We start from the raw sequence: 230,686 nt of genomic DNA, 5'->3' as shown, positions 1-230,686 counted from the left end.
GAATGCGCTTAAGCTTTTGAATGATAAAGGAGAATTTATTTCAGATGCTGAAGGAAAGGATATTTTAGAAAAAGCTGAAAAGGAAGACTTTACTTTTGCAGATGTAAAAAAATTGGGAAGCTATTCCCAGATCAACGATTACATCGAGCGCCATATCCAGCATGTGTTGGAATTGGAATTGGTAGATGTGGAAGCGATCAAGGCGCGAAACTTCAAAGTAGTAGTGGATGCAGTAAATTCCACAGGTGGAATAGCAGTTCCTATGTTACTAAGAGCCCTTGGCGTAACAGAAATCGAAGAAATGTACTGCAAGCCAGATGGTCACTTCCCTCACAATCCAGAACCACTCCCTGAGAATTTGCGAGATATCTGCTTAAAATTGGAACGTGGAAGCTATGATCTAGGAATAGTAGTCGATCCAGATGTGGATAGATTAGCATTTATCAACGAAGACGGATCCACTTTTGGTGAAGAATATACCCTGGTAGCAGTAGCTGATTATGTTCTTTCTAAGAATCCTGGCAATACAGTTTCTAACCTCAGCTCAACGCGTGCGCTCCGTGATGTAACAGGGAAAAGAGGGGGCGTTTACACTGCCTCAGCGGTAGGAGAGGTGAACGTAGTAAATCAAATGAAAGCTGTAGATGCAGTAATAGGCGGTGAAGGAAACGGCGGTATAATTTACCCAACTTCCCATTACGGCCGTGATGCGTTGGTAGGCATTGGTTTATTCCTAACCCATTTAGCCAATTTTGGCAAGTCTATTTCTAGACTTAGAGCCACTTATCCTAGCTATCATATTTCAAAAAATAAAATCGAACTCACTCCTGAGATTGACGTCGATAATATTCTGCTTGAGATCAAAAAGAAGTATAAAAGCCATCCAATCAACGATATAGACGGAGTGAAAATTGAATTTGAAAAGGAATGGGTACATTTGAGAAAATCTAATACAGAGCCTATTATCCGGATTTACTCTGAGTCTGAATCACAAGCGACAGCTGAGCATTTAGCCAAAAAGTTAATTGCCGATATCAAAGAAGTGGTGAATGCCTCCATGATTTGAGCTTTATCTAGAATATAAAAACCCAATACGAGTACAATGAAAATTTATTTCGATAACGCAGCTACAACGGCTATGGATGATCGAGTGATCGATGCCATGATTCCGTTTATGAGAAATCATTATGGCAATCCTTCTTCTGTCCACAGTTTTGGTAGAGAAGTAAGGACGGCTATCGAGAGATCTAGGAAAAAAGTAGCGGAATTACTAAATGCTACTCCTGCAGAGATTTTCTTCACTTCTGGAGGAACTGAAGCTGATAATACAGCTATTGTGTGCGGAATAGAAAGCCATGGTATCACGCATGCGATCACTTCTCCCTTAGAACATCATGCTGTTTTGCACACATTGCAGATGTGTGAGAAAAAAGGTCATATCAAGTTGAGTATCCTAGATGTAAACGAACAAGGCGAAGTGGATTTGGATCAGCTAGAGGAATTGCTAAAAGCTAATCCAAAAAGCTTGGTTTCTCTGATGCACGCCAATAATGAGATTGGTAACTTGAATGATTTAAATCGAATAGGATCACTTGCAAAAGAACACGGAGCATTTTTTCATTCGGATACGGTGCAGACGATGGGACATTATGTACATGACCTTAAGTCTATTCCAGTAGATTCTATTGTGGCTGGTGGGCATAAATTTCATGGACCAAAAGGCTCAGGATTTTTATATGTGAAAAAAGACAAGAAAATCTATCCGTTGATTCATGGAGGTGCTCAGGAGAGGAATATGCGTGGTGGTACGGAGAATGTAATCGGGATTATCGGGATTGCGAAAGCTTTGGAAATCGCCTACGAAGATATGGCCGAACATCATACGCATGTAGAGTCTGTTAAAAAGCATTTCATCAAAACTTTAATTCAGGAGATCCCAGGTGTAGGTTTTAATGGTCTTTCTGCTGATATGGATAAGAGTCTCTATACAGTATTAAGTGTGAGCTTACCTCCTTCTGAGGCAAATAGTGGCATGTTGCTTTTCAATCTTGATCTTGAAGGCGTTTCAGCTTCTGGAGGATCTGCTTGCAGTTCTGGAGCTACAGTCGGCTCGCATGTGCTGAGAGGAATAAATCATACTCCTGAACGAGATGCAGTTCGATTCTCGTTTAGTCGATTTAATACAATTGAGGAAGTTAATTATACTGTTGGAAAGCTGAAAGAACTATACGCTGTGGAAGCATAAGAAAGAGGAAAGGAGCTGAAAAGGCTCCTTTTTTAATATTTAACCACAAAGCTCGGGAAGAAAGCGCAAAGGATTAAGGTGTCAGGTTGAGCGAAGTCGAAACCTTACTTTCCTTTATACCCAATCGCATATGGAGTCCAGATCTCATAGATAGGATCACCTTTAGAACTTAGCCCTGTGTGGTGCCATTCTCCATCGATTACTTCATAATTGAAATCCAAACTAGCACCTACTCGGCTATCATCGCGGGAGAAGAAAGTGATGTTTTCGATGTATTTTCCATTTTTTGCAGTGTAAGTGCCGCCACCAGTCCCTGAGAATTCTTTTGTCTCTGAGTTGAAAGCTATCCATTGAAATCTACCTCCACTTAAGATTTTTACCGTTCTTCTGGCTGCCGGCGTAGATCTAGTGATTTCTTCACCTCGTTTTCTTCCAGTAATAACCCAATTTCCAGTGAGATCATCTTTTTCTTCAGAAACTTTTTCCCAGATTTCTACAAGCATTTTTCTATTGATTTCAGAAGAAATAACCATCTTTTCATTAACCCAGTCCAAGGTGTAAATATTAGATTTACCTACCTGTAAAGGGTCGAGTGTAAAGAAATCGAGGGTCTCTGTATATTTTCCATCAGAAAGAGTAAAAGGCCCGCCACCCGCACTGAGGAACTGATTGTCCGCAACTCCCTTAGCACCGAAAGCAAAATAATTATCCTGATAAATTTTGATGTATTCCATGTCCTTCACTTCCTGCCCATTTTGATGTGTCAATTTCCAAGCTCCATCAAGACTTTGTGCATCCACCCAACTAAAGAGAAAAAATGCTGTAAAAAAAAGAATGATTGTTTTCATGGGTTTTGAGGAGTTTATTAAGCTATTAAAATCAACAAGATTCTCCAGAAATGCAACGGTTTCTTTATGTTGTGGTTTTATTGCCTGATGATTAGAGAAAAATCTTATGGGAACATTTACTTTGGGCAAATCTAGAGGGCAGGTTTTGGACATGATTCCTGAATGGACTATTAATAAAATTCACGTAGGAGAACAAGTCATTGCATTGGTGAGAATAGATGTAAACTTTCATGCTTTTCAGACTGAATGCCCTCATCGTGGAACTTCATTGATTCATGGGTCGCTTACCGATGACTGTGAAATTATTTGCCCCTTGCACTACTACAGATTCGACCTGAAGACAGTAGCAGGGAAAGTGGGCTCTTGCGGAGATTTGAAAATTTACGACACTGAACTCACAGACGAAGGTTTGAAAATTTTCATATTATCGGTTTAATATTCTTTCAACATGGGTCATGTTTTAGACTCAAAAATTGAACTTGCTTAATCTTAAATTCCCATCTTGAACTTATTGATACTAGGAGCTTTATCTATTCTAAAATTATTTCCCGATATTTTACTTTCCAATCTAGTTTCACCTATATCATGAAAGCTCTTTTCAATCTTACATTTGCCTCATTTTTATTTTTCTCTGCCTGCCAGAATAAAATCTCTGAAACAGATTATACAGATTGGTCACACTATGGTGGTCCAGAAGATGGTTCACGATATTCTTCTTTGGCGCAAATAACGAGAGAAAATGTAGCCCAACTCGAAGTGGCGTGGACATATAATACCGGTGATGCAACCGAGCGTAGCCAGATCCAGTGTCAGCCGATTGTAGTCAACGGCTTGCTTTACGGTTCTACACCTTCTTTGGATGTCTTTGCGATTAATGCAGCGACTGGTGACGAAGTTTGGAGATTTGATCCTTTTGAGGTTTTAGGTGGAGAGAATTCTTGGGCTGGGACAAACCGAGGGGTCAGCTATTGGGAGGATGGAGATGATAAGCGGATTCTTTTCGGGGCAGGAAATTGGTTGATGGCTGTAGACGCTGGGAACGGTGAGCCAATTTTGAGTTTTGGAGATCAGGGGAAGGTTGACTTGAGGAAAGAATTGGATAGCGATCGAGAAGATTTTTTGATTGTGGCAAATGCTCCTGGTGTGGTCTATGGCGATTTATTAATTATCGGGATGCGGCTTTCCGAAGGATTGGATGCTGCGCCGGGTCATATTAGGGCTTATAATATCCGAACTGGGAAGCGTGAGTGGATTTTCCATACCATTCCGCAGGAAGGCGAACTAGGCTATGACACGTGGAATCCGGCTACTATCAAGCAGATAGGCGGAGCAAATAACTGGGCTGGGATGACGGTCGATCAGAAGAGAGGAATTGTCTTTGTGCCCACAGGATCAGCAACATATGATTTTTGGGGCGGATATCGCAAAGGAGATAACTTGTATGCCAATTCTTTGATTGCACTAAATGCTCAGACAGGAAAGCGAATTTGGCACTTTCAGGGTGTACATCATGACATCTGGGATCGGGATTTTCCTGCTAATCCCAATTTAATCCGAATCCAAAAAGAGGGAAAGTGGATTGACGCTGTGGCTCAAATTTCTAAACAAGGATTGACCTATGTGTTTGATCGGGAAACTGGTGAGCCAGTCTGGCCAATTATAGAAACTGAGGTTACTCAATCCGTTATGCCTGGTGAACACAGCTCTCCAACCCAGCCAATTCCAACATTTCCGGAGCCGTTTATGAATATGGTTTTTGGAGAAAAAGACATATTGAACCTAAAACCAGAATGGGAAGCGGACATTAGAAGTCAACTCGAAGGAGCAATCTATGGAGATACTTGGGCACCGCCACATCCAGAAAAGTCGCTTGTGCTTTTCCCTGGAATGGATGGAGGTGGAGAATGGGGAGGAGCATCTTTTGATCCTACTACACAGACCTTATATGTGAATGCCAATCAAATTCCTTGGATAATTGGGATGAAACCAAATGCTGATTTTGAGAGTGTAGGGAAATCAGTTTATACAAATTTCTGTGGGAATTGTCATGGGTTAGCCCGTAAAGGAAATCCACCTGCTATTCCAAGTTTGCTAGGTCTCAAGGAGAGATATTCTTACGATTCTCTAGATCATTTGCTTCGTAAAGGAAGAGGTGCAATGCCTGCATTCGATCATATTTCTTCGGAAAACAGGAAAGTTTTATTAGAGTATTTACTAGATAAAGCTCCAAAAGGAGATGACAAACAAGAAATGGAAAGTGATTCATCTCAGCTATTCCCTCGATACTACATGGATGGGTACAAGAAGCTAGTGACTAAAGAAGGGCTTTATGGATCTAGTCCTCCTTGGGGATTGCTCACAGCTATCAATATGAATACAGGTAAGAAAAAATGGCAGGTGACGTTGGGTGAAATTGATTCGCTATCTGCTCAAGGTTTTGATCCAACAGGTACAGAAAACTACGGTGGGCCGGTCGTGACAGCAGGAGGAATTCTATTTATCGCTGCGACAAAGGACGAGAAAATTCGTGCCTTTGATAAGGATACGGGTGAGATTCTTTGGGAAGCCAAACTTCCCGCCTCTGGCCATGCGACCCCTGCAGTCTATGAGATGAATGGAAAGCAATATTTGGTTATCGCCTGTGGAGGAGGCAAAGGCACCAAAAGTGGCGATGCATATGTAGCATTTGCACTACCGGAGTAGATCCTAATTTATTTTTTGTAAAACATTGATTTGCGGTTGATAACTCCATCAATGGAAAATTGTCCAGCTCCAAATATCAACACACTCATGAAAATCAGGAAATAAAGAAGTGGTAATTCCTTTCTGACGAATGGATCGGCACCATGAGCTATGAATGCCGCTGTCAACATGGTAATCATTAGTGGAATTGCAGCAAGCCGAGTTTTGAAACCAATCATAATTAATATGGAGCATATAAATTCAGCAAAGACAGCTAAAGAAAGAGAAGCGACTGAACCTATTCCTAAAAAATCCATGAATTTGATGGGTTCGTCATTGAAGAATTTCATTAGCTTAGGATAGCCATGAGTTAACATCATGCTGCCAGCTCCGATTCTGACAATCAATAATGTAATATCTTCTACTACCGTTTTCTTCATCTTTCAAGACTTTTTGATTCTGTTAACGCGAAATAGGTATAAGATTTCTGAAAAATTAGAACATTTTACATGATCAGTAACATAGATACATGGCTATAAAAGCAAAAAAACGTCAGACAATTTGCCTGACGTTTCTAACTCTATGTTAGTTATATTTTTAAATAAGGTTACTTACCTTTTTTGTTAATCATAGTCATTATAGTGCCGCCGATAATCTTAAGATCTGTAAGTAAGTTAATCTGAGATAAATATTTAAGATCCAATAGTACTCGTTGACACATTTCCTCAACAGTCTCAGCGTATCCAAAATCTACTTGTCCTATGGATGTAATACCTGGACGAAGAGTTAATAACTGAGCATATTGAGGCTGTCTTGCTACAATCTGCTTGATAAAATGAGCACGCTCAGGTCTAGGACCTACTACTGACATATCACCTACAAGCACATTAAAGAACTGAGGAAGCTCATCCAAGTGAGTCTTTCTCATAAAATTACCCCATTTAGTGACTCTAGGGTCATTATCTGTAGTCAACTGAGGACCATTAACCTCTGAGTCTACAATCATGCTTCTATATTTAACGATGTAAAATGGCTCACCATTCCTACCGATTCTCTCTTGCTTATAGAATATAGGACCTTTAGAAGTAGCCTTAGTGATAAGCATAAGAGTAAGAAAAACTGGTAATCCAGTTAAAATAGCTATGGAAGAAAACAAGATATCAAAGGATCTCTTAACAAATCGAGTAGTGATCTCGATTCCTTCATTTACTGATTGAGAAACTGAGCTTCTGGAAATGTTAGTAAGGGCAAAAAGGTCGGGAACCACACGCCCCGACTGGTAGCCTTTAAATACAATTTCTTGCTGGTGTGATTGATTACGTATCATTGGTTTAGTGTTTAGTCAAGTACTGTAGTGCTAGATATTATCCAATAGGAATGCCAAGTAGGAATACCCCTATTTAAGCGCCTAGAGAGGTTTTATATGAAATTTTTATTAATTTTTATGTGGAACCAATCCACACTTTGAGAGAGAATTTACCTGAGTAGACGTTCAGAATCGGCTCCAATAAGCTTTCGTCATAGAAAATGACTTACGGAAAACGGCTGGAATTGATTGATAATGAAGTCCCATTTTGTAGCCCACCAATTTTGCAGCGGTAGCTATCAAACTTTTTGGAATCAAGAGAGGATTATTATTCAAGGTATAGTTGAGTTCTGATTTGAGATATTTGAAACCTTCGCTTTCTGCTCTACCGAATTTTTCGAAGATCCATTGATTATTCACATGAAATACGCCAATGTCGAAATACCTTTTGAATTCCTCAATGGCTGAATAATTATGTGAATGGTATATTTTAGATTGCGAAAGGTATGCCAGTTTCCATCCTTGAAGTAACATTTTTCCTGCAATCAGCACATCTTCACCCAAAATAGAACCTGTTGGGAAGCCGTTAACATCAAAAAATGCTGTTTTTCGATATGCTGCAAAGGAGTTGGAGCATGAAATTGTTCTAATTCCCAAGCGTGCTGCATCCTCCATACTCTTCACTTTGGATTCTGCTGGATAGTTGAAAATTCTTGCATGAGTTTCCAAAACCTTTGCGTTTTTGTGTGGAAGTTGGCGGCCATAAGCCATTCCAAGCTCAGGATTCTCTTTCAATGCTTGAACCATCTTTGCGATAGTATCAGGCTCCTCGAGGATAGCATCTTGAGTTAAAAATATAAATACATCAGCTTCTGAAAATTTCTCGGCAGCCATTTGTCTAGTTCCGCCGTGGTCAAAATCTTTTTTGTCAATTTGGATTAAATCGTATGAATACTCTTTAATTAAATCTAATGTGCCATCAGTGGAACCAGAGTCAATAATGACTACTCGTGATATTGGATAGCTTTGGACAGCAATGCCATCCAAAACTTCTTTCCAGATTTCGCCTGCATTCAGCGTTGGGATAAAAAGATTGACTTTCACCACCCCTGTATGCTTATCATTTTGCAGTTCATTCATCTACTTCTACCTCCCCATAATTAGCCGTTCCGGCCGTTAATTTCTCATTTCTCACACGTGCTTTTCCTTTGCCAACAAATAACACCGATGTAGAATTCTTAATTCCTACATGCTCATTTCCTTCCAGTGTGAGCTGGTCAGGGTAGTGACTTCGGAAAGTTTGATTTTCTTCGCCTCCTAGGATTGAAGTAAGTAAATTGTCTTTTACAAGTAAATTAGAAGAACTATCATCAAAGATAGCCGTGTTAAAAGAGGTGATTTGATTTCCGATGATTCTGACGTTTTTAGCAGATTTTCTAAGAACAATTGCAGACGAATGTTGGCTTAGTATCTCGTTATTTTCGATCAGTGCATCATCAGCTTTCACTATCAAGATCACAGGGTTTGAAGAGCTGTTCTTGATCTTATTTCCCGACAAATGCATATCTCCTTTCATATTGAAGTTGAAAGCCACATTTGAAAAACTGTTGTCTTCAATCTGGAATTTATCTACCTGAATCCCATTCGGTAAAGAAAGAGACCCTAATTCATTAGCTCGCAGATGAATTTTCTTTGCTTTTGTATTTGCAATGAGATTAATGCTGCTGAATCTATTTTTCTCTAAAAGCAATTCCTCTAGACCAAGCGTGATTTCCACCTGATTATCTGCCCAATTTCCTTTTGCCAAGATCAGCCCACAACTTTCCATATAGATTGCAGGTCTGTTATTTCTATAGGCTTCATTATTAAAAAGGAGCACATTGGAAATATTGATCAAAGTCCCTATACCAGAGCCGTCTGGAGTTGATAACCCATTTACAAAGCCATTGTCGCAGGTTATATTATTGGCAATGACGCATTCTATATCCATTGCTGATTGGGGAGATCGATTGTTGATGTCGATAGCATCAGCGGCATTGGAATCGAGGATATTGGATAAAAAATTATAATCTCTTTCTTTTCCCTTATCACCAAAAGCAACCTGAATCCCTGACATGCCATTGTGGTGGATCACATTATTGAGGACTTCTACTTTTCGGCTACCGTAAATGAAAATACCGTTTTCTCCATTATTGTAGATTTCCGAATTATGTATTGAAATTGTATTACTAGAAAGGATTCGAATCCCAGTCCCAGGTTGGTAGCTATGAGTTTCTGATCTTGGCTTACCAAAGTGGTGGATTTTAGAATTCACTATTTCAATTTCACTAGACTCAAAAGTTACGATTCCTGGATAAGCCCGGAACTTCGTGGAATCGCCAATTAACTCGGTATTATAAATTCTAATTTGATGGCTTTTCAAAAGATAAATACCATCGTTCTTTGACTCTCCTTTCAGTGAAATACTTACGTTTTTTACCTGCTGTCCTAAAATCAACGGGTTTGGAGAATTCTGTTTTTCTATAGAGTATTCTCCAATTTTGGCATCCTCATGGTGCTTGATAAGGCCTTCGGAAAGAATATTTACGCCAGATCTAAGTTGAATAGTGCGAACAAGATATTTTCCCTCAGGAAAAAATACAGTATCACCTTCAGTAGCTTGATCGATCACTTGTTGAATTGCTACTGTCTGGTCACTCTTAGATTCAACAGCAACACCGTATTCAGTGATATTCAGTAATCTTCCTCCATTCGATGAATCGGATTGACCTACACCAGCTAGAGGCAATGCAAAAAGTAAAAAAAGAAATAAGTTATTATGATATCTCATGGTTGTTCTTTAGCTAAGAATGGTTTCCCAGGTTTCTTCCGCCGTCTTTTTCCAACTAAATTCCTGAGCTCTGTCCAGTCCTTTTACGATACATTCTACGTAGAAATTCTCATCACTTACAAGTTTTTCTATGCCAGATTGGATAGCGGAAATATTCGTTGGATCCACACAAAGTGCGGCACCGCCAGCAATTTCGGGAAGGGAAGTGGTATTTGATGTTAAAACTGGAGTGCCCGAAGCCATGGATTCTATGATTGGCAAGCCGAACCCTTCCATGAGCGAAGCAAAGAGCGTAGCGTGAGCGCCTTTATATAGTTTGGGTAAATCATCTTCTTCAATGAAGCCCAAATACCGAACCCTTTTCTGAATGCCAAGACTATCAATAAGCGCTTCTAATTCTGCATCAGCATCACCAGAGAGATAGAACATGAAATCATGTGGGATCCTAGCTTGTGCAAAAGCAGTAAGCATAGCCGGCAAATTCTTGTTTTTCCTTCTATTTCCTACATACAAAAAGTATGGCCGGACACTAACATATTCCTCCTCATTTTCTAAGAAATGACTGTCCACCCCATTATAAATCACCTTAATAAGTTCTTTGGGTAATCCCAAAATGTCCACTAGTTGGCTTTTGCTAAAATGGGATACTGTGATGATTTTCTTTGCTTTTAACGCTAGCCGAGCTATCACCTGCTCATAATAAATCTTATGCAATTTTGAATAATAAAATAAGTGCATCAAATCATGAACAGTGAATATGAATGGGACCTTCGAGAAGGCAGGAGGCATAAAGGACGGACTGTAGAAAACATCCGCATTTGACTTTTTAATTTCCTCACCAAGCATTAATGGAGACAATAAATTGCCAAGACCCATTTTGCTTTCGACATAGGTACATGAAACTTCTGAAGGAGCATATTTCATCACTTCTTGATACAATCTACCTATCCCTGTATTTCCCTCCCAGCGACTATCGATCAATATGTTATTTTTGATTTTCATGCAGAGATTTTTACGCTTTTTAACTTAGTGTCGTGCAGCGATCCGATAAGAAAAATCAGACACAAATACATTACAATATCATTGTCATAACCAGAATAAAGGATCATCATGATAGAAATGATGGGTAGGAATAATGCAGTCCAAAGTTTCACGTTGGATGTTCTGCGCCAGCATTCTTTGATAAACAAAACTAAAAATGCCAGAAATGAAAAGAATCCCACCACACCCATTTCTAAGTAGGTGGATAGAAAGGTATTATGTATATGAGGTTCTCCTCTATAGAACTCAGCATAATTTGCCAGGAATTCATGGGTACTCAGGAAGCCATTGCCGAGGGGGGAAATAGTCCCAAAATGCTGGAAGAATGCTGTCCAATACACTAATCGAATTCCCATACCGTCATTTGAAGAAGTTAGGGAATCCACGCGTATCACTTTTTGGAGTATAAATGGTAATGCAACAGCAATCAAAACTAGCATCGTGATCTTCCACTTTTTTTCTAATGAAAACCACAGTAGCACAAAGATCCCTAGGAGTAATGCGACGATAGGCGTTCGGGAAAGACTCAGAAATGCTATCAAAAACACAAAGACAATTCTTCCTATTGACAACCTACTTTTCAATACTACGGGTATGCAAATAAATGAAAAGCCGATTAGAGCGATCCTAGCGCCAAACATGTTCTTGTCATCTAATCCCCAGTAATAAAGGGTGTCACGGTAAAGTGAACTTGCTCGACCGGAGGAATCGCTTCCCATAATCAGTTTGAAGTCGTAGGCTTGATGATAGATTAGCAATTGGATGAGCGATAATACAAGAACAATGAACAACAGGGCATCTAGCTTGGAGATCAGCGCTTCGTTATTCCGTGAGCCGAGCCAATTCACAGCAAAAAACAGAAAACTGAAATTGATCATAAGCTTGACGATATTCGTCAAAGCAGAGGGTTCTCCAGGGTAATTGAATAAATAACTGAGGACCGTATAGGTACTAAAAATAGCTAGTGCTATTGACCATTTTGGGAAAGTAAGGCGAGGTGTATCTCTATAGAAAAAGAATGAAGCGACAATGAAAATCACTGGATAAACCTTCACTGGGAGAAACATAGAAATCAACGAAATCAGGAACAGTGATTCTGTTAATGAAATGGTTTTCCATTTTATTCCTCCAAGTATTGAAGCTTGGTTGGTATGTACGAATTCAGGCTGACTCATGATGAAACCTTAATACTGGGCTTATTTAGAGCCTGTTTCAAAACTGCTTCATATTCTCCCAACATCCGATCAGCATCCAAAATCGAAGCCACGGACTCTCGTGCATCTTGGCTGAATTGGTTATAAAGCTCAGCATTTTTATACAGTTGCTGCATGGCTAAACTCAATGAATCTGGCTCAGCGTCGTAACAGTATAAACCATTGATTCCGTCTTGAACAGTTTCTTGTAATCCGCCTCTTTTATTGGCTATCACCGGGACATGATTAGCCAAAGCTTCGATAGCCACCATTCCCAGAGGTTCTTCCCATAGAGAAGGGACGATTAGTACATCGATATCTGCAAGAAATTCAGTAGAATTCACATAACCCACAAAATCAATAGTAGAGCTTTTGGCCAGTTCTTTCAACTTGTCTTCGTACATCTTTTCCCCCTTTCCGGCGATGCTGAGACTTGCATCGAAATCCAGTTTTAGAAACTCTTCAATCAGCCACTCTAACCCTTTCACACTCGATAGTGTGCCTAGATAGCCAAATCGAATAGGTTGATTATTTTTTCTGGTAGGCTTAGGTGGAGGATTTGAAATCGATCGCGTATTGTAAATAATGTTTTTGGAAGCATTTTCAAAGTAGCCAAAAGAGGTAAACCGTTCCAGAATACTGTTACTGATTCCAACCACTGCAGTTACTAGTTTGGACTTATCTGGATGGTTGCTTCGCAAAAGTTTACAACTGAAACATTGCCTTTCGCAGGTTTGCTCATTTTTAAACATGTTGCTGTTTGGGCAGAGCAAATAGAGATCATGCAAAACCTGCACAATAGGTATTCCAGCTTGATGAATTGGTTTCCATACAGATGCTGACCAGCCTGCAAGATTGTGGCAGGAAACTACATCGGGTTTTTCTTTGGCTAAAATTTGTTTAACTACCTCAGCCATTTGTTCATTTGATTGATCTTGATAATGCCATGAAAGTCGTGAGAGCTTATTTTTCTTGGCTTTAGAATACGGCCAATAAGAATTTCGCAATCCCGCGCGGTAAACTTTCACGCCATCTACATATTCATTTTTCAACCCATCCTCGGACATCAAACTCAGGACCACGACCTCATGACCCAGAGATTTCATTCCTTCCACGATCAGCTTTAGGGAAATCTCCGCACCACCTTCGATCAAGGGGCTGTAGAGAGAATTGATGTATAGAATTTTCATGTTTCAGATTTAGTTTAAAAAAGATGATTTACTAAAGAATACCTTGATATAATTCGATCAGTTTGTTGATCACGAGTTCTTTGTTATTTTTCCTTAGTACCAAATCCCTCATATTATGACCGCTTTCGATTAATGCATTTGGGTCTTTTTGATAAATTGAAATGGCTTTTGTAATCTGCTTTTCCAGTGCATCCATATGCTCCGCCTCAGTTACATAAGTATAGTCGAATACGTCTTCGCCGCCATCTAAATCATCAATAGTGCCAATTCTTGGGCAAATAACTGTTCTGCCGTAGGAGAACCCCAAAATGACAGTTCCTGAATTAAGGCTGCTTTCAAGAGAATAGGGTAGAATGAGCAGGTCTGATTGATGAATATAGTTTGGCAATTCCTCGTCTGGGATAAACTTCAGTTCCAAGGCTATGTTGCTCATTCCTTCTGCCTGCTTTACTAGCTCGTTCCGGTATGTTTCAGAAGTTGGATTACCAGCAATGGTTAAGTGAATCGCGTTAGGAAATCGGCTGGCAAGTTGAATCAGCAGTTCAATATTCTTATAAGGCTTTATCGCTCCAATGAATAAAAGCTTCAATTTGGAAGAGCGTTTCTCCGAATTTTCGGCAATCATTGGCCCATATACATCGACAAAGTCAGGGTGAGGAATGTGGACAACTTTAGCTTTAAGATTTGGGTATTGACTGTGCAAAATTTCTTTGGAAACAGCTGAATGAATTACAATTGCATCTGATGCAGATACAAGTTTTTTAGTAAGCGCTCTACTCAATTTTCCAGATTTCTTCTCATGAGATAGTCTATTGTGCATTGTCCAGACCAATTTCTTCTTTCCAAATTTCACAGCTATCAATACTACCAATTTCCTTAAATAACTAATCCACATGCTTTTAGAGCTGCTATCATCCAGATTTTCAAACCAATTCAAATGAACCAGTCGGATTGATTGAAAATGAGTTTTTGATGATAGGAAATCATCTAACCTGTTGACATCATAGCCATGCTCTTCTAGTCCGTCTACCAGAATTGCGATATACTTGTTTTCCTTGTTTTCAGGGGGATTAAAGATGATTTTATTGGTTGAACTCATCTTCATTTCGAAAGGTTTGAATTCAGGCTCTTAGCCAGCGCCACTCCGATATCTTTGATTGATAGGCCAAATTTCGCTCGAGTTTTCATCCAGTTTTTGGCTTTTTGAAGTGGATTACTTCGCAAGGAAAGCATCATAGTATACAGCTTCTTCTCATGCATGTATTTATCTTTTTCATTAAGTAAATGCTGATAAATCACTTTTTCTGAAGAATGAGGCGGATTATTTCTCATGAAATCTCCTAGCCACTCCGAATAACTTATGTCAGCCATCATTTTGTGGAGATCGTTTCCTGTGGAGGTGATTGAAAGTCGATTACTGCGGTATTCAAAAACGGGTTTGTTGGAATGTGCAATTCCAAACTTAGCCGACGCGATAAAAGCTGTGATATCATCAGATCCCCAAGCAAGTGGAAGTTTATAGAAACCACCTTGGGCTTTTAGCGCTGAAGTCTTATAGACATAGTCGGAAATATAATTTGAACGTAACTGACGTAGGCGATGCCATATAGAATCGTACACATGCTCGAAAGCCGGAAGCGCAGGAGTTAACATCACATCCTTGCCATCGTCATCGATAATTTTACTTCGGCAATGATACACATGCAGGGATGGATAGTTATCGATCAATCGACCGAACTCTGTCAAATAATCTGGTGCTAATCGGTCATCATCACCCATTATGACGATATATTCCCCAGCTGATAATTCCAGGCATTTATTCCAGTTATCCACTAAATCGTAAGCGCCGACATTTTTTTCATTTTTAAAATATCGAATTCGAGGGTCCTGATTTTTCAGCACAATTTCTTCAATTGGTTCTGGTGAGCAGTCATTCAGGATGAGCAGCTCAAAGTCAGGATTGGTCTGCGCCAAGATGCTATCAATGCATTCTTGAAGGTATTTGCTTTTGTAGGCAGGAATACAAATAGAAAATTTATTCTTGCTCATTGGATGGTTTTCTTTTCAAAAGTTTAGTTCGGAGAAATTCAATATCCGCCGATTTGATAATAAATAGAAAGTGGAAGGTGGCAAAAACCGTAGTGAATATCATCGAACTCACAATCATTTTCCACAAGCCCATAGGCATGTCAAGCCATTTACCTACTCCATATGCGATTGCAAAAGCTATTATTGAAGCCAATACTGATGGAGCAAATGCGCCAAAGAAAATCTTCTTACTATCAAGGTTGAGTACTTTTGGAATATAGTAAACATAGAAGAAGCCGATCTGAATCAACATGTAAGCGAGATAACCAATTACAGCAGCACCGACATTCATAGTAGGCGCAAGAATTATTGTGATAGGAATTGACAAAATGCATGCTGTGGCCGATGAGTATATCAAGAACCTTGTTTTGCCAGAAGAAAGCACCAAGCTGGCGACGGGAGTATTGTGCATATTAAGCAAAACAGTAATTAGCCATATGTTAAGCCAGATGGCCAAGTGGAGGTAATCTTTTCCCATATAGAGCAGGAGAATTGATTCCGAATTCAGCACCAATAGAAAAACAATAAAACTTAAAAAGATTGATATGAATCGAGTGGCAATGAAAACCATCTTTTCCATTTTAGAATGATTTCCTTCTTGGTAAACCTTGGATGCGGAAGGCAAAAGCACTTGCAGAAAAATTGTTCCAAATGAAATAATCAGCATCGCAATTGTCTGGATCACACGGTAATCCGTCAGTACATCTATTCCTGAAGCGAACTTCGCTAGCAAAATTGGACGTAGCTCATTTGCCGTGAGCTGGAAAAGACCCATAAGGAAGATTGCCGAACTATAGCCGATTATCTCTTTAAATATTTTTCCATCCCATTTTGGAGTAAGTAATTCTCCTAAAGGAACCGGGAACACACGTAGGCGTAAAATATTTAGCGGAATCGGAACGAGTGTTGAGATCGTGTAGAAAAGGAAGTATTGAGGCAAAGACCACTTAAAGTGAATTGCAGCAATTGCCACAACGAAATTCAACACACTGCTCACCACAGTTACTCTATTGACGTAGCCAAGTTCATCTTTGGCGCTGAGCAATTGTATGATGACGTTCGACAGCCAGTTGAGAACTGTACTTGCCGAGAGGATGTACATCATGATCTTATATGTGGGGATCTGATTTTGGTTGAGATTGAAGAAAAAATGGCCGTAGTTGGCCATAAACATGAAGATCAGCGCATTGATAACGCCGATCGTGCCATAGAAAATTATGCTGGATCGAGATGCTTTTCCAATATTCTGCCAGTCAGATTTTGCTTCCCACATAGAGAAAAAACGAACAGAGCCCACGTTCATTCCAAGGTCCATTAATCTCAAGTAAGCATTGAGGGAAAATGCCAACGCGATCAATCCATAGTCAGCTTTTCCATAATAACCCACCAAAAGTGGGATGGTCACAAACTTTGCGGCAGCATCAAGGATTTTGGCTAAAATCCCCCATACTGAACCTGAAAAAATACGATGAACGGCTACTGGTTTTGTACTCAAAATAGTCTTTGGATGATTTTGTACTCAATTTACATCCTACTTGACAAAAATAGTTCCTGAGCTTAATTTACATCAATTAAAAATCAAGTATCTTTTTTGCATAGATCATCCTATGGCAACTTCTTCGGTATTAAATCTACCTCATTAAAGAATTTGCTGAAGGTATTGGCCTATTGGTTACAAATGAATTGTTATTGGGTTGATTTTGATTAACCTTTATTATACTAGTTAAACACATGACAAAAGTCTTAATTATAGGTGCCTTTGACCGATATAACTACGGGGATTTACTTTTTCCACTAGTAATAGAAAGGCAGCTAAGCACCTATGGAGAGAATTTTCATTTTGAGTATTTTGGTCTTATTGAGAGTGATCTCTCAAGTGTAGGAGGTTTGCCTACAAAAGGTTTGAAGAAGTTTTATAAAGCCTGCAGTGATCCATCAGACCCTGTAAACGTGATTATAGCAGGAGGGGAAGCCTTGGGCGTGACCTGGAATTCGCTTTATGCAGCATTGAATCCTCTATTTCAGCGAATCAATAAAAGACATGTTAAGGTAAATAAGGTGTTGAATCTGAACGCTTGGACGAAGAAAATTTTGAAGGGAAAAACGACCTTACCTTTTGTGTTTGATAAAAGTGATTTTGCTGGAGTGCAATCTGTGACATTAAATTCCCTAGGTGGCTCTGGACTTGGAGAAGCTATTTTTGAAAAGTATGACTTTCTAAAAGAGAAGCTTCAGAATGCAGATTATTTTGCCGTTCGAGATCAGTTGACTGTGGATAACTTATTAGAAAATGGAGTAAAGGCTGATCTCTTTCCTGATTCTGCTATTTTGATGTCCGAGTTTTATCCTATGGATTTTCTCCGAGCGAGAGTTACTAAAGAAGTAGCTGGCTATGTCGATGAGAATGCAGGGAAATACGTTTTTGCGCAAATAAACAAGAAAACTACTCGTGGTCATGAGCAAGTCATTGCCCGTGGATTGGACGAGATTTACCTCAAAGAAAAGATAGATATTTGCCTTTGTCCAATAGGGAAAGCATTGGATCATGATGATCATGAGGCTCTGCAGGAGCTAGGGCATTTGATGTCGAGCCCACACACCTATTTCGATGCGGACAATATCTGGGATATCATGTATTTACTTGCAAACGCAAAATGCTATGTGGGAACTAGTCTGCATGGAGCTATCACTGCAATGAGTTTTGCTGTGCCGCATGTAGGGCTTAAAGTGGAAAAACTTGGAGCTTATTTAGCAACATGGGGAGTTAAGGAGAATCAACACTCTGTGGAGTTTTCGGAACTTTATGAACATTACAAGATAGCGGTCTCAATTACTAAAATGGAATATGAAGCTTCGAGAGATCGTCAGCTAGTAGAGATTAAAAAGGGTTTTGGGAAAATGATGCAGGTACTAAAAGCGAAATGAGTAGTTCGATGTTGTCCTGCTTTTGGAGAAGCAAATTAACCTCGAACTAAAAATATTTCGTGATTTTTGTGATTTAGCCAATTTAGGTTTCCATCTGCTTTTACCATCACATATCCAGAATCTACTTTTAAGGTTGTCACTTCATAGAATTTCGAAGGTTTGATTGGCTTTGATTTATTGAATTTTCAAGAAAAAACTGCCAGCCTGTCACCCTGCCTGCCGATATTTTCAATAGCTTTTTGGCTTTTAAGAGTTTTGGTTTTAACTATTCCAACATATTGTAGAAAACTGCAAAATATACCCTTTCGGTACGAAGGTTGTTTTAAAGTATACAAGGTTAACTTGTTTAACCTTGTATTTATCAAGTAATAATAATTTTAAAACAGTCATTCAATCCTGATTTGTTTCCGCTTCTAAGTGTTCAAAAGGAACAATTGTAAGTGGAAAAAATCAAATAATTATAATAAAAATTAAAATGTCTAAGCAAAGAATTCTCATCAAATATGGCGGGAATGCGATGACAAATCTCCAGTTGCAGCATGAAATTGCTGCACAGATTTTTAAACTTCAGGAAGCGGGATTTGAAGTCATCATGGTTCACGGCGGTGGGCCTTTTATTAATAAAGCATTAGAAAAAGCAGCCATCAAATCACAGTTCGTAGATGGCCTAAGGGTGACGGAAGCTAAGGCTTTCTCAGAAATACAAAAAGCCCTTATAGGTGAGGTCAATGCAGATCTTATTTCCACGCTCAATCAAAACAAAATAAAAGCCATCGGTCTTTCTGGTAAGGATGCAGGTATGGTACACGCTAAAAAATATCAGCACAAATCTGCTGGTGGTGACATGGTGGATTTAGGATTGGTGGGCGAGATTATTCATATTGACGATACACTGATTAATTTACTTTGCGAGGCGGGATATGTGCCTGTAGTGGCTTGCATAGCTGATGGATTCGATGGGATTTCATACAATATCAATGCGGATACTTTTGCAGGAAAACTTGCAGCGGCTGTAAATGCAGACCAACTTATTGTATTGACTGATGTGGATGGCCTTTTTCTAAACTATCCAGATCCCTCATCGATCATTCGAGAACTGAATGAGGTCGCTGTAATGGCACACATGGGAACGACAATACAAGGCGGAATGATCCCAAAAATTCAATCCTGCATGTTAGCTTTAAATGAAGGAGTGAACAAAGCAATTATTTTAAATGGTACCAAGCCAGAGCAAATTGCCAAGTATGTACTTGACAATGAAAAAATTGGCACTACACTAACACTATAGAAGAATATGACAAATCAAGATTTATATACCAAAGACAAGGAGAATTATCTACCCACCTTCAACCGCTTTCCTATTGCCTTTATCAAAGGAAAAGGAAGTAGACTTTGGGATGCAGATGGCAAGGAATACATAGATTTATTGGCTGGAATAGCTGTGAACAACGTGGGGCATTGCCATCCGAAAGTTGTCAAAGCAATTCAGGAGCAGGCAGCTCAATTGATGCAGATTTCTAACTTTTTCGTAAGTCCACAACAAGTTGCTCTTAGTGAACTGCTGGTAAAAATCTCTGGCTTAAGTCGAGTTTTTCTAACAAATAGCGGCTCTGAATCCGTTGAGACAGCGATCAAAATAGCCAGAAGATATGGCCATAAGAACGGTACAGGTGGAAAAGTCATTTCAATGCACAATTCTTTTCATGGTAGAACATTAGCTACTATCGCTGCAGGTCAAGAGAAATATCAAAAAGGATTTGAGCCTATTCCAGCTGGATTTGACCAAGTTCCTTTTAATGATCTTGCTGCCGTGGAAGCAGCGATTGATAGTAACACAGCAGCTATAATGCTGGAGCCGATTCAGGGTGAAGGAGGAGTTGTTCCTGCAGAAAATAATTATCTGGAAGGCCTGAGAAAGCTTTGCGATGAGAAAGGTGTATTGTTAATTTTTGACGAGATCCAATGTGGAATAGGCCGAACTGGAAAGTGGTTTGCAAAAGACCATTATGGGGTACAGCCTGATATTATGATTTTAGCTAAAGGCCTAGGTGGTGGGGCCCCAATTGGTGCTGTACTTTGTAATGAGAAAGTAGCAAGTGCCATTGAATTTGGTGATCATGGTACAACTTTCGGAGGAAATCCATTGGCTGCTGCAGCAGCACTAGCGACTATTGATGTGATCAATGAAGAGCAACTTTGCGCACGAGTGACAGAAACTAGTGAATGGCTGAAAGGTAAATTTGATGAGTTGATAGCAAAACACGATGAGCTGGAGTCAGTTCGAGGATTAGGGTTGATGCTGGGTGTCAAGATGAAGTCGGAGGCTAAACCTTTCGTAGTGCGTTTGCTTAAAGAAGGAATCGTGGCAAATGCTACTGCAGTAAATATATTGAGATTAGTCCCTGCCTTAAATATTAGTAGGGAGGAGCTAACCATTTTCTTGGAAAAACTAGACGAGATCTTATCAGAAACCACAGTAACTGTCTAATATGATTGATCAAAAATTGAAAGTAGCCATTGTTGGTGCATCTGGATTTACCGGGTCTGAGCTGGCGAGATTGCTTCTAAATCATTCAGGAGTTTCTATAGAAATGATCACTTCGGAATCACATATAGGGAAGCCTTTTTCGGACTTGCATCCTCAGTTTTTTACCAGATTGGACATTCCTTTAGTTAGTGCTGAAGAGGTGAGCAAACAAAAGTTGGATGTTATTTTCTTGGCTTTGCCACATGGAGTATCCATGGATTTTGTGGCCAAATGGAAAGACTCTGGAGCTAAAATCGTTGACCTATCTGGAGATTTTAGACTTTCTACTAAGGAAGTGTATGAAGAATGGTACAACAAGAAACACAGCTATCCACAAGGATTTGATACAGCTGTGTATGGATTGCCAGAGCTTTTTGCAGAGAAGATAAAGGGAGCGAACCTAGTTGCTAACCCTGGCTGTTTCCCTACCGCTTCTATTTTGAGCATGGCTCCGCTTTTTGCGAAGCAGTTGGTAGAAGATAAATCATTGATCATCGATGCCAAATCTGGTCTAACTGGCGCAGGGATTAAAGCAAGTGCGACTACTCATTTTTCTAATGTAAATGAGAACTTCAAAGCTTATGGAATCGCTGGGCACAGACACACTATAGAGATAGAAGAGCAGTTAGGGGCTTTGTCAGGAAATCAGTCAACAGTCCAATTTACACCTCATTTGCTTCCAGTGGATAGAGGTATTTTAGTGACAGCTTACGCCAAAGTAACAGGTGAAATGAGTCAGGAGAAATTGACTGAAATGTATCGGGACTATTATCAAGACAAGCCTTTCGTCAGATTGAGGAATGAAGCTCCAGGTATCAAAGATGTCCGTGGAAGTCATTTCTGTGATGTGTATCCAGTTTGGGATGCGAGGACAGAGCGCGTGATTGTGATCTCAGTTATTGATAACTTGCTAAAGGGCGCAGCTAGTCAGGCGGTTCACAATATGAATTTAATGTTTGGTTTGTCAGAAGCCGAAGGGCTGAACCAAGTGCCATTAAAACCTTAAAGAGACGGGTGACCGAAGTAGCTTAAATCCTATAGTTGGACTGATTCTATGATTAGTTAGTTTACTGACAAAAAAGAGGGTTTATATAATCTTAATTTAGAAAAGATGATTAAAAATATCACAAACGTACGGGGCATTAAATGCTGGGGTGCGCATACTGGAGTAAAATCCATGAAAAGGGATTTGGCAATAATCTATTCTGAAGTTCCGGCTGCAGCTGCAGGCACGTTGACCCAAAATAAAGTGCGTGCTGAGCCTATCAAAATTACAGAGAGAAACCTTGCGAATAATAAGGCACAAGTAATTATCTGCAATGCGGGAAATGCCAATGCATGTACTGGCGATCAAGGAAGAGAAGGTGCCGAAGCGATGGTTCGGGCCACCGCAGAGGCTTTGGGAATTTCTGAAGATGACGTGATCGTGGCATCTACTGGTATTATTGGTGTAGAATTTCCTACCGAAGATGTAGTAGAAGGTCTAAAAGTTAATATTCCAAAACTGAGCGGAGAGTTAAAAGCCGGATCATTTGTGGCGAATGCAATTTTAACTACTGATACTTTTGCGAAGGAAGGATTTATAGATTTTGAGTATGACGGAGTAATGATCAATATGGGTGGCGTAGCCAAAGGATCCGGGATGATTCACCCTAACATGGCTACAATGCTGGCTTTTGTTGTGACTGATTTCCATATAGATGAGAAACTACTCCAAGAGGCGGTGAGTTACTGCGTGGATCGATCATTCAATATGATCACAGTGGATGGAGATACGTCCACAAATGACATGGTAGCTGTGTTAGCTAACGGTTTGGCCGGGAATAGAAAAGTGACCAGTAAAGAAGATCCAGGGTACACAGTCTTTCAGGAGAAACTGCTAGAAATGCTCACTCACTTGGCCAAGTTAATCGTTTCTGATGGAGAAGGAGCTTCCAAGTTCATAGAGTATAAAGTGACCAAAGCAAGGACTGAAGCCATTGCAAGGTCGCTGATTCGGGCGATATCGGATTCAACTTTAGTGAAGACAGCCATGTTTGGCCGTGATCCCAACTGGGGAAGAATTATAGCTGCTGCGGGTAATGCTGGTGTTGCTTTTAATTATAAAAAAGTAAACCTTTTTATCGGTGATCAGAATCATTTAGTACAGGTTTTGGATAAAGGGAATCCTGCACAATTTGAAAAGTCGTATATGAAAAAACTACTTCGAGAATCTCATATTCGCGTTCATATGGAATTGAATACTGGAGATGAAGAAGGTATTGGTTGGGGATCTGATTTGACCACTGATTACGTGATGTTCAATTCGGTTTATACGACCTAATCGATCGATTTTATAGCTAGTTATGAGAAATCCTGCTTCTTCAGAGACAGGATTTTTTTCTTTTCTAATCTATCTTTACAAAAAACTCTTCCAGATCCACTTCAAATCCAGCTATACATTCAGATTTGACAATATCACCATGGGTAAAAAGTCGCGATGGTACGTATTTCCCTTCAGTAAGTGTGTAAATAAGTAATGTCTCCTGGTCTGGCTGAATTACTCAGTATTCCTTGACTCCTGACTCCTCATAAACTTCGTACTTGTTCCGTAATTCTTTCCTATTATTTCCCAGAGAAAGTACTTCCACGATTAAATCAGGAGCACCGACACATCCTGCATCATCCAATTTGGATCGGTCGCAAACGACACAGATATCTGGCTGAACGACCGTAAATATATCTTCATTCTTTTTGGATTTGACTGGAAGTCTAACGTCAAAAGGAGCGATAAAGACATCGCACGTTTTCTTATCAAGAAACTGTAATAGCTCTGATCCTAATCGCAACACGATTTTCTGATGCTTCATTCTAGGCGCTGCAGCAGCAGAACGAAACACTTTTCCCTTGATCAGTTCGACCATTTCATCGATCTCCCAAGTCAAGTAGTCCGCATAAGAATATACTCCATATTCTGTAAACGGCTCTTGTACAAGGTCTTTATCCTCAGATTCCATATAGGCAATTTAATAAAATGGTGGGGAATTATCCTTAACAGAGAAAAGCCCTTCGAAATCAAAAAAAAGATCTCAAAAGTCATTATCAATTTGAATACCTATCCACTTCAAAACCTTTCAACTCAAGGGTAGTGTCTCTCTGCTGATGTAGTTCACTTATAATTTTGCCAGAAGCGGGAGCCAGACTGATTCCCATCATGGAATGTCCAGAGTTGACCAATAGGTTGGAATAGCCTGGAGCGAACCCTATATAAGGAAGTCCGTCTGGCGAGCAAGGTCTTAAGCCTTTCCAGATTTTATTTTCTTCAGGGAACTTCGCTTCGAATTCTGGGTAGTATCGATTGATGGATTCGAAAATACCTTTCACGCGGTTAAGGTTTACTTTCTGATTGGTACCAGCGATTTCCATGGTTCCACCAAAGCGAATTTGATTACCATAAGGGCTGACAGCCACTTTCGATTCCGTAAGAATCGAGGATTGCATAATTTCAGGTTTGTTTTCCTGAAGGAAAGAATATCCTTTTCCTCCCATCATAGGAAGACTAAAACCTAATAAACCCGCTAACTCACCAGACCAAGAACCTCCAGCTAGAATCACTTTTTCTGCATCTATTTTTCCTTTGTCCGTGATGACAGCTTTTACTGTATTTCCACTTTTTTCAAAGCCGGTTACTTTGGTGTTTGCAAGAAATTTTACGCCTCTATCCTGTAAATAGCTTTTCAGAAATTCGTATAGTTTACCAGGGTCCAAATGTGCATCGCCTGGAAAATGAACAGCTCCACGAGCTTTCACTTCTAAGTTTGGTTCAAAAGTTCTGATGTCTTCAGGGGTCAGAATATCAGCCTGCAAACTATTGGCATTCGCAAGTTTGGCGTATTCGATTTCCTCTTTTTCTACTGCCGCGGTTTGGTAGATCATCATTAATCCTTTCTCCTGAAGTGCAATCTTAGAGTCAGGGTGAACATCGTGAAATTCCTGATAAAGTGCCTTGCTAAGCAAACTCAGGTTTTTCAAAATTGGAACACTGCGCTGCACGTGAGCTGGATTGGAGGCTCTATAAAACTGATAGCACCATTTCAAAAGTTTGGCGTCCAGTCGTGGATGAATGTAAAATGGGCTTTTGGAAGAAAACATCCATGATATCCCCTTGCTGATCATTCCTGGAGCGGCCAAGGGAATAATATGACTTGGCACTATCATGCCAGCATTGCCTGTGGAGCAATTCGTTTGCATGTCGCCTTGATCGATTACCTGAACTTCAATACCTTCCTTTTGAAGAAAATACGCGGTAAACAGGCCAATTATTCCGCCGCCGATGATGAGGGTTGGTTTCATGAAATAAGTATCAAGTAGTTAGTATCAAGTCCTAATACATTAAGGTGCCGCGGGTTTTGATACTTATGTCTTGTGTCTAATAACTATTATATTACTTGGAATCCATGCACATACGGGTCGTCATCATCTAGGATGATTGTGTTATATCCGTACACTTTTGCCCAACCTTCAATGCTTGGGATGATTGCTGGTTTGCCGGCTATTTCAGTTTCTTCTTCGATTCTTCCGATGAATTTTGACCCAATAAAGCTTTCATGAATGAAGTCTTCATCCGGTTTCAATAGTCCTTTTGCGTACCACTGAGCTAGTCGAGCAGAAGTCCCTGTCCCACATGGTGAGCGGTCAATTGCTTTATCACCATAGAATACTGCATTTCTTGCCGTGCTGGTTGGGTCTAGAGTTCTGCCTGTCCAGAGTACATGAGAAAGTCCTCTGATAGCTGGTTGCTCTGGATGAACAAACTCGTATTTTTCATTCATTTTTTTGCGAAGGGAGCGTGCCATTGAAATCAATTGTTCGGCTTTAAAATGCTCAATTCCTGGGAAATTTTCCTGAGGATCTATGATGCAATAGAAATTGCCTCCATAGGAAACATCTACCGTCAATTTGCCGAGTTCATCAGATTCTATCTCCAAGCCTTCTGCTGCAAGAAAACTTTTTACATTCGTCAGTTTGACAGATTTGACCTTTTTGCCTTCTTGTATGTATTCTACTAGAACCAATCCCGCCGGAGTTTCTAGTCTTAGCTTTCCGGGGGTTTTAGGATGGATTAATCCTTCCTCAATTGCAATCGTGACTGTTCCAATCGTTCCATGGCCACACATTGGAAGACATCCGCTAGTCTCTATGAAGAGTACGGCTACGTCATTTTCGGGATTGTGAGGGGGAAAGAGCATAGATCCAGACATCATGTCGTGACCTCGGGGCTCAAACATTAGCCCAGTTCTGATCCAATCATAATTCTCCAGAAAATACTGGCGTTTTTCCAGCATGTTTTCTCCCTTAAGAAAAGGAACTCCGCCAGAAACTACCCGAACAGGATTGCCGCAGGTATGGGCATCTATACACGAAAAGGTGTTTTTCATTAAGTAGCTTTTAGTAGTTTGATTATTTGACCAAATTGAATTATGCACGTTTTTTGGGTTATCAAATAGAAAAATCATATGAATCTCTCAAAGACTAAATTCCAAATAATTTCAGCTGTCCTCTCTTTAAGTGTTGCTGCCTTAGCAAAAGCCGCTGTGGACAATCGATATGAGGCTGTTACTGGGGATCCTGCTCCTATAAACCCTGAATCCGATGATGCGACTTTCGCAAAAGTTTTGCTCTACACATCTATAACCGCTGCAGTTGGTATTTCGGTAAAATTGTTAGTGCGCAAATTTTTAACCAAACAGTGGAAGAAAATGGACGGAGAATTACCAGAACATATAAGCTAACATTGTCGCTAGACTCTTTTGTTTCTACATATCTAAACTTGCCTTGGAAAACAGAAAGTAAAATTGCTAAGCTTACTTGGACCAGACCCCATTCACTTGTCTCATTATCTCAAGAGGATTACCATCTTTCAAGGCATCTGGTAATAAGTCTGCTGGCATATCTTGGAATGCAATCGGTCTTGCAAATCGCTTAATTGCATGCGCTCCTACAGAAGTGCTATTCGTATTAGTTGTGGATGGAAAAGGCCCACCGTGGTGCATGGCGTAGCCAACTTCTACTCCTGTTGGTACCCCGACGAATAGTAATCGTCCACATTTTTCCTCCAATAAATTAACGAGTTCTGTATTAGCTTTTAACTCCAAATTATCAGCCCAAAGTGTGATTGTGAGTTGTCCATGTAGTTTCTTGGCAACTTGGATGAGCTCATTTTCATTTTCATAAACTACCATGAGGGCAAAGGAGCCAAATACTTCTTGCTGGAAAATGTCGTCTGCCATCCAATCGGTGGCACTGATTTCTGCCAAGGCCGGGCTTGCATTTATCAAATGCTTAGCATCTGGGACTTTTACCCAATTTAGTTCTGATCTAAGCTGAAGTTCAGTGAGCGCTTTATAATATGATTCTGCAATTCCTTCATGGAGCATCGGTGATGCAGCTGCACCTTGTAATGCTTCCGAGACGGCATTCGCAAATCTTCCAGCTAACTCTTTTGGAACAAAAATCAAACCTGGGTTCGTACAAAATTGGCCAGCCCCAAGAGTAAGCGAGCCAATATAGCTTTGAGCCAAAGGAACTAGCTCATTGGCTAAGCGTTTTGGAAAAGCCAGAATCGGGTTTACAGCGCCCATTTCTGCATAAACAGGAATTGGCTCGTCCCGGTCACTTGCTATATTGAATAAAGATTTTCCGGCTGAGTAAGACCCAGTAAAGGCAACTGCTTTAGCCAAAGGATGCTTCACGAGATCCTGTCCCATTTTTACTCCGCCTTCCACATGTGTAAAAACGCCTTCAGGCAAGCCAGATTTTTGGACGGCTTGAGAAATGCATTGAGCTACAAATTTTGAAGTGTCTGGATGAGCTGGATGACCCTTGTAGATCACAGGACATCCAGCTGCTAAAGCTGAAATTGTATCTCCACCTGCTGTGGAAAACGCCAATGGGAAATTGCTGGCACCAAAAACTATCACTGGTCCGATCGGAATCAACATTCTTCGAATATCAGCTTTGGGCATCGGTGATCTTTGTGGATCTGCAGGATCAATGGTCGCTTCCACCCAGCTCCCTTCTCTGAGTTGATTTGCGAAGAGCTTGATCTGTCCTGTCGTACGCCCTAATTCCCCATTTATTCTACCTTCTGGCAAATTCGATTCCTGCACCGCCAGTAGTACTATCGCTGATCTATTTTCTTCGAGTATTTCTGCAATTTTCTCCAGGAAATCCGCCTTTTTACTTCCTGAGATTTTTTTATAGGACAAAAATGCTTCTTGTGCTGCGTTGAAAATTTGGTCTAGGGTCATAGGTTCGAATTTATAATTGGAAAATTGAAAGATTGGAAATTATAGCTTGAAGGAGATCGATCTTTTGTTCTGTTTTCGGTCTCCTTTCGTTCAGCTTTGTCCTACAATTTAGGTCTTTTCGCTAAGCCTTCAGTAATGATTTTTTCAACTCGCTCTCTTTCTTCACCGATTAATGTTAATCGTGGCGCTCTCACATACTCAGATCCTATTCCGCAATGCTGCTCTGCTAGCTTAATGTATTGAACAAGTTTTGGATGAATATCCAATTCTAAAAGTGGAATAAACCAACGGTAGATTTCTCTAGCTTCATCATATTTGCCCTCATTGACTAGATTGAATATTGCGACTGTTTCCTTCGGAAATGCGCAAACTAAACCAGCTACCCAGCCATCTGCACCCATCACCAATTCTTCCATAGCCAAAGTATCCACACCACAAAGAATTTTGAATCTGTCTCCAAATCTATTCCTCATGCGAGTCACATTGGAGATATCTCTAGTTGATTCTTTGACAGACTCGATATTTTCACACTCAACCAGCTCTGCAAACATGTCTATGGTAACCAACGTCTTATAATCTGTCGGATTATTGTAGATCATGATTGGTAGTTTAGTGCTATTAGCTACAGCTTTGAAATAGGTTACTACTTCTCTTGCATCAGCTGCATATCTCATAGGAGGGAGAAGCATCAAACCTTCTGCACCTAGCTCTTCGGCTTTGGCTGCCCAAAAGAGGGCATCTTTGGTAGCACCTTCTGCGATATTCAAAATCACTGGAACTTTGCCATCAAGATAATTTACTGTCTCACGGGTCAGCGTAATTTTTTCCTCTTGAGAAAGTACAGAGCTTTCGCCTAGGGTACCACCTAGGATAAATCCATGAACTCCACATTCCAGCTGGAAATCAATATTTTTAAAAAATAAATCCATATCCAAACTTCCGTCTGAATGGAATTTTGTCGTTATAGCGGGGAATACACCTTTCCAGTTCATAGCGTTTTTTTATTCAAAATTACGGTCTTCCATGTCCTTATGCCTTTCATCATTTAGTAAAAAATGGTTCTATTTTGATTAAAAGGGATAAGTATTCTATAAAATCTAACAATTGAAGACTAGTTTAGGGAATGAGCAAAGTTATATCATTTCAGATTCCAAAGTCTGAGAAGACATTTATCCAATTTCAAGAAGATCGTGGGAAGTACTTTTATAATAAGCTTCACCAGCATCCTCAGGCCCAACTTACCTTGATAATAGAAGGGCGAGGGCAGTTCCTTGTTGGAGATTATGTAGGGAGATTTGGTCCTGGAGATATGTATTTGTTAGGAGAAAGTATTCCGCATGTTTTTAGGAGCGATGGAGAATATTTCAGGGAAGAGAGGGGTTTGACGGTAGCTGGTAATACAATATTCTTTGATTTTCAGGCTTTGGGAACTGCTTTGGAAGAGGTGGAGGAATTTCATGAACTAGCCAAGCTCAGTGAGAAAATCACGGGTTCATTTCAGTTACAGGGAGAAATGCGTGACAAAATAGCTACGCTGCTCAGTGGGTTTGGGGCGTTTACAGGGATTTCCAAGCTTCATCAAAGTCTAGCAATCTTAAGTTTACTGGATTTTAATTCTACAGATTTAAAGGCTTTGAATCAGATACCTGTACTGCGAACTATGAGCGAACGAGAGGGGAGACGGATGGATCACGTGATGCGGTTTATCTTGGATAATTGTGCTCGCCATATTAGTTTGGAGGAAGTTGCTGAGCAGGCTTATATGAGTAAAGAGGCATTTTGCAGATTTTTTAAGTTGCGAACAAGAAGAACTTTCACACAGTATGTGCAGCAATTGAGAATTACAGAGGCCAAAAAGCTTTTGCTTGAGACGGATAAAAGTATTTCTGAAATTTCCTTTGAAGTTGGATTTCAGACTTTATCACATTTCAATAAAAGTTTTAAACTCCTCACTGAAATGACTCCTAAAGATTGGAGAAAATTGGAATAGGATGGACTGACACTTGGTAGTTTTGGGAATATAATTCCCCAAAATCGGGTATTTCAACTTTGCGTTTATATCTTCATAAATTGTTTTTTAGATAGTGTGAAAATGTGTTAAAAGCCTATCTGTAAGCGCTTAGAGCAGGAAAAAGAGTTTTGTGATTTTACATGGCATTGGGTTTGGCTATACAAATGAAAACAATACAACTATGAAAAAAATACTCTTATCACTAACACTTATGATGGCAGTTTTTGCCACTTACGCTCAGACCACCCGAGAAATTGAAGACATGAACGAAGAAAATTCCTGGCTCAAACTAGGTCTTAACATGGGAATCCCAGTGGGAGATATAGGTGACTATTCGTCATTTGCTTTTGGTGTTGAAGTAGCGGGTCAGTTCATGAGAACTGATAATTTCGGTTTAGGTATAGCTTCAGGTTATACTAAATATTTCGCTAATAAAGATCTAATTGATGCTGCTGATTTTGGTGCAATTCCACTAGGATTGATGCTAAGATATTATCCAGAACCATCAGGATTTTTTGTAGGTACTGATATTGGATACACCTTTTTAACAGGGGATATTGCAACTGACGGAGGTTTTTATATTCGTCCACAAGTTGGATACCATAATTATGATTGGAATATTTTTGCTTTTTATAATCAAGTATTTACTAAAGGTACTGCACTAGATATACAGACTATTGGTGTAGCTGCTACTTATAATATTAGATTCAAATAAAACCAAACAACCATGAAAAATCAATTGAAGAAGTACTCTCAGAGCGCATTTCTATTTTTAATGACCATGTTCTTTTCTGTTGCAGCATTCGCTCAAGACGGTGGATTAGATATCGATATTAATGTCGGTAAGAAAGAGTGGTACCAACAGCCTTGGGCTTGGGTCGTCGGAGGAGCATTATTCGTATTGATATTGGTAGCTCTTTTGAGAAAGAAAAGGTAATTAATTACGTCTTTATTGTTGAGAGGCTCCTTCATTTGAAGGAGCCTTTTTTTGTTTCTTTCCGAATCCATCAAAAGTATCATTTGTAATGTTTGTGTATTTCTTGCATTTATTTCTAAGGAGATTAGCTATACTAGATTAATTTTCAACCTGATACTTTCCTTTAATGAAAAAGTCCTTACTGCTATTCTTATTCTTCCTCTCATTTCAGTTGCTATTTGCTACTGAATTAGCCCAAACTATTCAAAGCTATCAGGCCGATTACGGAGCTTTGAGAAGATTGTATTCTAACTCTCTTTCCAACGAATACTTTTCCAGAATACAAAAATTCAATCAAGATTATTTGACTGAATTGGGAAAAGTGAATTACAATTCGCTTTCTGAGGATGGTAAAATCGATTATGTTTTATTCAGAAATTATCTAGAGAAAGAACTGGCAGAATTGGCAATAGACAAAGGGTCTTTTGATGAAGTATTTAAAGTTTTAGCTTTTTCAAAACCATTAGAAGAGTTTTATCAAGGACGACGGAGAGCGCAGAAGCCAGATCCGCAAATGCTCGCAGCTACTTGGAACGAAGTTTCTAAACTGGTAGATGCGCAATTCAAGAATTTGGCTTCCACGCCTAAATATAATAGTTGGCAGAAAGCCGATCTTGCTGCGGCAGCAGTGGATGCGATGAATAGAACAACCAGTGAAGCATATTCCTATTATTATGATTTTGATCCCATGTTCACTTGGTGGATGCCTGAGCCATGGAAAAATCTGGAAGCGAGTATGAAGGCTTATTCTCAGGCTTTACGGGAGCACTATACTAACTCTGTGAAAGATGATGGAAGTGGGATCATAGGCAGACCAATAGGGAGAAATGCACTGGAAAAACAACTGGCATTTGAAATGATTGCATATTCCCCAGAGGAGTTGATAAAAGAAGCGGAGAAGCAATTCGCTTGGTGCGAGATGGAAATGCTGAAAGCCTCCAATGAATTAGGATTTGGAAATGATTGGAAAGCCGCTTTGGAAATGGTAAAGAATGAATATTTACCAGCAGGAGAATGGCCAGCAGAAGTAATTCGATTGGCAGAAGAAGCTACAGATTATGTAGAATCAAAGGATTTGGTTACAGTACCACCTTTGGCTAAAGAAACTTGGAGAACTGTCATGTTATCTGCAGATCGGCAGCGTATTAGTCCTTTCTTTCTTGGTGGCGAATCCATCCAGATAGCTTACCCAACCTCTGGAATGAGTCAAGAAGACAAAATGATGAGCTTGCGGGGAAATAACCCACATTTTTCTAGAGCTGTAGTTCATCATGAACTGATTCCTGGTCATCATTTACAGCAATTTATGAACCAGCGGAATATGACACATCGCCGTATGTTTGGAACGCCATTTTGGACAGAAGGGTGGGCTTTGTATTGGGAGTTTATCCTGTGGGACAAAGGCTTCCCTAGAGATGCTAAAGATAGAGTTGGCATGCTATTCTGGAGAATGCACCGTTCCGCACGAATTATTTTCTCCCTGAATTATCATCTGGAGAATATGACTCCACAGGAATGTGTGGACTTGTTAGTAGATAAAGTAGGCCATGAACGTGCAAATGCTGAAGCTGAAGTGCGAAGATCCTTTGAAGGCAACTATGGGCCTTTGTATCAGATTGCCTACATGATCGGAGCTCTAGAGTTTAATGCCTTGAGGGAAGAAGTGGTCAATTCTGGGATGATGACCGAGAAGGAATACCACGATCTGGTATTAAGTCAAAATGCGATGCCAGTGGAGATTTTGCGCGCAAAAGTCACTGGCCAGACACTCAAAAAGGACCACGAAGCAAGTTGGAAGTTTTTAGATTAGAGGTATTCTTGCTTAAAACTAGAAAAACTCTTTGCGTTCTTGGAGTGTGTGAAACGAAGAAAGGAGCCCGAACACCGCGCTCCTTTTTCATTATACACTCATTTCCTTTACTTTTTAGAATCTTCTTTTAGCTTAATAATGATTACGCCATTTTTACCTTTTTCACCAAATGTAGTAATCGCCGCTTTGTCTTTCAGGACATTGATGCTGTCAATGTCATTTGGATTAATAGAATTCAAGGACTTTAATTCTTTCATCCCATCTTTTGTGTCTAGCATATAGAGTGGTGCATTTTCCGGAGTAGTACCTGACGCTTGTAAAATTATTTTTGGGGAAGAATTACTTGTCGATTCTACTCCATTTGCACCACCAAGGGGTTTGCCTACTTTTATAATAGGATAACCTTGTATGGTAGATGATGAACTAACTGAATTTTTGCCATATCCGGTGATACTTATCCCATTTACAGTTTGGACATGCTGACCCTGTAAAATCTCCTGCTGCTCTTCGCTCAGTTCATTTTTAATAGAAACCATCGTGCTAAGTTGTTGTTTCTTCATCGCATTTTCTAAGGCTAGTACTTTGTCCATTTGTTTTTGCACAGCCACTTCATCGATCTTGGATTCATTCAAAAATGCTTTAAGTTTTAATGTAGCATCATCCAAATCCCATTTCATAGTACTGAATTTTCCAGCATTTTCACTATGGATTTTTTTAATTTTCGTTGCTTGAGTTTCTGTAAGATCAAGTTCATTTCGCATTTCCATCACTTTATCTGCGGAGTAAAGATTTTTCTGAAAAATGTCCTGATTTGATGAATTTTGCTTTTGAATGTATACTTGTGACTGCTGACTATAAGCTATTCCAGAAAGACATAGTAGATAAATAAAGAGTATTTTTTTCATAATGAAGGTATTTTAATATTCTGTCAATAATGAAGAAGTAGGAGATTCCCAAGTGTCTAGGAATGTGGTTTCTTCTATAGTGAAATGTTGATTTTGATTTTCATCTTCTTGTAGAGTTATGATCACCACTTCCGGAGAAGTGATTTCTACAGTGGTAGGTTCTTGAAGGAATAGAAAAGCCAAGCCCATGGATGCAGCTATTCCTGCAGGAATCCAAAAGCCGAATTTCCGAGTATGAACAGATGGAAATGTTGGGATTTCTAGTTGCTCATCCTGATTTTTCATCTGTTCAAAAAACCGTTCTAAATGTTCGTTATTTTCCATATTCTTCCTGGATTTGAACTTTGGTAATTAATTCCTTGAGTTTCTTTTTCCCGCGATCGTAATGTGTTCTCGCAGTTCCTAAGCCGATTTGGAGAATTTCCGCACTTTGAGCGATAGTCATCTGATGATAAAAAACCATCAAAATAACTTCCCGCTGCATTTCTGGTAAGTGCTTTATTATTCCCTCGTAGTCCGTCGTGTCCACTTCCTCATGAATCTCTATCGGGTCGTAGGAGTCAGAAAGAGAAACGACTTTTCCAGCTATGCGCAGACTATCTATTGCGGTATATCTGATGATGGAAAATAGCCAGGTTTTTGCTTTTGATACATCTTTGAGTTTAGCCTGTCCTTCCAAAATCTTCAAATACGACTGTTGAAGCACATCCTTGGCCATCTCATCATCAAAGGAGCAACATTGCCTAGCCCAGAGGTATGCATCCCTATGATTGGCTTTTAAAATATGATCAAGCTGGTTGTGATTCATTTACATCCGTTAGTCGGGAAAAGAACCTAATATATGACAGGAAGAATTAAAAATTTATAAGATTTTAAAATTGAAATATTTAAAGGGAAAATGATTGTTTCCGTTAGGGTGTTGAAATTATTTCAATTTTTGATTCTTTAATTCTAAATAAGTAAGCAAGTGTAAATTCCAAATTAGTGGAATTCATGTCAAAAATACGATCTTGACTTTCAGGGTTAGTGAAATCATACGCGAAACGTACTTCTCCAGCCAATGTACTTTTACCAAATAGCTTGGAAATTCCTGCGCCGGCTGTGAGACCGTACATGATTTTTTTAGGATTGTCGCTTGCTCCTCCAAAGGTCGGAATTTCCAGCGGAGTCGCATCCGAATATTCCCTAGTTATGTCTTTTACTTGAAGCATATAGCCAAGATGTGGACCAGCTTTGATCTGAAATCTCCCTGACCTTCCAATGAAAAAGCTTGATAGGATCGGGATTTTCAAGTAATCAAACTGTGTGCTGTTTGTCCTAATAGGATCAGAATCTACTTCAATCTGTGAATACCCAATTCTTAGAAATTGCATATTTACTTCAATTCCAGCATTTTTTGAGTTGAAATGTTCAAAAACTAATGCAAAACTAGGAGATCCTATTCCGTCAACAGATGTAGCTCTACTGCTTGGAACAGGGCGGTAAGAGTAAGTAGAAGTCGTGTATCCACCTCGAATCCCTACACTAGTTTGAGCATATGATGTTAATGTTATTAAAACGAAAATGCCTGTAAGAAAGAATCTATTCATCTGTTTATAATTTGATTTTCAAATGACATCCCGATAGCTATCTGGAGGAATCTCGAAGGTAGTATAAGCATCACACTGTGTATCGAAGTAGACATGATCCATTTCATTTCTAAAAGTAACCAATTATAGATTTTGTCAGGTGCAATTCACTGATTTATCGAGCTAAGAGTTTTTGTGTTGGGCTTGAATAAACTTTCCTAGTTGGATTAGGTTGGCTTTGTGTTATTGAGGTCTGAATTATGTATCGTTTTTTCTTTACACTTCCCCAAATGTGGATTAGTTTGTTTTATACAAATCCTTTCAATGCATGATGTAAATCTCTCTTTGTTATCAAACCGCCTTTTCTCCAGAGAATTTTACCTTTTTTGAAAAGTATGTAATTTGGGATAGAGCGAACAGCGAACTGCTGGGCCAGCTGAGGACTTTTATCTATGTTGATTTTTAGAAGTTTTATTTTTCCCTGTAGTTCTGAAATCACTTCGCCTATGATAGGATCCATCGTATGGCAAGGGCCACACCAGTCTGCATAAAAATCAACTAATACGGCCTCTTGGCTTTTTATGATTATATCCTTAGGATTTCGCTTTGGCATGTATAGAAGTGAAAATTGTAAGAGGTAGTTAGTGAAATGTAGATAGTAATTAGTTAGTCAATCGCAATTACTATAGTCGAAATGCGTGCAGTTGATTTTTCACCGACCAATCAAGCGAGTTTAATCTACTGATCCGCGAACTTTGTACCTTTCTATGTAACCTCTTTGTGGTTTATATTCATAAAAAAAGCCGCTAAATCGAAATCGAGTTAGCGGCTTGTTAGTTACTGTAGTTAATTATTTTGCTGCAGGAGCAGCTGGCATCTTAAGGCCTAACTTAGCCAATACTAGCTCAGTAAATTTGTCTTCTTCTTTAGTATAAAGAAGAATAGGTGCTTGACCAGCTGACTCAGCGAAAATATGCGTGTAGTTGTTTTCTGCTGCTACGGCATTGATTGCATTGATCACCTTAGTTTGTACAGGTGAAAGTAGCTCTCCCAATTTTCTCTGATAGCTGATCTGAGTATCAGATTCCATTTTTTGCAAGGTGCCCTGAAGCGTAGTTAGTTCCTGCTCTTTAGCAGCTCTAGCTTCTTCAGTCATTGTCTGAGCAGCTTGCTGATACGTTTGTACTTGACGCTGGAAATCTTCAGCTTTCAGTTGCATAGTAGTCTGAAGCTGAGTTTCGTAGTCTTTAACATCAGCGGCTATTTGCTCCATCTCTGGCATAATATCCATGATAAACTCTACGTTGGTATAACCAATCTTAACATCTTGAGCCTGGGCTGCAAATCCTACGCAAAGCAAGGCTACTGCGGAAAGGATAACTTTTACTTTCATCATTTCTGTGTTCTATTTATTTGTTGTCTTCTATTCCCAATTCCTCCAAGACGAATTCCGAATAATCATGTCTGGGATCTGTATAGATAATTGCCGATGGTGCAGCAGCTTTATCAAATAACATTCCAAGGTTGTTTCTACGAGTCATTCGCTCAATAGCATCGTAGATTTTGGATTGTAAAGGCTGCATTAATTCTGCTTGTTTTTGGAAATACTGCCCGTCAATTCCGAAGACTCTACTATTGAATTCTTGGGATTCTTTTTTTTTCAAATTAATTTGTTCCAGCCGTTGCTGATACATTTCTTCTGTGAGTAATACTTCTTCAGCCTTGAGCTGAACAGTAAGATCTTTGATCTCTTTATCCAAATTTTGTGCCTCTTTCTTCCATTGCGAGCTGACTATCTCAAGCTCTTTCTGTATTACCTTATAGTCAGGATGCTTATTGAGGATATATTCTGAATCTATGTAACCGAACTTCTGAGCTGCTACAGGCCCTGTTTGAAGCACTATAAGCAGCAAAAATACAATTTTCAGTGATCTATTCATGAGTTTATGAAGTTAACTATGACTCGATTTTTTAACAATCCTAAAACCTCAATTTTTGCATAAATTAACAAATCCCGTACTATATTTATACCTATCGTATTTGCTGGCCTATAGTAAAGTGGAACTGTGAGCCACTTCGTTGGAGTGCATTAGGTGTTGCTTTGTCAAATCCATAGCCCCAGTCAATACCAAGTAGGCCAAATGCTGGCATAAAGATTCTTGCACCCAATCCTGCTGATTTTTTCAGATCGTATGGGTTAAAGTCTTTGTAGGACCCCCAATTGTTACCTGCCTCTGCAAAACCAAGTACAAAGATCGTTGCCGATGGATTTGGAGAAATTAGGTATCTCACTTCCATCACATATTTATTATACACTACACCTCCGTATGGTTCTGCACCTTCTTGGCCTCTTGTAAGTGCACCTGGAGTAATAGATTGGTTCTCATAGCCCCGTAAACCGATGATCTCCTGTCCCAAAGCAAAGTTATTCATGGACATACCGTCACCACCCATTACAAATCTTTCTAATGGAATAAGTCCAATCTTTTGACTGTAAGAACCTAGGTAGCCCATATGCGCTCTTGCACTTGCCACCAATTTGGTAGAACCAAATAAGGGTGTGTAGAATGACCCGTCAAACATCCACTTATGGTATTCCAGCCACTTATATTTCTCCTGATCAATGGACTCTTCGGTAATATTTTTATGCAGAGAAGAATAAGGAGGAGTAAAAGCAGTGGACAGTGTTATGTTTGATCCGAACCGAGGAAACGTTGGGTTATCAATGTTGTATCTGGCAATTGTAGTGTTTAATGTAATACTTTTAGATGTCCCTGTAGGATAGCTTAGCCCGAAATAGGTTCCATATCTATCAAAATTATAAACCTGAAACTGTAAGGAGTTACTAATACTGAAGTTATCGTCTGGCCAGGTAATTCGTTTGGCAAGTCCTAATGTCACACCGGTGATCTGAAAGGAACCCAAGTCATTTCCAAAAGTAGATTGGCTAAAGTAATCTATTTGGCGCTGTACCGAGTGATTGAATGAAAAGCTAAGTGCATTTGGCTTTTTCCCACCAAACCATGGTTCAGTCAAGGATACGGAGTAATTCTGAAACGATTTACCATTTGCTTGAACACGAAGTGAAAGCTTTTGCCCATCACCTACAGGTAGTGGATCCCATTTGGAGAAATCTTTGATGTTTTTCAGGGAGAAATTATTGAATGAAAGACCTACTGTACCTACAAAGCCGTAGAATCCGCCCCAACCACCAGATAGTTCAATCTGGTCATTTGGTCTTTCTTCTAATTTGAAGGTAATATCTACAGTTGCCGCTTCGAAATTTGGTCTTAGATCTGGCTCAATTTTTTCAGGGTCAAAATAACCCAGCGTGGATAGTTCACGAATGGTACGAACAAGCAGCTCTCTGTTGAATTTTTGACCAGGAAGGATGCGTATTTCACGCATGACTACGTGATCAGAGGTTCTTTCGTTTCCACTAATATTTACACTGTTTACAGTGACTTGAGGACCTTCAAAAATCCTCATTTCCAAATCAATCGAATCACCTGCGACATTTATCTCCACAGGATCAATTGTAAAGAATAGGTAGCCATCATTTTGATAGAGTGAACTTACGTCATCCCCTTTAGAAGGATCGTAGTTTAGACGTTTGTCTAGTTTTTCTTTATCGTAAACGTCACCTCTCTGGATACCTAACTTCGCAAGTAATACTTGGTCTGGGTGAATGTAATTCCCATTAAAAGTGATATTCCTGTAGTAGTATTTTTGTCCCTCTTCAAGGGCAATATCAATGTTGATTTTGTCCGATGTAAATGTATAGATTGAATCTGCAGTGATCTTGGCATCACGGTACCCTTTACTTTGGTAAAAGTTAATCACATTGTCCTTGTCATTTCTGTATTCCTTAGGAATGTACTTGGAGCCATTGAAGAAGTTTAGTTTAAAATTCTTATTGATGTATTCTTTTACATCCTGATTGGAGACAGAATCTGTGTGAAATATGGTGTTTTTAATGTCTTCTGTAGTAGCATCTGTTAATCTGGAATAGCCATCTTTGAAAATGCTTACACGAGCATGTTCCTTAGTTTTCTTTAGCTTCTTTTTAAGTTTGGAATCGTCTACTTCTACGTTGCCGTAGAATTCGATGGCGTTAATTCTAACTTTTGAGTTTTGCTCAACGTCAAAAATTAATTTCACCGAATTGGGTAAGGTAGTATCTCTTTCCTGCTTAATTTTCACATCAGCATTCATGAAACCTTTGTCAAGGTAATATTTTTCAATAGTCCTTTTGGCGTTATTTAAAACATCATCTCTGACTACTCGACCTCTTATATTTACCTTATCCTTGAGTTCTGTTTGCTGAGTTTTGTTCATTCCTGTAAACTCAACTCGTGAGAATCTAGGTCTCTCAGTTAAGTCTAGAAGTAAGGAGATATCGGAGCCTTCTATTTTGGTCACCAAGATTTTCACATCACCTATGATTCCTTGTCCCCACAGCTTTTTTAGAGCATTTGAAATTGCATCTCCAGGCACCTCTATTTCATCGTCCACTTTCAATCCTGATAAGGAAAGAATGGCGATTTCATCCAGGGTGGTGAGCCCTACAGCTTTTATTTCTGCGATTCTATAGGTTTGAGGCTTAGCGTAATTCAGCTCCAAAATATCGATTGGCTTGCTTGAGGCATAGCGACTTTGACCCAAACGTATTTGCGCCATTGCTGAACTTGCCCAAACTAGACAAAACAGAATCAGTAAACTTCTTTTCATTAATTACTTAAGATTTAACTTGCTCACCTGTTTTACCAAATCTCCTTTCCCGTGATAGGTAATCGGAAACTGCAGTAAAGAGATGCTCTCTTCTAAAATCTGGCCATAGCACAGGGGTGAAATACATCTCTGTGTAGGCCAATTGCCAAAGTAGAAAATTGCTTATCCGATATTCACCGCTAGTTCTGATCATTAATTCAGGATCAGGATAATCGGCTGTTGCCAGATGTTCAGCCATTACTTTTTCGGTAATGTCCTCAACATTCAATTTTCCTTCGGAGACTTTTTGAGCAATGTGTTTAGCTGCATGAGTGAGCTCCCAGTGACCACTGTAGCTTAATGCTAAGATCACCTTGAGTCCGGTATTTTTAGAGGTGATTTCCTTCACCCTATTTAGTGTTTTATAGGCTGAAGGCGGTAGGCTTTCTACATCTCCAATACTTTCTAATTTGAAATTGCCATTCATTAACATTGGAACCTCGTCAGACATGGTCTTCACTAGGAGTTCCATTAGTCCATCAACTTCAGCTTTGGGTCTTGACCAGTTTTCTGTTGAAAATGAGAATAAGGTCAAGAATTTAACCCCAAGACTATCGGCTCCTTCTATGGCTTCTCTAACCGCCTTTGTGGCATTTTTATGTCCAAATATTCGCATAGCCCCCTTTTTCGTGGCCCAGCGACCATTGCCGTCCATGATAATTGCGATATGCTTTGGGTTATTGATATTGTCAGATGATTCTTTCATTCCAGCCGTTTCCGGTCCCTTACTTTTTTGGAGGTACAAAAATGCCATTTCTTTTCCAAATATTCGCCCTAGGGCTTGATTAATTAATATGCGTAGCATTTGGTAGTCATGAGGGTATAGCTGATCGTAACTCCAAGGAAGTAGTACCAATCTCTGTCATAAGCATTACCAAAGTTAATTCCATAAGGCTGATTAGGATTTGAAGGATCCTGGAATCTAGGAATTGAAGGCTCTGTGCTATCTATTTTATCGAGGTAATCCGTAAAGGTTGGTCGAAAGCCTAATTCCGTTGCTACGGTCCAGCGCTCATTCAATTTATACTTGACTCCACCACCAAATGGAATAACCAAAGTACTTAAGTTGTACCTGGTAGATACGTTAAATCCATAAGTATTTCCTTTCGCAAATGCGAGCGTGTAGCCGATGCCAAAGAAGGCATAAGGTGCAAATCGAAACTCGGAATTAGGGGAAAGGTAGTCTAGAAAATTAAACTCCACCACTGCCGATGCCTCCATTACTCCAGCTCTGAATCTACCGTCTCTGATTAACGCTAATTGATCAATAGGTTTGATGCTATCAGCACCATAAAGTGCTCCACCTGAAATGCCGACACGAAGTGCCCACACATTGTCAAAATTTCTCCTGCCAAACAACGTGACTTGGGGTCCTAATTGGCCCGGGTCAATTTTTCTAATTATATCACCTGAATAGGCGGCGACTCCTAAGCCACCACCGATTTCGTAATTTTGAGCTTGAATTTCAGAGGAAAATCCTAGAAAAAGCAGCAAAAATGCGAGTAAGTAGTTGGTAATCTGAAAATTGACCTTTTTCAAGACGATGCAAGATATGAAGTACCTAACGTTTAAAAAACGCATCTCAGTATTTAGCGGGTTAATAATTGTTAAGCTCAAATTGGTTAAGTCTATTGGGCTCCAAATCAGTTTCTCATGTCAAAACCCCAATTCAGTTTTTGTCTTAGCGTATCAAAGAAATGATAATGAGGTAACTTTACTAGTTTAGCTGAAAAGCTTTCCTTCTTTACACTTAGTTTCACTTCTGACGAAATTGACGTAGATCTTGAGTCCAAAGATATTAAGAATTTCTCTGCTCTGCCCTCTATTTCAAAACTGATCTCACTTTCATCAGAAACAATGATAGGTCTCACGTTCAAATTATGAGGACTTACCGGAGTAATTACAAAATTTTTTGCCTCTGGCGATATCAATGGACCTCCGCAACTTAGAGAATAGCCTGTAGAACCAGTCGGCGTAGAGACAATTAAGCCGTCAGCCCAATAGCTGTTTAGGTATTTTCCGTCTATATAGGTGTGGACCGTGATCATAGATGAGGTGTCGCGCTTGTGTATGGTGAACTCATTCAATCCAAAATTCAAACCATTAAAGAGTTTTCTATGACTTTGCAGGGAAATCAGAGCTCTTGATTCAAGCTGGTAATTGTTGGAGGCTAAGTCTGCTATGGCATCAGAAATCTTTTCTGTTGCCACTGTAGCAAGAAAACCTAATCGGCCAGTATTAAGACCTAAAATCGGGATCTCGAGTTCTCCGACTTGGCAAACTGCATCCAATAACGTCCCATCTCCACCTATAGATATCACACAATCCATAGCAGCCATGTCTTCCCGCCCTTCTAGAACCCAATAATTTAATGCTTTGTGGCCATGCATGCGTAATTGCCGATCAAATTGTTCGGTAGCAAATATTTCGAATTGATGCTTGTTGAGTTCGGTAAAAAGTGACTGTACTTCTGAAAACAGTTCTGCTTTCAGCGATAAGCCATGAAGGGCGACTTTCATGAACTAAATATCTAGAAACCTGAGTAAATTACCGATTCTATCTTCTTCACTGCTTACACCACTTTCCTCTTGGTAATGATCGATGACCTTATAACCAAATCGTTCGAGCGTTGCTTTTATATGCCTAAGTTCGGTTTGATCAAGCTTTAAAGTGAGTTTGATCTTACTATCATCCAAAGGGTCGGTTGTAATAAATGAACTGAGAACTTTTGCATTATCAGATTCAATTATTCTAGAAATCTCAGATAAACTATAATCGGTCATACTTATCGATAAGATTACCACGCTCCCCTGTGATTTTATCGAGAGGCTATCTGCAAATGCAGCGATAGAATCCTCCATGGTCACAACACCGAGATAGTTTGAGTCTCTATCTAAAACAGCCACGATGTTGGATTTTTGCTCTGAACTGACACGAAGTACATCGTAAATATGTTTGTCTGAAAAAACCCAACATTGTGGGTTTGAAGGCTCAATATCAGCAATTAATGTGTCAGGATTATTGACTTCAAATATTCTTTCTTCTTTTATAAGTCCTAAAAAAACCCCTTTATCAATAACAGGAAGTACGTCAGTTCTGATTTCTTCCATCCATGCCAAAGCCATTCCTGTTTTATCAGAAAGCTTCAGGGGTGGGATCAGATTGTTGATGTATTCGTATGCCTGCATAAAAGAAAGATAGGGAATGAATTTAGATTTTAAAACGTCACTAAGTCTATTCTCGTTCATTTAGGTATAAATTAACTAGAGATATCTCAGTTTTACAGAAAGAAATTATTGTAAACAATCCCCAGTATCACTCCCCCAGCGATGATTATTGGGGATGAGATTTTAGTGAATTGAAGAAGCATATATGTCGTTAGAATAAATAGAATATTCAAGCCGTTTGCCTCCAAAGGCTCAAAAAGCAAGTAAGCTGCAGCGATAAGCATTCCGCATGATACGGCATTAATTCCTTCTAAAGCAGCTCGAACAGGCCTATATTTTTTCAATTGATCCCAAAATCTGATTACAAAAAAGATTAAAAAGATTCCAGGGAGGAAAATCCCCGCAGCAGCTATAAACCCTCCTATGAAGAAGCCTGTAGTTCCAAATTCTTTCATGGAAAGCGCTCCGACATAGGATGAAATGCTAAAGGTTGGGCCAGGGATGCCTTGCGATATCGCATATCCTGTAAGGAATTCTTCAGAACTCAGGAAATGTTTGAAATCCACAAATTCGGTATATAAGTAAGGGACCAATACTTGGCCACCTCCGAAAATCAAACTTCCGTTTCTGTAGAAATTCTCGAAAAGGATGATTGGTTGGTACTTTGTAATAGCACCCAGTACGGCAGCCATTATGAGTACTCCAGCCCACAAATAGAAATTGGCCCATTCGATTTTCAGCGGGGCATCTTTTTTCAGTTTAGGTTGCTGCTTATATTTAATTGAGGTGCTTAATCCGCCTATAGTTAATAATACCGGGAAAATATAAGGTGAACTGTAAAAGAACGAGACAAAAGCCGATATCAAAACTAGGACCATTGCTTCGGTAGTTTTGATTGTCTTTCCAATTATTTTTTGCGCAGCGAAAATGATAAATCCAATTGCCATAGGCTGAATGAATCGCGCAAAATTCAAAGCGCCGGGCGTATTCTCCTGTAGAAAATGAATGAGTAATGCTGCGAAAATCATCAGCAGCGTAGCAGGTAAGATCCAAACAATCAAAGCGAGGTAAGCTAAGTTTGGACCGCCGACACGATATGCTATAGCACACACGAGTTGAGTGGATGCTGGGCCTGGGAGCATATTGCACAATGCATTTAGCTCCCACAGCTCATCCTCCAATATATATGCTCTTCTTTTCACCATTCGTTCAAGTAGCATAGCAAGAAATGCCTGCGGGCCACCAAAAGCGGTAAGAGAAAGCATGATCGTATCTTTCAAAAACAAATAATATCGGACCTGCTTTACTGACATCCCTTATTTTCGCAGACCAAGCTCGCGAAGTCTTTCTTCTAAGAATTCTCCCGCAGTGATGTCTTCATACTGTTTTGGATGACTAGTGTCTACACAGTTTTCTAGACAAGTGAGGTCCATTTCGGAGCGTGGGTGCATAAAGAAAGGAATAGAATATCTGCTGGTATTCATTTTTTCTCGTGGCGGGTTGACCACGCGATGAATAGTGGATTTCAATTTTTTGTTTGTTAATCTTTCCAGCATGTCGCCCACATTCACCACTAATTGATCGGGGAGGGCTGTAATCGGTATCCATTTCCCGTCTTTTCGTTTTACCTGAAGTCCATCCGCACTTGCGCCCATTAATAATGTGATCAAATTAATGTCTCCGTGCTCTGCAGCTCTTACTGCGTCTGATGGCACTGCATCAGGATTTTCTATAGGGAAATAGTGGATTTGTCTTAAGATAGAATTTCCATGTGCGACTTTGTCTTCAAAGAAATTTTCATCCAAATCCAATGAAAGTGCGATAGCTTGAAGCATGGCTTTGCCGGCACTTTCTAAGGTACGATAGGCTTCATTTGCATCGTTTTCGAATTCTGGTAGCTCCGTAGGCCAGATGTTTGGAGGGTACTCAGATTTGATCGGGTCAGTGTCCGGGATTCTACTTAACTCTTGTCCCACATGATAAAATTCTTTTAGATCACCGGTATTCCGGCCTTTGGCATGTTCTTTTCCCTTACCCGTGTAGCCACGCTGAAATCCGATTTCTGGTTTCTCGTAATTTTCCTTAATTGCATCTGGCAATTTGAAGAAGTCTTTGATAGATCCGTAAAGTCTATCTTGAAGACCTTGTGACAAACCGTGGTTTTTGATAGCCACAAAACCTATATTTTGATAGGCTTCGCCAAGTTTCTGTACAAATGCTGCCTTTTGAGCAGGTGTACCAGCTGTAAAATCAGCTAAGTCTAAACTTGGTATCTCGTCAAATAGAATTTCCATATCTGGATGCATTATAGTTCAAGGTCTAATTTATGTTTAAAATTAAATATCTTTAATCTCAATTTACATGCTGTATGAATAAAATCCTGACTTTACTCTCTTTGATTTGCCTTTTCTCAGCTTGTTCTGCCGAAAAACAGCGCGTGAATGAGGAAGTAGTGGTTCTACCACCTAATCAAGATCCTGAACAAGCAATTGCTCCTCAAGTGAAATTTTTTCAGTATGAGGATCAAGCAGCCTATCCAGATGCTATTCTTGAGTTATACACTCCTTTAGGAAATCAGATCTTCAAACCAGGAAAGGTGCCTTTTGAATTCAATGTCAAAAACTTCCCGTTTGATTTAAGTGCTACAAAAGAATTTAAACTTTTTAATATCTTAAATGGGGGAGATCCTGTAGGATTTTATTCGCCAATCTTCCAAAGAGATCTTAAGGTAGGAAGTTATCGAGTAGTTGCCTACTTAGTAGATGAAGAAGGATTGGCTTTGAAAAATTTTGGAAATTATATAGACAGAGATTTTCAAGTAGGGAATTCAAGACCTTTCCCTTATTCTGCAGAGCCCTACTTAGCGTTGAATTTCCCTAGATCAGACCAGGTTTATGAAGTGGGAAGCGAAGTGATCATTGATTTCTTGGTCGTAGGAGGGGACATGAAGCTTGATGCACTTAAAGTATCCATTGAGTTAAATGAGCTACGTTATCAAATTGATCATATGGCTCCTGTCAGGATAGAGAATCTTCCCGTAGGTACCTATCAAGTCAAAGTGCGTTTACTTCGCTCTGATGGAAAAGAACTGGATGGGCCATTTTCAAGTGTGAGTAAAGACATCATTGTTCGCTAACATGCGTATCTTCGGCGCTTCAATTTCAAAGATTTTAAGATGCTTTTAGTTAATCAAATTCGAGAAAACTTCGACGGCGTACTTGCCGGACTTCAAAAGAGAAATTTCCCCAATGCAGAAACTGTACTGAATCAGGCAGTTGAGCTGGACGAGTTGAGAAAGTCTAGCCAGTCAGAGCGTGATCAGATACAAAGCGAGATGAATGCAATTTCGAAGGAGATTGGTGTTTTGATGCGCGAGGGAAAGGCTGAAGAGGCGGTTAAAATCAAAGAAAAGACAGCAGATCTAAAGGTTCATAGCAAGAATCTTGAAGATCAAAATGCTAAGGTGGAAGAAGAATTGCTGGCCTTGCTTTATACCATTCCTAATATTCCTCATTTTTCTGTTCCTGCTGGCAAATCTGCCGAAGACAATCAGGTGGTATTGGAAAGTGGAGCAATTCCTGACTTGTATGATGGTAAACTTCCTCACTGGGATCTTATCAAGAAATACGACATTATTGATTTTGACCTTGGAGTAAAGATCACAGGAGCTGGATTCCCTGTCTATAAAGGCAAAGGAGCTAGACTTCAGCGTGCACTCATTAACTTTTTCTTGGACGAAGCATTAGATCAAGGCTACTATGAGATTCAGCCACCGATTTTGGTGAATGAAGACTCTGGTTTTGGTACTGGTCAACTTCCGGATAAGGAAGGGCAGATGTACTATGCGGATGCTGATAAGTTGTATTTGATTCCAACAGGGGAAGTTCCAATCACGAATATTTATCGTGATGTGATACTTTCTGAAAGTGATCTTCCTATAAAAAATGTAGGTCATTCTCCATGTTTCCGTAGAGAAGCAGGCAGCTGGGGAGCGCACGTAAGAGGGCTAAACAGACTTCATCAGTTTGACAAAGTAGAGATCGTGCAGATCACTCATCCTGATAAATCCTATGAGACTTTGGAAAGCATGAGTTCTTATGTACAAGGCCTGTTACAAAAGCTTGAGTTACCTTATCGCGTACTAAGACTTTGTGGAGGTGATATGGGCTTTACTTCTGCTTTGACATATGATATGGAAGTGTATTCTGCCGCTCAGGAGAGATGGTTGGAAGTTAGTTCTGTTTCTAACTTTGAAACATACCAATCGAACCGACTGAAACTGCGTTTCAGAGGAGCTGATAAGAAAACCCAGTTAGCACATTCTCTGAACGGTTCTGCTTTGGCATTGCCTAGAATTGTAGCTTCTATCTTAGAGAATAATCAAACACCTGATGGAATAAACATGCCGAAGGTGCTTCATCCGTATTTAGGATTTGATAAGATTTCCTGAGAAATACGACTATAAAAAAGAGTGAAGATTATTTCTTCACTCTTTTTTGATTTTTAGGCAATTCCCGTTAGCTCTCGCTTAGGTATATCGGCTTGTTTTTTTAATCCGATGGTTGATAGGTTTTTTTCTTAATTCTTGAATCTTATAGCTCAAGTCTACATTACCGCACATTTTCATCAAAAAGCCTTTCCAGCGTTTTCTCCAAATCATCGGCAAAGCCAGAATGCGGTCTTGAAGTTTGGATAATAGAACTTCTCACTGCCGTAAGCCATCTAAATCGAGAGGCTAAATCCATCGTGGCAATATTGCCCCCATCGATATCACCTGTACTTATTTTTTCGAATGAAGCAAGATTCAGTTCGATCATTTCTACATCTGCCAAGGGATCAAGAGCCAGAAGTTTATTTGCATCTAAGTGAAGCTTACATGCTAGAAAATTCCTTTTCCAGTGGCAGATAATCACCCCGACATTGATGAATTCTTCACGTTCCACTCGTGGGACTACGCGAATGATCGCATATTCATATAAGTGCTGTTCTTGCATCGTTAGCTTCTTTTATGAATTGATCAGAATAGGAAAGGCGGGAATTGAGAAAGTCATTGTAAACTTGTCTCACTTCATTAGCATCATCGGAGTCACCACCGGCAAGTAGCCACTCCTCTGGGATTGTTTGTACGATTGTTTTGATAATTTCTGGAGTCAAAATACTCTTGAACTCCTTGTTTACAGCTTCAAGTTCGGAAGCGACTGGAAGGAGAACATGGTTTTTGATGATGGGAAATGGTCCCGTTGCATTTTTTTTCCAATTCACCCAAGCATGCTGAAATAGAAATGATGCGCCATGATCGATTAGCCAAAGCTCTCGATTCCACAGAAGCATGTTTGTGTTTCGGAAAGTCCGATCCACATTCGTGATAAATAGATCCAACCAAACTATTTGCGAAGCTAAAAGTGGATCTGTGCTCATAGCTACGGGATCATAATTAATAGCTCCGGATAAGAAGTGCAGCGCAAGGTTAAGCCCTTGACTTCCTTTGAGGAGATCTTGGATTTCTTCGTCGCCCTCAGATCTCCCAAAAGCTGGATCTAAATTGGCAAAAACGAGTTCTGGTACTTTCAGTCCCAATGCTCTAGCGATCTCTCCACCCAATAATTCTGCGATGAGTGCTTTCTCTCGCTGGCCTGCTCCACGGAATTTCAGGACGTATTTGAATCCATCATCTGCATCCGCAAGCGCAGGCAAAGACCCACCTTCCCTGAGTGGTAAGATGTAACGGGTCACGTTTACCGTGCGTAGTGTTAAAGTTTTGTCCATTTTTTAGATTATGGATTTGGATGGGTAAGTGTTGTTTCCTAAAGCAAGCTTAATAGTTGAAATACATGACATAATCTCAGTAGAGTAGTAAATGTATTTAGATTAAATCACGCTAAAGAGATCTACTATTCACTCCTTATCCATCTACTATCTGAATTAGAAATAATCCTTAAAAAAATACTTATTGTTTAGAAATTAGCTTTTGATGTATTTCTAGAACCTGTGGAATCAATAATTTATTGTCTGTATTCTTAATCACAAAATCGGCTAATTCATTTTTCTGCTCATCTGGAAGTTGCTGATTGATGATTTGATTCACTTGTTCTTCAGAGCGGAAAGAATCTCTCATAAGGATTCTACCAATACGTACTTTTAACGGGGAACTCACATTTATCACAAAATCTAAAGCCTGATTGCCTCCACTTTCAAAGATCAAGGCTGCTTCCTTTAGTACGTAAGGTGTGGTTTGCTGTGAAGCCCAAGCTAAAAAGTCTTTCCCAACCGCCGGATGTACGAGTGAGTTTATGGTTTTGATTTTTTCGGGGTCTGAGAAAACTGTATTTGCCAGAAATGTTCTATCCAAGCTTCCCTCAGAATCATAAGATAAGGCACCAAAAGCATTTATAATCTCAATTTTTAAGGATTCATCATGTGACATCAACCATTTGGCGCGATGATCTGCAAAATAAACAGGAATGGAAAGCAAAGAAAAAATCTTAGCCACAGTGGATTTTCCTGATCCAATACCACCAGTGATACCTACTAAAATTGGCATATGATTACTCATATTTTAGCTTAAGGATTGCTGGTTCAGCTACAACTTGTTCGAGAAAAACTGGCATTGGTTTCACTTGTACGGTAATCGTACTGTCTTCTCTATTTCTTTTTGAATAATCCAAAATTGCTTCGAATTCTAACTCTTTTAATTCAGATGATTTTCGCTCATCCACGAGATATGATATCTTTATAGCAACATCTTCGTCCACTAAAGAAACGGTGTTAGGGAAATTTAATTTTTTAATTTTAAGTCTCTTGTTTCCTTCCAAAAATTCGATCACCTCAAATTTCACAGAAATTTTTTCCTGCTCTATTTCTACTAAACCCCCTAATTCCTCTGGAGCTTTAAGAGTTATTACTTTAGTGATAGACTTATTAATTCGATTTTCGTCAAGAGAAATTATAAAGTTTCCCTTCAGGCTGTCTAGAATTGAACTTGGACCTATCAGTGTTATTGTCGCAGGATTAAAAGTTATTTGATCTATAATTCTAAAGTTCTTAGCCATTGAGAAACTGGTGGAATCAAGGACTGGGGTTACTTTGATAGACTTTATTTCATTAATGTTGAATTTCAAAGAGTCTTGGAGGACCGAGACAAGTTGAGTAGGAGAAAGAAATTCCCCCAAGGATCTTTTCAGATCGTTAGTTAAGATGTAGTTTTTGGAAGGTGGATTACTTAGCTCAATAGGGTAAGCGGTGTTATTGAAATTGAAATATTTCCGAAGAAGATCCCAGCCATTTCCAGAGATTTCAATCTCTAAAGTTTTTGGTACACTAGAAACTGCTACGAACTGAGTTTGGTCGTAAATTATTTCAACTGGGAAATCGACAATAGTATTATAATCGTCCTTATTCAGGGCGTTTAAAATCCAAAAAGTGGTAGCTGCTGCGATGCATAGAACTACCACTTTTAGATTAGAGAGTTTTTTAGGAGAAATCCTTTTTGTGGATTTTTTATTTTCCGGCAAAATTCAAATTATTTTTTAGTTTCAGTTTTCTTTGAGAAATCTAGAGAGATAGCGGACTTTTCAACAGTAACTTTAAAACTTCTGTCGAGTTCAAGTATAACTTTGTCTCCTTCTACTGAGCTTACTTTTCCGTGCAATCCACCAATGGTAACGACTTCATCTCCTCTTTTAATTTCCTCAATAAATTTCTTGCTTTCCTTTTGTTTCTTTTGCTGAGGTCTGATCATGAAGAAATACATAATCAAGATGATAGAACCAAATAGGAAAACTTGTCCTAAAATCCCGCTGCCACCTGCGGCAGCTTGTGCTAATACTGTAGAAATCATAATTATCGTTTAATAGGTCCTACCGGCGCCGCTGCTCCTGCAGCTTTAGGGGTTACAGTTCCTCTCATTTGGAGTCTACTAACATTAGGATTAGTATTGGCTTGAATACTTACTGTAGGAGCCTGTGCGCCTGATTTTGCTGCAGAGTTAAATACTACTTTCACAAATCCTTCTTCGCCTGGCTTTACTGGTGATTTAGTCCAGTCAGGACTAGTGCAACCACAAGAAGCGGTAATGTTAGAGATTACTAAAGGAGCTTGGCCGTTATTAGTGAATTTGAAAAGATGCTCGATTACTTCTCCTTCTTTGATGGTTCCAAAGTCATATTCCGTTGCTGCAAATTCGAAAGAACCTAAAGTGGAAGGATCAGCCGACTGAGCAGCTTGTACATTCACTGGAGTTGCCACTGAGTTGTTATTTTCTAACTGTGCTATTTTATCTTCAAGTGCCTGAATTTTGGAATCTTGATCACTTTTTTGGTCACATGAAGTTACTAGTGCAAGCATGACGGAAAATACCGCCATTTTCATTACGTTGATTTTCATATCGATTAATTGTTTCCTTGGTTGATTTGATCTATTAATTTGTTGACATCGCTGAGTAAATTCTCTGCTTTATTTTTTGCTTCGGAGATAACGCGTTTACCTTCAGTCTTTGCTTCGTTAAGGTGCATCTCTTTACCATCCATTAGATCGTCGATCAATTCTTCGAGTTCTGTCTTGTATTTAGAGAGTTTAAATGAAAGTCTATCTCGAGTATTGGTGCCTGCATCAGGTGCAAAAAGTACCCCAAGTGCTGCGCCCGCGCCTGCACCTATTAGGAATGCGATGAGTGTATTACTGCTCTTGTTCATAGTTATTTTATTTATTGTCTAATAGTCCTCTACCGCTCTTACGGATTTCTCCGTTTTCGGTTAACTCTTTTGCCATAACATCTAACAAACCATTAACAAATTCCTTGCTTTTCGGTGTGCTGTATGTTTTAGAGATATCTATATACTCGTTTATACTCACTTTAACAGGTATACTTGGGAAATTTTTCATTTCCGCAATAGCCATCGATATAATCACTTTATCAGTAAAAGCTAGTCTGTCAATATCCCAATTTTTAGTTTTCTGTGAGATAAGAGCTTTACTACTGGCGTCATTCTCGATGGTGAAGTTAAAGATATTTTGAAAAAACTCCTTATCCTCATCCCAGTTCATCGCAATCTCAGGCATTTGGCTCTCATTTTCTTCATTGAGATTTGCTGCATTCTTCAATACTTTAGAAGCTAAGCTTCTTACTACAGATTTGTCTTCTGTCCAGTTTAAGTCTTTTTCTGAGAAGAAGTTTAAGGTTACTTCATTCTTGAAAATGACTTTTTTCAACAAAGCATCAACTAAGTCGAAATCCTGCTCTACTGTAGGATTTTCTATTTGAAGGTAGGCCTGATATTGTTCAGATGGCTTAATATAATCTCTAAACCATTCTTTGATTTCCAGCTCTATATCATTTAGATTCACATTGTTTCGCGCTATAGCTGCTCTGTATGAGTCCGACTCGCGAAGTGAATTAAGTACTTGGTTGTTTGGGAGATTAAGCTCATTCCCGAATGCCACTGGGTTGTTCCCGGCAAGTCTTTTCTTCTTTTCAATTTCTTTTTCTACATGTTTTGCAAAAGCTTGTAGAAGCTCGATAGCCAGTAAATACAACTGGGGAATTCGCTCGGCAGACACTACCATATTTTTTAAAAGAAACTCATGGTCTTTCTCGTTGGAATCATGAAATTTTTTCAGAGCTTCCAACACAACCTGCTTTACTTTTGGACTGGCATCACTTGACTTAAGCACATCTCTAGAGATAAGATTTTGGTCTAAAAGCTTAATCGCCACCTCAGCCTCCTTGCTAAGTGCAGTTTTATCCTGTACTTCCATACTATTCAAGTCCGGCGCAAAAGATAATTTGATAAAATCTTTCGAAATATTGAGATTTGATCCTTTGCATTGCTCGTATGCATATAAGTTTTGAAAAGCTTTTACTCTTAGTATTCTTCTGTTTAGCATGTCTTCGAAATGAGTTGCAAATATAGGGAATTTGACGTGCCTATCACCTAGTTGGTTTAGACAAAAAAACCACCGGAAGGCATTCCCGGTGGTTTTGATGCTGATATTTAGTTTACTAGAAAGAAAGCTTCACTCTTCCAATAGCTTCAATTCTTGCTTTTGCTGTCTCGATGGCAGCTTGCTGAGCTGGGATGTTTTCCTCTTCAGATTTATTCAAAATACCTAGACAGGTATCGTAGATTTTCTCAGTTTGCTTGTAAACGGTATCTCTATTGTAGCCACCAAAGTACTCAGCACCAACGTTGATTACGCCTCCGGCATTGATCAAGAAGTCAGGTGCGTAGACTATTCCTTTTTCCATTAGCATACGACCATGTTTAGTTTCGTCTTTCAATTGATTGTTGGCACCACCTGCGATGACAGCACATTTCAGACGATCGATCGTTTGGTCGTTGATTGTTGCGCCTAATGCACATGGAGAGTAGATGTCCATCTCCATATCGTAAATAGTATTAGGGTCTACTACCTGTGCACCAGTTGCTTTTGCGACAGCCTTAACTTTATCTTCAAAAATATCAGTGACAAATACGATTGCGCCTTCTTTCACCAAGTGCTCGATCAAGTATTTGCCTACCTGACCCACTCCTTGTACGCCGATTCTTTTTCCTTCCAAAGATTCTAAACCAAAAGCTTTCTTTGCAGCAGCTTTCATGCCCATGTAAACGCCGTAAGCTGTGACTGGTGAAGGATCTCCACCGCCACCCTTGACCTCAGGAAGGCCGGTTACGTGACGTGTTTCCAATCCAATAAATTCCATGTCCGAAGTGTTCATGTTGACATCCTCTGCAGTAATGTACCTGCCTCCGAGACTTTGAACAAATCTCCCGAAACGTCTGAGGTAAGCTTCATTTTTTAATTTTGGATCACCCAAAATCACCGCTTTTCCACCGCCGAGGTTAAGTCCGGCTAGTGCATTTTTAAATGTCATCCCCCTGGATAAGCGAAGAACATCTGTGATAGCTTCTTCTTCAGAAGCATAGGGCCACATTCGGGTACCTCCCAATGCAGGGCCCAGGGTGGTGTTGTGAATTCCGATCAATGCCTTTAGGCCGGTTGCTTCATCATGACAGATCACTAATTGTTCGTGATCCATCGTGGTGATTTGGCCAAAGATTGAACCCTCACGTACTGTTTCGGTTGCTTTAATCTCTAACATGTGAACTTAGCTTTTTAGAATGTGTTATATTTGGGTACTCCTTGCTAATAATAGCCGATACAAAATTAAATACTTTTATTGGCCTTCAAAGCATTAATGTACCCCGTTTTACTAATCTAATTTCTACATATTAAAATTTTTATTTGGTGAAACCACTTTGGCGACTCAACAAGTATTTGTACAAATACAAGGGCTTGATCCTTTTGGGGATAGTATTTACTGTTATCTCAAATATTTTCGTGATTATTCCTGCGCAATTAGTGCGACTTGCAATAGATTATGTGGTTGAAAGTTTATCGATTTATAGGCCTTTAGCACAGGGCGGTATGGGTGATCAGGCACAGAATATATTTTTAAAATTCGTTGTGGTCTTTGGTTGCTTGATTCTTGTCATGGCTTTGCTGAGGGGGATTTTCTTGTTTTTCATTCGGCAGACGCTAATCATCATGTCCAGGAAAGTGGAGTACGACATTAAGAATGAGATTTTTGACCACTACCAAAATCTTCCTTTAAGCTTTTATAGGAGGAATAGTACTGGAGATTTGATGGCTAGAATCACTGAAGATGTTAGTCGCGTGAGAATGTATCTCGGGCCAGCAATTATGTATGGCTTGAATCTACTGATTCTTTTTCCATTGGTGATTACTTATATGATCACCGTCAATCCCATGTTGACGTTTTATGCCCTTCTGCCACTTCCAGTACTTTCATTGAGCATTTATTATGTGAATAATATGATCAATGAACGCTCTGAGAAAATTCAGCGGAGCTTAAGTGAATTGAGCACTTTTGTTCAAGAAGCATTTTCGGGGATTCGAGTGCTCAAGGCTTTCGTCAGAGAGAGTGACAGTGCAAATGATTTTGCTACAGCTAGTGAGGATTACAAAGTCAAATCTATACGCTTAACAAAAGTTAATTCGCTGTTTTTTCCTATTATAATGGGATTGGTAGGAATATCTACGATTATTACTGTGTACGTAGGTGGCTTGCAAGTGATCAGTGGAGAGATAGGATATGGAGTAATAGCAGAATTTATATTATACGTTAACATACTCACTTGGCCAGTGACTTCCCTAGGATGGGTAACGAGTATTGTTCAACGTGCAGCAGCTTCACAGACTAGGATTAATGAATTTTTGGATGAGAAGAATGACATTCTGAGTACCGAAGAAATCAAAGCAGATATCCGTGGAACGGTTGATGTAGAGAATGTGTCTTTTGTTTATCCGGATTCGGGTATTCACGCATTAAAAGAAGTTAGTTTTCAGATTAAAGAAGGGCAGACGCTAGGGATTATAGGTACCACTGGTTCAGGAAAATCTACCATCGCAAATTTATTGATGCGGATGTATGACCCTACTAGCGGTGTGATCAAAATTGATGGGAAATCGATTGATGCGTTCTCTATATCCGATCTTCGCAGACAAATAGGGTATGTGCCTCAGGATGTTTTCTTGTTTTCAGATAGCATTGGGAATAATATTGCATTCGGATTAAAAGAATCAGATCCTGAGATCATTGAACAAGCGGCAAAAGATGCCGACGTTTATCAGAATATTGTGGATTTTCCGAAAGGGTTTGAAACCATGCTCGGAGAGCGTGGAATAACACTGTCTGGTGGGCAGAAGCAGCGAGTATCTATTGCACGAGCTATCGCTAAGGAACCAAAGATTCTTATTCTGGATGATTGCCTTTCGGCAGTTGATACTAAAACTGAGAATGTTATTTTGACTGCGCTTAAGAATATCATGCAAAACCGCACCTCGATTATAATATCCCATAGAGTATCCTCTGCAAAGCTAGCTGATCAGATTATTGTTTTGGATGATGGAAAAGTCATTGAAAGAGGAAATCATATATCCTTAATGAAACAGAAAGGAGTTTATGCTGAGTTATATGAAAAGCAGACGCAGGCAGGAGAATCAATTGATAATTAGAGTTTTCTAATTCATTTTTTGTTTGAGAAAAGTGGCATTCAAGAAAAAGTATTTAACTTAAGGCATAACATTTCATCTAAATAATTTCAGTCATGACCGAAAAGAAATCTACTACTCAAGATATTGAAAAAGTACTTAAGGAAATCGGTGATAAAATCGAAGAGCTGGTCAAAAAGGGTGCTGATGCGGGAATGGATGCGAAGGATGAAATCGAAAAGAAAATTAAGGACTTGAAAGATAATAAGACAACGCTTGAGGCGGAGTTTAAAAAAGGCAAGGAAATCTTGGAGAAGGAATTTAAAGAGCGTACGGATGATTTTAAACCAAATTTCCAGGAATCTAAAGGTTTATTCAAAGATGGTTTGAAACAAATCGCGTTAGCTTTTCAAGCACTATTTGCGAAGAAAAAATAGCAGAATCAAATGTCTTTCTAGTAACAAAAAATGCCCGAGATTTCTCTCGGGCATTTTTTGTTACTTTCCTGCCAGTGCATTACATCGATCATATGCAGGATCGAGGTCAATGAATATATCCTCTTTGGCTGTAATAAACCATTTACTTAGTATTTCTTCCTCTTTTTTGCGAAGTGTGGCTGCTTTTAGCTTTTCATAATCATCTTCCATGTTAGCTCTATGAGCTGGGTATTTCGCCTTGTAATAAAGCATTCGAACCTTCTTTCCTTCTCTAGGATCATCAAACTCCATTGGTAGAGTGATATCGCCAACCTTCATGGTATCTATCATAAAGAATAGTAAAGGATCTTCAAGCGTTCGTAAAGATAGACGGCTAGAATTAGTTGAAGGGTCTGTGAAGAAACCGCCATTATCTGAAGTACCTCTATCGTCCGAGAAGTCTTTGGCAGCTTTGGCAAAATCCAATCTTCCTGCAACTATCTCTGTTCTCAAGCTATCAAGGAATCGTACGGATTGCTTCACATCATCTTCTGTAGCTTTTGGGGACATAAGGATGTGTCTTGTGTTGTAGGTATTTCCTTTGATTTCTAATAGTTGAATCATGTGGAATCCATAATCACTTTCTACTGGATCAGAGATCTCTCCTTGTTTTAATCCCAACGCGGCACTTTCATATTGCGGCACCATTTGGCCTTTGGAAGAAAAACCAAGATCTCCACCATTTACAGCTGACCCAGGGTCTTCAGAATATTTTCTAGCTAGAACTGCAAAATCCGAATTGCCTTCGCCTACATCCTTTTTGAACTGCAGGAGCTGATCATATAGATTCTGCTTAGTTTGAGGATTTACTTTAGGTTTTATGACGATTTGGCCTACTGTAGCTTCTGAGGTAAATAAAGGCAAGGAATCTCTAGGAATACTATTGTAGAACTGACGCACGTCATTTGGAGAAACTGTCAAACCTTCGGTAATCTGGCCTCTCATACGTGTCACAATTAATTGCTCTCTTATGACGTCTTCAATTTCTGCTTTAAGCTGATCAGAGGTTTTGCCATAAGCCTCTACCAGTGTGGTTTCATCTCCTCCAAATTGCTGCATGACCATATTGAAACGTTGGTCTGTCTGAAGCATAACTTCTGCATCAGTGACCATAATCGAATCTACTTCTGCTTTTGCGACCATCAATTTATTAATCATCAAGGATTCAAAAACCTCACAGCGAGAAGGACTCACTTGACCTTGCTGATATTGAGCTAAAGCTTCCATGTACGCTTTTTGCACATCGGATTCTAGTAGGATGTAATTGTCCACCTTTGCCACGATTTTATCAAGAACTTGGCCCGTTGGCGGGGTTTCTTGAGCATATGATGCGGTGATCAGCAAGCTGGAGATAAGAGTAAATGTAAATCGGTTTAGTAATTTCATGGGTATTTATCCTTCATTAACAACTACTGAGTAGAAGGTTTTCTTTTGTGAATTATTATTGATTCAAAGCAATGAAAGTTTCCTCTTTAACTTTAGGGTTAATTTTTACAGGATACTTTTTTCTAAGAGATTCCACTAGGGTTTTATCCAAATATTCCTGATAATCTCGAATGACAAAACCTCTTGTTTCTTCAAATTTCTTTGGTCCGGCTTTGGTTTTTTCTCCAATGAGTACAATGTGCAAATGCCCGTTTACTTCCAATTCTTGATAGCTTTTATTGATATCTGCCTTGGATAAAACTGGGTTATCGCTATACTCAAAATTGCCAGATTCAGTTTGAAAAACCAAGGAATTACTAGTTTGATAGCTATTTTCAAAGGAAGTTATCAGCTCATCCGAAAGAGGCTTGCCTTCAAGTAATGCTCGTGCCGCACTTAACTGAGTCATGTCAAGAACTTTGATGATAGCAGCATTTACTCTGTTTTTCCACTGGTAGTTCTGAATATTTTTCTCGAAATAAACCTTTTGAGCCACCGAATCCATTAAGCCTTTTTGCCATACCTCTTCATTCATGAGTGAGAAAAGCAAAATGCCATCACGGTATTCTTTCAGCAACATACGATACTCTTTGTTGTTTGCTGCCAAATCAGCTTCTTCTGCTTTGTTTAGCTCGGCAGCCATAAAACGCTCATACCATGCGTCAAATGTTCCAGCCTTACTTCTAAGGTTGATTTCCTCTTCAGCCATATAGTCAGCTAGATCCTGAACGACATAGCTTTTTCCAAGAAGGGTAAAAAGTTGGTCACTATTTAAATCTTTTGAAGTCAAGACCTGAGCAAATCCAGCCTTGGTAGTTGTATTTAATTCAGCTTTCAATTTCGCAACATTTGTCTCATTTTCATCGAAATTGTATCGAGACTTCTGGATTGCCATCACTTGGGACTGAATCATGGTAGAGCGAGAGTCTCTTAAAATACTGGATCGGATATTCTCCTCCATTAATTCAAAACTTTCTATGGGTCTTTTTTCCTCCAATCTCAAAATATGATAACCATAGCGAGTTTGAATAGGTGGAGATACTTCACCTATTTCTGTCAGGGAAAACGCCGCCATTTCAAATTCAGGAATCATCGATCCAACAGTAAACCAAGGCAACATTCCTCCTTTTAGACTACTTGCTGGGTCTTCAGAGTAATTTTTTACTATGTCCTCCCATATGGTACTTTCTTTCTGAATCTCTGTGTAAATATCTGCGACTTTGCGCTTAGCGAGATCTTCTCCGTTTGCCTCACTTTCATTAATGCGAATTAGTATATGTGAAACACGCACCTGCCCAGGATTAGGTTGACGATCTTTTACATTTATAATATGATAACCGAAATTGGTAAGGACTGGATCTGATACTTGCCCAGGCTGAAGAGCGAATGCTGCATCTTCAAAAGGCTGAACCATTTGAAGTGCTGTAAAATATCCTAGATCTCCTTTGTTGACTTGTGCTGATGGATCATCTGAATAGGTTACAGCTAATTCATTTATACTACCACCAGCTTTAATGTCTTCTTCGATTTTCAGGGCCATTCTTAAAACAGAAAGACTATCTTCAGTACTGGAATTAGGGGGGAATTGAAGGAGAATATGGCTGGCGCGTATAATCTCCTGCATTCTGGAATAGGCTTTTCTTAACTCACCTTCTTCCAAAGAATTTCGGATAAGAAATGGAGCTTTAAGGTTCTCTCGGAAGGATTCGAACTCTCTACGAAATTCCTCAGATAGATCAAGCCCTTGCGCTTCTGCCTCATGTACTTTTAGTTTGTAATTGATGAAGAGGTTGACATTTTCATTAAACTCTTCTCTGGACATCCCGGGAGTGCCAGGTTCAGACTTACTTCCCTTAGAAAGTAAATAAATTAACTCATCCTTATTCACAGGCTTAGTTCCTAAAGTCAATAAAGGGTCGTCCTGTCCCGATGTTTGAACAAAAGCCATCGCGGGGATGGAAAACTCAAATGCTAGGAGGATGGTAAATAGAAGTGCCGAAATGGTTCGGTTTGTCATGTATGAAATGGCAGAATTGGAATGCAATTTTACAAATTTATTAGGATTTAAAGTCAAATGTCCCGAATACTAAGCATTTAACAAGAATTAGGAGTGGAACCATTTGATTAAGCGGCAGGTATTTGTGCCTTTGCTCGATTCAAATTCGATTTCATCCATAATCTTCTTCACCAAAATTATGCCTAAACCTCCTTTTCTCTTTTCTCCTTTCACTTTATCGAGGTCTGGAACTTCATAATCTAGCATGTTGAACGCTTTGCCTTTATCGGAAATTTCGAAAATCAATTTTCCCGGATGTTGTTTGACTTTAAGTTGAATGTAATCAAGTGCGTTGCATTGATGTGAATGAATAATCAGATTTGCACATACCTCTTCCACCGCCAATGTGATCTGGAGTTGGTCGATGTCAGTCAACTGCAATTTTGCAAGGGTCTTTTTTAAAAAGACACGCAACTCAGAGAGGGCAGTGGTTTGACAAGATATTTTCAACTGATGGTTCATTTCAGGAATTCAAAGCTGTTATTTTGTCTGGATATATTTTCATCAATTGGTCTAAACCCAGAATCTTAAATACTTCATAAACGCGGTCGGAAAGGGAATAGATTTTAAGGTTAATTTCTTGTTCCTGAAAATCTTCTAAATATGACATAAAAACCCCCAGACCGGCCGAAGAAATATATTCTAGACCTGCCCCATCTACTAAGATAGAATTACTCCCATCGTTCACAGCTTTTGTGATCGCTTCATCCAAGATGACAGAATTGCTTGCATCCACTTCACCTTTGAGTAGCAATATGTCATGTCCATTTTCTTGTTGAGTTGTTATCGTAAGCATCTTTTAAATTTGTATAGTTGACTGGGAAAATTTCACTACCATCATAGAATAGTCATCATCTATTAATCTTTCGCCACCTACAAAATTATGTAGAGAGTCAATTATTTTAGACTGAATTTCTTGCGGATTCAGGTCGTGATAGAGGTCTAATAAGGTTTTGATACGGTCATAGCCGAATTGATCTGAAGTATCATTTTTCGCCTCTACGATACCATCTGTGAATAGGACTAGTACATCTCCTGGTTTATAGGTAAATGTCTTTTCCACAACGTGGTTTTTGTATTGCATGTTTCTTAAAATACCCAAACCCAACCCGTCTATTTCTAAATAGGCAGATTTATGTTCATTTACCTGATGAAAAAGGGTTGGTACATGACCTGCACGTGAATGACAGATGGTTTGTTGTGCGGTATTGATGATGAAAATCGAGGCTGTAATGAAATGATTCCTTTCCAGACATTTACTTACTGCTGCATTCGCTTTGATCATAAAGTCTGATGGGCTGATGTTCAGCTGGATAAGACTTTGAAAAATCCCTTTCATCTGAGACATGTGAAAAGCAGCAGAAGTCCCTTTGCCAGATACATCACCTATGATGAGTACATATCGATCTTCATCTAGCATATAGGTATCGTAATAATCCCCACCCACCTCATCTGCTGCATTTGAGTAGGCACAAATATCAAAGGATTGATTATGATCCAATTTGGTAGGAAGAAGCGATTTCTGGACGCGCTGTGCAATTTTCAATTCCTCCTGATACCGCTCGTGAAGGATTGCTTGATTGAGCAAGCGATGATTCTCTACTGCAATACAGGCTTGCCTTGCAAATGTGCTAATGATATTCAGCATCTCTTTGTTAAACCCATCTCTAACTTCTTTGCAAAGCACGATCTTGCCTATTACGATCTTATTGATTACTAAAGGGACTAAGAGTACAGATTCGAATTTAGGGTGATGCAGTCTGAGCGTAATCGGGCTGATGTTTTCTGGACGTTTCTCAGAGGCCCAAGCTTGTACAGATTTCTGATCATTAATCAAATCAGAAATTTCCTCCCTCATGTCTCCATCAATAAACCGCTCCTGAGTTAAGCCTTCTGGGAAATCCTCACTGTTCATTTCCAGCCAAGCTGCATCTGCATAAGCAGCACTCATACAGGAATCCATTAAGATATCCAATACTTGCTCTTCGTTCTCTTCTGGCTGAATAGATTGACTGAGGCGTTGAAAATTGATGGCTTCCGTGAGCTTTTGCTCAAATACTGAAGATGTTGGAAGGTTGAAGAGTGTTACTAAAAAGCTGAGAACTGCATAGACTAAAACAAACCAGAAAAGAGAAATGAGGAATAAGTTCCACGTTAGATTGACTGGGTAAATTCGATCTTTTTCAACAGAAAAAGTGTACCAAAGGAAGAAGCAAACAGTAGAGATAATGATGGCAAGAAAGAGTAAAGATTTCCACTTTTCTTTAAATGTTAAGTATGGAATCCACTTCAGATTTGTGGAAAGAATCACAGCTAAGATTCCTAAAAGAGCCATACCAAAAAAGAAAGGGTATTCGGTGTCTTTTCCACCAAAAAAAACTAGAAACATTCCAACTAACATAGCTATCTCGAAAGCCTGCCATTGTTTTACTACTTGCTTTGTTTTCTGATAAAGTATAAGATGCTGCCATAACAGCGATGTGGAAACCAAGAAAATAGTAAGTAATCCGAAGCGAATATGATAGAAAAATGTTGCAAGAAAAGGATCTCTTGACAGTTTGCTATCACCTAGCGAACTAATAAATAAATCCATAATCACATAGACTGCTACCGCAAACAATCCTGTGGAGGCTCCCCGCCATATAAGGTTGAGGAAATCACTTTGTGAATTTTTAGTAATGGAATAATTATAGAAGCCGTAAACGGTCAGGAAAAATAAAATTTGGAGTACCCAGCTGAACTCAATTGCAAAACCAGAGTCTATCTGGTTGAGTATTCCTACAAGCCTCACTAAATTCACAAATAGCATGGCTAGCCAAACCAGGATGGCGAGCAACAAGCTTAGCTTTCCGATATGGATTGGTGGTAGTTTGATCATGGATGTGCTTCCACAATAATACTCATTCGAATTGAAAAATAATGGGAGTGGATAAGTAACTGATGGCTGTGGGTGTTAAAAAGTCTAAAATTGAGGACCCTTGGTTTTTGTCACAAACAAACTAAATCCTCTATAACTCCAGCTCCATACTTCTCGACAATTAGCGAAAGGACTTTGCTTTTATTCATCAACAACTCCTTCTTTACAGGTCCCGAACTTAGCTTGACAAACAGTTTTTTATCTCGTATAAAAACTGAAGTGGTTCGGTCTCCGATCGTTTTACCCACTAAATCTGGCCAATCATGGACTAAAGATTTTTCTCTGAATTTGCCCTCTAGTCGGTATGCCTTAAGCAGATCGTTGAAAGCTGACTCAAGTGGCGCTACTTCCCTCTTTCTGCTGAAATATCCGTCGTTGCTCATAGTTGAAGTTCCTCAAACGAAAAGTGCTGCGGCAATACTATCCGCGAGTAATTTCCCGCTTTTGCTCAAAGATAGGTTTTTATCTTTCCATACGAGCCAGCCTTCGGAATCCATTTGATCTAAAATTACCTTCTTTGATGGAAAAAGATCGAAACCATAATCGCTGTGGATAACTCCAAAATCAATTCCCCAAAGAGTCCTTAAACCAGTAAGAATATATTCATTTAATCGTTCTTCTTTGGTAAGGTTCTCCACTGCAAATGGGATAATCTCTTTTTCCAAGTTTTTGAGATATTGAGAATTGTTGGAAGGATTTGCTCCTCTATTTTTTCCGTCAAAGGAATGTGCACTTGGCCCTACTCCTAAAAAGGGTACACCCTTCCAGTAATTTGTATTATGCAAGGCAAATTGGTCTGGTTGGCCAAAATTGGAAACTTCGTATTGAATATAGCCAGCCTTGTGGGTTAGTTCCTGAAGTATTTCAAATTGCTCAGCTATAAAGTCCTCGTCTGCAGGAATAAATTCTCCTTTATTCGTCCAGGTGCCTAGCGCAGTTTTAGGCTCTATGGTCAGTGCATAACTTGAAATATGCCCTGGATTTTGAGCAATAGCCTCTGATAAATCACGCTCCCAAAGATCATGATTTGGCTGTGGATAACCATAAATCAAATCAAGACTAAATTTTTCAAACCCTATTTTTCTCGCTTTCTCAATTGCTGATTTGGACTCCTCTGCCGTGTGAGCTCGATTGTAAAATTTCAATACTTCCTCATCGAAACTCTGAATTCCTAGACTTAATCGATCTATTCCTAGCTCTTTCCAAGCAAGCAGGTTATCCACATGTAGATCGTCAGGATTTGCCTCTAGAGTGATTTCTTTCCATTCAGAATTGTAAGTTTTAGCAATCTGATTTAGAATTTTTTCAATCAATTTTGGAGGTAAAAGAGATGGAGTCCCTCCTCCAAAATAGATGGTCTCTAACGTAGTGTTTTGGAGATAGTCGGCTCTCAGGGCCAATTCCCGGCAAATCATATCTGCCATTTGCTCTATTCTCTCCAGATTTGTGCTGAAGTGAAAATCGCAATAATGACATGCTTGCCTGCAAAAAGGTATGTGTATGTATATGCCCGCCAATTTGAATTCTATTATTTTGCGAATATAATCAATCCCAGCCAGCCCTTTGAAAAGCTCAATATTGGCATCCATCCTTTTTTTCCTTGCAGGAGGACTTATTTGCCAAGCTCAAAATGGCTTTTGGGTCAAATGGTCAAGTGATCATCCTCAGCGCACTGTTGACTGGAAGGCCTTTTCTTCCAAGACTGAAGGGGATAAATACATAGATTCTATTCAGAATTCTTTTCTGAATGAAGGCTATCTTGGGGTTTTTGCAAATGATGAAGAGCTGGCTGAAGATTCTCTTAGCCTGAGCTTTGTGCTTGGTGAGAAATATTTCTGGAAATCAATCGCTCATGGAAATGTACCGCAAGAATTTACTAATTCTATAATTCCATTGACTCAGGAATATAACTCTGCTACAACATGGATGAAGAGTATCATTAAAGAAGCTGAAAACAATGGATTTCCTTTTGCTCAAATAAAACTCGACAGTATCCAAAGAAATGGGAACGAGCTTTCCGCAGTTTTCAATTATGATTCTGGACCACTTATTTTTTGGGATAGCGTGAAGGTATCCGGTGACACTAAAACACAGGAAAAATATGTACAGCATATAACAGGCATTCAGCCTGGCTTGCCATTTTCTCAAAAACAATTAGATGAAGCCCATAAAGAGCTCAGCCGATCACCATATTTCGTACAGACGCAGGATCCCTTAGTAGATTTTAAGATCAAAAAGGCTCAGCCCACATTTACTTTGCGGGATCGAAATACTAATGTGCTTGATGGCATAATAGGATTACTACCCAATGCAAACGAACCTGGAAAGATGCTCATCACAGGACAACTGGACTTGGAGCTGTATCATTTGGGTGGCAAAGGACGGGATGTCGCAGTGCATTGGCAGCGACTGAATATAGCGACGCAGTCTTTGGATATTTCCGCTAAGGAAGCCTTTCTATTTAATTCCCCTCTTGATGTCAGCATAGGGTTCAATTTGTTGAAGCAAGATTCTACTTTTTTGAACAGGTATTTGAATTTGGACTTTGGGTATCGATTGAGTAAGAATAGTTACCTACGGTTTTTCACTAGAAGACAATCAAGTGCTGTCTTGAATACTGAAGCGTATAAGGATGTGACTGATCTTCCAGATGTGGCAGATTACCAGTGGAATCAATATGGGATGGGGTTGACTTTGAATAGATTGGACGATCCTAATTTTCCCAGAAGAGGATTTCTATTCATCGGTGAAGTTGCTTTGGGTAATAAGAAGATTCTTGAAAATACGGGGTTTCCCCCTGAAGTTTATGTGAATGTGGAATTGAACAGTCCACAGTATTTGGGGGAAGCAGAAATAGAAAAGCATATATATATAAAATCTACATGGGGAATGTGGTTTAGAGGAAGTGCCGGTTTTACGCAAAATAAAAACTTATTCCTGAATGATTTATTTCGCTTAGGTGGGTTGAAAAGCATTCGTGGCTTTAATGAGAACTACTTTTATGCGAGGTCTTATGGTTATATAAATATGGAGCAAAGACTTTTTTTTGGAAAAAACTCATTTCTCATGGTTTTTGCTGACTTTGGGATTCTGGAAAACCCGTACTTTGCAGCATCGATTGACAAACCCTTCTCTTTTGGTGCGGGAATCAATCTGGATTCAGGCTCCGGCATCTTTCGGTTTATATATGGAGTCGGGAAGTCTAATTTGCAACCCTTACAATTTTCCTTTTCAAGGATACATTTTGGCTACTTAGCCAGATTTTGAGTATGAAAAAATTGATCAGCAAGTCAATAATTATTTTCCTACTGTGTTATGCAGTGGGGCAACAGGCATATACGCAAGTTTTGGAAGATTATAATCCAAATTGGACGGAAGGTGAGCGAGAAACTTGGTTTAGTTCAAATGATCGGCTGATCTTAGATTTGGATCTTGATAATTTTCCTTTGGCCTATTTTTCATTCGAATTCCCAGATCACTCAGTAGTTTTTTTAGGTGAAAAGCTTTGGTTTTTCACTGATCAGGATACTGCTTTTACTGCAAGAGTTGGTGAGTTGAAAAAGGAGTTTTCAAGAGATCAAGTTAATTTGACTGTTTTTAAAAATGGAATTTCTTCAGATAATGCGAGTGTTAAAAAAATATTGAAAATAGAATCTAGTGATTTAAGTATGATTGAAGAGGGGTTTCTTTCGGAGAAGAGAAAGATTGATAGGCAGGGCATCCGGGATTTTTTTATAATTGGGTTATTTGTTTCATTGCTATTGATCGCCTTATATAAGTTAGCCTATCCATTTATTTTTGCAATGATGATCAAGCCCATCTCATTGCTCAATGCAGAAGATTTTTCTGGAAGTGGGAGTTTACAGAGGTTTTTCTCGCTAGATATACTTTTTTATGTTTTTATAGTGAATATGCTTTTGTCTTTGATGATGGTGACTGGATTTGTTGTTTTTCGTCACGAATGGCTAGAAGCAAGATTAGAATTGAATTTCACCACTTTACTTATACTCTGGATTGCAGGGGCATTTTTTCTTCTATTACTTACAATATTTAAGTTTACAGCCATTAAAACCATGTCATATTTATTTGATCTGGGGAAATTAGAATTTCCTCATTTTTTTTATTTACTCCGTTTAGTAGTTATATCCACGATCACCTTGATTGTGGTGTGTTTATTTTTTCTACTTAATGAATTTTCACAAATTAAAATGGCATTAGAGCTCTCTTTTGCAGGGTTTTTCTGGATTTACATTTTAGGTATCCTAGCGTTATTTCTAATTATGGTGAATAGACTGGGCTTTAAGAAATATCATTTATTTACTTACCTTTGCATCGCAGAATTAGTACCCTTTTTAATCTTGGCTAAATTGGTTCTTGATTTGGGTCATTAATTTTGATAATCACCAAAAGGAATAATAGAAGCATGAGCACAGTTACCAAAGACAGGTTTAGACCAGTAAAAAGTATTCTAGTATCTCAACCAGCCCCAGCGGATGCTAATTCTCCCTACACTCAGTTGGCGGAGAAGTATAATTTGAAGATAGATTTTCGACAATTTATTAAGGTTGAGCCAGTTGTGCCAAAGGAGTTTCGCAAGCAGAAGATTGATATTTTGAAGCATACTGCTGTGATATTTACAAGTCGTAATGCTATTGATCATTTCTTTGCGATATGTAAAGATTTCAAAATAGAGATGCCAGCAGATATGAAATATTTTTGTATTTCAGATCAGACAGCTCATTATTTACAGAAGTATATTGTAATCCGAAAGCGTAAATTATTCGTAGGTCAAAAGACTGCTCAGGATTTATTTGATTATTTTAAAAAGCATAAATCGGAAAAATATTTATTTCCATGCTCTGATATCCGAAAGGATGATATACCAGAATACATGGAAAAGAATGGAATTGAGTTTACAGAAGCTATAATTTACCACACATTAGAGGCGGATTTATCTGATTTGGCAGATGTTAAATATGATATACTTGCGTTCTTTAGTCCATCAGGAATTAAATCTTTGAAAACTAATTTCCCTTCATTTGAACAAGGTAATACTAGAATTGCAGCATTTGGTCCAACTACTGCACAATCTGTAATAGATTTGGATTTGATATTAGATATAGAAGCTCCTCTGCCAAATGCTCCAAGTATGACTGGAGCTCTGGAGCTTTATATTAAAAAGGTGAATAATTTATAAAACATAGAATCTAAATCTGTGGTTTTTCAGTTTATATTCTTACAATAGTTATTACGTTGGACGAAACCACTATACAATGATTCAAAAAGGCCATTTAAAATGCTTTTTGAGATATTCGATTCTCTTATTATTCTTTTTTGAGGTTTCCTCGCTGATGGCCCAGCAGGACCCTCAATTTACCCAATACATGTATAATGGCATGTATTATAATCCTGCTTTTGCAGGTAAAGAAGCAGGATTTAGATTTTCTGCTCTGCATCGCACTCAATGGTTGAATTATACCACGTCCTCAGGTCAAGGTGGAGCACCAGTTACGCAATTGCTTACTGCCCAAGGACGGCTAGAGGGAAAAAATATTGGATACGGTCTCACGATAGTAAATGATCAAATAGGCGCAACAGGGAATTTGGAAGTTAATCTTCAAGGGGCTTATCACAAAAAGCTTAACAGATCTACTCTGAGTTTTGGTGCGTATGCTGGGATTAATTCCAGTTCCATAGACTATGGAGAATTAATCGTAGTGAATCCTGAGCCAAATCTTCCAAGTTCAGGGAAAGAGAACCAAATAAATTTTAACATCGGAGCAGGTTTGTTATTTGACGCTAGAAATTATTATATAGGATTGAGCAGCCGACATATTAATGAACCAAATTTTGATTTTGGAGATGGCACATATGCTAATCAATTGAAAAATCACTCTTATTTATTAGTAGGATATAGATTTAAGCCAGTAGGGCAATTAGCAATAGAACCTAGTTTTCTATTAAAATCAGTTTCCTTTAATAATTTTTCATATGATGTCAGCGTTATTGCAACGCATCAAAATAAAATAAGTGGGGGGATTGGATTTAGAGGGGAAGAATCAGTTTCGCTTATATTAGGATATAGCCTCTTGAAAGACAATTCTCTTAAATTGGGGTACTCGTTTGACGTCGTGTTTAGTTCGTTAGAAGCTAAATCTCCTACCAGTCATGAACTTATGCTTCGTTATACATTTACAGATATGAGTCGAGAAATGCAGCGCGTAATTCAAAGAACTCCTAGGTTTAGATTTTAAAATTAACTTTAAAAGTAAAGATTTGAAGCATATGAGTTTTATTTAGATATCATGAATATCTCATATTTTGGCAGGTAATTTGCATTATTGTGCCAAATTCAGCTAAATTTCGAATCTCAAAAACACATTACGCAGCGTAATTATTTGATGCACGAAAAAACGTAATTTATGTATAGAAAAATAAATATTCGCTTATTGTCCATAACCTTAGGTTTGACTTTAGTGATACTTTTGCCGAGTTGCGGCCTCTTTAGTAAAAAGGGTTCAGCTAGCGAAAAGATGAATAGAAGAGGCGAGGTGACGGGTGTTCCGAAACGTGAAAGCTGGCAGCAAAATCTTCCTTACGATATGGTTCCCGTGAAAGCTGGTACATTCTGGATGGGACAAGCTGATGAGGATATAGCATATACGCAATCTGCACTAAACAAGCAGATCACAATCTCTGAGTTTTTCATGGATAAGTATGAAGTTTCCAACAACAAGTACCGTCAATTTTTAGAGTCTGTTAAAAGCGGAACATACGAAAATGGTACGTCCACCACTTTGAAAGATCCTCCTCAATTGAATTACGAAGAATTAAGGCCAGACACTGCTGTTTGGTCTACTAGCTTTGCATATCACTATGGGGATCCTTTGATGGAGTTTTATTTTGATCATCCAGCTTTCGATAATTATCCTGTTGTAGGGGTTACTTGGGATCAAGCTAGAAAATATGGTGAATGGAGAACTTATTACTTGAGAGCTAATGATGATAGTGATTTCGATGGCCCTGGTTTCGAACTTCCATCTGAGGCTGAGTGGGAATATGCTGCTAAAGGAGGAAAGGAAGTCGCCAAATATCCTTGGGGCGGTCCATATTTGAAAAATAAGAGAGGTTGTTTAATGGCAAACTTTAAGCCTGGTAGAGGTAATTATATCGATGATGGGTTTGCATACACTGCTCCAGTAGATGTATTTGCTCCAAATGGGTATGGTCTCTACAATATGTCAGGGAATGTGGCAGAGTGGGTACTTGATGCTTATGCTACCACTTCCAGTTCAATTACATGGGATTTGAATCCCGTTTATGAAGATCCAAATGAACCTAGAAAAGTTGTTAGAGGTGGAAGCTGGAAAGACATTGCTCACTTTCTTGAGACTAGTACGAGGACCTATGAATACGAAGATGTTGCTCAGGCACATATAGGCTTCAGAACAAAAATGACATTTATTGGTCGTTCAGGATCAATGGATGTGAAAAATTCAACAAGAAGAAGAAGATAATCAATTTCAAAAAACATATAATAACTACCTAACATCTAATTTTATTATTACAAATGGCTAGTAACAGCAACTCATTTTCAGCAAAGTTTTATTCCAGCATAATGCCAAAGGTTTATGGTATTGGTGCTGCTGTAGTTATTCTTGGAGCGATGTTCAAAATCCTTGATTGGCAGTTTGCTAATCTTATGATTGGAGTTGGACTTAGTACAGAGGCATTAATATTTTTCTTATCTGCATTCGAGCCTCGTTCGGAAGAGGTAGATTGGTCTAAGGTTTATCCTGAGCTTGCAGGTGATGCACCATCAGCGCCAAGAGCACAAAGAGTAGTAGCAGCTGGTGGAGATCAGGTTTCGCAGAAGCTTGATGAGATGCTTGCTAACGCCAAAGTTGGCCCAGAATTAATTGAAAGTTTGGGTAAAGGCATGCAAAACTTAGCAACCTCAGCTCAGAAAATGGGCAATCTTTCCGACGCAGCAGTGGCCACAAATGAATATGCTACTAATGTAAAATCTGCCGCTAAGACTTTGGTAGACATGAATGCTTCTTATAGTAAAACAGCAGCTGCGCTTACAGAAATGGCTTCTGCATCTCAAGATGCAAAAGCATACCATACTCAAGTGGTTACTGTGACCAAAAATCTTTCTGCTTTAAATTCTGTTTACGAGATGGAACTTCAGGATGCAAACAGTCACGTGAAGACATTGAATAGATTCTATGCCAACATGACTGCAGCTATGGAAGGCCTTACTGAGGCAGGCAAAGAAACTCAGGCATTTAAAACTGAATTATCAAAATTGAATCAGAACGTTAGTTCATTGAATAAAATCTATGGTGGAATGTTATCCGCTATGAAAGGTTAATTTCTCTTCAATTCATTTAAAATTCCATTAAAACTTAAAAATGGCAGGAGCTAAAGAGACACCTAGACAGCGGATGATTGGTATGATGTACCTGGTATTGACGGCCTTATTGGCCCTCCAGGTAAGTAACCAAATCCTCCAAAAATTTATATTGATCAATGACGGCATGGAACGTACTTCCAAAAACTTCATTGGTAAAAATGTATCCACAGTAGAGTCAATTGCTTATACAGTGGAGCAGCAGGGAAGTAAAGAAGTGGATGTTCCTAAAGTAGCAGCAGCTCAAGAAGTTCGAGGAGCTACCAAAGAAGTCTATGATTACTTAGAGGGCTTAAAGCAGGATTTAATTATTCAGTCTAAGGCTAAAAATGATGAAGGAAACTTTGTCAATGCGAACCTTAAAAACACTGAAATTACTGGCAATCTTTTTGCGAATAACGGCAGAGGTGAGGAGATGAAAGAAAAATTGAATGCTTACCCGGTTCAAATTTCAGCGATTTTGGCGAAAATTGGATTTCCAGATATGCAATTCGATGCGATAGCTAAAGATGCGAAAGACATTGAGCTTTTTGCAAGAGATAGGGAAGTCAAAAATAAAGATTTTGTTGCTTTAACCTTTGTAAAGTCTCCAGTAGGTGCTGTTATTGCCCTTATTTCACAATTTCAAAATGAAGTTTTGAACATAGAGAGCGAATCATTAAAGGCGATACAAAACTCTATTGGTTCATTCTTCTTTAAGGCAGATGTAACTGAAGCAAGAATTGCAGCTTTGTCAAATGTAGTAGCAGCTGGTACCAAATTCGAAGCAGATATGTTTATCGCTTCAAGTTCTACCTCAGCAGCTCCGACTATGACTTATGATGGTCGTACGGTTCCCGTTGATGCCAAAGGATTTGGTAAAATTGAATTTACCGTAACTCCAGCTGGTTCGTATGACGAAAGAGGTTTAGCAAAGAGAGTTCTTAAAGGTGAAATTATCACGAGTGTGAACGGCGAGGATAAAGTTCTTCCAGTTGAATATGAGTATTTCGTAGCTCAGCCTGTAATTAAGGTTTCTTCAGAAGTTGTTAATCAGCTCTATGCAGATTGTGCAAATGAGCTATTGATTGAAGTTCCCGCATTGGGCAATACCTATTCTCCAGAATTTTCCGTTAGTAATGGACAATCTATTAAAGGAAGCAAACCTGGACAATTGACTATCATACCGGGTTCGTCTGGTAAAGTAGATATTGGAGTAAGCAGCGGAGGCAATAAAATTGGTAATGTTGATTATGATATTAAGCCAGTTCCAGCTCCTACTTTGGTGCCTGTCACCTCCAATGGAGCTGAACTTGATTTGAGCCAAGCGCAAGCAATCAGTTCTCTGATGGGGCTTAAAATGCAGGCAAAAGCTGAGCCTACTTTTGCTCGAACAATGGCTAAAGATGCTAATTTCGAAGTGACTGGCGGTGAAATGAGATTGTTGAGAAATGAGGTACCTAGACAAACAGTGCAAATCTCAAGCGGTAGCAACCTAGCAATGCGTTCATTGCTTGAAAGTGCTAAGCCGGGTGATGTTGTGGTATTTGAAATTAGACAAGTGACTAGAACAAATTTTAGAGGAAATAAAATTCCTTCAGATTTAAGACAAGTTGTTCCTATCCGTGTTAAATAATAATTAGGTAGGGATTTAGATAAACGAATGATTATGAAAAAGTTTCTTCCAAAATTAATCTTGTCCCTGCTTATAGCAGTAGGCATTTCACCTTTCGCAAGTGAGGCGCAAATTGCTGCTACAAGTCAAAATCCTTCCGGCTTCGGTGATCGTCAGTTCGATATGGATACTATCTACTCTGCGAAGCGAATCAGGGAAGATGATAAAATGTATCAAATTGGAGTGTGGAGAAGAATTGACCTTCGTGAGAAGTATAATAAACCATTATATGGTTCTGGAGATACTAAGTCGAATGGGATAATAAATCAAATCTACAAGGCAATTGTTGAGGAGAATGCATTAGAAGTTTTTGCGGATGAGGATTTTTCTCAGCCACTTTCTATTGCTGAGTTTCAGGATAATTTCTGGTTGAATGCTACTGGAGATAGTATATTCTCTAAGCAGCTTTATTACCTAGATTTCAGAGAAGATTTTGTTTTCGATAAGCACCATTCAGATATGATATTTGATATCAAGTATATAGAATTGGTTATGCCTTCAGAGACAAATTCCAATGCTGGTCAAAAATCCATTGCCTACATTCGTTACAAAGATTTCTATCACTATTTTAAAGATCATCCTGAAGCACGTTGGATTAACTTCCAGAATATTGCTAAGAGTTTGACTTATGATGAGGCTTTTGAAACTAGGTTATTCAGATCAGTTGTTAGAAAGTTTACGAATTCGGAGGAGGCTTTAATTGCGGATCTTATATCTTTCGATCATCCTAATCCCGAAATGCAAGCGTACGTTAACGCGCTTGACTTTGAATATAAGTTGTTAGAATATGAAAACTCTCTTTGGGAGTGGTAATATAAAAAAGGGGCTTTAGGCCCCTTTATTTTTTTCTTTCCATTCTACCAATGTCTTTGCCCGACTAGTTCCGATTACTCCAGCAATTTCTTCCTCACTCGCCTCACTTATTTTCTTTACCGACTTAAAATAAGTCAATAAGGTGTCTGCTGTGTTTTTTCCAATACCAGGAATTTCAGTCAGTTGAGTTCCAAAAGCATTTTTACTCCTAACATTTCTGTGAAATTTTATTGCAAATCTGTGCGCTTCATCACGAATTCGTTGCAAAAGTCTTAAGCTTTCGGATTTTTTGTCAATATGAATAGGATAGGAGTCTCCGGGAAAGTAGATTTCTTCAAGCCGTTTAGCAATACCAATGATAGGCATCTGACCATATACGCCCAGTTCTTTCAGCGCTTCTACGGCGGACGATAGCTGGCCTTTACCGCCGTCAATCACAATCAACTTTGGCATTGGCTTCCCCTCCTCTAAAAGACGCTTATATCGCCTGCCCACTACCTCCTTCATGCTGGCGAAGTCATCTGGGCCAACGACTGTTTTAATGTGGTAGTGTCGATATTCTTTAATTGCAGGTTTTCCATTGAGAAAGCATACCATACTGGCAACAGGATTTGTTCCTTGAATATTTGAATTGTCAAAACATTCAATATGATCTGGGATCTCTGTTAAACTTAAATCTTGCTGTAGTTTTCGGATTACCCGATCTTTTTTGTCTTCATTAAGTCCCAGTAGTAATGCTTTTTCTTTTTTGTAGTATAATGCATTTTTCAGGGAGAGTTGGATCAGCTTTTTCTTATCGCCTATTTTAGGCAAAACTACATTCAGACCTTCAATAGGCTCTGATAGTTCTATATTTAGCAAGACTTCCTCAGCGTCACTTTGAAATTGATCTTGAAGACGGATTAAAGCTGTTAACAGTAACTGCTCGTCTGATTCATCAAGTTTCTTTTTGAGCTCAACATTTTTAGATGTCATCAAAGCTCCATTTTTCACTCTCATATAATTCACATATGCACTTTTGTCATCCGAGACAAGGGTGCACACGTCAATATTGTTGATTGAAGGACTTGCGACCAGTGATTTTGCTTGATACTTTTCTAATGAATCAAGTTTTTCTTTCATCTTATGTGCCTTCTCAAATTCCAGATTTTCTGCATGGAACTGCATTTCTTTCCTAAAATATGACTTTGCCACGCCGAGATTACCCTTCAAAATATGTTTTGCTTGTTCTAAATCCGCTAAATATGCCTCTTCATTCTGAAGTCCTACGCAAGGACCTTGACAATTTCCGATATGGTATTCAAGACAGACTTTATATTTTCCTTCTGCTACCTTATATGGTGATAGATCCAGTTTGCATGTTCTGATAGTAAATAACTCTCGAATAAGATCCAACACTGTATTCATTGCCTTAACACTGGCAAAAGGTCCAAAGTAGGTACCCTTCTTTGGTATCATCTTTCTTGTCGGGAATATTCTGGGAAAATTTTCTTTCGTCAGTAAAAGGTAGGGATAGGTCTTGTCGTCACGAAGAAGAATGTTATATCTCGGATGAGATTTCTTTATCAAATTATTCTCTAGAAGAAGCGCATCAAATTCAGAATCTACTAACGTGATCTCTATTCTTTTTATCTCTTTAACCATTCTCCTGGTCTTAAGATTGACTCCAGTGTTTTTATTGAAATAACTACCGACTCGCTTTTTGAGGCTCTTTGCTTTCCCTACATAAATCAACTCATTGTCTACATTGAAGTATTTATATACACCTGGGTGATCAGGAAGGGTAAGGTGCTCAGTTGGCAAAAAAGAAGATGACTCCATGGGCTAAAATTAAAAAAACAGCCTTGTATTAAGACTGTTTTTCAATTGGATTTATATTTTTTTAGAAATCATTTTTCTTCGCGTCATAATCAAAATCTGCAAATCGTTGGCTTTCTGATTCATAAACATCACAGTTTATCTCTATGCTCAACGGTCTATCTGGTCTTGGAAAAGGGCCTTTGGTATAGCCTAAGCTTTCATCCGCATATACTTTTATCATATAGTTTTGCCAAATAGGTCTAGCGGTTCTTCCACCTTGTCCTTCATACCAGCTTCTGAAGTGAATAGCACGGTCATCTCCGCCCACCCAAGAGCCACTTACTAAGTCCTTGCTTATACCCATATACCAACCATCGGAAGCATTTTGAGTTGTACCTGTCTTTCCACCTAACTCCAATCCTTGTCTCAGATCCCAATTCACACCCTGACTCGTTCCACCACGTTCTTCAAAACCTCCTCGAAGCATATAGGTCATTAAGTAAGCATGTTCCTCACTCATTGCAGGCCTTTTCTTGGCCGTAAATTGCTGGATTACATTTCCATTTTTATCCTCAATGCGGTCTATGTAAAATGGAGTAGTATGCTCACCTTTATTGACAAAAGTGCCAAATGCTCCCACCATTTCGAAGATTGAAACATCATTTACACCTAAAGCTAAAGCTGGTACTTCTTGTAAATCACTGGTGATACCTAATCTTCTGGCAGTTTCTACCACTATTTTAGGGCTTAATTTCTTCATCATATAGGCAGTGATGGAATTGACAGATTCAGCCATCGCTTGTCTAATTGTCAATTTCTTATAAGAGAATTTACCATCAGCATTGGAAGGACTCCATGTAGGTTGACCAGGTATATAAACCTCCACTGGTTGATCTATGACGCTGTAGCAAGGGCTGTATCCGTTTTCTATTGCTGCAGCATAAACGAATGGCTTGAAGGTAGATCCAGGCTGTCTCTTGCCTCTTAATACGTGGTCAAATTTGAAATATTTATGATCTAAGCCTCCTACCCAAGCTTTAATCTGACCTGTATGGGCATCCATGCTCATAAAACCTGCCTGAAGGAGTTTTTTGTAATACCTCATCGAATCCATCGAACTCATTAATGTGTCCACTTCACCCATTTCCCAAGAGAAAACTTTCATTTTCTTCTTCTCATTCAGTTTTAGATTAATAGAATCTGTATCCTCACCATACCGTACTTTGAGTAGTCGATATGCTTCAGTTCTACGTACAGCATCTTCAATGAAATTGGGGATGACGCGATGACTTTCATCTATCCATGGGTCTCTGTTACCCATTTCTTTGTGGAATTTTGCTTGTAATGTCTTCATATGATCAGCTACTGCTTCTTCAGCATATCGCTGCATACGGCTATCAATGGTTGCATAAATTCGCAGACCATCGCCATAGAGATCATAAGCACTACCGTCCGATTTTAGATTCTCTTTAGTCCATTTTAATAGATCAGCTTTTACAATCTCACGAAAATAGGTTGCTAATCCTTTGTTTTGATTGGCTACACTGTAGTTCAATTCGATCGGTAAAATGGCAAGAGAATCAAATTCAGATTTGGTCAGCAAATTATTATTTCTCATTTGTGCCAAAACAGTATTTCTTCTTCGAAGAGAATTGTCAGGATTATAGACTGGGCTGTAATAAGAAGGAGCTTTGAAAAGTCCCACGAGTACTGCTGATTCTTGGATGGCTAGATCTTCAGGAGTTTTATTGAAAAATGTTTTAGCTGCTGTTTTAATCCCAAATGCATTGGAGCCATAATCTGACGTATTGAGATATAAAGTTAAAATCTCGTTCTTGGTGTACGCTTTTTCTAATTGAGTGGCAACAATCCACTCTTTGGTTTTAACGATTAGCATTCTTAGCCCTGGAATGGAACCAAGTAAACCATTACTGTTGTCAGTCCTTGTTTTGAAAAGATTTTTGGCTGTTTGCTGACTAAGTGTTGATCCACCACCTGCATCTTGACCAAGTAAAATAGACTTGACAAAAACTCGCATCATAGCTCGCATATCTATTCCCGAATGTTCTTGAAAACGAATGTCCTCTGTAGATATCAGGGCATTTACCAGGTTTGGAGATAGTTCCTCGTATTTCACAGGGCTTCTATTTTCGCGAAAATATTGCCCAAGCAATATTCCATCTGCAGAATATAATTCGGATGCGATCTCAGAATCAGGATTTTCCAAGGCTTTAAAATCCGGTAGAGATCCAAACAGCCCAAGGAAATTAATACTGATCATCCATACAAATAGAATAAAACCAAAAAAACCTGCAATAAAGGCTATCCAAAGGAATTTTATGGTCTTGGCTACCCAAGTGGGAGCTTGGGGTTTTGCTTTGTTACTCATAGTTTACTTATATGTGGACTTAAAGAAAGTCCTGTATTCTTCAAAATTTTTGGTTTTGTTCAATTCCTGAAAGTTTGCTATTGATATCACGAAGGAATTAGACTTTACTATATCAGGAAAACCTTCAGAATTGAATTCTTTTTGAAATTTACTATAATATTCTTTTGCTTTTTCAGCGTTTGTAAATGGGCTAATGATAAAAATCGCATTTTCCCTATTCATATTCATATTTCCTATTCTAAGTCTTTCTTTTGAGAAATCGGCTTTGTGAAAATTCTCCAAATCTGCCATAAGATTTTTGGCAACATCGACTAGTTTAGGCTCCATCACAAGTACAAAGATATGTGTTGCTGATTCATCGTATTTGTAGGGAGACTCTGCCAGCGCACTATCTCCTTTGTCTCCTGCTAACTCTATGTTTTCAACTATGGTAGAATCAGAGGCGTTTAGTTCTATAGGATTGAGTTTTTCAATTTCAGCCTGAGATAGCATAGGTTTTAGCATAATCCTTGCCAAATCTACCAAATTTGGGTCTTGCCCATTCTGAATATAATTTTCCAATCGCTCCCTATACCTTAGACGTGTGTCGGTTTTGCCTGTGATCATGATATCTAAGAGTAAAAGACGCGCAGTATTTCTAGTAAGTGGATATTCTTCTAAAGCTGACTTAATGATGATTTTACTTGACTCATATTGACCATCATAATAGGCATTATAAGCTAGCTCGTATTTTTTTGAAGACTCTACATAAGCCAAATTTCCTGACGCCGCATCTGGGTTATTTACTGAATAAGTATATTGCGAGTCAGGGAATTCTCGATTCAAACGTCCAACATATTGTTGAGAATTCCCTGCCAAATCTTTTTGGCCTAGATATAGTAAATAATATGCTTCAGGCTTTCTAGAAGAGTTAGGATACACACGAACCAAGGTTTCTAGGTTATCAATACTCCGCTCCGTTTCTTTTAATTCAAAATATAGGAGTTTACCCAGTTCGAAATAAGATTCCTCCAATTCAAGATTCAAGGTCTCGATTTGTTTAGGGGAATTGGGGATCTGAGCAAGAAGTTCGTCTATGCTAGGTAATTTACTGACTAGGCTCTCTATGGCTAAAGAATCATTTTCTGTAGGCTCAGGAATTGCAGCAGTCGAACTCTGGAAGCTAACAGCACTTCGTCTCCAGTTGTCCTGTAAAGGGCGATTACCATAAGTTCTTCTGAAATCAATAGCTCCTTGTTGCATAGCTACGCTATTATCAAAATAAAATGTTGAAACAGATCCCCGATCGTTGAATGCCAATAGGTTATCGAAAATACCGGTGATTTGTGGTTTTTGAAGCGCTCTCGCTTCCCTTAAAAGTCTATCCTCTTCGGATTGGATATAGTTTTCCGCAATTAGTTTCTGTTCTTCCGTACTTAGTTTTGCCAAAGTCAGCAAGCTATCATTGCCTTTAATTCGCTCAAAATGGAGCACATACTTATCAAGAGATTCTTTTTGACTCGTGATTTCTATAGCTACAGGATCAGTTTCGTTTATATAAGTGAGCGCAGAATCTAAGTAATACTTGGTAGCACGATAATCTTTAAATACAGCAAGGTTAATTTCGGCTAGTTTTTGATAGACGTAGCCTTTCACTCGTGGGTTACTTCCAGGTTCTTTAGCCGCTTGATGAAGAAGATCCAAGGTTAGCTCAGTGTCGCCTTGTTTTTCCTCAAAAAGTGCTCGTTCATAGATTACTACATCTTTTAAATCTCTATTTTTTGTATCCTCATACAAATCATCGTAGTACTTACGAACCTTTCTCAAGTCCTTGGATGCATTTAGCTCTGCAACTTGCTGAGCGTAAAGTTGAGCATAAAAACTTCTTTCATAGGGCGGGTTACCCAATAGAGCTTTTTCATAATACTCAAAAGCTAAGGCATCGAATCCTTCTCGCTGATAGCGCTGAGCCAGTATAAAGTTTATTCTTGAGGCCTCTTTTTTGTCTTGCGAATATTCTATGGTCTTGTCCAGTGCGCCGATTACACCACTTTTATCGCCTCGTTTTTCATAATAATATGCAAGTGTTCTGTAAAGTTCGTAGCGATTTTCATCTGAAATACGATTTTCTTTTGATAAGTAATCGATGGTGAAATTTGCATTCTCGAATTCTCCCTGATCTACATATAGGCGTAGTAAAGTGATCAACGTCTGATGCCTCAGATCAGGACTTTTAGAATTTACATTCACATATTTGAATGTGTTCTGAGCGTCATCGAACTGAGATTGGTAATAATCCAGCTTCCCCAGAAGGTAGTAGCTATCATCCACCCACTTACTGATTTTATGCCATTCGATAGCTTTTGAAGCTAATTCACGGGAAGATTGTAGTTTCTCTGCATTTGTTTGAATTGTGGCAGAATCAAATGGAATAAAAACAGGTAGTATCTGTGTATAGTCTTCCTTGTAATTCTGAAAAACTTCAGCCTCAACTTCTTTTAATTTGACGTCGGCGAGATAATACGCATTAAAATGCGCAGTGACATTATGGAATGTCCTGTTAGTAAAGGTGTTGCGCTCCGAAGAACATGCTGCACTAAAAAGTAAAATGACTATCGCTAGTCTGGAAAATATTTTCATGAGTTGTTTAGCCCAATTCAAGTAGCAAAATAGGTTTTTTGGTTTACTTAGTGAACGATTTTAATTTTGTATTATTTGTACCCGACCAAGTCACGAAGATATAACGGATGATTTTTAATAAATTAAAGCTTTAACATAAATTACTATGGACCCAAATTCCAAAGAGACTAATTCAAAGAGCACACCGGTTTATGTAAAATATATAGGTCTTTCATTTCAACTTTTTGGGGTGATTGGCGGAGGTACTTGGCTTGGATGGTGGGTACAGCAGAAAAGTGATATGAAATTCCCTGTTTGGCTACTCCTGTTTTGCTTCATCTCTGTTGGGATTGCATTTTATCAATTGTGGACTTCAATTCGCTCAGATAAGTAGTTTCACGAAAGAATATTTGGGGTAAATTTGCAAGAAATTAACAATATGAGTTTGAAATTAAATTATCATTTAAAATTTTTCCTTTTAACAGGAATGTTTTGTTTGCTAGCAATTTTACTTCAGTGGTTGATCCCTGCAACTATTCATGTGGGTATTTGGAAAATTCTGGGATTCTTAGCTTTAACCTCATATTTGGTAGGTGTAATGAGTATTTGGCTACTAAAAGATTCTACAGAAAACCTGCTTCAGGTGAAAATGTTGGCCATGGTAATTCGAATAATTGCCTCACTTTCCTTCATAGGAATCATGGTTTTTATAGGGACAGAGAATATTCTTTTGTTTGTAGTGAATTTCTTTATTCTCTTTTTGTTCTATCTGGTTTTTGATATCTACACCTTTCTGGCTAACTTGCGCCCGATTTCGAAGTAGCCCTCAAAAAAAGAGTTAATGACGCGTAAATTTCTTTCCCTAAGTATTTTATTGTCAGCGTTTTTGCTGAGTTTCTCAAGCATGTCTTTGGCTGCTGGGGCGGATTCTGAAGAAGGAGGAGAAGATCCTACCAGCTTCATTATGCACCACATCAAGGACTCCCATGAGTGGCATTTTTTCAATGTTGGCCACACTCACGTGACGCTTCCCCTGCCTGTAATTGTTTATTCTGGTGACAGAGGTTTAGAGTTTTTTAACTCAAAAGACTTCCAAAATCCGGATACGCACAAATTTGGTGAGGAGTATGCTCACGAAGGTTACTTTATAGATTCTCATGATCACATGGGAAGAGTCGACAATGCTAGCTTCACTGATTTGTCAATAACCAAGAACGTCGCGATGATGCTTCTAGTAATTGTGATTGTATTGACTTTAACGCTCTCTGCTGCGGGTCACTACAAAAAGCACGGAGCTGTAGCCCCTAAAGGAGCTGCTGCAATTGTAGAGCCTATTGTTATTTTCGTAAGAGATGAGATCGCACATTCTGCTATTGGCCCTAAATACAAGAAGTTTGTACCTTATTTATTAACTCTTTTCTTTTTTATCTGGATAGGTAACCTAGTAGGTTTGATGCCAGGTGCGGCAAATTTGACTGGTAATATCGCTGTCACTGCAACTTTGGCCGTCCTGACTTTTATCATTGTGAATGTGAATGGGAATAAGGATTATTGGAAACACGTCTTTATGACTCCAGGTGTTCCAATTCCTCTACTTTTGGTGATTGTACCAGTGGAGATTATCGGCTTGTTCACTAAGCCTTTTGCTTTGATGGTTCGTCTTTTCGTCGCAATCACAGCTGGCCACATCGTTATTTTGGCTTTTATTGCTCTCGTATTTATCTTTCAGTCTTATACTATAGGCGTGGTAAGTACGCTGATGGTGACGTTCATCAATCTGATTGAGCTTTTAGTAGCAACTATTCAGGCCTATGTGTTTACGCTGTTTACAGCCATGTATATAGGATCTGCAGTTGCGGAACATGATCATGACGAGGCACATTAATTAGGAATTTCTTTGTTCAATTTATAAATAAAAACGTATGTTAACTTCAATCTTATTATCAGCTGGATTGGCACTTATGGGTGCTGGTATCGGTGCAGGAATTGTTGCGATTGGCGCAGGTCTTGGTATCGGTAGAATTGGTGGACAAGCTATGGAATCTATTGCTCGTCAGCCTGAGGCTGCTGGTAAAATCCAGACTGCTATGTTGATCATTGCAGCTTTGATCGAGGTGGTTTCCCTGTTTGCAGTAGTAGTTTGTCTACTTATTGCTTTGAATGCAGGCGGTATCGCTTTCTAAGAACAAATGAATCGGGATTGGCCTTCTAGGTCAATCCCTCTTTTTGAACAATAACGAAATTATATATATCTAATGGATCTGATTTTACCTAGTTCCGGCCTGATCTTCTGGCAACTATTCGCCTTTCTTGCACTTTTATTCATCTTGAAAAAGTTTGCTTGGAAGCCTATGCTTGCTGCAATTGAAGAAAGAGAAACCAGTATCAATAACGCATTGAAGGCAGCTGAAACTGCTAGAAATGAAATGGCTAATTTGAAAGCTGAGAATGAAAAACTTCTTGCTGATGCCAGATTAGAAAGAGATATTATTTTGAAGAAAGCTCAAGACGCTTCTGTGAAGATGATCGATGACGCAAAGAATGAAGCTATAAAAGCTGGTGCTTTGATGATCGAAAATGCAAAAGCTGTGATTGAAACTGAGAAGAGAGCTGCTTTGGCAGAAGTGAAAACTCAAGTTGCAACGCTTTCTTTGGAAGTAACAGAGAAATTATTGAGAAAAAATCTTTCTGATGACAAATCTCAAAAAGATTTGGTAGATGGATTTATCAAAGAACTTAAGCTTAATTAATACACCTCCATGTCAAACCAGAGAGTAGCATCCCGCTATGCCAAGTCAATCATGGAACTTTCTTTGGAAAAAGGAAGACTAGAAGAGGTGCATGCTGATTTTCAAAGACTGACTGCATTGGCAGATAGTAATTATGAATTGAAATTGGTTCTTAAGAATCCAGTAGTCAATTCTGATAAAAAATTGAATGTGCTCAAAGCGCTTTTTGCAAAAGGAGCTGATCCACTTACCATGACGTTCTTCGAGATTATTTCTCGCAAGAATAGAGAAGAAATTCTTCTTGACGTGGCAAAGGAATTTGAGAACCAATATAATCTTCACATGTCGATTCAGGTAGCTGAAGTGACGACCACCTTTGCTATTGATGATAAGCTTCGTAAGGAGTTTTCTGATGTAGTAAGAGAAATCTCCGGTAAGAAGACAGTTCAATTGGTAGAAAAAATTAATCCAGACTTGATAGGTGGATATATTTTGAAAGTAAATGATCGTCAACTTGACGAGTCATTGAGTAGCAAACTGAGACAGTTAAAAACTCAGTTTTCCCAAAATCATTACGAAAGTAAAATCTAACACAAAGCATTAATCAATATATCATGGCAGAAGTAAGACCTGATGAAGTTTCGGCAATTTTAAGAGAACAACTCTCTGGAGCGAGAACCGAAGCGGAACTCGAAGAAGTAGGTACAGTCCTTCAAGTAGGTGACGGTGTCGCTCGAATCTATGGACTTTCTAAGGCTCAATCTGGAGAATTGCTAGAATTCGACAATGGTCTGAAAGCAATGGTACTGAACCTTGAAGAAGACAATGTTGGAGCTGTACTTTTTGGTGACTCTAAAGGAGTTAAAGAAGGTGATACAGTTAGAAGAACAAAAAGAATTGCTTCACTTCAAGTAGGTGAAGGAATGCTTGGCCGAGTAGTGGATACCTTGGGTAACCCTATCGACGGTAAAGGACCTATCACTGGTGATTTGTATGAGATGCCTTTGGAGCGTAAAGCACCAGGTGTAATCTACCGTCAGCCAGTAACTGAGCCTCTTCAGACGGGTATAAAAGCTATCGATGCGATGATTCCAATCGGTAGAGGTCAAAGAGAATTAGTAATTGGTGACCGTCAGACTGGTAAGACGGCTGTAGTTATCGATGCTATCTTAAATCAAAAAGAATTTTACGATAAAGGTGAGCCAGTTTTCTGTATCTACGTTGCAATCGGTCAGAAAGCATCTACCGTTGCTGGTGTAGTAGCAGCATTAGAAAAAGGCGGCGCACTTCCTTATACAGTAGTAGTAGCAGCTCCAGCATCTGAGCCAGCTCCAATGCAGTTCTTTGCTCCATTTACTGGTGCATCGATCGGTGAGTTTTTCAGAGATACAGGTCGTCCTGCTTTGGTTGTCTATGATGATCTTTCTAAGCAAGCTGTAGCTTACCGTGAAGTTTCTCTTCTTTTGAGAAGACCTCCGGGACGTGAAGCATATCCAGGTGACGTATTCTACCTTCACTCTAGATTGTTGGAAAGAGCTGCAAAAATCAATAAGTCTGACAAGATCGCTCAAGCAATGAACGATCTGCCAGATTCAATCAAGCATTTGGTAAAAGGTGGTGGGTCTTTGACTGCACTTCCAATTATCGAAACTCAAGCTGGTGACGTTTCTGCTTACATTCCGACTAACGTAATTTCGATTACAGATGGTCAGATCTTCTTGGAGACTAACCTGTTCAACTCTGGTATCCGTCCTGCGATCAACGTAGGTATCTCGGTATCAAGAGTAGGAGGTAACGCTCAGATTAAGTCAATGAAGAAAATTGCCGGTACATTGAAATTGGATCAGGCAGCTTTCCGTGAATTGGAAGCATTCTCTAAGTTTGGTTCTGATCTAGATGCGACTACTAAGCGTACGATCGAAAGAGGTAGAAGAAACCAAGAGATCTTGAAGCAAGCTCAGTACTCTCCAGTATCTGTTGCGCATCAGGTAGCTATTATCTATGCATCTACAAAAGGCTTGATGGATACAGTTCCAGTGGAAAACGCTAGAGCATTTGAGAAAGAATTCTACACACTTTTGGATACTTCTTATCCTGAAGCGATAGACTTTATCCTAAAAGGAAATGTGGACGAAGCTGGAAAAATTCTTTCTAAAGCAGCTGCTGAATTAGCTCCAAAGTTCGCAAAATAATTGATTCTAATTCCGGAAGGCGTAAGTCTTCCGGCTATTAATACCCCTAGCACAAAGCAACCAAGATGGCAAATCTTAAGGAAGTAAAGGAACGGATAACCTCAGTAGTCTCTACACAGCAGATCACTAAGGCCATGAAAATGGTTTCCGCCGCCAAACTTAGAAGAGCACAGGACAAAATCACGCAGATGCGTCCTTATTCTCAGAAGTTGACCCAAATCCTGAATAACGTATCAGCTGCTTCTGATGGAGCTGCAGATATTGTATTTGCTGAAAAAAGAGAAGTTAGAAATGTTTTGATCATTCCTGTAACTTCTGACAAAGGACTTTGTGGTGCTTTCAATTCTAACATTATCAAGGCTGTGAATGTTGCTATCGCTAGACAATTTGCTGATAAGAATATTACTATTCTTCCAATCGGTAAGAAGTCTTTTGAAGCGTTCAAAAAGCGTGATTTCAACATGGTTCCTGATTACTCTCAGCTATTCCAAGATCTTACATTTGATAATGCTAGAAATGTAGCTGAGTATGCAATGAATGCTTTTATTGCTGGCGAATACGATCAGGTTTCCTTGGTATTCAACGAATTCAAAAACATAGCAACTCAAAGTGTAGTGGTCGAGCAATTCTTGCCAATGGCAAATGATGACGCTGCCGAAGAGAAAACTGCTGAGACAGATTACATTTTGGAGCCATCTAGAAAATATATAATCGAAGAGTTAGTTCCAACTTCTTTGAAGATCCAATTCTACAAAGCTGTTTTAGAAAGTAATGCTTCTGAGCATGGCGCTAGAATGATAGCTATGGACAAGGCAACTGAAAATGCTGGAGAATTGCTGAAAGAACTTCGATTCATGTATAACAGAACTCGTCAAGCAGCTATTACAAACGAAATACTTGAAATTGTCTCTGGTGCTAATGCACTTGGTGGGAAGTAATAAATGATAAACCTATTTTATAAACCACAGCTCGCAAGGGTTGTGGTTTTTAGTTTTTAGACACTAAGGTTACTAAGAAATAGCGAAGGGCTGTACCCACCAGGCCATAAGGGAGGCGTAGGTTTTTATTCCATGATTTTCCCATTTTTGAAAATGTGTTTTCTCTTTGGCTATGAGATTGGTTAATAAAAAGACAGCTGAATTCATTTTTTTCCACCACAGATAATTTACTTACCAGTTAGTGTTTTTTAAAGTGGGTCATTAGCCCTAAATTGAATGTTTGTAACTCTGCTGAAAATTCAATGAAATTACCGATCCAACTTCTTGCGTTCATCTTCTCATTTTTAGGACTGCTCTCTTGTGCTGTGAAGGCCAAAGAAGAAATCAAGAAACCAAACGTTATAATTATCCTAGCAGATGACTTAGGATATGGAGATATAGGTGCTTTCAATCCAGACAGCAAAATACCAACACCATACATCGATCAAATGGCTAAACAAGGAATGATCTTTACTGATGCACATACACCTTCGGCTGTCTGTACACCTACTCGCTACGGCCTTTTGACAGGAAGATACAATTGGAGAAGTACACTAAAGAGCGGTGTACTTACTGGTAATTCTACAGCTTTAATACCAAAAGGAAGAAGTACAATTGCCTCTACTTTGAAAAACCAAGGCTACCATACTGCATTTATTGGAAAGTGGCACTTAGGTTGGAATTGGGCTACAATTGATGGCAATCCATTGACGGCCGATGGTTGGGGACCAAATAATTTCGATCAAATTAACTTTAATAAGCCAGTTACACATACGCCCAATGATCTAGGTTTTGAATATGCATATGGCCATGCGGGTTCGCTTGATATGGCGCCTTATGTGTATGTTGAAAATGGGAAAGTAACAGCAATGCCAGATAAAGTAACTGTAGATAAAGGCAAATACTCATGGTGGCGTGAAGGTCCAACTTCTCCGGACTTCGATCATGAGAAGGTAACTCCACATTTCTTTGAGAAATCCATAGCATATATTCAAGAGCAGGCAAAGGAAGAAAAGCCATTTTTTCTCTACCTGGCTTTACCATCTCCACATACACCGATTTTGCCACCTGCTGAGTGGCAGGGAAAAAGCGGTTTGGCTCCATTTGGAGACTTTATGATGATGATAGATGATTATGTGGGTCAGCTGAATGCTGCTATTAAAGCAGCTGGAATTGAAGAAAACACACTAATTATATTTACCAGTGACAATGGAGGCTCTCCAGCTGCAGGTTTGGATGTGATGCAGGAAGCAGGACACTTCAGCAGTTACATCTACCGTGGGCACAAAGCGGATATTTTTGAAGGAGGACATCGAGTTCCTTTTATTGCCAAGTGGCCAGCTAAGATTCAGAAAGGAACTTCTAGAAGTGAAACAATTTGTCTAACTGATTTGATGGCAACAGGAGCAGAGCTTTCTGGTTATGAGCTTAAGGATAACGAAGGCGAGGATAGTTACAGTTTAATGTCGCTTTTTGATGCCAATAACAAAATGGCCCAATTCCGTGAAGCCACCGTTTCACACTCCATCAACGGAAGCTTCGCGATTCGTCAAGGAGACTGGAAGCTAATTATGGCCAAAGGTTCTGGTGGTTGGAGCTTTCCTAAGCCGAACGATCCAGCTGAGGCCGACCTTCCAGAAGTACAGTTATATAATTTGGCAACTGATCCAGGCGAGATGAATAACGTCTATGCTGAAAATGGAGACAAGGTAGCTTCGCTAAAAGCATTGTTGTCTAAGTATATCAAAGAAGGCAGAAGTACGCCCGGCGCACCACAATTCAATGATAAGATCGAAGGAGAATGGAAGCAGATTGGGTTTTTAGAGGATTAGATTTGTAACCGGTAATTTTCTCGCAACGGCGCAGCGGCGCAACGTATTTTTCTTAAATCGGAATTTGTATTTTACGTATGATCCTAGGGCATTAAGGAGGATACACTAGGGGTAAAGTTGCTTCCTGAAATCCTCCAGAGAAATTTTGGTCGCTTTCCCAGACTTAGCCTCTTTTATCGCGTCTTCAGTGTCCTTATTATAGCGAACTTCTTCGATCTCAATAAATGGCAGCGTTTTAAGGTATTCGTAAAATGCCTTTGCCTGTTCGCTTCGCTTATCTATTTTTATCGTTATTTCCATATCCTTCTACTTCTATGTTACTAGCTTGAAAATACGAAAAAAAGTGCGATTACGTTCACCAAGCGGTTTTGCATTATCAGACACCAATTGGGCCTTAAGTTGTGAATAGTATGATCCCTTTGGTGCCTGTTGAAGACAGGGTTGTGGGCTAGTTTGGTATTCTATTACCCATGGCTATTCAGAAGTTTGATCCTTTCAGGATCGGTAGCTAGGAACATGACATTTTTATATAATAATTTCCGCATGACCACGAAGTGCCTGCCTGACGGTAGGCAGGGTCGAACCTTTCAATACCTGTGCGCGGCGGCGTAACCGCGGGTGTCCGCGATGGCTATAGGGACCCGTGGACAATTAAGAAAAAACAAAACCCTCCAGATTTCTAAAAACCTGGAGGGTTCACAGGATTACACGCCACATCGGACACCCGTCACCTGACATTTTACAACCTCACTGCTCTAGCAATCACCTTAGCCATAATCGCTAACCCTTCAGTATTTGGATGAACACCATCTGCAAAAAGATCTTCATGGCCCATAAATGGTGTATAAAGATCAACTAGCTCAGAACCGCTTTCGTCAGCAATATCTACGAGCATCATGCGCTGCTCATTATTCATCACCGAAGCAGTAATGCCGAAGTTGTCCTTGGTCACTGGCACTGGCATGATCACATATACTTTGCCGTCTGCAGGCATGGTTTTCTTGAATTCTGCAATCATGTCCAAGTAATCTTGTCTGAATTCTGAGGCAAACTTCCAGTTCTGAGGTTTGGAATCATTCGTTCCCAGCATGATGATCAGCACATCCGCTTTGAAGTCCTTCACTTGCTGAAACTGAGGTTCATTCCAAAACGGAAAATCTCCTTTTCTAAGAAGTGTTCTGCCGCTCACACCAAAATTCCCAACTTGATATGCATCTCCGAGGATAGCTTGCATCTGTAAAGGCCAACTATCTGGATTGTCTCTTCCTGGACCTTGAGTAATGCTATTTCCTACACATGCTATTTTGATAGGCGCTTCTTGTGCGAAAGAAACAGTAGCAAACATTAATAATGCGACTAAAAGTAAGTTGAGTTTTTTCATGTTTTTAGGTTTAAGTATTGAGTGGTAAAGTAAATAATATCTACGAGCATCTGAATACCAACTATGGACTTTTGCCCATTCAGGCTATCTTTAGGCTGTGCAATTTCTTTTTAAATTCTATCAGCGCATTACTTGGCTTTCCCTTGATGTAGTTCTAGGAGCTATGTCTGGAATGTTATTTTTTGCTAGAGCATTGAGAACTGAGCTCGCTTGGCAGGAATATATTTTACTCGGCATGGCAGTTTGGTGTATTTATACTGCCGATCATTTGATGGATGCGAGAAAGTTAACCTTAGATCATGCCGAGGATAGGCATCATTTCCATTTGATCTACCAAAAACACCTAGTTGTTATTCTTGGGATAGTTGGTTCTATTGGATTGGTATGGGCAATACTGTTCTTTGGGTTTACTCACGAACTGTTTTTCGGAATAGGACTGGGTATAGTCATCCTTATAATCATGTTGGCTGTTAGAAAATTGGCATCAAAACAAGTTCGACTCAAAGAACTTAGCTCAGCGATCTTCTACGTGATCGGAATTTCTTGGCTCCCTTGGTACGAAACGCCTTCGATCGATTATACCTGGACCGCTTTTGCCTTGACGATTTTTTATATGGGTTTGGCTTACTTAAATCTAATTATGCTATCCAGCATAGATACAGATTCCGATAAAGAAGCAGGGTTTTCATCCATCGCTACGATCATACCTCAGGATAAACTCCACCTAAGGATTCGCCAGATGGCAATCTCACTGATGATTTTTGCGCTCATAGGATTACTTCTGGTGGAATCTTTCTATAGGATCTTCCCAAGTTTAATTTTAATCATGCTGCTCATGCACTACTTGAGTTTTTTCAAAACTGGACTCATACCTGAACAAATCAGAATGCGAATGGAGATTGCATTTCTCGTTCCGGCACTTTTTCTTTTGCTTTAGACAAATGCACTGTGCCCTGTGATGGCTCGTCCCACGATTAGAGAATTGATCTCCTTCGTTCCTTCATAGCTATAAACAGCTTCTGCATCAGCGACAAATCTCGCGATGTCATGTCGGAGTAAAATTCCATTTCCCCCAAATAATGCTCGGGAATTATCGACTATAGAACGCATCCGAAGTGTACAGAACACCTTGGCCAGTGAAGCATGCTCATCTTTGAGTATGTCCCCGTCCTGCATTTCCGAAAGGCGAAATACCATCGTCTGCATAGCTGTCAAATCACCGAGCATAGTGACCAATAGATCTTGAACAAGCTGGAACGATGCAATCGGGCGGCCAAACTGCTTGCGTTCATTTGTATAAGCCAAAGCCAATTCATATGCTCCTCGTGCACATCCTACAGCTTGCCAAGCTACACCAGCTCTGGTCATGCGCAGTACTTTGGCTGTATCCTTAAATGAATTTGCTTCCTGCAGTCTATCCGTCTCTGGGACTTCACAATTCGTCAGCGTGATCAATGCATTCTGCACCGTTCTCAGCGCCATCTTATCTTCCAACTTTTCTGCCTTGAAACCAGGATTGCCTTTTCGCACGATAAAACCTTTGACCTGCTGATCTTCTAGATCTCGAGCCCAAATGATGGTCATGTCTGAGAAGGTGGCATTTCCTATCCACTTCTTCTGCCCGTTAAGTACCCAAGCATCACCTTCTCTCTTACAGGTAGTAGTCAGCCCTCCCGCTACACCAGAGCCTACTTCTGGTTCGGTCAATCCAAAAGCGCCTATTTTCTCTAATTTTTGCATAGGTGGAAGCCATTCTTTCTTCTGTTCCTCTGATCCACATAGGTAGATAGAGCCCATTGCCAAACCACTTTGCACACCAAAAAAAGTAGAAATAGATGTATCAATTCTCGCCATTTCCATTGCTACAAAACCCTCCAGCAACGCTGAATGCCCCGGACATCCGTATCCTTGGTAGGTTAATCCTGCAATATCCAACTCCGCCATTTTTGGGATGATCTGCATAGGGAACTCCCCGCGATTCCAATAATCGTTTGCGATAGGCTTTATCTCTCGTTCCATGAATTCTCTCACACGAAGCTGGATGTCTCGCTCATGGCCTGGAAGGGTTTTTCCTAATTCATAAAAATCTCCATTGATCGGCGGAATTACCTTGGGTTTGCTGCCACTTTTCATCATGCCCATTATTTTTGAGAGGTCTTCCTCGCTCATTTGCGAAACTAGGCCTACCATCTTCGCTATATCAACTTTTTCAGAAAGTTTAGAGATTTGATCCAGATCGACACTAGACAAAAGTTGGCGCAATCCGCCGATATTTTTAAAAAGGTTTTTCATTTTAGGTTATTTTGAAGTTTATTCTATGTGATTATCCACTTTAGTGACAAATGCATCAAAGGATTTGCTGAACTCAATCATTGAGGCCGCTTCGGTCTCCCCTTATCCGTTTTTCCAACAATTGATTCAAGAAAATAACGCTATTGGCATATTTGCGCGTTAAAACTTTAATCTATTCCTTTAAACTAGTGAAAGATCATTACAGTTTCCTTGCTCCATTTTACAATTCCCTCACCAAACTTGTATTTGGCGATCAGTTGATGCGAGCTAAAACTTGTTTTGCGGAAAGATTGAAAGAGAAAAAAGTTCTGATTATCGGTGGGGGAAATGGGTTAGACTATCAAGGTTTTCAAGGTCAGCTATCAGGAGAATATTGGGAAATCTCCAATGCTATGCTCAGTCAGGCAAGAATTAATCTGGCAAATAGTAGTTTGACCTTCTATTTGGACTTTTTTGAAGCCACGGAAGGAAAGTTGTTTAATGAAGTATGGCTTCATTTTGTATTGGATACGATGGATGAAAATGAGATCGTGGATCTTTTAGGGAAAATTAGAAAAAGTATAACCCTAAAGGGCAGGATTTATCTCGTTGATTTTTATGCTCCTAAAAATACTCGCCAATATTTTTTGAACTGGAGCATGATTTCATTCTTCAGGATTTTTGCAAAGCACAAGCGGGCAAATATTCCTAAATATGAGTCAATATTAACCTGTCAAAAATGGAACAAAGATTCCCAGCAAGAATTTATGGGAGGCTGGGTTAAGGCTCAGCTATGGCATACTGTCTAATTAGACACATAGCTTCTCTCCAGTTAGTCACTTAGCTTTTTTGACAGATTAACGGATTAGATCAGAATTATTTATTCAGAACTTGGCAAATCTTTACCTCGATATGAGACGAAAAAAGAGAGCCAAATAGATCGGCTGATACGGTAAATAAATGGTGTAAGTAACAGAACAGCTACTCCAATCAACGTGAGAAGAAGTGTAAGGGAATAATCTGGCTTTAGAATCGATAATGTTACCCAAACTGCTATGAAAACTGCTGTATTGAAACCGTAACTGATAAACATGGCGCCTAAATAAAAGCCAGGCTCTGGCTCCAAATATTGTCCACAATTCGAACACTCCTTGTTCATGTCAGAAAACTTAGTGGGGTTAAGAATCTGACCGCGCAAAAACATATCTCCTTCATGGCATCTTGGACATTTACATTGATATAGGCTTTTCAGTGTTGAGAGTTTCATGGATTTCAGGATTAAGTTTTTACCGACTAAAAGTATTTTTCTTATTCGGATAATTTTGTCAAAAATAAACAATTAAAGACAAAAGACTCCTTTATTTCTCCAAGATCTTTAAAATTAAATCATTAAAGTATTTCCCGTTGCCGGGCCCATACCAATTCATCTCACGAACCTCATGGAAGTTTTCATCATATAATTCATCAGGAGTGATATAACCTATATAGCCTCCGTTGAATGTAGTGATGATAAGGTTCATGCCTTTGCTTTGCGCCAGCTCCTCCCATTTCTCATAAAAAACACCAGATAACTCACCGCTCGAAGCTATCATCAGCGTATTACCGATTTGAGTGATGTCTAGATGGGCATTGGTATCACCAAGCAGGTAGTTGAATAGCCATGGACGAAGTCGCAAATTATCCGTAATTCGAAGATGAGGTCCACGAAGTAAAATTGGTAAGTAGCCAGTTCGGATCTGGTTGTTTGTAATGGTGGAATAGTATGTCATCCGTAGATTCAAGGTCGAATCCAGTTGATGAGCGTATAGCTTTACCATTTCAGGGGTATTACCAGGTCGATTAGGCCTGTGACTTCCCACCGTTCCTGCAGCATAGATGGCAAAGTCATATTCTCCTTCTTCCAGTTCTTTTGTCAGGTAGAAAGGATAATCTCCAGACAAGCCCATGAATTTTGTACTCATCGTGGTGGCATGAGCGGAATAGGTGAGGAAAGTGGCTTTTTTTCCAGACTTTTTGGTGAAAATAAGCTGTCTTACAAAGGGGTCTACCGGGCCGTCTTTGACGAATCTATTTGAAACTAATGCTCCAGCGTCAGCTTTACGATAGTTTATAGACACGGTGTCTTGAATAGCTATTGCCTTTTGCAAGGCTGTAATGCTTCGTTTAACCATGAAATCTACTATCTGCTGATCAAATCCGCCAAAAGCTATTTCTCCCATCGGGCCAGGCATGTAGCCGCCCATTCCCGAGTGAGTATGTGTAGCGGTGAAAATCACCTGATCTACTGGTAGTTTTGCTTCTTTGATAGCTGACTGAAGTTGCGCAGCAAGAGTCGGGTGCACGATCAGCAGTTCATAATTGAGCCAAGCCACACGGGTTTTTCCGTTGGAAAGGGCCAGTGCTTTGACATAGCTGCTGTCCTGAACAAACTCATACTTGCCTCGGGGAGCATAGCCCACTAAATCTACTGGATCATCTGGAGTCATGTTGATACTTGACCATCCCGCGAGCCAGGTTTCTCCATGAGAAGTGGATAAAGGAAGTTGATCTAAATGTTCTAAAGTCTCCTTGTAAAATGATTGATCCTGAATCGGAGAGCGATCTACGTTAGTTAAGGTGATCAATCCAATTACCAACAAAACAACAAAAGTCCAGATAAGGACTTTTGTTGTTTTAATTAAGATGCTTTTCCCTTTCAATGCCATTTAAATATGGAGGTCCACGATTTTATTTGATAAAGAGCAAATTGACTTCATAAATGGTAAACACTAGCTTTTCTGGTACTTCGGTCTCCCGTCACTTGTACTGAGCGTTGTCGAAGTATCGGTCTTCTGACCGGCTGAGCAAGGAAAATACTGGTGCTGATATGATTTCGATTAAATAGATAACTTAATATTCAAAAGTGCCGTGAGGGCTAGTAATCGTTACTTTTTTGCCTTGATGAGGTTCTACTCGACCGATGATTTGTGCTTCTACGCCATAAGATTCTGCGATGTCAATTATCTCCTCAGCATAGCGCTCGTCAAGATAGACTTCCATTCTGTGGCCCATGTTGAAGACTTTGTACATCTCTTTCCAGTCTGTGCCGCTTTCTTCCTGGATGATTTGAAAAAGTGGAGGAGTTTCAAAAAGATTGTCTTTGATCACATGCACATCGTCCACAAAGTGAAGTACCTTCGTCTGCGCTCCGCCGCTGCAGTGCACCAAGCCATGAATTCTAGGTCTCATGTAATTCAGCACATCCACCATGATAGGTGCGTAAGTTCTGGTCGGAGAAAGAACAAGCTTGCCGATATTAACTGGTGCGCCTGGCGCTGGATCAGTTAGGTTATATTTTCCTGAGTAAACGAGATCTTCTGGAACAGATGCATCAAAGCTCTCAGGGTATTTTGTTTTCAAAACCTTATTGAACACATCGTGACGCGCTGAAGTAAGTCCGTTGCTTCCCATGCCGCCGTTATAAGATGTCTCATATTTTGCCTGACCAAAAGAAGCCAAACCTACGATCACATCACCGCCTTGAATCTGATCATTAGAGATCACTTCGTCACGTCGCATTCTACAGGTGACCGTACTATCCACGATAATAGTACGCACTAAATCTCCCACATCGGCAGTTTCGCCGCCAGTGAGAACAGCGTTGACGCCATTATCACGAAGCATCTGAAGAACCTCTTCGGTGCCTTCGATGATTGCGGAGATTACTTCGCCAGGGATAAGATTTTTATTTCTTCCGATCGTAGATGAAACGAGGATATTGTTGATCGCTCCCACGCAAAGCAAATCATCGGTGTTCATGATGATCGCATCCTGCGCGATACCTTTCCAAACACTCACATCACCAGTCTCTTTCCAATAGGCATATGCCAGAGAGGATTTGGTGCCAGCTCCGTCCGCATGCATGATGTTGCAGTATTCAGGATCGTTGCCGAGGGTATCTTCTACGATTTTGCAAAAGGCTTGCGGGAAAAGTCCTTTGTCAAGATTGGATATCGCCTTATGGACATCTTCTTTGGAAGCCGAAACTCCTCTTTGCATGTATCGCTCGTTCATGTCGCTTTGGGTTGACTTGGTATGTAGACAAAGTTAATAGGTTCTAGGTAAAAGGGGGAGATATGGAGGGTAAAGTTGGCTGAAGTCAACTGAATAAGATTAACCACTGAGGACACGGAGGGTAACACAGAGAGCACAGCTTGCGAGTTGGGCTACTTGCTCGTGGTTTGTCAGACTCAGTCTTGAAAATTTGAGAAATATACAAAAAGGAGATGACGGTTTTTGAATCGAGGTTTATATCTTCCTGAGCACTTGAGAGACGAGAGTCTCGAAATCGAAGGATCCTCGACTTCGCTCGGATTGACACGATTTATGGTGAAAATCATAATCCGTCATTGGTAGCGCCCGCCTGACTTCGGGCAGGCAGTCGAAGTCCTAAGTTATTGCAGTCTTCAAGTTGCTTTTTAATTGAAGTGAGAGGGGTTGAATTTTATTTCGCTCTTTCAGAGCTTTGTGATATGGTCGAAAAAATACCCCAGCCCCGTTAGGCTGGGCTGAGGTATTGAAGGCTTTCAGCCTTAGTTTTTAAATTTATTTATACAAATGCGAATTGTGTGCTCTGTGGAAAACTCCGTGGACTCTGTGGTCAAAATCAATTAGTACCAGAATGCTCCAGCACCATAGCCTTCACGCATTCCACCCAGGTGTTTTCAGAATTCAGACTTGGAACCAAGTCCCATTCTTCACCTCCTAATTCAAGGAATTTGTCCCGGTATTCTCCAGCGACTTCCACGGTAGTTTCCAAGCAATCCGCTACAAAAGCTGGAGAGAAGGCTAATACCTTCTTCACTCCTTGTGCTGACAATTCGGTGATGACTTCATCCGTGTAAGGCTTTACCCAAGGATCTTTTCCTAACCTAGACTGGAAGCAGTTCACCGCTTTGTCCTCTGGTATTCCAAGTTTCTCGCAGATTAAGCGGGTAGTCTGGAAGCATTGTGCACGATAGCAATAATGGTTTTTTGCACCATATTTATTACAGCAAGCTCCAAGTTGGCAGTATCCATCTACAGAACCTTTGAGGATCTGACGCTCAGGAAGTCCATGATAAGAGAAAAGTATTTTGTCGTATTCCTTGCCGTCGAGCATCGCACGTCCGCGCTCTGCCCAAGCCTCCAGAAACAAAGGATGCTCGATGAAATTACTGATAAATGAAATGTCTGGGATAATCTGCCAACCTCTGGCTATCTCCATCACTTTATCCTGAACGGAACCTGTAGAGGCAGAAGCATACTGTGGGAAAAGTGGAAGCACGATGATTTTGGTCACATGTGCTTTTCGTAGTTCTTCCAGCCCAGCTTCTATGGATGGAGTTTGATAGCGCATGGCAATAGCCACTTTGTATTGCTTAGCATCTAATTTTTCGATCAAGCGATCTTTGAGATCTTCGGTATGAAAAAGTAATGGAGATCCTCGATCTGTCCAAAGTTTGCGGTATTCGTGAGCGGATTTTGGTGCACGAAATGGAGCAATGATAAAATTGATCAGCATCCATCTATTCACATAAGGAATGTCGATCACTCGCCCATCCATTAGGAATTCGCGAAGGTATTTTCTCACATCACCGGTAGCGGTGCTATCAGGAGTTCCTAGGTTCACCAGCAAGACGCCGATTTTTCCAGATTTATTCATCTACTTTTTTTTACTTTCAATTAATTCTCAAAAATAGTGTCTTTGATACCATTATCTAAATTCAAAGAATCAAATAGTCAATGAATCTATTAAAGTGAAAAAACCCGACAAGTGCCGGGTTTGTTTTGAAATAGCATATTTAAAAATGATAGTGTTTCAGATTTGGTCTAAACTATTTTTAAGTCTGCCATTATTATTTTTATGTTAGATAATATCTTAATTAACCCATAACTCTTAGGCGGGCTTTTCGCGGAGCGCCCATTTCATCAATGGCCCACTTGTCATAGAGGTGACTAATGCCATTACTACGAGTGCGACAAAAAGTTTTTCATCTATCAATCCATACTCCAAGGCTATTATGCCAAGGATGATTTCCATAGCTCCTCTTGCATTCATACCAAAGCCCACAGCTAACGCATCTCTGAAGGTATAGCCAGAACGATAAGCTCCAAATCCACTTCCTACTATTTTGCCAGTAAAAGAGATAACCAGAATTGCCAAGATCAGCAAAATGTCAAAATTAGCGGCGAAATTAATTTTTAGTCCAATAGAAACAAAAAACAGTGGTGCAAAGATGTTGTTGATAAATTGGTGAATGATTTCCTTGGCTTTTTCTGACATGTGATCTGAATCTCCAAGTGCTACTCCAAAAATAAAGGCCCCAAAAATGGCGTGGATTCCGAGCCACTCAGTGAATGCTGCTGCTATAAAACAAAAGGCCATGGAGAGTGATAATATGCCTCCAGGCCATGCTAAATTTTTGTTTATCCAAGGTAAAATGCGATCAATAAGTGCCTTTCCTAGGGTCAACATGAATGCTGTGAAAAGTAAGGTAATTCCTATGGTGCTGAAAAGGGATAAGTTGGAACTTTGTCCCATGAAAGAAAGAATTACTGAGAAGATAAGCCAGCCGATGATGTCATTTACCATGGCTCCTGCCACTATCACCATTCCCATTTTCGTCTTGAACAAGTTCATGTCCATTAAGATCCTGACGACGACGGGGAGTGCGGTGATGGACATGGCTGTGCCCAAAAAGAGTGAAAATAGCAACCTATCTCCATCTCCCAATCCAAAGAAGTCGAAAAAGAAATAGGGGAAAATAAATCCTAATATAAATGGAACTACAAGTCCCAAGAGGCTGATTACTACGGCAGATTTTCCTTGTGACCAAACTAAATGAAGTTCTACTTCCAGCCCTGCTACAAAGAGCAGGAGAATTACTGCCATTTGTACTATTCCATCCAATGCCAAATTAGAGGATGGATTGCTCCTGAATAAAAATTCAAAAACTTCAGGTCCGAAGGATCCCAAAATGGTGGGTCCCAGTACGATACCAGCGATTATTTCGCCAACTACCGAAGGTTGATTGAGTTTTTGAGCGATTTCTGCAAAAACCCGTGCAGCCAGCAACATACTCGCAAGCTGCAGAAGCAGATTGATTACGTCTTTGTGTGCTAAACTTTCCATCGGTTATTTGATAATTAATAGATTGCAAGGAAGTTCTGATAAAACATCCTCGAGGTCATGGGGAAAGAGCCTGTCGATAAAAGTATAGCCACGCTCATCACCCAGAATCAATAAATCTGCTTTAAAAGCCTCGCAATACCGAACCAATTCAACCGCCCATTTTCCAGCAGTAATTTTGATATTTATTTTTAAGCCTGTTTTGTCTAAATCCTTAAGAATATCTTGGACATAGACGATTTCGTCCTGAATCAATTTACGACGTGTATTAGACACTTCATCTTCAGATCCTTTTGAAGCTGTAGCCATCCGAAAAGCATACAACTTGATTTCGTTTAAAATATGGACTTGCGATACATTCTCAATCTGGCAGAATTTCAATGCTTTTGAGATAACCTTCGGAGTGATCTCCATCTGAGTGCCGTTGACAACTACTTTGGAAAACCTCTCTGCTTCTACTCTAGGATCGATCAAAGTCAGAATAGAGCATTTGGATTTTCGGATTAATTTTCTGCCTACTGAGCCCAGGTAATAAGTGAGGATGCCCTCACGTTTGAGAGCGCCTATAATTAGAAGATCTGCCTTTTCTTCGGCACATGCTTCTAGAATCATATGTACCGGCTTACCTTCTTTCCAGATTAATTTAGTGTTTAGAATATCCAAACCTGTTTTTATTATAATCTCTTCGAGCTGGGTTTCTAGCTCATCGGTTTTTTTACCGATATGAATTAAGATCAACTCGGAGCCAAAAAGCTCGACAAGTCGCTTAGTTTCAGAAATAAGAGCTTCTATCGTAGGAGAGAAAGCAATGGCAAGAGCTACTTTTTTATACATTATAAATACGCTAAGGCCTTTAAATAAGCGAATTTTCCGCAGCTGCACAATAGTAGTTATACGACCCCATTCATCCCGAGCAAAATCCATTCAAGAGTTATTTCAGCTTCCAGAAAAATGAAAAGGGATTTTGTCACTAAATTTTGGTAAAATTCAGATGTCGATCATTTTGTAGAATCGGCATATCAGGAGTGAATAACCCAATAGCTTTATAAAATCGAGACTGCCTAAGGCAGACAGGCATGAGGAAGTGCATTGCGCCGAATGATGTTAATCGATCTAATTAGATTTTTCCCAATAACTAAGATTGTTATCAGGAAGATGGAATTTAAAAACAAAATATAACATGAAAAAAACATTACTCAGTTGGTTGCTGATCGGTGGTATGGGACTTTCAGGAGCTGCGTTTGCGCAGTCAGATTATAGTACTCTCAGCCAACTCAATCAACGTTTGCAGCGCGTGGCTGCCAATTCTTCAGCTACACTTACCTCACTTACCAAAACTGAAGGAGGCAAAGATATCTGGGTGCTGAAAGTAGGCACTGGCCAGATGGATCAAAAACCAGCTATTGCCGTTGTCGGTGGAGCTGAAGGTTTCGATGTATTAAGCGTGGAGCTTGCAGTTCAGTTTGCTGAAAAGCTAGTTTCAGATAATGCAGCAGCATTAGAGGCTACAACATTCTACATTTTCCCAAACATGTCCCCGGATGCATACGAGCAGTATCACGCTTCCCTGAAATATGAGCGAAGAGGAAACGCTGTAGTAGTGGATCATGATAGAGACGGTACGCCAGGAGGCAGTGGCTATTCGGATCTGAATGGAGATGGAATGATTACGATGATGCGGGTAGAAGATTCAATGGGCGATTATTTAATCTCAAAAGAAGATGATCGTGTGCTCGTAAAAGCAGATAAATCCAAGGGTGAATCAGGCATGTACTCTCTATATAAAGAGTCAAAGGATGACAATAAAGACGGAAAATTTGCCGGAGACTTGAAAGAAGGTATTGCCTTCAACAAGTCATTGACTTATAAATTCCCTGTTTTTGAGCCGCTGGCAGGTGATATGCCGGTAACACAAAAGGAAACTAGGGCAATGTTAGATTACTTATTTGACCAGTGGAATATTTTTGCTTTTGTGACTTTTTCCCCTGCAAATAACTTGTCATCACCGCTGAAGTACAATGCAGGAAATGCTAAAAAGAGAATTGTGACCTCGATTCTTGAAAAAGATCTAGCCATTAATGTACTGGTGTCTGACATGTACAAAGAGACCGTAAAGCAGAAAGCTTTTCAGCAAGATAATCAGGGAACTGATGGTGATTTCTTTCAGTGGGCATATTTCCACTTTGGAAGATTGAGCTTCGGTACGCCTGGATATTGGACTCCTGAGTTCAAGGATTCTACAGGAAAAGCAAAGTCAAACGCTGAAGCTAATTACTTAGCTTGGGCGGATTCACTGGGTAAGTCTGATGTTTTTATTCCTTGGACAGCAATTCAGCATCCAGATTTCCCAGGAAAAAAAGTCGAGGTGGGTGGAATCAAGCCTTTTGCCATGACTACCCCCACTTTTGATAAAGTCGAAGAAATCGCTGATCAGCATACAGACTTTATCTTGAAGCTGGCTGAGATGCAACCAAAACTCGAGATTCATAATGTGAAAACTGAGTCGCTTGGTAACGGGTTGACCCGAGTGACAATGGATCTTTTTAATAATTCAGCTCTCCCTACCCATTCAGAAATGGGTGCGAATTCCCGTTGGCTACGCAAAATCAGAATCGATATGAGTGCAGATGCGGATAAAATCGTCGCTGGAAATAAAATCGAGTTGAAGGACTCATTGGGAGCTTACGAGAAGGCCAGTTTTAGCTGGATAGTCCGTGGTGCTGGAAATGTAACGGTGAAAGCCGGGGCTTCGCATGTCGGATTCACAACTACAACTGTTAAACTCTAAGCCATGAAAATGATGAAATTTAGCATTGAGACGAGCTTGACACAAAGAATAATTTTTGCCATTCGAGATTCCATATGGCCATTTGAAGAAAATTATAAACATATGAAAACAACGAATATAATTCTTGCATTGGCTGTAAGTGTACTTAGCCTAGTGAGTTATAAAGCCGATGCTCAGGAGAAGTTCTTCCGTGCTGTAGGCACTCCACACAATCCTAAAGTAGCTATCGCTTTCAATAGATATTATACATATGAAGGTTTGGTGGATAATATGAAAAAAATTGCGGCAGCACATCCTGGCCTAGTCAAACTCGAATCAATTGGCAAATCCTATGAAGGACGCGACATGTGGACTATGACGATTACGGATTTTTCTACTGGAAAGGACACGGAAAAGCCAGGTATGTGGATCGATGGAAATATTCACTCTAACGAAATACAAGGAGGAGAATTCTCTCTATACGGAGCTTGGTACTTGACTGAGATGTTTGCTGATAATGAGTTTATCAAGCAGCTGTTGAAGGATAAGGTATTTTACATTACTCCAACCATCAATCCTGATGCAAGAAATAACTTTTTCTTAGAACCAAATACCGCGAATTCACCTCGATCTGGAATGATGATTCTAGATAGTGACGGTGATGGAGTAGCTGGAGAAGATGGAATGGATGATCTCGATGGAGATGGTAATATCACGATGATGATCAGAAAGTCACCAACAGGTCGCTTCATCAAAGATCCTCAGGATCCGCGTAAACTTATCATGGTAGGTTCTGATAAAATGGGTGAGTATGAAATGCTTGGCCAAGAAGGTACAGACGGCGATGGCGATGGACGTGTGAATGACGATGGCATTGGATATTATGATCCGAACAGAGATTGGGGATGGAACTGGCAGCCAGATTATATCCAAGGTGGTGCTTTGAGGTATCCTTTCACACTTCCTGAGAACCGTTCTATTATGGAGTTTGTGATGAAGCATCCTAACATTGCTGGAGCTCAGAGTTTCCACAATTCAGGAGGAATGATCCTTCGTGGACCAGGTGCTGAAGAAGATATAAGTACTTACAACAGGGAGGACATTAGAATCTATGATGCAATTGCAACCAAAGGTGCGGAGATGATTCCTGGGTACAGATATTTGACTGTTTACAAAGATTTATATTCTGTATTTGGTGGAGAATTAGATTGGTTTTATGGTGTACGTGGCATATTTACTTATACCAATGAACTGATGGTTCCTTACCTGTATTTCCACAAAGAATCTCAAGGTCGTGGTCAAGATGAACTGTTCAAAGTGGATGAGTTATTAACAATGGGAGATGCCTTTGTGAACTGGAGTGAATTTGACCACCCACAGTTTGGAACTGTTGAAATTGGTGGCTTTAAGAAGAACGTCGGTCGTGCTCATCCTGGCTTCTTGCTGGAGCAAGATGCACATAGAAATATTGCGTTCACGATCTATCATGCGTATCATACACCAAAGCTATCTGTGCTGGACGTGAAGGAAGAAGATCTTGGTGGAGGTTTGAAAGCTATCACAGCCACGATTTATAACGAGCGCTTGATGCCAACTCACGCAAGTCAGGATCTAAAATACAATATTGAAAGACCTGACTACGTCAGCATCACTGGTGCAAAAGTAGTCGCAGGGTTTGTTGTAGATGATGAAGACTTCAATAAGGTAACTGAGCAAAAAAACAACCCGGAGAAAATGCATGTAGCTAACATACCAGGAATGACTGGAGTGAAAGTGAAGTGGATTGTGTCTTCAGGATCTAACTATTCCATCAATGTGGATTCTGCCAAGGGCGGAAAGGCGAGCTGGAAGAAAGAGAAATAAATTAAGCTGGAAGACCGAAGTCATTTCAGAGCTTGACCTATCTGATTTTGGTTAAGTTACCTCGGAATCATTAATGTAAATAACCTATAGAAAAAAGCGGAGCAGAGATGCTCCGCTTTTTTTGATTAAATTCTATTTACCGTAAGTCGCAGAATACTTATTAAGCTAGCACAATACTTATTCGATCTATTCGAGAATGTTGCTGGCTTTTTCTTTGTATTCATAGGGCTGATAGATTCTGTACTTGGGTATGAAACCTGTCTGGAATTCATTAAAACTCTAAAAAAATCCGGAAATCATGGCAAAAAACCACGGACCACATATCAAAAACGACGCTCAATACGAAGCGCTTTTAAATAAAGGAATGAGTAAATCGAAAGCTGCACGTATCGCCAATACACCCGATTCGGGGAAAAAAGGAGGCAAAGCGGAAGCCTATGATAAACGTACCAAACAAGAAGTTTATGATCAGGCAAAAAAAGTAGGAATCGAAGGGAGATCCAAAATGACGAAAAAAGAACTGATAGACGCACTCCGAAACTCTTAAACTAAAATTATGAAAAAGCCAACTGAATTTGAAGATCAAAGTCAGAGCCTGCCGGGATCTGAATCGAAAATGAAGCCTGAACCTGAAGTGATTCGAAGCGATTACAAAGGCAGCGAAAAACTCAAAGGAAAAGTAGCACTCATTACTGGAGGAGACAGTGGGATTGGGAGAAGTGTTGCGGTACACTTTGCCAGAGAGGGTGCCGATGTCGCTATTGTGTATCTCAGCGAAGACAAGGATGCAAAAGACACTAAAAAAATGATTGAAAAGGAAGGTCAGCGTTGCTTACTGATTAAAGGAAATCTTCAGAAAAAAGAATTTTGTGAGAGCATAGTCTCTAAAACTGTAAGCGAGTTTGGACAGCTAAACATTCTGGTTAACAATGCCGCAGAGCAACATTCAAAGGATTCTATTGAAGAAATCACAGCGGAGCAACTAGAAAAAACCTTTCAAACCAATATTTTCTCTTTTTTCTACACGTCTCAAGCCGCTCTACCGCATTTGAGTGAAGGAGATTCAATAATTAATACCAGCTCAGTTACTTCGTATCGTGGAAGCGAGCACTTGATTGATTATGCAAGTACAAAAGGTGCAATTGTAGCTTTTACCCGATCACTCGCTAAAAATCTGGCTCCAAAAAAAATCAGAGTAAATGGTGTAGCTCCCGGTCCGATCTGGACTCCACTTATACCAGCTACCTTTGATGATGTCACAGATTTTGGACAGGACACTGCATTGGGCAGAGCAGGGCAGCCGAGTGAGGTAGCTCCTGCCTATGTTTATCTGGCTAGCAAAGACGCTAGCTATATAGTTGGACAGTTCATTCATGTCAATGGAGGAGAAATCATAGGCTCCTAAAAATCAAAAGCCCCGCCTGATTTCTCAAGCGGGGCTCATACATAGAACGTTGGTTTAGCTTAAAGGCTAGTCACGTATCCTTCAAATCCTGATGCAGTTTTCACTTTAAAGCTGATGCCTGCTTCGCTTAGGTTGCTAAGTGTGTAGATTTTGTGAAGTCCCTGTGGGTTATCGATTTTCTCCGTGTGGATCAATTTGTCTCCATCGTAGATCATCACTTCTACTTCTTTAGATTGTAGGTTGCTTACAAGCAATCTGTACTGATCGTCTCCCATTTGAATTACTCTAGAGAATACAGCTGGAGATTCTGCTACAAAATTGTTGAAAGACTCGGTTTTTAATACGCCTGAACCGTCGGTTACTTCAATAGAATAGCTTCCTTGAGGAAGAGCCTTAAGATCGTATTTCTTCGCGAAGGCTTCGTCTTTAGTGATTCTGTCTCTCAAGACTAGACGATCATCTGAATCTGTGATTTTTACGATCACAGTACCATTTGGTGCTTCATTAAATGATACCGCTACTTTAGTCTTTTCAGTTTGTCTGATTTGAACAGTCGTTCCTTCAGATTTGGCAAAGGCTCCTGCAGCGATCCCCGCTACGAAAAGCAATGTGAATAATTTTTTCATTTTAATAATTGGTTTGAATAGGTTCTAATTTTATGTAACCGCCAGACGGCTGATCCGTCTCTAGGTGGGGTATTTTGGGTTACATTATCCATCGGGGTAACCGATTGGACTGTTACTATAATTCAAAGGTACGACTGGAAAATTCAATTACAAATACTTCAATAAAAAAAGATTATTGTTAATGATTTCATAATGTATCAATGGAATAATTATGAATTTAATAAAATGTTTCCGCAATCGATAGCGAAAGTCATTGTATTGGGGGTTTTAGCCGATTTAAAGAATATTTATCTGTCATATTAAAAATTACAGAATAAACTAATCAAGAAGTAAGCTTATGTCGTACCATTTCCGATGTAAATTTTGTGAAAAAAACTTTTAAAATAATTTTAATTCGTGAATTTAAAAGAAGAAAATCATACCAGATTTAATGAATTCTATAATTTACCTGAGTAATTTATAGCTAAAATAACCCTAAGATTTTAAAATTTACAAAAAATGTAGGTTTAGAGATAATATTCTAAACCTACTCTTGATATTTTTACGAAATATGGAAATGCGCCATTATATACTTTATAACTGAAATTAGTTTTTGTCCTTATAGTTTACTGCTTTTGCTACCAATTTTTGATCAAAAGCTCCTTTGAGTTCCACCACCATCAGGTCACCTTCGTCACCACCAACAAGTACCACTAAATCGGAAATAGTATTTCCTCCTTTAGAGTAGATAATCACTCCACCTTTACCTTCGGAAGCTTCCATCAGAAGTTCATACCTTTCTTTTTCCAAGCCTTTTTGTAGCGCTTTGTATTCTTGACGCGCATCGTCTGCATGATCCGGGAGAGTAAAGAAATTCAACTTCTCGATAGACTTAGCTACTGTAGCCATGTCGTTTTTATCGATATCGATTTTGAAGCCTTGTGCAAAATTCATAAAATTTCCTCCAAGCTCTAAATGGAAGAAGTCATCTGCGCTTTTGTATTTTTCGAACAGAGCTTTGACGCTTTTACTCTGTGCCTGAACGGACATCACCGCTCCAATTAGGGCTAGGCTTAGAATTAACTTTTTCATGTGATTACTATATAGTATGGTTAGTTTAAATGATTTTCGAAACCTAGCTTGATGACCTACAGTTTACTTGATACTTATTTTACGCCCTTTGGGCCTTTGCTCCCTTTACCGTACAAGTCCATGCCTGGAATATTAGTCTTCTCGGCAAGTAGATTTAAGTCTTCGTAAGTGAAATTCCCGAGCATAGATAAAAGTGTGAAATCACCGTCTTCACCAGAGATCATCATAAGTTCTTTCACCAAGTTATCTTCTTCACGTACCATAAACTTCAGGCTGCTTCCCTTGTCTTCCACGATCATCAGGTCCTCATACTTATTTTTAGAAAGTGTTGCCATTGCCTCTTTGTAAAATGTCAGGCCGTTGACCTCATCCGAGGAGAGAATTCGAATTCCCTTCACTTTCTGAATCAATACTCCTAAGTCCTTCGCATCCTTATCTGTGCCTGCATTACTTTTCAGAAAGCCTCCTGCCATCTGCATCATCTTAGGGCTGATATAAACTCTTGAGAAACGGTCATCATCCATGTACTTGGAGAAAAATCGCTGAATGGCGTCATCTTGAGCTTGTGCCTTTAGTATAAAGGCAAATAGCAATAGTGGGATTAGTATGAATTTTTTCATGTCTTTATTTTGTTATGGCCTTGCCAAATAATTGGTTGGTTGTATTCAAATATCTCAACTCGCTCATTACATTCATTTCCTCTTGGCCTCTAGAGAGGTTTGTTTGGATAAGCGCAAATGCCTGCATCACTTCCATATAAGCCTGCTCCTCAGCTTGCTTTTGTTCATAAACAGTCCAGCCCCATGCAGTCCCCATCAGTATCGCTACTGAAGCAGCCCAGCTTATCCAAGTTCTTGGTTTGATCGGGATTATTTTGACAGGTGTTTTAAGATTTGGCTCTTCGGAAGAAAGATCTTTCAGGCCTAGAAACATTTCCTTTTCCTGTTGGTATCCTTCTTCAGTCAGAAGTAGCTCTTTCAGTTCCTGCTCCTCTGCTAGGCTGCTCCCAGCAGCCCAATACTTATCGAGTAATTCCTCTATTCGTTGATTCATTTGCTTGGATCTTGGTTGAGCATCCGCTCGCGAATGCTTTTTCTGGCGCGGTGGAGATTAACTTTCACTTGCTCCAGACTTATGTTAAGATGCTCGGTAATTTCCTCATAACTCAATCCTTCCACTTCTCTGAGATGAAAGATTTCTTGCTGTCGTAAAGGCAAACCTTTTAAAAGAAGCATAACTCTTCTGACGGAGTCTTTGAGATCTTCAGAAATAGGCTCTTCCATTTTCAATTCTTCCAGTCCTTCCAGTGAGTCCAATTTCTTGGTTTGACGAAAGTGCATTAAAGCTTCGTTTTTCAGACTTGTTACCAGCCAACCAGCAAGGTTTGGGTGATTTCGAAGTTCATCTTCCCGTTCGAAAGATTTCTCAAACACATTCTGAAGCATATCCTCTACAAGAGATCGATCCCTTACCCAGAGGTAACCTAGCCGGTAGAGCCTGCCTCTTTGCGGCCAGATATGTACTTCAAAAAATGACTTCATTCAATACGGTAATGCATGAGTATGGGGAATGTTACAGTTGCTTCAAAAAAAAGTAAAGCTTTTTACACGTAATTGAAAATACGGGAGCGAAAGGGGCTTTGCAAATTATGCTTTTGTCTCTGATGACTTACTAGACTAAATTGCTTCTAAATTAGAGACAGAAATAGTATGCATGCCTACTATTTCCTAATTTGCTATAGCCTAATAGAAAAAATGATACACTATATTAGAACCAGACAGTTGAATAAATGATGAATTGGGTAATTGAAAAGGGGATTAGTAAGGAAATGGATCAATCGAATTTCATGCGTAGATATCGAGCTGCACACGGTGCGAAAATCTCTGTGCCCTCTGCAGTAAAAAATAACGTCATAAAAAAAAGCCCTGAATTGCTTCAGGGCTTGTGGTGATAAATGGACTCGAACCATCGACTCACGGATTTTCAGTCCGATGCTCTACCAACTGAGCTATATCACCTTGTTTGTAAAGTGATGCAAAGGTAGATATTTCAGTTTTTGATGCAAGTCATTTTAGAAAAAAATATAGATTAAAACTCAATAAACACGCTAATAAAGTCACTATGAGCTTTTTACTTCAACTTATATTTTTGATCATTTTAGGAGCAGCTAGCTTTTTTCTGATCAAACGAGTCAAATTCCTTCGAAGGAACATCTTTTTGGGGAAACCTGAAATCAGAAATGATCAACCTGACAAAAGATGGAAGACTATGCTTTTGGTAGCTTTCGGGCAACAGAAGATGTTCAAGCGATTTATCCCAGCTTTCCTCCACTTGTTCGTTTACGTCGGCTTTTTGGTGATCAACCTTGAAGTATTGGAGTTCGTCTTAGATGGGGTTTTGGGGACACATCGTTTATTCGCGCCGTATTTAGGGGGTGTTTATGTAGCTGCGATGAACTTCTTCGAATTTCTAGCAGTAATGGTACTTGTTTCCTGTGTCATCTTCTTGATTCGGAGGAATGTGGTCAAAGTTCCTAGGTTCACTAAGCCAGAGATGAAGGGTTGGCCGGCTATGGATGGTAATTTGATTCTTGTAATTGAGATTGTCTTGATGATGGCAATTTTGAAGATGAATGCTGCAGATCAGATTTTGGCGTCAAGAGGAGTAGAGCATTACCTAGTAGTTGGCAACCTGTTTTTCAGTGGGCTGCTTCATCCTATCTTCGAAAATATGAGTACTGAATTTTTGATTTTTGTGGAGCGGGCCGCTTGGTGGTTTCACATAGTAGGGATTTTAGCATTCGCTATTTATGTTACTTATTCGAAGCATCTACATATTTTCTTAGCTTTCCCGAATACGTGGTATTCTAACTTGAAGCCTAAGGGAGAGATGGAAAATATGCCTGCAGTGACCAATGAAGTGAATATGATGCTTGGCCTCCCCACTGATACACCCACTGATCCACCTGCGGAAATTGGGAGATTTGGAGCCAAAGATGTCAATGATCTGAGTTGGATCAATGTGATGAATGCCTATTCCTGTACAGAATGTGGGAGATGTACTTCTGAATGTCCAGCAAATTTGACTGGTAAGAAGCTTTCGCCACGTAAGATAATGATGGATGTGCGTGATCGTGCGGAGGAAGTAGGGAAAAGTTTAGATTCCGGCGGGAAAGGATTTGAGGATGGAAAATCACTTTTGGGAGATTACATCACCAAAGAAGAATTGAATGCTTGCACGAGTTGCAATGCCTGCGTGGAAGCTTGTCCTATAAACATCGATCCTCTAGCTATCATTTTAGATATGCGCCGCTACGTGGCCATGGAGGAGTCCGGTACGCCAGCACAGTGGAATGTGATGTTTCAAAATATGGAAACCAGCTTTTCCCCATGGAAATTCAGTCCTCAGGATCGTTTCAACTGGGCAGAGAAAGTGAAAGATGAGGAAATGAAATGATTTTAGATATCAGATTTCGGATTTCCGATTTCTGGTAAAATCAAACGATGCTTGCTAATAGGGCTCTCGTTTGAAAATTAATTAATTGCCAAAAGAATCAGAGGTCCAAGGTTATGAATCAACTTAAACCCTGAAGTGGTTCGCATAAATCCAATATCAAAAATCGTAAATCCAAATTATGTCCACATATAAAGTACCAACAATGGCCGAAATGGCCGGAAAAGGTGAAAGTCCAGAAGTGTTATTCTGGGTTGGTTGCGCCGGATCATTTGACGATAGATACAAAACTGTAACAGAAGCTTTTGTGAAAATATTAAATAAAGTAGGCGTGAGTTTCGCTGTCCTTGGGCCAGAGGAAGCTTGTACGGGAGATCCTGCAAGGCGTGCTGGAAATGAATTCCTTTTCCAGATGCAAGCCGTAGCAAATATTCAGGTAATGAATGGCTACAATATCAAAAAAGTAGTCACTGCTTGTCCACACTGTTTTAATACCATCAAAAATGAATACCCTGCTTTGGGAGGAAACTATGAGGTGATTCATCACTCACAGTTTCTTCAGCAACTTATCAATGAGGGAAAAGTAGCACTTAAAGGTGGTGGGGAATTCAAAGGTAAGAAGATAACCTTTCACGATTCCTGCTACTTAGGGCGAGGAAACAATGTGTATGAAGCGCCTAGAGACGTCATTAGGGCGTTAGATGTAGAGTTGGTAGAGATGAAGCGCTGCAAGACCAAAGGGCTGTGTTGCGGAGCTGGAGGAGCGCAAATGTTCAAAGAACCAGAGCCTGGAAAGAAGGATATTAATGTAGAGCGTACTGAGGAAGCTTTGGCTACTGGTGCGAGCACAATAGCTGTAGGTTGTCCATTCTGTCTTACCATGATGACAGACGGCGTGAAGAGCAAGGATAAAGAAGCTGAAGTGAAAGTATACGACTTGGCAGAAATGATCGCCAAGGACATGGGAATCTGATTTAATGATTATCCGATTTCATACTAATAAAGAGTCGATATAGCGTCTCATGAATTGAATAAATAACAGATTGAGGCTGCTTCGATCTTTCGCTTCGCGATATCATTCTTGGAGAACGTGTTTTTGGCAAGAAAACATCAGCTAAATTAAACTCGTTAGCTTTCGAAGTCAACATTATCAAACTAGAAGGAATTGCGGATAACCATATAGGTTCATTGAATCAATTAGCCCCTTCTTGCCGTTAGGTAGAAAGGGTTTTTCTTTACCAAAGTAAAAGCAATACTATGTACGTTCCATTTGAAAATATATCAGAAGATTCACGGGTTTGGGTTTACCAGGCAGCACGTCAATTATCTGCAAGAGAAAAAGACTTAATCAGCTCCAAACTGTCAGTATTCTGCGATGGCTGGAACACGCACGGCAACAGAATGCCTACTTCATTTCAGATTTTGGATGATCAAATCCTAGTTTTGGCAGTAGATGAGTCTGGCTTGGGGGCAAGCGGATGTTCTATCGATAGTTCCGTCAGGACTTTACGTCAGCTAGAGGAAGAGCTTGGCACCAATATTACTGATCAGGGCAAGGTGACATTTAAATCCAATTCGGGTGAAATCTCCGTAGCTTCTGCTCTGGGGATCAAGTCAAAAGTCACTTCTGGTGAGATAGACTCGCAAACACTCGTGATCAACTCGCAGGTAAAAAGCAAAAAAGACTTAGAAAGCGTATGGGTTTTGGCGGGGAATAGCTGGCTGAACCGATACTTTCCAAATTAATTTAGTATTATTCAGAATAGATCATCAATTACCATTCAGATGAAATCGAACATAACTCAAGCGACATACTCTGGAAGCAATATTAACCTTGTAAGTTTCTCCCGAAGCCAATTCTGGACAGGCTATGTGACCTATAAAAAGAAAATAATAAACTCATGAAAAACCATTTTTTTTGGATTTGTCTTTTACTCCTGGTTGGAGTGAGCTCATGCAAAAGCCTTCAGGAAAAAGGTAAGGACCAGTTTCTTTCTGGCCAGTACCAATATGCCATCAATACTTTTTCTCAGATTTTGGCAGACGATCCTGAAAACAAAGAGGCTAATCAGGTTATTGCGGAGAGTTATAGACTATCCAATCGAATAGAAGATGCTGGGCCGTACTATCAAAAGTTGACTGATGAAGACCCTACTTTTGAAAGCTATTATCGTCTAGGATTGAGCTTAAAGGCACAAGATAAAGTTGATGAGGCAAAAGAAGCCTTCGAAAAAGCTAAGGGTTACACACAGGATGAAAACTTTTTGGCAGAAACGCAGCGTCAGCTAGAGGCAATCAAATTAGGTCAAGGGATACAGAATTATTGGCCCTATCACGAGTTGATCAATTACAAAGATTTGAATACCTCTGGTCCCGATTATGCTCCAGTAGTTAGCGAAGATTTTATCTATTTCACCTCAGGTCGGCAGGCAAGTGGTCTTTACCCTGCTAATGGTTCGCCTTATACCAAGATCTTTCGTGCAAGAGCAGATGGACTTAAAGTTGACGTGGCAGGAGCTCAGCCTCTTCCTGAATATAAAAATGAAGAAGGGTTAAATCAGGCTGCAATTGCAGTTAGCCCAGACGGAAATACAATTATCTACGCTAGAGGAAACTCTACTTCGGATAAAGATCTTCCGGAAACAGCACTTTTTGTTTCTTATTTCCGTGGAGGTGGATTTACGCAGCCGATCTGGATGCCACTAAATGAAGACGAAACCTGGTGGAATTCCACCCCAGCTTTCTCGGAAGATGGTTCTGAATTGTATTTTGCCTCCAATAGACCAGGTGGTTTTGGAGGGATAGATCTTTACAAAGCAACCAAACTTGCAAACAGTGATTTTGGAAACCCAGTTAATTTGGGTCCAAATATAAATACTCCAGGCAACGAGCTTTTTCCAAGACCGATGAGTGATGGTAAATTCTTCTTTTCCTCCGATGGTCATCCTGGCTATGGAAAATTGGATCTTTTCGTAGCAGAAAAAGATGCTTCTGGTGCACAGGTTATCAAAAACTTAGGAGAAAATTTCAACAGCTTGAATGATGATTTTTCACTTTTCTTTACGGTGTATCCTAAAGCTGGATTTATCTCTTCCAATCGAGAAGGTGGAGTAGGAGATGATGATATTTATTTCTTTGAAGACAAGACACCAAAACCAAAAATCATCAATGTTTTATTGAACGTTTATGCCAAACAACGAGTGGCAGGAGGGGAGGATGCGGTGCTAGAGCAAGCGAGAGTAGTGTTGTATGATAGTCTCAGCAAGCAAGCTGGCGGAGATTTCTCCAATACGAATGGTCGTGTGAGATTTACTTTGACACCGGATGCGGACTTTACGATCATCGCTAGTAAGAGTGGCTACTTCTCCAAGTCGATTCCTTATTCTACTAAAGGAAAGACTCCTGATATCTCAACATTGATACAAGATGTGACCAATATAACGCTCGACACTACGATAGTTTTGGATCAGCTGGTTTTGGATCGTTCTATTGTGTTGGAAAATATTTATTACGATTTGGATAAAGCTGATATCAGAGTTGACGCCGCAGTGGAGCTGAATAAATTGGTTCAGATCCTGAAGGACAATCCAGCGATCAGAATTGAATTAAGTTCACATACCGATGATAGATCTTCTGATGATTACAATCAGGCGCTATCGCAACGAAGAGCACAGTCAGCGGTAGATTATATGGTTTCCCAAGGGATAGCTGCAGATAGGTTGGTAGCCAAAGGGTATGGAGAAAGTCAGCAAATCATCAAAAATGCAAAGACGGAAGAAGAACATCAAACCAACAGAAGAACTGAGTTTAAAGTGATAGAGATAAAAGAGTAGCAGAAATGCTTGCTTAAATAGTAAAAGAGCCTGATCGAAGTAATTTGATCAGGCTCTTTTACTTTAACAGTTCCTTTGTTCAATTGGCCGAGTTTGTCGAGGTGCTTATAGAATAGTATAAAATATAGCTTTCAAACTTACACTATAAAAAGATTTTATCCAGACCCCGATTTTTACGTAACGCTTTTTACTTTTTACCACTTACCAAATTTCACTTTTTACTTAACCTTCTCCACAATATCTCTCACAATCATCCCAGCATGGACGACGCTATTTTCGATGAAAAATTCCCGTGTATTGAGTCCGCCACAAACTACGCCTGCTAAATAAACTCCAGGCACGTTGGTTTCGTGGCTTTTTTCATCGTATTCAGGTTGGCACTTTTCGTCTTCGCTTAGCTTTACGCCCAACTGTTTAAGTAAGCTGAAATTAGGTTTGTAACCCGTCATGGCGAGTACAAAGTCATTATCTATAGTAATATCTCCATCAGGAGTGGTAATTAATACTTCATGTGCATGGATTTCCTTCAGCTTAGATTTAGTGAAAGCTTTGATTGATCCTTCATTAATCCTGTTGACGATATCTGGACGAACCCAGTATTTTACTGCTTGATCTACTTCGTCTTCTAGCAAAACCATACTTACTTCAGCGCCTTTTCTCCAACACTCAAGAGCTGCATCCACCGCTGAGTTTGCGCCGCCTACGACCACGATTTTCTGATTGATAAATGGCCAGGGCTCTTTATAGTAATGTTTCACTTTTGGTAACTCTTCTCCAGGAATATTCATCAGGTTTGGCAAATCATAAAAGCCCGTTGCCATTACGATATTCTTTGCCTGATAATTTCCTTTGGAGGTTTTGATGTGGAACAACTCATCACTTTTCTCCAGAGTCTGAACGGCTTCATACAGTTTGACATTCAAATCGAAGTGCGAGAAAATCCTTCGATAATATTCCAATGCCTCCGTACGGTTTGGCTTGTTTCCAATTGACATAAAAGGAATATTTGCCATCTCCAGCCTGTCTGAGGTAGAGAAAAAAGTCATGTTGATAGGATAGTTGAAAATAGAATTGGTAAGAGCGCCTTTTTCGACAATCACATAGTCCAATTCAGCTTTTTTTGCTTCTATGCCACAAGCTAGGCCGATTGGGCCAGCTCCAACGATGAGCAGGTCATATACTTTAGTAGACATTTGGTCTTAGGTTTTATCGAGTTGAAATTGAAAATCCAAGTCAAAATAGTTCTTTGGTTTCCATTGGAAACTGCGCTGTTTGAGTTGAACCAGCCCAGATGTATGCTGAATAACAGCGGCTGCCGAAACCGTTCCGTACTTCTCCGGCATACGAATTAATTGGGGGGAAAGAGAAGTTTCCATTTCCAAAGGAACTCCAGTTTTAGGAAGCAATTCTTCCGGAAATGTTTCTCTGGACTTTAAAATAGTGATAAGATCATTAGTGGAAATCTTTTTATCCATCAATTCCCGGAGCTGTTGTTTTGCTAACTCTACTTTAGGCCAAGGATCATCCAGCAGAGCATTACTTAGGCCGTAAATGCCCGGCTTTACTTCTTGTATTTCTGAAGCGTTATTACTCAGATAAAATAGCTTTTCTCCATCACTTACTAGCAAGTTAAATCCATCGTATTGATCTAGTGATTTTTGGATCTCATGAAGGTATTCTTGTGGTGATAATTGACTTTCCAACCAATTCTGAACAAGTTTCCCCCTGCTGATTTGAGCATTTTTTGGATTGCTGAAATCTCGATAATTAGTCAAAAGAGACCAACGACCGTTAGGATGAAATCCCATCCAGGTTCCACCACTTCTCAGGTCTTTCCCCCCATAGAATCCACCTCGCCACAAATGCATAGCTTGGCTGGGCCTGTTAAAATACTCATCGCGGTTTGCTGAAATTAATAAATGGTAATCTGGGTGAGATTTCCAGGAAAAAGCTACTAGACACATGGCTAAAAATAGAGAAAAGGCCGGAATATCCGGCCTTAAGGTTATAAATCAACTTTCAAAATTTCAAGTGAAGGATAATCAGTATACCCTTTCTCTCCAGGTGTATAGAAAGTGTCCTTGTCTGGCTCAGCAAGTTCTGCATTTTGATCAAATCGCTCTACCAAATCTGGGTTAGAGATATATAACGTGCCGTAAGCAACAGCATCAGCTAAACCTTCCAAGACATCTTTATTTCCCTTTTCCTGATCAAAACCTGCGTTTATTACCAGCGTTCCCTTGTACATCGGTCGGTAATGCTTTGCAATCTCGCTTTCTAAATAAGGAATGTTGCTGACGTCATTAAATGGCTCGGATAGGTGCAGATAGGCTAAATCATAAGCATTAAGCTTCTCTACTATGTAATCAAAAGTAGGAATCGTTTCCTCATCAGCTTCCATTCCGAAGATTCCATTCAAAGATGGATTGAGCCTGAGTCCAATTCTGTTTTCAGGCATCACCTGCTTTATTGCGTCGATGATTTCAAACAGTATCTTTGCCCGACTTTCAATACTTCCACCGTACTCATCCATACGGACATTACTGGTGCGGCTGAAGAATTGATGTAAAAGATAGCCATTTGAGGAATGAATCTCCACCCCGTCAAAACCTGCTTCCATAGCGTTCTTAGCTGCATTTTGAAAATCTAAAACAGTCTGTTTTATTTCTTCAATAGACATTTCTTTAGGAGTGACAGTATCTTTAAATCCTTTCGGAGTAAAAGATTTTGCATGTGGATTTATAGCCGAGGGTGCTACTGGAAGCTCTCCATTATGAAAATCTGGATGAGAAATTCTTCCCACATGCCATAGTTGAATAAAGATTTTGCCGCCTTCTTCATGAACTGCTTCAGTCACTTTTTTCCAACCTTCTACCTGTGCGTCTGTATGAATTCCTGGGGTGTTGATGTATCCAACTGCCTGCTTGGATATTTGTGATCCTTCTGTTATGATCAGTCCTGCGCTTGCTCGCTGACGGTAATATTCTACATGTAGATCGAAGGGTACATTTCCCTCATTCGCAGCACGGCTACGAGTCATTGGTGCCATCCATACGCGATTGGCGATCTCTAAATCTGCTACTTGAATAGGTTGTAAAAGCGGTTGCTTGGTACTCATAATGTATTGTTGGTTTAGGATTTTTATAATTCAATGTCTATACAACTATTTTCTTGCCCGCACGGTTCAAAATAAACCAGTCTAATTGATTGAACAACTTCAATATGGACAGGTCATAAATTGGCTATTGAGTATAGTGAAGTAATTAGCTTGTTATTAAAAGTCGTTTAAATGAACGCAAAGTTTGTGCTTCTCACGGGGCATGCAATGAAATCGGATTGCATTATGCTCAAACGCTTCAGTGAAAGGGGAATTCACTTTTATTACTTGACTTAAATTTCGCTTCCCTCCACTCAAATTTTGACGAAACTTACACACTTCATTTTATTGTGGATGATATTTCAAAACTGAAAACTTTGAAAGAAATAGAGCAGTTTATTCATACTAAGAAACACCAATTTCACATCTTTTTAATTGTGCAGGGGTACTTTAGCGAGGGGTTTATTTGGAATTTTGGTTTCTCAGATATTGACAATCATTTCAATAGTAATACTAAAGGAAGTATCCTTGGAATTTAAGCATTTGCAGATTTGATGGAGAATCGGGGTTCTTGTCAAATCATCAACATTTTCACTTTGGCTATTTTGGCAACTGTGTGTGGAATATGTTTTATAATGCTTCCAAATTTGCAATCCGTGGAATATCACTTAGCTGCTGCGGTAGAATATAGACAGTTTGGGGTGAAAGTTTCTGCGGTATACCCTGATCTGATGGCAACTCCAAATTAGGGATTTGCAATTGGGTTATCCTAAAGAAACCAAATTGACATTCGAAAGGCCATCCAAAGTGCTCAGTTCGGCAGAAATCACCTCAGCTTGTTTGGCCGATGGCTAAGCCAAATGACATGATTTGAATTCTTAAATCCCGCGGCTTGCTCTCCGTAATCGCTTGTATTTGGCCAACTGTGGGTTAATTATTTTAAGGGAAATCGAAAATGAAAGGTGCAAAATCTATGAATAAGCTTCTCCCAGGCTAATTTTTTTTAATTAACAGATTTTAATACGATTTTTTTCGTAGATGTTTTGTACTTACGATTTCCTTCGTATATCTTTGGTACGAAAGTAATCGTAGAAGCAACTTATGAGTAAGCCAACTGAATCAGAATTAGAAATACTCTCCCTCTTGTGGGAAATGGAGCAAGCCAGTGTTCGCCAGGTTCATGAGCGATTAGCTCTGACAAAGGATACAGGATATACGACCACCTTGAAAACCATGCAAAACATGCATGTCAAGAATATGGTCAGTCGGAATGAAGCACAGCGAACGCATATATATAGCCCCTCAACTAATCAGAAGGATACCCAGAAGTCTTTGCTTAGAAATCTGGTGACGACGGCTTTTGGTGGCTCTGCTCAGAAATTGGTACTCCAAGCTTTGGGTGAAGAAAACCCATCCAAGGAGGAATTGGATGAAATTCGTGCATTTTTAGATAAACTCGAAACTAAAAAATAATGAATCTTTTGAATGATTGGATTTCTGAAAATTTGCTTTATGCCATAGGTTGGACACTTGTGCATTCACTTTGGCAACTGGTAATAATAAGTGCTGGCCTTTGGATGATTCTGCAAGTATTTAGAAAAAACAATCCTGCTTTCAAATACAACCTAGCTTTGGCAGCTCTGGGAATATCCCTACTCGCGGCATTTGGCACTTTTATGTATGAGGTTTCCAGCTTTACTCCTACTCCTCTATTGGAAAGAATGAATATGTCATTTATGCCGACTCCAGGTCTAGAAGCATCTTCGTCCCATGGGATTAAGGCTTTCATTTCTCTTTGTACCAATTGGATTGAATTACAACTGCCACTGTTGGTGAATTTCTGGTTTCTGGGGGCAATGCTCTTTCTTTTCCGCTTATTCAATAGCCTTTCGGAAGTCAGAACCCTACGAAAATCATCAACAGATCCTCAGGATTTTGAGTTGGAGAAAATGCTCTATCGTCTCATGGGTAAGATGAATGTCTCCAGCAAGGTAGTGATCCGATTAACTTCTTTCGGCACTTCACCGATTACTTTCGGTTATCTCAAACCTATTATACTCCTTCCAGCAGGGCTTATTTTCCAGCTTTCACCTGTACAGTTAGAAGCAATCATTGCTCATGAACTGGCGCATGTGAAGCGGAATGATTACCTCGCAAATCTAATTCAATCTTCACTTGAAGTTCTTTTCTTCTACCATCCTTGCTATTGGTGGATGAATCAGACGGTAAAAGAACTAAGAGAAAATGCTGCCGATGATTTGGCAGTGAGTATTGGAATCGCACCTAAGGAATTGGCTTACAGCTTGGCTGAAGTATTGAACTTTGCGAAGCAAAATCCTCCTGAAATAGCACTGGCAGCAGCTAAAAAAAGAAATCCAACGCTGCAGAGAATAAAAAGAATACTGGGTCATCCAGCTCAGACTTATCCACAAAACCCTATTATTTCTATCCCTATGTTACTAACTCTCATATTAAGTGCAGGCCTGATGGCTACTGCACAACAGGACGTCCCTGTCACTTCAGAAAAAGCAAAGCCGCTATCGACCTATGCGAATCCTGATAGAAACCAAGTTGTCGATCTCCAGGTATTAACTGATTCAGACGCTTCGCAGGTAGTGCAAAATCATGCAAAAGTAGATACAATCATTTCTAAAGGCGAGACCATACTCCTGATGAAGAACAGTAAAAATGGTTCTCATATGTATATTCAAAACGGTGACACGCTTTATTTTGATGACATGCCTGAGTTAGAACTGGCTCCTATGCCTCCATTTCCTTTGGAGGCGATGGCTCCTGTGATGGATTTTGAAATGGCACCCATGCCACCAATGGATTTTGGGGTCGCACCAATCATGGACTTTGACATGGGCGATATGCCAGCCTTGGACTTCGAGATGGGTACTATGCCGGCCATGGATTTTATGGTTTTGCCTCCGGTATTTGGACTTGGTACTAGTGTCTTTTCTCCGAAAGACACCATAAATATGACTAAAGCAGAACGTGAAACATGGATGAAAGATTACGAGAAACGTGCTAAAGAGCAGGCTAAGGTAATGGAGGATTGGGAGAAGAGCATGAAGCCAAAGATGGAAGAATACGAGTCTAAAATGTCTGAATGGCAGAAGACTTATGGGCCCAAAATGGAGGCTTTTGAAGGAAAAATGGCTGAATGGCAGAAAGCAATAGAACCTAAAATGATGGAGTTTGAGAAGCAGATGAAAGCTTGGCAACAAGCTCAAGAACCTGTAATGAGGGAATTTGAAGTTAAAATGAAAGTATGGCAAGAGGCAAATGAGCCAAAAATGGAGGAGTTCCAAGATAAGATGAAGGACTGGGAGAAAAAGATGCAGCCTAAGATGGAAGAGTACCAGCGCAAAATGGAAATCTGGCAAAAAGAGAATGCTGCCAAAATTGAAGAATACCAGCAAAAACAAGAAGAATCAAAGAAGAAAAAAGGCGATACTAAATAGGAGAATCACTGATCAATGAAGACTACTTGAAAAGTCTATTGTGTGTTAATATTTTTATAAAAAGACCTGTCCATTGGACAGGTCTTTTTTTGATCAATTTTAATATTTTATATCTGCCAGAAGAATTTGGACGAACATATAATCGATCCAGTTTTTAAGAATGAGCATTAATCCCGGTAGTGGGTTTTTTCTTACAGATACAATTATTCTTTAACATTAGAATTTCACATTTTCAAATCTGATGGGGGATATTTCCCCACTTTACCGCAAGTGTCTTACGATTCACGGGAAATCACCCCACTTTTATTTTCGCAGCTCGCACTTTATCACTAATAATTAGCATTTCGGTCTGTAAAAAACTACAATAAACCCTGTTTTGCCCCATTTTGGGGAATGCCTAACCTCTTTCTAATCAATACTATACCTCTAAAAAAAACCTTGATTATTTATGGGTAAATATTGGGATGGGATAAAGATTTGCCTACTTTTAAGTGAAAGTGGGATTTTGTGGAGGAAAGTGGTAGAAAGTGGATAGCATTTTGTTACTTTTGTCTTTACCAGAAACTCATCTTTCTAAAGAGTTCAAGAAAATATGTTCAATAGTCAATACGATTGTAAGCTAGATCCCAAAGGGCGTCTGGTTTTGCCAGCCAAGATCAAGGCGGCAATACCAGAGGCTAACGGCGCTGTGCTTATGCTTCGCATGGCTGAAGATAGATGCTTGGCGCTTTATACCATAGTAGAATATAAAAAACTGGAGAATCAGATTAAGTCCCTGAATATTAACAATGCAGAGCAGCGCTTGTTGCAGCGGTCTTTTTTCAATTCAGTTACTGAGGTGGAGTTGGATAGTGCGGGTAGGTTATTAATACCAAAGCATTTTCAGATTTACGCTGGTTTAGAGAAAGAACTAATGGTGGCAGGTAATGGATCTCGAATAGAAATCTGGAACACTGAAAACTACCTGAGCAATATTATCAAAGATCCGGCGGACTTATCCAGCCTGATGGAAAAACATCTTTCTTAATCACATGACAGAGTCTACTTACCATATCCCAGTGATGCTAGCCCAATGCACTGAAGGCTTGTCTATTGATCCCAATGGGATTTACGTGGACGTGACTTTTGGTGGAGGCGGACATTCCCGAGAGATTTTGAAGCATCTGGACAAAGGTCATTTATATGGGATTGATCAGGATGTGGATGCAGAAGCAAATATCCCTGAGAGTGACAACTTTACCTTCATTGCGGCCAATTTTCGGGATTTAAAAAAATATCTCAGACTACATGGCGTGAAGAAGGTCGATGGAGTTCTTGCTGATTTGGGTATTTCATCCCATCAGATTGATGAGCCTAGCAGAGGTTTTTCTACCAGATTCAGCGGAAGTCTGGATATGCGAATGAATCAGTCGGATGAGGTTTCTGCCAAAGAAGTACTTAATACATACGACGAAGGCAGACTTCACAAGATTCTTGGGATGTATGGAGAGGTGAAAAATGCAAAGACGTTGGCACAAGCTATTGTCTCTGAAAGAACATCTCAACCATTTGAGACTACAGAAGGATTTACTTCCTTTTTGAAAAGATACGCTCCTCGTGGCAAAGACTTTAAGTACTACGCACAAGTCTTTCAGGCTTTGAGGATAGATGTGAACGACGAGATGGGTGCTCTGGAAGAGATGCTTTTGCAATCAATAGAGATCCTGAAGCCAGAAGGGCGATTGGTAGTGATGAGCTATCATAGTCTGGAAGATCGACTGGTGAAAAACCTGATGATCAAAGGCAAATTCCAAGGTGAGGTAGAGAAGGATTTCTACGGAAATCTGATCAGACCTCTTGAGCCAGTGAGTAGAGGTGCTGTGGTGGCAGATGCGGAAGAAGTCGCTTCTAATCCTAGAGCAAGAAGTGCAAAACTCAGAATAGCCAAGAAAATAGAGTTATGAGCAATAACACGTTCAGAAAGAAATTAAAGTCAGGAAACAAACCGAAAGGCGGTCCTCGCAAATCCATCTTTAGTTGGATTGAAGAGAAGCTGGATATCACCGGGATTTTTGGTGAAGGTGTCCCTGTGCAATTCGTTCCACCGGTTGGATTTGTTGCATTACTGGCTTTGATCTATATCTGGAGCAACCACCGTGCTGAGAACATGGTGCGGAAAATAGAGAAGGCACAGCAGGAAGTGGAAGACCTTCGAGCTGATGTCACAACACTTGAAGCAGAATACATGCTCAGTAGCATGCAATCAGAAGTAGCAAAGCGGGTAGCCGCTCAAGGAATATTTGAACTCAATCAACCACCGATAAAAATCGAGGTAAAAAAGTGAATTTTAAGCGATCCATATTGATCCGAGTACGGGTGGTGTTTATCCTTATAGCGCTGTGTTCAGCGCTAATCCCGTATAAAGTCGCCAGACTTCAGATGGCGGATGGAGACATATGGCGTGAAAAAGCAGAGACAATCAATTTCCAATACCGAGAAGTTCCAGCGACTCGTGGCAATATTTACGCAGCTGACGGAAGTTTGCTAGCGACTAGTTTGCCTTTTTACCGAGTGGCGCTAGACCCTACCATCGCCAAGTCTGACGCATATAAAGTGGGGATTGATTCGCTGGCTAAAATGCTGTCTGGGTATTACAAGGATAAATCTGCTGCCTCTTACAAAAGAATGATTAACGATGCTAGGCTTGACAATAAGCGATACCTCGTATTGAACAGAAAACAAATTGGCTACCAGGGAATGCAAGAAATGTCCAATTGGCCAATTTTCAGAAAGGGAAGATTGGGAGGTGGAGTTATTTTCGAGAAGGTAGAGAAAAGATATAGACCGTTTAATTCTCTTGCCAGCCGTACCGTTGGCTTTTTGAATGAAGATGAATACGGTGCTGGGATAGAGTATAGTTTCAATAACTACTTGAAGGGTCAGGACGGTAAAGCATTATTTCAGCGCTTAGCTGGTGGAAGTTGGAAGCCGGTTTTTGATGCAGAAGATGTGAAGCCTGAGAATGGCTATGATGTCACCACTACCTTGGATGTGAATATTCAGGATGTAGCCGAAACTGCCTTAAGGCGTCAATTAAAAGATAGAGATGCAGAATTTGGAGCGGTGATCGTGATGGAAGTGAAGACTGGTCAGATCAAGGCAATTACCAATTTGCAGCGTAATACAAGTGGCAATGGCTATGGCGAAAACTACAACTTTGCGATAGGAGATCAAGGAAACATGGAGCCAGGCTCTACTTTTAAGTTACTCTCCATGCTTGCGCTTTTGGAAGAAAATAAGGTCACACTGGAAGAAACTATCGAGACTGGAAACGGCGCTTATAAGTTCTACAACCAAACGATGCGTGATGCAAAAAATGGCGGATATGGCACCTTGACGATTCGTGAATCATTTGAGAAGTCTTCCAATGTTGCCATTTCCAAACTGGTAGATGAACATTTTGGCGCCAGCCCATCCAAATTCATGGCTTATATAGATAAGGTGGGATTGAGGGAGCCTTTTGGATTTCAGCTAATGGGTGAAGGAAAGCCATTTTTCAAAAAGCCAGGAGAAAAAGATTGGTATGGCACCTCACTTCCGTGGATTTCTATTGGCTATGAATCCAAGTTGAATCCTCTTCACACGCTAGCCTTGTATAATGCAGTGGCAAATGGCGGTAAAATGATGAAGCCATATATCGTAAAAACGGTTTCCAAAGGAAATATCATAGAGAAGCGATACGAGCCAGAAGTGGTGAGAAAACAGATCGCTTCTGAAAAAAACATCAAACTTCTCCAGAGTCTTTTGGAAGGAGTAGTAGAGCGGGGCACGGCGAAGAATATTTCTAATGCTGATTATAAAATAGCAGGTAAAACTGGTACAGCTCAGAAGTTAATTAACGGACAATATTCGAAGATCTACTACACCAGTTTCGCTGGATACTTTCCTGCAGATAACCCTAAATATTCCATGGTTGTGGTGATTGACAGCCCAAAAGGATTCGCTGCATATGGAGGAGACGTATCTGCCCCGGTTTTCAAAGAAATCGCAGACAAGATCTACGCGCTTGACATAGAATTGAATCCTGAAAATCAACAGCAGATTTTAAGAGCTGAATTGGACGGTTCGCAACTCCCTTATGTGAAAGCAGGAAAAGCAGAAGAGCTTCAAGGAATTTTCCAAGAACTCGGATTGAAAGCTTCTGCTGCCAATCCTGAAGAGTGGGTGAAAACTGTAGCTCAGGAAGCGAGTGTGCAAATGAGTGTCAACGACACGGATCTATCACTTGTGCCAGATGTATCTGGACTTCCTCTTAGAGATGCACTTTTCATTCTTGAAAATAAAGGAATGAAAGTTAATTATTCAGGAAAAGGCAGAGTGAAAGGGCAGTCTATTTCCCCAGGAACGGCCTTAGTCCCAAATGCAACCATAAACCTTGTTTTAGGATAAATGAAAGTACTGAAAGACATATTATATAAAGTATCGCTTACCACAACTACAGGAGATATGGAGTTGGGAGTGAAAGATATTGTCTTTGATAGCCGTCATGTGACGGAAGGAAGTGCTTTTGTTGCTATCAAAGGCACTCAGGTGGACGGGCATGAATTTATAGAGAAAGCTATCAGTCTTGGAGCTGAGAGCATTATCTGTGAGCAATTGCCAGAGAAGCTGATCGATGGAATAACATATGTGGTGGTAGTAAATTCTGCCCGAGCATTAGGCATTATGGCCAGTAACTATTTTGACAACCCTTCTGAAAATATCCAAGTAATAGCGATCACAGGAACTAATGGAAAGACGACGACAGCTACGCTTTTGCATCAGCTGTTCATGCGGATGGGCTACAGCACGGGTTTGCTTTCTACGGTAGAAAATAAGATCAACGAAACTGTAATCCACGCGACTCACACTACGCCGGATGCTGTAAGTGTGCAGGCTTTGCTTCGCAAAATGGTAGCAGATGGCTGTACGCATTGCTTCATGGAAGCAAGTTCCCATGCAATAGTTCAAGAGAGAATTGCTGGCTTGAAGTTAGCTGGAGCAGTTTTTACGAATATTAGCCATGATCACTTGGATTATCATGGCACTTTTGACGAGTACATTAAGGCGAAGAAAAAGCTATTTGATGAGCTTCCAAAAGATGCTTTTGCGCTGGTAAATGGAGACGATAAGCGAGGCATGGTCATGCTTCAGAACTGCAAAGCTTCACATCAGACTTTTGCACTGAGATCCCCAGCAGACTTTAAAGCAAAGATAATTTCTAACACACTAGAAGGACTCGAGCTAGAGATCAACAGCAAAATGATCTGGTTTCGCATGATTGGGTCATTCAATGCATATAATCTTCTCGCAGTCTTAGGCGTCACCGTGCTACTAGGCGAAGAGGAAGATGAAGTGCTTCGTGAGCTATCTGGAATTCGTGGAGCCAAAGGGCGTTTCGATAGAATTTCCATCGCTGGCATCACAGCCATTGTGGATTATGCACATACGCCAGATGCGTTGGATAATGTGTTGAAAACAATCAACGCAGCACGTACAGGTGGGGAGCAATTGATTACAGTAGTAGGCTGTGGAGGAAATCGTGACAAAACTAAACGTCCGATCATGGCAAAAATAGCTGTTCAAGAAAGTGATAAAACTATCCTCACTTCTGACAATCCACGCTTTGAGGAGCCCAATGATATATTGAAAGATATGCAGGCTGGTGTAGGCCCGTCTGAGATCCGAAAGACATTATCCATAGTGGATCGCAGAGAAGCAATTAAAACTGCTTGCATGCTTTCCCAGAAAGGAGATATCATCCTGATAGCTGGCAAAGGCCATGAGGATTATCAGGAAGTCAATGGAGTGAAGCATCACTTTGATGACACAGAAATAGTAACCGAGTTTTTACAACAATTGACACAAGGCTGAGATGTTATATCCTCTTTTTGATTATTTGGACAAAGTGCTTGATATCCCTGGAACAGGGGTATTTCGATTCATCTCGTTTCGAGCTGGAATGGCTGCGCTTTTTTCTCTAATCATTACCATCTCATTTGGTCATAAAATCATCGCTTGGATCAGAAACAAGCAAATCGGAGAGACCGTGAGAGATCTTGGTTTGGAAGGACAGCAGGAGAAAAAAGGCACGCCGACTATGGGGGGCTTGATGATCATGGCTGCGATTCTGATTCCTACATTGCTTTTCGCAGACCTGAATAATATCTACATCATACTTCTAATTATCACCACAGTTTGGTTGGGTACGATTGGTTTTGTGGATGATTACATCAAAGTTTTCAAAAAAGACAAGGAAGGTCTCAAAGGAAGATTCAAAATTATCGGTCAGATCGGGATCGGTATTATTGTAGGTTCTACGCTTTATTTCAATGAAAGTGTGGTGATCCGTGAATTTACAAATCCAGTTTCCATCGAAGAAGGTGTGGTAGAAACGCCAACTTACAGAGATGTGAAAGTGGCCAAAACTACCATTCCATTTACCAAAAATAACGAGTTGAATTACGAGACTATGCTTGGCTTTATGGGTGAAGCGATGACTCCGATTCTTTACATTTTCGTCGTGACATTCATTATCACAGCCGTTTCAAATGGTGCAAATATTACCGATGGAATTGACGGGTTAGCCGCGGGAACTTCAGCAATCATAGGATTGACAATTGCGATTTTTGCCTATCTCTCTGGCAACGCCATTTTCTCCTCCTATCTCAATATTATGTACATCCCCAACTCAGGTGAGCTGGTGATTTTTGCCTCGGCATTTATTGGTGCATGTGTGGGATTCCTTTGGTACAACGCTTATCCGGCGCAAGTATTCATGGGTGACACGGGAAGTTTGATGCTGGGTGGGGTGATCGCAGTGTTGGCTTTGACGCTTCGCAAAGAGTTGTTGATTCCAGTGATGTGTGGCGTTTTCGTGATAGAAAATGTAAGCGTAATGCTCCAAGTGGGCTATTTCAAATACAGCAAGAAAAAATACGGGGAAGGCAGGAGAATATTCCTGATGTCTCCTCTACATCATCATTACCAAATGAAAAATATCCCTGAAGCCAAGATCGTAACACGCTTCTGGATTGTAGGGATTCTTTTGGCAGTTATCACTTTGGCAACATTGAAACTTAGATAATAAAAATGAAAAAAATAGTCATTCTGGGCGCAGGAGAAAGCGGATTGGGAGCAGCAATGCTTGCCAGACAGAAGGGCTATGCCGTTTTCGTTTCAGATGCAGGACAGATTTCTCCGGTAAGAAAGAGCGAAATGGAGCGATTGGAGATTGATTTCGAAGAAGGAAAGCATTCAGAGGAGAAAATCTTAAATGCGGACCTGATCATCAAAAGTCCTGGGATTTCCCCAATGACTGAATTGGTCGCAAAAGCATCTCTTGCAGGAATTCAGATTATTGATGAATTAGAATTTGCATTTGGCTATAGCAAAGGTAAAGTTATTGCCATCACTGGTACCAATGGAAAAACCACGACCACACTTCTTACCTACCACTTGATGAAAGAGGCAGGACTTGATGTGGGATTGGCTGGAAATGTTGGTAAAAGCTGGGCTGGCCAATTACTCGAAGGAGATCATGACTGGTGGGTGATCGAATGCAGCAGTTATCAGATTGATGGAATGGTGGATTTCAAGCCGTCGATCGCGATCCTTTGCAATATCACTCCGGATCACTTGGATAGATACGATTATAAAATTGACAATTACATAGATTCCAAATTTGGAATCTTCAAAAATATGACCTCAGACGATCAGGTGATTCTTTTCGCTGAAGATTTGCTGACGCAAAAAGGTCTAAAGGCAAATGAAATCAGTGCTTCTGTAAGTTGGGTCTCTGCTTTAGAAATACAAAAAGCAGGAGCCTGGACTGATGGAGAGACATTGAACTATGCTGTGACTGAGGAGTCAGTTAGCGTGCCGGTTGATTCACTTACGCTCACAGGAAAGCATAATCTTCTGAATGCACTTTGCGCAGGATCGGCGGCATTGATCGCAGGCGTGAGTGATGTGGACATGATGCTGGCCTTTCAAACGTTCAAAAATGCAGCGCATCGAATGGAGTTGATAAGTGAAGTAGATGGGGTGAAATTCATCAACGACAGCAAAGGAACCAATGTGGAAGCAACTGCTTATGCCTTGGCGAGCTTTCAGAATCCATTGATTTGGATCGCTGGCGGAGTGGACAAAGGAAATGATTACAGCTTGCTTTCTCCAATGACAGAAAAGGTGAAGAGTCTGATTTGTTTAGGTAAGGACAACGAGAAGTTGAAAACAGCTTTTGCTGGCGAAATAGCAGATATCCGGGAAACTCAGGATATCGCTGAAGCAGTGAGCTGGGGACAGGCACTTGGAGCGCCTGGAGATGTAGTTTTGCTATCTCCAGCCTGTGCAAGTTTCGACCTATTTAAAAATTACGAAGATCGCGGAATGCAATTCCGAGTGGCAGTAGAGAAACTTAAATCGAAAACCATCGCATGAGTGAGTTCAAAGCATGGATAGACAGGAATTTCAAAGGCGACCCAATTATCTGGGCCATTGTCATTCTATTGTCGTTTTTCAGTATCCTGGTAGTGTACTCCGCTACGGGTTCTTTGGCATACAAATATGCCGGTGGAAATACTGAGATCTATTTGATCAGACATTCCATGTTGATCTTTGTCTCATTCGTAGTAATGTGGTTTGCGCACAAAGTACCCTATAGAAAGTACGCAGTTTATGCACGATTGGGAGTGATTATATCCATTCCGCTTCTGCTAGTGACTTATTTGTTTGGTTCCAATATCAATGAGGCAAATCGATGGATTACTATTCCAGTCATCAATCAAGCATTTCAGCCATCAGATTTGGCCAAACTTGCCCTGATCGCATCCATTGCCGGGATGCTAGCAAAGCGTCAAAACAACATTAAAGACTTTAAGGGCACTTTTGTTCCTGTCATCATCGCTATAGGATTGATTTGTGGATTGATAGCTTTAGCTAATTTCTCTACAGCAATTTTACTTCTGATCACCTGCCTATTGATCATGTTTATCGGGAGAGTACCAGTTAAGTACCTAGCGACAGTATTAATAGTAGGTGCACTGGGATTAACAGCAGCTGGTTTTATTGGTCAAAGAGGAGCAACTCTCATCTCCAGAGTGGAGGATTTCCTAAACAAGGATGAAATTCCATTTCAGGCTGAGCAGTCATACATCGCTATTGCAACTGGTGGAATCGGCGGAAAAGGCCCAGGAAATTCTGAGCAGAGAAACTCACTTCCGCACCCATATTCGGATTTTATCTACGCCATTATTATAGAGGAATATGGACTAATTGGAGGATTCTCAGTGCTGTTCCTTTATCTCGCGCTCCTTTATCGTGGCATGCGCATCGTGGCAAATTCTAATAAAGCCTTTGGTGGATTGCTGTCTGCGGGATTGAGTTTCGCATTGGTGATCCAAGCATTGGTAAATATGGCCGTGGCAGTGGGCTTAGGGCCGATCACAGGTTTACCGCTTCCACTATTAAGTATGGGAGGAACATCATTGGTGTTCACAGGTATTTCGTTGGGTATCATTCTTTCGGTCAGCAGAGGTGATCACCAAGATGAAACGCAGACTAGTCCGGCAGTAGGAAATAGATCAAGACTTAAAACCGCATAATTATTAACGCACAACGCACATATCGCATGTTGATCAGTGGTGGAGGTACCGGAGGGCATATCTATCCGGCTATCGCTATAGCCAATGCTTGGAAGGAAAAACATCCTGCCAGCGAGATTTTATTTGTGGGTGCTTTGGGCAAAATGGAAATGCAGAAAGTTCCTGAGGCTGGATACAAAATCAAAGGTCTTCCGGTGGCAGGATTGCAAAGAAGCTTGACTCTTGAGAACCTCAAGTTTCCATTCAAGCTATTGAAAAGTTTGACTCAAGCTTCGAAAATCATCAGTGATTTCAATCCTGACGCGGTAGTAGGAGTTGGCGGCTATGCAAGTGGACCAGTTCTATATGCTGCGCAAAGAAAAGGTATTCCCACACTGGTACAGGAGCAAAACTCCTATGCTGGCCTGACGAATAAATTACTGGCTAAAAGAGCCAAAAAAATCTGTGTCGCATATCCTAAGATGGATCGCTTTTTCCCAGCAGACAGAATTGCTTACACAGGAAACCCTGTTCGTAAGGATATACTGGATTTGTCAGGAAAAAGAGATAAAGCACTGACATATTTTGGATTAGATCCAGCGAAGAAAACTCTTTTGGTTTTAGGCGGATCGCTAGGAGCAAGAACGCTCAATAATGCAATGCTAGCTGATATGCAAAAGCTGGATACAGCAGGATATCAAGTGTTGTGGCAGTGTGGTAAGTTTTATTACCAAGAAATGAGGACCAAGCTAGATGCTTCTGGTCTTACCTCTATTCATCTGAATGAGTTCATTCGCGAGATGGATTTGGCCTATGCAGCAGGAGATGTAATTGTGTCAAGAGCTGGTGCATTGTCAGTTTCTGAGCTTTCTCTTGTAGGCAAGCCGGTGATATTCATCCCATCACCAAATGTGGCGGAGGATCATCAGACCAAAAACGCGATGGCTTATGTCAGTCACGATGCGGCTTTGCTGTTGAATGATGCGGAGGCCGTGGGCGCTTTGGAACAAAAAGTAACTGAGCTAATGAAGGACAGCAAGTTGTCTGAATCATTAGGTAGAAATATAAAAAGATTGGCAAAGCCGAATGCGGCAAACGCAATAGTAGAAGAAGTAGAACAATTAATTGCATGAGTTTCGGAGGAACAAATAGCGTCCATTTGATCGGTATCGGCGGCATAGGCATGAGTGCCTTAGCTCGATGGTTCAATCATGAAGGATTTGCTGTGTCTGGATATGACCGTACGCCTTCGCCACTCACCAATGAGTTGATTGCGGAAGGAATGCATATCTCTTTCGAAGACTCCATCGAAACTATTCCTACAAGTATCACGGATATTCCCGAAAAGGCGCTGATCATCTGGACTCCTGCAATGCCGAAGGAAAATGCTCAGCTTAATTATTTCCGTGATAAAGGCTTTCAGCTTAAGAAGAGATCGGAAGTGCTCGGCATAGTTACGAGTAATTATTACACCATAGCGGTGGCGGGAACTCATGGGAAAACGACTACATCTTCCCTGATCGCGCACATGCTGAAATCTGCAGGTAAATCTGTAGTGGCATTTTTGGGTGGGATCACTCAGAACTATCAGAGTAATCTGATTATTGGTGGGAAGAAAACTAAGGAACCAACAATCGTAGTGGTGGAAGCAGATGAGTTTGATCGCTCATTTATGAGATTGCATCCAAATGAAATAGTACTCACAAGTGCCGATCCAGATCATTTGGATATCTATGGTGACGAGCAGCACATCTTGGATGGATTCATGGAATTTGTCAATCTGGTAGATAAAAAAGGAAGATTATACATACAGCAACATGCTGCACAAAGACTTGGAGAAGCGAAACTTCCGAAAGTGGCTACTAAAGAATATGGCTTGAGATCTTCTGGAATTGGAGCTGAAAATATTCAGGCTAGACCAGGATCATTTGTATTTGACTACATCGATAGAAAGCAGGAGATCAAAGGTTTGGAGTTGTTTATTCCAGGTTTTCATAATGTGGAGAATGCCTTGGCAGCTATCGCTATTGCCTTGGATCATCAGATCTCTGAGGAGCAAATTAGAAAAGGAATTAGCTCTTTCAAGGGAGTGAAAAGAAGATTTGAAATTCATGTGAATGCAAAGAATCACGTCTTTATTGATGACTATGCTCATCATCCTGAGGAGATAAGAGCTTGCTTAAGTTCTGTTCGTGCGATGTTTCCTGCCAAAAAACTGACGGTGATTTTCCAGCCGCATTTATTTACACGAACCAGAGATTTTGCTTCAGGCTTTTCTGAAAGTTTGTCGTTGGCGGACTCAGTGATTTTGCTAGATATATATCCCGCAAGAGAACTTCCTATTGAAGGAGTTACGGCTGCGATGTTGCTTGGAGGGATCAATACCAAGCACAAAGAGATAGTGGCGAAAGAGGATTTGATGAGCCATTTGGATCAGGCTTCTACGGAAGTTTTGGTGACGTTGGGGGCAGGTGATATTGATCGCTTGGTGCCAGTAATAGCATCGTGGATGAATGAGAGACTTAATCGACAGGCTGTATGAACAAGGATAACATAAAGAAGGTGGCTGCTTTTGTGACACTCACGCTTGTTCTGATTGGGTTTATCGGTTTTGTGGAAAAACAAACACTTTACAAAACCTTCCAAGGCACTGAGATAAATATAGAAGGAGTAAGTGGAGTGTACTTCGTAGAGGACGCTGAAATCACTAAAATCCTTAAGGAAGCTTTTCCTGATTTGAAAGCAGGTATGATGCTGGAGCAAGTGCCGATGAAAGGGATCGAAACTAGGTTGCTCGGACATCCTTTTGTCAAATCTGTGGAAGCAATGATTGGACAAAAAGGAATTTTGAATTTGAAAATTAGTCAGCATCAAACGATAGCTAGAATCGCTCAGCCGATAGGAGCAGATGGATACATCACTACTGAAGGAAAAGTGATACCTACTTCCACTTCATACACCAGTCGGGTCTTGATATTGGAAGGAAAATATGCAGAAAAGCTGATGGACAAAGGTGATATCACAGCAGATATGCCGGAGTTGATGAAACTGATTGAATTCATCATTGAAGATGAATTCTGGAATGCGCAGATAACAGAGTTGGAAGTGAATTCCAGAGATGACATTCGTCTTTTTCAGCAAGTGGGAAGACAAGTTATCGAATTTGGTGATGCGCATGATATTGCAAATAAGTTTGACCGCATTGCGGTATTCTACAAAGAAATATTGCCCCGTAAGGGTTGGAATGCTTACGACCGGGTAAGTGTGAAGTTTAAGGATCAAATAGTCTGTGAATAATAGCTTGGATATGGATAATAAAGAATTAATAGTAGGACTGGATATTGGGACAACCAAAATCTGTGTCATCATAGGACGCAAGAATGAGTATGGCAAACTCGAGGTGCTTGGTATGGGCAAATCCGTTTCAGACGGGGTTGATCGTGGCATGGTTACCAATATTGATAAGACTGTACATGCGATAGAAAAAGCGGTGGAAGAAGCCTCAGAAATGGCGAATGTTGACATTGTAGATGTCATAGTGGGGATAGCTGGACAGCATATACAGAGTAAAATTCAAAGTGGTAGTATTATGCGTCAGCCGTCGGATGATGAGATCACTATTGAAGATGTAAGAAGACTTTCCAGTGAAATGGAAAACATCCTGATTCCTCCCGGCAACACGATTATTCATGTGATGCCACAAGATTATACTGTGGATTACGAAGGTGGTATCAAAGATCCTGTTGGGATGTCTGGTACACGTCTGGAAGCTGATTTCCATATCATTACAGCTCAGACTACCGCTATCAACAATATTAACAGATGTGTACGTCGTGCAGACTTAGTTTCCAAGCAACTAATTCTTGAGCCATTGGCGAGTTCACTTTCTGTATTGAGTGATGATGAAAAAGAGGCAGGCGTTTGCTTGATCGATATAGGAGGCGGTACCACAGACATCGCAATTTTCTACGAAAATATCATTCGTCATACGGCTGTAATTCCTTTGGGCGGAAACATCATTACCAAAGACATCAAAGAAGGCTGTCTTGTGATGCAAAATCAAGCTGAACTTCTAAAGACAAAATTTGGCAAAGCCATCACAGAAGAAGCCAACCCTAATGAGATCGTATCCATTCCTGGCTTGAGAAATAGAGCGCCAAAGGAGATTTCAATCAGAAATCTAGCCTCCATTATTCAGGCAAGAATGGAAGAGATCATAGAGATTGTACAAAATGAGATCATGCAAAGCGGGCATTATAAGAAACTGGCGGGAGGGATAGTCCTGACTGGTGGTGGCGCTCAGCTGCAGTTTGTAAGTCAACTCTTCGAATACATGACAGGTCTAGACACCAGAATTGGCTATCCAAATGAGCATTTGGGTAAGTCCGTGGTGGAAGAAGTGAAGAGTCCAATGTACGCTACTTCGGTAGGTTTGGTGCTTGCAGGTTTCAAAGCACTTGATGATAGAGATCAAGGCTACACAAAACGCACGGCAAATGGAAAACAATTAAAAAAGGACAAAAATATAGACATCAGTCCAAAAGATTTATTCCATAAAATCGCTGGAAAACTGAAAGGTATTCTTAGTGATGATATAGGAGATGATACTAACTACTAGGGCTTATGATTAGGGGAGATTGCTGGCTTTGCTATTAATTTCCCCCATTTAAAAACCCTCTAAAAAAAACCAAAGAAATTTCACCAATAACCATAATATGTCAGATAACATGAAAGATTACAGATTTGATTTACACAAAAACCCAAAGTCGATTATTAAAGTAATCGGCGTAGGTGGAGGCGGTTCTAATGCCGTAAACCACATGTATGGCCTAGGGATTAAAGACGTTGAGTTTGTGGTAGTCAATACCGATGCTCAAGCGCTTAAGTCTAGCCCAGTTCCACTTAGATTGCAACTAGGAGCCAATTTGACCGAAGGTCTAGGTGCTGGTGCTAATCCTGAGCAAGGAAAAAATGCAGCGATAGAGTCAGAGGATGAGATCCGTGAACTGTTGGCTGACAATACCAAGATGGTATTCATCACAGCTGGAATGGGTGGCGGTACCGGAACTGGTGCAGCTCCTGTGGTAGCAAGAATCGCGAAAGAACTTAATATCCTTACTGTGGGTATTGTGACCGCTCCATTCATGTTCGAAGGAAAGAAGAAAATGAATGTAGCTCAGGCAGGTATTGAAGCGCTTCGTGAGAACTGTGATACGGTACTGGTTATTTTAAATGACAAATTGAGAGAGATCTATGGTAACCTTGCCATTAGAACTGCTTTCAGCAAAGCGGATGATATTTTATCTACTGCGGCAAGATCAATCGCTGAGATCATCACTATTCATCAGGATGTCAACGTGGATTTTGAAGATGTGAAAACTGTAATGAAAGACGCTGGTGCTGCCGTGATGGGCTCTTCCACTGAGGAAGGCGAAGGACGTGCAATCCGTGCAGCTGGTGCTGCTATCTCTTCACCATTGCTGAACAATGTGGATATCAAAGGAGCTGAGAAGATCCTTCTTTCCATCATGTCTGGTGAGGACGAGGAATTGTCAATGGACGAATTGAGCGAAATCACTGAGTACATCCAAGAAAAAGCGGGTGATAATGCTGAGGTGATTTTTGGTCAAGGTATTGATCCAGAATTGGGCAAAGCTATCCGTGTGACGGTAATTGCTACAGGATTTGAAATGGACAGACTTCAGGGAACAAGTAAAAAAATTGAGGCGCCAAAAGCGGTAGTAATTCCTACACCTGCTCCTGCAGCGATCACTCCAGTAGAAGCGGTAGAGGAAGAGAAGACGTTGATCAATTTGAATTCCGGTAAATCTGAGAAGGTTAAAGAAGAGTCAATCGCTAATGGATCTACTTTTACATTCAATTTGCCAAAAGCTCCTATCCAAGCGCCTGCTCCACAAGTGAGTCAAGCAGTAATTGCTCCACAGAAAGAAGAGCCAATTGAAGCTCCTAAGCCAGCTGTTAAGAAGGAAAGTTTATTCTCCTTCATGATGCCTAAGGAAGAAGGAAAAGCGGAAGCGCCAAAGCCTGTAGATGAGAAAATCGTTCACGACCTTTTCGAAGAAGAAGAAGAAAAAGAAGAGAACAAGAAGGTAGAAGGGCCTAAGAAAGAAGAGCCAGCAACTCCAGCTTTTGCAAATGATTACTATGAGCAAATGAAGCAGAAGGCAATTCAGAGAGCCCATGAGCGTTTCGAAAAGCTAAAAGGTAACCGTGCTTTCAACCCAACTCCTGAAGAATTGAAGGAGAAAATGGAAGTACCAGCTTATCAGCGTAAAAATGTAGTGTTGAACGAGCCTCAGCATAGCTCAGAGCCAAGTATCAGTAAGTACAACTTGAGCGACGAGAATGAGATTCTAGGAAATAATAGATTCCTGCACGATAATGTGGACTAAGTCCTAAAATTCAAGCAGCATATCTGCCTGGGTTTGCAGCAAGTCCATGTACAGCCTGTTGGTGAGCAGGTTATCTGACATGTTTTGCTCTATTTTAGCCAGTTTTGGCTTCAGAGCAAGGACATGCATACCCAAATAATGGAAGATGTCGGTAAGGTGGCTCATAGCGATGCCACCCCCGCCTATTCCAGATGAAATACCCACCAATGCACATTTTTTATTCCCAAAAGTATTGGGATAGGTCATTCCGTCGATGAAGGTTTTTAGGATTCCCGGGAAAGAACCGTTGTACTCAGGAACTATGAATACAAACTTTTTTCCATCCACCAATTGATCGTGGAACTCATTATATAAGTCATGCTTACCGTTATTTTCATATAAGGCATTTTCAATAAAATCACTAGGTAAATTCTCTAATTCGAGAATTTCAGATTGCACTCCTTTCTCATTTAAGATCCTTTGATATAATTCAGCTATGGTTTTTGAGACTGAGTTCTTGCGATTGGTTCCTACGATTATCTTGATCATTGTTTCTTTTTTCTAAGGAGAAGACATTCTTGCCGGTCTATTTGTTCTAAGCTAAGAGGTAATTTATATCTTTAGGACTGGCAAATTACACTCTATGGACTACCTAAATCAAATCTCGGAAGCAGCTTCTTTTATCAGCTCGCAATATACTAGTGAAGTCTCAATCGCGATCATTCTCGGTACAGGACTTGGTCATTTGGGTGATCAGATCATTGTTGAAAAAGAAATTGACTACGCGGATATTCCTCATTTCCCTATTTCTACTGTTGAAAGTCATTCAGGCAAATTGATTTTCGGAGAACTATCTGGCAAAAAAGTCATGGTTATGAGAGGGCGATTTCATTACTACGAAGGCTATTCCATGCGGGAAGTTACTTTCCCAGTTCGGGTGATGAAAAAGCTTGGTGTGAAAACGCTACTAGTTTCCAATGCTTGTGGAGGCCTGAATCCAGATCAAGAGGTAGGAGATGTGATGCTGATCCGTGATCAGATCGATTTATTTCCTGAGAGCCCACTTCGTGGAAAGCATTATGAGGAATTTGGGCCGAGATTTCCAGATATGAGCGACGCTTATTCAGCTAATTTGATTGCAATCGCACTAGGCTTTTCCAAAGCGAATAACTTCCGCGTTCACAGGGGAGTATATGCCGGTGTGCAAGGGCCAAACCTAGAGACACCAGCAGAATACAAATACATTAGGAGTATTGGTGCGGACGCTGTGGGGATGAGTACGGTGCCTGAAGTCATCGTAGCTCGCCAAATGGGCATAGAAGTTTTTGGAGTTTCTGCAATCACTGACCTAGGTATAGAGGGACGAATTCAGCCAGTTTCCATTGCAGATGTACTTGCAGCTGCCGCGAAGGCTGAGCCTGTGATGGCTGCGATCATCAAGGAAGTTGTGAGGCAAATAGTCTAAGGGTAATTGACCTGATTTTACAGAAGCTAGGTTTAGCAATGATCCTAAATCACTTTAGATCAAGAGTTAGAATTAAATGTTTTTCTGTCGATCTATGCTTTGCTAATATTTTCCTATGTAGTGAAAAGGGTTGCTTTATACTGCCAGAAGATTTCTCTTTTTTGTGTAAAATTGCCACGACTTTTCAGCCTTCTTCGTGCCTATTGCGGTTAAACCAAAAATTATGAAAGCAATTATTTGTGAAGCATTTGGATCACCAGAGAATCTGATTTTAGGAACACTGCCAGATCCGAAACCGGGCAAAAGCCAAGTAGTCATCGCAGTAGAAGTGTGTGGTGTCAGTTATCCAGATCTGCTAATCCTTGAAAATAAATATCAGTTTAAACCTGAATTGCCCTATTCACCAGGCGGTGAAGTGGTTGGGGAAATTGTGGAATTGGGAGAAAATGTAGATACTCTCAATGTTGGAGATAGAGTTTTGGCACTCTGTAGATGGGGCGGTTTAGCGGAGAAAGTGGCGGTGGATAGTGATCGTGTTTTCGTGCTTCCTCATGGTATTTCTTCTGAAGTAGCTGCAAGCTCACTTTATACTTATAGCACTTCTTTCCATGCCTTGAAAGATAGGGCGGAATTGAAGCCAGGTGAAACAGTACTAGTGCTTGGAGGTGCGGGAGGAATTGGTTTGGCTGCTATAGAACTAGCAAAAATCATGGGTGCGAACGTAATTGCTGCGGCCTCCTCCGATGAAAAGCTCGCACTTTGCAAAAGTAAAGGGGCTGACGAGACGATCAATTACGAGTCTGAAGACTTAAAGAATAGAATCAAGGAACTGACGAATGGAAAAGGAGTTGATGTTATAGTAGATCCTGTAGGTGGAAAATATACTGAAGCAGCACTGAGAGGAATTGCATGGAAGGGACGCTACTTAGTCGTTGGATTCGCTAATGGTGAAATTCCCAAAATCCCGATGAACCTACCCTTGTTAAAGGGATGCGCTATCCTTGGTGTCTTTTGGGGGAATTTTTCTGAAGTAGAGCCTGAGCAAAATAAAAGTAACATGAACCAGCTCTACCAATGGCTTATAGAAGGGAGAATTACTGGTCATAGTGCTGCAGTGTATGAACTTGGAGAAGCTAAACATGCGCTTCTATCCTTAGAAGACAGAGGTAATTTGACTAAGGGGATTGTACGCGTCCTTTGATTTTTTAACTAAACAATTGTTTAATTGTTTTCGTAAGACCTTATGTCGCAGATCTATTTAAACTAATTATCATATATGATTAAAAGTATCTTATTTTCCTGTTCATTTTTAATCACTTTACTTTCTTTTGCGCAAACGCCTTTCAATCCTGAGAAGGAAGCAGATTTTGTCAAAGCAACTTACCCTAAGGGTAATTTAATCAATATTTTGGGTCAAGACTTAACCTATTCTAAAGAAGCCGCTGCAAATGGAACCGAAGGGTATGTCACATTTTTAGTAGATATTGATGAAAATGGTAAGTTAATATCTGTCACCCCAAAAGAACGAGTTTCAGATTTGCTTGCCAATCCATCTAGAGCGGCTATCGATAAGTTGACAGCAGACTGGACGCCTACCAAGGTGAGTGGGCAGGCAGTAGCTAGGGAATATTTGATCGTATTCAGTTATAGTATTTTTTATAATTCCCTGCCTATAGATTACCATGCTATGGCAAAAAAGTATGAGGATAAAGGGAAGATAGAAAGGGCTGTCAAGACCTACGATGATGCCATCAAAAATTATCCCTATGATCCGGTTTATTATACGATGAGAGCCAACTATAAAAGGCAATTGGAAGATACTGAAGGAGCACTTGCAGACGAGCTCATGGCTCAAAAAATCAACATGGAAGTATTAGCTGTCGTCCAAATAGCACACTCCCAAAGTGTACGATAAAACTTCAGACTGGAGCGTTTTCTCAGTCTGAAGTTTTAGATGGTATTAAGAAATGGCTTTTACATTTACTTCAATATTACCACGCGTAGCTTTCGAGTAAGGACATACTTCATGAGCAGCATCCACTAGTTTTTGAGCTTCTTCTACACTCGCAGCATGCGGTATTTTTACAAATATATCCACTGCCAATCCAAAGCTTCCTGGACCATAATTACCCAAATGTACTTTTGCTGTGATCTCAGAATCTCGTAAGCTAGTCTTGCCAGCAACAGCTCCTAATGCCCCACCAAAACATGCTGCATAACCAGCTGCAAAAAGCTGCTCTGGATTAGTTTTTCCTCCTTGTCCTCCTATTTCCTTTGGCATCGCCACATCAAAGTCCAGTACGCCGTCATCTGTTTTTATGTGACCTTTTCTGCCCCCAGTATTCACTGCAGTTGCGGTGTAATCGATAGTTAGTTTTTCCATGTTAAGTAGCTTTTTTTAATGTTTCAATACTTCCTAACAAGTTGGTGAGTGAATGGTTTAACGCAGGTAAGTTTAAGTCTGATGATTTCAAGAACTTTTCATTTAAGGAAATTATAGTTTCTTGAACTTTTGCCTGAAGAGATTTGCCTGGATAGGTAAGCTCCACATGTACTGTTCTTTCGTCAGCTTCACCCCGCTGCCTTTTTACATAATTCATTGCCTCCAGTTTTTTTAATAAAGGAGTCAGCGTTCCTGAGTCAAGGTAAAGCCTGTTCCCAATTTCATTGACCTTCAGCCCATCTTCTTCCCATAGGACGGAGAGTACGAGAAATTGTGGGTAGGTCAAATTCAGCTCATTCAAAGAGTTCTGAATGAGCTGAATAAGAAATCTGGAGCTTGAATAAAGTGAAAGAGATAACTGATGGATAGGTAACATGTTACTGTGTTTAATATTTTACACAACTTAACTGTATAGAGCCTAACTTCCAATCGAATGTTACCTTTTGTTAATCATACAAATGAGTGTTTATCCCAGAGAATACCCCTGTTGATAAGCGTAGTGAAGCTTAGTGTTTGCTTCCCAATCATCTTTAAAAATTTGTGTGATTGGATCCCATTTCAACGGTCTTCCTAGCTCATGAGCGATGTTTCCAATAGTACAAATCGAGCAGGTATTATGTCCAACTTCCACCGGAACAATTGGATCTTTACGCATCACTACTGAATCTATAAAGTCGACATGATGCGCTCCAAACCCAAATTCGTCCTTTTCGAAGGTTCGTTCACAAGCTGAAACACTTGTGTCGTATTGTCCTCTGGAGACTGTAATCCATCCTTTTTCACCTATAAATTTGACGCCTGCTCTATTTCCATCATAAGATGTGATTTGCATTTCTATGCCATTGGCATAAATGTAGGTCAGTGGTTTTGAGTTAGTAGCCGGAATAACTTCTGTAAGGCAATTTCTGTCCATTCCGAGTCCCCACTGTGCTATATCTATCATATGTGCTCCCCAATCAGTCATTAATCCACCGCCAGTTTCTTTATACCATCTCCATGCTCCCCAGACTTTTTCATTTTGCTCAGGATTCAATGTAATTGGAGGATTCAATTCCTCATTATAATGTATGTCAGGCAGAGGACCAGTCCAGGTTTTCCAATCTAATCCAGCCGGAATTGGTTGCTTTGGCAAATCATATGGCTTAGGATGAGGAGGAGTTCCTACACTTACCAAAACTTGCTTGATCTCTCCAAGCATTCCTTTTTGAACCATTCGAGCAGCATGTTGAAAATTTGCTCCAGAGCGCTGCATACTACCCACTGCTAGCACGGTGCCCTTGGAGCGAACAGCTTTAACTAATTCTTGGCCTTCATGAATGGTGAATGTGAGGGGCTTCTCCAGATAAATGTCTTTGCCCGCATGGCAAGCATCGATAGCCATCATCGCATGCCAGTGGTCTGGCGAAGCAATTACCACAGCATCCACTTCAGGATTGGCTAATAGTTGCTTGTAATCAGCATAGACATTCATCGAAGGGGCTTTTCTATTATCATCAGTATAGTGCTTAGCCACACGAGCTTTAAATCTCTCCAGCTTGATCTCATAGACATCCGCTGCGGCAACGACATCCACAAGTGGATTTTTCATCATATTGCCAAGTAGGCCCATAGCTTGCCGGCCTACTCCGATGAATCCAAGTCGAATTTTGGAGGAGTCAGCAATTAAAGCAGTGCCACCAAAGCTTAAGTTTGGGATAGCGGTAAGGCCTACAGTACTAAGAATAGAAGCACTTAGAAACTTCCTTCTTGAAAAATATGATTTGCTCATAAGATTTAAATTTGAGGTTAATACTTGTGTTAATTTGATTTTTTTGAAATAAAGTATGGGGTTTCTAAACTATGGAAAAATATCTTAACAGCCATCCGGTCTTATAGGGTCGTAATCATATTTTTTGTGCGAAACTTTTTTGTAAATTCTCTGCTTTTGATCCATAGAAGCCTTTACCTATGACAATTCAACAACTCGAATATCTTATTGCCGTCGATAAGCACCGACACTTCGGCCAGGCAGCAGAAAGCTGCTTCGTAACACAACCAACTCTTAGTGCGCAGCTCAGTAAGTTGGAAAGAGATTTAGGAGTGATTCTGTTTGATCGGAGTAAAATGCCAGTAATTCCCACTGAAATGGGAAGGCAGGTTATCGATCAGGCTAAAAAGGTGGTTTCAGAAAGTAAAGGTATTTTCGAATTGATCGCTCATATGAAAGGCGACATTTCTGGTGTGATCAAATTGGGAATCATTCCTACACTTGCTCCCTATTTACTGCATCTTTTTATCCGAAAATTTTTAGTAAAATACCCGCACGTAAAGTTACAGGTGCAGGAAATGGTGACTGAGGAAGTGGTGAAAAAGCTCAAAAACGATGAGTTGGATCTGGGGATCGTAGTAACTCCTTTGCTTGAATCAGGAATTGTAGAGAAACCCATGTTCTATGAGAAATTTTATGCCTATTTATCAAAAGATCATCCCTTGTTAAAGGAAGCTGTTTTTCACCCTGAGAAAGTGCAGAAAGAAGATTTTTGGGTGCTACAGCAAGGACATTGCTTTCGGGATCAGGTGATTAACCTATGTGACCAAACTCAGAGTGGACCGACAAATTTTCACTATGAAAGCGGCTCCTTAGAAGGCTTGAAAAACATGGTGAACAGATATAAAGGCGTGACACTATTGCCAGAATTGGCGACACTAGAACTTTCGGAAGAAGAAAAAACTAGGTTGAGACCCTTTGACGGAGATTCTCCTACCCGTGAAGTAAGTATAATTTTAAACCGAAGTTTCCTTAAACAAAAACTCGTAGAACTATTATTTAAGGAAATTACTAGTTCTATTCCCCAAGAAATGACCTCCAGGGCGCATGGAAAAGTAATCCGGTTTAAATAAGAATTATTGCTTGGTGAGAATATAATGATCCGCTAGATCTCCAGTGACTCTCTTTCCATCCATGTCTAGAAGCCAAATTCTATTTTCACCAACTTTAAATTGGTTAGGTCTGTCTTTCACATTGGCCAATGTGACAATTGAGCCAGTTTTATCCCAAGAAAAGTTACCCATCACATCTTCTTCGAGTGCATCATTTCTGCCAAAATAATGAGTTGACAGTTTGAAAGTCATATCCATATTCAGAGTAAGTATGGTCTCTATCCCTTCGCAACTTGCGCAGGGCACGGTGCCTTTGTAGGTCCCGTTCCAATCCACTGAGGTAGCTGAATTGTCACCATTATATTGAGGAATCTCCTCAACCGTTTCAACTTCAGTAATGACTTCCTCTTGATTTTCAGAATTATCAGTCGAGTTGGAGCAGGCGGTAGTGAATGCTAACAAGGCGCAAAGAATAAGTATGATGAAGTTTTTATTCATAGGTGTAGTATTTCTAATTCCTCAAAATTATCAAGAATTAGACCGATTGTGGCAATTCAAGCGATTTTTAAGGCTTTTTTAAAAATTCCTAAAAATATATTTCGCTAGCCTATGTACAATTGAAAGTTGACACACCGTCTTTACCTAATGTCAACGAGGATACATTCTTTTCATAAAATTTGACAATCTGCTTATCACCTTTATAGCTTATAGAGGTATAATTCATCTCTTTTTCGAAGCACTTGAAAAATCAATTATTCAACTCCTCTGAAATTCTTACCTTTGTCACAGAGTATGAAATCGAGCAATATTCTGAAAGTCACAAAGTGAAAGGATTAAATGTGCTGCGAGATTCCATGTGGCCTTTGAGAGACAAATTATAAACACATGAAAAAGAAGCCATTCACGGTTGTCTATGAGGACAACCACCTGTTGATAGTAAATAAAGCTGCCGGTTTACTCGTGCAGGGAGACAAGACGGGGGATAAAACTTTGACGGATTACCTGAAAGACTATATCTCCAAAAAATACGATAAGCCTGGAGCAGTTTTTCTGCACCCAATTCACCGATTAGATCGTCCTGTAAGTGGTTTAGTCGCTTTTGCACGTACTTCCAAAGGTTTGGAACGCATGATGGAGCTTTTCCGCAAGCGAGAAATTCATAAAGTTTACTGGGCTTTGGTGAAAAGAAAGCCGAAGGATGAAACGGGTAAATTGACACACTACTTGGTGAAAGACGAGCAGAAAAATGTGGTCACTGCTCATGATAGAGAGGTGCCAGGTTCGCAAAAAGCAGAATTGAATTATAAGACGCTTGGATTCATGAATGATCACTGGTTGCTGGAAGTACGTCCTACATCTGGCCGTCCGCATCAGATCCGCGTTCAACTCGCGTCTATGGGTTGCCCGATCCGCGGAGATATCAAGTATGGCTTTGCAAAGCCAAATCCAGATGCGAGCATTAATCTTCATGCTTTCAATTTGGTATTTATACACCCGATCAAAAAAGAGAAGCTATACTTACGAGCCGCTGTGCCAGAAGAAGAATTCTGGGAGCAGTTTCTTGAATACGAAAGCATCAAGACGAAAGACCAACACTTGGATAATTCGTTTAGCGGATAAATATTTAACCTTTGAGATTTCAAAAATCTCAAAGGTTTTTTTATGGGGATTTACCGCAAAGTTTGCGGAGGATTTCTCGGAGAATGCATAGAGATTTTAACTTGACAATATAAAACATCAAGTTTAGAGCTTTTAGCTTTTTGTGTCTAGCATCAAATCGTTTACAGAATTGATTAACTTTTGGGTATGAAATATTTTCTAGTTCTATTATTTGCAACATTATTTGCTGCCTGCTCCTCTAAGCAAGAACCTAAAACCATTTATATCGTTCGCCATGCCGAGAAACAGCTAACTGGAGATGATCCATTGCTTTCTGTAGCGGGAAATGCCCGAGCGGTGAAGCTTTCACAGATCTTATCAGGCAAGGATATAAAGCATATTTACAGTACGGATTATAACAGAACCAAATTAACTGTGGCTCAAACTGCCAGTGAGGCTGGAGTTCAGGTTGAAACATACGATGCCAAAAATCACGATGCACTTGTAAAGAAAATAAGAAGTGTGGAGGGAAATGTTTTAGTAGTTGGGCATAGCAATACTGTCGGGCAGATAGCCAATTATTTTGTTGGTGACGGAAAGAAGTATGAGGATCTGGATGATTCAGAATACAATTACATCTATGTGGTTAAAGTAGAGAAAAATGGAACTTCGACTGTAGTGACCAAAACGTATAAGGATTATTGATCAACCAAGTTTCGCAAGCCCTTTCTCCAATTCAGCCTTCTCTTTCCCAATTTTTTCCCTACCTTAAAACGGTATTTTAACTACTATGAATCGCCAAGAAAATCTCGACCAATTACAAGACAAAATTAAAATATGGGATATCGCCGTCATCGGTGGCGGATCCTCAGGTCTCGGAGTAGCTTTAGATGCGATATCCAGAGGCTTATCAGTTGTTCTTTTTGATAAGGCAGATTTTGCCAAAGGCACCTCCAGTCGCAGCACCAAGCTTCTCCATGGAGGGGTTCGATACCTCGCTCAGGGTGATGTAGGATTGGTGTTTGAAGCTCTAAAGGAGCGCGGAAAATTATTGAAAAATGCACCTCATCTAGCGCATGATCAGCCTTTTATCATTCCAATTTTCACATGGAAAGATCGGCTGATGTACAGCGTGGGACTGAAAATGTACGACTGGATGGCCGGTCGATTAAGCTTGGGTAAATCCGAATTTATCTCCAAAGAAGAAACGCTCAAACGAATTCCCGGTCTGAAATCCAAAGGGCTTTATGGCGGCGTAGTCTATCATGACGGGCAGTTTGATGATGCTAGACTAGCTTTGAATCTCGCCCAGTCAGCAGATGAAGCAGGTACCTGTGTGTTGAATTATGTTAGTGTAAATAGCCTGGTAAAAGATGAAGCTGGTAAAATCACTGGACTGCATGTTTCAGATAAGTTATCCAAAAAGAAATATAAAATAAACGCCAAAATGGTGGTGAATGCAACGGGTGTTTTTGCGGATAAAATTTTGCAAATGGATGATCCAACAGCGCCCAGAATGATACAGCCAAGTCAAGGAATTCATTTGGTGTTGGATCTTGATTTTTTGGGAGGAAAAGACGCTCTGATGATTCCTAAAACAAGAGATGGAAGAGTGCTTTTTGCAGTTCCATGGCATGGGAAACTGGTAGTTGGTACTACCGACACACTTCGTGAAAAACCAAAATTAGAACCAGAGGCACTTCAGAAAGAAATAGATTTTGTACTGGAGACAGCGGCAGGATATTTAGCTCGAAAACCCACCAGAGAAGATGTGAGATCAGTTTTTGCCGGACTAAGACCACTTGCCAGACCTAAAGAGGGCAGTACAAAAACCAAAGAGATTTCTCGTTCCCACAAAGTGATCTTGTCAGAATCTGGATTAGTTACTTTGACAGGTGGCAAGTGGACTACGTTCCGAAAAATGGGAGAAGATACGGTGGAGTATTTCACCAAAGTCACTGGTGAAAAGCTGAGAGATAGCAAGTCACTGGACATGAAAATTCACGGTGCTACTTCCCGGGTGCCTGAAGGACATTGGGGGATTTATGGTTTTGATGCCAAACCTATCCAAGAGCTAACTAAGGAGAATAAATCCTGGGAGGCAAAACTACACCCTGACTTTCCGAATATAGCAGCCGAGGTCATCTGGGCTGTGAGAGAGGAAATGGCTATGACCATAGAAGATGTGCTTGCAAGACGAATTCGAATGCTTTTTCTTGACGCCCAAGCTGCCATAGATGCTGCACCCACAGTCGCTAAGTTGATGGCCGAGGAAATGAAGCATGATGAAACATGGATAGCATCCGAATTGGCTGACTTTAACAAAACCGCTTCGAAATATTTGATTAAAAAATAACCCAACAATGACCCAGAATAAACAATACATAATGGCTTTAGATCAGGGTACGACCAGTTCTAGAGCTATTCTTTTTGACAAAAAAGGCAAGATAATTTCCATTGCCCAGAAGGATTTCAAGCAGCATTTTCCCAAAGCAGGATGGGTGGAGCATGATCCCGATGAAATCTGGACTTCTCAATCCTCCGTGATGATAGAGTCCTTAGTAAATAAAAAAATCAAAGCAAATCAGGTGTCTGCAATAGGGATTACCAATCAGCGGGAAACGACAATAGTTTGGGACAGGAAAACTGGTAAAGCAATCTATAATGCTATCGTTTGGCAGGATCGCCGAACGGCCAGTTACTGCAATGAATTGAAAGAGAAAGGGCACGCTGAAATGGTTGTCTCGAAGACAGGATTGGTAATCGATGCTTATTTTTCTGCTACCAAAATCAAATGGATCCTAGATAATGTAAAGGGTGCAAGAGCAAAATCTGATGCAGGCGAACTAGCCTTCGGGACGGTGGATTCTTGGCTGATATGGAACCTTACTTCAGGCAAAACACACATCACGGATGTGACGAACGCTAGCCGAACCATGCTTTTCAATATTCACTCGCTAGAATGGGATCAGGAATTGTTGGATCTATTTGAGATTCCAGCTTCTATGTTGCCAGAAGTGAAATCATGCTCTGAGGTTTATTGTGAGACAGCAGGAGATGTCCTCAGTGTGAAAATTCCAATTGCTGGAATTGCTGGAGATCAACAGGCCGCTTTATTTGGACAGCTATGCACCAAGCCTGGAATGGCTAAGACGACTTATGGTACAGGCTGTTTTTTAGTAATGAATACCGGAAAAGAAGCTGTACGATCCGAAAATCAATTGCTTACTACGATTGCCTGGAAGATAGGAGATGAGATCAACTATGCCTTAGAAGGTTCTGTATTCATTGGAGGTGCAGCAATTCAATGGCTGAGAGATGGATTAGAACTATTCAAACATGCCAGAGAAAGTGAACGCTTAGCCGACAGCTTAGACAATAACGACGGAGTATATTTTGTGCCCGCACTATCTGGATTGGGTGCGCCACATTGGGATCAAGATGCTCGAGGAGCTTTTTTCGGAATCACCCGAGGTACGACTAAAGCTCATATGGCTAGAGCGGCTTTGGAAGCTATTGCCTATCAGGTTTACGATGTGCTGAAAGCTATGGAGAAAGACAGCGGCAAACCGACTCAAGAGCTTCGTGTGGACGGTGGAGCAACTGCCAACAGTTTCCTGATGCAGTTTCAGGCAGATTTGCTGGACTGCGAAATCAAGCGACCTGAGATAATTGAAACTACCGCTATTGGTGCAGCATTTTTAGCTGGACTTGCAGTTGGCTTTTGGAAGGATCAGGAAGAGATAAATGCGCTATGGAATGCTGACAAAAGCTTTGTCCCACATATGGCAAAAGAAGAACAGAAAAAATTGATACATTTTTGGCACAAAGCTGTTGAGCGCTCTAAAAACTGGGTAGAACTATGAACGTATTCCTTGCAGAATTAATCGGAACTGGCTTATTGATATTGTTAGGGTCCGGCGTAGTAGCCAATATGCTTTTGCCAAAGACGAAAGGCAATGGGGGCGGAATCATGGAGATTAGTACAGCTTGGGCTTTGGCAGTTTTTGTGGGTGTAGTCGTAGCCGGTCCATATAGTGGAGCCCATCTGAATCCAGCGGTGACTGTTGGCTTAGCTCTCACCGGACAATTTGAGTGGGCATTAGCTCCTGGTTATATCATCGCTCAGGTTTTGGGTGCCATGATAGGCGTAGGAATAGCATGGCTATTTTATAAAGATCACTACGAGGCATCAGATGATGCTGGTATAAAAGCTGCACCTTTTGGCACTTCACCTGCGATAAGAAACCTTCCGCTAAATTTCTTCTCGGAAGTAGTCGGTACGTTCGTCTTGATCATAGTAATTCTTTACAACGACGGTGTTGAAATTGGAGATACTACCAAAACACCCATTGGTATGGGCTCTTTAGGTGCTATTCCAGTTGCGTTTTTGGTTTGGGTAATTGGACTTTCTTTAGGAGGTACTACAGGCTATGCTATCAATCCTGCTCGTGATTTTGGGCCACGGTTGATGCATGCTATTTTACCAATTAAGGGTAAAGGAAGTTCAGACTGGGGTTATGCTTGGGTGCCGATTTTAGGCCCTTGCGTGGGTGCGGCTTTAGCGGCAGGCTTATTTATGGTGGCGGGTTCTTAAGGAACTTAAGAATGTAAAAACTCCAAAACCGTGTACTAAAAACTAGCTTCTCATAAAAAATAGATCTTTTAAATAGCGATGTTATGGTAGGTTTTGTGATTACAATCACCGAATATTCACCAACACCAAAAAGCCTGAAATCTGTAAAGATTTCAGGCTTTTATATTTTTAACTAGTTTAGAACAGCTTATTATTTCAAAATCTCTCGAGAGATCACCAATTTCTGAATCTCTGAAGTTCCTTCGCCAATTGTACATAGCTTAGAATCACGATAGAATTTTTCCACAGGATAATCCTTCGTAAATCCATAACCCCCAAAAATCTGAACGGCATCATTCGATACTGACACAGCAACTTCGGATGAGAAATATTTGGCTTGAGCTCCAGCCAATGTTACTTTTTCACCCCGGTTCTTTAAATCTGCAGCCTTAAAAATCAACAGACTCGATGCTTCTACTTGAGTGGCCATATCGGCCAGTTTGAAAGAGATTCCCTGGAAAGAACTGATTGGCTTGTTGAATTGATGACGTTCTTTTGAGTATTGAATGGATGCTTCTAGTGCTCCTTCTGCAATACCCTGTCCCAATGCAGCAATAGAAATTCTACCGCCATCCAAGATTTTCATGGATTGGATAAAACCGTTGCCTACTTCGCCTAGTACTTGACTTTCATGAATAATACAATCATCGAAAAGCATCTCAGCAGTTTCAGAGGCGCGCATGCCCAACTTATCCTCTTTTCTTCCTCCTTTAAAACCAGGCGTACCACGCTCAACAATAAAAGCGGTCATTCCATGCGAATCGCCGATTTCTCCCGTTCTCGCAATCACAACAGCCACATCTCCTGAAGCACCGTGCGTGATAAAATTCTTTGCTCCGTTGATGATCCAATTATTGCCTTCTTTCTTAGCAACTGTCTGCATATTGCCGGCATCTGATCCCGTATTTGGCTCTGTCAGACCCCAAGCGCCAAGCCATTCGCAGGTAGCGAGTTTGGGTAAATACTTCTTTTTCTGCTCCTCGTTGCCAAACATCATGATGTGTCCACAGCATAGGGAATTGTGTGCAGCCATTGAAAGGCCAACTGAAGGGTCGAGTTTGGAAAGCTCAACAATCGCGGTGACATATTCAAAGTAGCCAAAACCTGAGCCTCCGTATTCGGTAGGGATCAATACGCCCATCAAACCTAGTTCCCCAAGTTTTTTGAATACGTCAATTGGGAAATGAGATCTGTCATCCCAGTCTTTGCGGAAAGGAGTGATCTCTTTGGCTCCAAAATCACGAATCATCTGAGCGATCATTCGTTGATTTTCATTTTGGGTGAAGTTTAGCATATAATTATTTGGGTTCATTTTCTATATAAGCTCTAAGATTCAGAAATAGTTTGAATTCAACAAATTCAATATTTCAATAGTATATTTTTATTTTGACTCATTATCACTCTTATAAATAAGAATTTTGGTCAAAAATCTTTGGATTATATCTTCCTTTTTATCTTTGCCCACTTATTATTGCTTCTTATGCCGTAAAGGTTTTTTGATATATTTTCCAATAAATCAATTGTTTATGCATTAGTAATTCTGATTCATGGGAGTTTCTGTCTTCTTTTAATGCACTCAGATAAGAATCTCTAAATACAGAAACGGAAGAGGACTACGATCCCAATAGCTGTGCAGAATGCTAGGACTGACGTGGCCTAAAGCAAAAGTAAGGGGACAGCCCAATTGCTGTATTAACTAATACTTTTAAAAGCACAAGAACAGCTCGCCAAATCAAACTTCAAGTGGAATCTATCGACGTTGTTACAGAAAAAAAATAAGCTGTAACAATCCTTAGATTGATTACAGCTTATACATACACAAAGTTTTACTGATTTATTTTACCAATTAATCGGTCCCTTGCCCAGGTACTTCTCTGCAATCGGTAAATAATATGCCTTCATATCTTCCAGATCATAGATTTTAGGAGACTTAGTGTAAAGATCATACTTATTAAAATCCAAAATCCACTCCTTGTATTGTGCGTCTTTTGGCCCCTCAAACTGTGAGTAGCTTCCGCCATTGTGCCATGGATAAAAAGAATGATAGCGAACCATCGCCATTCCAGCTTCAGGGATCGTGTTTGTAGGATGGTTTTTCAATACCTGATAAAAATACTCATCGTGTCCCCAGGCAAGTTGCAAGTTGTCCAAACCGCAGCCGCTTTCATAAATTCCTAATTCTGTATTGTAGCGAGGATCTTTCATGTCTGGACTGAGCTCATTGAACTCAGAATAAACGCAGGTATCAGGCAATTTTGCCCCAACAACAAAAACATCGCCTACCAGTCCCCACTGCTCCGCTTGGCTTGTGCCATCTTCATCCGATCCGAATAAATACATCACTTTTCCCAGGTCATGGATCAAACCTACCAATTGCATCCAGTCAGGACGATTGTCTGCTCGTAAAGCCTCAGCTGACTGGATCAAATGCTGAATATTTGGCAAATCGAGATCTGGATCACTTACGTCAATCAGAGTGTTCAGCTTTTCCATTGCATCCCAAAGACTCATAGGTTTGTCAAACGTGAGATATTTAGCCTTCATTTTTTGCACGTAGTCATAGGTCTGATACATGCGCATTTTCTTGTAATGCTCACGTACCGCGGCTTTGATATCGACGTGAGTATAATTCCTGAATTCCTTTTCTGTAGTCTCCATAGTGTTAAGCGATTGTGCCTAAAATTACATAAATAATTACTGTGATTGCAATCAATATCCAGCCCAAAGTTTTGGCATGTTTCCAAGGCACAATGTTTAGCTTGCCAGAGTCAACCATTACGAAAGGAATTGTAACTGGATACTTTGCAGAAACGAGATGCATCACGATGAGGTTTAGAACAAACTCAATCCCCCAGATGTGCACGAAGTGAATATTGACTTGGATGATCAAATCCATCAAAATATAAAAGGCAAGTCCGAAGAGCAGTCCGGCTTTGGCTCCTGCAGCAGATACTTTGGGGAAAAAGAATCCGGCTATTATTACAGTAGCCATTGGGATAAAGAAGATGCCGTTAAGCTGCTGCAAAAGCTGGTAAAGTCCAGCTGGAGCATTCGCTACAAAAGGAGCAACTAGAATCGCTGCAAAGGCTAAAATCGCCGAAGTCCACTTTCCTATCCGAACGAGCTGCACTTCCTGAGCCGCTTTGTTGATGTAAACTTTGAAAATATCCAGACTGAAAATTGTTGCAGCACTATTCAGCGCACTGTTGAAGGTGCTCAAAATTGCTCCCATAATTACCGCAACAAAGAAGCCTGTCATCCAAGTCGGAAGCACACGCTTGACCAATTCGGGATACACACTGTCTTGAGAATCAAAAAGCGAATCACCGAAATAATAGAAACCGATTATCCCTGGTAACACAATTACCAGCGGAATCAGAATTTTCAAAATTCCAGTAAATAGTAAACCTTTTTGAGCCTCCTTCAAACTCACCGCACCCAATGCTCGCTGTACGATGGACTGATGCATGGTCCAAAAATAGAGTTGATTGATGATCAGTCCAGTGAAAAGTACTTCAAAAGGCAAAATAGAATCCCTAGATCCTGGTCCAATTGAAGGTTCTTGGCTGATTACATTGAATTTCTCAGGGGCATTGTTGAAAACCTTGGTGATACCAGTGATGATATTTCCATCTCCGATGTCCCATAACGCAAAAACCGGCACAAGTAAGCCCGCGATTAGCAGTCCAAAACCATTGATGGTGTCTGTGTAAGCAACCATTTTCAACCCTCCGAAAATTGCATACACTGCTCCGAGCACACCTACCACAACTACTGTGAGCCAAATCCCCTCCGCCTGTGTGATATTTAACGTTTCCGAAATCCCAAAAATCGATTCAATATTCAGAGCTCCAGTATAAAGTACTATAGGCAAAAGTGTCACGACAAAGGAGATGATCAGTAGCAGGGAAATCAGCGCCTGCGTCATTTTGTCGAATCGTTTTTCTAAGAACTCAGGAATAGTTGTCAGCCCCATTCTCAGGTATTTTGGGATAAAATACAAAGCGCCGATCACCAGTGCGATGGCCGAAGTGACTTCCCAAGCGATGATGATAGCCCCGTTTTTGTAGGCTGAGCCATTCATTCCCACGAGATGCTCAGTAGAAATATTGGTAAGCAACATCGATCCAGCGATGACTACTCCGGTGAGGCTACGGCCACCAAGGAAATAGCCGTCTTGAGTTTGCAGATTTTGTTTGCGCAGCATCCACGTGGAGTAGATTGCTACGAAGGCTGTAAAAGCCAGAAAGCTAAATAGAGTAAGCAATTATTTTGAGTTGAATGGGTTTGTCGAAATTGTATTCGGGAAAATAAGGAATTAGAATTTCTGTGACAACAAAAGATTTTCCGTTCAGCAGTATTCTTCTTTGGGAGATAAAGACGAAGGGAATAAAGACTCCTAAAATTTTCTTATTTTCCCCCTCTCAATTCCAATAGCTACTAACCGATTTTGTCATGAAGACTTTTTCTCTACTATTTATCAGTTTTCTACTCTCAATTTTCAGCTTCGCTCAAGACATCACAGGTCAATGGAACGGAGCCTTGAAAGTTCAGAGCATTCAACTTCGATTGGTATTCAATGTGACCAAAACCGAAAATGGATACCGCGCCACCATGGATAGTCCAGATCAAGGTGCATTCGGGATACCGGTGACTGCTACAAGTTTTGAGAATAATAAGTTGAAAATTGTGATTACCAACGCAAATATCCTTTATGAAGGAACGCTAGGCGATGACAATATCATCATCGGTGTTTTCAATCAGGGGGGACAGTCGTTTCCGATGAATCTGTCCAGAGAGGAGATTGTAAAAGCAGGTTCAAATCGACCTCAGGAACCCAAAAGACCTTTTTCATATCGTTCTGAAGATGTGATTTTTGAAAATAAGCAGGCAGAAATACTACTTGCTGGAACACTCACTATGCCAGAGAAAGAAGGGACTTACCCAGCTGTGGTGCTCATCTCCGGATCTGGACCACAGAATCGTGACGAGGAATTATTTGGTCATAAACCTTTTCTAGTCTTGTCGGACTACCTGACGAAAAATGGCATTGCGGTATTACGCTACGATGATCGTGGGACGGCAGCTTCTACGGGTGATTTTGGTTCAGCTACTTCGGTGGACTTTGCCACAGATGTAGCTTCGGCAGTGCAGTATTTGCAGTCTAGACCTGAGATTGACAAAAGTAAAATCGGCCTGATCGGTCATAGCGAAGGCGGTATTATCGCTCCTATGGTCGCAGGAGATTCAGATGATATTGATTTTCTGGTTTTGCTCGCGGGTACAGGAATTCGTGGAGATAAATTGCTGCTTGCTCAGCAAAGACTGATCGGAGAAGCATCTGGAATAAGTCCAAATCAGTTAGAAGAAAGTGCGCTGGTCAACAGAGGTGTCTTCGACATCATGCTCAAAGATCAGGGAACAGAAGAGTTGAAGGGAGATCTTAGAAATTACATGGCTCAGGCGTATCGTAATATTCCACCTGCCAATGTGCCTAAAGGAATGACGGAGGATAAATTTGTCAAGGAGCAAATGGCTCAGATGGAATCACTAGCTACCCCTTGGATGCAGTATTTCATCAAGTATGATCCAGCTCCAGCCTTAGAAAAAGTAAGTTGCCCGGTACTGGCGATTAATGGTGAAAAAGACCTCCAAGTTCCAGCAAAAGAAAACTTGGAAGCTATAAAAGCTGCCTTAGCAAAGGGTGGAAATACAAACGTATCTACGATGGAATTACCAGGTTTGAACCACCTATTCCAAGAAGCTAAAACTGGCGCCCCAAGCGAGTATCCCGAGATCGAGCAGACCTTCTCTCCAAAAGCGATGGAAGTGGTGTTGGAGTGGATTAAGGAGAGGGTGAAGTGAATAGTGGACTAAATTTAATTGTGCTGGTAGATCAGACTGCGCTGATAACTAATATAGAAGGGATTTTTTAGGTATATGAGTCCTACTTTAATAGGCTGTGAATCTAGGGAGAAAGAGCAAAGTGTGTCAAGTGCTTTGTTTTTTTGTATGGAGTACGCTTGAAGTTAAAGAAAGATTGACAGACTATGTCGCAGGCATTTATTGCTTAGTATTTTAACCTAATTGGTATAAATTTGGGGCAAGACTCCTCAAAGTAATATTGAATAACTTTTGAGAGACTGTGATTTTTGAATTATGAAAACCCAAATCCTCGATTTTACAGAAGACAATGGACTTGTTCTGTGTAGCAAAGGTTCAGCTGCTCAGAATAACTATGAGCGATTGTATATTTCCGAGGTTAAAAAACTTAATGCCTACGCAGTTTTTTTTAGAAGATTTTTTAAAAATAAGGAGGATATAGCCGCTTATAAGTCTGAGCCAGTAGTTTGTATTTTCCAAGAGGCCGATGTTCCTGTTAACAGTCCCCGGCATAAAGAAATACACGCTGCGCTCTGGAGTGAGAGCAAAATTGATGTTTATATCATAAGTGGTAAAACGAGATTAGATATCTATAATGTTAGAAAGCCTGCCGAAAGAATCAGAGAGAATGAGCTCTCAGTAGAAAAATTGAAATTCCCTTTAGACGCAGTAAAAGTACTTGATAAGAAACGGAGTGCGGCACATCTATTTGGAACAGGGACATTTTGGGAACAAATAGAAAATCAAAACCAGATAAATCTTGATAAGAGTCCGTACGTGCATCTTATCAATTATCTGATGAAAGTCAGAAAGGGTTTCAATGAGAGAAGTAAAGAACTAGAACTAGAAACTATAGACAAGATATTGGTTTTAAGTATCTTGGTGAAGTTCTTGGAAGAAAAAAAGGATCTAGGTCAATCAACTCTCGATGAGATATTTTCCAAAAATCAAATAAACAGTTTTGTTGAAGCGGTAGAAAACGGGAAATTCTTGAATGTTCTGGGTGATCTTTCTACAGAATTCAATGGAAGGGTTTTTGATCAATTTACTCCTCTAGAAAAAGAGCAAATTGAGAAGATTGATATGAGCTTACTAGCTCAGTTTTTGAGAGCTGAAAGCGACCTTAATACTCAGCAGCTTTTTTTATGGAAACAATATAGTTTTCAACATTTACCCGCAGAGGTAATTAGCGCTATTTACGAAAACTTTATTCAAGAGGAAGCTGAAGAAGATGGGAAAGGCCGTGAAAAAGGTGTGGTTTATACCCCCATTCATTTGGTCAATTTCATGGTAGATGAAGTAATGCCACTTGGAAATCCTCCTGCATCTTTTATAGAGAACGGCACTTATAAGATTTTGGATCCTACATGTGGGTCAGGCGTTTTTCTAGTTGCTGCGTACAAAAGATTACTTCAGTGGTGGGCAATTGCAAAGAGTGAAGAAAATGGAGAAATTCAATATCCAGATGCATGGACAGCGCAGAAAATATTGGAGGATAATATCTTCGGTGTTGATGTTAAAAAGACAGCTGTGCGTGTGACCATATTTGGACTTACTACAGCCTTATTGGATTATTTAACTCCCAAAGAAGTGTGGGGGAAATTGAAGTTTAAAGACCTAAGTACCAAAAATATTGTAGAAGTTAAGCCACCCACAGGTTTTTTCCAATGGGCGCTGGATGCTAAAAATGAAGGAAGGCATTTTTCTTTAGTAATTGGGAATCCTCCATTTAATCCAGAAAAAAATGTTTCGAAAGTAAAGGTACTGGATCCAAAAATTCTTGATTCTTTGGAGTTAAAACATACTAGAATTCCGAGAAAAAACTTTGCACTACATTTCTTTGAGGCTTCCATGTTGTTAGCGGATCGTATTTGTATGATCATACCATCCAATGTGATTTTGTATGACAAATCCAATGAGGCTAAAGCTTATAGAGAAAGTCTTTTTACTAATTATTCCGTATCTGATATTTATGATTTTACTCATTTAAGAGAATCTCTTTTTGTGAAAAAGGGAAGCGGAAAAAAAGTTGGTAGAACACCTGTGGTAACCCTTTTTGCTGAGAACAGGCCCTCTGAATTCCAGCCAATAAACCATACTGTAGTCAAACGCACAATTTCCGTAGAGCAAAAAGTGCGTTTTGAAATTGATGAGTATGACAGACATCTAGTAAAATGGGATTGGGCGGTTGACCCAAAAAAGCAATTTGTATGGAAAACAAATTTGCTAGGTGGAGGGAGGCTATTTCATTTGATTTACAGGTTGAGTATGCTTTTGAGTTTTAAAGAATATATTAAAAATAATGGTTGGGACTACAGTGTTGGATATAAGTTAGAGGGAAGCAATAAAAAGAAAAGTGTTGCTTATTTACAGGGTAGGGAAATTATTAATACTTCAACATTTGATGAGAATGAGAATTTCTCCACATATACTGAAGAAAATTCTGATTTTGCAGAACCAAGGATTGAAAGTATTTATAGTCCTCCACATCTTATATATAAAGTTAATCTGGGATTAAAACATATTCCTATACACCTTTCAGATAAGTATTTAGGATTCAAAGATAAATTGGTTGGGATTCATGCTCCCCAAGGAGAGAGATATAAGTTATTGGAAATCTATGATAGATTTAAAAATAGGGAATACTCAAAATTAATGAGGTTATGGGTTTTATCGACAAGTTCAGAAACTTTAATAAACCTAGAAACAGCGTGTAAAAAAGAAGATATTGATTCAGTACCTTATCCAATTAACTTAAATAAAGTTGCCTTATCACATGAAGAAAGCATCATTCAGAAGGATGTCTTAGATTATTTCATCCATCTAGGAAAACAAATTACTAAAAAATCTGGTGGTGCAATCCTCCATCATCCAGTAAGGGAAAAGCAACTCCAAGAGTATGGTGAAGTACTCTGCTCAGAGTTAAATGACATCTATGCTAAGGATGGAAATAGGTGGCAATCAGGCAAGGTTTATAGAATGCCCTCTTATACGGTTTATCAAATAGGCTTTGGAGTAGATGGTAAGTTGAAGCAAGAGTTTGTTGACGATCAATTAGACGATTCTATAGAGAGTTTAATCAAAAATGACGCTGCCAACCGTGGAGCAGCCTACAAGCGAATCGTTCGACTATATGATCATGTAGGTGGATTTGATTGTGTTTACTTTATCAAGCCGAATGCCCTACGCTATTGGTTAAAGTCTATTGCCTTGAGAGATGCAGATGAAACATTTTTGGATTTTAGAGATGGAGGATATTAAGTATGTCAGGTGTCTCATCTTTTAAAAACCTTCAATCTTCTCATTTAGTAAATGAACTGATATCATACTTAGAAACTGAGTTGCCGAATTTCACTGTATCAGAGGAATTTGTTGAAATTCTCGCAGTTAAGAAAAATGAGAATCAGCATTCATCAGCTTTTTGTGTTTATATGACTAACGAATGTTCCTCTCATTTTTATTTTTTACCGGAAAATTCACAAAAAGGCAGCAGTAAAATAGACATAGGAATATATAAAGGAGCGAATCTATTTTTTACGATAGAAGCCAAAGTTCTTCCTACACCCAAAGGCCCAAAAAGAGAGGAGTACGAGTATGTCTTTGGCAAAGGTGGAGGAATTGAACGCTTTAGGAAGGAAGATCATGGGGTTGATAATAAGAATAATTTATTGCCTGAAAATGGTATGATTGCATATGTTAAAACCGATGATTTCAATTACTGGTTTTCAACTATTAATCAATGGATCACAGATGCTTCTTGGCCAGAGGAGGAAAAACTTGAAATAATCTCCTTTGATAAGATCGCCCGATTAAAATCAAATCATTTAAGAAAAGGAGGCTCACAGGTTATACTACACCACTTCTGGGTCGATGTAAGTTAAATATTCCCAATTCTCATTCGAATTTGTTTTAAAATCCAAAATTGAGTTGCTGGACTGCTATTTCCTCTCTAGTGAAAGGAATGGTGGCAATCTTATCGAATTTTTGAATTTGCTTGGTGTTTATTGGACGTCTCAAAAGCGTTATTTCATTCACTTCAAAAGATGCTTCGATCTCATGGTTTTGCCAATCAGCCCAAGCTAGACTATGTTGCTCCGGAGTCATTCCTCTGGCAATTGATATATGAGGAGTTTTATGAAATTGTGGTTTGTAGAGTAGAGGGTTTGCAAACTGACTAAGCTCTGTTATAATTTGTACGAGTTGATACTTATTGAAAATATCAACAAAGACTGTATTAGGGAATTGACCGATTCCGTTTAGTTCTGCTATAAATGGCTCCACAGTTTTTCCAAATCGTTTGAGGTTTTCGATAAGTCGTGTTTCCCAGTAATTTGATTGTAGGCAGTTCATGATACTTATATGTGGTTTGAAAATGTCTGCCATTGTACAACCATAATTTCTAGTAAAATGTTGTTTGTACGGCATGATCAATTTGCAGATTTCCTCACTTGGTGAGATGATCAGGAAATATTCATGGGTATTGAGTTTCATCGTTTTTATAATTTTAAGTTGGTTGTTTTATATAGATATAGTAGAAAGCATTGAGATTGGTTCCACCTCCCTCTTCCCCTTTAAACCCACTTTCCACATCGCATTTACCTCGACGGCATAGGCTCCGAACTCGATCACTACTTTGCCACGGATCTTATAGAATCCCTTGCCCTGAAATGGAAATCGCTTGAGGGAAGGCGGGAAATGAATGCTGTCCAGCCAGTCGCCTTTGGGATCTAAGAAAGTACCGAAAGCCATGTGCTCCCGATTGATCGTGCGCACGTCTTTGGTCACTACCAGCTGGCCGAGAACTTCTACATTTTTTCCCAGCAAGCTTGGAAGCTGCTCGGCGAAGACGGTTCCGCTGCCGTCATGCGCACAGAGTCGGAACATGTCCGTGAGTGCAAAGCCCAGCACATTGATCTCGTCAAGCGCATCTTCCAGTGGATAATCAGGAAAATCAGGTAGCACAAAATCCATCGCCGGCTCTTTAAAGAGGGCAGGAGAATCGGGAATAGCAGTCAGTCGTTTTTGGGCGAAGTTGGCTTTCCACAGCAGTTTCTTTTTTCCCAAACCTGTAAATGCAAATGCTCCCACGCTGATCAGGATGTTCAACTGCTCCGGCCCGGAATGCGTGCGCTCGATAAAGTCCTCCAAACTCAAGTAAGGGCCATTGCTTTCCCGCTCTTCGAGAATGAGTGTACAGAGCTTGGCTTCCAGCTGCTGGATGTGGATGAATCCTACGAAAACCTCCTCTCCGCTGATATTGGTGAGGTATTCACTGCGATTTACGCAAGGTGGATTCACCTTCGCACCCGTACGTTTGAGTTCATGGAAATAAAATTCGGTGCTGTAAAAACCTCCGAAATTATTGATCACAGCCACCATAAATTCCATCGGGAAATAGGTCTTCAAGTAAAGACTCTGATAACTTTCCACAGCAAAAGATGCCGAGTGCGCCTTGGAAAAGGAATAGCCACCGAAGGATTCGATCTGCCGCCAGACTTCCGCGGTAGTATTCTCCTCGTACCCGAATTCTCTGCAGTTGGCGAAGAACTTTTCCTTTATAGCATTGAATTGATTGTGCGATCTATACTTGCCAGACATGGCTCGGCGCAGGATATCTGCCTCGCCCATGTCCAAGCCGGCAAAGTGATGCGCCACCTTGATCACGTCCTCCTGATAGACCATCACGCCGTAAGTTTCCTCCAATAGTTCCTTCATTTTGGGATGGAGATAGACTATTTTTTTTGGGTCGTGAAAGCGCTCGATGTACTGCTTCATCATGCCTGACTGCGATACGCCAGGACGAATGATCGAACTGGCAGCCACTAGGCGAAGGTAATCGTCGCATTTGAGTTTGGTGAGAAGCTGCCGCATGGCCGGACTTTCTATGTAAAAGCAACCAATCGTATCCGCCTTGCGGATCTGGCTGGCGACTTTGGGATCACTCATAAATTCCTCTACTCGGTGAATGTCGATATCGATTCCCTTATTTTGCTTTACCAGTCGGATCGCTTCCTTGATATGTCCAAGTCCACGCTGACTGAGGATGTCGAGTTTGAACAGACCGATTTTCTCTGCCAAAAACATATCGACCTGTGCGGTGCAAAAACCTTTGGGAGGCATTTCATTGACGGTGTATTGGTAGATCGGCTTTTCGGAAATCAGCATTCCGCCTGGGTGGATGGAGTGGTGATTGGGAAAATTCTCCAGCAGCTGACCGTATTTTAGGATCGTGCGCTGGATTTTGTCCTCGTTCATCGGCTGATCTTTGCCACGCACGAGTTGGTCGATTTCTTCTTTTGGCAGGCCAAAAACTTTCCCCAGTTCACGGATGACTGCTCTCCGCTGGAAGGTGCTGTACATGCCGAGTAGAGACACGTGGTCTTTGCCGTAGCGCTTAAAAATATAATCGATGACCTCATCCCGATCTTTCCAGGAGAAGTCCATGTCAAAATCCGGTGGGGAAGTTCGGTGTGGATTCAGAAAACGCTCGAAATACAAATCGAGTTTGATCGGATCCACATCCGTTATTTTCAGGCAATAGGCTACGATGGAATTGGCTCCGCTACCTCGGCCTACGTAGTAAAAACCACGGTTTTGGGCATAGCGGATCACATCCCAAACGATCAGAAAATAGGCGTTGAAATTCAGTTGGTCGATGATCTTCAGTTCTTTGATCACACGTGCTTTTGCTATAGGGTTGTTTCCGTAGCGGTACTGAAGTCCTTCTATGGCGAGTTTTTCCAGCAAAATCCTATCGTCTTCTTTGCTGGCGCTGTAATGCTTTTTGTTTTTATCGGTGTTGAGTTCAGTCTTGATTTCACAGCTATCGATCAGCTGAAGCGTGTTGCTGATCATGCCGGGGAAATTTCGAAAGGCGCTCATCAACGCTGCTTCCGGTACAAACATTTCGTCCGGAGCCGCAAAATCTTTTTCGCCCAGTTTACTGATCAGCGTATTCTTGCCAATGGCTCGCAGTAAGCGGTGGACATTGAAGTAGGTTTTGTTCTGAAAAGTGACGGGATGTCGGATGATCCATTTCTTCGGAAAAGCCTCGATTTCCTGCTTTTTGACGCGGTTTAGCTCAGTTGCTAAGATGCCGATGAACTCATGCTCTTTCAAGCTTTGCGCAGCCAAACTCTCAAAAGGATACAGAATGATGACAGCTGAAAAGCAATCCGGACGCTCAGGGAAAGCCTTTTTTTCCTGCAGATGCTCCGAAAGGAAACGGTTGATTTCCAGGAGTCCTGTATCATTTTTTGCCAATAACGTATAGCGGAAAATATCCTCATTTCGGATCTCAGCACCCACGAGGGGTTTGATTTTCTTTTTCCTACAGAAATCCACAAAATCCCAGGTGTCCGCTGTGCTGTTGATATTGCAGAGGCCAAGGGAAGATAGTCCGCGCTCGGCCGCAGCATCCACGAGCGCCTCGGTGCTGTAGGTGCCGTAGCGGTAGCTGAACCAAGTTTTACAGTTGATAAACATCTTAAGCGGGAGTTAGAGTAATGGCTCGGGTGAGGCTTTTTTCGCCGTAGCGATTTTTGATCCAGTCGATAGCTTGGTAGAGATTTACACCTTCTTCGGTATCCTGGAAAAGATCGATCTGCTGATTGCCTTGCACGAGATGAGAGACTTTCACACCGACGAGACGCACGAGCATCCGCTTTTCATAGAGCTTGGCAAAAAGCTCCTTGACTCGCTGCAGCAGCACTTCGTCCGAACTGGTGTAAGGGATTACGCACTGACGGCTGACGGTATCGAAATTGGCATAGCGAAGCTTCACTGTGATGCAGCCACAGAGTTTCTGTTTTTGGCGAAGCTCAAAGCCCACTTTCTCCGTCATCCGCACCAGCTGACTATTGAGAAAAGCCATGTCGATGGTGTCCGACTCGAAAGTATTTTCCGTGCCGATACTCTTCTGCTCGGTGTAGGGAATGACCGGGGATTCGTCGATTCCATTGGCTTTGCGGGAAAGATCGATACCCGATTTTCCCAGGAGATTTTGCATCATGAGTGGAGGAATTTCGCTGAGCAATTTGATGCTTTCTACGCCCATCCGCTCCAGCAGCGTGGAGGTTTTTTCGCCTACTCCCGGCATTCTTCGGATAGGAAGTGGAGCCAAATAGCCTTTTTCTTCACCAAAAGGAATGGTAGTCTGTCCATTGGGTTTAGCATCATGTGTGGCGACTTTGGAGATGAGTTTGTTCACTGCCAAAGCGCAGGAAATCGGCAATCCTGACTCTCGGACGATCTTTTCCCGCAGTTCCTTGGTGAATTTCTCACAACCAAAAAAGCGATCCATTCCCGTCATATCGATGTAAAATTCATCTATGGAAGCTTTTTCCATCAGTGGAACTTGCTCCTGAATCACCTCTGTGACTAGACGCGAACTTTTGCTATAGCTATCAAAATCTCCTTTGACGTAAAATGCCGAAGGACAAAGTCGCCGCGCCAGCTTCATCGGCATGGCCGAGTGCACACCGAATTTCCGAGCTTCGTAACTGCAGGAAGCTACGACCCCACGGTCCGAACTTCCGCCAATGATCACAGGCTTTCCCAACAAGGCAGTATTTTTCAACCGCTCCACGGACACAAAAAACGTGTCCAAATCCAAATGCACGATATGCCTTTCCATTTCTCAGATTACTTCCTATATTTGATATTATTAGTATCATTTTATTGTCATTAATTGTATCGAATAAAAATGGGAAGTCAAAGCTTTTTCTGGGCGAGCAATCTGAAATTTCTCAGAAAGCGACGCAAATTGAGTCAAGACATGCTAGCTGAAAATCTTGGCATGACGCGCGCAAAACTGAATGCGCATGAGAATGGGCATAGCAAGTCGCCAGCGATTGAGGATTTGCTGCTTTGCGCAGATTATTTTCGGATGAGTGTGGATACGCTGCTTCGGGTGGATTTATCCAAACTCAGCGAACTGAAAATCGCTGATCTGGAAGCGGGAAATGATGTCTTTCTGAGCGGATCGAAAGTTAGGATTCTCGCCACCACTGTGAGTTCAAGTAATGAGGACAACATCGAACTGGTGCCGATCAAGGCGAAAGCTGGATATCTAGGTGGCTTTGGAGATCCAGAGTATCTGAGCACGCTCCCAGTGTTTTCACTCCCCAATTTGCCAAAAGACAAAAAGTACCGCATGTTCCAAACCGAGGGAGACAGCATGCTGCCAATCGCCGATGGGGCCTATGTGATCGGATCTTATTTATCTGAGTGGAGACTTGCAAAGGAAACTCCCTGCGTGGTGGTGACGGCAAGTGAAGGGCTGAGTTTTAAGATGCTGAGTTTTCAGGCGGAGGAAAGAAGTTTTTTGCTGCGCTCCCTGAATCCAGTTTATACGCCTTATGAAGTTCCTGCGGAAGAGGTCCGAGAGATCTGGAAGTTTGAATATTATATGAGTGATGAGTTCCCGCAGGAGCCGCTAACGCTACAGCAAGTGGGAATTGAGATCTCGGAGATTAACAGGAAGTTGGGGTTGATGCAGGCAGGTAACCTTTGAGGCTTTTAGCGGTTTGTTTCTCGCGGCGACGCGGCGGTGCAACGTATTTAACCTTTGAGGTTTTTTTCGAACCTCGAAGGTTTTGAATGAAAGCCTCCCGCCAAGACACTCCCGACAGCTGTACGGGAGGCGCAATTTTTTCAGGATATTCTTTTCCTTACTGATCGTGCCGTTGGCACTCTTTGGTTACAACTTCCATCATAAACCCAGAATTGCATTCTGGGCTTTTACAGGCCTTGCCGTTGGCAAGGATCCGGAAAGAACAACAATTGAAATTATATCAGTGAAATTGTATTTAACAGCAGTTAGATTATAATTGATAAAAGCAGTTAGATAAACTGATGACAATGTTCACTTTGTGCCAACGGCACAATCGATAAGAGCCCCGAATACAGCGAAGCGAAATTCGGGGTGTCAAATTCCATTTTTATTTACTACGAGTGCCAACGGCACGATCAATAATAGAGGAAATGAATAGATAAAACTCTAATCCCACTTTTCTAAAATTCAGCCTTCATAATAAAACCTCATGCAGAATCCAGATCAAATTTCCCTAGTTTTGTCCCGCTTAGCCAATCGCTAAATTCATTCGCAAAATCCTTTGATTTTTACACGGCAGTCTTGAATAAATCTCTTTCCTCCCAATCACTTCTCATTACCGGAATTATATTGGTTTCAATCAATTTGCGCACCTCGATTGCGTCGGTTGGGCCATTGATTCCATTTATCCGTGAGGATCTGGGTTTGTCAAATGGCTTGGCGGGGTTTCTTACGACGCTTCCTTTATTGACATTCGCTACTTTTTCACTTTTTGCTCCTGGCATAGGAAAGCGACTGGGGATGGGAAGGGCGGTGTTTTTGGGCATTGCAATTCTTACTACCGGAGTGATTCTTCGTGTGCTGGGTGGAATCGAGTTGATGCTCTTCGGTACAGCGCTGACGGGAATCGGGATCGTGATTGCCAATGTGCTGGTGATTCCGCTGATCAAAGTCCGGCTACCAGAAAAACTCGGCTTGATGACAGCTCTTTTGGCGACAATGATGTCGCTTTTTGCAGGGATTGCAGTGGGAGTGAGCGTGCCGCTTGCGATAGACTGGAATCTGGGATGGCGTGGGTCTCTGGCGTTTTGGGCTGTATTTATGGTGCTGGCGATGATCGTGTGGATTCCGCAACTGCAGCGCCCAAAAGCAAATCTTCAGGAAGTGACCGATCCTGCAAAAAATGTATGGAGATCCAGTCTTGCTTGGCAGATCACCATTTTCATGGGCTGTCAGTCAGTGATGTATTTTACGGTAGTGACTTGGTTACCTGATATGCTTATTTTCCGGGGTTGGACTCCCTCTCAGGCAGGTTTTGTGGCGGCTATGATGCAGATAGTTTCTTTGGTAGGCTCTTATTTTATTCCAAATTTTCTCATCAAACTCAGGGAGCAAAGTGGCGTAGTGCTGGCAGTGGGGATAGGATATGTGATCGGCTACCTTGGTCTTTTCGTGGATAATGAACTGGTGACTTATGCTTCTCTTGGGCTTGTTGGACTTTGTATGGGTTCAAGCCTCAGTATTGCTTATACCTTCATTGCTTTGCGTACGGCTGAGGATCAAACTACTGCCAAACTTTCGGCGATGGTGCAGTCATCTGGGTATTATTTGGCGGCTCTTGGACCATTTCTTTTTGGAATCTCTCTAGATCTTTTTGATAACTGGAATGTGCTTATTTACTTCCTATTGTTCTTTTCGCTGGTGTTTACATTTTTCGGTGTGTATGCAGGCAGGGATCGCAAAATCTAATTCCGAATATTATTTCGTCCTTGATAGAATAGGGTGTAATTTTGCGGCTTCAAACCGAATCCCAATCTCATGCAAGAATTCTTTTATACCCTAGGCATTTCTGAGCAATTGTTCGATTATCTAATTATGCCCTTGCTTATTTTCTGTGCAAGAGTAGGTGATGTGTCTATCAACACCCTGAGAATCATGTTTATGATGAATGGGAAAAAGAACATTGCTCCAGTTTTAGGCTTTTTTGAAGCTTTGATCTGGCTTCTTGCCATTGGCCAGATTTTTCAAAATATTGATAATCCACTTTCCTACGTCGCCTATGCTAGTGGTTTTGGAATGGGTACTTATGTGGGAATGTTCTTTGAGGAGAAATTGGCTTTTGGTAGAGTGTTGGTTAGGGTGATCACACCACAGCCACTACCCGATCTGATCGAATACATGAAGGAGCGGGATTTCCGTTTCACGAATGTAGGTGGAGAGGGTCGTTTTGGAAAGGTGAATCTACTCTTTACTGTGATGAAAAGAGATAGTCTTACTGAGTTTGTCGCCAAAGTCAAAAGCATAGACGAGAAAGCATTCTATACCATCGAAAGCGTAAAGCGTGTATCTGAGGACGATGTAAATGTGATGGACGATAAGCCAAGATTTAACATGAGCTTCTTCAGCAAGGCACGTACCTAATGGCCAATTCCTGGTTCCAATTTCAGCAGTTTCGGATCAATCAGGAGAATTGTGCAATGAAAATTAGCACGGATGCGGTGATGCTGGGAGCATTGGCTGATGTTGCTTCGCCAAAAGAAATTTTGGATGTAGGTACGGGCACCGGAGTGATTGCCTTGATGCTTGCACAGCGCTTTGCTGACGCAAACATTCAGGCAGTTGAGATAGATCCACAGGCAGCTTCTCAGGCCTTGAATAATTTCCGATCAAACACATTTTCGCATCGCATGCAGCTTTGGGAGGGGAGATTTCAGGATTTCCAACCTTCGCAGAAATACGATCTCGTCGTGAGCAATCCTCCATATTTCCCCGATCATCTGAAATCATCTGATGCGCAACGCAACATGGCTTTGCACACGGACGAACTTTCCTTCGCCGATTTATTGAAAAACGTGGAGGATCTTTTAAAAGCAGACGGAAAGTTCTGGCTTATTCTTCCACCAAGACAAATGCTGGATTTTCAGCAAAAGGCGGAGAAGTATGGGCTGTTTTTGGATACAAAATTCACATTACAGGACAAGCCTGAAAAGCAAATTCAGAGAGAGATTTGCGCTTTTTCCAGAGCGGAAAATAAGGTTGAAGCAACAGCCATTTTTATCAAAAATGAAGACGGGACTCCTCATGAAAGCTATGCAAGGTTAGTGTCTGGCTTTTTACTGGCTTTTTGAGATGGAGCAATTCTTTTTTTGATTTTACACTATTCAGCCAGTAAAGAAATTAATCAAAAGAGAAGTTTGCTTGTACCATTCAACCGCAAAATTATATGACTAGCTCCGAAGGAGCCAGACTATTCATGACCCTGTACGAAGTGCAGGTTAAAAAAATCAATATCATTTCGAGCCCAGAAAGGGCGAAACTTTAAAGTGTCACCCCTTCGGGGCTAATTAACCAAGTATCTTCTTTACCCCCGGCTATGCCGAGGGTTATGAATAGTCTCAATCCTTCGGATCTTACTTGTCATAGAATAGTTTGCTGCTGATAACATTGCGTATAACCATATTTTTTATTCTCCATTGTACTAGTAAAGAGTTAAGAGTGTCATAAAATATGGCCAACTTTAAAACTTAGGTGCACCGGTCATCGGACATTGGTCATCAGGACTTTCAACCAAAGAAATAAGGTTACCTACACTATTGAAGATTCTCAAACCATTCTTTCCTCCTCCTCAAACCGAATTCCTCGTTTGCCCAACTCATCCAAAATGGGATAGTAGATCTCTGGAAGGACTGGGACGTGGAGGCCTTTGAGGTTGATTTTTCCATCTAGAAAGGAGTCAACAGCTATGGCTAATGGAAGTCCAACAGTCTTGGCCATCGCTGTGTAGATTGCATCTTCGCCAAAGCATACCAGGCTAGATTTGATTTCCTTGACACCTTCGGCAGTTTTAACTTCGAAAAGATGCTGCATCACGATCATATCCTTGTCCTCCGGATATAGCGTCCAGTTTTTCTCCAAAATAGCCTGTAAAATCACCGCCGGAGACCCTATTACTTTTGGTAGCAAATCATTTCCAAAAAAACCTAGCCACTGAATTTTTTCCCAAGTGGGGAAATCAAAATCAGGAATCAGATTGCCGAGTTTCTCTTCTACCGAAAGCTCAGAATCGTAAGGCAAAAAAGAATTTAGGAATTGTCTCAGCGTAGTGTCTTCGGGTAGATTCATCTGAAAACTATCATCGCACATGCCCAGTTGCACGAAGACATTCCAAGCTTTGCAGTATCCGTCTCTTCGAAGCGTACCGCGGAGCATGGTACTGATATTTTCCAATCCGTACACTTTTCTATAGCTAAGCGAATCACGATTGGGATAGCCGTCAAAATCACCCAATCCTGGGAATTGAATAGTTTCGAGTCGGTTGAAAAGCTGGTGGTAGGGAACAAACTTCAAATCTCCTTTTTCTATGTAGCGGGAAGTTCCTTGACCGGCTAGCACCACGTTTCTTGGGTTCCAGGTGAACTTGTATTTCCAGGGATTGTCCTCAGATTTTGGTGCGAGAAGTCCTCCGCAATAGGATTTGAAAGAGGTGATTTCCTCTCCGTTTGCCTTCGCCCGATTGATGATTTGCATGGCAGACATGTGATCGATTCCTGGATCCAAGCCGCATTCATTCAGGAAAAAGAGACCTTTTGCTTCGATCGCTGATTTCATTTCTCGCATTTCATCCGACTCATAAGAAGCTGAGAAAAAGTGCTTCCCAAATTCCAGACAATCCTTTGCCACGGTGGGATGCATAAAAGCTGGCAACATAGAGATAACCACATCCGCTTCTTGAATCAGCGATTGTCTTGCATCTATGTTTTCAATGTCTAACTGCCGTGCCTCGGTATTTACTTGATTCTTAAGTTTTTCCTGAGCAGAGGCTAGGTTAATGTCAGCTAAAATCAACTTTCGGGATTTGCTTTGACAGCTTTCCGCTAGGAAATCGATCAGAAATATGGCAGATTTTCCGCCTCCTAAAATCAGAATTGTATGCATGCTTAATCGATCTATACTATTTTTAGTAACCCTGCGGGTAAAACTCATAAAGTAATGTCAAGTACCCAAATCCCCCTACCCCCTTTAAAAAAGGGGGAGTTGGCTCAATTAAGCACCAAATTTTACTGTAAGTAGTTTAACGTGCAAGATTATGAATGCTCCTAATTATGGCTAAAATGGAGAATATATTTTAGGGTAAAAAATTGAGACCAGAATATTAGAAGGAACAATTCCCTACATTAATCGTTAGGGAAATTCCAATTTAGCCAACGATGAGCAAGAAAATTAAAATAGAAGCTGAGTTTGAAGAACTAGCTTGGGAGGAACTGAACATCAAGGAGCAGCAGCTGATGATGCGGGCTAGAAAAGTGTCTGAAAGCGCCTATGCGCCTTATTCTAACTTTCATGTGGGTGCAGCTGTGCGACTTGAGTCCGGAGAAATCCTACAATCCAGCAATCAGGAAAATATCAGCTTTCCTGTTGGGGTATGTGCAGAGCGCTTGGTGCTAGGCTATGCGGGAGCAAATTTCCCGGATCTAGGAGTGACCGAAATCGCGATTGTGGCTCGTAGGAAGGGCGAAGAAATCTGGGCGGGAGTTTCGCCCTGTGGACTCTGCCGACAGACGATCAATGAAGTGGAAATTAGATTCAATCAACCAATCTCTATTTTGATTCAAAATCCGGATGGTACAGTGCTCCGATTCCACGGAATTCAGACACTTTTGCCTTTCAAGTTTGACAATCTGAACGCTTAGAATTTTGAAGAAAAGTATCAATTTTCAGTATCAAGCGCAGTATTCTGTCTCTCATGAGCCTACATTTCAGGAGAAAGAAATCTGGTTGATTCTGCATGGCTACGGACAATTGGCTGAGTTTTTTATTCGAAAATTTCAAGGCTTTGATTCTTACGATCGACTTTTTGTCGCGCCTGAAGCGACGAACTATGGCTATCTCAGAGGCTTCGCGGGAAGAGTAGGAGCTAACTGGATGACGAAGCACGAGCGTGAGCTAGCGATTGAAAACAATCACCGTTTTCTAGATCAGCTGATGGAGGATTTGCTTTCGCAGTATCAGGATAAACCAATAATCAATGTACTAGGTTTCTCTCAGGGTGGAGCTACAGCCACACGTTGGGCAAGTCGATGGTCAGGTAAGGTGGATCAATTGGTGCTTTGGGCAGGAGGTTTTGCTCAGGATATGGAGTTGGAAGCTGCGAGAGAAAAGTTTTCTAAGACAAAGTTCACACTAGTTATTGGAGATCAGGATGAATTTGTCACTCCCGAAAGCATTGAAATCCAGCAGGAATTGACCGAAAAACTGGAAAAGGACGTGAAAAAACTAACTTTTGCCGGAGGTCATGAAATTGATGTTGAAATGCTTTCAAAAATTCTTGATTCAAATGAGTAAATCCAATTATATTGGTGCTTCAATTGCTTACTTACGAATTGAATTTGATCACAAGTTGACTTTCACTATTTTTCTGAAAATTTTGTAAACCACCAATGCTTTCGCTTACTGAAAAGGAGATAGACCTTATCTCAACCCAATTACTCAAAGGAATGATCTGTTTCTATCAGATCGACAAGAAAAGGATTCATCAGATGCCGGATGATGAGGATTATTATAATTATGATCTGACTGAGGCTGAAGAAGATGTTCTGGATGAAATCGAGGAAAACCCGGACAATTACGCCGAGTTCACACAGATGGAACCTGCTCAAGAGCATCAGATGATGCAGGATTTTATTGACCGTAGGGTCAAAGAAAAAAATCTAGCCGACGATTTGGTGAGTTCACTGACCAAGCCCAAGGCAAACACAGCATTTAAGTTTTTGATCGAGGACTCCAAATACAAAAAGGATTGGGTCGAATTCCGTAAGGAAAAATACTACGACTGGATCAAAGAACAAGTTGATAGTTTCAACTACACTGAAGAATAAAAGCATAGCCGTCCAATTTGGATGGCTATTTTTTTGGGTATAACTGCAGTGGGCACGGAGGTTTCGCAATGCACAGTTGTCATGCTTCTCCAGAAGCAGGACTTTGTAGTTAGCTTATCGTTTTTAGTGTCTGTTTGCGTTCATGCAAGGAGTTTCATTCAAGAATCTTTTTAGGATTAAGAGTGAAAAGTGAAAATCTTCTTCAGTTAAAATAAGTTTTTAAAGTCCCACCCAGGGAGATTCCACCATTTTTTCTCTATTTTAAATGAATGCAAACCGCACCTGAATTTTTAATTAGAAATATCCTTACTCCTGGCGATCTTGGACAGATAGCGGCATTGCATGGGAGAGTCTATGCCGAGGAGCATGATTTTGGGATTGGCTTTGAAGCTTATGTGATGGAAAGTTTGCTTGAATTCTATCGAGCCTACAATTTGAAAAAAGACAAAGTTTGGGTAGTAGAGAGTGAAGGGAAAATGGTGGGCTTTGTTTTACTCATGCATAGGCCCGCAAACCGTGCGCAGTTGAGGTATTTTATCTTGGCGAAAAAATTTCGTGGGTTTGGAATCGGAAGCAGATTGATGAAGGAATGGATGGATTTCTATCATGATCGTAACTATGATGCAGCTTATTTATATACTACTTCAGGATTAGAAGCTGCGGTTAGTTTGTATGAAAAGATGGGCTTCCGTAAAATTAGTGAAATGAAATCACGGAATTTTGGAGTGCCGTTACTGGAGCAGTATTATGAGTTGATCACTTCTGCAAAAAAGTAAAATTGTAAGTGGTAAGTAATTATAGAATACCACTTACTACTTTTACCACTTACAATATTTACAGCTTACAACCCTGTATAATCTTTAAAGTTTCCGCAATTTTGTCTTCCAAGAGATCGTATTGCTGATTCTTGATCCAGTCTTTTTTGAAAAGCTGAGATCCCATTCCCACGCAATGCACACCAGCATCAAACCATTCTTTCAGGTTTTCTTCCGTTGGCTCTACCCCGCCGGTTGGCATGATGTGAAGTTCAGGATATACAGACTTAGCAGCAGCTACAAATGCAGACCCTACCACATTTCCTGGAAATGCTTTCACCAGTGTAGCTCCGAGCTTTTTCGCCTGAAAAATCTCAGACATCGTTGCACAACCTGGAATCCAGAATACATTTTTGGAATTGCAATGCACGGCTAGTTCAGGGATCAAAGCCGGAGAAACGATAAAATCTGCTCCAACTTCTATAAATGCATTTGCATCCTCTCTAGTAAAAATAGTACCTATACCCATCACCATATCCGGATATTTACCTGCGTAATTATACAGCTCTTTGAAAACCTCCAAAGAGTTCGTCGCTCGGTTGGTGAATTCAAAAACTCGAATTCCCGCTTTATAGGAGGCATCAAGCACGCCTTTAGCTACTTCTATATCTACATGATTGAATACAGGAATCATTCCTGTTTCACTCATGGCTTGTAGCATTTCACTGTTTGAAAATCGCATAGTTGTTTTTAGCGTAAAAGTTTACCAATATTTTTTCCTTCCACCAGTTGATTCACTTCGTCTATGGAGACAAAGTTTGCATCTCCTGGGATTGAGTGTTTTAGAACGGAAGCTGCCACAGCAAAGTCCAGTGCATTTTGATCATCAAAGTGGAGTAAGCCATAGATCAACCCTGCCATGTAGGCATCTCCTCCGCCTATTCTATCCACAATATGTGTCATTTCATAGGATTTGGATTCGAGCATTGCTTCGCCATTCCAGAGGACACCATTTAGATCATTTTCGGATGCACTGATAGAGTCACGATGAGTGGTGGAGACATAGTTGAGAGAAGGACACATGGTTTTAGCTTTCTCACAAGCTTGCAAATAGTCCGTGTCTGTGATTCCCATGCAGTTTTCGAAGTCCGTCAAGCCTGCAATAATCAAGTGGGAAGGTTCAATTAATTCGGGCATAATATCCATTGGACCCTTACCATATTGCCATAGATTTCGGCGGTAATTGATGTCTGCGCTAATTTTCACCCCAAGTTTAGAAGCCGCTTTTACGGCAGCTAAGCAAAGGTCTGCTGCAGCTTGGGATACTGCAGGAGTTATTCCTGTCCAGTGAAACCAGTCAGCATCTTCAAATATCTTTTCCCAATCGAAATCATCTGGATTCAGATTAGAAAAAGCGGAATCGAAGCGATCGTAAATAATTTTTGAAGAGCGTTGCATAGCCCCATTTTCCACGAAGTATATCCCCATTCGTCCTTCATTGAATTGGATGAGGGAAGTATCTACTCCAGCGAATTGCAGGGTGTTTGTCGCAGCTCTGCCAATTTCATTTGTAGGAAAAACAGTCACATGAGCAGCTGATTGACCCCAATTTGCAAGTGAGACGGCTACGTTCGCTTCCGCACCGCCATAAACCACATCATAGGATCTGGTGTTTATAAATCGCTCGAAACCTGGCGTAGATAGTCGGAGCATTATTTCGCCAAGCGTGATAATTCTATAAGGCATGTAGTAGCTGGGTTTAATAGATTAAGTTCTTCTGGTGAATCATGGAAGGAAATTATATTCTAATTGTCAATTAATTATATGGCAATAATAGATGTCAATATTTGGTAAACCAATTACATTACCCCAATTTTTTGCCTAAATAAGAATAAAATCATGGATTAATTAACAAGTAAGTTTTCTAGAGTTGGGGATTTCTTTGTGTTTTACCATGCCCCTTCAGAATATTTTTTTAATTTTGCCCCAATTTGGACTCAAGCAAAACTTTCTCTTCAACCTCAACATCTAATGCCTAAAGATAGCAGTATCAAACACGTTCTCATCATTGGTTCAGGTCCCATCGTCATCGGTCAAGCTTGCGAATTTGATTATGCAGGCTCTCAAGCGTCCAGATCACTTCGCGAAGAAGGGGTCATCGTTACGCTGATCAACTCGAATCCGGCGACTATTATGACAGATCCGGTCACTGCAGACAATGTGTATTTGCTTCCTTTGGAAAAGAAATCCATCGTGCAAATCTTAAAAGATCATCCAGATATTGATTCTGTTCTTCCTACCATGGGTGGTCAGACGGCATTAAATCTTGCGATTGATTGCGAAAAAGGTGGAGTGTGGGAAAAATATGGTGTGAAAATGATCGGTGTGGATATCGATGCGATCGATACTGCAGAGAACCGTGAGAAATTCAAAGCGCTGATGGAAAAAATCGGCGTGGGAGTATGTAAAGGTGGTACTGCTACTTCTTTCCTTCAAGGGAAGGAAATTGCTCAAGATATTGGTTTTCCATTAATTATCAGAGCTTCCTATACCTTAGGTGGTGCAGGAGGTGCGTTTGTGGAAAAAGAAGAAGAATTTGAAGCAGCTCTAGTAGCAGGCCTTCAAGCTTCTCCAGTTCACGAAGTGTTAATCGAACAGAGCATCATTGGTTGGAAGGAATATGAGCTGGAGGTGATGCGCGATACTATAGGTAACATGATCGTGATCTGCTCTATCGAGAACTTTGACCCGATGGGAGTGCACACTGGAGATTCTATCACGGTAGCTCCAGCGATGACTTTGCCTGATACGACGTATCAACGCATGAGAAATTTTGCGATCACGATGATGAATAGCATAGGGACTTTTGCCGGAGGCTGTAATGTGCAGTTCTCAGTAAGTCCTGACAATTCTGAAATTATAGGTATTGAGATCAATCCACGAGTTTCTCGCTCTTCAGCTTTGGCATCCAAAGCGACTGGTTATCCAATCGCGAAGGTAGCAGCTAAGCTCGCATTAGGATATAATTTAGATGAGTTGAAAAACTCTATTACGGGTACTACTTCCGCATTTTTTGAGCCTTCTATAGATTATGTGATCGTAAAGATCCCTCGTTGGAACTTTGATAAATTTAAAGGTGCTGACAGAAGACTTGGTCTATCGATGAAGTCGGTAGGTGAGGTGATGGGAATCGGAAGAAACTTCCAGGAAGCACTTCAAAAAGCTTGTCAGTCCCTTGAGATCAAAAGAAATGGACTTGGAGCTGATGGTAAAGAGCTGCGTAACCAAGAGGCAATTCTGTACTCCTTGGCAAATCCAAGCTGGGACAGATTGTTCCACATCTATGATGCATTTAAACTAGGAATTTCCTTCCGTACGATTCAAGATTTGACTAAGATCGACAAATGGTTCTTGAAGCAAATCGAGCAGTTAATTCACCTAGAAAGAGAGATAGGGAAATTTAAAATAGATACTATTCCGGTGGAAATGATGGATTTGGCCAAGCGTAAAGGCTATGCTGACCGTCAAATCGCACATTTACTTGATTGCTTGGAAAGCGAAGTTTTCGATAAGCGTTACACCGAAATGGGGATCAAGCGAGTGTATAAATTAGTAGATACTTGCGCGGCAGAATTTGAAGCGAAGACTCCATATTACTACTCCTCTTTTGGCTCAGAAAATGAGTCCGTAAAGTCAGATCGTAAAAAGGTAGTTGTGCTAGGTTCAGGACCAAACCGAGTAGGTCAAGGGATTGAGTTCGATTATTCATGTGTTCATGGGATTTTGGCAGCAAAAGAATGCGGCTACGAGACAATTATGATCAACTGTAACCCAGAGACGGTTTCTACTGACTTTGATATTGCAGATAAACTATATTTCGAGCCAGTATTCTGGGAGCATATTTACGAGATCATCCTTCACGAGCAGCCTGAGGGTGTGATCGTTCAGTTGGGCGGTCAGACGGCACTGAAGCTTGCTGAAAAACTAGAGAAATACGGAATTAAGATCATCGGTACTAGTTTTGAAGCATTGGATTTGGCAGAAGATAGAGGTAGATTTTCTTCTCTTCTGAAAGATCTGGATGTTCCTTATCCTGAGTTTGGTACAATTCACAATACTGACGAAGCACTAGAGCTTTGCAAGACTATCGGTTTCCCACTTTTGGTTCGTCCTAGCTACGTGTTAGGTGGTCAAGGGATGAAGATCGTGATCAACGAGAAAGAGCTTGAGGAACATGTAGTGGAAGTCTTGAGAGATATCCCTAATAATGAGATTTTGCTGGATCACTTCCTAGAAGGAGCTATCGAAGCTGAAGCGGATGCGATCTGTGATGGAGAGAATGTGTATATCATCGGTATCATGCAGCACATCGAGCCAGCGGGAATTCACTCTGGAGATTCTTACGCTGTACTTCCTCCATACAATTTGGGCGACTTGGTAATTCGTCAGATCGAAATTTTCACTGAGAAAATTGCCTTAGCGTTGAAAACTGTCGGTTTGATTAACATACAGTTTGCCATCAAAAACGACAAGGTCTATATCATTGAAGCAAATCCTAGAGCTTCTCGTACGGTACCATTCATTTGCAAAGCATATAGAGAACCTTATGTAAACTATGCCGTAAAGGTGATGTTAGGAGAGAAAAAAGTGACTGACTTTGAATTCAAACCTTACAAAAAGGGTTATGCAATCAAGGAACCAGTTTTCTCTTTCCATAAATTCCCGAAAGTAAATAAGGAATTGGGTCCAGAAATGAAATCTACCGGTGAAGCTATTTACTTTATAGACGATCTGATGGATGATTATTTCTTGAAAATCTACGCAGAAAGAAATCTGTATTTAAGTAGATAGGAAGAAGGGGCAGGAAGACCGGTGACAGAAGTTGGATAACTTATAAAGTTTTACTTATTCTATATGCTTCGCTATTTTGCTTAGTGAAATAGCGGACGTACTAATAAAACGTTAACCTATTGTGTGGAAATTTCTTATAATTGTGCTCGGAGTTGGTTGGCTACTAGGCCAACTGATCCGATATTTTCTTAGAAGTAAATTGGCAAAATTTGCCAGACATGTAAGCGAAGTGGCTAAAGAAGAGCAACGTGCTCAGCGTCATACCGCTGCATCGAAGGATGAGATTATAGTAGATTACATTCCAAACAAGCAGGAAGAAAAACCCCATAAGAATATTAAGGGCGGAGAATACGTCGATTATGAAGATGTGAAGGAGTAATCCTTCACATTTTTCTTTATAACCGCTACATGAACTAAGGTTTCGCGTACGACATAGGTATACTTTTTAGCTTAAATCAATAAGGGCTGAAGCGCGCTATACGGAATTTGTAATCTCAAATCTCTATCGTAGAATTCCAATCCGTCTACTCGCACTTTGCCAGCTTACTCCAGAAGACCTTAAATCCACTCTGCGTTTTTGTCCCAATCAAAAAGTCATCTCCACCGTCTTTAACGCTTAGTTTTTTCTTCAGTGCTTCTGATCCTGTTGCATAATTCCTTGTGATCACATTCACCTTCCCAGCAGGAAATAGTTTTTTGATTTCAGCTTTCTTAGGCTGCACTTCTTGAATTACTTTGAATACTCTAGCTGGAATTCCGGAAGGAGCCTCTGATGAAGTGTACAAATGGCTATTTGGGTCTAGTTTTCTCAAATTAAATCGCTCTCCAAAAGTCTTAAATGCTCCAGCTTTCAATATTCCTGAAAAAGGCTCAATTAAGTAATTGCCCACTTCTCCTATTGTAGAGGAGATATTTTCTTCCTCACTGGGTTCAAATGAAAAACTGGTTTCTTTCGCTCCTAAATCTAAAGCTTCTATGCTTAAAGGAGATTCGACTCCTCCTTTGCTCCAATATAAGAGCAATTCTTTCACCTCATTTTTCATCGAGACTACCTGCACTTTCTGTATGTCAGGAAGTTCAGTAAGCGCCTGGGAGATATCGAGCATTGGCGATACTTTCAGCAAGATTGAATCGGTTTTACTTTTCATCATTTCCCAAGAACTGACCACATCGGGCTCACAATCCTGAAGTTTGTATAACTTCTGATTGCCTTTTCCCCTGCGCGCCGGATCGGCGTAGATTAGTTCATAGTGCAGGTTTGTTTTTTCCAAAAAATCTAACCCATCTCCCTCGACAAACTCGAGCTTTCTAGTTGAACCCTCCAAGCGTTCCGAACCCTTGGAGGGTTTCAATAGCTCCAAATTATACTTAGAAATCTGGAAAAGTTCAGGTTGCTTTTCGCAATAAATCCCCGTTTCAAAGCCTTGGCTCATGTAAAAAAAATCTACTCCGAAGCCTCCAGTGAGGTCTATCATGAGTTTTCCTTTTCTGTCTCTAGCTTTGAATTCTGCTGTTTGCTCAGATGAGCTTTGCTCCAAAGAAATGGAGGCCGGAAAAATTAATTGCGGATTGGATGCCCAAGAAGGGAGTTTTTTGGCTGCTTTTTGTCGAGCAGAGATTTGTTGCACAGCATCTTTCAGGTCAAAATCTGTTTTTCCCAGATACCTAAAAAGTAAAAGTGCAGGATCTTCTTTAAGATGATCCTGCACAAATTGTTGGAAGTCGGCCCTATGAAACTGGGTCAAATCCATTAAAATAATCCGTTTGCAAGCGCGTACTCTGCGATTTGTACGGCATTGGTTGCAGCACCTTTTCTCAGGTTATCTGCTACAATCCACATATTTAGGGTGTTTGGCTGAGACTCATCTCTTCTCAAACGACCTACGAATACCTCGTCTTTTTTATGTGCATTGATCGGCATTGGGTAAATGTTATTAGCCGGGTCATCCTGTACAATCACGCCAGGGGCAGCTGCTAATAATTCACGCACTTCCGCCAAATCAAAGTCTTGATTGAACTCCACGTTAACCGATTCAGAATGACCTCCCATAGTTGGGACTCTCACCGTGGTCGCGGTTACTTGGATTGTATTGTCGTTGAAGATTTTCTTCGTCTCTTTGATCATCTTCATTTCCTCCTTGGTGTAGCCATTTTCCTGGAACACATCAATGTGAGGAAGTACATTCATATCAATTTTGTGAGGATAGACCATTTCTGCCATTTCTCCAGCACGTTCAGCCATCATCTGATCCACTGCTGCCTTGCCCGATCCTGTTACGGACTGGTAAGTGGACACTACTACTCTTTTGATGCCGTAGCGCTCGCGCAAAGGAGCTAATGCGAGTACCATTTGGATAGTAGAGCAGTTAGGATTGGCGATGATCTTATCTTCCTTGGTTAATTCTTTGCCATTGATCTCAGGAACCACCAATTTTTTGGTCTCGTCCATTCTCCAAGCGGAAGAATTGTCAATTACAATTGTGCCGACTTCAGCGAATTTTGGAGCCCATTCTGTTGAAGTGCTACCACCTGCAGAAAATATAGCTACTTCTGGTTTCAATGAAACAGCTTCTTCAAGTCCGATGACAGTGTAAGGTTTGCCCTTATAGTCAATCTGTTTACCTACAGATCGCTCGCTGGCGACTAATAGAAGTTCGTCAAAAGGAAAATTGTGCTCTGCTAGCACCTCTAGGATTTCTGAGCCGACCAAACCGGTAGCTCCTACCACTGCTAATTTCATATGTTAATAAAGTTTTTCAAAGGCCTATGGAATCTCCCATGATAACCCGATAATTATTGGGACATCCCCAGATTTACGTTTTAGTCATGCCTGTCTGCCACAGGCAGGCTTGATTTCAAAAAAAATCAAAGAGATGTTGATAATTTTTGAAGCACAAAAGTAAGGGCTACTAATTCATTTTCAGACTTGTCTTTCAAATATTTTACTTATAAAGGGATAAATCTCAATATAAGTCGTGGTTTGTGATCATTTTGATAATTATATTTAGTCTTGACTTTTTAATTGACAAGTGTATGATTGGCTTATTTTTTATTTGGCAATTAATCTTTTTCACTGTTTTCACAGAGAGCGGAGAAAAACAGTCTGAGGGCAGAGTTCAGATTCAGAATTTCGAAGGTCCATTTACTATTCAAAATTATCCGAATGAGTTTTTACCCGATTGGTTCGGGAATGAAATTCGGGCGAGTTCTTCGCGAATCTTTCAGGCAAATGGACTTGGTAGAAATGGGAGCAAGGCCCTAGCAGTTCTTCCGATTTCGACTTTTGATGGTGAGCTAGTCATCAGTCTTTCACCTGGAGAGATGAATGATCCGAAAGTGCGTTTTTGGGCTAAATCAGTCAAAAATGGCTCAGGAAATAGGCCTGCTCAGGTTTTTTATCGTTGGGGGAAAAGTTTGGCGGGAAGTTTTTCAGTCCGGGAAATTCTAGGTGGCGTATATGAATTTGCGAATGAGGACCAAGAATTCCGATTTTTTGAGTTGGAATTGCCTGAAGAATACCAAGGTATAGCCGAAGTTTTTCTAATGATAGAAATCCGTTACGGCCCCGGCTCTGGCACTTGCGCCAAATGGCTGCTGGATGATTTTGAGTTTGGGGAAATTGTCATGGATGGAAAAGCGCCAAATGTCAACATGGTTCGGGGTTTTGATGAAAACAAATTAGAAATACAATTTGATGAAGCAATAGATCCCGTATTTTCTGAGTTTCTCTTCAATTATAAGTTGGATGGGGTGGAGCCTTCACTTGTAATTAGGAAGTCGGATTCTTTGGTGTATTTAAGTTTTGAGGAAAAGTTAGTACCTGAGAAAATATACGAGTTACAAGTTTCACAAATCCCAGATTTAGCAGGGAATTTTATACAGGATACGCTGATATCCTTTCAGTTTTTTGACCCCACATTTATCCCTCCCAAAACTCTGGTAATTAATGAAATAATGCCTGCTCCGAAAGCTGATCTAGATTTGCCAAATGTGGAATACGTGGAGGTCTTTCATGCAGGAGAGTATGCGGTTCGGCTGAATGGTATAAGTTATTCAAATTCTAGATCAACAGTTATTTTCAAAGACGAATGGATTCAGCCAGGAGAGTTGTTGATTCTAGCCTCTGAAAATCAAGCAACACTACTTAAGAATTATGGAAAAGTAATCCCGGTAAAAAATTGGCCTACTCTTTTGAATGCTGGGGACCAACTTAGTCTAAAAGATGATCAAGGTAAAATTATTGATCAAATATCCTATTCAACTAGCAGTTGGGGAGGTAGCGAATTTGCCAATGGAGGATATAGTTTAGAGGTTGCCAATCCATTTTATGCCTGCGATCAAAGTGAAGCGCTCAAACATTCGATAGATCCAGTCCGTGGAACTCCAGGTCGGCAAAATTCCGTGTTTGATGTAACAACTGATAAAAGTCCACCAACTCTCATTTCATCTGAATTCAGTACGCCTAAAAGTCTCCTGCTAACATTTTCAAAGCCGATATTGGCTGGATTTAACCAATCGAACTTCGAGTTTCAACCAACTTTAGTAATTGATTCTGTTGTAGCGATTAGTTCTAAACAAATCCAGCTTCTTTTTGTAGATGAAGTATTGGCTAATACACTATATAAACTAGGCATAAAAGGTTTGACGGATTGCTCAGGGAATGATTATGTGCAAACGGAGCCCATGAAACTTGTATTGCCTGTACAAGCTAGGGTGGGAGATGTATTAATAAACGAACTGCTATTTAATCCCAAGACGGGGTCGCCAAAGTTTGTAGAGTTGATCAATTTGACGGATAACTACCTTGAAATTAGGTATTGGAAACTAGCAAATCTTAATGATGCTGTAGGAATAGACCAAGTGAAGCAGCTAGGTACAAATTCTTTGATTCTCGGACCAAAGAATTTTTTGGCTATCACTACCAATCCAGATATGCTAAAATCTGACTTTCCTAAGTCAGTATTTGGGCAATTTTTCAAAATTGCTACTCTTCCCAGTTATCCAATAGCTGGACAAACAGTAGTTTTATTGGATTCTGCGGGAAGAGTTGCGGACTCATTTACTTACTCTGAAGAGCTTCACCATCCTTTACTGAGAGATCCGAAGGGAGTTTCTTTGGAGCGACTATCTATCGACTCACCTGCTTCTTTATCCGCAAATTGGCATTCGGCCTCAGCGATTGAAGAATATGCGACTCCAGGCCGAAAGAATTCACAGGTAATTTCTGGTGAATTTGAAGGTGATTTGATACAGATAGAGCCGGAAGTTTTTGATCCCGAAGGAAGTAGCGGAAATACATTTACAAGTATTCGCTATGAGCTTGATCAACTTGGATGGGTAGGGAGTTTTAGGATTTATTCTACCACGGGTCAGTTGGTTCAGGTGCTTGCTCAAAACGAGATACTTGGTGCATCTGGTTTATTTACCTGGACAGGTACTGATCAGCAAGGAAAAGTCTTGAGACCAGGGTATTATGTTTTGATGGTGGAACTCTATGATCTGTCTGGTCAGGTGAGGACAATTCGCAAAACCATAGTAATCGCAACAAAGCTTTAATTTTATTTATGCTTAATTATGAGGTTAAACAGCAAAAATTAGTATCTTATAGCTCATAATACCCCAAACCCATGGAAAAAGACCTAATCACCCAGGCCTTGCAGACGATTCACTTGCAGAATGGCAAAGATCTCAAAGAGGTTTCCCAGTATTTAAATATGAAATATCGAATTGATACAGATATTTTGTTGCTCGAAGATCGATTAAAGAAATTGATACAAGAAGAAAAAGCCGTCGCATGACGGTTTTTTTATGCTTTGAATATAGAGAAAATGGCTATTCAACCCCTCACTGTAATTAAGACGTGTCCTTCCATTGTTCTGATGTTCTATCCTTAAAATGCTGGCATTAGGTTGAGAATCAATTTAATAGATACAATTAGAAGAATAAACTGTGTGTCAGCGTGTATGTAGTCGAATGAAATTATAAGCCCGCATATTTATTGCAGGATTTCGACCACAAATTCATCTTTGTCTTTAAATCTTCCGATTTCCCAAATCACTTGACTATGCTGCTTCATAGCCTCTTCAAACCAATCCTGGTTTGCTGGATCTACTGCAAGCATTAATCCACCGCTGGTCTGTGGATCACAGAGTTTGACCAGATCCATTCCCAACACACCTTTTGTTTTTGCACTGTAGGCATTCCAGTTACGGTAAGTATTGTCAGGAAAAATAAATTGGTTGATATATTCTTGGACACCTGCTATCATCGGAAGTTTGAAAAGATCAATCTCTGCAGAAAGTCCAGCTCCTTCGCACATTTCAATCAAGTGACCTAGTAATCCGAATCCAGTGACATCTGTCATGGCATGTACTTCTTCGTGATTGCCTATAATTTCTCCGATGGAATTCAATCTACAAGCCGTATCCAATAAACTGACATAATCCTTGTCAGAAATTTTCTGTCGCTTCAAGGCTGTCGCAAGTACTCCTACACCTAGCTGCTTGGTGAGGTAAATGATGTCCCGAGGTTTCGCGCCGCTATTTGTTTTTATTTTAAGCGGATGGACAATACCATTTACAGATAAACCAAAGATAGGGTCCTTGGCTGCGATAGAATGCCCACCTGCTAGTTCAATTCCTGCAGCTTTACATATTGATTTTGCCCCTTCCATGACTTTGGCAGCGAGCTCAGGTGCAAGCTTTTCTACTGGCCAGCTAAGAATAGCATTGGCGAAAATTGGCTTTCCACCCATAGCATAGACATCCGAAAGTGCATTTGCAGCAGCAATTCTACCAAAGTCAAATGGATCATCCACAATAGGAGTGAAAAAATCTACCGTATTGATCACTGCTAGATCTTCTGAAACCTGATAGACTGCCGCGTCATCTTTTCCTGAATTTCCCACCAATAAATTTGGGTCACTTTGGGTGAACGATCCGCTTGAAGTTAAAATTTGGTCAAGAATTGCGGGAGCGATTTTGCAGCCGCAGCCAGAGCCTTCACTCCATTCAGTCAGTCTAGTTGGTGCGTTTTCCATATAAATGTGTTTTTGCTTCGAGTAGTTTTTTAATAGATGTTTCTGTGTCTATACCACAGAGATTTAGCTGGATTGTTCTTCCTAATGCATGTTTTTCCAAGTCAAAAGAATACGCCTTGTCATAGTAAATGAGCATGTTCGAGATCCAGGCTTCGTGATTACCATCAACTATTGCTTCTATAGCTTGGGATGTTCTAAGCCCCCCAAGTCGCTTCTTTAGGCGTAAAACTGCCATGATTAATTCATCATTGGGTAAAATGGCATATTCCTCGGCTATTAGCGCAATTCTTTCTTGCTCCGTCTTAAGGATATCTATGAGTGGTGCAGCAAGCATCTGATGATAGAACTCTTGAGGTAGAATGGTTCTGCCGATTTTTTTGCTTTCATTTTCTACCCAGATAGGTAGGCTTGCATCTAATTGGCGTAGTTCTTCTGCAAAGAGATTTTCAAATTGTTCAACAGTTGGCTGAGGTTGCTGGCCGATGGATCCAAAGGAAGATCCTTTGTGATTAGCCAAGCCTTCCAAATCGATTATTTGCTCGCCTCTTACCTGCAATTCTTTTAAAAGTCGGGTTTTCCCTGTACCAGTCTTTCCGCCGAGGATAAGAAGACTCCTTTGCTTCCGGACAGAATTAAAAGTAAAAGTTCTATAAGTTTTATAACCACCTGTTAAACGGTAAACTTCAAAACCAACCATGGTAAGAAGCCAAGAGAGTATCTGACTACGCATCCCGCCTCGCCAGCAATACACGATAATCTTCTTATCAGGAAATTTCCGTAAAACCGCTTTAAGAATTAGATGAAATCTAGGTCCAACTAATTCAAAACCTTTTAATGTGGCTTCTTCCGAGCCTTTTTCTTTGTAAAGTGTACCGACAACAATTCTTTCTTCATCATTGAGAATTGGGAAATTGTATGAGCCTGGAATATTACTTTGAGCAAATTCACTTTCACTTCGTGCATCGATCATTGGAAGCTGATCACGCAAGCTCCAAAAATCATCTAAAGAAATTAATTGCTCTGCCATAAGGTTTGAAGATAAAAAAAGCCGCAAGTAAATTCTTGCGGCTTTGAGATATTATTGAGTCAACTATTAAAGCTGAGCATCTATTTTTTGTGCCAAAACAGATTTTGGAACTGCTCCAACTTGTTTGTCTACAACCTCGCCACCTTTGAAGAAAAGAAGCGTAGGGATAGATCTGATGCCGAAAGCTTGAGCAACAGCTGGATTTGCATCCACGTCCACTTTGCCGATTACAGCTTTTCCTTCGTAATCGCCAGCAAGTTCTTCCACTACTGGCCCGATCATTTTACATGGACCGCACCATTCTGCCCAGAAGTCAACTAGGATTGGTAGCTCAGATTTGATAATTTCTTCAAAGTTAGCGTCGGTAATTTCTATCGCTTTTCCCATTGTATGTTTAGTTTAAAGTTTCTTATTTTTCAAATATAAAACAGAAAGGGAATTGAAGATTAATAAGTTCCGATTGGAATAATTTTTTTGATTATGATCGATTGACAAAATCGATGGATGTCTTATTATAATTTCTGATCTTATTCAAATTTACTGTAAGCAAAAACTTTCACAATTAGCTCAAAACTTGACGTGTTTCAACGTTGGTTATCGTCAACTACATAACAGTCTTTTTCATTTATACCACCCGGTAAGTTACCTCAGGAATTGCCTTCAAGTCCTTGATCATTTCTGCACTCGGATCGATAGAAAATCTTTTGGAGAAAAGCTCCAATGCAAGATTTTCCTTTCGATCAATCACATCAAAATACAGCTTGGCATCTCCCTTATATTTCTCCGTGATTGCCTGTAGTTTTTCCATTAAATCCATCGTGAGATCATCCAAATCAATGTTGACTCGAAGTCCTTTTACCATCTTGCTACGGATTTCATCGAGCAGCGTAATGCTGCTGATCTTAAATTCCAGCTCATTTTCTGCCCATCGTTTTCCAGCTACGGTTCCGCTGATAAATAGAAACCAACCTGGCATAAAGTACTCTTTGAACTTTACGTAGTCATCTCCAAATAGGAAGAAGGTGAAAGCGCCTTGATAATCTTCTAGCGTCAGTGTGCCAAATGGTTTTCCATTCTTTGTAGTTCGGTGGGCAAAAGTGGAAACTGACCCTGCAAGCTTGATGTCACTTTTACTTTTCAAACCTTCCAAATCATTCAGATCAGTCAAAGAAGCATTGGTAAAAGATTCTATCTCTAATCGGAATTGATCAAGTGGATGTCCTGATATGTAAAGTCCGACAACTTCCTTTTCAATGTTTAGCTGCTGTAGTTGTGTGAATGGCTCCATCGGAGCAATAGTCGGAAGCGGTACTTCCATGTTTCCAGCTCCTCCACCGAAAAGACTAACCTGATTACTATCTTCCTCTTGCTGTACTTTTTGAGCGTATTTTGTAGCCTTCTCTATTAAATTCAAATCATTGTCTGCAGCCTCCAAATATTGTCTTCTATGGTGCTGAGGGAAGCAGTCAAAACCACCAGCCATTGCCAGAGCTTCCATAGTTTTCTTATTGAGTGCCTTGGAACTCACGCGCTTCGCAAACTCAAAAATGTTTTTATATGGGCCATTTTTCTCCCGTTCATTAATAATCGCATCCACTGCTGCGGAACCTGCGCCTTTGATAGCAGCCATTCCAAATCTGATTTCTCCAGCTGCATTCACAGTGAATCCATTTTTGGATTCATTCACGTCTGGACCTAACACAGGGATTCCGGCGCGTTTACATTCTTCCATGAAAAATGTCACTTGCGTGATATCATTCATGTTGTTACTCAGTACCGAAGCAAGATATTCGGCAGGATAATGCGCTTTAAGATAGGCTGTTTGATAGGCAATCCACGCATAGCAAGTTGAGTGAGATTTGTTAAAAGCATAGGACGCAAAAGCTTCCCAGTCAGTCCAAATCTTCGAAAGTTTCTTCGAATCGTGACCCTTGGCAGAAGCCTGCGCGACAAACTTTGGCTTCATCTTATCCAATACGTCCTTCTGCTTTTTACCCATTGCCTTACGCAAAACATCCGCCTCACCTTTGGTGAAACCTGCAAGTTTTTGGGACAAAAGCATCACTTGCTCTTGATAAACCGTAATACCGTAGGTTTCCTCTAAGTATTCCTTCATGTCCTCCAGATCGTATTGGATCTCTTCAGTTCCATGTTTTCTTTTGACAAAAGAAGGAATATAGGCGATAGGACCTGGGCGGTATAACGCATTCATGGCAATCAAATCCGCAAAAACAGTAGGCTTAAGTTCACGCATGTATTTCTGCATTCCGGCAGATTCATACTGGAAAATACCGACCGTCTCACCACGCTGGAAAAGTTCATAAGTCTTCACATCATCAATAGGGAAATGATCGGCGTCAAGCTCGATACCATGCCTTTCCTTCACAATTCTGATCGCCGTTTTGATAAGCGTAAGTGTCTTTAAACCTAAAAAGTCCATTTTCAACAGGCCTGCAGATTCTACCACAGAGTTGTCAAACTGCGTACATACCATGTCTGAATCTTTCGCCAATGCGACCGGGACATAGTTAGTAATATCATCAGGAGTGATGATCACACCGCATGCGTGGATTCCAAGGTTTCGAACAGATCCTTCGAGCATTGTCGCTTGTAGGATAGTTTTGGCTGCTTCGTCTTGACCTTTGGAAATCTTAATCAATTCATCTGCCTTGGCAATCATTTCACCTTGACCCTTTAATTTCTCTGAGATAGCAGCGCGATTTCCCTGTAAGGCAAAAAGTGCTTTCAGCTTGATGTCAGGCACCAAATTGGCTAATCGTCCTGCCTCTGCGAGTGGGAGATTTAATACTCTGGCGGTATCTCGAATAGCAGATTTTGCTGCCATCGTACCGTATGTGATTATCTGCGCTACTTGATTTGAGCCGTATTTTTTGATTACATAATCGATCACAGACTGACGACCTTCATCATCAAAGTCAATGTCAATATCTGGCATAGATACTCGATCTGGATTCAAGAATCTCTCAAAAAGCAGGTTATATGCGATGGGATCAATATTGGTGATGCCCGTACAATATGCAACTGCCGATCCTGCTGCCGACCCACGACCTGGGCCAACAGAAACCCCCATTTTTCTTGCCTCTGCTATAAAGTCTTGAACAATCAAGAAGTAACCTGGATAACCAGTATTTTTTACTGTGGCTAGCTCAAAGTCTAAGCGTTCTTCTATTTCTGGAGTGATTTCTGGATAACGTTTCTTTGCACCTTCATATGTTAAATGTCTGAGGTAGGCATTTTCTCCACGTTTTCCACCATCGACTTCATCTTCAGCATGGATGAATTGTTCAGGGATTTCAAAAGCAGGAAGTAGTACTTCACGTGCTAGTTTATACGTCTCAATTTTCTGAGTTATCTCATTCGTACACTCAATAGCTTCTGGCATGTCTGCAAAAAGCTTTTTCATCTCATCAGGTGTTTTGATGTAGAATTCATCATTTGGGAAGCCGTAGCGAAACTCACGACCACGCTTGCCAATATACTTTTTCGGTTTATCGTAAAGCTCCCCGTCTTTCACGCAAAGCAACACATCATGCGCTTTGGCATCGGTTTTCTCACTGTAGTAAGAGTTGTTTGCTGCGAAATATTTCACATCGTACTTCCTCGCAAGTTCGAGTAGAACTTCATTTACTTTCTCTTCTTCAGGAATGCCGTGGCGATTGAGTTCTACATAGAAGTCTTCGCCAAATTGCTCTTTGTACCAGACAAACGCTTCTTCCGCTTGAGTTTCTCCGACATTCAAAATCAAGAATGGAATCTCTCCCCAAAGCCCACCAGTAGTAGCGATTAGATCACCTTTGTATTGAACCAAAAGCTCTTTGTCAATTCGGGGTAAATAGTAAAATCCCTCGATATTGGCGTAGGAAGCTAGTTTTGCTAGGTTGTGATAGCCAGCTTTATTTTTTGCAAGGAGAACAGTTTGGTAACCGTCATCCTTATTCGATTTGTTTTTTCTGTCTCGGCAAAGATTGAATTCGCAGCCTAAAATCGGCTTGACATCTTTTGCGAGTGCTTCTTTCACGAAGTGGAAAGCGCCCATCATATTCCCGTGATCAGTCATCGCAATTGCTGGCATTCCCAACTCTTTTGCGCGAGCAACCATGGCAGGAATCTCACAAGTAGCTTGCAAAACTGAATATTGACTATGGACGTGCAGATGGGTAAAAGGAACGTCTTTAAGATCTGAGATGTCCGCTTTCCCAGCTTGCTTCAGTACATCTTTGGCTGCAGCTTTCTGCGTGTCTTTCGCTTGCGCAAAGTTGGCTTCCTCCAGCTTTGGGGCTTCGTAGATTACTTCAGCGATGGTAATTCCAGTCTCTGGAGCTTGTACTCCTTGGGTAATCAAGCCAAAGAAACAGCGAGCCGTAGCATCTACGTCGTAGGCTGCATCGTGAGCATCACCGAAGCCTTTACCAAAAAGTTTCTGGTGAAGTTCCGTAAGAGTTGGCCATTTGAATTTACCTCCTCTACCCCCTGGAAGTGCGCAGAACTCTGTAGAAATATCTTTGGTATCCAGCTGCTTTGCTGTCAGCGGCATCGTCGCCTCTGCTCGGTAATACTCCACCCCTGTTACATTGACATCAAACTCTACATTGTGGCCTACCAAATAAGTGGCTTTCTGTACGTCTCCTTCAAATATTCCGAGGATCTGTTTCAGGTCGTGACCTTCTGCTAAAGCTCTCTTGGTAGAAATTCCGTGAACTTTTTCCGCATTATAAGGGATAGTAAAGCCTTCGGGACGGATGATGTAATTATGATTCGAAATCAGATTTCCCTTTGCATCATGCAGTTGCCATGCCAGCTGAACAAGTCTAGGCCAGTTGTCCACATCGGACATAGGGGCATTGTAATCGCGGGGAAGACCGGTGGTCTCCGTATCAAAAATTAAATACATACAGCTTGGGGAATTGAGACTTCAAATTACCGCTAATCTGGGAAAGGAGACAAGGGAAGTGGAGGTAATTGTCAGAGAAAATTGAAATATCTAGCTCTAAATTTGTCCCATAATGAGAGAGTAACTTTAAACCTGCACAAGTTATTTTCCTTTATGTGGTACTTTCAAGGAGAAAGCTTATTTCCATATAAAAATCAGAATTAGTAAAGACGTATTTGCTTTCCTCAACAAATTCAAAATTCTTTGAAAGATCAGATGGTTATCCATGCTGTGTTACCTGAGTTTGAGTTATATACTTACCGCCTATCTAAAAATGAAAGATCCTTTTTAGATAGGCTGACCCCTAAGCAAATCTTTTTATTTTTAAAGATTTGAAGCTTACAACTTTATGGAGATTGCACATTTACTGGCAATTTCCTAACCTTATTACTTTCGAGCTTTCTACCGCCTTCTCAATATCTTATTTCCCACATCCATGCTCGCCTGCTATCAATGGAAGATTGGATAAACTCTCGGACTATATCCTGATATTTAGTACCCGATACTTCTCTTCCTTTTAGTTTTTTTGGCAGGGTGATGATTTCTTCCGGTTCCCCAAAAGTGATTTTCTCGGCTTCCACGATGAGCATTCCGTCGTTGATGTCATAAGCCAAAATCAAACCTGGAAGCCCGAATTGTTCTTCGGGACCCATAGGAACGGGAATATCTGAGGCGAACCAAGCAGTGATCTTTTGGCCTTTAATGCTGTCTTCAGACACAGCTTTCATACACATGTGTCCCAGAATATCCCGTATCTCGTTCATTACCCTCCATTTTGGAGTATTTAGACTGTCACGAACAATGTAAGTTTTGCCCATCTGATCCATGTATTTCAGATAGGTCTGGTCTTCTAAATTGTTTTCAATAAAATAGTCTTTTACTTGCCAAGAGTAGCTTTGCACTTGATAGGGTTCTCCAAAAGTATAGAGACTTTTTTCTGGCCAAAACTGAAGTTTCATCCGGGTGCTGTAGCCATCAGGATTACTCCAAGTGAGTAGAATTCTGTCCTTTTCCTGTTGGGTAATGTGGGGCAGGCTGGAGTAGATTTTATCATAGAAAATGCGGTATCGGTATTCTACCTCACCAACTATATTTTGGGCTCTTAGTCCTGTGCAAATTAATATTAGGATAAGAGTATTAAGATATTTTAATTTCATTGTTTTGATGATTTAAGAATTGGGTGAATCAAAATATGCGGAATGGATTTACAAAATATTCTATCATTGAAACCTGTCTTTTTAACTACATATACCTTGGTGAATAGGGAGGAAGCAACGGTCTTTTTTTTGGTAAACTAGTTGGTATGGATTTCTTGAAATGTTGGTTTTAATTATATCACGACGACTAGTAATCATGCCCAAACGGTTAGCGAAGGGAAGAATCCAATATCCCGTTTTATAGACTTGCATCTCGGTGATATTGCGACTATTGAACTTGCCCCTTTACAACGTACCATACTATCTGTATTTTTTCACTTCTACTCCCCGCATATTGTAGGTCACTCCGAGCAGGAAATATCTTGATAGCGTTTCAATCCTTCCAGTGGAAACATAATTTTGGCCTGCATACTGGCTGATGGTTTGATTTTGCTTGAAGATGTCGTAAGCGGAAAGCCTGACTTCCCATTTTTTAGCCTCGCCGATTTGTTTATAGACGAATGCATTAAGGATAGGTACTTTCTGATCAAATCCAAAACTTTCGTTTTCATATCGGCTGTAGTTGAATTTCACATCTAAGTAAAAATCTTTGGGGAATTTTATGTTTACATTACTATAAGCACTCCAATTTATTATGTCCTGGTTTTGGGATGGATTTTGTTCGTATTTGGTTTTGCTAAGTCGGAAAGATGACCCGGTATATAGACTGAGCCATTCTAAAGGTGTCAGATCTAAATTTACCCCAAAGTTATTGCTATAAGTTTGGGTCTCTGTCTCGATTGAGTTGATGAGGGAGAGGCTTTTAGAATAAGACGGATTTGCAGATAAGTACGCGTTAGCCTTGGTTTTTACGATGGGAAAACCAAAACCTAGATATGGGTAATAACGCTGTCCCCCGGAAACATTTCCTGCTTTGTAGGTAGTGACAAAAGTTTCTGGGTCTATGGTTTGATTTTGAACTACTTGATTTTGATAGAACGTGGAATTGAATGAAAACCGCAAATTTATAAACGTGGCAGGATCATACATGCTATATCCTGTATTGAAAGAATGCGATACTTCGGGCTCTAGATCAGGATTTCCTTCCCGTATATACAATGGATTAGATATGTCCTTATATGGCTGTAGGTCGGCGATATTTGGGGGAGAAACGCCCATAGCATAGCTTGCGTTAATATTTTTGTTGCCTTTCATTGTTTTCCAGTAAGACACATTAGGGGTAAAGTTGATGTAGTTTTTATCCACTCGGCCTAATATCTCACTACCTTCTACCACTGAAAACTGTCCATTCAATCGGTAGTTAGAAGCGGCCAAACCTACGCTTAAATTAGAGCCTTTGTTAGCATATCGAATGCTGGAACCGAATCTGTTGTAAGTAATTGTGTTGTCAAAAAATCGACTGAGTTCCGGATTTAGCTCTTGGGTATCACTTGCCTCCACATCATATACTTTTCGGTTTGTTTCGCTTTTTGATTGGCTGAAATTGTAGAAAGTCTCCCAGAAAAATACTTTTTTGATGGGTTCAACAAAGAGTAGGCTTGACTTTACTTGGTTAGAGCCATTCAGTGCCTCGTTCAATTGATCCAAGTTTCGGAAATAGGTATTTGGGTCTGTTGAGTTCATGACATCTACAACGGATTTTTGTATACCATTTTGGTCTGCCTTACTATACGTATCACTGATACTTGCAGCAAAGTTTCGTCCGTTTTTCTTGAATTTATGCCTATAAATTGCAGTGCCCTGAAAAGCCCCTGACCATTTATCCGATTGGTTGTTCCTGTCCATTTGGCTTTGCTCCGTGCTACTGCGAATCAGCTCCTGATGGCTGGCCAAGGATGTAGTAAGTGAGCTTAGCCTTCCTTTTGCGTTAATGGTAATGGTGTTGGCGCTGTCTAGTTCGTTTTGAAAACGAAGGTTTACCCGATGATGACCTGCCATGTTATTTTGTAAGCTTTGGTCAGTGGAAGTGAAAGATGTATTGTCCTGCAGGAAGTTTGTTCTGCTATTGATGCTCTCTAGCGTTTGATCACTGCGGCTATAGAAGTAATTACTACTGAAGTCCTTCTTATCCTTCAGGTAATTGTAATTGATGCCGATAGCTTGATTGTTGGAATAGCCAGAATTGAGGTTGTTGAAGGGGATTTCGAAGGATTCTTCATTGTCCCCACCGGAAAATGAAATAAAATTCATTCCACCGCTTCCATTAAAACCAAAGTCCCCAGTGTCGCCAAATTGGAAAGAACTACTCCCTTTAAACTCCTGCAGGTCATCCCAGCTCAGTCCAGATTGGTTGACATTATTACCATAGCCGATTACTGAAAATTGGTTTACTTTGTCAAATTTATTAAAAGAAGCATTTGAAGACCATCTTCCGTCTGTACCCCCTGCAGCTGAAAGCTTGCCAAAACCTCCTTTTTTAGCTTCTTCCTTCAGCTCAACATTTAAAGTTTTTTCCTTCACGCCATCTTCCACCCCTGTAAGCTTGGACTGTTCTGACTTGTCATCATATAGCTGAAGCTTGCTGATTGACTCTGCATTCAAGTTTTGCGTGGCCATTTTGGTGTTTCCTCCAAAAAAACGCCTTCCATCCACTGTTACTTTCTGTACTTGTTGCCCTTGTGCAACTATATTTCCATCCTTGTCGATTTGTATTCCGGGCAGCTTGCGGAGCAATTCTTCCAGGGTAGCTCCAGGCGGTACTTTGAATTTGCTGGCATCGTACTCAAGTGTGTCGCCTCGCATCATTAAGGGTGCTTTGGCTGCTTTCACCACTACCTCGTAGAGTTCCTGTAAAATCGGCATCAGTTGAATCTCTTCCACTTCCAGGTCCCCTGTTTCGGGAAGAACCAGTTCTTTCTGGATGGGGAGGTACCCCATATAGGTGGCTTTGATAAGCAACGGTTGCTTTTCTACGTTTTTGAATTGGTACTCTCCGTCTTTATTAGTCAGAGTGTATGCCACCAAAGCCGAGTCTTTTGGGCTAAGAAGTAGCACAGAGGTGTAGTCGAGCGGGATGTTGGTAGTGTCTTTCACCACTCCCCGAATAGTAAGTTTGGATTGGGCATGCGAAGTAAAAGTGATGGCAGCCAGGAGAAGGCATGAAATGAGGAATTTCATTTTTTTTCAGTTTTATGTTTTAAACAATAATTTCTTTGACTAAAACTACTCCCCACCCCATAATCACTACCAATTCACCCCTACGAGAAGTATCCTTAATTTAAAAAGACAGACTCAGAATTGAATGGACAATTAATGAGTACTGCTAAGTTGAAAATGAGTGTACATTATTTTTGTAACCCTTAGTCCACCTGTATTATATATCACCGTAAAGCCCCAACTTCTAGATAAAGATGTTTTTTACTTTACTCTTCTTCATTAAGTTCTCTACTTATTAAAACCAAAAATTCTTTTAATCAAATAGTGCGTTTCTATGAAAAATACGCAATCACCTAATTACTACACTAATGAATGTTTTAATACTACGATTATAGTAAACTTTTAATTAAAAGCATCTGACTAATTTGTTAAAGAATGTTATTTAGGTAAATGGACTGGGGGAGCTGTGAGATAGTTACAAGTCAATAAGTTACGAACGCTCAATTCTGATATGTAATTTCTGAAAAAATCGATTTTCTACATATGTGACACAAAAAATCAGTTAAATATCTTCACCTCAATAATGCCAATCGGTATAAAAGAACCAATCTAATAATACCTAGCTAATAAAGATTGGTCGAAGTACTGGCACATACATTTACTATGTGGATGGCTTAAGATAATGAAATTCAAAAAAAATCTACCTCTTATCCTCCCAAGGCATAAAAATCACTTTTTTAGTTTCAAAAAATTCTTCTTTGAAGTAATCTTCCAAGTGATATACGACATAAGATTTGTCTAGCTCCTCCATTTCTTCTTCAACTTCTCCGCCTTTTAAGTACAGAATGCCATTTGGGTATTCGTTGATATCCTCTTTGCGAATCTTATTTTTCACCCAAGGATAAAAAGTAGCCATACGTGTCACTGCACGACTGATGACAAAGTCATATTTACGCACTAATTCCTCCGCTCTTGCTTGTTGTGCTTCCACATTGGTAAGTTTCAATTGCTTCACCACATCCTTTACAACCGTAATCTTTTTCCCGATAGAATCTACCAAATGAAAATGTGTCTCTGGAAACATGATCGCCAAAGGAATTCCTGGAAATCCACCCCCAGTTCCGATGTCCAGAATCTTCGTATCTGGTACAAATGGCATTACTTTTACTATGCCAAGGGAGTGCAATACATGATGCAGATAGAAGTGCTCCATATCCTTGCGACTAATCACATTGATTTTGGAATTCCAATCATCGTAGATTTCTTGGAGTTGGTCGAACTGTGCGAGCTGCCCATCTGTAAGGTCGGGGAAATAAGACTGGATTAGCTGAGTGCCTGAGTTCATTAAATGTGTTTTTGTTTGCCAGCGGCAATTTCGTAAAGTAATTCTCGGGATCTGTGAAGTTGTGCTTTCACAGTTCCTAGTGGTTTTTCAAGTTCTTTGGCAATCTCCTCGTAAGAAAGCTCGTCGAAATATCGTAGTTGAACAAGTTTGCGGTATTTCGCAGGCAGTTTGTCCACGAAGATTCTCACCATTTCTATCCGCTGGGTACGTATGAACTCATCCTGCGGATTATTGTCATCATCCTGCACGTCTATTGTTACAGAGTTGCCTCCATCATCAGACATGGTCGTATTTAGACTCATAGTTTTAAGTCTCTTTTTTCGGATAAAATCAATGGTGTTATTGGTAGCAATACGGAATAACCAAGTGGAAAAAGTATAATCTTTTTTAAAGCGATGTAGGTTTTTGAATGCTTTGGCAAATGCTTCCATCGTAAGATCTTCCGCATCGTCTGCATCTCGGATCATTTTTAAGATCATGTAATAAACGGCTTTTTTGTAGCGCTTCATCAGGGATGCGTACGCCTGCTGATCTTCATGCTGTACAGCCTGATCGATCAGCTCAAAGTCTTCGAGTGCTTTCTTAGAAAAACCACGTTCGTTTATTTCCATTGGATATCTTTTGCCTGGTGGGAAATAGTCCCTAAAATCCAAAAGTAACCTAAATACAAGAAGTCAAGTATCCAGATATTTTTTGGTGGTTTAGTTCCTTGGATCTTTTTCTCTGCTGCTTTGAATATAAGCGTAATAAGAACAGACCTCAGAACGATAATACCAAAAACAACGCAAAAATGTTCCCAGCTTTGGTCTAAACCGACGTAAATAAGCAAACCTATCCCCGCAAGCCAAAATAATGCATGCGAAAAGGAGTATAATCCAATCTTTCTCTTATCCTCTCCATCGTAGTGTTTTCCAGCATGTAGATGCCTTTTCTTCTGAATAAAATAATCCTTCCGGTTTTCTTTAGGTTTTGAAATTGTGTTTGCCTCAGGGTCCAACACAATCTCAGTATTCCGTCCATTCGTATATAGATTGACAAAAAGATCATCGTCACCACCTTCTATATGCCAAAGGTTTTTAAAGGCTTTCACGTCCATAAAGAAGCTCCTACGATAGCTGAGATTTCTGCCCACAGCCATAAAAGGACGTTTCCAAAGTCCAAATGACATATAATACAGTGCTGTCAACAATGTCTCAAACTGAATCCAATTGTTCAAGAAACCAGGTTTTTGCTCATATCCTGAGAATCCCACTGCGAAAGTTTTTCCTTGATTTCGTATGGGTTCAGTCATTTTTCTGATCCATTGATCCGATTCTGGTAAGCAATCTGCATCCGTAAGCAGCATGACATCATGTTTAGCTACTTTGATCCCCAAGGTGAGTGCAAACTTCTTAGCAGTGACGTGAGGAGGTGTATATTTGATCGTGACGGAACGAAGTTTGGGGAAACTCTCCATCATTTTCTCCAGCAGTCTCCTGGTGCTATCCGAGGATCGATCATTGACTACCATGACATCGAAGAGCGGGTAATCTTGTTCGAAAAGCTTAGGGATGAGCGTTTTGAGATTCGAGAATTCGTTGTGAGCACAAATCACCACAGTCACACCTTCTTCGTTTTCCGAAGAAGATTTAGATTTACTACCAGTGTAAAAGGCCGTTTTTCCAAAAATAACCAAGAGGTATATAACTTGGACAAGTATCCCAATTCCGAAGAAAAACCAAAGTAGAAATAGGCCCATAGGTCGTTTTTGCTGAGCAAATATAAAATCAAATTCAGCAAACCATTTAAGAATAAGCGTATATTTTTGTGGGCTGAATGATACAATCTGTAGAATGCCTCTCCAGCAACCCATTAGCGATATGAAGTTTACCTTAGAGTACAGTGATTCCAAAAGCAAAGCCAGAGCAGGTGTAGTAAAAACTGATCACGGCGAAATCCAAACACCTATTTTTATGCCAGTGGGTACTGCAGGTTCTGTGAAGGCAGTACACCAGCGGGAATTAGATCAGGATATTAAGGCACAGATAATCCTTGGGAATACCTATCACTTGTACTTGAGACCAGGTCTAGACGTGCTGGAAAAGGCCGGAGGTCTTCACAAATTCAATGGTTGGGAGAAACCAATCTTGACTGATAGCGGTGGATATCAAGTGTTCTCGCTTTCGGGAACTCGCAAAATCAAAGAAGATGGAGTGATGTTCAAGTCTCATATTGATGGCTCGAAGCATCATTTCACTCCAGAGAATGTCATGGATATTCAACGGACCATCGGTGCTGATATCGTCATGGCTTTTGATGAGTGCACTCCGTATCCATGTGAGTATGGCTATGCGAGGAATTCTATGGAAATGACTCACCGCTGGTTGACGCGATGTGTTGGTAGATTTGATGAGACAGAAGGAAAGTATGGGTATAATCAGACTCTTTTCCCTATCGTGCAAGGATCTGTATATAAGGATTTGCGGAAGCAAAGTGCAGAATTTATCGCTTCGACTAATCAACAAGGAAATGCTATAGGCGGACTATCTGTGGGGGAACCTGCTGAGATGATGTATGAGATGACAGAATTAGTAACGGATATTTTACCCAAAGACAAGCCTCGGTACCTTATGGGCGTGGGTACGCCAGCTAATATTCTGGAGTGTATTGCGCTTGGCGTGGATATGTTTGACTGCGTGATGCCAACCCGAAATGCTCGAAACGGCATGCTTTTCACTTCTGAGGGATTTATTAACATCCGTAATGAGAAGTGGAAAGATGACTTCTCAGGAATAGATCCTGCCATCGGAGGGTATGTAAGCACTTTTTATAGTAAAGCATACTTAAGGCATTTGACGATCAGCAAGGAGATTTTGGCTGCGCAAATTGCCAGTATTCATAACTTGAGTTTTTACCTTTGGCTGGTTGGCCAAGCTAGAGAGCATATCCTAGCAGGTGATTTTGCCGTTTGGAAAGATCAAATGGTGAAAAAAGTGAGCACAAGACTCTAATATGAAGATAATCGACAAACTGATCATCAAGGATTTTCTCAAGACCTACTTCTTCGTGGTGGTCATGCTGATCCTTGTGGTTTTGGTTTTGGATTTTACAGAAAAGAACGATACTTATATCAGGAATGATGTCCCTTCTGGCCAGATTTTCAAGTATATGATCAACTATGGTTTGTATTTGAATAACCTTCTCACTCCGATCACAGTCTTTATTACGGTTATTTTTATCACTTCCAAAATGGCTGGAAGAACAGAGATCATAGCTATTCTGAGTAGTGGAGTAAGTTTCATGAGAATGCTACGGCCTTTTCTTTTTGCTGCTAGCATGATTGGCGGGGCTAGTTTTTTGTTAAATGGATGGGTATTGCCTGGAGCAACTGCTGGAGTGACCGAGTTCCGAATAACCTACTTGGATAAGGAAAAGACTTCGTCTGAATCAAACGTTCATATACAAGTCGGTACCAATTCCTTTGCCTACATTAGTCGGTTTTTTAAAACCGGGAATACGGGACATAGTTTCACCTTGGAGACCATCCAAGATGGTGAATTGCTAGCCAAGCTGTCTGCAGACAGGATTGAATGGGATACAGCTAAAATGGTGTGGACTCTCCATAATTGGAGGCTACGTGAGCTACAAGATCGCGAAGAAATATATACCATGGGTCAAGAACGTGATACGATACTTTCTATTCGCCCAGAGGATTTTAACCTGCCAGAGAAACATCACGAAACATTAAAGCTTCCTGAATTAAGTAGGCAAATCAAAGTCTTAGAAGGCCGAGGAGCCGATAATGTGGGTTTCTATAAGATTGAGCGGTATGTTCGATTTATGTCGCCATTCGCAGCGATAATATTGACATTTATCGGTGTGATAATGTCCGCAAGAAAGACCCGTGGAGGGTCTGGATTTCAGATCGCGATGGGTTTCTTGCTCGCTTTTGTTTACATCATATTGTTTATTCTTTCCAGAACATTTGCAGAGAACGGAACGGAGTATCCAATTTTCGCAGTGTGGTTACCCAACATAATTTTTGGTGTAACTGGGCTTTTGCTTTACAAAACGGTCCCCCGATAAATGAACGCTACGATCAAAGATTATTTGATGCTCCATTTGATTGTGCTCATATGGGGATTCACTGCCATTCTGGGTTTGTTGATCAGTTTGCCTGCGATCGAGTTGGTTTTCTATAGAACCTTGATCGCATCTCTAGGAGTTGCAGCACTTTTTATGTTGCAAAGGAAAAACCTTTTATTGACTTTTCCAGATATGATGAAAGTCACTGGTGTAGGTTTTGTAATTGCGATGCACTGGATATTGTTTTTTTGGTCGGCTAGAATTTCTACGGCATCAGTTTGCTTGGCTGGAATGGCTACAACATCACTCTGGACGGCATTCGTTGATCCCTTATTCAACAGAACTAAAATTAAGTGGTATGAGGTAGGACTAGGTTTAATGGTGATTTCGGGTCTTTTGGTGATCTTCAGTTTTGAGTCGGGTTATTGGATTGGTATAAGTATGGCCTTAGGTTCAGCTTTTTTAGGAGCTGTATTCTCTGTACTCAATGGAAAACTAGCCCACAAACACAATCCCTACAAAATCACTTTTTATGAAATGGCAGGTGCTTGTTTATTTACACTGCTTTTTATGCCTATCTATTCCAACTTTATGACAGATGAAGGTCTGCAACTCTCTTGGGTTGGTTACGATTGGTTCTGGCTTTTTATATTAGGGGGAATTTGCACAGTATATGCGTTTTCAGTTTCTGTAGAGTTGATGAAAAGGCTATCTGTTTTTACAATTAATCTGACGGTGAACCTTGAGCCAGTCTATGGCATTGTGTTGGCTGTTTTGATTTTTGGCGAAAGTGAAAAAATGACGCCTCAATTTTATCTTGGTACAGGAATTATTCTGGTGTCAGTACTGACTTATCCGGTTTTGAATTATTGGAATAAAAGGAGAAAGCCAGTGAGGCCGCTGGGGTGATCGTAATCTCTCTTACTTCCAAAATCATCTAGAATCAGCAACAAGATTCCGATTAAAACAGGTTTTGAATTAAAAAAATAGGCCTTCTGTTTTTGTTTAAAAAAGTTTGAACGTTTAAGTTAGGATTATAATATTTTTGATTAAAATTGTGACATAACTCTTTAAATATAAATAACATGAAACTTTTAAAAACAAAATTTTTCCATGAGAGAATCTCTTTCTCTCTCTCTCTTGATTTTTTTGCTGGGAATCACATCCTGTCAAGAAATCCCTGATGGTATTCAGGCATTGGATGACCAAGTTGAAGAACTATACGTATCCAAAGTTCCCGAATATGAGTCAAAATTAAAGCACTTGACCCATTGGGCAAGTATTTCAAGATCCAAATGCAAGAGCTGAACTATTTGCAACTGTAGGAAAAGTTGCATATTATCAAATACATTTCGCTCAAACCTTTAATAAATGCAGCACCATCAACAACCCTTTTAGTGATAAAGGATTTGGTCAAAGAACTTATCAAGGTGTAAATTATGGAATTGAGCGGTTTGGAAGGTTTCAGTTTTATTTAGTGCCTCAAATTCAATTGTGATGAGATCAATTAGGGTCCTTATTTTCTTGATTTCCGTCTTTGCAAGTATTTCTGGGGGATATGGACAGGAAAACAAGTTTGACTTTCAGGTAAAGCTTGGATATTTAAGTCAAGTCAATACCCCAAAATCTGAAAGTCCGGCTCAATATGGAGGCTATGTAGGCTATGGAGTTTTCAAAGATTCAAATTTGGGAAGGATGACCTTTGATTTAGATCTTAATTACCTGAGTAAGCATACTCCGAAAGAATTAAGAATAAATAATTATGAGGGCTTTAGCCTTAAGGGGCAAGCTAATTACTTATTGAAGATTTTTCCTATTGGTGACAGCTTTCTTTACTTTGGCCCTGGTATAGCCATTCATCAACCTCTAAAGAGTAGTGGAGTAAATAATGGCCCTAGCTTTGGGGCAAATGGAAAAATTATAGTTCCGGCCACATTAGGTGGAGTTCGATTTTATTTTACTTATGATTTAGATTTCCTTACAGGTCCAGGATTTTGGAGAAATGGAATTGGAATAGCCTTTTCACCGAATTCTAAAAATTAGTCAGAAAGGGTAGTCCATAATTTGACTACCCTTTCTTTTTACTTTTACTTAAAGTCAATTACTGGGATAAAAGGAGAAAGCCGGTGAGGACTTTGGGTTGATTTTTTTATAAAGTGGTAATATCAGTCAAAGTCGCCAATGCCTGCTTCAATTGCTCAGGCGATATTTCTCCGATTTTTTCGATCAGCCGATCTTTTGAAATTGACCTGATATGAAAAACCATCAGTTCGGACTCCACCTTCAGCCCATTTTTATGAGCCGGTTCCAAAATTGGATTGCCCTGATAGTTTTTGATTTTGGAAGTAAGCGGAGCAGTGATCACTACTTGCAGGAATTTGTTCATGAGATTCCCACTGAGGATCACCACTGGTCTTCTCCCTGATTGCTCTGAACCTATCACAGGATTCAGATCAAACATCCAGATATCACCTTGCCGCATCTTCGATTTGCTTTAGGTAATCTCCCATTCCTTCTTCAGCTACCATTAGAATATCATCATCCTGAGCTGCCTGTCTATAGGATTTGACATATTCAGCTCTTTTGAGATGGTCTAAATAGAGATTCAGCGCATTTTCCATCAATTTATTCTTTGGAAGAGAAAGCTTTTTAGCATAATCGGCGAGTCTCTGTAGGAGGTCGTCTGGAAGTGTACTAGTGAAAGTTGCCATTGCGTTTTATATTTATGATTTACAAATATAAAAAATAAATACAAAATACAACTCTCTTATTTTAAGTAAATTATAATACTGTCTCAAACATAAAACAACCCTTATTCCATTCAATTGAAGTAGGTTTGTCCTCAAAAAGCCCGAACACTGAGGAACCTGACCCTGACATAGCAGCGTAATAAGCACCATGGTCATAGAGTCTCTCTTTAATCGCTGCTATCTCGGGATGATTAGGAAATATGCTTGCTTCAAAGTCATTCACTAGCTCATTCTTCCATCTGTTTCGATCAGCTAAAACATCCTCTAGTTTTACTTTTGGCGCAGCTGGCGTGACCCCAGCATAGGCCTCTTTGGTACCAATATGGATTCCAGGATTGATCAAGACCAGATAAGTCCCGGTCAAGTCTAATATCACAGGTTCTAAAATCTCACCTCTTCCTCTTGCTATTTTCGGTGTGTTTTCAATGAAGAAGGGACAATCGCTTCCTAGTTCAGCAGCATATTCTTCCAAGAAAAAATCATCTAATATTAGATCAAACAGATTATTCATCAGATTCAGCGCAAACGCTGCATCAGCAGATCCGCCTCCTAATCCAGCTCCCATTGGGATATTTTTGTGTAGGTGTATACTTACTTCTGGCAGACTGGGGAAGTCTTTCTTCAAAAGCTGATAAGCTTTAAATATTAAGTTGTCCTTCGCGTTCCCTGGTATTTCGAGGCCAGTACTTTCAAAAGATGTTTTTTTGGTGCTGACGATCATTTCCAGCCCATCCAACAAAGGAATTGGGACCATACAGCTTTCGATGGTGTGGAATCCATTCTTTCTTTTGGCGGTGATGTGTAGACCTAAGTTTATCTTAGCGTTTGGAAATGAAATCATTGTATTGAAATTTTAGTCAAAAATAGAGAAAAAATCAGGTGATTTGAAGTAATATCCCATTGAGAATTTGGCAAAAAATCTTGTATTTTTTGAAGTAAATGTCATATATCATTTTTCTTATTAAAAAAAAGAGAATAACTTTTGTTAAATTTTGAAAAAAGTGGAATTCAATACAAAATTTTGAAAATCGAAATATTCAACAAATCATTTGCTGAAAACTAGGGGTAATATGATGTATTATGGAATTTATATTTGGTAAAAATAAATTCTACATACATATTTTATCGGGCAAAGTTGAAATTTGTAAAATTAAATATTGTAAGTCTGAAAATTCGGTTTTAAGTTTGTCTCACACTTCAGCATCGCGCTGTAGGAAGTCTCGAAAACCTCTATGTATAAAGTAGTCATTTTGCTAAGCGTAAATATTCTCATTGGATTCTAAATGTGAGGCACTAGACTATTCTTTATAATGAAATAAAAAAAAATCTGAAGTGCCTCACTAACCTGAGGCACTTTTTTTATACCCCTATTAATATGACCCTAAAAAAACACAGTTGGGAAATAAGTGATAATCCGGAGCATCCAGCAGGAATGGCAATGCTGTACGCTACAGGGATGAGTGATAAAAAAATGAAACAGCCATTTGTTGGGGTAGCCAGTTGTGGTTATGAGAGTAACCCCTGCAATATGCACCTGAACGACTTTGCCGGTCTGATCAAGGAGTCCTCACAGGACCATGATCTGACCGGTTTGGTTTTTAATACCATTGGAATTTCTGATGGGACTTCTATGGGAACTCTAGGAATGCGCTATTCTTTAGTTTCTAGAGAGATTATTGCTGATTCTATTGAGTCTTTCATTCTTGGGCATTCTTTCGATGCCTGTGTTGCTGTAGCTGGTTGCGATAAGAATATGCCAGGTGCTGTCATGGGAATGCTTCGTATTGATAGGCCATCAATAATGGTTTATGGCGGAACAATAGCTTCAGGTAATTATAAGGGTGAAAAACTCAATATAGTGTCTGCCTTTGAAGCTTTTGGAAAAAGAGTGAACGGCAATATTAGCGACGAGGATTACGATGGAGTCATCCGAAATGCTTGTCCTGGAGCTGGAGCATGTGGCGGAATGTACACTGCAAATACCATGTCCTCAGCTATTGAAGCATTGGGTATGTCCCTTCCTTATTCTGCATCCAACCCTGCAAATTCTCCTGAGAAACTTCAAGAATGTCGGGATGTCAATAAGTATATGAGAATTTTGTTGGAAAAAGACATCAAGCCAAGTGATATCGTCACGAGAAAAAGCATTGAAAATGCAGTAACTGTAGTGATTGCCTTGGGTGGGAGTACCAATGCAGTAATGCATATGATTGCTATAGCGAGAACGGCTGGTGTTGATTTTACAATTAATGATTTCAAAGCGATCAATGCAAAAACTCCCATGCTTGGTGACTTTAAACCATCAGGGAAATTCATGATGGAGGATCTTCACGAACAAGGTGGCGTTCCTGCATTTATGAAATATATGTTACAAAAAGGTTTCCTACATGGAGATTGTTTAACGGTGACAGGTCAAACGTTAGAAGAGAATTTAAAGGATATTGCCCCAGTGACTGTTTCTATGGTGAATGTGATTCATCCACTGGAGACGCCAATCAAAGCTACTGGACACTTGTGTATTCTTGAAGGGAACTTGGCTCCAGAAGGATCAGTGGCCAAAATCACAGGTAAGGAAGGGAGTTCATTTACAGGCCCAGCACACGTTTTTGATTCGGAGCAGGAAGCAAATGATGCAATTAGAGATCATAAAGTGCAAAAAGGCGAAGTACTCGTCATTAGAAATATTGGTCCAAAAGGTGGGCCTGGTATGCCAGAAATGTTAAAACCAACTTCCATGATTATCGGAGCAGGTTTGGGTTCGGATGTGGCACTGATCACAGATGGGAGATTTTCTGGCGGCACACACGGATTTGTGGTGGGACACGTCACTCCTGAAGCTTGGTGTGGCGGGCCTATCGGTTTAGTAAAAAATGGGGATATCATAACCATTGACGCAGACGGATTAAAGCTTAGCGTTGCAGTTTCCGATGAAGAATTGATTGAAAGGAAAAAATCATGGAAGCAGAAAGACATTTCTGATTTACAAGGAACATTAAAGAAGTATAACAAATTAGTTTCTACTGCATCCGAAGGTTGCGTAACAGACAAATTCTAAGCCCATGAAGGACTCAATGATAAGAGGAGCAGACATCGTTGTCAGATCACTCATTGCCGAAAATGCGGAGATAATCTTCGGATATCCCGGAGGGGCCATTATGCCCGTTTACGACGCATTACATGATTATCACGATGAGGTGCGGCACGTACTCACACGTCATGAGCAGGGAGCTATCCATGCTGCCCAAGGATATGCAAGAGTCTCTGGGAAAGTAGGAGTCTGCATAGCAACCTCAGGTCCAGGAGCAACTAATTTGATTACAGGTCTTGCAGATGCGCAAATAGACAGTACACCACTCGTGTGTATCACAGGTCAAGTTGCATCACACTTACTTGGCACAGACGCTTTTCAGGAAACGGATGTATTGGGTATCTCCATGGCAGCGACTAAGTGGAATATCCAAGTAAGGAGAGTAGAGGATATTGCGCCAGCTATAGCAAAAGGATTTTATATAGCCAAGTCAGGAAGGCCTGGAGCGGTATTGATTGATATCACAAAGGATGCACAAACTAACTTTGGCGAGTTCAATTACAGTAAATGTCTAGGGTTCAGATCTTATAAAACTCATATTCCTGTAGAGAAGACAGCGATCCAAGAAGCAGCTTTTTTAATCAATATGGCTAAGAGGCCTTATGTATTATTTGGTCAGGGAGTTGTCTTGGGGCAAGCTGAGGCTGAATTGAAAGCATTCTTGGATAAATCCGGTATTCCAGCTGCTTGTACTTTATTAGGATCTGGGTCCTTATCAGAAGATCATCCAAATTATGTAGGTAAGCTTGGTATGCACGGGAATTATGCGCCAAATATGTTGACCAATCAATGTGATGTGCTGATAGCAGTAGGGATGAGGTTTGATGATCGTGTGACTGGAGATTTGAAGCGATATGCGAAGCAGGCAAAAGTGATTCATCTAGAGCTTGATCCTGCGGAAATTAATAAAATAGTAAGGTGTGAAGTTGCAGTACTCGGCAACTGCAAGGATAGTCTTAGCCTTCTTACTGATGCAGTAAAGGCAAATGCCTATCCTGAGTGGATGGCTCAATTTAAGGAGCTGGCTGAGCAGGAAAGAGCGTCAGTTATAGATCCTGATTTGACACCGACGAAGCCTGGCTTGACGATGGGTGAAGTCATACACCAGATCAACAAGTATAAAGCAGATGATGCGATCCTAGTCACTGACGTAGGTCAGCATCAAATGATCGCTTGGAGATATTTCAATTATAAGAAACCAAGAACACAAGTAACTTCTGGCGGATTGGGAACTATGGGATTTGCACTCCCTGCAGCATTGGGGGCTCAGATGTATGATTTCTCCAGACAGGTAGTATGTGTAGTTGGCGATGGAGGTATACAGATGACTATCCAGGAATTGGGTACAATTATGCAGACCAAAGCTCCAGTAAAGATTGTGTTGCTTAACAATAATTTCCTTGGAATGGTGAGGCAGTGGCAGCAAATGTTCTTTGACAAGCGCTACTCATTTACCGAGCTAGATAATCCTGATTTTGTGAAAATAGCGGAGGCATATAATATTCAAGCTCAGAAAGTCACTGAACGTGGTAATCTTCAAGAAGCTATAGAAGATATGCTTATTCACGATGGACCTTATTTCCTCGAAGTTGTAGTAGAAAAAGAAGATAATGTATTCCCAATGATCGCTACCGGATGTTCGGTAGAAGAAGTAAGACTTAGTTAAAATCAGCATATGAAGCGCTACACCATATTCGTTATTACCGAAAACTTCATCGGTATCCTCAACCGCATCACCATTATTTTTACCCGAAGGGGTATTAATATTGATGCGCTTACAGCCTCAGAAAGCCGATTGGAAGGAATCCATAGGATTACCATTGAGGTTACAGCTTCAGAAGACACCGTCATACAGCTGGTCAATCAGATTGAAAAAATAATCGATGTGATCAAGGCTTTTCACCATGAAGATGAGAACGTAGTGTACCAGGAAATTGCCTTGTACAAGATTCCAGTATCACGACTTGATGGAGGATTGGAGAAGATCATTCGCCAACATAATGCAAAGATTATTGCAGCAGAACCAGATTTTGTGGTTTTGGAATTGACTGGTCATAAAGAGCAAACTCAAGAATTGCTCGAAATTCTAAAAACTTACGGACTCTTAGAGTTTGCAAGATCAGGAAGAGTAGCTGTCGCAAAAAGAATGTTGACAATTGACAGTTTCGTCAAATAATAATAAACCAAAAAAGGATTCCAAAGGAACCTATTAAACACTAGTAATAAATAAAAAAGCTCATGAAATTAAAATTCGGCTCAACAGAAGAAAACGTAGTAACTCGGGAAGAATTTCCACTGGAAAAAGCAAGAGAAGTACTCAAGGACGAAGTAATCGCAGTATTAGGTTACGGTGTTCAGGGTCCAGGTCAAGCACTTAACTTGAAAGACAACGGATTCAACGTGATTGTAGGTCAGCGAAAAGGCTCCAAGACTTGGGATAAAGCCGTAGCTGATGGCTGGGTTCCTGGCGAAACGCTTTTCGAATTGGAAGAAGCATGTGAGAAAGGTACTATACTTCAATTCCTTCTATCTGATGCAGGACAGATTGCACTTTGGCCAACAGTAAAGAAGCATCTTACTCCAGGTAAAGCTTTGTATTTCTCTCACGGATTCGGTGTGACTTACAAAGACAAGACGGGTATCATTCCTCCAGCTGATGTAGATGTGATCTTGGTAGCTCCAAAAGGTTCTGGTACTTCATTAAGAAGAATGTTTGTAGAAGGTAGAGGATTGAATTCTTCTTATGCAATCTATCAGGATGGAACTGGCAGAGCTTATGACCGCGTGGTTGCACTTGGTATCGGTGTAGGTTCGGGTTATTTGTTCGAAACAGATTTCTACCGTGAAGTAACTTCTGATTTGACTGGCGAAAGAGGAACGCTAATGGGAGCAATTCAGGGTATATTTGCAGCTCAGTATGAAGTATTGAGATCAAATGGTCACACACCTTCTGAAGCTTTCAATGAAACAGTGGAAGAATTGACTCAGTCATTGATGCCATTAGTAGCTGAAAACGGAATGGATTGGATGTATGCGAACTGCTCTACCACAGCCCAGAGAGGTGCTTTGGATTGGTGGAAGCCTTTCAGAGATGCTACCAAGCCAGTTTTTGAAGAATTATATGCTAGTGTAAAATCTGGACAAGAGGCACAGAAGTCTATCGATTCTAACTCTAAAGATGATTACAGAGTGAAATTGGAAGCTGAATTGAAAGAATTGAGAGATTCTGAAATGTGGCAGGCAGGTGCTGTTGTCCGTCAATTGAGACCAGAAAATAACTAATACCAAAACCCCAAGAATTATGAGTGAGAAGCTATGGATATTTGACACTACCCTGAGAGATGGGGAGCAAGTACCCGGGTGTCAGCTAAATACCCAGGAGAAGATTGTGGTAGCAAAAGCGCTGGAAGAACTAGGTGTCGATATTATCGAAGCCGGCTTTCCAATTTCTAGTCCAGGAGATTTTAATTCTGTACTCGAGATTTCAAAGGCAGTTTCTAACCCGATTATCTGTGCCCTCTCCAGAGCAGTAGAAAAGGATATCGAAGTAGCGGCTCAATCCCTCAAATTCGCGAAAAGAGCCCGTATTCATACCGGAATCGGTGTTTCTCCCTACCATATTAAATACAAACTGCGCTCTACCCCTGATGATATTATCGCTCGGGGTGTAGCTGCAGTGAAGTTTGCCAGACGCTTCGTAGATGATGTAGAATTTTACGCTGAAGATGCTGGTAGAGCAGAGGCAGATTTCTTAAATAAGATCATTGAAGAGGTGATCAAAGCAGGAGCTACTGTGGTGAATATTCCTGATACTACAGGGTATTGTCTTCCTGAGCAGTACGGTGCAATTATCGCTAGTTTGAGAAATAATGTTCCAAATATTGATAAAGCAATTATTGCAACACATTGCCACAATGACCTAGGTATGGCTACTGCCAATACGGTATCAGGCGTACAGCATGGTGCTCGTCAGGTGGAAGTGACTATCAATGGTATCGGCGAACGCGCAGGAAATACTTCTTTGGAAGAAGTGGTGATGGCGATCAAATGCCATAAATCTATAGAAGTCCATACTGATATTGTAACTCCTAGAATTTACAATACCAGCCGCTTGATCTCCAAATTGATGAACATGCCTGTGCAGCCAAACAAGGCTATCGTAGGTAGAAATGCTTTTGCTCACTCATCAGGAATTCACCAAGATGGCGTGTTGAAGCATAGAGAGAACTATGAAATCATCGATCCTAAAGATGTTGGCGTAGGAGAATCTACTATCGTACTTACTGCAAGGTCTGGACGTGCTGCTTTGAAGCATCACTTAGATGCTCTGGGAGTGGAACTTGAAGGAGAAGCACTTCGTGAAGTTTACGAAGAGTTTTTGATCCTAGCAGATAGCAAGCGTGATATCGGTCGCAAAGACCTGATGGGATTGGTTGGTAAGTTTGTTACTGATTCTAATTTTATAGAATTGGGAAAAGTGACCTATTCCTCTAACGGAACAATACAAGCTAAGGTAGAAATGAAAATAGGAGACGAATCTCATACTTCTACAGCTCACGGAAATGGCCCTGTAGATGCAGTTTTGAAAGCCATTGAGAAGATTGCTAAGCCAGCTGTGGAATTGGAAGAATTCCTGATTCAAGCCATCACACATGGAAGTGATGATGTCGCCAAAGTTCATATGAGACTAATTAAAGGAGACAAGCCTTACTATGGCTTTGCTTCACATACAGATATTGTACTGGCATCTGCGCAAGCTTTTGTCGATGCACTTAACAAAATCCCGGTCAAAGAATATGCGACCGCATAATTATGGAAAAGACAACATTATTCGATAAAATCTGGGATGCGCACGTAGTGAAATCAGTTCCTTCTGGACCTGATGTTTTCTTCATCGATAAGCATTTTATCCATGAAGTGACTTCACCGGTAGCATTTCTAAATTTGGAGACCCGTGGAATAGGGGTAAAAAACCCTAGTCGTACGATTGCTACTCCAGATCATAACGTACCTACTGTTGATCAAGACAAGACGATTAAAGACAAACTTTCTAGAATGCAGGTGGAAAGACTTCGTGAGAACTGTGCTAAATATGGGATAGAACTTCACGACTTGGGATCAGCTCACCATGGAATTGTTCACGTAATCGGACCAGAACTTGGAATTACACAACCGGGAATGACCATCGTTTGTGGAGATAGCCATACTTCTACTCATGGTGCTTTTGGTGCGATTGCCTTTGGTATCGGTACTTCTGAGGTGGAAATGGTACTTGCTACGCAATGTATCATGCAGTCCAAGGCAAAGAAAATGAGAATCAATATAGATGGAATAGCTGGTAAAGGCGTGACATCTAAGGATTTGATTCTTTATGTGATTGCTCAGATCTCTGCTTCAGGTGCTACAGGATACTTCGTGGAATATGCAGGTACTGCCATTCAAAGTCTTTCAATGGAAGCAAGAATGACCGTTTGCAATATGTCTATTGAAATGGGAGCACGTGGAGGTTTGATTGCGCCAGACGAGACTACTTTCGATTATTTGAAAGGTAAGAAATATGCTCCGCAAGGTGAAGATTGGGACAAAACTGTTGCCTATTGGAAAACCTTGAAAACTGACGAAGGTGCTGTTTTCGATAAGGAATACCACTTCGACGCTGCGGATATTGAGCCGATGATCACTTACGGAACCAATCCGGGAATGGGTATTAAGATTGTTGGAAATATCCCGACTACCGAAGGAATGGAAGGAAGCAATAAGACTTCTTACCTAAAAAGCTTAGCATACATGGGCTTTGAGCCAGGTGAAGCAATCAAGGGTAAAAAGGTTGATTTCGTATTCGTAGGATCTTGTACCAACGGAAGAATTGAAGATATCAGATCTGTAGCCGAATTTGTAAAAGGACATAAGAAAGCGGATAACATCACTGCTTGGATTGTACCTGGTTCTCGTGAAGTTGAGAAAATGGCACATGAAGAAGGTTTGGTGAAAATCTTGGAAGAAGCTGGATTCGAACTTCGTCAGCCGGGCTGTTCAGCTTGTCTAGCGATGAATGATGATAAAATTCCATCAGGAAAATACGCAGTTTCAACTTCTAACAGGAATTTCGAAGGTCGTCAAGGTCCCGGAGCAAGAACAATGCTCGCATCTCCATTGACAGTAGCAGCAGTAGCCGTAAGAGGTGAAATCTGCGATCCAAGAGAAGTGTTCCAAAACTAGAAGCTAGACTTCAGAATCTAGACTTAAGACTTCCTGGTGTTTTTATCAAACTCAACTAAAGGAAATGGTCTTTTTGCCAGATGGTACTTAGGAAGTCTTTTACCTATTAAACAAAAAAAAATGGCTTACGATAAATTTACTGTTCTCACGAGCACTGCGGTTCCTTTACCGACTGACAATGTGGATACAGATCAGATCATCCCTGCTCGATTTCTGAAAGCAACTGAGCGTGTGGGTTTTGGTGATAATCTTTTCCGTGACTGGAGATATGATGTAGAAGGAAACCCGAAAAAAGATTTCGTCTTGAACGACCCTACCTATAGCGGGAAAATCTTGCTTTCGGGCAGGAACTTCGGTTCTGGCTCTAGCCGAGAGCACGCTGTTTGGGCTCTTTATGATTACGGATTCAGATGCGTAGTTTCCAGTTTTTTCGCAGATATTTTCAAAAATAACTGCCTAAATATAGGAGTATTACCTGTGACTGTTTCACCGCAATTTGCTGACAAATTGCTAGAAAAAATCACAGCGAATCCTGCTGAGACGATCACTGTGGATATTCCTTCTCAGAAAATTACATTGGATTCTACTGGAGAATCGGAGTCTTTTGACATCAATGAATACAAGAAAGATAACATGCAGAATGGCTTTGATGACATCGACTATTTATTGAGCATGTCTGAGGAAATTGACGCATTTGCATCAGATAAATAAGTGAAAATGACCGCAGGGAAGCGCATCGAAATAATGGACACAACGCTGAGGGATGGAGAGCAGACCTCAAGCGTATCCTTTTTGCCTTCTGAAAAGCTGCAAATCGCTAAACTTCTACTTGACGAACTGAATGTAGATCGGATAGAGGTGGCTTCCGCTAGAGTTTCAGATGGAGAATTGGAAGGAGTTCGGAAAATCACTACTTGGGCCTCCCAAAAGGGCTACTTAGATCGCGTGGAGGTTCTGGGCTTTGTAGATACTCCTGCTTCTGTAGATTGGCTTATGAAAGCTGGTGCCAAAGTGTTGAATCTTCTAACCAAAGGCTCGATTAATCACCTAATTCATCAGCTGAAGAAAACTCAGGAAGAGCATTTTGATGATATCCAAAAGAGTATAGAATATGCTCAGGAGAATGGAATAGATGTGAATGTTTATTTAGAAGACTGGTCAAATGGCATGCGTAATTCGCAAGAATATACGCTGGATTTGATCGACTTTCTGACTAAACTACCAGTGAAAAGAATTATGCTTCCGGATACCTTGGGACTGCTTTCTCCAGAAGAAACAAAAGCATTTTTCATACAGATATGTACCAGGTTTCCCGATACACATTTCGATTTCCATGCGCATAATGATTATGATCTTTCCATTGCCAATGTGATGGAAGCGATTAATAATGGCGCTGCCGGAATTCATACCACAGTTAATGGACTGGGCGAAAGAGCTGGAAATGCCCCTCTTGAGTCAGTAGTTGCGGTGATCAAAGATTTTACTGATTTGCAAATCAACGTGCAAGAGCAGAAAATCTACCGCGTAAGTAAGCTGGTAGAGCAGTTCTCTGGTCAGCATATCCCAGCAAATAAGCCAGTTGTAGGTGAAAATGTATTTACCCAGACAGCGGGAATTCACGCAGACGGAGACAATAAGAAAAACCTATATTTCAACGATTTACTTCCTGAGCGATTTGGTCGTCAGCGGAAATATGCCCTTGGTAAAACTTCTGGCAAAGCCAATATTCTCAAGAACTTAGAAGAACTTGGGATTTCTTTGGAAAAGGATGAACTCACAAAAGTTACTCAGCGCATCATCGAACTCGGTGATAAAAAGGAGCGAGTGACTACGGAAGATTTGCCATATATCATTTCAGATGTGCTGCAGAACAATTCCATTTCCAAAAATATTTTCATCGAAGGGTACCACATGACACATTCTCATGGGTTGAAACCCTCCGTGCAATTGCGCTTGAATATCTACGGAAAAGCTTATGATGCACATGCATCAGGAGATGGACAATATGATGCATTTATGCGTGCCGTGAAAGAGATCTATAAATCACGAAAAAGACAACTTCCTAAGTTGATCGACTACCATGTATCTATTCCGCCAGGTGGCAAAACAGATGCTTTTGTGGAGACGGTAGTCACTTGGGATTATGGTAAAATATTTAAAACGAAAGGGCTAGATCCCGATCAAACAGTATCTGCGATGATGGCCACAGAGAAAATGCTGAACATCGTCGAATCATTCAATCAAACACCAACGAAAGAAGAATCCAAATTTTATGGAAATGAATATCGCGCTGTTGCCGGGTGACGGCATCGGACCTGAAGTAATCGACCAGGCTGTAAAAGTAGTGAAAGCTATCGGCCAGAAATTCGGACACAACATCACTTTTACTGAAGCAGTTGTAGGAGCCGCCGCAATTGATGCGACTGGTGAACCTTATCCTGATGCAACTCACGAAATTGCTGAAGCTGCGGATGCAGTGCTTTTCGGTGCTATCGGTGATCCCAAATATGATAATGATCCTAAAGCTAAGGTTCGTCCAGAGCAAGGTTTATTATTGATGCGTCAGAAATTGGGCTTGTTTGCCAATGTTCGGCCAACATTCACTTTCCCTTCTTTGGTGCACAAGTCTCCATTGAAATTGGATCGAGTGGATGGAGTGGATTTGGTGTTTTTCAGAGAATTGACTGGCGGGATTTATTTCGGCGAGCCAAGAGGAAGAAACGAGCAGGGCACGAAGGCTTTTGATACCAATGTATACAGCAAGTTTGAAATTGTACGCTTGGCGAGAATGGGTTTTGAAGCTGCGCAAAAAAGAAGAAAACTCTTGACCTGTGTTGACAAAGCAAACGTGATGGCGACTTCCAGACTTTGGAGAGAGACAGTACAAGAGCTTGCACCGGAATATCCAGATGTAAAAGTGGAATATGAATTTGTAGATGCTGTGGCTATGAGATTGATTCAGTGGCCAAAAGCGTACGATGTGTTAATTACCGAAAACTTATTCGGAGATATTTTAACTGATGAGGCTTCTGTGATTTCAGGTTCTATGGGCTTAATGCCCTCTGCATCCCTTGGTATTTCCAACAAATTATTTGAACCAATTCACGGTTCTTATCCTCAGGCTGCTGGAAAAGACATTGCTAATCCATTGGCTACGGTTCTTTCTGCAGCGATGATGTTTGATTATGCATTTGACTTGAAAGAAGAATCAAAGATGATCTCTGACGTGGTGAATCAATCGCTGGAAGAAGGTTATGTGACAGAGGATATCGCTGATGGCGGTACTGCTTACAAAACTTCTGAAGTTGGCGACTGGTTGGCGTGGAAGATTTTGACTTAAAATATAAGAGCTTGAAAAATATGAAAAACCACCTTGAGAGAGGTGGTTTTTCATTTTATTTGGTTTTTCATTTCTCTCAAGAATTGGATTTCAATTTTTAATTCCTCCAAAGCTCTTTTTTTATATTCTATAGTTAAGTATTCCAATTCGAGGATATCTAAAGGGTCATTTAGTCCAAATGGCGGAGGTGGAGGCAATAGGTGCGAACCATAATAGTAAGGAAATTGGAAACTTCTTGAAAGCCCGCAATTAGAAATCGAAATTTTTCCTTCTACGTCGTAGCTTGTATAAACTAACCAAGTTTCATAGAGTTTTCGAGGAGAATTAGAACAATAGTTGTCCAAAATCCCGTTAACTATTGTTGAATCCTTTAATTCTCCTTTAAACAACTCAATATTTTCTAGTACATAGCTTCCGTCATTTCTTATTTCTGTAACTCTACCAACAAAAATCAATTCACTTTCCTCAAAACTTATATTCTGAGCTTCTTTTAAATTCTCAATCATTATGCAATCACATGCTTTAGAATTGCCCCATTGAAGAAACAATAAAGTAACTATCAAGTACGATTTCATTTCTTAGGTAGTTAAGTGGTTTTTTTTAACCTCTCATTAGAGGATTTATTCCTTCTTTCTGACCAATTCATTCACTGAAATGTCTTCATCAATAAGTGGCCAGTGAATGCCATATCCAGAAGGAGAAATTTTATACATCTCCCGTTCAATATCAGAAGCAACAAGAAGTTTTTCTGAGATAGTAGAAAGCTCAACCATTATTTCACTTTCGTCTACAGACAGGATCATCTTATCCTCGACAAAACTTATGTCTGATATGTGATAGCTAACTTTCATAGTCTTACTTTTTAAAGTAGGTAGTCCAAGAGTCTACAATTAAATCAAAATTCTTGAAAAGAATTTTGCGGATCTCTTTTCTGCCAGAGGTGCTAAAGTTATACGCGAAAGCTTCGTCAATGTCCACTTCTTCACTTAAAATCCAAAACTTACATTCCATATCTCCTTTTTGGGCATGAATGTGAATTGAGTCTAAACCTTCATTAGAATAGAAGAATAATCTCCAGCCAGAAATGTATAGCACTGTAGGCATGAGCTAATTTATCAAATCAAAAATATATTCCATCCAGCTAAGAATATTAACTTTAAATCACAAATCAATTTCCACTTGCAATCCAGGCCTCATTTCTACCTCTTTACCATTTCCTACTTTGGTGCACGATTAAAATCATAACCCTACGCTTTCAAATAGAAGATTCAAGTAAACTTAATAATAATAGTTACAAAACTTCTGAAGTTGGCGACTGGCTGGCTGCGAAGATTTTAGGTTAAAATAAAAAGCTTTAAAAATGTTTAAAACCACCTCAGGAATGGGGTGGTTTTTTTGTTGTCAAATTTGTTAAATCCATAACCCACATCTACCATTCAGTTACTTAGAGTTTCTTATCTTAAGATTTCAAACCCCAATCAGATGAAACGCTACTATTCCATTTTTGCTCTTGCTTTAGTTTTCTTGATATCCTGTGCTCCTCAAGAAGAGGCTGCTACGATCAAACAATGGTATAAAGGAAATCTTCACACGCATTCGTACTGGTCTGATGGGGATGATTTTCCGGAGATGATTATGGATTGGTATAAGTCGCATGAGTATGACTTTGTGGTGCTTTCTGATCATAATGCTTTGGCAGAAGGAGAGAAGTGGAAGTTACTTCCAAAATCTCCATCCCATGAATTGGGTTTTCAGAAGTATTTGGATAAGTACGAAGAAGAGGTTGAATACCGTGAAGACTCAGTTGGCAGGATAGAAGTGAAATTAAAAACTTTGACAGAATATGCGCCAATGTTCGAGGAGGAAGGCGAGTTTTTGATCATTCAATCTCAGGAATTGACAGATTCTTTTGACAAAAAGCCTATTCATTTGAACGTGACAAATATTCAAGAAAAGATAGAACCCCAAGGAGGAAATTCGGTGTCTGAGGTGATGCAGAGAAGTTTGGATAAGGTGAAAGCACAAAGGGATTCAACTGGGATTCCAATGTTCCTGCATATCAATCATCCAAATTTTGTATGGGCCATAACTCCAGAGGATATTATTGCTTTAGAAGGTGAGCGATTTTTCGAAGTCTATAATGGACATCCACAAGTGCACAATTATGGAGACTCACTTCGACCAAGTATGGAAGTCCTTTGGGACAAAGTTCAGGCAGCTTATCTCCAAGCAAACAAGCCTCTACTTTATGGATTGGCAGTCGACGATGCACATAATTACCATGTATTTGATGAGAATAGCAGCAATCCTGGGCGAGGATGGGTGATGGTTTTGTCAGAAAGTTTGGAAACTGGATCTCTTGTGGAGGCTATGGAGCGTGGAGATTTTTATTCCAGCACTGGAGTGACTTTAGATGAAATTGATTTTGACGGGGAAACGTTGTCTGTGGAAGTAGCGGCTGAAGCTGGTGTTGATTACACCATTCAATTTTTCGGTACCAAAAAATCAAATCCAGAAGCTAGTGGAATAATGCTAAAAGAAGAACAGGGAGAAAGTGCCTCTTATAAATTAGAAGCTGATGATATGTACGTCCGTGCAAAAATCGTTTCTTCCAAATTAAAGGAAAATCCATATCAGCTAGGGGATACAGAAGTGGCTTGGACGCAGCCTGTGATTGGAAATTAATTACAAATCCTGAGTTGAAGATAGAATTGGACGAAATTGCCCCTAATTTCAAATCTCAAATTCCAAATTAATTTCCCCTTGCAATCCCGACCACATTCCTACCTCTTTTCAATTTCCTATTTTGGTGCTCGATACAAAGGCTGGGCTCCTCAGCCAAATCAGCCTACAGTTCAGCGAAAAGTGGAGCGCGTGCTTCGGCATGTGCTCGAGCATGAGGATTTTTCGTTGATTGGAGCTAGTCGAACTGATTCCGGAGTATCTTGTGTGGGAGGGTTTGTGCAGGTTTTCCTTCGGGAAAAGGTAGATATGAATTCACTTTTGCCAGATCTGAATGAGTATCTGCCTCAAGATATTCAACTTAACTCGGTGCAAGATGTCCCTGCAAGTTTCAATCTGATCCAGTCAGTTTCTCAGAAAACGTATCGATACTATTTTACTAACTCCAGAGATTTTCATCCTTTTGCTTCAGCATTCCTGTTCAATATACCTGGAGAGTTAGATTGGGAGATGATGAAAGAAGCTTGCAAATTGTTCACAGGAAAACATGACTTTAAAGGTTTTTGCAGACCTTCCGAAAACAAGACAGACTACGTCCGTGAAGTGCTTTCTGCAAGTATTTCTAATTCGAGGGAGTTTTTAGGACAGTATTTTCCGCAAGAGATTCATTTTTTCGAGATCACTGGGACAGGTTTTCTTCATCATCAAGTGCGAATGATGATGTCAGCTATATGGCAAATAGGTAAAGAAGAAATGGGGATTTCTGAAATAGCGCGTCGTTTTGAATCGCCAGAAGAGTTTGAGAAATTACCGCCAGCCCCAGCAAATGGCTTGGTGCTGTGGGAGACATTGCTGAGCAACCTTTGAGGTGTCATCCCGAATGTCGAAGACTTCGGGATCTCCTCGAAGGTTTTGTCAAATAAGTTAAACATTCGAAGAGATTTCTCAGTCGTACCTCCTTCGAAATGACACCTCAAAGATTAAATACTCAAAGGTTAGATCCTCAAAGCTTCAACTCAAACACATAATCATCCATCACATAGCCATTTCCGATGTCTATGATTTCACTCTTAATATTCACAAATCCTAAGTATTCATAAAAGTCAATCGCTCCTTGATTGTATTTATTCACATTGAGTTGGAGGCTTGTTTGATTATTTGCAAAAGCAATTTCTTTTATTGCTTGAAACAATTTCTTCCCAATCCCTCTCCCTTGAGCGGAAGGGAGAATATAAATTTTATGGATTTTGGTTTTGAAAGGTTCATTATTGACTTCTATTCCTGTAAATCCTAATTTTTCTCCATTTTCATCAGCAAGTAAGAAAATATGTCCTTGTTCTATTTGCTTTTGAAGATGTGGGAAATCATAAAGTAAATTGAGCATGTACTTAATTTGCTCAGGGCTGAGGATTTCAGCAAAAGTAGTTGGCCAAGTTCGCTGAGCTATAGTCTGCACATGGATTAAATCTTCAAGTCTTGCTGGGATAATGGAAACCATTGTTGGGGAGTAGTTAGTCTGGTGTAAAAGTAACAAAACCGACCCTTGGATTAAATAGGCCGGTTTTGAAGAATTGTTGATTTATAATTATTTAAACGCTTTTAGGTTCAGGGTGCGTGTAGCCTTTGCGGTAAGGTCTTCTCAATTTTCCTGTAGCTTCCTTGTCTCCAATCACTGTCATGGTTTTAGGATCGTATTTCAAGGCCCTTCCACCTAAATCCATGGAGATATTTGCCAAAATACAGGAAGCCGTCGAAATATGACCCTCTTCTATATCCGCAATGGGGAGGGTGTCATTCTCAATTGCTTTCATCCAATTTTGCATGTGAAGTCGAGTCGCTGGAGCAGCATTAAGCTCAATATCGGGCTCGGTAAGATCTTCAGGATATTGTTCTCTTTCAAACAGACACTCAAAATGGATTGGCTTTTCATTTTTATCCATAGGAGTATAATCTGCACGCATGGTACTTCCCGCAAGCATTCCTTTATCACCAAAAATCTTAAATGCCCATGGATAATCCGGATCATCTGGATTGCCCCAAGTTCTATGCTGCCAGACTACATTAAGTTCTGGATATTCGAAAATCGCAGATTGGGTATCGGAAATATTGGACTTGCCATCTTTTTGAACATAAATTCCGCCTGAAGATGTGATCTGAGTTGGCCAGCCAAGTGTAAGCATCCAGCGAACGGTATCCAACATATGAACACACATGTCTCCAGTGATGCCATTTCCATATTCCATAAATGTTCTCCACCATCTTCTGTGAGGTAAGCCATCATATTCTCGAAGAGGAGCAGGGCCAGTCCAAAGATCATAATTGAAAAAGTCTGGAACCAGCTCGACCGGAGGATTACCATTTGCTCGCATATGAAAATAACAGCAGATTTCAACATGAGAGATTTTTCCTAACTTTCCCGAATCAATGATTTGTTTTTTGGCATCGATTAAATGGGGAGTGCTTTTACGCTGAGTTCCTACTTGGACTTTTTTGTTATATTTTCTGGTAGCTGCGACTATAGCTTCACCTTCTATTACGTCTACCGAAATAGGTTTTTGTAAATAAACATGTGCGCCAGCTTTTAGCGAGTCTATTGCTTGAAGGGCATGCCAGTGATCTGGCGAACCAATCAGAACATATTCTGGCTTTTCTTTAGCTAAAAGATCTTTATAATTTTCGTAAAGTGCTGGGACTTTTCCAGACTTTTGGCGAGTAGCTACCATGTCTCCTGCAGCCTTCAGCATATTTTTATCTGGATCACAAAGTCCAACTACTTCCACATCGGCAACTTGGATAAGGCGAAAAAGATCAGATTTTCCATACCAACCAGCACCGATAAGTGCAACTTGGAGCGGGCCTTCCCTGTCCTTAAAATTCATGCCTAAAAGGCCGAAACTTGCAAGAGTGGCTAATGCAGAAGAGCCTTTCAGGAAATCTCTTCTATTAAATGAATTCATAAATTTAGGGTTTGAGTTTAATTGTCCCCCTTAAGTTACAAAAACACAAACCTGTAGCAAGTGGTAATTTGATGAAGAGTAATGTGAAGGTTGGATTTTCGACATCCAGTTGGTGGAAATCTAAAACTTTATAAGAGCAACCACTATTTTGCCACCCAATCAAGCTGTCTTCCTTCATCTTTCGCTTTCTTATCTTTTGCAGTTCCTACAGCGATACCTATGCCCATTCCGATAGGTAAGCCAATTCCCAGAAAGGCCAAATTTCCTAGCGCTAAGCCGAAAGCAATTCCTATAGGAATTCCAAATGCAGCCATTCCTAGGACTAACCACTGAAGTTGATAATGATTTTGTGGGACAAGCTTTAGCTCTTGCTCTAGCAGTTTGATAATAGCTGCCTGCGCAGATTTGAATTGTTTTAATAATTCTGCATCTGGTCCGGCGAACTTGTTCACTCCAGCGACAATCTCGTTGATTTTCTGTTCTTGAAGTCTTGGGATTTTCTTTAGCTCTATTGCCGTAATGAGCGTACTCAAGTTGTCAGCAGCTTTCGCAAGTGTAGGGTTTTCTTCGAAAGAAGGTCGGGGAGTGAGGGGAGTTAAAGGCATTAAAGTTATTATAGTTTTATTTTAATTTAAGCCTATTTTGTCAACCGTAAGCATCATTTTATTGATCTCACACTAAATAAAGTCCAATTTATCCTTGGAGGTTTATCAATATGATCTTCGCACGCAATACTATTTAGGTAGCGATGGATTCAAAGCCTTTGCTGCCATTTAGATCTTTTTGTTCTTTTCCATAATAAACTTGCTCTGATGCATGGAAGGTACTTCGGTCGAGTTGTGTTTTATATGGCAAAGGTTAAGGCCAATTTAGGAAAATATGATAACAATTTATTTTTGTGTTGATCTTCAATCTCTTTTCATGAAATCTCTACTGGTTGTCAGAACATTCGAAACCAGAGATCCAACATCGTTCATCTTTAAAACTTCACCCCAAAGCGTTCTCCCAGTTCCGTCAAATCCTTTACCACAGGGTCAAGCAAAGGAATTCCATGCTTCATACGGATCGCTTCCAATTCCCGCTCTGGATCACCAGGAATTAAGACTTTCTCGTTTCCTGGAGTAGGTTTAGCTTCACGAAAACGTGTAATCCAATTATCCATATGTGCTTTAAATTCATCCGCAGGACGGAACGCGTCCACACGCATCGCACCGAAAAAGTGGCCGATTCCTTCCCCAACTGGATTGGGATCTGGCTCTAAGAATGCCACGAACGGTGGAACCCATGGTCCATAATTGGCTCCAGAAAGAACTGCAGAAAATATATCTACGATAGAACCAAGTGCGTAGCCTTTGTGAGAACCATGTTCGCGATCACCTCCAAGTGGAAGCAAAGCACCACCGTCTTTTACGCCATTTGCAGAAGTAGTTGGATTGCCATCTTTATCCTGCACCCAACCAGAAGGTGTATCCATTCCTTTGCGTTGCAATATTTCAAGTTTGCCATTCGCAGCTGTCGTTGTCGCCATGTCGGCTACGAAAGGAGGCTGGTTTTTGGCGGGAATTGCTACTGCTATAGGATTGGTGCCCAAGAGTCTTTCTTGGGAAAAAGTCGGAGCAACTAATGGACTTGCATTGGTAAGAGAAATACCAATCATATCATGATCTAAAGCTTGCATAGCATGATAACCAGCGATGCCGTAATGATTTGAGTTTTTAACAGAAACCCAGCCTGTACCCGCAATCTTCGCTTTCTCTATCGCCACTTTCATCGCATAGGGAGCCACAACTAGTCCCAAACCTCCATCTCCATCCACTACCGCTGTAGAGGGAGTTTCGTGTACTACCCGCATATTTGGAGTAGGATTGATCCTTCCTTTTTCCCAAAGCCTAACATAGCCAGAAAGTCTCGCAACACCATGACTATCCACTCCACGAAGATCGGCCGAAAGCAAGACATCAGCTGCGGTTTTGGCCTGATCTGCCGGGCATCCGATTTTGGAAAGCATGCCTAGCGTAAAAGCGTGAAGTTGTTCGTAGGAATAAGTCATAGGAATAGGGGAATTAATACAGCCAGAAAATTTTGGCTAAAGATAAGAAAGGAAAATTTTTGAATTGCCTAATCAGGCAGTTTGCTCGTGAATGAGTAGGGAAGAAATTGCTCCTTCTTTCAGCGCATAAGGAGAACAAGTGATATAATCCACTTCGATGAATCGTAAAATAAATTCGATTAAACTTGAGGCAACTACGATCATATCCACTCTCATCGGGATCATGCCGGGAATCAGCAGTCGCTCTTCCCTGTTTTTACTCAAAATCATTCGGTGAATCGCTTCATACTCTTCCACTGGTAACTGAAATACATGTCGCCCGGTGAGTTTGCACTGAAGCATGGATTCAAAGTAAATATCAGTGAGCGTGTCAAATGTTCCTGAGGCTCCCACCAAGCCGCCTGGCTTGTAAGTTTTAATGGCTTGGATTAAAGGCTGTAACTTATCTTCCAAATAACTCTCTAGCCGATCTATTTCTTCTGGGAGAATAGGGTCAGTGTAATGAAAAAGCTCCAATAGACGCTGCCCACCTATTTCAAAACTCTGTTTCCAAAATGACTGTTGGTTGTTTCCAATGATGAATTCTACAGAACCACCTCCAATATCCATCATTAATTCAGTATGAAGATTAAGTGAGCCAGAAAGCTTTATACCATCATAGATCATCTGAGCTTCTTCCCCGCCAGATAAAACTCTAATTTCAATTCCTAAAGTCTCTTTCACTTCGTTAACGAAGTCTTGCCCATTCTCGGCATTACGCACGGCGCTGGTAGCAAATGCAAAAACCTGATCAATGTGCTCGCCATCAATCAGGTTTTTGAAATGTTTTAATGTATGAAAAGCTCTCTTAACAGCATCCTTTGCAAGAATATTTTGATTGATGCCTCCCTTACCTAATTTGACAGGAATTTTCTCCTTGTAAATCGTTTTGAAACTTACATCATCAAACTCAACCAATAACAAATGAAAGGTATTGGTTCCCATATCTATCACCGCAGCCTTTCGAATACTCATATTATTACCAGTTTTTTTGGATGCGCGAAGATAGAAAGTAATTTGAAATGAGGACTTTCTACTTAAATTTTATTGCCCAGTTTTTTGGAAAGTCTTATAGCCACAGAGCGCACATAAGTTTTTGTGGAGATCCACAGAGTTACATTTAAACATCTACGGTAGCACTATTGAAATGGTTAATTAGCATTTCATTGAAAAACTTTCGCTCTTTTATTCCTGCTTTAGCCTGACTACAAGATATTCAAATAGGAGGTTTTTTGAGAAAATCTCATTGCTATTTACCCTTGGCTCTTTGCAAATGGATGTTTGTTACTACTTTTTGCCACTTAGCTTTTTGCGAAATTTACAAAAACACTCATTCCTTAAACTTTCCAATTTTTCCATACCTGTCAAAGCCTGTTATATTTGAGGAAGTCTAAAAACTATCGTATGAGCATGCAGGATAAACCCAATTATACTTTGCCAGGAAAAGAAGGCAAGATCGAGTTATTGAAAAAGAAAAATGCCGAAGCACTTCTAGGTGGAGGGCAAACGAGAATTGCATCCCAGCATAAGAAGGGGAAGCTTACTGCACGAGAGCGTGTGGGATTGCTGATGGATGAGGGGACCTTTCAGGAGATTGATAAGTTCGTCATGCATCGAGCAAAAGATTTTGGCCTTGATAAGGAGCATTACTTAGGCGATGGAGTAATCACTGGCTACGGAGAGGTGAATGGGCGATTGGTTTATGTTTTTTCGCAGGACTTTACAGTATTTGGAGGTTCACTTTCGGAAACTCATGCGGAGAAAATCTGCAAGATCATGGACATGGCGATGAAGAATGGCGCGCCGGTGATTGGTTTGAATGATTCTGGAGGAGCGAGAATCCAAGAAGGAGTTAATTCTCTTGGAGGATACGCCGATATATTTTATAGAAATACACTAGCCTCAGGCGTGGTACCTCAGATTTCTGCAATTATGGGTCCTTGTGCAGGAGGAGCAGTTTATTCACCTGCCATTACTGACTTTATATTAATGGTGGAAAACACCTCCTATATGTTTGTAACTGGACCAAATGTGGTGAAGACAGTGACTCAAGAAGATGTAACTGCGGAAGAACTAGGCGGTGCATCTGCTCATAGTACTAAAAGTGGTGTGACTCATTTTTCTTGTGCAAATGAGTTGGAATGCATGCAGCATATTAAAAAACTCTTGAGTTACATGCCTCAAAATTGTGAGGAAATTGCGCCAGTGTACCCATATGAAATGTTGGCGGATGAAAGCAGAAAGGAACTTGATAGCTTGATTCCAGAAAACCCTAATCATCCGTATGACATTCGTGATGCGGTAAAGGGAATTGTGGATGAGGATTCATTTTTGGAAGTCCACGAAAACTTTGCAGATAATATAGTGGTGGGCTTTGCAAGAATCGCAGGGAGAAGTATAGGTGTCGTAGGAAATCAGCCACAATCTATGGCAGGTGTCTTGGACAATGACGCTTCAGTAAAAGCTGCGCGTTTTGTGAGAACTTGCGATTGCTTCAATATCCCCCTTTTAGTATTGGTAGACGTGCCGGGCTTTTTACCAGGAACGGATCAAGAATGGAATGGTATTATTACCAATGGAGCAAAGTTGCTGTATGCGTTTTCTGAAGCGACGGTACCGAGAATTACTGTGATTACGAGAAAAGCATATGGAGGAGCATACGACGTGATGAACTCCAAACATATCGGTGCAGATATGAACTTCGCATGGCCTACAGCCGAGATTGCAGTAATGGGAGCGAAGGGAGCATCCGAGATAATTTTCAAGAAAGAAATTGCTGATGCGGAAGATCCGGAAGCTAAGCTTCAGGAAAAGGTAGATGAGTACACTTCGAAATTTGCCAATCCTTATAGAGCAGCACATCGCGGTTTTATTGACGAGGTGATAACTCCTTCTGAAACGCGTGTTAAACTTATCCGAGCATTCAAAATGTTAGAAAACAAAGTAGACAAAATCCCGAGGAAGAAGCATGGGAATATCCCATTATAACTAATTCAATTATCAATTATCAAATACAGTATCAATGGATTCGAATACCTTTTTATATAAGTACCTAAATAATGCTTCACCAACAGGCTTTGAAGCTTCAGGCCAGCAGATTTGGCTAGATTATATCAAGCCATTTACAGATGATTATTTCACAGATAATTATGGGACGGCGGTCGCAGTGATTAACCCGAATGCAGAATACAAGGTAGTGATCGAAGCGCATGCAGATGAGATCAGCTGGTTTGTAAATTACATCAAAGAAGATGGCTATATATATGTGCGTCGCAACGGAGGTTCGGATCATATGATTGCTCCATCTATGCGCGTGAATATCCATACCGATAAGGGCGTACTTCCAGGAGTTTTTGGCTGGCCTGCTATTCATGTGCGCAAAGAGGGAAAAGAGGATTCACCTACTTTGGATAATATATTCATCGATGTGGGAGCGAGATCCAAAGCTGAAGTGGAGGAAATGGGTATTCACGTTGGTTGTGTTATCACATTCAAAGATGAGCTTACAGAGTTGAATGGGAAATTCTATTCTGGAAGAGCGCTTGATAATAGAATTGGTGGTTACATGATCGCTCAAGTTGCGAAGAGACTAAAAGAGAATAAAAAGATACTCCCTTTTGGACTCTATATAGTAAATGCAGTGCAAGAGGAAATTGGTCTTCGTGGTGCGCAAATGATCGCTGCCAAAATCAAACCGAATGCAGCAATTATTACAGACGTTTGCCACGACACCACAGCACCTCTATATAATAAGGTGACAAGTGGTGATTTTACAGCTGGCAATGGCCCAGTTTTACCAGTGGGGGCTTCGGTCCATAAGAAGTTACTGGATCTCATTATTGCGACAGCCAAAAAAAATGAAATACCCTTTCAAAGAGCCACAGCCTCTAGGGGTACTGGAACAGATACTGATGCTTTTGCTTATTCTAACGAAGGAGTGCCATCAGCTTTGATCTCACTTCCTTTAAAATATATGCATACGACAGTAGAGACTGTGAGCAAAGGTGATGTAGAGCAAGTGATCAACTTAATGTATGAATTCTTGCTAGATTTTGATCCTAAGTTTGATTTTAGATATATAAAATAAGAAAAGCGCCCACAGACATCTCGACTGTGGACTTTAGCAGTAAGTATGGAGTACACAGATCAACTCAAGCGAAACATTTCTATTTCAAGGTCTCCTCAGCGGATCATTTCTCTAGTTCCCTCACAAACGGAGCTATTGATTGATTTAGGTTTGGAGGATAGGATAGTAGGAGTGACAAAGTTTTGTGTACATCCCAAAGGTTTGACAAAACGGAAAACGATAGTTGGCGGTACAAAGAATTACCGAATGGAAGTAATCCAATCTTTGGAACCTGATTTGATTATTGGGAATAAAGAGGAAAATGAGCAGTCAGGAATTGAGGAATTGATGGGGAAGTATCCTGTATGGATGAGTGATATCTATACGGTAAATGATAGTTTAGATATGATTGCGAGTTTAGGGGAAATAATGGAAGCACAGATTAAAGCTTTTCAAATCATTCAGAAATTGAAATCAGACTTTGCTTCACCACTTCCAAAGAAAGGAACTGCAGTATATTTGATTTGGAATGACCCTATCATGGTAGCTGGCGCGGATACCTTTATTAGTGAAATGCTGCATTTTGCTGGGTATGATAATTTGATTCAAGCTCCTCGTTATCCTCAACTTAGTAGTCAGGAACTAATTGATTTCAATCCCGTGTACCTGTTACTTAGCTCTGAGCCTTATCCATTCAAAGACTTACATGTGCAGTATTTTCAGTCGCTTTTGCCGAAGGCTAAAATTAGATTGGTAGATGGTGAGATTTTCTCTTGGTATGGTTCTAGATTATTAGAGGCTAAATCATACTATGAGACCTTATAAGATCTATTAATGAACAGTAGGTAGATATGGAAACCATTGTTCATGAAAAATTATAATTACATTGAACACTTTATTAAAAAAATCAATTAACTTTTGGGTTTAAATAATTTGAAACTTATCATACTTTGAAATCGCGCATGAATTAAGCGCCACTTATGGGTTAATCACTCATGCGAGATTCCATACATAATCCAAAACAATTATAATCATATGAAAAATACAAAATTTGCATGGGTGGCTTTGTTCGCTTTGGCTTGGTCATGTGGGCCAAAGACATCTGAGAATTCAGTAACCGAAACAGTTATTGAAGAAGTTCTGGTTGCTGAAAATTCACTTACGGAAGATGAAAAGGCTGATGGCTGGATGCTACTATTTGACGGTGTCAATACTGATGGATGGAGAGCATTTAATGGAGATAGCTTTCCTTCGGATGGATGGGTAGTAGAAGATGGATCTTTGAAGGCATTGGGTAAAGGAGGAGATATCGGAGGAGATATTGTTTTTGGTCCAGTTGAATTCGAGGAGTTTGAGATGGAGTGGACATGGAAAATCTCTCCGGGGGGAAATAGTGGTGTGCTATACCATGTGGTAGAGGATCCAAAATATAAGGCTCCTTATGAGACAGGACCAGAGTATCAAATGATTGATCAGTTAGGTTTTACAGATCCTTTAGAAAAGTGGCAGTCAATTGGCGCGGATTATGCAATGACAGAACCAGATTATGAAGGTGTAGTGAAGGAAGCAGGAGAATGGAACACTTCGAGAATCATATTATCGGAAAAAGGCTCAAGCTATTATCTTAATGGAAAGAAGACAGTTGAATTTGTGCCTTACTCTGAAGAATGGACAGCTGCCCGTAATTCTGGTAAATGGAATGACTTCCCTGATTACGCAATTTCAAAAACTGGTTTAATATCGCTTCAAGATCACGGCGCTCAGACTTGGTTCAAAAACATAAAAATTAGAAAACTTTAAAATCTAGGATAAGCGACAAGTAACTTATAGGAGCGTGATCACAACTAATGATCTGAGGATCCACCTGCTTGCAGGTAGTTATTATATTGTAAAGACAAATTTAAATCATATGAAAAAGGTATTAGTAGCGATGTTAGTGATGGCATCTGTAAATTTTGCTTACGCGCAGAAGAAAGTAAAACTCTTTAATGGCAAAGATCTTTCAGGATGGACGATCTATGGTACAGAAAAGTGGTATGTAGAAGATGGATTGTTGATTTCTGAAAGTGGCCCAGATAAAGGATATGGTTATCTGGGTACGGATGAGGAATACGATGATTTTGAAATTAAACTTGAATTTAAGCAGGAAGCCAATGGTAACTCTGGTGTTTTTATCAGATCTACAGTAGATGGAACAAAAGTTTCTGGCTGGCAAGTAGAGGTTGCACCTCCAGGTCATGACACCGGCGGGATCTATGAATCATATGGCAGAGGCTGGTTAGTTAAGCCAGATCCAGAAAAAGATAAATACTTAAAGTTCGGAGAGTGGAATAAAATGAGAATCGTTGTCAAAGGAGATAACGTTACCTCTTATTTGAATGGTCATGAAATGGTGAATTTTACTGATACTAAAATAGGAGAAGGAAAAGGTGGTGTTAATCTTCAAATCCATGATGGTGGAGGAATTAAGGTTTACTGGCGAAACATTGTTTTGAAAAAGCTTTAATAAGCCAAAAGCTATAGATGAAATGCCCTGATGATTGAGTCATCAGGGCATTTTTGTTTTGAGGAAACTTTTCCCCGTCTCTATCAGTACTTTATGTCAAAAGGAGTTAAAACTCTAAGATTTCTATTGCTCCTAAGAATAAAAGGTAGATATTTGCACTCCCAAACGAGGCGAACGGCAGCGAAAAGGGAAGAGAGAAAATCCTCAAAAAGTATTGAAAAATTAAAATTTGCGAAGCGTTTGGAAGTCAGCAATGATCTCTTACCTTTGCGCTCCCTTCAGCACGGAAGGGGGATAAAAGGTAAGAGAGTTTAGGTTCTCAGAAACTTTTAAAATAAAAACTGCGAACGGTA

General features: G+C 40.4%; 206 protein-coding genes, 1 tRNA gene and 1 pseudogene (1 of these 208 cut by a window edge). 105 read left to right on the top strand and 103 right to left on the bottom strand.

Translation table 11 applies throughout. The features are described from left to right. Nucleotides 1–1,066: the 3' portion of a phosphoglucosamine mutase gene (gene glmM, locus BVH02_RS04560; protein ID WP_086499518.1), read on the top strand. It extends 329 nt beyond the left edge of the window; the window shows 1,066 of its 1,395 coding nt (coding positions 330–1,395); the start codon falls outside the window, past its left edge; its stop codon occupies nucleotides 1,064–1,066. Nucleotides 1,067–1,102: 36 nt separating this feature from the next. Then, on the top strand, nucleotides 1,103–2,245 hold the full coding sequence (locus BVH02_RS04555) for a cysteine desulfurase family protein (RefSeq protein ID WP_086499516.1): 1,143 nt from the start codon (nucleotides 1,103–1,105) through the stop codon (nucleotides 2,243–2,245). Nucleotides 2,246–2,349: 104 nt separating this feature from the next. Here the strand turns inward: BVH02_RS04555 and BVH02_RS04550 are convergent, their stop codons facing one another. Beyond that, nucleotides 2,350–3,093 carry a hypothetical protein gene (locus tag BVH02_RS04550; RefSeq protein ID WP_086499514.1) on the bottom strand — a complete coding sequence of 248 codons (744 nt, stop codon included), beginning with the start codon at nucleotides 3,091–3,093 and terminating at the stop codon, nucleotides 2,350–2,352. Nucleotides 3,094–3,199: 106 nt separating this feature from the next. Here BVH02_RS04550 and BVH02_RS04545 point away from each other — a divergent pair, with 106 nt between their 5' ends. Beyond that, a complete protein-coding gene (locus tag BVH02_RS04545) occupies nucleotides 3,200–3,529 on the top strand; it encodes a Rieske (2Fe-2S) protein (RefSeq protein ID WP_086499512.1) in 330 nt (109 codons plus the stop codon). Between the two features lie 149 nt (nucleotides 3,530–3,678). Continuing rightward, on the top strand, nucleotides 3,679–5,796 hold the full coding sequence (locus tag BVH02_RS04540) for an outer membrane protein assembly factor BamB family protein (RefSeq protein ID WP_086499510.1): 2,118 nt from the start codon (nucleotides 3,679–3,681) through the stop codon (nucleotides 5,794–5,796). Nucleotides 5,797–5,804: 8 nt separating this feature from the next. Here the strand turns inward: BVH02_RS04540 and BVH02_RS04535 are convergent, their stop codons facing one another. The 10 genes from BVH02_RS04535 to BVH02_RS04490 all read right to left on the bottom strand — a co-directional run bounded on the left by BVH02_RS04535 (nucleotide 5,805) and on the right by BVH02_RS04490 (nucleotide 16,918). Continuing rightward, complete coding sequence (locus tag BVH02_RS04535; protein WP_086499508.1) at nucleotides 5,805–6,215, bottom strand: DoxX family protein; 411 nt, start codon at nucleotides 6,213–6,215, stop codon at nucleotides 5,805–5,807. Nucleotides 6,216–6,382: 167 nt separating this feature from the next. Continuing rightward, complete coding sequence (locus BVH02_RS04530; RefSeq protein WP_086499506.1) at nucleotides 6,383–7,102, bottom strand: sugar transferase; 720 nt, start codon at nucleotides 7,100–7,102, stop codon at nucleotides 6,383–6,385. A 165-nt stretch (nucleotides 7,103–7,267) separates the two neighbouring features. Further along, complete coding sequence (locus BVH02_RS04525) at nucleotides 7,268–8,221, bottom strand: glycosyltransferase family 2 protein (RefSeq protein WP_223271808.1); 954 nt, start codon at nucleotides 8,219–8,221, stop codon at nucleotides 7,268–7,270. Then, nucleotides 8,214–9,911: a right-handed parallel beta-helix repeat-containing protein gene (locus BVH02_RS04520; protein WP_086499504.1), complete on the bottom strand. Its 1,698-nt coding sequence runs from the start codon at nucleotides 9,909–9,911 to the stop codon at nucleotides 8,214–8,216. Before BVH02_RS04520 ends, BVH02_RS04525 begins: the two co-directional genes overlap by 8 nt. 9 nt (nucleotides 9,912–9,920) lie before the next feature. Then, on the bottom strand, nucleotides 9,921–10,913 hold the full coding sequence (locus BVH02_RS04515) for a glycosyltransferase family 4 protein (protein WP_086499502.1): 993 nt from the start codon (nucleotides 10,911–10,913) through the stop codon (nucleotides 9,921–9,923). Continuing rightward, nucleotides 10,910–12,127: an O-antigen ligase family protein gene (locus BVH02_RS04510; protein WP_086499500.1), complete on the bottom strand. Its 1,218-nt coding sequence runs from the start codon at nucleotides 12,125–12,127 to the stop codon at nucleotides 10,910–10,912. The genes BVH02_RS04515 and BVH02_RS04510 overlap by 4 nt, the downstream gene beginning before the upstream one ends. Continuing rightward, the gene (locus BVH02_RS04505) at nucleotides 12,124–13,335 is read right to left on the bottom strand and encodes a glycosyltransferase family 4 protein (RefSeq protein WP_086499496.1); all 1,212 of its coding nucleotides are present in this window, start codon (nucleotides 13,333–13,335) and stop codon (nucleotides 12,124–12,126) included. The genes BVH02_RS04510 and BVH02_RS04505 overlap by 4 nt, the downstream gene beginning before the upstream one ends. Nucleotides 13,336–13,366: 31 nt before the next feature. Next, entirely contained in the window at nucleotides 13,367–14,434 is a 1,068-nt protein-coding gene (locus tag BVH02_RS04500) for a glycosyltransferase (RefSeq protein ID WP_158093855.1), read from the bottom strand. 2 nt (nucleotides 14,435–14,436) lie between these two features. After that, nucleotides 14,437–15,384 (bottom strand): glycosyltransferase family 2 protein, encoded by a 948-nt coding sequence (locus BVH02_RS04495; protein WP_086499492.1) that lies wholly within the window; start codon nucleotides 15,382–15,384, stop codon nucleotides 14,437–14,439. Continuing rightward, nucleotides 15,371–16,918 (bottom strand): lipopolysaccharide biosynthesis protein, encoded by a 1,548-nt coding sequence (locus BVH02_RS04490; RefSeq protein ID WP_086499490.1) that lies wholly within the window; start codon nucleotides 16,916–16,918, stop codon nucleotides 15,371–15,373. The genes BVH02_RS04495 and BVH02_RS04490 overlap by 14 nt, the downstream gene beginning before the upstream one ends. A gap of 236 nt (nucleotides 16,919–17,154) precedes the next feature. Between BVH02_RS04490 and BVH02_RS04485 the strand changes: the two genes are divergently transcribed. From BVH02_RS04485 to argJ, 5 genes are all read left to right on the top strand, one after another. Next, complete coding sequence (locus BVH02_RS04485; RefSeq protein WP_086499488.1) at nucleotides 17,155–18,348, top strand: polysaccharide pyruvyl transferase family protein; 1,194 nt, start codon at nucleotides 17,155–17,157, stop codon at nucleotides 18,346–18,348. A gap of 475 nt (nucleotides 18,349–18,823) precedes the next feature. Then, nucleotides 18,824–19,636 carry an acetylglutamate kinase gene (gene argB, locus BVH02_RS04480; protein ID WP_086499486.1) on the top strand — a complete coding sequence of 271 codons (813 nt, stop codon included), beginning with the start codon at nucleotides 18,824–18,826 and terminating at the stop codon, nucleotides 19,634–19,636. Between the two features lie 6 nt (nucleotides 19,637–19,642). Beyond that, nucleotides 19,643–20,836: an aspartate aminotransferase family protein gene (locus BVH02_RS04475; RefSeq protein WP_086499483.1), complete on the top strand. Its 1,194-nt coding sequence runs from the start codon at nucleotides 19,643–19,645 to the stop codon at nucleotides 20,834–20,836. 1 nt (nucleotide 20,837) lies between these two features. Then, nucleotides 20,838–21,881: an N-acetyl-gamma-glutamyl-phosphate reductase gene (argC, locus tag BVH02_RS04470; protein WP_086499481.1), complete on the top strand. Its 1,044-nt coding sequence runs from the start codon at nucleotides 20,838–20,840 to the stop codon at nucleotides 21,879–21,881. Between the two features lie 105 nt (nucleotides 21,882–21,986). Beyond that, nucleotides 21,987–23,198: a bifunctional glutamate N-acetyltransferase/amino-acid acetyltransferase ArgJ gene (gene argJ, locus BVH02_RS04465; RefSeq protein ID WP_086499479.1), complete on the top strand. Its 1,212-nt coding sequence runs from the start codon at nucleotides 21,987–21,989 to the stop codon at nucleotides 23,196–23,198. Nucleotides 23,199–23,262: 64 nt separating this feature from the next. Here argJ and BVH02_RS04460 read toward each other — a convergent pair. The 3 genes and pseudogenes from BVH02_RS04460 to BVH02_RS04450 all read right to left on the bottom strand — a co-directional run bounded on the left by BVH02_RS04460 (nucleotide 23,263) and on the right by BVH02_RS04450 (nucleotide 26,292). Further along, nucleotides 23,263–23,871: pseudogene (locus BVH02_RS04460) on the bottom strand (Uma2 family endonuclease). Between the two features lie 85 nt (nucleotides 23,872–23,956). Next, nucleotides 23,957–25,207 (bottom strand): NAD(P)/FAD-dependent oxidoreductase, encoded by a 1,251-nt coding sequence (locus BVH02_RS04455; RefSeq protein WP_086499474.1) that lies wholly within the window; start codon nucleotides 25,205–25,207, stop codon nucleotides 23,957–23,959. A gap of 86 nt (nucleotides 25,208–25,293) precedes the next feature. Further along, nucleotides 25,294–26,292, bottom strand: coding sequence for a 4-hydroxyproline epimerase (locus BVH02_RS04450; protein WP_086499905.1), 999 nt, complete (start codon nucleotides 26,290–26,292; stop codon nucleotides 25,294–25,296). A gap of 78 nt (nucleotides 26,293–26,370) precedes the next feature. On the opposite strand from BVH02_RS04450, the gene BVH02_RS04445 reads away from it, so the two are divergent. Next, nucleotides 26,371–26,646, top strand: a complete 276-nt coding sequence (locus BVH02_RS04445) for a DUF4235 domain-containing protein (protein WP_086499472.1) — start codon at nucleotides 26,371–26,373, stop codon at nucleotides 26,644–26,646. Between the two features lie 72 nt (nucleotides 26,647–26,718). On the opposite strand, the gene BVH02_RS04440 is transcribed toward BVH02_RS04445, so the two are convergent. Continuing rightward, complete coding sequence (locus BVH02_RS04440) at nucleotides 26,719–28,164, bottom strand: aldehyde dehydrogenase (NADP(+)) (RefSeq protein ID WP_086499470.1); 1,446 nt, start codon at nucleotides 28,162–28,164, stop codon at nucleotides 26,719–26,721. Between the two features lie 101 nt (nucleotides 28,165–28,265). Beyond that, a complete protein-coding gene (locus BVH02_RS04435) occupies nucleotides 28,266–29,156 on the bottom strand; it encodes a dihydrodipicolinate synthase family protein (protein ID WP_086499468.1) in 891 nt (296 codons plus the stop codon). 131 nt (nucleotides 29,157–29,287) lie between these two features. Between BVH02_RS04435 and BVH02_RS04430 the strand changes: the two genes are divergently transcribed. From BVH02_RS04430 to BVH02_RS04415, 4 genes are all read left to right on the top strand, one after another. Then, on the top strand, nucleotides 29,288–30,154 hold the full coding sequence (locus BVH02_RS04430) for an AraC family transcriptional regulator (RefSeq protein ID WP_086499464.1): 867 nt from the start codon (nucleotides 29,288–29,290) through the stop codon (nucleotides 30,152–30,154). A 202-nt stretch (nucleotides 30,155–30,356) separates the two neighbouring features. Beyond that, complete coding sequence (locus BVH02_RS04425) at nucleotides 30,357–30,890, top strand: hypothetical protein (protein WP_086499462.1); 534 nt, start codon at nucleotides 30,357–30,359, stop codon at nucleotides 30,888–30,890. A 12-nt stretch (nucleotides 30,891–30,902) separates the two neighbouring features. After that, on the top strand, nucleotides 30,903–31,112 hold the full coding sequence (locus BVH02_RS04420) for a hypothetical protein (RefSeq protein WP_086499459.1): 210 nt from the start codon (nucleotides 30,903–30,905) through the stop codon (nucleotides 31,110–31,112). 166 nt (nucleotides 31,113–31,278) lie between these two features. Then, a complete protein-coding gene (locus BVH02_RS04415; protein WP_086499458.1) occupies nucleotides 31,279–32,961 on the top strand; it encodes a DUF885 family protein in 1,683 nt (560 codons plus the stop codon). A gap of 107 nt (nucleotides 32,962–33,068) precedes the next feature. Here the strand turns inward: BVH02_RS04415 and BVH02_RS04410 are convergent, their stop codons facing one another. The 14 genes from BVH02_RS04410 to BVH02_RS04345 all read right to left on the bottom strand — a co-directional run bounded on the left by BVH02_RS04410 (nucleotide 33,069) and on the right by BVH02_RS04345 (nucleotide 45,665). After that, nucleotides 33,069–33,866: a Spy/CpxP family protein refolding chaperone gene (locus BVH02_RS04410; protein WP_086499454.1), complete on the bottom strand. Its 798-nt coding sequence runs from the start codon at nucleotides 33,864–33,866 to the stop codon at nucleotides 33,069–33,071. Between the two features lie 12 nt (nucleotides 33,867–33,878). Then, a complete protein-coding gene (locus BVH02_RS04405) occupies nucleotides 33,879–34,190 on the bottom strand; it encodes a hypothetical protein (RefSeq protein ID WP_086499450.1) in 312 nt (103 codons plus the stop codon). After that, nucleotides 34,180–34,674, bottom strand: a complete 495-nt coding sequence (locus tag BVH02_RS04400; RefSeq protein WP_086499448.1) for an RNA polymerase sigma factor — start codon at nucleotides 34,672–34,674, stop codon at nucleotides 34,180–34,182. Before BVH02_RS04400 ends, BVH02_RS04405 begins: the two co-directional genes overlap by 11 nt. Before the next feature lie 103 nt (nucleotides 34,675–34,777). Further along, nucleotides 34,778–35,455, bottom strand: a complete 678-nt coding sequence (locus BVH02_RS04395) for an outer membrane beta-barrel protein (RefSeq protein WP_086499446.1) — start codon at nucleotides 35,453–35,455, stop codon at nucleotides 34,778–34,780. 286 nt (nucleotides 35,456–35,741) lie between these two features. Then, on the bottom strand, nucleotides 35,742–36,047 hold the full coding sequence (trxA, locus tag BVH02_RS04390) for a thioredoxin (RefSeq protein WP_086499443.1): 306 nt from the start codon (nucleotides 36,045–36,047) through the stop codon (nucleotides 35,742–35,744). Nucleotides 36,048–36,284: 237 nt separating this feature from the next. Then, nucleotides 36,285–36,830: an OmpH family outer membrane protein gene (locus tag BVH02_RS04385; RefSeq protein WP_086499440.1), complete on the bottom strand. Its 546-nt coding sequence runs from the start codon at nucleotides 36,828–36,830 to the stop codon at nucleotides 36,285–36,287. A 13-nt stretch (nucleotides 36,831–36,843) separates the two neighbouring features. Continuing rightward, a complete protein-coding gene (locus BVH02_RS04380; RefSeq protein WP_086499436.1) occupies nucleotides 36,844–37,374 on the bottom strand; it encodes an OmpH family outer membrane protein in 531 nt (176 codons plus the stop codon). Between the two features lie 91 nt (nucleotides 37,375–37,465). Next, complete coding sequence (locus BVH02_RS04375; RefSeq protein WP_086499434.1) at nucleotides 37,466–40,165, bottom strand: BamA/OMP85 family outer membrane protein; 2,700 nt, start codon at nucleotides 40,163–40,165, stop codon at nucleotides 37,466–37,468. A gap of 7 nt (nucleotides 40,166–40,172) precedes the next feature. After that, complete coding sequence (locus BVH02_RS04370; protein WP_086499903.1) at nucleotides 40,173–40,910, bottom strand: isoprenyl transferase; 738 nt, start codon at nucleotides 40,908–40,910, stop codon at nucleotides 40,173–40,175. A gap of 83 nt (nucleotides 40,911–40,993) precedes the next feature. Beyond that, nucleotides 40,994–41,743, bottom strand: coding sequence for a type IX secretion system protein PorG (gene porG, locus BVH02_RS04365; RefSeq protein ID WP_086499431.1), 750 nt, complete (start codon nucleotides 41,741–41,743; stop codon nucleotides 40,994–40,996). Nucleotides 41,744–41,847: 104 nt separating this feature from the next. Beyond that, nucleotides 41,848–42,723, bottom strand: coding sequence for an NAD kinase (locus tag BVH02_RS04360; RefSeq protein WP_086499428.1), 876 nt, complete (start codon nucleotides 42,721–42,723; stop codon nucleotides 41,848–41,850). 3 nt (nucleotides 42,724–42,726) lie between these two features. Next, on the bottom strand, nucleotides 42,727–43,392 hold the full coding sequence (locus tag BVH02_RS04355) for a CBS domain-containing protein (protein ID WP_086499425.1): 666 nt from the start codon (nucleotides 43,390–43,392) through the stop codon (nucleotides 42,727–42,729). Between the two features lie 92 nt (nucleotides 43,393–43,484). Further along, the gene (chrA, locus tag BVH02_RS04350; protein WP_086499360.1) at nucleotides 43,485–44,684 is read right to left on the bottom strand and encodes a chromate efflux transporter; all 1,200 of its coding nucleotides are present in this window, start codon (nucleotides 44,682–44,684) and stop codon (nucleotides 43,485–43,487) included. Between the two features lie 3 nt (nucleotides 44,685–44,687). Beyond that, nucleotides 44,688–45,665 carry an isopenicillin N synthase family dioxygenase gene (locus BVH02_RS04345; protein ID WP_086499901.1) on the bottom strand — a complete coding sequence of 326 codons (978 nt, stop codon included), beginning with the start codon at nucleotides 45,663–45,665 and terminating at the stop codon, nucleotides 44,688–44,690. A gap of 74 nt (nucleotides 45,666–45,739) precedes the next feature. Here BVH02_RS04345 and BVH02_RS04340 point away from each other — a divergent pair, with 74 nt between their 5' ends. Both BVH02_RS04340 and serS read left to right on the top strand, forming a co-directional pair. After that, the gene (locus BVH02_RS04340; RefSeq protein ID WP_086499357.1) at nucleotides 45,740–46,507 is read left to right on the top strand and encodes a hypothetical protein; all 768 of its coding nucleotides are present in this window, start codon (nucleotides 45,740–45,742) and stop codon (nucleotides 46,505–46,507) included. Between the two features lie 39 nt (nucleotides 46,508–46,546). Next, complete coding sequence (gene serS / locus BVH02_RS04335; protein WP_086499355.1) at nucleotides 46,547–47,821, top strand: serine--tRNA ligase; 1,275 nt, start codon at nucleotides 46,547–46,549, stop codon at nucleotides 47,819–47,821. A 160-nt stretch (nucleotides 47,822–47,981) separates the two neighbouring features. On the opposite strand, the gene BVH02_RS04330 is transcribed toward serS, so the two are convergent. From BVH02_RS04330 to BVH02_RS04290, 9 genes are all read right to left on the bottom strand, one after another. Then, nucleotides 47,982–48,365: a DUF3037 domain-containing protein gene (locus BVH02_RS04330; protein WP_086499353.1), complete on the bottom strand. Its 384-nt coding sequence runs from the start codon at nucleotides 48,363–48,365 to the stop codon at nucleotides 47,982–47,984. Next, on the bottom strand, nucleotides 48,343–49,137 hold the full coding sequence (locus BVH02_RS04325) for a HipA family kinase (RefSeq protein WP_086499351.1): 795 nt from the start codon (nucleotides 49,135–49,137) through the stop codon (nucleotides 48,343–48,345). The genes BVH02_RS04330 and BVH02_RS04325 overlap by 23 nt, the downstream gene beginning before the upstream one ends. 181 nt (nucleotides 49,138–49,318) lie before the next feature. Then, on the bottom strand, nucleotides 49,319–49,924 hold the full coding sequence (gene coaE, locus BVH02_RS04320; protein ID WP_086499348.1) for a dephospho-CoA kinase: 606 nt from the start codon (nucleotides 49,922–49,924) through the stop codon (nucleotides 49,319–49,321). After that, nucleotides 49,917–50,882, bottom strand: coding sequence for a YbbR-like domain-containing protein (locus tag BVH02_RS04315; RefSeq protein ID WP_086499345.1), 966 nt, complete (start codon nucleotides 50,880–50,882; stop codon nucleotides 49,917–49,919). The genes coaE and BVH02_RS04315 overlap by 8 nt, the downstream gene beginning before the upstream one ends. A gap of 8 nt (nucleotides 50,883–50,890) precedes the next feature. Beyond that, nucleotides 50,891–51,208 (bottom strand): preprotein translocase subunit YajC, encoded by a 318-nt coding sequence (gene yajC, locus BVH02_RS04310; RefSeq protein WP_086499343.1) that lies wholly within the window; start codon nucleotides 51,206–51,208, stop codon nucleotides 50,891–50,893. 2 nt (nucleotides 51,209–51,210) lie between these two features. Next, nucleotides 51,211–51,753, bottom strand: coding sequence for a DUF1573 domain-containing protein (locus tag BVH02_RS04305; RefSeq protein ID WP_086499341.1), 543 nt, complete (start codon nucleotides 51,751–51,753; stop codon nucleotides 51,211–51,213). A 5-nt stretch (nucleotides 51,754–51,758) separates the two neighbouring features. Then, nucleotides 51,759–52,061: a YtxH domain-containing protein gene (locus tag BVH02_RS04300; protein ID WP_086499339.1), complete on the bottom strand. Its 303-nt coding sequence runs from the start codon at nucleotides 52,059–52,061 to the stop codon at nucleotides 51,759–51,761. 7 nt (nucleotides 52,062–52,068) lie between these two features. Next, a complete protein-coding gene (gene nusB / locus BVH02_RS04295; protein WP_086499337.1) occupies nucleotides 52,069–53,253 on the bottom strand; it encodes a transcription antitermination factor NusB in 1,185 nt (394 codons plus the stop codon). Between the two features lie 115 nt (nucleotides 53,254–53,368). Next, nucleotides 53,369–54,469: a Glu/Leu/Phe/Val dehydrogenase dimerization domain-containing protein gene (locus BVH02_RS04290; RefSeq protein ID WP_086499335.1), complete on the bottom strand. Its 1,101-nt coding sequence runs from the start codon at nucleotides 54,467–54,469 to the stop codon at nucleotides 53,369–53,371. A gap of 146 nt (nucleotides 54,470–54,615) precedes the next feature. On the opposite strand from BVH02_RS04290, the gene BVH02_RS04285 reads away from it, so the two are divergent. After that, nucleotides 54,616–56,406: an ABC transporter ATP-binding protein gene (locus BVH02_RS04285; protein WP_086499899.1), complete on the top strand. Its 1,791-nt coding sequence runs from the start codon at nucleotides 54,616–54,618 to the stop codon at nucleotides 56,404–56,406. 92 nt (nucleotides 56,407–56,498) lie between these two features. Then, the gene (locus tag BVH02_RS04280) at nucleotides 56,499–56,819 is read left to right on the top strand and encodes a hypothetical protein (protein ID WP_086499333.1); all 321 of its coding nucleotides are present in this window, start codon (nucleotides 56,499–56,501) and stop codon (nucleotides 56,817–56,819) included. Nucleotides 56,820–56,879: 60 nt separating this feature from the next. On the opposite strand, the gene BVH02_RS04275 is transcribed toward BVH02_RS04280, so the two are convergent. The 7 genes from BVH02_RS04275 to hemW all read right to left on the bottom strand — a co-directional run bounded on the left by BVH02_RS04275 (nucleotide 56,880) and on the right by hemW (nucleotide 64,845). Continuing rightward, the gene (locus BVH02_RS04275) at nucleotides 56,880–58,244 is read right to left on the bottom strand and encodes a peptidylprolyl isomerase (protein WP_086499332.1); all 1,365 of its coding nucleotides are present in this window, start codon (nucleotides 58,242–58,244) and stop codon (nucleotides 56,880–56,882) included. Nucleotides 58,245–58,299: 55 nt separating this feature from the next. After that, nucleotides 58,300–60,300: a peptidylprolyl isomerase gene (locus tag BVH02_RS04270; RefSeq protein WP_086499330.1), complete on the bottom strand. Its 2,001-nt coding sequence runs from the start codon at nucleotides 60,298–60,300 to the stop codon at nucleotides 58,300–58,302. Between the two features lie 87 nt (nucleotides 60,301–60,387). Continuing rightward, nucleotides 60,388–60,801 (bottom strand): ATP-binding protein, encoded by a 414-nt coding sequence (locus tag BVH02_RS04265; protein WP_086499328.1) that lies wholly within the window; start codon nucleotides 60,799–60,801, stop codon nucleotides 60,388–60,390. A gap of 1 nt (nucleotide 60,802) precedes the next feature. Beyond that, entirely contained in the window at nucleotides 60,803–61,135 is a 333-nt protein-coding gene (locus BVH02_RS04260; protein ID WP_086499326.1) for an STAS domain-containing protein, read from the bottom strand. Nucleotides 61,136–61,138: 3 nt separating this feature from the next. After that, complete coding sequence (locus tag BVH02_RS04255) at nucleotides 61,139–63,217, bottom strand: SpoIIE family protein phosphatase (protein WP_086499325.1); 2,079 nt, start codon at nucleotides 63,215–63,217, stop codon at nucleotides 61,139–61,141. 110 nt (nucleotides 63,218–63,327) lie between these two features. Then, nucleotides 63,328–63,639 (bottom strand): DUF721 domain-containing protein, encoded by a 312-nt coding sequence (locus BVH02_RS04250; RefSeq protein ID WP_086499323.1) that lies wholly within the window; start codon nucleotides 63,637–63,639, stop codon nucleotides 63,328–63,330. 12 nt (nucleotides 63,640–63,651) lie between these two features. After that, a complete protein-coding gene (gene hemW / locus BVH02_RS04245; RefSeq protein ID WP_317045413.1) occupies nucleotides 63,652–64,845 on the bottom strand; it encodes a radical SAM family heme chaperone HemW in 1,194 nt (397 codons plus the stop codon). On the opposite strand from hemW, the gene BVH02_RS04240 reads away from it, so the two are divergent. The 8 genes from BVH02_RS04240 to porN all read left to right on the top strand — a co-directional run bounded on the left by BVH02_RS04240 (nucleotide 64,820) and on the right by porN (nucleotide 74,139). After that, nucleotides 64,820–66,523 (top strand): BamA/TamA family outer membrane protein, encoded by a 1,704-nt coding sequence (locus tag BVH02_RS04240; RefSeq protein WP_143244181.1) that lies wholly within the window; start codon nucleotides 64,820–64,822, stop codon nucleotides 66,521–66,523. The two genes, hemW and BVH02_RS04240, sit on opposite strands and share 26 nt — an antisense overlap. 2 nt (nucleotides 66,524–66,525) lie before the next feature. Beyond that, nucleotides 66,526–67,647 (top strand): DUF4271 domain-containing protein, encoded by a 1,122-nt coding sequence (locus BVH02_RS04235; protein ID WP_086499318.1) that lies wholly within the window; start codon nucleotides 66,526–66,528, stop codon nucleotides 67,645–67,647. A 32-nt stretch (nucleotides 67,648–67,679) separates the two neighbouring features. Further along, complete coding sequence (locus tag BVH02_RS04230) at nucleotides 67,680–68,453, top strand: uroporphyrinogen-III synthase (protein ID WP_086499316.1); 774 nt, start codon at nucleotides 67,680–67,682, stop codon at nucleotides 68,451–68,453. Between the two features lie 76 nt (nucleotides 68,454–68,529). Beyond that, a complete protein-coding gene (locus BVH02_RS04225) occupies nucleotides 68,530–69,510 on the top strand; it encodes a PorP/SprF family type IX secretion system membrane protein (RefSeq protein WP_086499314.1) in 981 nt (326 codons plus the stop codon). Nucleotides 69,511–69,678: 168 nt separating this feature from the next. Further along, nucleotides 69,679–70,773 carry a T9SS ring complex lipoprotein PorK/GldK gene (gene porK / locus BVH02_RS04220; RefSeq protein WP_086499312.1) on the top strand — a complete coding sequence of 365 codons (1,095 nt, stop codon included), beginning with the start codon at nucleotides 69,679–69,681 and terminating at the stop codon, nucleotides 70,771–70,773. A gap of 53 nt (nucleotides 70,774–70,826) precedes the next feature. Continuing rightward, a complete protein-coding gene (porL, locus tag BVH02_RS04215; protein ID WP_086499308.1) occupies nucleotides 70,827–71,633 on the top strand; it encodes a type IX secretion system motor protein PorL/GldL in 807 nt (268 codons plus the stop codon). Nucleotides 71,634–71,673: 40 nt separating this feature from the next. Continuing rightward, nucleotides 71,674–73,287, top strand: coding sequence for a type IX secretion system motor protein PorM/GldM (gene porM, locus BVH02_RS04210; protein ID WP_086499306.1), 1,614 nt, complete (start codon nucleotides 71,674–71,676; stop codon nucleotides 73,285–73,287). Nucleotides 73,288–73,320: 33 nt separating this feature from the next. Further along, entirely contained in the window at nucleotides 73,321–74,139 is an 819-nt protein-coding gene (gene porN / locus BVH02_RS04205) for a type IX secretion system ring subunit PorN/GldN (RefSeq protein ID WP_086499892.1), read from the top strand. Between the two features lie 15 nt (nucleotides 74,140–74,154). Here the strand turns inward: porN and uvrC are convergent, their stop codons facing one another. The 3 genes from uvrC to porW all read right to left on the bottom strand — a co-directional run bounded on the left by uvrC (nucleotide 74,155) and on the right by porW (nucleotide 80,947). Then, the gene (gene uvrC / locus BVH02_RS04200) at nucleotides 74,155–75,960 is read right to left on the bottom strand and encodes an excinuclease ABC subunit UvrC (RefSeq protein WP_086499304.1); all 1,806 of its coding nucleotides are present in this window, start codon (nucleotides 75,958–75,960) and stop codon (nucleotides 74,155–74,157) included. A 61-nt stretch (nucleotides 75,961–76,021) separates the two neighbouring features. Beyond that, a complete protein-coding gene (locus BVH02_RS04195) occupies nucleotides 76,022–78,328 on the bottom strand; it encodes a penicillin-binding protein 1A (protein ID WP_086499302.1) in 2,307 nt (768 codons plus the stop codon). Between the two features lie 3 nt (nucleotides 78,329–78,331). Further along, entirely contained in the window at nucleotides 78,332–80,947 is a 2,616-nt protein-coding gene (gene porW, locus BVH02_RS04190) for a type IX secretion system periplasmic lipoprotein PorW/SprE (RefSeq protein WP_086499300.1), read from the bottom strand. Between the two features lie 145 nt (nucleotides 80,948–81,092). Between porW and BVH02_RS04185 the strand changes: the two genes are divergently transcribed. The 9 genes from BVH02_RS04185 to BVH02_RS04145 all read left to right on the top strand — a co-directional run bounded on the left by BVH02_RS04185 (nucleotide 81,093) and on the right by BVH02_RS04145 (nucleotide 88,656). Continuing rightward, nucleotides 81,093–81,320, top strand: a complete 228-nt coding sequence (locus BVH02_RS04185) for an AtpZ/AtpI family protein (protein ID WP_086499298.1) — start codon at nucleotides 81,093–81,095, stop codon at nucleotides 81,318–81,320. A 45-nt stretch (nucleotides 81,321–81,365) separates the two neighbouring features. After that, the gene (locus BVH02_RS04180; RefSeq protein WP_086499295.1) at nucleotides 81,366–81,749 is read left to right on the top strand and encodes a hypothetical protein; all 384 of its coding nucleotides are present in this window, start codon (nucleotides 81,366–81,368) and stop codon (nucleotides 81,747–81,749) included. 18 nt (nucleotides 81,750–81,767) lie between these two features. After that, complete coding sequence (gene atpB / locus BVH02_RS04175; RefSeq protein ID WP_086499292.1) at nucleotides 81,768–82,811, top strand: F0F1 ATP synthase subunit A; 1,044 nt, start codon at nucleotides 81,768–81,770, stop codon at nucleotides 82,809–82,811. 37 nt (nucleotides 82,812–82,848) lie between these two features. Next, nucleotides 82,849–83,109 (top strand): ATP synthase F0 subunit C, encoded by a 261-nt coding sequence (atpE, locus tag BVH02_RS04170; protein WP_086499290.1) that lies wholly within the window; start codon nucleotides 82,849–82,851, stop codon nucleotides 83,107–83,109. Nucleotides 83,110–83,181: 72 nt separating this feature from the next. Further along, on the top strand, nucleotides 83,182–83,676 hold the full coding sequence (locus BVH02_RS04165; protein ID WP_086499288.1) for a F0F1 ATP synthase subunit B: 495 nt from the start codon (nucleotides 83,182–83,184) through the stop codon (nucleotides 83,674–83,676). Between the two features lie 9 nt (nucleotides 83,677–83,685). Beyond that, nucleotides 83,686–84,246, top strand: a complete 561-nt coding sequence (gene atpH / locus BVH02_RS04160; protein ID WP_086499286.1) for an ATP synthase F1 subunit delta — start codon at nucleotides 83,686–83,688, stop codon at nucleotides 84,244–84,246. Between the two features lie 23 nt (nucleotides 84,247–84,269). Then, entirely contained in the window at nucleotides 84,270–85,847 is a 1,578-nt protein-coding gene (gene atpA, locus BVH02_RS04155) for a F0F1 ATP synthase subunit alpha (protein WP_086499284.1), read from the top strand. 65 nt (nucleotides 85,848–85,912) lie between these two features. Continuing rightward, a complete protein-coding gene (atpG, locus tag BVH02_RS04150) occupies nucleotides 85,913–86,785 on the top strand; it encodes an ATP synthase F1 subunit gamma (RefSeq protein ID WP_086499282.1) in 873 nt (290 codons plus the stop codon). Between the two features lie 302 nt (nucleotides 86,786–87,087). Then, nucleotides 87,088–88,656 (top strand): sulfatase family protein, encoded by a 1,569-nt coding sequence (locus BVH02_RS04145; RefSeq protein WP_086499280.1) that lies wholly within the window; start codon nucleotides 87,088–87,090, stop codon nucleotides 88,654–88,656. Nucleotides 88,657–88,761: 105 nt separating this feature from the next. Here BVH02_RS04145 and BVH02_RS04140 read toward each other — a convergent pair whose 3' ends face one another. Together BVH02_RS04140 and BVH02_RS04135 are read right to left on the bottom strand one after the other, a co-directional pair. Further along, on the bottom strand, nucleotides 88,762–88,956 hold the full coding sequence (locus BVH02_RS04140) for a hypothetical protein (RefSeq protein ID WP_086499273.1): 195 nt from the start codon (nucleotides 88,954–88,956) through the stop codon (nucleotides 88,762–88,764). A 439-nt stretch (nucleotides 88,957–89,395) separates the two neighbouring features. Beyond that, the gene (locus tag BVH02_RS04135) at nucleotides 89,396–90,037 is read right to left on the bottom strand and encodes a GDSL-type esterase/lipase family protein (RefSeq protein ID WP_086499271.1); all 642 of its coding nucleotides are present in this window, start codon (nucleotides 90,035–90,037) and stop codon (nucleotides 89,396–89,398) included. A gap of 97 nt (nucleotides 90,038–90,134) precedes the next feature. Here BVH02_RS04135 and BVH02_RS04130 point away from each other — a divergent pair, with 97 nt between their 5' ends. Then, the gene (locus BVH02_RS04130) at nucleotides 90,135–90,974 is read left to right on the top strand and encodes a hypothetical protein (protein WP_086499269.1); all 840 of its coding nucleotides are present in this window, start codon (nucleotides 90,135–90,137) and stop codon (nucleotides 90,972–90,974) included. Here BVH02_RS04130 and BVH02_RS04125 read toward each other — a convergent pair. After that, a complete protein-coding gene (locus tag BVH02_RS04125) occupies nucleotides 90,971–92,329 on the bottom strand; it encodes an acyl-CoA dehydrogenase family protein (protein WP_086499267.1) in 1,359 nt (452 codons plus the stop codon). The genes BVH02_RS04130 and BVH02_RS04125 overlap by 4 nt on opposite strands. Nucleotides 92,330–92,517: 188 nt before the next feature. Here BVH02_RS04125 and BVH02_RS04120 point away from each other — a divergent pair, with 188 nt between their 5' ends. Continuing rightward, nucleotides 92,518–93,117, top strand: coding sequence for a hypothetical protein (locus BVH02_RS04120; protein ID WP_086499265.1), 600 nt, complete (start codon nucleotides 92,518–92,520; stop codon nucleotides 93,115–93,117). Between the two features lie 71 nt (nucleotides 93,118–93,188). Here BVH02_RS04120 and BVH02_RS04115 read toward each other — a convergent pair whose 3' ends face one another. From BVH02_RS04115 to BVH02_RS04090, 6 genes are all read right to left on the bottom strand, one after another. Beyond that, entirely contained in the window at nucleotides 93,189–93,575 is a 387-nt protein-coding gene (locus tag BVH02_RS04115) for a DUF983 domain-containing protein (RefSeq protein ID WP_086499263.1), read from the bottom strand. Nucleotides 93,576–93,666: 91 nt separating this feature from the next. After that, nucleotides 93,667–95,013, bottom strand: coding sequence for a neutral/alkaline non-lysosomal ceramidase N-terminal domain-containing protein (locus BVH02_RS04110; protein ID WP_086499261.1), 1,347 nt, complete (start codon nucleotides 95,011–95,013; stop codon nucleotides 93,667–93,669). A 184-nt stretch (nucleotides 95,014–95,197) separates the two neighbouring features. Further along, a complete protein-coding gene (locus tag BVH02_RS04105; protein ID WP_086499259.1) occupies nucleotides 95,198–96,361 on the bottom strand; it encodes an AIR synthase related protein in 1,164 nt (387 codons plus the stop codon). Nucleotides 96,362–96,953: 592 nt separating this feature from the next. Further along, entirely contained in the window at nucleotides 96,954–97,991 is a 1,038-nt protein-coding gene (gene hemH / locus BVH02_RS04100) for a ferrochelatase (RefSeq protein WP_086499256.1), read from the bottom strand. Nucleotides 97,992–98,225: 234 nt separating this feature from the next. Further along, entirely contained in the window at nucleotides 98,226–99,461 is a 1,236-nt protein-coding gene (locus tag BVH02_RS04095; protein ID WP_086499254.1) for a cation:proton antiporter, read from the bottom strand. A gap of 3 nt (nucleotides 99,462–99,464) precedes the next feature. Next, complete coding sequence (locus BVH02_RS04090) at nucleotides 99,465–100,382, bottom strand: universal stress protein (protein WP_317045412.1); 918 nt, start codon at nucleotides 100,380–100,382, stop codon at nucleotides 99,465–99,467. Between the two features lie 256 nt (nucleotides 100,383–100,638). Here BVH02_RS04090 and BVH02_RS04085 point away from each other — a divergent pair, with 256 nt between their 5' ends. The 4 genes from BVH02_RS04085 (at nucleotide 100,639) to BVH02_RS04070 (ending at nucleotide 105,493) form a co-directional block, all read left to right on the top strand. Further along, a complete protein-coding gene (locus BVH02_RS04085; RefSeq protein ID WP_086499252.1) occupies nucleotides 100,639–102,246 on the top strand; it encodes a M14 family metallopeptidase in 1,608 nt (535 codons plus the stop codon). 102 nt (nucleotides 102,247–102,348) lie between these two features. Continuing rightward, complete coding sequence (locus BVH02_RS04080; RefSeq protein WP_086499887.1) at nucleotides 102,349–104,088, top strand: M14 family metallopeptidase; 1,740 nt, start codon at nucleotides 102,349–102,351, stop codon at nucleotides 104,086–104,088. 298 nt (nucleotides 104,089–104,386) lie between these two features. Beyond that, nucleotides 104,387–104,635, top strand: coding sequence for a DUF7218 family protein (locus BVH02_RS04075; RefSeq protein WP_086499250.1), 249 nt, complete (start codon nucleotides 104,387–104,389; stop codon nucleotides 104,633–104,635). Between the two features lie 9 nt (nucleotides 104,636–104,644). Then, a complete protein-coding gene (locus tag BVH02_RS04070) occupies nucleotides 104,645–105,493 on the top strand; it encodes an SDR family oxidoreductase (protein WP_086499248.1) in 849 nt (282 codons plus the stop codon). A gap of 59 nt (nucleotides 105,494–105,552) precedes the next feature. Here BVH02_RS04070 and BVH02_RS04065 read toward each other — a convergent pair whose 3' ends face one another. The 6 genes from BVH02_RS04065 to BVH02_RS04040 all read right to left on the bottom strand — a co-directional run bounded on the left by BVH02_RS04065 (nucleotide 105,553) and on the right by BVH02_RS04040 (nucleotide 109,208). Next, complete coding sequence (locus BVH02_RS04065) at nucleotides 105,553–106,119, bottom strand: hypothetical protein (protein ID WP_086499244.1); 567 nt, start codon at nucleotides 106,117–106,119, stop codon at nucleotides 105,553–105,555. A 585-nt stretch (nucleotides 106,120–106,704) separates the two neighbouring features. Beyond that, on the bottom strand, nucleotides 106,705–107,190 hold the full coding sequence (locus tag BVH02_RS04060; RefSeq protein ID WP_086499242.1) for a DUF4252 domain-containing protein: 486 nt from the start codon (nucleotides 107,188–107,190) through the stop codon (nucleotides 106,705–106,707). A 74-nt stretch (nucleotides 107,191–107,264) separates the two neighbouring features. Beyond that, on the bottom strand, nucleotides 107,265–107,810 hold the full coding sequence (locus BVH02_RS04055; RefSeq protein ID WP_086499238.1) for a DUF4252 domain-containing protein: 546 nt from the start codon (nucleotides 107,808–107,810) through the stop codon (nucleotides 107,265–107,267). 4 nt (nucleotides 107,811–107,814) lie between these two features. Then, the gene (locus BVH02_RS04050) at nucleotides 107,815–108,243 is read right to left on the bottom strand and encodes a hypothetical protein (protein ID WP_086499235.1); all 429 of its coding nucleotides are present in this window, start codon (nucleotides 108,241–108,243) and stop codon (nucleotides 107,815–107,817) included. Then, entirely contained in the window at nucleotides 108,240–108,731 is a 492-nt protein-coding gene (locus BVH02_RS04045; RefSeq protein ID WP_086499228.1) for an RNA polymerase sigma factor, read from the bottom strand. The genes BVH02_RS04050 and BVH02_RS04045 overlap by 4 nt, the downstream gene beginning before the upstream one ends. 404 nt (nucleotides 108,732–109,135) lie before the next feature. Beyond that, nucleotides 109,136–109,208, bottom strand: a tRNA-Phe gene (locus BVH02_RS04040). 103 nt (nucleotides 109,209–109,311) lie between these two features. On the opposite strand from BVH02_RS04040, the gene BVH02_RS04035 reads away from it, so the two are divergent. The 4 genes from BVH02_RS04035 (at nucleotide 109,312) to BVH02_RS04020 (ending at nucleotide 114,476) form a co-directional block, all read left to right on the top strand. Next, nucleotides 109,312–110,646 carry a 4Fe-4S dicluster domain-containing protein gene (locus BVH02_RS04035; protein ID WP_086499226.1) on the top strand — a complete coding sequence of 445 codons (1,335 nt, stop codon included), beginning with the start codon at nucleotides 109,312–109,314 and terminating at the stop codon, nucleotides 110,644–110,646. Nucleotides 110,647–110,824: 178 nt separating this feature from the next. Further along, nucleotides 110,825–111,616 (top strand): (Fe-S)-binding protein, encoded by a 792-nt coding sequence (locus tag BVH02_RS04030; protein WP_086499224.1) that lies wholly within the window; start codon nucleotides 110,825–110,827, stop codon nucleotides 111,614–111,616. A gap of 284 nt (nucleotides 111,617–111,900) precedes the next feature. Further along, nucleotides 111,901–112,389 carry a hypothetical protein gene (locus tag BVH02_RS04025; protein ID WP_086499222.1) on the top strand — a complete coding sequence of 163 codons (489 nt, stop codon included), beginning with the start codon at nucleotides 111,901–111,903 and terminating at the stop codon, nucleotides 112,387–112,389. A gap of 155 nt (nucleotides 112,390–112,544) precedes the next feature. Next, nucleotides 112,545–114,476 (top strand): OmpA family protein, encoded by a 1,932-nt coding sequence (locus BVH02_RS04020; protein WP_086499220.1) that lies wholly within the window; start codon nucleotides 112,545–112,547, stop codon nucleotides 114,474–114,476. A 218-nt stretch (nucleotides 114,477–114,694) separates the two neighbouring features. Here BVH02_RS04020 and BVH02_RS04015 read toward each other — a convergent pair whose 3' ends face one another. Genes BVH02_RS04015 through BVH02_RS04005 form a run of 3 tightly spaced genes read right to left on the bottom strand, consistent with a single transcriptional unit; the run spans nucleotide 114,695 to nucleotide 117,594 of the window. After that, nucleotides 114,695–115,669, bottom strand: coding sequence for a YpdA family putative bacillithiol disulfide reductase (locus BVH02_RS04015; RefSeq protein ID WP_086499218.1), 975 nt, complete (start codon nucleotides 115,667–115,669; stop codon nucleotides 114,695–114,697). Between the two features lie 6 nt (nucleotides 115,670–115,675). After that, nucleotides 115,676–116,440 carry an NRDE family protein gene (locus BVH02_RS04010; RefSeq protein WP_086499216.1) on the bottom strand — a complete coding sequence of 255 codons (765 nt, stop codon included), beginning with the start codon at nucleotides 116,438–116,440 and terminating at the stop codon, nucleotides 115,676–115,678. Nucleotides 116,441–116,481: 41 nt separating this feature from the next. Continuing rightward, nucleotides 116,482–117,594, bottom strand: a complete 1,113-nt coding sequence (locus BVH02_RS04005) for an alkene reductase (RefSeq protein ID WP_086499214.1) — start codon at nucleotides 117,592–117,594, stop codon at nucleotides 116,482–116,484. Nucleotides 117,595–118,674: 1,080 nt separating this feature from the next. Here BVH02_RS04005 and BVH02_RS03990 point away from each other — a divergent pair. The 15 genes from BVH02_RS03990 to ftsZ all read left to right on the top strand — a co-directional run bounded on the left by BVH02_RS03990 (nucleotide 118,675) and on the right by ftsZ (nucleotide 137,058). Continuing rightward, the gene (locus BVH02_RS03990) at nucleotides 118,675–119,046 is read left to right on the top strand and encodes a BlaI/MecI/CopY family transcriptional regulator (protein WP_086499207.1); all 372 of its coding nucleotides are present in this window, start codon (nucleotides 118,675–118,677) and stop codon (nucleotides 119,044–119,046) included. Continuing rightward, nucleotides 119,046–121,043, top strand: a complete 1,998-nt coding sequence (locus BVH02_RS03985) for a M56 family metallopeptidase (RefSeq protein ID WP_086499201.1) — start codon at nucleotides 119,046–119,048, stop codon at nucleotides 121,041–121,043. Before BVH02_RS03990 ends, BVH02_RS03985 begins: the two co-directional genes overlap by 1 nt. 592 nt (nucleotides 121,044–121,635) lie before the next feature. Beyond that, nucleotides 121,636–122,070, top strand: coding sequence for a division/cell wall cluster transcriptional repressor MraZ (gene mraZ, locus BVH02_RS03980; RefSeq protein ID WP_086499199.1), 435 nt, complete (start codon nucleotides 121,636–121,638; stop codon nucleotides 122,068–122,070). Between the two features lie 4 nt (nucleotides 122,071–122,074). Then, on the top strand, nucleotides 122,075–122,986 hold the full coding sequence (gene rsmH, locus BVH02_RS03975) for a 16S rRNA (cytosine(1402)-N(4))-methyltransferase RsmH (RefSeq protein WP_086499197.1): 912 nt from the start codon (nucleotides 122,075–122,077) through the stop codon (nucleotides 122,984–122,986). After that, a complete protein-coding gene (locus BVH02_RS03970) occupies nucleotides 122,983–123,366 on the top strand; it encodes an FtsL-like putative cell division protein (protein ID WP_086499195.1) in 384 nt (127 codons plus the stop codon). The genes rsmH and BVH02_RS03970 overlap by 4 nt, the downstream gene beginning before the upstream one ends. Continuing rightward, nucleotides 123,363–125,471 (top strand): penicillin-binding protein, encoded by a 2,109-nt coding sequence (locus tag BVH02_RS03965; RefSeq protein WP_086499192.1) that lies wholly within the window; start codon nucleotides 123,363–123,365, stop codon nucleotides 125,469–125,471. Before BVH02_RS03970 ends, BVH02_RS03965 begins: the two co-directional genes overlap by 4 nt. After that, a complete protein-coding gene (locus tag BVH02_RS03960; RefSeq protein WP_086499189.1) occupies nucleotides 125,472–126,935 on the top strand; it encodes a UDP-N-acetylmuramoyl-L-alanyl-D-glutamate--2,6-diaminopimelate ligase in 1,464 nt (487 codons plus the stop codon). A gap of 1 nt (nucleotide 126,936) precedes the next feature. Continuing rightward, the gene (mraY, locus tag BVH02_RS03955; RefSeq protein WP_086499187.1) at nucleotides 126,937–128,148 is read left to right on the top strand and encodes a phospho-N-acetylmuramoyl-pentapeptide-transferase; all 1,212 of its coding nucleotides are present in this window, start codon (nucleotides 126,937–126,939) and stop codon (nucleotides 128,146–128,148) included. Nucleotides 128,149–128,153: 5 nt separating this feature from the next. Next, on the top strand, nucleotides 128,154–129,503 hold the full coding sequence (murD, locus tag BVH02_RS03950) for a UDP-N-acetylmuramoyl-L-alanine--D-glutamate ligase (RefSeq protein ID WP_086499185.1): 1,350 nt from the start codon (nucleotides 128,154–128,156) through the stop codon (nucleotides 129,501–129,503). Then, the gene (locus BVH02_RS03945) at nucleotides 129,500–130,666 is read left to right on the top strand and encodes an FtsW/RodA/SpoVE family cell cycle protein (RefSeq protein WP_086499183.1); all 1,167 of its coding nucleotides are present in this window, start codon (nucleotides 129,500–129,502) and stop codon (nucleotides 130,664–130,666) included. The genes murD and BVH02_RS03945 overlap by 4 nt, the downstream gene beginning before the upstream one ends. 29 nt (nucleotides 130,667–130,695) lie before the next feature. Continuing rightward, nucleotides 130,696–131,778 (top strand): undecaprenyldiphospho-muramoylpentapeptide beta-N-acetylglucosaminyltransferase, encoded by a 1,083-nt coding sequence (gene murG / locus BVH02_RS03940; protein WP_086499880.1) that lies wholly within the window; start codon nucleotides 130,696–130,698, stop codon nucleotides 131,776–131,778. Further along, nucleotides 131,775–133,187, top strand: a complete 1,413-nt coding sequence (murC, locus tag BVH02_RS03935) for a UDP-N-acetylmuramate--L-alanine ligase (protein ID WP_086499180.1) — start codon at nucleotides 131,775–131,777, stop codon at nucleotides 133,185–133,187. Before murG ends, murC begins: the two co-directional genes overlap by 4 nt. Beyond that, a complete protein-coding gene (locus BVH02_RS03930; protein ID WP_086499179.1) occupies nucleotides 133,184–133,942 on the top strand; it encodes a cell division protein FtsQ/DivIB in 759 nt (252 codons plus the stop codon). The genes murC and BVH02_RS03930 overlap by 4 nt, the downstream gene beginning before the upstream one ends. 10 nt (nucleotides 133,943–133,952) lie before the next feature. Next, nucleotides 133,953–135,263, top strand: a complete 1,311-nt coding sequence (gene ftsA, locus BVH02_RS03925) for a cell division protein FtsA (RefSeq protein WP_086499877.1) — start codon at nucleotides 133,953–133,955, stop codon at nucleotides 135,261–135,263. A gap of 109 nt (nucleotides 135,264–135,372) precedes the next feature. Then, on the top strand, nucleotides 135,373–137,058 hold the full coding sequence (ftsZ, locus tag BVH02_RS03920; protein WP_086499875.1) for a cell division protein FtsZ: 1,686 nt from the start codon (nucleotides 135,373–135,375) through the stop codon (nucleotides 137,056–137,058). A 3-nt stretch (nucleotides 137,059–137,061) separates the two neighbouring features. Here the strand turns inward: ftsZ and BVH02_RS03915 are convergent, their stop codons facing one another. Beyond that, the gene (locus BVH02_RS03915) at nucleotides 137,062–137,586 is read right to left on the bottom strand and encodes an NADPH-dependent FMN reductase (RefSeq protein WP_086499177.1); all 525 of its coding nucleotides are present in this window, start codon (nucleotides 137,584–137,586) and stop codon (nucleotides 137,062–137,064) included. Between the two features lie 94 nt (nucleotides 137,587–137,680). Here BVH02_RS03915 and BVH02_RS03910 point away from each other — a divergent pair, with 94 nt between their 5' ends. From BVH02_RS03910 to BVH02_RS03900, 3 genes are all read left to right on the top strand, one after another. Beyond that, nucleotides 137,681–138,502, top strand: coding sequence for a purine-nucleoside phosphorylase (locus BVH02_RS03910; protein ID WP_086499174.1), 822 nt, complete (start codon nucleotides 137,681–137,683; stop codon nucleotides 138,500–138,502). Nucleotides 138,503–138,725: 223 nt separating this feature from the next. Next, a complete protein-coding gene (locus BVH02_RS03905) occupies nucleotides 138,726–139,703 on the top strand; it encodes an NADPH:quinone oxidoreductase family protein (RefSeq protein WP_086499170.1) in 978 nt (325 codons plus the stop codon). A 75-nt stretch (nucleotides 139,704–139,778) separates the two neighbouring features. Continuing rightward, nucleotides 139,779–140,417, top strand: coding sequence for an energy transducer TonB (locus BVH02_RS03900; protein ID WP_086499168.1), 639 nt, complete (start codon nucleotides 139,779–139,781; stop codon nucleotides 140,415–140,417). A gap of 45 nt (nucleotides 140,418–140,462) precedes the next feature. Here BVH02_RS03900 and BVH02_RS03895 read toward each other — a convergent pair whose 3' ends face one another. The 3 genes from BVH02_RS03895 to BVH02_RS03885 form a co-directional block, all read right to left on the bottom strand. After that, nucleotides 140,463–140,885: an organic hydroperoxide resistance protein gene (locus tag BVH02_RS03895; RefSeq protein ID WP_086499165.1), complete on the bottom strand. Its 423-nt coding sequence runs from the start codon at nucleotides 140,883–140,885 to the stop codon at nucleotides 140,463–140,465. Nucleotide 140,886: 1 nt separating this feature from the next. After that, nucleotides 140,887–141,321, bottom strand: coding sequence for a MarR family winged helix-turn-helix transcriptional regulator (locus BVH02_RS03890; RefSeq protein ID WP_086499162.1), 435 nt, complete (start codon nucleotides 141,319–141,321; stop codon nucleotides 140,887–140,889). Between the two features lie 90 nt (nucleotides 141,322–141,411). After that, complete coding sequence (locus BVH02_RS03885; RefSeq protein WP_086499158.1) at nucleotides 141,412–142,713, bottom strand: Gfo/Idh/MocA family protein; 1,302 nt, start codon at nucleotides 142,711–142,713, stop codon at nucleotides 141,412–141,414. Between the two features lie 179 nt (nucleotides 142,714–142,892). Here BVH02_RS03885 and BVH02_RS03880 point away from each other — a divergent pair, with 179 nt between their 5' ends. Further along, complete coding sequence (locus BVH02_RS03880; RefSeq protein ID WP_086499137.1) at nucleotides 142,893–143,825, top strand: hydrogen peroxide-inducible genes activator; 933 nt, start codon at nucleotides 142,893–142,895, stop codon at nucleotides 143,823–143,825. A 3-nt stretch (nucleotides 143,826–143,828) separates the two neighbouring features. Here BVH02_RS03880 and BVH02_RS03875 read toward each other — a convergent pair whose 3' ends face one another. Next, nucleotides 143,829–144,302, bottom strand: a complete 474-nt coding sequence (locus tag BVH02_RS03875; RefSeq protein WP_086499135.1) for a copper resistance protein NlpE — start codon at nucleotides 144,300–144,302, stop codon at nucleotides 143,829–143,831. A 387-nt stretch (nucleotides 144,303–144,689) separates the two neighbouring features. On the opposite strand from BVH02_RS03875, the gene BVH02_RS03870 reads away from it, so the two are divergent. The 5 genes from BVH02_RS03870 (at nucleotide 144,690) to BVH02_RS03850 (ending at nucleotide 150,000) form a co-directional block, all read left to right on the top strand. Next, nucleotides 144,690–145,424 (top strand): RluA family pseudouridine synthase, encoded by a 735-nt coding sequence (locus tag BVH02_RS03870; protein WP_086499133.1) that lies wholly within the window; start codon nucleotides 144,690–144,692, stop codon nucleotides 145,422–145,424. Nucleotides 145,425–145,610: 186 nt separating this feature from the next. Then, nucleotides 145,611–146,108 carry a SixA phosphatase family protein gene (locus BVH02_RS03865; protein ID WP_086499130.1) on the top strand — a complete coding sequence of 166 codons (498 nt, stop codon included), beginning with the start codon at nucleotides 145,611–145,613 and terminating at the stop codon, nucleotides 146,106–146,108. Nucleotides 146,109–146,193: 85 nt separating this feature from the next. Beyond that, complete coding sequence (locus BVH02_RS03860) at nucleotides 146,194–147,759, top strand: glycerol-3-phosphate dehydrogenase/oxidase (RefSeq protein WP_086499128.1); 1,566 nt, start codon at nucleotides 146,194–146,196, stop codon at nucleotides 147,757–147,759. Nucleotides 147,760–147,766: 7 nt separating this feature from the next. Further along, nucleotides 147,767–149,269 carry a glycerol kinase GlpK gene (gene glpK / locus BVH02_RS03855; protein ID WP_086499127.1) on the top strand — a complete coding sequence of 501 codons (1,503 nt, stop codon included), beginning with the start codon at nucleotides 147,767–147,769 and terminating at the stop codon, nucleotides 149,267–149,269. Next, entirely contained in the window at nucleotides 149,266–150,000 is a 735-nt protein-coding gene (locus BVH02_RS03850) for an MIP/aquaporin family protein (RefSeq protein ID WP_086499125.1), read from the top strand. The genes glpK and BVH02_RS03850 overlap by 4 nt, the downstream gene beginning before the upstream one ends. A 190-nt stretch (nucleotides 150,001–150,190) precedes the next feature. Here BVH02_RS03850 and BVH02_RS03845 read toward each other — a convergent pair whose 3' ends face one another. The 3 genes from BVH02_RS03845 to BVH02_RS03835 form a co-directional block, all read right to left on the bottom strand. Further along, entirely contained in the window at nucleotides 150,191–151,333 is a 1,143-nt protein-coding gene (locus BVH02_RS03845) for an acyl-CoA dehydrogenase family protein (protein WP_086499873.1), read from the bottom strand. 545 nt (nucleotides 151,334–151,878) lie between these two features. After that, nucleotides 151,879–152,697, bottom strand: a complete 819-nt coding sequence (locus BVH02_RS03840; RefSeq protein WP_086499123.1) for an inositol oxygenase family protein — start codon at nucleotides 152,695–152,697, stop codon at nucleotides 151,879–151,881. 4 nt (nucleotides 152,698–152,701) lie between these two features. Next, nucleotides 152,702–154,306 carry a solute:sodium symporter family transporter gene (locus tag BVH02_RS03835; protein WP_086499121.1) on the bottom strand — a complete coding sequence of 535 codons (1,605 nt, stop codon included), beginning with the start codon at nucleotides 154,304–154,306 and terminating at the stop codon, nucleotides 152,702–152,704. Nucleotides 154,307–154,494: 188 nt separating this feature from the next. On the opposite strand from BVH02_RS03835, the gene BVH02_RS03830 reads away from it, so the two are divergent. From BVH02_RS03830 to BVH02_RS03820, 3 genes are all read left to right on the top strand, one after another. Then, entirely contained in the window at nucleotides 154,495–155,904 is a 1,410-nt protein-coding gene (locus BVH02_RS03830) for an alpha/beta hydrolase family protein (protein ID WP_086499119.1), read from the top strand. Nucleotides 155,905–156,198: 294 nt separating this feature from the next. Further along, nucleotides 156,199–159,183: an HsdM family class I SAM-dependent methyltransferase gene (locus BVH02_RS03825; protein ID WP_086499117.1), complete on the top strand. Its 2,985-nt coding sequence runs from the start codon at nucleotides 156,199–156,201 to the stop codon at nucleotides 159,181–159,183. A gap of 2 nt (nucleotides 159,184–159,185) precedes the next feature. Beyond that, entirely contained in the window at nucleotides 159,186–159,803 is a 618-nt protein-coding gene (locus BVH02_RS03820; protein WP_086499115.1) for a hypothetical protein, read from the top strand. A 28-nt stretch (nucleotides 159,804–159,831) separates the two neighbouring features. Here BVH02_RS03820 and BVH02_RS03815 read toward each other — a convergent pair whose 3' ends face one another. The 3 genes from BVH02_RS03815 to dinB are packed head-to-tail and all read right to left on the bottom strand — an operon-like array spanning nucleotide 159,832 to nucleotide 164,557. Next, nucleotides 159,832–160,413 (bottom strand): 2'-5' RNA ligase family protein, encoded by a 582-nt coding sequence (locus BVH02_RS03815; RefSeq protein WP_086499113.1) that lies wholly within the window; start codon nucleotides 160,411–160,413, stop codon nucleotides 159,832–159,834. 27 nt (nucleotides 160,414–160,440) lie between these two features. Next, complete coding sequence (locus tag BVH02_RS03810; protein WP_086499111.1) at nucleotides 160,441–163,407, bottom strand: DNA polymerase III subunit alpha; 2,967 nt, start codon at nucleotides 163,405–163,407, stop codon at nucleotides 160,441–160,443. A 1-nt stretch (nucleotide 163,408) separates the two neighbouring features. Next, entirely contained in the window at nucleotides 163,409–164,557 is a 1,149-nt protein-coding gene (gene dinB, locus BVH02_RS03805) for a DNA polymerase IV (protein ID WP_086499109.1), read from the bottom strand. 69 nt (nucleotides 164,558–164,626) lie between these two features. Here dinB and BVH02_RS03800 point away from each other — a divergent pair, with 69 nt between their 5' ends. The 4 genes from BVH02_RS03800 to BVH02_RS03785 all read left to right on the top strand — a co-directional run bounded on the left by BVH02_RS03800 (nucleotide 164,627) and on the right by BVH02_RS03785 (nucleotide 168,603). Continuing rightward, nucleotides 164,627–165,436, top strand: coding sequence for an XRE family transcriptional regulator (locus BVH02_RS03800; protein WP_086499107.1), 810 nt, complete (start codon nucleotides 164,627–164,629; stop codon nucleotides 165,434–165,436). Between the two features lie 621 nt (nucleotides 165,437–166,057). Beyond that, the gene (locus BVH02_RS03795; protein ID WP_086499105.1) at nucleotides 166,058–167,224 is read left to right on the top strand and encodes a CynX/NimT family MFS transporter; all 1,167 of its coding nucleotides are present in this window, start codon (nucleotides 166,058–166,060) and stop codon (nucleotides 167,222–167,224) included. Between the two features lie 69 nt (nucleotides 167,225–167,293). Further along, the gene (locus BVH02_RS03790; RefSeq protein WP_086499103.1) at nucleotides 167,294–167,896 is read left to right on the top strand and encodes a DUF2179 domain-containing protein; all 603 of its coding nucleotides are present in this window, start codon (nucleotides 167,294–167,296) and stop codon (nucleotides 167,894–167,896) included. Continuing rightward, nucleotides 167,896–168,603 (top strand): tRNA1(Val) (adenine(37)-N6)-methyltransferase, encoded by a 708-nt coding sequence (locus BVH02_RS03785; protein WP_086499102.1) that lies wholly within the window; start codon nucleotides 167,896–167,898, stop codon nucleotides 168,601–168,603. The genes BVH02_RS03790 and BVH02_RS03785 overlap by 1 nt, the downstream gene beginning before the upstream one ends. Before the next feature lie 475 nt (nucleotides 168,604–169,078). On the opposite strand, the gene BVH02_RS03780 is transcribed toward BVH02_RS03785, so the two are convergent. Next, nucleotides 169,079–170,410: a saccharopine dehydrogenase family protein gene (locus BVH02_RS03780; protein WP_086499100.1), complete on the bottom strand. Its 1,332-nt coding sequence runs from the start codon at nucleotides 170,408–170,410 to the stop codon at nucleotides 169,079–169,081. Nucleotides 170,411–170,682: 272 nt separating this feature from the next. Between BVH02_RS03780 and BVH02_RS03775 the strand changes: the two genes are divergently transcribed. The 4 genes from BVH02_RS03775 (at nucleotide 170,683) to BVH02_RS03760 (ending at nucleotide 173,126) form a co-directional block, all read left to right on the top strand. Further along, entirely contained in the window at nucleotides 170,683–171,165 is a 483-nt protein-coding gene (locus tag BVH02_RS03775; RefSeq protein ID WP_086499097.1) for a cytidine deaminase, read from the top strand. A gap of 4 nt (nucleotides 171,166–171,169) precedes the next feature. Continuing rightward, nucleotides 171,170–171,817: an alpha/beta hydrolase gene (locus tag BVH02_RS03770; protein ID WP_086499095.1), complete on the top strand. Its 648-nt coding sequence runs from the start codon at nucleotides 171,170–171,172 to the stop codon at nucleotides 171,815–171,817. 95 nt (nucleotides 171,818–171,912) lie between these two features. Then, nucleotides 171,913–172,350 carry a UPF0158 family protein gene (locus BVH02_RS03765; RefSeq protein ID WP_086499093.1) on the top strand — a complete coding sequence of 146 codons (438 nt, stop codon included), beginning with the start codon at nucleotides 171,913–171,915 and terminating at the stop codon, nucleotides 172,348–172,350. A 269-nt stretch (nucleotides 172,351–172,619) separates the two neighbouring features. Next, nucleotides 172,620–173,126: a GNAT family N-acetyltransferase gene (locus tag BVH02_RS03760; RefSeq protein WP_086499091.1), complete on the top strand. Its 507-nt coding sequence runs from the start codon at nucleotides 172,620–172,622 to the stop codon at nucleotides 173,124–173,126. A gap of 58 nt (nucleotides 173,127–173,184) precedes the next feature. On the opposite strand, the gene BVH02_RS03755 is transcribed toward BVH02_RS03760, so the two are convergent. Both BVH02_RS03755 and BVH02_RS03750 read right to left on the bottom strand, forming a co-directional pair. After that, nucleotides 173,185–173,847: a bifunctional 4-hydroxy-2-oxoglutarate aldolase/2-dehydro-3-deoxy-phosphogluconate aldolase gene (locus BVH02_RS03755; RefSeq protein ID WP_086499089.1), complete on the bottom strand. Its 663-nt coding sequence runs from the start codon at nucleotides 173,845–173,847 to the stop codon at nucleotides 173,185–173,187. A gap of 8 nt (nucleotides 173,848–173,855) precedes the next feature. After that, entirely contained in the window at nucleotides 173,856–174,851 is a 996-nt protein-coding gene (locus BVH02_RS03750) for a sugar kinase (protein ID WP_086499087.1), read from the bottom strand. A gap of 285 nt (nucleotides 174,852–175,136) precedes the next feature. On the opposite strand from BVH02_RS03750, the gene carB reads away from it, so the two are divergent. Continuing rightward, on the top strand, nucleotides 175,137–177,956 hold the full coding sequence (gene carB / locus BVH02_RS03745) for a carbamoyl-phosphate synthase large subunit (RefSeq protein ID WP_086499870.1): 2,820 nt from the start codon (nucleotides 175,137–175,139) through the stop codon (nucleotides 177,954–177,956). 121 nt (nucleotides 177,957–178,077) lie between these two features. Beyond that, nucleotides 178,078–178,335 (top strand): DUF4834 family protein, encoded by a 258-nt coding sequence (locus BVH02_RS03740; protein ID WP_086499083.1) that lies wholly within the window; start codon nucleotides 178,078–178,080, stop codon nucleotides 178,333–178,335. Between the two features lie 145 nt (nucleotides 178,336–178,480). Here the strand turns inward: BVH02_RS03740 and BVH02_RS03735 are convergent, their stop codons facing one another. After that, nucleotides 178,481–179,707, bottom strand: a complete 1,227-nt coding sequence (locus BVH02_RS03735; protein WP_086499081.1) for a THUMP-like domain-containing protein — start codon at nucleotides 179,705–179,707, stop codon at nucleotides 178,481–178,483. Further along, a complete protein-coding gene (locus BVH02_RS03730) occupies nucleotides 179,707–180,696 on the bottom strand; it encodes an aspartate-semialdehyde dehydrogenase (RefSeq protein ID WP_086499079.1) in 990 nt (329 codons plus the stop codon). Before BVH02_RS03730 ends, BVH02_RS03735 begins: the two co-directional genes overlap by 1 nt. Before the next feature lie 293 nt (nucleotides 180,697–180,989). Here BVH02_RS03730 and BVH02_RS03725 point away from each other — a divergent pair, with 293 nt between their 5' ends. Together BVH02_RS03725 and BVH02_RS21550 are read left to right on the top strand one after the other, a co-directional pair. After that, complete coding sequence (locus BVH02_RS03725) at nucleotides 180,990–183,512, top strand: lamin tail domain-containing protein (protein ID WP_086499077.1); 2,523 nt, start codon at nucleotides 180,990–180,992, stop codon at nucleotides 183,510–183,512. Nucleotides 183,513–183,583: 71 nt separating this feature from the next. Beyond that, nucleotides 183,584–183,754, top strand: coding sequence for a hypothetical protein (locus BVH02_RS21550; RefSeq protein WP_169712832.1), 171 nt, complete (start codon nucleotides 183,584–183,586; stop codon nucleotides 183,752–183,754). A 197-nt stretch (nucleotides 183,755–183,951) separates the two neighbouring features. Here BVH02_RS21550 and selD read toward each other — a convergent pair whose 3' ends face one another. From selD to BVH02_RS03680, 9 genes are all read right to left on the bottom strand, one after another. Further along, nucleotides 183,952–184,995 carry a selenide, water dikinase SelD gene (selD, locus tag BVH02_RS03720; protein WP_086499075.1) on the bottom strand — a complete coding sequence of 348 codons (1,044 nt, stop codon included), beginning with the start codon at nucleotides 184,993–184,995 and terminating at the stop codon, nucleotides 183,952–183,954. Then, nucleotides 184,976–186,022, bottom strand: a complete 1,047-nt coding sequence (gene mnmH, locus BVH02_RS03715) for a tRNA 2-selenouridine(34) synthase MnmH (RefSeq protein WP_086499073.1) — start codon at nucleotides 186,020–186,022, stop codon at nucleotides 184,976–184,978. Before mnmH ends, selD begins: the two co-directional genes overlap by 20 nt. 66 nt (nucleotides 186,023–186,088) lie before the next feature. Continuing rightward, a complete protein-coding gene (gene trxA, locus BVH02_RS03710) occupies nucleotides 186,089–186,409 on the bottom strand; it encodes a thioredoxin (protein ID WP_086499071.1) in 321 nt (106 codons plus the stop codon). Nucleotides 186,410–186,647: 238 nt separating this feature from the next. Then, nucleotides 186,648–190,934: a DNA polymerase III subunit alpha gene (gene dnaE, locus BVH02_RS03705; protein WP_086499070.1), complete on the bottom strand. Its 4,287-nt coding sequence runs from the start codon at nucleotides 190,932–190,934 to the stop codon at nucleotides 186,648–186,650. Nucleotides 190,935–191,386: 452 nt separating this feature from the next. Then, nucleotides 191,387–192,130 carry a GLPGLI family protein gene (locus tag BVH02_RS03700; protein WP_086499068.1) on the bottom strand — a complete coding sequence of 248 codons (744 nt, stop codon included), beginning with the start codon at nucleotides 192,128–192,130 and terminating at the stop codon, nucleotides 191,387–191,389. A gap of 300 nt (nucleotides 192,131–192,430) precedes the next feature. Next, nucleotides 192,431–195,247 (bottom strand): outer membrane beta-barrel protein, encoded by a 2,817-nt coding sequence (locus BVH02_RS03695; RefSeq protein ID WP_086499067.1) that lies wholly within the window; start codon nucleotides 195,245–195,247, stop codon nucleotides 192,431–192,433. Between the two features lie 679 nt (nucleotides 195,248–195,926). Next, complete coding sequence (rsmG, locus tag BVH02_RS03690; protein ID WP_086499065.1) at nucleotides 195,927–196,571, bottom strand: 16S rRNA (guanine(527)-N(7))-methyltransferase RsmG; 645 nt, start codon at nucleotides 196,569–196,571, stop codon at nucleotides 195,927–195,929. Beyond that, nucleotides 196,571–197,182, bottom strand: coding sequence for an RNA polymerase sigma factor (locus BVH02_RS03685; RefSeq protein ID WP_086499064.1), 612 nt, complete (start codon nucleotides 197,180–197,182; stop codon nucleotides 196,571–196,573). The genes rsmG and BVH02_RS03685 overlap by 1 nt, the downstream gene beginning before the upstream one ends. Beyond that, complete coding sequence (locus tag BVH02_RS03680; RefSeq protein ID WP_317045411.1) at nucleotides 197,173–198,423, bottom strand: glycosyltransferase; 1,251 nt, start codon at nucleotides 198,421–198,423, stop codon at nucleotides 197,173–197,175. Before BVH02_RS03680 ends, BVH02_RS03685 begins: the two co-directional genes overlap by 10 nt. Nucleotides 198,424–198,430: 7 nt before the next feature. On the opposite strand from BVH02_RS03680, the gene tgt reads away from it, so the two are divergent. From tgt to BVH02_RS03655, 5 genes are all read left to right on the top strand, one after another. Further along, complete coding sequence (gene tgt / locus BVH02_RS03675) at nucleotides 198,431–199,561, top strand: tRNA guanosine(34) transglycosylase Tgt (RefSeq protein ID WP_086499062.1); 1,131 nt, start codon at nucleotides 198,431–198,433, stop codon at nucleotides 199,559–199,561. A 1-nt stretch (nucleotide 199,562) separates the two neighbouring features. Next, nucleotides 199,563–200,636 (top strand): LptF/LptG family permease, encoded by a 1,074-nt coding sequence (locus BVH02_RS03670; RefSeq protein WP_086499061.1) that lies wholly within the window; start codon nucleotides 199,563–199,565, stop codon nucleotides 200,634–200,636. After that, nucleotides 200,637–201,545 (top strand): DMT family transporter, encoded by a 909-nt coding sequence (locus BVH02_RS03665; protein WP_086499059.1) that lies wholly within the window; start codon nucleotides 200,637–200,639, stop codon nucleotides 201,543–201,545. It begins immediately after the preceding gene. Between the two features lie 204 nt (nucleotides 201,546–201,749). Then, complete coding sequence (locus BVH02_RS03660) at nucleotides 201,750–201,944, top strand: hypothetical protein (protein WP_086499056.1); 195 nt, start codon at nucleotides 201,750–201,752, stop codon at nucleotides 201,942–201,944. A 189-nt stretch (nucleotides 201,945–202,133) separates the two neighbouring features. Then, the gene (locus BVH02_RS03655; RefSeq protein WP_086499054.1) at nucleotides 202,134–202,679 is read left to right on the top strand and encodes a hypothetical protein; all 546 of its coding nucleotides are present in this window, start codon (nucleotides 202,134–202,136) and stop codon (nucleotides 202,677–202,679) included. A gap of 106 nt (nucleotides 202,680–202,785) precedes the next feature. Here the strand turns inward: BVH02_RS03655 and BVH02_RS03650 are convergent, their stop codons facing one another. The 3 genes from BVH02_RS03650 to ispE all read right to left on the bottom strand — a co-directional run bounded on the left by BVH02_RS03650 (nucleotide 202,786) and on the right by ispE (nucleotide 204,227). Further along, nucleotides 202,786–203,118, bottom strand: coding sequence for a type II toxin-antitoxin system PemK/MazF family toxin (locus tag BVH02_RS03650; protein WP_086499052.1), 333 nt, complete (start codon nucleotides 203,116–203,118; stop codon nucleotides 202,786–202,788). Beyond that, entirely contained in the window at nucleotides 203,105–203,347 is a 243-nt protein-coding gene (locus tag BVH02_RS03645; RefSeq protein ID WP_086499050.1) for a ribbon-helix-helix domain-containing protein, read from the bottom strand. Before BVH02_RS03645 ends, BVH02_RS03650 begins: the two co-directional genes overlap by 14 nt. A 70-nt stretch (nucleotides 203,348–203,417) precedes the next feature. After that, nucleotides 203,418–204,227 (bottom strand): 4-(cytidine 5'-diphospho)-2-C-methyl-D-erythritol kinase, encoded by an 810-nt coding sequence (gene ispE / locus BVH02_RS03640; protein WP_086499048.1) that lies wholly within the window; start codon nucleotides 204,225–204,227, stop codon nucleotides 203,418–203,420. Nucleotides 204,228–204,761: 534 nt separating this feature from the next. Between ispE and ilvD the strand changes: the two genes are divergently transcribed. The 9 genes from ilvD (at nucleotide 204,762) to leuB (ending at nucleotide 216,033) form a co-directional block, all read left to right on the top strand. After that, nucleotides 204,762–206,441: a dihydroxy-acid dehydratase gene (gene ilvD / locus BVH02_RS03635; RefSeq protein WP_086499046.1), complete on the top strand. Its 1,680-nt coding sequence runs from the start codon at nucleotides 204,762–204,764 to the stop codon at nucleotides 206,439–206,441. 4 nt (nucleotides 206,442–206,445) lie between these two features. Next, entirely contained in the window at nucleotides 206,446–208,140 is a 1,695-nt protein-coding gene (gene ilvB / locus BVH02_RS03630) for a biosynthetic-type acetolactate synthase large subunit (RefSeq protein ID WP_223271810.1), read from the top strand. 9 nt (nucleotides 208,141–208,149) lie between these two features. Continuing rightward, entirely contained in the window at nucleotides 208,150–208,650 is a 501-nt protein-coding gene (gene ilvN / locus BVH02_RS03625) for an acetolactate synthase small subunit (protein WP_086499045.1), read from the top strand. Nucleotides 208,651–208,712: 62 nt separating this feature from the next. Then, nucleotides 208,713–209,756, top strand: coding sequence for a ketol-acid reductoisomerase (gene ilvC / locus BVH02_RS03620; RefSeq protein ID WP_086499043.1), 1,044 nt, complete (start codon nucleotides 208,713–208,715; stop codon nucleotides 209,754–209,756). Nucleotides 209,757–209,775: 19 nt separating this feature from the next. Continuing rightward, nucleotides 209,776–211,284 (top strand): 2-isopropylmalate synthase, encoded by a 1,509-nt coding sequence (locus BVH02_RS03615; RefSeq protein ID WP_086499042.1) that lies wholly within the window; start codon nucleotides 209,776–209,778, stop codon nucleotides 211,282–211,284. A 2-nt stretch (nucleotides 211,285–211,286) separates the two neighbouring features. Further along, the gene (gene leuC / locus BVH02_RS03610) at nucleotides 211,287–212,693 is read left to right on the top strand and encodes a 3-isopropylmalate dehydratase large subunit (protein WP_086499040.1); all 1,407 of its coding nucleotides are present in this window, start codon (nucleotides 211,287–211,289) and stop codon (nucleotides 212,691–212,693) included. Nucleotides 212,694–212,813: 120 nt separating this feature from the next. Beyond that, nucleotides 212,814–213,404 (top strand): 3-isopropylmalate dehydratase small subunit, encoded by a 591-nt coding sequence (gene leuD / locus BVH02_RS03605; protein ID WP_086499038.1) that lies wholly within the window; start codon nucleotides 212,814–212,816, stop codon nucleotides 213,402–213,404. A gap of 6 nt (nucleotides 213,405–213,410) precedes the next feature. Further along, the gene (locus BVH02_RS03600) at nucleotides 213,411–214,997 is read left to right on the top strand and encodes an alpha-isopropylmalate synthase regulatory domain-containing protein (protein ID WP_086499036.1); all 1,587 of its coding nucleotides are present in this window, start codon (nucleotides 213,411–213,413) and stop codon (nucleotides 214,995–214,997) included. After that, complete coding sequence (leuB, locus tag BVH02_RS03595; protein ID WP_086499035.1) at nucleotides 214,966–216,033, top strand: 3-isopropylmalate dehydrogenase; 1,068 nt, start codon at nucleotides 214,966–214,968, stop codon at nucleotides 216,031–216,033. The genes BVH02_RS03600 and leuB overlap by 32 nt, the downstream gene beginning before the upstream one ends. Before the next feature lie 50 nt (nucleotides 216,034–216,083). On the opposite strand, the gene BVH02_RS03590 is transcribed toward leuB, so the two are convergent. The 3 genes from BVH02_RS03590 to BVH02_RS03580 all read right to left on the bottom strand — a co-directional run bounded on the left by BVH02_RS03590 (nucleotide 216,084) and on the right by BVH02_RS03580 (nucleotide 217,137). Beyond that, entirely contained in the window at nucleotides 216,084–216,539 is a 456-nt protein-coding gene (locus BVH02_RS03590; RefSeq protein WP_086499032.1) for a hypothetical protein, read from the bottom strand. Nucleotides 216,540–216,653: 114 nt separating this feature from the next. Then, nucleotides 216,654–216,884: a DUF2442 domain-containing protein gene (locus BVH02_RS03585; protein WP_086499031.1), complete on the bottom strand. Its 231-nt coding sequence runs from the start codon at nucleotides 216,882–216,884 to the stop codon at nucleotides 216,654–216,656. Between the two features lie 4 nt (nucleotides 216,885–216,888). Continuing rightward, nucleotides 216,889–217,137 (bottom strand): DUF4160 domain-containing protein, encoded by a 249-nt coding sequence (locus BVH02_RS03580; protein WP_086499029.1) that lies wholly within the window; start codon nucleotides 217,135–217,137, stop codon nucleotides 216,889–216,891. 378 nt (nucleotides 217,138–217,515) lie between these two features. Here BVH02_RS03580 and BVH02_RS03575 point away from each other — a divergent pair, with 378 nt between their 5' ends. Together BVH02_RS03575 and truA are read left to right on the top strand one after the other, a co-directional pair. Further along, complete coding sequence (locus tag BVH02_RS03575) at nucleotides 217,516–218,718, top strand: CehA/McbA family metallohydrolase domain-containing protein (RefSeq protein ID WP_111357102.1); 1,203 nt, start codon at nucleotides 217,516–217,518, stop codon at nucleotides 218,716–218,718. 78 nt (nucleotides 218,719–218,796) lie between these two features. Next, complete coding sequence (truA, locus tag BVH02_RS03570) at nucleotides 218,797–219,582, top strand: tRNA pseudouridine(38-40) synthase TruA (RefSeq protein ID WP_158093854.1); 786 nt, start codon at nucleotides 218,797–218,799, stop codon at nucleotides 219,580–219,582. 136 nt (nucleotides 219,583–219,718) lie between these two features. On the opposite strand, the gene BVH02_RS03565 is transcribed toward truA, so the two are convergent. The 5 genes from BVH02_RS03565 to BVH02_RS03545 all read right to left on the bottom strand — a co-directional run bounded on the left by BVH02_RS03565 (nucleotide 219,719) and on the right by BVH02_RS03545 (nucleotide 224,736). Then, the gene (locus tag BVH02_RS03565; RefSeq protein WP_086499025.1) at nucleotides 219,719–220,213 is read right to left on the bottom strand and encodes a GNAT family N-acetyltransferase; all 495 of its coding nucleotides are present in this window, start codon (nucleotides 220,211–220,213) and stop codon (nucleotides 219,719–219,721) included. Nucleotides 220,214–220,304: 91 nt separating this feature from the next. Further along, a complete protein-coding gene (locus tag BVH02_RS03560; RefSeq protein ID WP_086499023.1) occupies nucleotides 220,305–221,672 on the bottom strand; it encodes a Gfo/Idh/MocA family oxidoreductase in 1,368 nt (455 codons plus the stop codon). 143 nt (nucleotides 221,673–221,815) lie between these two features. After that, nucleotides 221,816–222,277: a hypothetical protein gene (locus tag BVH02_RS03555; protein ID WP_086499021.1), complete on the bottom strand. Its 462-nt coding sequence runs from the start codon at nucleotides 222,275–222,277 to the stop codon at nucleotides 221,816–221,818. 374 nt (nucleotides 222,278–222,651) lie between these two features. Further along, nucleotides 222,652–223,722: an Ldh family oxidoreductase gene (locus BVH02_RS03550; RefSeq protein WP_086499020.1), complete on the bottom strand. Its 1,071-nt coding sequence runs from the start codon at nucleotides 223,720–223,722 to the stop codon at nucleotides 222,652–222,654. Between the two features lie 72 nt (nucleotides 223,723–223,794). Continuing rightward, nucleotides 223,795–224,736: a Ppx/GppA phosphatase family protein gene (locus BVH02_RS03545; RefSeq protein WP_086499018.1), complete on the bottom strand. Its 942-nt coding sequence runs from the start codon at nucleotides 224,734–224,736 to the stop codon at nucleotides 223,795–223,797. Nucleotides 224,737–225,165: 429 nt separating this feature from the next. On the opposite strand from BVH02_RS03545, the gene BVH02_RS03540 reads away from it, so the two are divergent. From BVH02_RS03540 to BVH02_RS03520, 5 genes are all read left to right on the top strand, one after another. Further along, nucleotides 225,166–226,749, top strand: coding sequence for an acyl-CoA carboxylase subunit beta (locus BVH02_RS03540; protein WP_086499017.1), 1,584 nt, complete (start codon nucleotides 225,166–225,168; stop codon nucleotides 226,747–226,749). A 34-nt stretch (nucleotides 226,750–226,783) separates the two neighbouring features. Next, nucleotides 226,784–227,848, top strand: a complete 1,065-nt coding sequence (locus BVH02_RS03535) for a M42 family metallopeptidase (RefSeq protein ID WP_086499015.1) — start codon at nucleotides 226,784–226,786, stop codon at nucleotides 227,846–227,848. 45 nt (nucleotides 227,849–227,893) lie between these two features. Then, nucleotides 227,894–228,652 carry a helical backbone metal receptor gene (locus BVH02_RS03530; protein WP_086499014.1) on the top strand — a complete coding sequence of 253 codons (759 nt, stop codon included), beginning with the start codon at nucleotides 227,894–227,896 and terminating at the stop codon, nucleotides 228,650–228,652. A 210-nt stretch (nucleotides 228,653–228,862) separates the two neighbouring features. Then, entirely contained in the window at nucleotides 228,863–229,627 is a 765-nt protein-coding gene (locus BVH02_RS03525; protein WP_086499012.1) for a 3-keto-disaccharide hydrolase, read from the top strand. A 109-nt stretch (nucleotides 229,628–229,736) separates the two neighbouring features. Continuing rightward, nucleotides 229,737–230,333 (top strand): 3-keto-disaccharide hydrolase, encoded by a 597-nt coding sequence (locus tag BVH02_RS03520; RefSeq protein WP_086499010.1) that lies wholly within the window; start codon nucleotides 229,737–229,739, stop codon nucleotides 230,331–230,333. The last annotated feature ends 353 nt before the right edge of the window (nucleotides 230,334–230,686 follow it).

The organism is Algoriphagus ratkowskyi (assembly GCF_002150505.1).
In the GTDB taxonomy this organism is placed as follows: Bacteria; Bacteroidota; Bacteroidia; order Cytophagales; family Cyclobacteriaceae; genus Algoriphagus; species Algoriphagus ratkowskyi.
The sequence above is the reverse complement of the archived record's forward strand: the minus strand, read 5'-3'. Positions and strand labels throughout refer to the sequence as shown.

Coding starts and splice junctions, on each gene's coding strand:
- BVH02_RS04555 (WP_086499516.1), top strand. CDS start 1,103: ATGAAAATTTATTTCGATAACGCAGCTACAACGGCTATGGATGATCGA.
- BVH02_RS04550 (WP_086499514.1), bottom strand. CDS start 3,093: ATGAAAACAATCATTCTTTTTTTTACAGCATTTTTTCTCTTTAGTTGG.
- BVH02_RS04545 (WP_086499512.1), top strand. CDS start 3,200: ATGGGAACATTTACTTTGGGCAAATCTAGAGGGCAGGTTTTGGACATG.
- BVH02_RS04540 (WP_086499510.1), top strand. CDS start 3,679: ATGAAAGCTCTTTTCAATCTTACATTTGCCTCATTTTTATTTTTCTCT.
- BVH02_RS04535 (WP_086499508.1), bottom strand. CDS start 6,215: ATGAAGAAAACGGTAGTAGAAGATATTACATTATTGATTGTCAGAATC.
- BVH02_RS04530 (WP_086499506.1), bottom strand. CDS start 7,102: ATGATACGTAATCAATCACACCAGCAAGAAATTGTATTTAAAGGCTAC.
- BVH02_RS04525 (WP_223271808.1), bottom strand. CDS start 8,221: ATGAATGAACTGCAAAATGATAAGCATACAGGGGTGGTGAAAGTCAAT.
- BVH02_RS04520 (WP_086499504.1), bottom strand. CDS start 9,911: ATGAGATATCATAATAACTTATTTCTTTTTTTACTTTTTGCATTGCCT.
- BVH02_RS04515 (WP_086499502.1), bottom strand. CDS start 10,913: ATGAAAATCAAAAATAACATATTGATCGATAGTCGCTGGGAGGGAAAT.
- BVH02_RS04510 (WP_086499500.1), bottom strand. CDS start 12,127: ATGAGTCAGCCTGAATTCGTACATACCAACCAAGCTTCAATACTTGGA.
- BVH02_RS04505 (WP_086499496.1), bottom strand. CDS start 13,335: ATGAAAATTCTATACATCAATTCTCTCTACAGCCCCTTGATCGAAGGT.
- BVH02_RS04500 (WP_158093855.1), bottom strand. CDS start 14,434: ATGAGTTCAACCAATAAAATCATCTTTAATCCCCCTGAAAACAAGGAA.
- BVH02_RS04495 (WP_086499492.1), bottom strand. CDS start 15,384: ATGAGCAAGAATAAATTTTCTATTTGTATTCCTGCCTACAAAAGCAAA.
- BVH02_RS04485 (WP_086499488.1), top strand. CDS start 17,155: ATGACAAAAGTCTTAATTATAGGTGCCTTTGACCGATATAACTACGGG.
- argB (WP_086499486.1), top strand. CDS start 18,824: ATGTCTAAGCAAAGAATTCTCATCAAATATGGCGGGAATGCGATGACA.
- BVH02_RS04475 (WP_086499483.1), top strand. CDS start 19,643: ATGACAAATCAAGATTTATATACCAAAGACAAGGAGAATTATCTACCC.
- argC (WP_086499481.1), top strand. CDS start 20,838: ATGATTGATCAAAAATTGAAAGTAGCCATTGTTGGTGCATCTGGATTT.
- argJ (WP_086499479.1), top strand. CDS start 21,987: ATGATTAAAAATATCACAAACGTACGGGGCATTAAATGCTGGGGTGCG.
- BVH02_RS04455 (WP_086499474.1), bottom strand. CDS start 25,207: ATGAAACCAACCCTCATCATCGGCGGCGGAATAATTGGCCTGTTTACC.
- BVH02_RS04450 (WP_086499905.1), bottom strand. CDS start 26,292: ATGAAAAACACCTTTTCGTGTATAGATGCCCATACCTGCGGCAATCCT.
- BVH02_RS04445 (WP_086499472.1), top strand. CDS start 26,371: ATGAATCTCTCAAAGACTAAATTCCAAATAATTTCAGCTGTCCTCTCT.
- BVH02_RS04440 (WP_086499470.1), bottom strand. CDS start 28,164: ATGACCCTAGACCAAATTTTCAACGCAGCACAAGAAGCATTTTTGTCC.
- BVH02_RS04435 (WP_086499468.1), bottom strand. CDS start 29,156: ATGAACTGGAAAGGTGTATTCCCCGCTATAACGACAAAATTCCATTCA.
- BVH02_RS04430 (WP_086499464.1), top strand. CDS start 29,288: ATGAGCAAAGTTATATCATTTCAGATTCCAAAGTCTGAGAAGACATTT.
- BVH02_RS04425 (WP_086499462.1), top strand. CDS start 30,357: ATGAAAAAAATACTCTTATCACTAACACTTATGATGGCAGTTTTTGCC.
- BVH02_RS04420 (WP_086499459.1), top strand. CDS start 30,903: ATGAAAAATCAATTGAAGAAGTACTCTCAGAGCGCATTTCTATTTTTA.
- BVH02_RS04415 (WP_086499458.1), top strand. CDS start 31,279: ATGAAAAAGTCCTTACTGCTATTCTTATTCTTCCTCTCATTTCAGTTG.
- BVH02_RS04410 (WP_086499454.1), bottom strand. CDS start 33,866: ATGAAAAAAATACTCTTTATTTATCTACTATGTCTTTCTGGAATAGCT.
- BVH02_RS04405 (WP_086499450.1), bottom strand. CDS start 34,190: ATGGAAAATAACGAACATTTAGAACGGTTTTTTGAACAGATGAAAAAT.
- BVH02_RS04400 (WP_086499448.1), bottom strand. CDS start 34,674: ATGAATCACAACCAGCTTGATCATATTTTAAAAGCCAATCATAGGGAT.
- BVH02_RS04395 (WP_086499446.1), bottom strand. CDS start 35,455: ATGAATAGATTCTTTCTTACAGGCATTTTCGTTTTAATAACATTAACA.
- trxA (WP_086499443.1), bottom strand. CDS start 36,047: ATGCCAAAGCGAAATCCTAAGGATATAATCATAAAAAGCCAAGAGGCC.
- BVH02_RS04385 (WP_086499440.1), bottom strand. CDS start 36,830: ATGATGAAAGTAAAAGTTATCCTTTCCGCAGTAGCCTTGCTTTGCGTA.
- BVH02_RS04380 (WP_086499436.1), bottom strand. CDS start 37,374: ATGAATAGATCACTGAAAATTGTATTTTTGCTGCTTATAGTGCTTCAA.
- BVH02_RS04375 (WP_086499434.1), bottom strand. CDS start 40,165: ATGAAAAGAAGTTTACTGATTCTGTTTTGTCTAGTTTGGGCAAGTTCA.
- BVH02_RS04370 (WP_086499903.1), bottom strand. CDS start 40,910: ATGAAAGAATCATCTGACAATATCAATAACCCAAAGCATATCGCAATT.
- BVH02_RS04360 (WP_086499428.1), bottom strand. CDS start 42,723: ATGAAAGTCGCCCTTCATGGCTTATCGCTGAAAGCAGAACTGTTTTCA.
- BVH02_RS04355 (WP_086499425.1), bottom strand. CDS start 43,392: ATGCAGGCATACGAATACATCAACAATCTGATCCCACCCCTGAAGCTT.
- chrA (WP_086499360.1), bottom strand. CDS start 44,684: ATGTCAGTAAAGCAGGTCCGATATTATTTGTTTTTGAAAGATACGATC.
- BVH02_RS04345 (WP_086499901.1), bottom strand. CDS start 45,665: ATGGAAATTCTATTTGACGAGATACCAAGTTTAGACTTAGCTGATTTT.
- BVH02_RS04340 (WP_086499357.1), top strand. CDS start 45,740: ATGAATAAAATCCTGACTTTACTCTCTTTGATTTGCCTTTTCTCAGCT.
- serS (WP_086499355.1), top strand. CDS start 46,547: ATGCTTTTAGTTAATCAAATTCGAGAAAACTTCGACGGCGTACTTGCC.
- BVH02_RS04330 (WP_086499353.1), bottom strand. CDS start 48,365: ATGCAAGAACAGCACTTATATGAATATGCGATCATTCGCGTAGTCCCA.
- BVH02_RS04325 (WP_086499351.1), bottom strand. CDS start 49,137: ATGGACAAAACTTTAACACTACGCACGGTAAACGTGACCCGTTACATC.
- coaE (WP_086499348.1), bottom strand. CDS start 49,924: ATGAGTAATCATATGCCAATTTTAGTAGGTATCACTGGTGGTATTGGA.
- yajC (WP_086499343.1), bottom strand. CDS start 51,208: ATGATTTCTACAGTATTAGCACAAGCTGCCGCAGGTGGCAGCGGGATT.
- BVH02_RS04305 (WP_086499341.1), bottom strand. CDS start 51,753: ATGAAAATCAACGTAATGAAAATGGCGGTATTTTCCGTCATGCTTGCA.
- BVH02_RS04300 (WP_086499339.1), bottom strand. CDS start 52,061: ATGAACAAGAGCAGTAATACACTCATCGCATTCCTAATAGGTGCAGGC.
- nusB (WP_086499337.1), bottom strand. CDS start 53,253: ATGCTAAACAGAAGAATACTAAGAGTAAAAGCTTTTCAAAACTTATAT.
- BVH02_RS04290 (WP_086499335.1), bottom strand. CDS start 54,469: ATGTTAGAGATTAAAGCAACCGAAACAGTACGTGAGGGTTCAATCTTT.
- BVH02_RS04280 (WP_086499333.1), top strand. CDS start 56,499: ATGACCGAAAAGAAATCTACTACTCAAGATATTGAAAAAGTACTTAAG.
- BVH02_RS04275 (WP_086499332.1), bottom strand. CDS start 58,244: ATGAAATTACTAAACCGATTTACATTTACTCTTATCTCCAGCTTGCTG.
- BVH02_RS04270 (WP_086499330.1), bottom strand. CDS start 60,300: ATGACAAACCGAACCATTTCGGCACTTCTATTTACCATCCTCCTAGCA.
- BVH02_RS04265 (WP_086499328.1), bottom strand. CDS start 60,801: ATGAACCATCAGTTGAAAATATCTTGTCAAACCACTGCCCTCTCTGAG.
- BVH02_RS04260 (WP_086499326.1), bottom strand. CDS start 61,135: ATGCTTACGATAACAACTCAACAAGAAAATGGACATGACATATTGCTA.
- BVH02_RS04255 (WP_086499325.1), bottom strand. CDS start 63,217: ATGATCAAACTACCACCAATCCATATCGGAAAGCTAAGCTTGTTGCTC.
- BVH02_RS04250 (WP_086499323.1), bottom strand. CDS start 63,639: ATGAGCAACGACGGATATTTCAGCAGAAAGAGGGAAGTAGCGCCACTT.
- hemW (WP_317045413.1), bottom strand. CDS start 64,845: ATGGATGCCAATATTGAGCTTTTCAAAGGGCTGGCTGGGATTGATTAT.
- BVH02_RS04235 (WP_086499318.1), top strand. CDS start 66,526: ATGAAAAAATTGATCAGCAAGTCAATAATTATTTTCCTACTGTGTTAT.
- BVH02_RS04230 (WP_086499316.1), top strand. CDS start 67,680: ATGAGCACAGTTACCAAAGACAGGTTTAGACCAGTAAAAAGTATTCTA.
- BVH02_RS04225 (WP_086499314.1), top strand. CDS start 68,530: ATGATTCAAAAAGGCCATTTAAAATGCTTTTTGAGATATTCGATTCTC.
- porK (WP_086499312.1), top strand. CDS start 69,679: ATGTATAGAAAAATAAATATTCGCTTATTGTCCATAACCTTAGGTTTG.
- porL (WP_086499308.1), top strand. CDS start 70,827: ATGGCTAGTAACAGCAACTCATTTTCAGCAAAGTTTTATTCCAGCATA.
- porM (WP_086499306.1), top strand. CDS start 71,674: ATGGCAGGAGCTAAAGAGACACCTAGACAGCGGATGATTGGTATGATG.
- porN (WP_086499892.1), top strand. CDS start 73,321: ATGAAAAAGTTTCTTCCAAAATTAATCTTGTCCCTGCTTATAGCAGTA.
- uvrC (WP_086499304.1), bottom strand. CDS start 75,960: ATGGAGTCATCTTCTTTTTTGCCAACTGAGCACCTTACCCTTCCTGAT.
- BVH02_RS04195 (WP_086499302.1), bottom strand. CDS start 78,328: ATGAGTAACAAAGCAAAACCCCAAGCTCCCACTTGGGTAGCCAAGACC.
- porW (WP_086499300.1), bottom strand. CDS start 80,947: ATGAAAATATTTTCCAGACTAGCGATAGTCATTTTACTTTTTAGTGCA.
- BVH02_RS04185 (WP_086499298.1), top strand. CDS start 81,093: ATGGACCCAAATTCCAAAGAGACTAATTCAAAGAGCACACCGGTTTAT.
- BVH02_RS04180 (WP_086499295.1), top strand. CDS start 81,366: ATGAGTTTGAAATTAAATTATCATTTAAAATTTTTCCTTTTAACAGGA.
- atpB (WP_086499292.1), top strand. CDS start 81,768: ATGACGCGTAAATTTCTTTCCCTAAGTATTTTATTGTCAGCGTTTTTG.
- atpE (WP_086499290.1), top strand. CDS start 82,849: ATGTTAACTTCAATCTTATTATCAGCTGGATTGGCACTTATGGGTGCT.
- BVH02_RS04165 (WP_086499288.1), top strand. CDS start 83,182: ATGGATCTGATTTTACCTAGTTCCGGCCTGATCTTCTGGCAACTATTC.
- atpH (WP_086499286.1), top strand. CDS start 83,686: ATGTCAAACCAGAGAGTAGCATCCCGCTATGCCAAGTCAATCATGGAA.
- atpA (WP_086499284.1), top strand. CDS start 84,270: ATGGCAGAAGTAAGACCTGATGAAGTTTCGGCAATTTTAAGAGAACAA.
- atpG (WP_086499282.1), top strand. CDS start 85,913: ATGGCAAATCTTAAGGAAGTAAAGGAACGGATAACCTCAGTAGTCTCT.
- BVH02_RS04145 (WP_086499280.1), top strand. CDS start 87,088: ATGAAATTACCGATCCAACTTCTTGCGTTCATCTTCTCATTTTTAGGA.
- BVH02_RS04140 (WP_086499273.1), bottom strand. CDS start 88,956: ATGGAAATAACGATAAAAATAGATAAGCGAAGCGAACAGGCAAAGGCA.
- BVH02_RS04135 (WP_086499271.1), bottom strand. CDS start 90,037: ATGAAAAAACTCAACTTACTTTTAGTCGCATTATTAATGTTTGCTACT.
- BVH02_RS04125 (WP_086499267.1), bottom strand. CDS start 92,329: ATGAAAAACCTTTTTAAAAATATCGGCGGATTGCGCCAACTTTTGTCT.
- BVH02_RS04115 (WP_086499263.1), bottom strand. CDS start 93,575: ATGAAACTCTCAACACTGAAAAGCCTATATCAATGTAAATGTCCAAGA.
- BVH02_RS04110 (WP_086499261.1), bottom strand. CDS start 95,013: ATGGCATTGAAAGGGAAAAGCATCTTAATTAAAACAACAAAAGTCCTT.
- BVH02_RS04105 (WP_086499259.1), bottom strand. CDS start 96,361: ATGAACGAGCGATACATGCAAAGAGGAGTTTCGGCTTCCAAAGAAGAT.
- hemH (WP_086499256.1), bottom strand. CDS start 97,991: ATGAATAAATCTGGAAAAATCGGCGTCTTGCTGGTGAACCTAGGAACT.
- BVH02_RS04095 (WP_086499254.1), bottom strand. CDS start 99,461: ATGGAAAGTTTAGCACACAAAGACGTAATCAATCTGCTTCTGCAGCTT.
- BVH02_RS04090 (WP_317045412.1), bottom strand. CDS start 100,382: ATGGATTTTGCTCGGGATGAATGGGGTCGTATAACTACTATTGTGCAG.
- BVH02_RS04085 (WP_086499252.1), top strand. CDS start 100,639: ATGAAAAAAACATTACTCAGTTGGTTGCTGATCGGTGGTATGGGACTT.
- BVH02_RS04080 (WP_086499887.1), top strand. CDS start 102,349: ATGAAAACAACGAATATAATTCTTGCATTGGCTGTAAGTGTACTTAGC.
- BVH02_RS04075 (WP_086499250.1), top strand. CDS start 104,387: ATGGCAAAAAACCACGGACCACATATCAAAAACGACGCTCAATACGAA.
- BVH02_RS04070 (WP_086499248.1), top strand. CDS start 104,645: ATGAAAAAGCCAACTGAATTTGAAGATCAAAGTCAGAGCCTGCCGGGA.
- BVH02_RS04065 (WP_086499244.1), bottom strand. CDS start 106,119: ATGAAAAAATTATTCACATTGCTTTTCGTAGCGGGGATCGCTGCAGGA.
- BVH02_RS04060 (WP_086499242.1), bottom strand. CDS start 107,190: ATGAAAAAGTTAATTCTAAGCCTAGCCCTAATTGGAGCGGTGATGTCC.
- BVH02_RS04055 (WP_086499238.1), bottom strand. CDS start 107,810: ATGAAAAAATTCATACTAATCCCACTATTGCTATTTGCCTTTATACTA.
- BVH02_RS04050 (WP_086499235.1), bottom strand. CDS start 108,243: ATGAATCAACGAATAGAGGAATTACTCGATAAGTATTGGGCTGCTGGG.
- BVH02_RS04045 (WP_086499228.1), bottom strand. CDS start 108,731: ATGAAGTCATTTTTTGAAGTACATATCTGGCCGCAAAGAGGCAGGCTC.
- BVH02_RS04035 (WP_086499226.1), top strand. CDS start 109,312: ATGAGCTTTTTACTTCAACTTATATTTTTGATCATTTTAGGAGCAGCT.
- BVH02_RS04030 (WP_086499224.1), top strand. CDS start 110,825: ATGTCCACATATAAAGTACCAACAATGGCCGAAATGGCCGGAAAAGGT.
- BVH02_RS04025 (WP_086499222.1), top strand. CDS start 111,901: ATGTACGTTCCATTTGAAAATATATCAGAAGATTCACGGGTTTGGGTT.
- BVH02_RS04020 (WP_086499220.1), top strand. CDS start 112,545: ATGAAAAACCATTTTTTTTGGATTTGTCTTTTACTCCTGGTTGGAGTG.
- BVH02_RS04015 (WP_086499218.1), bottom strand. CDS start 115,669: ATGTCTACTAAAGTATATGACCTGCTCATCGTTGGAGCTGGCCCAATC.
- BVH02_RS04010 (WP_086499216.1), bottom strand. CDS start 116,440: ATGTGTCTAGTAGCTTTTTCCTGGAAATCTCACCCAGATTACCATTTA.
- BVH02_RS04005 (WP_086499214.1), bottom strand. CDS start 117,594: ATGAGTACCAAGCAACCGCTTTTACAACCTATTCAAGTAGCAGATTTA.
- BVH02_RS03990 (WP_086499207.1), top strand. CDS start 118,675: ATGAGTAAGCCAACTGAATCAGAATTAGAAATACTCTCCCTCTTGTGG.
- BVH02_RS03985 (WP_086499201.1), top strand. CDS start 119,046: ATGAATCTTTTGAATGATTGGATTTCTGAAAATTTGCTTTATGCCATA.
- mraZ (WP_086499199.1), top strand. CDS start 121,636: ATGTTCAATAGTCAATACGATTGTAAGCTAGATCCCAAAGGGCGTCTG.
- rsmH (WP_086499197.1), top strand. CDS start 122,075: ATGACAGAGTCTACTTACCATATCCCAGTGATGCTAGCCCAATGCACT.
- BVH02_RS03970 (WP_086499195.1), top strand. CDS start 122,983: ATGAGCAATAACACGTTCAGAAAGAAATTAAAGTCAGGAAACAAACCG.
- BVH02_RS03960 (WP_086499189.1), top strand. CDS start 125,472: ATGAAAGTACTGAAAGACATATTATATAAAGTATCGCTTACCACAACT.
- mraY (WP_086499187.1), top strand. CDS start 126,937: ATGTTATATCCTCTTTTTGATTATTTGGACAAAGTGCTTGATATCCCT.
- murD (WP_086499185.1), top strand. CDS start 128,154: ATGAAAAAAATAGTCATTCTGGGCGCAGGAGAAAGCGGATTGGGAGCA.
- BVH02_RS03945 (WP_086499183.1), top strand. CDS start 129,500: ATGAGTGAGTTCAAAGCATGGATAGACAGGAATTTCAAAGGCGACCCA.
- murC (WP_086499180.1), top strand. CDS start 131,775: ATGAGTTTCGGAGGAACAAATAGCGTCCATTTGATCGGTATCGGCGGC.
- BVH02_RS03930 (WP_086499179.1), top strand. CDS start 133,184: ATGAACAAGGATAACATAAAGAAGGTGGCTGCTTTTGTGACACTCACG.
- ftsA (WP_086499877.1), top strand. CDS start 133,953: ATGGATAATAAAGAATTAATAGTAGGACTGGATATTGGGACAACCAAA.
- ftsZ (WP_086499875.1), top strand. CDS start 135,373: ATGAAAGATTACAGATTTGATTTACACAAAAACCCAAAGTCGATTATT.
- BVH02_RS03915 (WP_086499177.1), bottom strand. CDS start 137,586: ATGATCAAGATAATCGTAGGAACCAATCGCAAGAACTCAGTCTCAAAA.
- BVH02_RS03910 (WP_086499174.1), top strand. CDS start 137,681: ATGGACTACCTAAATCAAATCTCGGAAGCAGCTTCTTTTATCAGCTCG.
- BVH02_RS03905 (WP_086499170.1), top strand. CDS start 138,726: ATGAAAGCAATTATTTGTGAAGCATTTGGATCACCAGAGAATCTGATT.
- BVH02_RS03900 (WP_086499168.1), top strand. CDS start 139,779: ATGATTAAAAGTATCTTATTTTCCTGTTCATTTTTAATCACTTTACTT.
- BVH02_RS03895 (WP_086499165.1), bottom strand. CDS start 140,885: ATGGAAAAACTAACTATCGATTACACCGCAACTGCAGTGAATACTGGG.
- BVH02_RS03890 (WP_086499162.1), bottom strand. CDS start 141,321: ATGTTACCTATCCATCAGTTATCTCTTTCACTTTATTCAAGCTCCAGA.
- BVH02_RS03885 (WP_086499158.1), bottom strand. CDS start 142,713: ATGAGCAAATCATATTTTTCAAGAAGGAAGTTTCTAAGTGCTTCTATT.
- BVH02_RS03880 (WP_086499137.1), top strand. CDS start 142,893: ATGACAATTCAACAACTCGAATATCTTATTGCCGTCGATAAGCACCGA.
- BVH02_RS03875 (WP_086499135.1), bottom strand. CDS start 144,302: ATGAATAAAAACTTCATCATACTTATTCTTTGCGCCTTGTTAGCATTC.
- BVH02_RS03870 (WP_086499133.1), top strand. CDS start 144,690: ATGAAAAAGAAGCCATTCACGGTTGTCTATGAGGACAACCACCTGTTG.
- BVH02_RS03865 (WP_086499130.1), top strand. CDS start 145,611: ATGAAATATTTTCTAGTTCTATTATTTGCAACATTATTTGCTGCCTGC.
- BVH02_RS03860 (WP_086499128.1), top strand. CDS start 146,194: ATGAATCGCCAAGAAAATCTCGACCAATTACAAGACAAAATTAAAATA.
- glpK (WP_086499127.1), top strand. CDS start 147,767: ATGACCCAGAATAAACAATACATAATGGCTTTAGATCAGGGTACGACC.
- BVH02_RS03850 (WP_086499125.1), top strand. CDS start 149,266: ATGAACGTATTCCTTGCAGAATTAATCGGAACTGGCTTATTGATATTG.
- BVH02_RS03845 (WP_086499873.1), bottom strand. CDS start 151,333: ATGCTAAACTTCACCCAAAATGAAAATCAACGAATGATCGCTCAGATG.
- BVH02_RS03840 (WP_086499123.1), bottom strand. CDS start 152,697: ATGGAGACTACAGAAAAGGAATTCAGGAATTATACTCACGTCGATATC.
- BVH02_RS03830 (WP_086499119.1), top strand. CDS start 154,495: ATGAAGACTTTTTCTCTACTATTTATCAGTTTTCTACTCTCAATTTTC.
- BVH02_RS03825 (WP_086499117.1), top strand. CDS start 156,199: ATGAAAACCCAAATCCTCGATTTTACAGAAGACAATGGACTTGTTCTG.
- BVH02_RS03820 (WP_086499115.1), top strand. CDS start 159,186: ATGTCAGGTGTCTCATCTTTTAAAAACCTTCAATCTTCTCATTTAGTA.
- BVH02_RS03815 (WP_086499113.1), bottom strand. CDS start 160,413: ATGAAACTCAATACCCATGAATATTTCCTGATCATCTCACCAAGTGAG.
- BVH02_RS03810 (WP_086499111.1), bottom strand. CDS start 163,407: ATGTTTATCAACTGTAAAACTTGGTTCAGCTACCGCTACGGCACCTAC.
- dinB (WP_086499109.1), bottom strand. CDS start 164,557: ATGGAAAGGCATATCGTGCATTTGGATTTGGACACGTTTTTTGTGTCC.
- BVH02_RS03800 (WP_086499107.1), top strand. CDS start 164,627: ATGGGAAGTCAAAGCTTTTTCTGGGCGAGCAATCTGAAATTTCTCAGA.
- BVH02_RS03790 (WP_086499103.1), top strand. CDS start 167,294: ATGCAAGAATTCTTTTATACCCTAGGCATTTCTGAGCAATTGTTCGAT.
- BVH02_RS03785 (WP_086499102.1), top strand. CDS start 167,896: ATGGCCAATTCCTGGTTCCAATTTCAGCAGTTTCGGATCAATCAGGAG.
- BVH02_RS03780 (WP_086499100.1), bottom strand. CDS start 170,410: ATGCATACAATTCTGATTTTAGGAGGCGGAAAATCTGCCATATTTCTG.
- BVH02_RS03775 (WP_086499097.1), top strand. CDS start 170,683: ATGAGCAAGAAAATTAAAATAGAAGCTGAGTTTGAAGAACTAGCTTGG.
- BVH02_RS03765 (WP_086499093.1), top strand. CDS start 171,913: ATGCTTTCGCTTACTGAAAAGGAGATAGACCTTATCTCAACCCAATTA.
- BVH02_RS03760 (WP_086499091.1), top strand. CDS start 172,620: ATGCAAACCGCACCTGAATTTTTAATTAGAAATATCCTTACTCCTGGC.
- BVH02_RS03755 (WP_086499089.1), bottom strand. CDS start 173,847: ATGCGATTTTCAAACAGTGAAATGCTACAAGCCATGAGTGAAACAGGA.
- BVH02_RS03750 (WP_086499087.1), bottom strand. CDS start 174,851: ATGCCTTATAGAATTATCACGCTTGGCGAAATAATGCTCCGACTATCT.
- carB (WP_086499870.1), top strand. CDS start 175,137: ATGCCTAAAGATAGCAGTATCAAACACGTTCTCATCATTGGTTCAGGT.
- BVH02_RS03735 (WP_086499081.1), bottom strand. CDS start 179,707: ATGGATTTGACCCAGTTTCATAGGGCCGACTTCCAACAATTTGTGCAG.
- BVH02_RS03730 (WP_086499079.1), bottom strand. CDS start 180,696: ATGAAATTAGCAGTGGTAGGAGCTACCGGTTTGGTCGGCTCAGAAATC.
- BVH02_RS03725 (WP_086499077.1), top strand. CDS start 180,990: ATGATTGGCTTATTTTTTATTTGGCAATTAATCTTTTTCACTGTTTTC.
- BVH02_RS21550 (WP_169712832.1), top strand. CDS start 183,584: ATGGAAAAAGACCTAATCACCCAGGCCTTGCAGACGATTCACTTGCAG.
- selD (WP_086499075.1), bottom strand. CDS start 184,995: ATGGAAAACGCACCAACTAGACTGACTGAATGGAGTGAAGGCTCTGGC.
- mnmH (WP_086499073.1), bottom strand. CDS start 186,022: ATGGCAGAGCAATTAATTTCTTTAGATGATTTTTGGAGCTTGCGTGAT.
- trxA (WP_086499071.1), bottom strand. CDS start 186,409: ATGGGAAAAGCGATAGAAATTACCGACGCTAACTTTGAAGAAATTATC.
- dnaE (WP_086499070.1), bottom strand. CDS start 190,934: ATGTATTTAATTTTTGATACGGAGACCACCGGTCTTCCCCGCGATTAC.
- BVH02_RS03700 (WP_086499068.1), bottom strand. CDS start 192,130: ATGAAATTAAAATATCTTAATACTCTTATCCTAATATTAATTTGCACA.
- BVH02_RS03695 (WP_086499067.1), bottom strand. CDS start 195,247: ATGAAATTCCTCATTTCATGCCTTCTCCTGGCTGCCATCACTTTTACT.
- rsmG (WP_086499065.1), bottom strand. CDS start 196,571: ATGAACTCAGGCACTCAGCTAATCCAGTCTTATTTCCCCGACCTTACA.
- BVH02_RS03685 (WP_086499064.1), bottom strand. CDS start 197,182: ATGGAAATAAACGAACGTGGTTTTTCTAAGAAAGCACTCGAAGACTTT.
- BVH02_RS03680 (WP_317045411.1), bottom strand. CDS start 198,423: ATGGGTTGCTGGAGAGGCATTCTACAGATTGTATCATTCAGCCCACAA.
- tgt (WP_086499062.1), top strand. CDS start 198,431: ATGAAGTTTACCTTAGAGTACAGTGATTCCAAAAGCAAAGCCAGAGCA.
- BVH02_RS03670 (WP_086499061.1), top strand. CDS start 199,563: ATGAAGATAATCGACAAACTGATCATCAAGGATTTTCTCAAGACCTAC.
- BVH02_RS03665 (WP_086499059.1), top strand. CDS start 200,637: ATGAACGCTACGATCAAAGATTATTTGATGCTCCATTTGATTGTGCTC.
- BVH02_RS03660 (WP_086499056.1), top strand. CDS start 201,750: ATGAGAGAATCTCTTTCTCTCTCTCTCTTGATTTTTTTGCTGGGAATC.
- BVH02_RS03655 (WP_086499054.1), top strand. CDS start 202,134: ATGAGATCAATTAGGGTCCTTATTTTCTTGATTTCCGTCTTTGCAAGT.
- BVH02_RS03650 (WP_086499052.1), bottom strand. CDS start 203,118: ATGCGGCAAGGTGATATCTGGATGTTTGATCTGAATCCTGTGATAGGT.
- BVH02_RS03645 (WP_086499050.1), bottom strand. CDS start 203,347: ATGGCAACTTTCACTAGTACACTTCCAGACGACCTCCTACAGAGACTC.
- ispE (WP_086499048.1), bottom strand. CDS start 204,227: ATGATTTCATTTCCAAACGCTAAGATAAACTTAGGTCTACACATCACC.
- ilvD (WP_086499046.1), top strand. CDS start 204,762: ATGACCCTAAAAAAACACAGTTGGGAAATAAGTGATAATCCGGAGCAT.
- ilvB (WP_223271810.1), top strand. CDS start 206,446: ATGAAGGACTCAATGATAAGAGGAGCAGACATCGTTGTCAGATCACTC.
- ilvN (WP_086499045.1), top strand. CDS start 208,150: ATGAAGCGCTACACCATATTCGTTATTACCGAAAACTTCATCGGTATC.
- ilvC (WP_086499043.1), top strand. CDS start 208,713: ATGAAATTAAAATTCGGCTCAACAGAAGAAAACGTAGTAACTCGGGAA.
- BVH02_RS03615 (WP_086499042.1), top strand. CDS start 209,776: ATGAGTGAGAAGCTATGGATATTTGACACTACCCTGAGAGATGGGGAG.
- leuC (WP_086499040.1), top strand. CDS start 211,287: ATGGAAAAGACAACATTATTCGATAAAATCTGGGATGCGCACGTAGTG.
- leuD (WP_086499038.1), top strand. CDS start 212,814: ATGGCTTACGATAAATTTACTGTTCTCACGAGCACTGCGGTTCCTTTA.
- BVH02_RS03600 (WP_086499036.1), top strand. CDS start 213,411: ATGACCGCAGGGAAGCGCATCGAAATAATGGACACAACGCTGAGGGAT.
- leuB (WP_086499035.1), top strand. CDS start 214,966: ATGGAAATGAATATCGCGCTGTTGCCGGGTGACGGCATCGGACCTGAA.
- BVH02_RS03590 (WP_086499032.1), bottom strand. CDS start 216,539: ATGATTGAGAATTTAAAAGAAGCTCAGAATATAAGTTTTGAGGAAAGT.
- BVH02_RS03585 (WP_086499031.1), bottom strand. CDS start 216,884: ATGAAAGTTAGCTATCACATATCAGACATAAGTTTTGTCGAGGATAAG.
- BVH02_RS03580 (WP_086499029.1), bottom strand. CDS start 217,137: ATGCCTACAGTGCTATACATTTCTGGCTGGAGATTATTCTTCTATTCT.
- BVH02_RS03575 (WP_111357102.1), top strand. CDS start 217,516: ATGAAACGCTACTATTCCATTTTTGCTCTTGCTTTAGTTTTCTTGATA.
- BVH02_RS03565 (WP_086499025.1), bottom strand. CDS start 220,213: ATGGTTTCCATTATCCCAGCAAGACTTGAAGATTTAATCCATGTGCAG.
- BVH02_RS03560 (WP_086499023.1), bottom strand. CDS start 221,672: ATGAATTCATTTAATAGAAGAGATTTCCTGAAAGGCTCTTCTGCATTA.
- BVH02_RS03555 (WP_086499021.1), bottom strand. CDS start 222,277: ATGCCTTTAACTCCCCTCACTCCCCGACCTTCTTTCGAAGAAAACCCT.
- BVH02_RS03550 (WP_086499020.1), bottom strand. CDS start 223,722: ATGACTTATTCCTACGAACAACTTCACGCTTTTACGCTAGGCATGCTT.
- BVH02_RS03545 (WP_086499018.1), bottom strand. CDS start 224,736: ATGAGTATTCGAAAGGCTGCGGTGATAGATATGGGAACCAATACCTTT.
- BVH02_RS03540 (WP_086499017.1), top strand. CDS start 225,166: ATGAGCATGCAGGATAAACCCAATTATACTTTGCCAGGAAAAGAAGGC.
- BVH02_RS03535 (WP_086499015.1), top strand. CDS start 226,784: ATGGATTCGAATACCTTTTTATATAAGTACCTAAATAATGCTTCACCA.
- BVH02_RS03530 (WP_086499014.1), top strand. CDS start 227,894: ATGGAGTACACAGATCAACTCAAGCGAAACATTTCTATTTCAAGGTCT.
- BVH02_RS03525 (WP_086499012.1), top strand. CDS start 228,863: ATGAAAAATACAAAATTTGCATGGGTGGCTTTGTTCGCTTTGGCTTGG.
- BVH02_RS03520 (WP_086499010.1), top strand. CDS start 229,737: ATGAAAAAGGTATTAGTAGCGATGTTAGTGATGGCATCTGTAAATTTT.